Below are 226408 nucleotides of genomic sequence, written 5' to 3' on the forward strand. Positions count from 1 at the left end.
GCCTTCGCCAGGTGGAAGACGAGGTGCAGCTCGGACCCGCAGGACAGCACCACGAACTTGCCGCGGCGCTCCGCCCCGGTGATCGCCGCGCCTTCCAGCGCCGAGATCGGCGGGTCGTAGGTCTTCAGCGCGGCGATCGCGGCCACGGAGGCACGGGTGATCGTGCGTCCGGTGGTGCGCTCGCCGAGGAACGCGACGAGTCCTTCGACCTCCGGCATCTCAGGCATGCAGCCATCCTGTCACCGGGGTCCGACGCTGTCACGCGTAGACGTGCGGTCAGAGCACCGACCACTCGACCGGCGTCCGGTCGTCCTCGCGCAGCAGTCCGGCGAGCCAGCCGTCGTCCCGTCCCCGCTGGCTGGTGAGTCCCTGGCGCATGGTGCCCTCGAAGCGGAAGCCGAGGGCGCGGGCGGCGCGAGCGGAGGGGACGTTGCCGACCACGGCCTGCCAGCGGATGCGGGCGAGGCCGAGCTCCGCGAAGCCCCAATCGAGCACGGCCCGCGCGGCCTCGACGAGGTAGCCGCGGCCGCGGGCGTCCGCGACGACCCAGTAGCCGAGCTCGGCATGGCCCCCAGCCGGATGCTCCCCGATGTGGTGGAGTCCGACCATGCCCACGAGGACGTCGTCGGCATAGACACCCCAGACGGTCTGCGAGCCGTCCTCCCACCACTGCTCGACGAGGGCGACGAAGTCCTCCGCGTCCTGCCGGAAGTAAGGGGAGGGCACCGTCGTCCACCGCGCGATCTCCGGGTCCTGGCACGCCTCGGTGATCGCGTCGACATCCGCCTCCGTCGGGGCGTGGAGGACGAGTCGTGCGGTGGTGAGGGTGACCGGAAGCATCCGTCCAGCCTAAAACGCTCGACCCGGCCCCTTCGGTTCGCCCCGGCCCCTTCCGCGCGTCCGTAACGGGGTGAGAGGCACGGAAAGGGGTGGGATGCAGGGAACCCGACCGCAGTGTCCGTGGGCGCGATTAGGCTTGTCCGGTGACTGTTCCGGGGATTCTGCGCGCCTTGGAAGAGGCGTCTCTGTATCGTGACGCTCTCGCCTGGGCGCACACCGACGCCGACCTCGGCCTGGTCGACGGGCTTGACGCGCCCGTGCTCGCCGGTCTGCTCGCCAAGCGCGCGGCGGCCGGCCACCCGGCGGCACTGCTGGCCGTGGTGCCCACGGGGCGCCGCGCGGAATCGGTCGCGCAGGCCCTGGAGACGTACGTCCCGGACGCCGAGGTGCTCACCTTCCCCGCCTGGGAGACGCTGCCGCACGAGCGCCTCAGCCCCAGCCCGGACACGGTCGGCCTGCGACTGCAGACCCTGCGGCGCGTCGCCGAGTGGTCCGGGGAGCGCCCCCTCGTGGTCGTGGCCTCGGTGCGCGCCGCGCTCCAGCCCATCGCCGGGAACCTCGGCGACATCGTGCCGCTCGAGCTGACCGTGGGCAGCCGCGGCAACGAGCTCGACCACGTCGCCGAGCAGCTCGTCGAACGGGCCTACTCCCGCGTCGACATGGTGTCGCGACGGGGCGAGTTCGCCGTCCGCGGCGGCATCCTCGACGTCTTCCCTCCCACGTCGGAGCACCCGTACCGCGTGGAGTTCTTCGGCGACGAGATCGATCAGATCCGCGCGTTCTCCGTGGCGGACCAGCGCTCGCTGCCCGGCGACGTGCCCGGTGTCGACCTCCCGCCCAGCCGCGAGCTCCTGCTCACCGCCGAGGTGCGGGAGCGCGCCAGGGCGCTCATCGACGGCTTCCCGGCCATCAGCGGCATGCTCGAGAAGATGGCCGAGGGCATCCCGGTCGAGGGCATGGAGTCGCTGCTGCCCGCGGTCGCCGGCCCCCTCAAGTCGCTCGTCGAGTACCTGCCCGAGGGCACGGCGACCGCCGTGATCGACCCGGAGCGCTCGACCGCCCGCGCCCTCACCCTCGGCGAGACGAACCGCGAGTTCCTCGACGCCGCCTGGAGCGCGGCGACTTCCGGTGCCTCCGCCCCCATCGATCTCGGCGCCGGCGACTTCCTCACCATCGCCGACCTGCGCGAGGTCGTCCGCGACCGCGGCGGCGTGTGGTGGCGGCTGAGCCCATTCGGGATCGGCGATGCGACCGCGGAGAGCGTCGAGGCGGCCACCGTCATCCCCTCCTTCCACGGCAACGTCGACGGCGCCATCGCCTTCGTCGACGCGAAGGTCGCCGACGGCTGGCGCGTGGTCGTGCTCGCGACCGGACACGGCCTCGTCGACCGCGCCCGCGACGTGCTGTCCGACCGCGGCATCGCGGCGCGGGTCGTCGAGACCATCGCGGACGCGCCGGACCCGGGGGTCGCGACCCTCACCGTCGGCGGCGTCGAAGCCGGCTTCCAGGTGCCGGAGGCGAAGCTCGCCGTCCTCACCGACAACGAGTTCTACGGCCGCACCATCGGCGGCGACCAGCGCGTCGTCAAGAAGCTCGCCTCCCGTCGGAAGAACGTCGTCGATCCGCTGCAGCTCAAGCAGGGCGACTTCGTCGTGCATGCCACGCACGGCATCGGCCGCTTCGTCGAGATGACCCAGCGCGAGGTCTCCACCGGGGGCCGCAACGCCGCGAAGTCCGTCCGCGACTACCTCGTGCTGGAGTATGCGCCGTCGAAGCGCGGCTACCCCGGCGACAAGCTGTTCGTCCCCACCGACCAGCTCGACCTCCTGTCGAAGTACGTCGGCGGCGAGGCCCCGACGCTGTCGAAGATGGGCGGCAGCGATTGGGCGCAGGCCAAGGGCAAGGCGCGCAAGGCGGTCCGCGACATCGCCGTCGAGCTCGTCAAGCTCTACTCCGCCCGGATGAGCGCCAAGGGGTACGCCTTCGGCCCGGACACCCCCTGGCAGCGCGAGCTGGAGGAGGCGTTCCCGTTCGCGGAGACCCAGGACCAGCTGCAGACCATCGACGAGATCAAGGCCGACATGGAGCGGCCCATCCCGATGGACCGGCTGCTCTCGGGCGATGTCGGCTTCGGCAAGACCGAGGTCGCCGTCCGTGCGGCGTTCAAGGCCATCCAGGACGGCAAGCAGGTGGCGATGCTCGTCCCGACGACCCTGCTCGTCAAGCAGCACCTCGAGACGTTCACGGAGCGCTTCGCCGGGTTCCCGGTCAAGGTGCGGCCGCTGTCGCGGTTCCAGACCGACAAGGAGGCGCGGCTCACGCTGCAGGGCCTCCTCGACGGCTCGGTGGACATGGTGATCGGCACGCACCGCATCCTCACCGAGCAGGTGCTGTTCAAGGATCTCGGCCTCATGATCATCGACGAGGAGCAGCGCTTCGGCGTCGAGCACAAGGACGCGCTGAAGAAGATGAAGACCAACGTCGACATCCTCGCGATGAGCGCCACCCCGATCCCGCGCACGCTGGAGATGGCGGTCACCGGCATCCGCGAGATGTCGACGCTCGCCACACCCCCGGAGGACCGGCACCCGATCCTCTCGTTCGTCGGACCCCGCAGCGACAAGCAGATCGCCGCCGCCATCCGCCGCGAGATCCTCCGCGAGGGGCAGGTCTTCTTCGTGCACAACCGCGTGCAGTCGATCCAGCGGGTCGCGGCCGAGCTCGCCGAGCTGGTCCCGGAGGCGCGGATCGCCGTGGCACACGGGCAGATGGGGGAGCACGCGCTGGAGCAGGTCGTCGACGACTTCTGGGAGCGCAAGTTCGACGTCCTCGTCTCGACCACGATCATCGAGACCGGCCTCGACATCTCCAACGCGAACACGATCATCATCGACCGCGCCGACAAGTACGGGCTGAGCCAGCTCCACCAGCTCCGCGGACGCGTGGGTCGCGGACGGGAGCGCGCCTACGCGTACTTCCTTTACGACGACATGAAGCCGCTGAGCGAGACCGCGGCCGACCGGCTGCAGACCATCGCGGTCAACAACGACCTCGGCTCCGGAATGCAGGTCGCCCTGAAGGACCTCGAGCTGCGCGGTGCCGGAAACCTCCTCGGCGCGGAGCAGGCCGGACACATCGCGGGGGTCGGCTTCGACCTGTATCTGCGCATGATCGGCGAGGCCGTCGCGACCTTCCGCGGCGAGGAGGTCGAGACCGGGCAGGAGCTCCGCCTCGAGCTGCCGCTCGACGCCCGCATCCCCGAGGACTACATCGACAGCGAACGCCTCCGGCTCGAGGCGTACCAGAAGCTCTCCGCCGCCTCGGCCGCGACCGCGAAGGACGACGCCATCGACCTCGTGGTGGAGGAGCTCGTCGACCGGTACGGCACGCCGCCGGAGGAGGTCACCGGACTCGTGTCGATCGCACGGCTGCGGCGCCGGGCGGCCAGGGCCGGGCTCACCGACGTCGTGGCCATGGGCTCGAACCTGCGCCTCGCGCCCGCCCGCCTCGAGGACTCCATCAAGGTCCGGCTGCAGCGGCTGTATCCGAAGGCGAAGCTCGTCTCCGGCGGGGAGGCCCTGGTCGTGCCGATGCCCACGGTGCCCGCGGCGGTCGGCGTGGGCGTGGAGCCGCTGCCCGACGCCGAGCTGCTCGCCTGGGTCGACCAGCTGTTCACCGCCATCTTCCCCGAGCCCGCCAAGCCCGAGTGATCCGGTGGTGATGATCTCCGAAGTCGTGCACGCCGCAGACGCCGCGGACTAGTCTGGCCGCATGTTGTACGAGCACCTCGGGGCTCGCCCCCGCATCCACGACACCGCCGTCGTCGCTCCGACCGCCGTCATCTCCGGTGACGTGGAGCTCGGACCGGGCTGCCAGGTGCTGCACGGCGCCGTCATCACCGCGGAGGGCGGCCCGATCACCCTCGGCGCGCACGTCATCGTGATGGAGAACGCGCTGATCCGGGCGACCGCGGCGAACGCCGTCCACATCGGGGCGCACACCCTCGTCGGGACACTGGCCAGCATCGCCGGGGCGACCGTGGGCGAGGAGGTGTTCTTCGCGTCCGGAGCCCGGGTCTTCAACGGCGCGCTCGTCGGGGATCGGTGCGAGGTGCGGGTCAACGCCATCGTGCATCGCCGGGCCGTGCTGCCATCGGGGACGGTGGTGCCGATCGGGTGGGTCGCGGTCGGCGATCCGGTGCAGCTGCTCTCACCCGACCGGGACGCGGAGATCGCGGCGGCCCAGCCCGAGCTCGACTTCCCCGGACACGTCTTCGGCGTCGACCGGGACACTCCCGACCTCATGGTGCAGCTCACGGAGCGCTACGGCAGCTCCCTCGCGCGGCACGCCGACGACCGTCAGGTCTGACCCCACACCCTTCGAATCGCCCGAATGGTCGCATCTCGGCCGGATTTGGGACCATTCAGGCGATTCGAACGGGTCAGATGACGCCCTGGGCGAGCATCGCCGCGGCGACGCGCTCGAAGCCGGCGATGTTGGCACCCGCCACGTAGTCGCCGGGGACGCCGTGGCGCTCCGCGGCCTCGAAGGCGGCGCGGTGGATGTCGCCCATGATCTCGCGGAGCTTGTTCTCGCTGTCGCCGAAGCTCCAGCGCTGTCGCGAGGCGTTCTGGCTCATCTCCAGGGCCGAGGTCGCGACACCGCCGGCGTTCGCGGCCTTGCCAGGGGCGAACAGCACGCCGGCCTTCTGGAAGGCCTCGACGGCCTCGGGCACACACGGCATGTTGGCGCCCTCGGATACGGCGCGCACCCCGTTCGCGATCAGGGCCTCCGCATCGGCGAGGCTGACCTCGTTCTGGGTGGCGGAGGGCACCGCGATGTCGACGGGCACCTCCCACACGCTGCCGCTCTCCACGAACCGGGCGCTCGGGCGGCGGTTCGCGTACTCGACGATGCGGGCGCGCTCGACCTCCTTGAGCTGACGCAGCAGGTCGAGGTCGATGCCCGCGTCGTCGACGACGTAGCCGGAGGAGTCGGACGCCGTCACCGCGGTCGCGCCGAGCTGGGCGGCCTTCTGGATCGCGTAGATCGCCACGTTGCCGGAGCCCGAGATGCCGACGCGCTTGCCCTCGAGGGAGTCGCCGTGCACGCCGAGCATCTCCTGCGCGAAGAACACCGCGCCGTAGCCCGTGGCCTCGGTCCGCACCTCGGCGCCGCCCCAGCCGGTGCCCTTGCCCGTGAACATGCCGGACTCGTGGCGGTTGGTGACCTTGCGGTACTGGCCGAAGAGGTAGCCGATCTCGCGGCCGCCGACGCCGATGTCTCCCGCGGGGACGTCGGTGTGCTCGCCGAGGTGCCGGTAGAGCTCGTTCATGAACGACTGGCAGAACCGCATGACCTCGGCGTCGGACTTGCCGTGCGGGTCGAAGTCGGAGCCGCCCTTGCCGCCGCCGATGCCCTGACCGGTGAGCGCGTTCTTGAAGATCTGCTCGAAGCCGAGGAACTTGATGATCGAGAGGTTGACCGACGGGTGGAACCGCAGGCCGCCCTTGTACGGACCGAGCACGGAGGAGAACTGGATGCGGTAGCCGCGGTTGACCTGCAGCTTCCCGGCATCGTCGACCCACGGCACCCGGAACATGATCTGCCGCTCCGGCTCGACCAGGCGCTCCAGGATCCCGCCGTCGACGTACTCCGGACGCTGCTCCAGCACCGGGGCGATGGAGTGCAGCACCTCGTGGACGGCCTGGTGGAACTCCGGCTCGTGCGGGCTGCGCGCCAGCACCGTGTCGAAGACGGGCTGCACGGAGGGGGCGAGCGGGTGGAAGTCGGTGGGGGTGGTGACGGTCACGCGGGAGGGCTTTCTGATGGGGGATGGGGTGCGGGCGATCGTGTCGCACGCGAAAGCAGAGCCGGGTGAGGCGGAGGTTTCACTCTAGCGTCGGCGACGAGGGCCTCCGCGCACGCGGCAGGAGGGCTCCGGTCACCCGGTGTTCTGCAGGCCGGCGGCGACCCCGCTGACGGACAGGAGGAGCAGGCGCTGCTGTTCGGCGCCGGAGCCCTCCGGCTGCTCCGGCGCCGAACGGAGCGCGCGGAGCGCCCGCAGCTGCAGGAGGGAGAGGGCGTCGACGTACGGGCTGCGCAGCTGCACGGCCCGCTGCAGCACGGGCTTGTTCTCCAGCAGGCCCTCGCCTCCGGTGAGACGGATGACCCAGCGACGGGTGAGCGCGAGCTCGTCGAGCACCAGGGCGGCGAGGTCGTCGCGGTCGCCGAGGGCGAGGTACTGCCGGGCGATGCGCTCGTCGGTCTTGGCGAGGCTCATCGCGACGTTGTCGACCATCGTGCGCAGCAGCGGCCACTCGCGATAGGCCTCCGTGAGCAGTTCCTCGTCGCCGACGGCCTCGAGCGCGGTGCCGAGTCCGAACCAGCCGGCGAGGTTGATCCGGGCCTGCGTCCACGCGAACACCCAGGGGATGGCCCGGAGGTCTTCCAGCGACTCCACCGAGAGGCCACGACGGGCGGGCCGCGAGCCGAGCGCGAGCAGGCCGATCTCCTCCATCGGGGTCACGGTCGCGAACCACGGGGCGAAGCCCTCGGCCTTGACGAGCGCGAAGAACCGCTCGCGGGAGGCGGCGTCCATCGTCGCGGCGACCTCGGCGTAGCGGGCGGCCGCGCGGCTCGTGCGCTCCTCGACCGTGGGGGAGGAAGCGAGCAGCGTCGCGGCGGCGACCTGGTCGATGTGCCGCATCGCGATCGCGGGCTCGCCGTAGCGGGCGAAGATGACCTCGCCCTGCTCGGTGAGCTTGAACCGACCGTCGACGGAGTGCGGGGGCTGCGCGAGGATCGCGGAGTTGGCGGGGCCGCCGCCACGGCCGAGCGCACCGCCGCGGCCGTGGAAGAGGGTGAGCTCGATGCCCGATTCCTGTGCCCAGCGGGCGATCTTCTCCTGCGCCGTGTACAGCGCGAGGTTCGCGGCCACGGGCCCGACGTCCTTGGAGGAGTCGGAGTAGCCGAGCATGACCTCCAGCCGGTTGCCGGTCGCGGCCATCCGCTCGCGGAACTCCGGGAAGGTGACGGCCTCGGCGAGGATCCCCGGGGCGGCCTGGAGGTCGGCGAAGGTCTCGAACAGCGGCACGACGTCGAGCACCGGGGCGTCGTCGCCGAGCGCATGACGGGCCAGCTCGTACACGTTCGCGAGGTCGGAGGCCGCCTGCGTGAAGGAGACGACGTAGCGACCCGCGGCGCGCAGCCCGCGGTCGCGCTGGATGTCCGCGATCGCGCGGAACACCTCCAGCACCTCCTCGGTCTGCGTGCTGATCGGACCGCCGGCCTCGAGTTCGGCCAGGGCCTTGGCGTGCACCTGGGAGTGCTGGCGCACCTCCAGCTCCGTGAGGTGGAAGCCGTAGGTCTCGACCTGCCAGATCAGGTGCTGCACGCCGCCGAACGCGTGACGGCGGGCTCCGGCGGCGACGAGGGAGGACTGCACGGTGCGCAGCTCCGCGAGCAGCTCCTCCGGACCCGTGTAGCCCTCCTCGTCTCCGCGGCGCGTGGCCGCCACGCGGCGGGCCATGACGAGGACGACCCGGCGGTGCGGCTCGTCAGGGGAACGGGCCGCGAGCTCGTCGGCGACCGTCGGCTCCGCGGCCGCGAAACGCTCCCAGAGTGCCGTGACCTCGGCGCTGGGCGGGGTGTCGTCCGCGGCGAGCGTGAGGGTGCGGCCGATCCGGTCGAGCGCCCGCTCCAGGCCGCGGAGCACGTGGTCGGAGGCGATCTGCGACGCCTCGCGGGTGACCGCGGCGGTGACGAACGGGTTGCCGTCGCGGTCGCCGCCGACCCAGGAACCGATCCGCACGAACGCCGGGACGACCGGGGCGGTGGCGCCGGACTCCTCGCCGCGGAGGGCGTCGTCGATCCGGCGGTAGACGTGGGGGACCGTGGTGAACAGCGTCTCGTCGAAGACGCCCATGACGGTGCGGACCTCGTCGGTCGGGGAGGGCTTCTGCGCGCGCAGCGGCGCCGTGCGCCACAGGGTGTCGATCTCCTCGAGCATCCGGCGGCGCGCGCGGTGCTCCTCGGAGCCGCCTGCGCTTGCCACGTCGTGCTGGGTGAGCAGCTCCGAGAGGCGGCGGATGCTCGACGAGACCGCGCGGCGCCGGGCCTCGGTCGGGTGGGCCGTGAAGACGGGGTGGAAGCGCAGGCCGTCCAGACGACGGCGGGCCTCGTCGTCGCCGACCTCCTCGCGCAGCCGGGCGTACGCCCCCGCGACCGTGTCCGTCGCCTGGGCCCCTGAGCCCGTCGAAGGGCCCGAGCCCACCTGGGTCCCTGAGCTTGTCGAAGGGGTCTGCCCCGCCCGCTCCCGGAGCACGCGCACGCGCTGGTGCTCCTCGGCCAGGTTCACGAGGTGGAAGTAGCAGGTGAACGCGCGGGCGACCTCGTCGGCACGGGCGATCGTGAAGGAGTCGGCGATCGCCGCGGCGCGGTCGAACGCGTCGGAGCTGTGGTCCTCGTAGGCCTGGATCGTCGCGAGGCGCAGGCGCTCGACGTCCTCGAACAGGTCGTCGCCGCCGGCCTCGCGGAGCACCTGGCCGAGGAGCTGGCCCAGCATCCGCACGTCGGAGCGCATGGCATCGGGGATGCCGCGACCGGCTTCGAAACGACCGATCACGCGGATGGCCTCGGTGGGCGTCGGCTCGGAGAAAGCGGGGGAATCGGGGGTCACCCTCCGAGAGTAGCCGGGCGGATCGGGGTGTCCTGCACGCATGACGACCGTGTGACGCCGCGGCCTACGATGGACGGGATGCGCATCACAGCGAACCCCCTCCGCGGGCAGCAGTTCCCCGCCGTCCTCCTGCTCGTGGCCGCCGGCCTCGGACTCCTCTTCGCGAACCTGCCCACGCACGACGCGATCGCCGGGCTGTTGGAGACGCACCTCGCCGTCCCGGGGACGGCGCTGGACCTCTCGATCGCGCACTGGGTGTCGGACGGACTGCTCGCGATCTTCTTCCTCGTCGTGGCGATCGAGCTGCGGCACGAGCTCACCCACGGCGAGCTCGACTCCCCGCGGAAGGCCGTGCAGCCGGCCATCGCGGCGACCGGCGGCGTCCTCGTGCCGATCCTCGTGTACCTGCTGATCGCGGGAGGGCCGGAGACGGCGTCCGGCTGGCCGATCCCGACCGCCACCGACATCGCCTTCGCGCTCGGCGTGCTGGCGATGTTCGGTCGCGGACTCCCGTCCCGGGTGCGGGTGTTCCTGCTGGCCCTCGCGATCCTCGACGACATCATCGGCATCATCTTCATCGCGGTGCTCTTCGCGCACGACGTGCAATGGCTCCTGTTCGGGCTCGCGGTCGTCGGGGTGGCGGCGTTCTGGCTGCTGAGCCGCCTGCTGCACGCCACCGGACACACGCTCGTCGCGGTCGCGATGGCCGTCGTCGGCGTCGTCACGTGGGGCCTCGTCGCCTCGTCCGGCATCCACGCGACCATCGCCGGCGTGATGCTCGGCCTCGTCATGGCGCCGGTACCCGCCGGACGCACCCGGCATGCGCTGGAGCCGACCGTGAACGGCGCGATCCTGCCGCTCTTCGCCTTCGTGGCGGCCTTCGTCGTCATCCCCGCCGTCTCGCCGACGGCCCTCTCCCCGGCCTTCTGGGCGATCGTGGTGGCCCTTCCGGTGGGGAAGATCATCGGCATCTCCCTGTTCGGCTGGCTCGCCATGCGCATCCGTCCGAAGGGGGCCGACCCGGCTCTGCCCTTCGCGGACATCCTCGCCGCCGGGGCCCTGGGCGGCATCGGATTCACCGTCTCGCTCCTGCTCGCGAACCTCGCGTTCGAGGGCGACGCGGTCATCCGCGACCAGGCGATCCTCGGCGTCCTCGTGGGGTCGCTCCTCGCGCTGATCCTCTCCGGCATCGTCGTCACCCTGCGCGCCCGGTGGTACCGTCGCGCTGCGCCCATCCCCGCCTGAGCCGGAGTCCGGAGGAAGCATGACCAGCGAGCAGCGAGGCCCCGAGGACATCGACGATCCGCTGCGCGCGGCCGCCGAGACCATGCGTGCGGTGCGGGAGCGGTGTGTGTGGTCGCAGCGCATCACGCACCGCGACCTCGTGCCGTACCTCATCGAGGAGTCGCACGAGGTGATCGACGCGGTCGAGGACGGCTCGCGCGCCGACCTCCGCGAGGAGCTGGGCGATCTGTTGTGGCAGGTGCTGTTCCATGCCGCGATCGCGGCACAGGATCCGGACGACCCGTTCGGCATCGACGAGGTCGCCCGCACGCTCACCGAGAAGATGGTGCGGCGGCATCCGCACGTGTTCGGCGACGAGGTCGCGGAGACGCCGGAGGAGGTGCTCGTGCACTGGAACGCGGCGAAGGCGGCGGAGAAGCGCACCCGCCGCAGCGTGCTCGACGGGATCCCGCGCGCGATGCCCGCCCTCGCGCGTGCGCAGAAGATGTCGGGTCGTGCCGCCGGTGCCGGCGTGGTGCCCGCGCCGCCGTCCGCCCTGCGCCCGTCGTCGGAGGAGGAGCTCGGCGATGCGCTCCTCGCCCTCGTGGACACCGCTCGGGCCGAGGGCTGGGACGCGGAGCGCGCCCTCCGGGAACGGTTGACGCGCCTGGAGGACGAGGTCCGCGCCGCCGAGGCCGGTTGACCCGACACGGACACCGCCGCCGACCTGGGAAGATGGACGGGTGGCTACCGTGAACGCGCCGCGCGGCATGCGCGACTTCCTCCCCGCCGACAAGGCCCGCCGTGAGCGGGTGCTCTCCGTCATCCGCGACCGCTATCGCGCGCACGGATTCGACGAGATCGAGACCCCCGTGGTCGAGGAGTACGACCGGCTGCACGCCGGCATCGGCGGCGACAACGAGAAGCTGTCGTTCAACATCCTGCGTCGCGGCCTGGATGCGGAGGCCATCCGCGCCGCCGCCGACGATCCCGCGGAGCTCTCCGACCTCGGCCTGCGCTACGACCTGACGGTGCCGCTCGCCCGCTTCTACGCGAGCAACCGGGGACAGCTTCCCGGCGTCTTCCGGTCCATCCAGATCGGTCCCGTCTGGCGGGCCGAGCGTCCGCAGAAGGGGCGCTACCGCCAGTTCGTCCAGTGCGACATCGACATCATCGGCGATGCGTCCGCGCGCGCCGAGGCCGAGCTGCTGGCCGCCTCGCTCGACGCCGTCGACGCCCTGGGGCTGGAGGGCGCGAGCGTGCGGATCAACGACCGCCGCGTGCTGGAGTGGATGCTGGAGCACTTCGGGTTCACCGAGGACGAGCGCCCGCAGGTGCTGATCACGATCGACAAGCTCGACAAGATCGGGCCCGAGGGTGTGGCCGCCGAGCTCCGCGAGCGTGGGGCCACGACGACCGCGGTCGACGCGTTCCAGGCCTTCCTCGGTCGCCCGCAGACGCTCGAGCACCACCCGTTCGGCGACCGCCAGATCCGCAAGGCGCTCCCGGACGGCGCGCCCGACGAGCTCGTCGCCCACCTCGTCGGCATCGGCGAGGCCGTGGCGGCGGGCCGCGGGCAGGACGACATCCCGCTCGTATTCGACCCGTTCCTCGTGCGCGGCATGGGGTACTACACGGGGACGATCTTCGAGCTCGCGCACCCGTCCGTCACGTACTCGCTCGGCGGTGGAGGACGGTACGACGGCATGATCGGCCGGTTCCTCCAGCAGGACGTGCCGGCGGTGGGCTTCTCCCTCGGGTTCGAGCGCCTGGTCGACCTCGTCTCGACGGACCCGGCCACCGCGGCGCAGGCGATCGTGCTCGTCCACGACGCGGCCGTCCCCGTGGCGGAGCTCGTGGCGCACAAGACGGCCCTCGTCGCGAAGGGCGCGCGGGTCCGCCTCGAACAGCGCACGAAGAACCTCAAGGCGCTGCTGGAGCGCTCCGCCGCGGACGGCTACACCCACTTCGCGAGCGTGCGCCCCGGCGACGACGAGCTCGAGGTCAAGACGCTGGCCTGAGTCGCCCCCGTCGGGACGAGGCGTTCACCGGACGTTCACGGCAGTCGGCTGGAATCGCGCCGTGCGCCGTCTGCCTCTGCTGACCCTGGTCGCGCTCGCCGCCGCGCTCGTCGTGGGCGCCCGCGCGGTCCTCGACCGGCAGGCCGCCCTCGCGCGCCGGCGCATCGGGAAGCCGCTGGGGGAGCAGTCGCTCGACGCCGACCGTGTCTGGCGCCCGGGGCTCGAGGGCGAGCCGCTCGACCTCCTGCTGCTGGGCGACTCCCTCGCTGCCGGCCTGGGAGCGGCACGGCGGAAGGAGACCCTCGGGGCGCGGCTCGCGAAGGCGACGGCACGCCGGCTCGGGCGTCCGGTACGGCTGCGCACCGCCGCGGTCGTGGGCGCGGAGTCGCGGGATCTCGCCGGGCAGCTCTCCCGTCTCCCCGCGGACTACCGCCCCGACGTCGCCGTGATCGTGGTCGGCGGCAACGATGTCACCCACCGCCTCCCGGCAGCGGAGTCGGCCGGCCACCTGCGCGCGGCCATCAGTCGCCTGCAGGCTCGCGGTGCCCGCGTCGTCGTCGGCACCTGCCCCGACCTCGGCGCCCTGCGCGCGGTGCCGCAGCCGCTGCGCCGCATCGCCTCCGGTCTGTCCCGACGGCTGGCGGAGGCGCAGGCGGAGGCTGCGCACCGGGAAGGAGCGGAGACGGTGGACCTGCGGCGGGCTGTCGGCCCGATGTTCTTCGACGAGCCGGAGGAGATGTTCAGCCTCGACCGCTTCCACCCGAGCGCCCTCGGCTACCGCCGCACCGCGGAGGCGCTGCTGCCGGCCGTCGAGCGGGCCTCCCTGGTCGCGCTCAGCTCCCAGCACTCTCCGGCGCGGCGCTGAACGAGGCCGCCCACTCCGCGACCCGTCGTGCGCTCTCCTCGTCGGAGAGGTCCTCCACGCGGGTCATGATCGACCAGCGGACGCCGAACGGGTCGCGGATGCTGGCGTAGCGGTCGCCGGAGACGAACAGGGACGGCGCCTCGCGGACGGTCGCCCCCGCCGCGACAGCGCGCGCGACCACGGCGTCCACATCCGGGACGTAGAGGCCCATCGAGTAGCAGTCGTCGTCGCCGGCGGGCGCGGGCACGAGGTGGTACTCGGGGCTGGGCTCACCGAGCTGGAGTCGTCCGAGCCCGAATTCGAGGTCGGCGTGCGCGACGACACCGCCGAACTCCGTCACGTCGACCACGCGGGCGCCGAAGACGTCCCGGTAGAACTCGACGGCGCGGGCGGCGTCGGGGATCGCGAGGAAGGGGGTGAGCGAGGTCGCGCTGTGCGGGCGGCCGTCGGTGGTGTGTGCGCCGGTCACACCGGCCGGAGGTGTCTGTTCGGTCATGCGGCCACGCTAGACGCGGGAGGGCGCCCGCCGCTTGAAGATCCGCGACACGTCGCCGACGCCGCGTCGGTGGCGCGTTCTACGCTGGGCCCATGGTGGACCGGACGCGCGGAGTGCTCTATCCCGCACGGCTGCCCTCGTTCCATCGGGTACCCCCGCCCGCTGAGGCCGCCGCGCTCGTCTCCTGGTTCTGGATCCCGGAGTGGAGCCTCCCGGACGGCGAGGTGTCGCGGCAGGAGATCGTCTCGTATCCGGCCGTCAACCTCGTCGTCGCCCCGGAGGGCGTGTCGATCTCGGGCGCCACGACCCGCGCGTCGACCAGGGAGCTGCGGGGGTCGGGGTGGGCTGTCGGCGCTCTACTCCGCCCCGCCGCGGTCCCTGCCCTCACCGACGACCCTCCGGCCCTGATCGACGCGGAGCACTCCTTCGACGCCCCCGAGCTGCACGCGGCGGTGACGACGGCGATGCGGACCGCGCCCGAACGCCGGGAGCGCGCCGTCGCGGTCTTCGCCGCGTGGCTGTCACAGCGCGTCGGCCCGGTCGGCGCGGCGGGGCGGCAGGCCAACGCGATGCTCGACGTGCTGCTGGGGGAGGGGGCGGCGCTGACGCCGGAGGAGGCGGCGACCCGACTCGCGCTCTCGGTGCGCACGCTGCAGCGCCTCACACATCGCACCGTGGGACTGTCGCCGGGCGCGATCATCCGCCGTCGCCGGTTGCAGGAGGCGGCGCAGCGTCTCCGCGAGGAGCCGGAGACGGATCTCACGGCGCTCGCCGCCGCGCTGGGATACGCCGACCACGCCCATCTCACGCGCGACTTCGCGGCCGTCCTCGGCCTGCCGCCGCGCGACTATCGCGCCAGGCTCTCCGGCTGAGGCGATCAGCCGCGTCGCTGCTGCTGCCGCCGTACCCGCAGCGCCCGTCCGGCGACCCCGAGCAGCACGACGCCCATGCCGACGAGCGAGGCGAGGGCGGGAAGCGTGCTCACGAGCACGAGGCAGCCGAGGGCGCCGCCCACCTGCAGTGCCCGGGGGTATCGTCGGGCCGCGCCGTGCTGGCGGAACGCGGCGGCGTTCGCGATGAGGTAGTACAGCAGCACGCCGAAGGAGGAGAACCCGATCACCTCGCGGAGATCCCCGACGAGCACGAGTGCGATCACGATGACCGCGAGGATGATCTCGGCGCGGCGCGGCACCTGATGGCGCTCGTCGATGCGGGCGAGGAACCGCGGGAGATCGCCTTCTCGCGCCATGGCGAGGGTCGTGCGCCCGATGCCGGTGAGCAGGGCCAGCAGAGCGCCGAGGGACGCGGCGGCCGCGGCGATCCGCACCACGGGGGCGAACGCCGACCAGCCGGCGGCAGTGAGGACGTCGGCCAGGGGCGCGTCGGCTCCCCGCGCGTCGCCACCGAGGACGAGGAGCACCACGACGCCGACGAGCGCGTAGACGACGACGGCGCCGCCGAGAGCGAGCACGATCGCGCGGGGGATCGTGCGCGCGGGGTCGACGACCTCCTCGCCCATGGTGGCGATCCGGGCGTAACCGGCGAAGGCGAAGAACAGCAGTCCGGCGCCCTGGAGCACGCCGTACACGCTCGTGTCGGGGAGCGGCGCGGGGGAGGCGGTCGGCGCGGCACCGAGGCCGACCGCCACCACGACCGAGAGCCCGAGCAGCGAGCAGGCCACGAGGATGCGGGTCGCGAGCGCCGTCCGCGTCACGCCCAGGCAGTTCACGACCGCGAGGGCGACGACGGCGATCACGGCGACCGGGGTCTGCCACCCCGCGGGAGCGGCGTAGGCGGCGAAGGTCATGGCCATGGCGGCGCAGCTCGCAATCTTGCCGATCACGAAGCTCCAGCCGGCGACGAAGCCCCACCACGGTCCGATCTCCGCTCGCGCATACGCGTACGTGCCACCGGCGACGGGGTGGACGGCCGCGAGCTGCGCGGACGCGGTGGCGTTGGCGTAGGCGACCGCGGCGGCGATTCCGAGCGCGACGAGCGTCGCGTTCCCGGCGACGTCGACGGCCGGGCCCCAGACCGCGAACACGCCGGCACCGATCATCGCTCCGAGGCCGATCGCGACGGCGTCCGGCAGCGTCAGGCGGCGGGCGAGGGGCATCCGGTCATCGTCGCACGCCGGGGTGAACGGCCGGTGACGCGTCAGCCGCGGGACGCGGTGACGCGCTTCTTCTCGCGGATGTAGACCTCGCGGCGCACGGTCGCCACGACGTCCCCGTCACGATCCGTGATGACGGTCTCGAACCACTCGAGCACCTTCGCGCCGCCGTGGGCGCGCTGCCGGAGCTCCTCCGCCTTCTCCTGCGTCACCTCGAACTCCGCGGTCAGCACGCCACGCCCCGGCTTGAGGAACTCGATCTCTCCACGGGTGTCCCACACGACGTAGTCCCGGCCGAGCTGGTGCATGACGAGCATGAAGAAGTACGGGTCGGTCATCGCCGACATCGACCCCCCGAACGCCGTCTTGACGTAGTTGCGGGTGAGGAGGTTCACGTGCAGCTCCACGGTCGCGTGGGTCCAGTCGTCGCTGAACCGGCGGACGCGGATGCCGCTGCACAGGTTGGGGATCCAGAGGCTCATGCCGAGGGCGAGGCGGCGGGGCGTGATGCGCATGAGGTCAGTGTGGAGGATGCGCCGAGTCCCCGCGAAGACGTCTGGAGGGTTGGCACAGTTGTTCTAGTTCACCTAGAATAACTAGGGAAGGGAGGTGCCATGCTCATCCGCGTCGATGTCGACAGCCCGCTCGCGCTCTACGACCAGGTGGCCGCCTCGGTGCGTGCCGACATCCTCTCCGGTGCTCTCGCGCCCGGCGATCGTCTGCCGGCCGCCCGCGACGTGGCCGCCGCCCTCGACATCAATCAGCACACCGTCCTGCACGCCTACCAGCGCCTCCGCGACGAGGGCCTGGTCGACCTCCGGCGGGGGAGGGGCGCCGTGATCGCCGCCTCCGCCGCGCCGCTCGCCGCACTCTCTCACGAGATCGATGGGCTGATCCGGCGGGCGGCGGCCCTGGGTGTCTCCGCCGAGACCCTCGCCGGCATCGTCCGCACGCACCGCGCAGAAGCCGAACCTCCCACCCCCGCCGCGACCCCCCAGGAGGCCTCCCATGACGACGCCTGACCCCACCCGCACCCCTCCGGCCACCCTGCGCCGCGCACGACGGGCCTTCGTCCTCGTGGCGCTCGTCCTCCCGGTGCTCATCGTCGCGATCTCCGCTCTCGTGCTCACGGCCTGGCTGCCGTCGTTCCCCACCGACGTCGCGATCCACTGGGGCGTCGACGGGGCGGACGGTTTCGGCCCGGCCGCCACCTACCTCTGGGTGCTCCTCGGCGTCGGTCTCGGCCTCCCGGTGCTCCTGACCGTCACGACACTGGTCGCCGTCGGGGCGCACTGGGGCGCGACCGCCCGTCTGCTCGGAGCGACCGCGGCCGGCATGTCGGCGTTCGCGGGCGTGATCTGCCTGGGCTCCCTCGCGATCCAGCGCGACCTCCCGCCCTCCGGTGAGGTCCCGGGCATCGCGGGAGTGATGGCACTGGCCTGGGCGGCTCTCCTCGGCGTGGGCGCGATGGCGTGGTTCGTGCAGCCGCGCGTGCAGTCGGTGCCCGGCGCCGCTCTCGAGCCCCGCCACGACGTGCGGGTCGGCGACGGCGAGCGGGTCGGCGACGGCGAGCGGGTCGTCTGGGTGGGCACCACGACCATGCCCACCGGTGCCCTCGTCTTCCTCCTGCTCGTGCTGCTCGGGCTCGTGGCGCTCGCCGTGGCGATGCTCATCACGGGCACCCCGCTGGCCTGGGTCTCGGGTCTGGTCGCCCTCGTCGTCGGGTTCGCGCTGGCGGCGACCGCCTCGTTCCGGGTGCGCGTCACGCCGGACGGCATCGACGCCCGTGCCGTGATCGGGTGGCCTCGGAAGACCATCCCGGTGGCGGAGATCGCGTCGGCCAGGGCCGTGCGCATCTCGCCCTTCGGCGAGTTCGGCGGCTGGGGGTGGCGTCTCGCTCCCGACGGCCGCAGCGGGATCGTGATGCGCCAGGGGCCGGCGATCGAGGTGCATCGCCGCGACCACGGACCGTTCGTCATCACGATCGACGGGGCGGAGGAGGCGGCGGCGCTCCTGCAGGCGTACGTGGACCGATCCGCGGGGCCTGCGCCCTCCGGAGGAACGGAGAGGACGGCATGATGAGCGCTCTGACGCCGACCCGCGTGCCCTGGCGCGCGGTCCTCATCTTCACCCTCACGGCCTGCGGGCTCGCGGCTCTCGTCTGCCTGCCCCTCTGGCTCGGCGACGGCCTCGCCGAACCCTTCGCGGGAGCGCTCCTCCCCGTGATGATGTTCACGCCCGCGGCCGCGGTGCTCGTCGTCATGCTCACCACGGGCGTACCGGAGAAGGGCAGTCGGGCGCGCTTCCTCGGGATGTGGCCGCTGCGGCCCGCGAAGCGCGTCGTCGGGCTGCTGGTCGCGGCCTGGCTCGTGCCGCCGCTGCTCGTCGCCCTCGGCGTCCTCCTCGCCGCCGCATTCGGGTGGGTGCGGCTCGACCTCACCTTCTCGACCTTCGCGGATCAGCTCGCCCAGGCTCTTCCCCCGGGGACACCGGTGCCGCCGGTCGGAGTGGTCGTGTTCGCGCAGCTCGCCGCGATCCCGGTCGGGGCGCTGGTGAACAGCGTGCTCGCCTTCGGCGAGGAGCTCGGCTGGCGCGGCTGGCTGCTCCCGGCGCTGCGTCCGCTCGGCACCTGGCCGGCGCTCCTGCTCAGCGGGGCGATCTGGGGGCTGTGGCACAGCCCCGTCATCCTCCTCGGCTACAACTTCGGCCGGACGGACGTCACCGGCGTGCTGTTCATGATCGGCGGCTGCGTGGCGTGGGGGGTCCTGTTCGGCTGGCTGCGGCTGCGCTCCGGCTCGCTGTGGCCGGCGGTCGTCGCGCACGGGGCCCTGAACGCCGCCGCGGGCCTGGTCCTGATCGTCGCCGCCGAGCAGCCCGACCTCGCCCTCGCCGGACCGCTCGGCGTCGCGGGCTGGATCGTCGCCGCCGTCGTGGCCATCGTCCTCATGCTCACGGGGCAGTTCCGCCGCCAGCCGGAGCTCGCCGCGCCGCGCACCCCGCCGACGCTTGACGGCCGGCCGGCGCCGGGGGTTGGCTGAGCACATGGAATCCACTCCCGCCGCCTGGGCCCGCGCCGACACCTTCCTCGCCGACATGCTCGTGGGTCCGGATCCGGCCCTGGCGTCGGCCTTGGAGGCGCAGCGGGCGGCGGGGCTGCCCGAGATCGAGGTCGCGCCGGTCGCGGGGAAGCTGCTGAATCTCCTCGTGCGGATGAGCGGTGCCCGCCGCGTGCTGGAGATCGGCACCCTCGGCGGCTACTCGACGATCTGGATGGCCCGCGCGGTCGGACCGGCGGGACAGGTCGTGACGATCGAGGCGGAGGCGGACAACGCCGCCGTCGCCCGGGCGAGCATCGACGCGGCCGGAGTGGGGGACCGCGTCGACATCCGGATCGGTCGGGGAGCCGACGTGCTGCCGACCCTCGCCGGCGCCTTCGACCTCGTCTTCATCGACGCCGACAAGGAGTCCAACACCGTGTACCTGGACTGGGCCGCGAAGCTCGGTCACCCGGGCACCGTTGTCGTGCTCGACAACATCGGCCGCGACGGCGAGATCGTCCGCGACGACTCGACGGACCCCAAGGTGAACGGCACGCGCGCGGGGCTGCGGATGCTCGGGGAGGACCCGCGCTTCGACGCCACGGCGCTGCAGACGGTCGGGATCAAGGGATGGGACGGCATCGCGCTCGCCCTCGTCGTCTGACGCGGGCGGATCCCCCCGGCTCGTCTCCGGGTGCGGTCCGACGCCGGGGATAGACTGGGCGCGGATCGACGACGCTCCACACACCCTTCCATCCTGAGCAAGGAGCACATCAGTGGCACTGATCGAGGCTGTAGGCGCACGCGAGATTCTCGACTCGCGCGGAAACCCGACCGTCGAGGTGGAGGTGCTCCTCGACGACGGCATCGTGCAGCGCGCCGCCGTCCCCTCCGGTGCCTCGACCGGCGCCTTCGAAGCGTACGAGCTGCGGGACGGCGACAAGAGCCGCTACGGCGGCAAGGGCGTGCTCAAGGCCGTCGAGGCGGTCATCGACGAGCTCGGCCCGGCCATCGAGGGCGTGGAGGCGAGCGAGCAGCGCATCGTCGACGAGATCCTCATCGAGGTCGACGGCACGGACAACAAGAAGCGCGTCGGCGCCAACGCCATCCTCGGCGTGAGCCTCGCGGTCGCGAAGGCCGCCGCGGACTCCGCCGACCTGCCGCTGTTCCGCTACCTCGGCGGTCCGAACGCGCACGTGCTGCCCGTGCCGCTGTTCAACGTCATCAACGGCGGAGAGCACGCTGACAACGGCATCGACATGCAGGAGTTCTTCCTCGCCCCGATCGGCGCGGAGACTTACTCCGAGGCGCTGCGCTGGGGCGTGGAGACCTACCACGTGCTGCGCGCGGAGCTGAAGGCCGCCGGCTACGCGACGGGTCTCGGCGACGAGGGCGGCTTCGCCCCCGACCTGCCCAGCAACCGCGAGGGCCTCGACTTCCTCGTCAAGGCGATCGAGAAGGCCGGCTTCACGCCCGGCACCGACATCGCCCTCGGCCTCGACGTCGCCGCGACCGAGTTCTTCAAGGACGGCGTCTACCGTCTCGACAACAAGGACTGGGACGCCGCCGCACTCACCGAGTACTACGTCGGGCTCGTCAACGACTTCCCGATCGTCACGATCGAGGACGCGCTCGCCGAGGACGACTGGGACAACTGGAAGCACCTCACCGAGGCCCTGGGCTCGAAGGTGCAGCTGGTCGGCGACGACCTGTTCGTCACCAACCCGCAGCGTCTCGCCGACGGCATCACGCGCGGCGTCGCCAACTCGCTGCTCGTGAAGGTCAACCAGATCGGCACGCTCACCGAGACGTTCGACGCCGTAAGCCTCGCGCAGCGCTCGGGCTACACGGCGATGCTCTCGCACCGTTCGGGTGAGACCGAGGACACGACGATCGCCGACCTCGTGGTCGCCACGAACGCCGGCCAGATCAAGGCGGGTGCCCCGGCGCGCAGCGAGCGCGTCGCGAAGTACAACCAGCTGCTGCGCATCGAGGAGGAGCTGGGCGACGCGGCGGTCTTCGCCGGCCGTTCCGCCTTCCCGCGCTACCAGGGCTGAGCGCCCGCGACAGCGACCACGCCGCATCCGCGGCACGACCGCGCCGCCCGGATGGCGGCTGACACGAAGGAGGAGCCGTGGCACGACGACCGGCTCCTCCTTCGCCGTCGATCGGGGCGGCGACGCCTCGCTCGACGTCCTCGTCGCGACAGCCGCGGAGCGGCGCCCCCGCCGCACCCCGCGTGGACGTGCGCGAGTGGGCCTCGGGCATGCGGCTCTCGGCCTTCTCCGTGATCATGCTCTCCCTCGTGGTGCTGGGAGCCTGGGTGCTCGTGCCCACGCTGGGCACCTTCATCGACCAGCGCCAGAAGATCGCGGCGCTGGAGCAGTCCGTGCAGGTGAGCGAGGACGAGATCGCCGCGCTGACCGCGGAGCGCGAGCGCTGGGACGACCCCGCGTACATCACGACCCAGGCCCGTGAGCGCCTGTACTACGTCAAGCCGGGCGAGGTCGTGTACCTCATCGACAACGACCTCGATCCCTCCACCCTCCCGCGCGAGCAGGAGCCGGTGAGCGACACCCTCGAGGAGAAGCCCGCCGACTGGATGCCGCAGCTGCTGCGCACCCTCGTCTCCGCGGGACTGAGCGACACCGCCGTCCCCGCAGGCTGAACCCGGGCTCCGAGCATCCTCCCGGACGGCTCCCCTACGCTGGTGAGGTGACCACCCCGCCGTTCCCCGCGCCCACCTCCGCCGAGCTCGCCGTCGTCTCGACCCAGCTCGGACGCCCCGCCCGCGGTGTCGTCGGCATCGCGGCCCGCTGTCGGTGTGGGAACCCCACGGTGGTGGCCACCACCCCGCGCCTGCCCGACGGCACGCCGTTCCCCACGTTCTACTACCTCACGCATCCGGCGGCGACCGCCGCGATGTCGACGCTCGAGGCGAACCAGGTCATGCCCGAGCTCGCGGCGCTGCTCGCGGAGGACGAGACGGTGGCCGCCGCGTATCGGTCCGCCCACGAGGCGTACCTCGCCGACCGTGCGCAGTTCGGCGAGGTGCCCGAGATCGACGGAATCTCCGCCGGAGGCATGCCCACCCGAGTGAAGTGCCTGCACGCCCTCGCCGGACACGCCCTGGCGGCGGGAGCCGGTGTGAACCCGATCGGCGATGCCGCGCTGGCCCGCAGCTCATGGTCTCCCGAGGTCTGCCGCTGCGAAGAGCCCGGCGCCGCCCTCCGCGACGATCCGGCACGTTCGGCATGACGCGGCGGCGGATGCTGCGCGGCGCCGTCGCCCTCGTGGCGGTGGCGGCATCCGTCCTGCTCCTCGGTTCCACGGCGACGCCGACGCCGACGCCACCTCCGGTCGCCGACGACCCTGCCGACCCGGTGCGGGCGGCGGAGTACTGGCTGGACGGTGCCCGCATCCGCGACGCCTGGCAGACGACCCGCGGGGAGGGCGTCACGATCGCCGTCATCGACACGGGCATCGGCAAGGTGCCGCAGGTCTTCGACGAGGCGGTCGTCGGGGGGACGGACGTGTCCGGAGCCGGGACGCCGGACGGACGCACGCCGCTCGGCGCCGTCGACGGCAATCACGGCTCGTGGGTGGCGTCGCTCGCGGCAGGCCGCGGCCAAGCCGACGGCACCGGCATGATCGGGGTCGCGCCAGAGGCGGAGCTCCTCTCGATCTCCGTGGGGTTCGGCGCCGCCGCGGCGGTGCCGTTCACCGAGCAGGTGGCCACCGGCATCCGCTGGGCCGTCGACCATGGCGCCGACATCATCAACCTCTCGTTCACGACGAACACGCTCGACTGGGATCAGAGCTGGGACGACGCCTTCCTCTACGCGTTCGAGCACGACGTCGTGGTCGTCGTCGCGGCCGGCAACCGGGGGAGCGGCACGAACATCATCGGCGCGCCCGCCACGATCCCCGGCGTGCTCACGGTCGGCGGCGTCGACCAGACCGGCACCGCGAGCATCGAGGCCTCGACGCAGGGCATCACCATCGGCATCTCGGCGCCGAGCGAGGGCCTGCTGGGGGTGTCGGCGGACGGCGAGGTCGTCTCGTGGAGCGGGACCAGCGGCGCGGCTCCGATCGTCGCCGGCGTCGCGGCGCTCATCCGCTCGGCGCACCCCGACATCTCCGCGAACGACGTCATCAACCGCATCATCAAGACGGCGATGCCGGTGGCGGATGCGAAGAAGCCGCGCGATCCGCTGTACGGCTTCGGCCTGGTGGACGCGGAGGCGGCGATCTCGGCGAACCTGCCGTCCGTGAGCGAGAACCCCATGGGCGATCTCGCGGAGTGGGTGCGGCTGTACCGCCGCGCCGACAGCGAGCCCACGCCCGAGCCGTCGCTCGCCCCCGTGGAGGTGCCGCCGCTGCCGGACGCGGATGCCCCTACCGACCCCGGTTCACCGCTGCTTCCCAGCGCCGACTCCCTGCGCTACGGTACCCTGCCGCTCATCGCCCTCACGGTCCCTGGTATCCTGGTAGCGCTTGGCGTCACCGCAGCTGCCCGGCGCATCCGATCGGCGCGCGTTCCCGTACGCCACAATCCCGACTCCGAGGAGTAGTTCTTCTGTGCCTCAGAACAGCACTGTGCCCAAGATCCTGATCGTCGGCGGAGGGTACGCAGGTTTCTACACCGCGTGGAAGCTCGAGAAGCATCTGCGCAAGGGCGAGGCCGACGTGACCATGGTCGACCCGCTGCCGTACATGACGTACCAGCCGTTCCTCCCGGAGGTCGCCGCCGGATCGATCGAGGCCCGGCACTCCGTCGTCGCGCACCGCCGTCACCTGAAGCGCACGCACGTGCTCACCGCCAAGGTGACGAACATCAACCACGCGCAGAAGGTCGCCACCATCACGCCGCCCGTCGGCGAGCCGTACGAGTTCGCGTACGACCAGATCGTCGTCACCGCGGGCGCCGTCTCGCGCACGTTCCCGATCCCCGGCATCGCCGACAACGCCATCGGGCTCAAGACGATCGAAGAGGCCGTCGCCATCCGTGACAAGGTCATGTCGAACTTCGACAAGGCCGCCTCCCTCCCGGCCGGCCCCGAGCGCGACCGCCTGCTGACCGTCGTCGTCGTCGGCGGTGGCTTCGCGGGCATCGAGGTCTTCGCCGAGCTCCGCTCGCTCGCCTCGTCGCTGGTGAGCAAGTACCCGCAGCTGACCTTCGACGACACGCACTTCCACCTCATCGAGGCCATGGGCCGCATCATGCCCGAGGTCTCGCTGAAGACGAGCGAGTGGGTCCTGAAGGACCTCGCCACGCGCGGCGCGAACGTCCACCTCGACACCCAGGTCACCGGTGCCATCGACGGCAACGTCGAGCTGTCGACCGGCGAGGTCATCCCGACGGACGTCATCGTCTGGACCGCGGGCGTCATGGCCAACCCGACCGTCGTGCGCGGCGGCGACCTGCCCGTCGAGGAGCGCGGTCGCATCCAGACCCGTGCCGACCTGCGCGTCGGTACCCCCGAGGCGTTCGTCGAGGGTGCCTGGGCCGCGGGCGACGTCTCGGCCGTTCCCGACCTCTCGGGCGGCGGCGTCGGCGGATTCTGCGTCCCGAACGCGCAGCACGCCGTCCGGCAGGCGAAGCTCCTGGCGAAGAACCTCGTCGCGGTGCTCCGCGGGGAGACCCCCAAGGAGTACTTCCACAAGAACCTCGGTGCCGTCGCCGGCCTCGGCCTGTACAACGGCGTCTTCCAGTCCGGCAAGATCGCGCTGAAGGGCTTCATCGCCTGGCTCGCGCACCGCGGCTACCACGGCTTGGCCATGCCGACGTGGGAGCGCAAGTGGCGCGTGCTCTGGGGCTGGTGGAACAACCTGTGGCTGGGCCGCGACCTCGTGAACCTGCAGACGGTGCAGAACCCTCGCTACGTCTTCGAGGAGTTCGCCGCCCGCCCGCGTCCCGCGGCACCCGCCGACGCCACCCCGGCCGCCAAGGCGCCGGCCGCTGAGAAGCCGGCCGCTGCGCCCGCGGCGGAGACGCCGTCTGAGATCAAGAAGCCGGCCGCCAAGCGGCCCGCAGCGAAGAAGGCTCCGGCCTCCGTTGCGAAGGACTCCGCGGAGACCGCTGCGGCGAAGTGACCGTCCGGTTCTGAGGAGAAGGCCCTGAGCGCGTGAGCGCCAGGGCCTTCTCCTATTGACCGGGGACGGGAGTTGGTCGCGTAACATCTCACATTGTACGCTCGCAGGGGTGCTCGGGAGGGGTGTGTGCGAGGCACCCCCGATGCGGGGAGGAGGTCCGGTGAGCGCGCACGGGGGAGAATCACCGACCGTCAGTGTGTCGATCCGGACGGGTCCGGGCGAGGACGCGCATGCGGCACAGCTCGCGGCACGGCTCGACGGCGCTCCCGTCCGCATCTGCCCGACGGGCGCCGCGGCATGGCGGCCCTGGACGCGACGAGCCACGCATCATCTCGTCCTCGACGCTGCGGTGCGCCCGCACCCTCACCTCCTCGCCCAGGTGCAGGAAGCCGTCGCCGCGCAGCCCCGGGCGGTCCTGAGGCTCTTCACCCGCAGTGACGGCTACGCCTCGCATGCGTCCCGGGTGGCGGCGTTCTCCGGGTGCTCGTGGTTCGTGCCGCCGGGCCCCGATCCGTCGTCCGTCGCCGTCGTGCTGCCGGTTCCCGAGGCGGCGGAGTTCGCGCGTTCCGTCCCGGGTGGCGATCTCGAGCCCGTCGGGCTGCTGCTGCAGCGGTTCGCGGCGGAACAGGGCCTCAGCCTGCTCGCGAGCACGGCCGATCTCGTGCAGCTCGAAGGGGCGGGGGCGCACGCTCCGGCCACCGCCTTCCTGTCTGCGGCGATGGCGCCGGCGGACTGGTGGCGGCGGCCGTCGCTCGTGTCGCCGTCGTCGATCCCGGTGGTCCATCTCCGGGACGGCGAGCCGCTGTCGTACGAGTCCGTGCCGGGCACGCCGGATGGTTGGCGTCTCCGCACACGCCGGGAGGTGCCGACGCCGCACGCCCGACGGCTCGCACGAGTGATGCAGGAACGCCTTCTCGGCACGGAGGTGGCCCGCAGCCATCTCCGCGCAGCGGCCGTGCTCCTCGGGGTGGCGGGAGTGCTGCGCGACCAGCTCCTCCTCGCCGCGGGGTGGGGCCGGCCGTCCGATGAGTTCGGCACGGCGGTGGCGCGGGAGGCCGCGGCGACCCTCGCCCTCGGGACACTGGCGGAGGCGGTCCCGGCTGCGAGTCGACCGGATGGTGCCGCAGAGCTCCGCGACGCCTTCCGGGTGCTGTACGACGAGATGACCGCGATCCTGGGCACGGCGCCTCCCCGGCCGCGCGTGGAGCCGATCCATAGGCCGCCTCGCTAGCGTGTCGACCGCAAGGGGAGTACTCCCGTCTGCAGCGACGTCGTCATGACGGGCATGTCATCGTGCCCCGGCCCGCTGGCCCGCGAGGGTGGAGGAGACCTTGGCACCCGAATCGCGGGCTGCCCGGAACCTTGCGTCGACAGAGGTCGCGGAGAACGGCGGTCCGTCCCACGAAGGGACCCCCATGTCGAAGCTCTCCCGCCTGATCCGCCTCGCCACCGACGCCATCGACGCGAAGGGGGGAAGCCCCGGGGTGCGCGGCGGCGAGGGCGCGCGTGCCTCCACCGACTGGAGCGGGATGATCCGCGGCGCGGTCGACGCCGTGCGGGGCACCGATCCTCAGGCGCAGCGCCCGACCGCGCCTCCTCCCGCGTCCCCGGCGCCCACCCCTCCCGCCGGACGAGCATCCGCCGCAGGGGCGTACGCCCCGCCGCCCGCTCCCGCGTCCGGTGGTGCGTCGGACGTCTCCGCGGCGGACCGCGCGGCCATCGCCCGGTACGACTACCTCCTGCAGACAGCGAATCCACATCGGATCGAGCAGATCCATCGCGAGGCCTTCGCGCGCCTCACGCCGTCGCAGCGCGCGCACGTCGACGCCCGCATGCGGGCGGAGCTCCCGGCGGAGGAGCGACCGCGCTCGTCGTCTGCGGACGACCTGGCCCGCGCGGCCGGACGGGCCGAGGCGATGCAGCCCGGCCGCCTGCGCGGACTCCTCTCCCGCGCCCGCGGCGGCGGGGCCGCGGGCGGCGCGGCGGTCGGTCTCCTCGGCGTGGTGGCCGGCGGAGCCGTCGTGAGCACCGTGGCCGCACCGCTCCTGGAACAGGCGGCGGGGCTCGGCGTGGACTTCGACGCGCTGGCGCAGGGCATCGACCTGGATGCGCTCGCCTCCGGCGTCGACATCGACGCGCTGGCCGGCGGCGCCGACGAGATGCTCGGCTCGGCCGGCGAGGCCGTCTCGGGTCTCGGCGAGACGGCGACCGGCTGGGGGGAGCGGCTCGGCGATCTCGGTATTCCCGGGATCGGCGACATCCTCGGCCGCTGACGGTGCCCCCGCTGGGACTCGAACCCAGACTGAGGCGATTTTAAGTCGCCTGCCTCTGCCATTGGGCTACGGGGGCTGCGCCGCCAGCCTATCGTCGGCGGGGTCGTGACCCGGCGGGGCTCAGGCCGTAGGGTGGGGGAGTGCTCGACCTCACCGACGAACTGAGCCCCGTCCCGGGTGGCCCCGCGGTCGCCCCCGAATGGGAGGACCCGGGCCGCTACTGGCCGCGCCTGTCGGCCGCGACCGGGCACCTTCCGGCGCCCGTGGCGGTCATCGATCGCGAAGCGCTGCGCTACAACGCCATGGACCTGCTCGTCCGTGCCGGCGGACTGCCGATCCGCGTGGCGTCGAAGTCGGTGCGGGTGCGCGCGGTCCTGGATGCGGTGCTGCGCCTCCCGGGTTTCCGCGGAATCCTCGCGTTCACGCTGGAGGAGGCGCTCTGGCTCGCGGAGACGCACGACGACATCGTCCTCGGCTACCCGACCGTGGACCGGGCGGGCATCGAACGGCTGTGCGCCGACGAGCAGGCGGCGCAGCGCATCACGCTCATGATCGACGACCCCGTGCACCTGGACCTCGTCGACAGCGTGGTGGCCCCTTCCACGCGCCCCGAGCTTCGCGTGGCCATCGACGTCGACGCGTCCTGGCGATCCGCGCTGCTCGGTCACATCGGCGTCCGCCGATCGGCCCTCTTCTCCGCCGGGGAGGTCGCCGCGTTCGCGCGGACGGTCGTCGCACGCCCCGGCTTCCGCCTCGTGGGGCTGCAGATGTACGACGCCCAGATCGCAGGACAGGGCGATGCCGGTCCCGATGGACCGCTGATCCGTCGCGTCCAGGCCCGCTCGCGCGAGGAGCTGCGGGAGCGAAGGGCGGCGATCGTCGCCGCGGTCGGCGCTGTGACGCCGCTCGAGTTCCTCAACGGCGGGGGCACCGGATCCCTGGAGTTCAGCGGCAGCGACGAGTCGCTCACCGAGGCCAGCGCGGGCAGCGGTCTGCTCGGCGGACACCTGTTCGACGGGTACCGGTCCTTCCACCCGGCGCCGGCCGCGGCCTTCGCCTTCGACGTCGTGCGCCGTCCCGCTGCCGACATCGCCACGGTGCTGGGCGGCGGCTGGATCGCCTCGGGTCCGGCGCTGGCCTCGCGACAGCCGCGCCCGGTGTGGCCGGCGAACCTCCGCACGCTTCCGCGAGAGGCTGCCGGCGAGGTGCAGACGCCGCTGCAGGGGCCGACAGCGGCGACGCTCGGCGTCGGCGATCGTGTCTGGTTCCGTCACGCCAAGAGCGGCGAGCCGGCCGAGCGCATCGCCGCGTACCAGCTCGTGTCCGGCGACGAGGTCGTGGACGAGCTGCCGACGTACCGCGGCGAGGGGAAGGCGTTCCTGTGACGAGAATCGGCGGCACCTGGCAGAACTGGGGCCGGTCGGCGTCCGTGCGCCCCGTGCGGGTCGAGCGCCCGCGCAGCCCCGAGGGCGTGCAGCGTGCCGTGCGGGCAGCGGTGCGACAGGGGCTCACGGTCAAAGCCGTCGGCGCCGGTCACAGCTTCACCGGGATCGCCATCGCCCCCGGTGTGCTCCTGGAACTGGACGACCTGCAGGGGCTCGTGTCCGCGGACGTCGCGAGCGGACGGGTCACGCTCCTCGCCGGTACCCGGCTGCACCGCATCCCCGGGCTGCTCGCCCGCTACGGCCTCGCGATGGAGAACCTCGGCGACATCGACCGCCAGTCCATCGCCGGTGCGATCTCCACGGGCACGCACGGCACCGGCGCCGGTTTCGGCGGACTCGCCACCCAGGTCGTCGGGGTGACCCTCATCACCGCCGACGGGGAGTTCCTCCGCATCGACGAGGCGCACAGTCCGGAGCTCCTGCCCGCGGTCGCTCTGGGGCTGGGCGCGCTCGGCATCATCGTCGAGGTCACCCTGCAGTGCGTGCCCACGTTCGTGATGCATGCGGTCGACGAGCCGCTGCCGCTGGACGAGGTGCTCGGCACGATCGACGAACGCGTCGCCGCCGCCGACCATTTCGAGTTCTACTGGTTCCCGCATACCGACGTCGCGCTCACCAAGCGGCAGTCGCGTCTGCCGGAATCGACGCGACGGAGGCCGCTCCCGGTCGTGGGCCGGTGGGTGGATGAGACCCTGCTCGCGAACGGCGTCTATCGCGTCGTCTGCGCGGCGGGACAGGCGGTGCCGGCGATCACGCCGCCGTTCAACCGGCTCGCGGTGCGGCTCACCGGTGACCGTGAGTACACCGACCTCTCGAATCGCGTGCTCACCCAGAGCCGGACCGTGCGCTTCCGCGAGATGGAGTACGCGCTGCCGGCGGCCGAGGTGGTGCCCGCGTTCCGCGCCCTCCAGGAGCTCATCGCCGAGCGCGGCTGGCGGATCGAGTTCCCCGTGGAGGTCCGCTTCGCTGCCGCCGACGATCGCTGGCTCTCCACCGCGTACGGCCGCCCCAGCGCCTACATCGCGGTGCACCGGTACTGGCGCGCGGACCCGACGGCGTACTTCGGTGCGGTCGAGGAGATCATGCGGGCCCATGGCGGCCGCCCGCACTGGGGCAAGCTGCACACCATGACCCGGGAGACGCTGCGGGAGAGCTACCCCCGCTTCGATGACTTCGTGGCGCTGCGCGACCGCCTCGATCCGGATCGCCGCTTCACGAACCGCTATCTGGAGCGGGTGCTGGGACGCTGATCGGCGGCGCTGGTCCGTCGCATCCCCAGTCCACGTGCAGGCACCGCGTCTAGGATGAGAGAAATACGGGAAAGGGTGGGGCACTGATGGAATGGCTCGTGCCGGTACTGATCGTCGTCGGGGTGATCCTGCTCGTCGGCGTCTATCTCTGGGCGACGTACAACTCGCTGGTGCAGCTGAACGTCCGCGTAGACGAAGCCTGGAGCGGCATCACCGTCCAGCTCAAGCGCCGAGCCGACCTCATCCCGAATCTCATCGAGACGGTCAAGGGCTACGCCTCGCACGAGAAGGCGGTGTTCGAGAACGTCACCCGCGCCCGCGCCGAGACCCTCTCCGCCGGCAGCCCCGGCGAGGCGGGGATCGCCGAGGGGCACCTGCAGCAGGCCCTGCGCAGCCTCTTCGCGGTGGCCGAGGCCTACCCGCAGCTGCAGGCCAGCCAGAACTTCCTCCAGCTGCAGCAGGCCCTCGTCGACACCGAGGACAAGATCCAGGCCGCGCGGCGCTTCTACAACGGCGGCGTCCGCGAGCTCAACACCAAGATCAAGGTGTTCCCCAACAACCTCTTCGCCAAGGGACTCGGCTTCACCGAGCGCGAGTTCTTCGAGGTCGCCGACAGCGGCGCCATCTCGGAGCCGCCGCGCGTGCAGTTCTGATCCTCGCCCTCACCACACGGTGAGGGCGAGTTCGTCTGCGGTGATATCCACGCCACCGCGCACGCTCCACGCGGTGCTGCGGTAGGTGACGGTGCGCGCGGCGCCGTCCTGGCCGGTGCCGGTAACGGTCGCCTCGAGGATGCCGTCGTCCGCGGTGAACCCGCCGGGGGAGAGCGTCACCGCGGGGAACCGCTCGACGCGGAACGCCACGTCGGAGACGTCCCGGAACTCCGTGCCCCACGGGATCCGGATGCCGCAGTTGTCGGGAATCGCGTGGCCGTCGGCGGTGCAGGTCTCCAGGTAGCCGTCGAGCTGCGTCTGCGCGGCCTCCGTCGCCTCCGGGCGGAGTTCGGCGGTCACGCGTGCGGTGGCGTCGTCGCCGGGGAGGACGACGGCCTCGGTCGTGCCGGCCAGCAGCGCCCGCGGCGCGGCCGCGACCGGGTACACGCCAGGGAGCAGAGCGGTGTCTTCGGTCACCGGGAGGACCGCATCGCCGACCTGGACCGCCGTCCCGATCGTCGTCGTGGCGCGGAGGGCACCGAGTCCGGAGGCGTCGACGGTCCAGCGGCCGCTCTCCGGCGTCAGCCGGACGCGCGCCTGGTGCTCGTCCCCGTCGAGTCGGAAGCGCACCGTCGCGGACGCGTCACCGTCTCCCTCACGCACATCGGTGACCTCGGCGTCCGCGATGGTCGACGAGGCTCCGGCGAACGCGGTGAGGGCGGCGTCGGACACCGCGGTCCCGGTCGCCGCGACCGCCTCGGGATCGCCCGACTCCAGCGCCCGGAGATAGGCCAGCGCTGCGTCCTCCGCGGTAGGCGAGCGGAGCGCGGACAGCCCCCACCACACCGCCCCCGCGACAGCGACGGCCACGACGACACCGCCCAGGAGCCACCAGCGACGACGGGTCACGCGACGCCCTCCCGGACGTGGACGTGACGACGCACCGTGTCCGGCGCGGTGGAGGCGAGCGCGGTGTGCACGGCAGCGGTCGCATCGCCCCATCCGGAGACCGACACCTGTTCGAGACCCTGCCACCGCGCGGCGCGGAGGAGCTCCGCCGCGATCGCCTCGGCGTCGCCGGGACGCGCCTGCGGCTCCCACCACGCCGACTGCACCTGCAGCGTGGACGTGCCGCGGTCGGCCTTGAGGTCGACCCGCGCCACGATCCGGTCGCCGACGAGCACGGGCAGCGAGTAGTAGCCGTAGCGGCGCTTCGCCGCCGGCACGTAGATCTCGATGCGGTAGTCGAGCTCGAAAGTGCGCAGCGCCCGTTCCCGGAACCACACCACCGGATCGAACGGGGTCAGCAGGGCGGCGGTCTCGACCCGGCGCGGAAGAACCGCGTCGCGATGCCGCCAGGCGGGGAGGGGCCGGCCGCCCCGCTCCCAGCCGCGGACGGTCACGGGCTGCACTTCGCCGGCGTCGACGAGATCGGCGATCGCCCCGGTCACCGCGGCACGGTCGCGGAGGCGGTAGTAGTCGGCCAGGTCGGCCGCCGTCCCGACGCCGCTGGACCGCGCGGCGCGTCGGACGAGCTCGCGGATGGCGTCCTCGCGCGGGATCTCGCGGGACCGGATGCGCTCGGGGATGACCTGCTCGGCGAGGGCGTAGGTGCGCTCGAACCCCCGGCGCCCGCTCACAGCGACGTCGCCCGTGCGCCACAGATGCTCGAGGGCGAGCTTGACCTCGTCCCAGTCCCACCAGGTGCCGCGCTCGCGCGGGGCGTCGGCACGGAGGTCGACCGGGCGGAGCGGTCCGCGCGCACGGAGCTCGTCCTGCACCCACTGCACCGTCCGGGCGTTCGTTCGGAGCCAGGAGTCCTCCGCGGACCAGCGCCGCCGGAAGTCGTCCATGCGGAACCGCCACAGGGGCCAGTCCTCGACGGGGATGAAGGTCGCCTCGTGGGCGAGGTACTCCACATAGTGCGTCGTGCGCGACAGGAAGAGGCGGTCGAGGAGTGCGGGATCGTAGGCGCCGAGCCGGGAGAACAGCGGGACGTAGTGCGACCGGGCGAACACGTTGACCGAGTCGATCTGCAGCACGCCGAGCCGGTCCATCACCCGGTGCAGATGGCGACCGGAGACGGTGGCCGGGCGTGCGCGGGTGAAGCCCTGAGCGGCGAGGGCGATCCGTCGTGCCTGGGCGGGACTGAGGGTGTCGGTCACGCCGCCAGCGTATCCCCGCTCTCCGACATCGTTGTGGCGTGCAGGATGCGTCGAACGGCATACGGCATGACCGTAGACTGAGGCGATGAGCGAGGACCAGCGACCCCGGCTGCGCGATCTGTTCCGTCCGCGCCCCGTGGTGACCGATCGGACCGTGACCACCGAAGCCGACGAGGCGGTGCCGCTGCCCCTGCGCATCACGGCGAGCTACGCCTGGCGCCTGCTGCTCATCGCAGCGGCGGCCGGCGTCTTCATCTGGCTGGTGATGCTGCTCAAGCTCCTCGTCATCCCGCTGATGGTGGGCATCCTCATCACCGCCCTGCTGTGGCCGGCGTTCTCCTGGATGCTGCGTCACGGATTCCCGCGCTGGCTCGCGATCGCTGTCTCCCTCATCGGCACGATCGCCATCGTCACCGGGCTGATGTGGCTCGTGGTCTGGCAGGTGCGCGCCCAGCTCCCGGACGTGCAGCAGCGCACGACCGAGGCCTTCGACCAGTTCCAGGTGTGGCTGCACGACGGTCCGCTGAACCTGTCGGACACGCAGATCGCGAACTACCTGCAGCAGGGCCTCGACTTCATCAGCGAGCAGGCTCAGGTCCTCTGGACGGGGGCCCTCGCGATCGGCACGACCGTCGGGCACGTCGCCACCGGCGCGCTGCTGTCGCTGTTCATCCTCATCTGCCTCCTCGCCGACGGCGCCGGCATCTGGCGCTGGACCCTGCGCATCTTCCCCCGGAAGGCCCGCCCCGCCGTCGACGGCGCCGCGCGCAACGGCTGGACGACGATCGTCAACTACGCCAGGACGCAGCTCTTCGTGGCGACGATCGACGCGATCGGCATCGGCCTCGGCGCCTTCCTGCTCCAGGTCCCGCTCGCGCTGCCCGTCGCCGTTCTCGTGTTCCTCGGCTCGTTCATCCCCATCGTCGGTGCGGTGGTGACCGGTGCCGTGGCCGTCTTCCTCGCGCTCGTCTACAACGGGCCGTGGATCGCCCTCTGGATGCTCGTCGTCGTCCTCGCCGTCCAGCAGATCGAGGGCCACATCCTGCAGCCGATCATGATGGGCTCCGCCGTCAAGGTGCACCCCCTTGCCGTCGTCCTCGTGGTCGCGGGCGGCGCGATGATCGCGGGCATCCCGGGTGCCCTGTTCGCCGTCCCGCTGGCCGCGTTCGTGAACGTGGCGGCGGTGACCATCAGCTCGGGATCCTGGCGCACCGGCGTCGGGCCGAGTGGAGATCTGATCTGGAGCACAGTTCCGCGTGAGCGGAGACGGAGGAATCGATGAGCGCAGTCCCCAGCCTGACCGAGTTCCAGGACGCGGCTCGAAGTCTGGCTGAGGTGATCTCGCACACCCCGACGCTGCCCTCTCGGGCGCTGTCCGACGCGCTCGGTGCCCCCGTGCTGCTGAAGATGGAGAACCTGCAGCGCACGGGGTCCTTCAAGATCCGCGGCGCGGCGTACCGGCTCTCCCGCCTCAGCGCGGAGGAGCGCTCCCGTGGCGTCGTGGCGGCCTCGGCCGGGAACCACGCGCAGGGCGTCGCTCTGGCCGCCCAGGCGCTCGGCATCCCCGCGACGATCTTCATGCCGCTCGGGGTCCCCGTGCCGAAGCTCCTCGCCACCCGCGGCTACGGGGCCGAGGTGGTGCTCGAGGGGGAGACCGTCGCCACGTCGCTGCGCCTGGCCGCCGAGTTCGCGGAACGCACCGGCGCCGTCCTCATCCACCCGTTCGACCACCGGGACATCGTGATCGGGCAGGGCACCCTCGGTCTGGAGCTGCTGGAGGATGCGCCCGAGATCGACACCGTCGTCCTCGGCATCGGCGGAGGAGGGCTGATCGCCGGCGTCGCCGCCGCGGTCAAGGCCAAGGCCGCCGAGCTCGGACGGACGATCCGCGTGATCGGCGTGCAGGCGGAGAACGCGGCCGCGGTGCCGCCGTCGCTCGCGGCCGGGGAGCCGGTCGACATCGTCACGCGCCCGACCATCGCCGACGGCATCCTCGTCGCGCGCCCGGGAGCTGTGCCGTTCGAGATCATCAAGGACCTCGTCGACGAGGTGGTGACCGTCTCGGACGACGACCTCGCGCGCGCCATGCTCGTGCTCCTGGAGCAGGCCAAGGTCGTCGTGGAGCCCGCCGGTGCGGCGGGCGTCGCCGCGATCCTCTCCGGACGTGTGTCGGCGACCGGCACGACGATGGCCGTGCTGTCGGGCGGCAACATCGACCCTCTCCTGCTGCAGCGCGTGGTGTCGCACGGCCTCGCCGCCTCGGGGCGGTACCTGACGATCCGCATCCCGCTGCCGGACCGTCCCGGCCAGCTGGCCCGCGTGTCCGAGCTCATCGCGGAGGCGGGAGCGAACGTCATCGAGGCGATGCACACGCGTCACGGCCACGGACTGCAGATCAGCGAGGTCATCCTCGAGCTCAGCGTCGAGACCCGCGGGGCGGACCACTCGGCCCACACGCTCGACACCCTCCGTCGCGCCGGCTTCGCCCCCATCGTCGTCCAGGACTGACCCCCGGACGCGCGACACCCCCTCGACCGTGGCGGTCGAGGGGGTGTCTCGTGAGGGCGCGTCAGCCCGTGTAGGTCTCCACCTTCACGATCTCGACGCTGATCGAGCGGCCGTTCGGTGCCTCGTACGACGAGGACTCGCCGACCTTGAGGCCGAGGATCGCCTGGCCCAGCGGGCTGGCCTCGCTGTAGACGTCGAGGTCGCTGCCGGCGGCGGCGATCTCGCGGCTGCCGAGGAGGAAGACCTCCTCGCCGCCCGCGACGATCGCGGTCACGACGGTGCCCGGCTCGACGATGCCCCGGCTGGCGGGGGCCTCGCCGACCTTGGCGGTCTTCAGCAGCGCCTCCAGGGTGCGGATGCGGGCCTCCTGCTTGCCCTGCTCGTCCTTCGCCGCGTGGTAGCCGCCGTTCTCCTTGAGGTCGCCCTCCTCGCGGGCCGCCTCGATGCGCTTGGCGATCTCGTCGCGACCGACGGTGGAGAGGTGTTCCAGCTCGGCGACGAGCCGGTCGTAGGCTTCCTGCGTGAGGAAGGGGACCTGAGCATCGGTGGACATGACGAAGCTCCTTCTATCGGGATCCCGCCGAGATGCCGCGGGGGATATGCCAAGACGCCCCGGCACGGTGCCGGGGCGTCGTCTGTCTGGCATCAGTCTAGGCGACCCAGCAGGTGTTCACCAAACCTGTCGTGGCCTCCGCGACGGTCGGGATGCGCTCCGCACGGGTGAGCGCATGGGCGTCTCCCGCCGGGATCTCCACGATCTTCCAGCCCACGACGCCGAACTCCTCGTCGAGGGCCTCGAGCACGCACACGACGTCCTTGCCCTGGACGCCGGTCACCTGGAAGCGCACGTCGACGGCGTGCTCGTCCACGAGCTCGAAGCCCAGATCATCGGCGTCGACCGAGCTCAGCGACTGGCCGACGATGGACCACGCGAGGGCCGCGAGGAGGAGGAGCGCGACGGCCCCGGCGAGGAACCACGGCCACCGGCGGCGGCGGGTGCGGCCATAGCGTTCGTCGAGCTGGAGGGCGGTCGTCACAGGTGGGGTCTTCCGGTCGTTAGGCTGGTGATACCAGGTTATGCGACCTGCGTACGAAAGGCCGATTCATGCGCTTCCTCTCCGAGACCCCGATGCCGACACCGTCGATGACGGTGGCCCCGGAGTCGGTCACGCCGGGCTTCGCGGGCTTCGCGGTGATCGTCATCGTGCTCGTCGCCGTGATCCTGCTGATCTGGGACATGAACCGCCGGATCCGCCGGGTGCGGTACCGCGAAGAGGTGCGCGAGGAGCTCGACGCGGAGGAGGCCGCCCGCGCCGCCGAAGACGCCCAGGACCAGGGTCGCACCGCACCGGACGCACCGGCCGCGCCCGACGAGGAGCCGCGCGAGCGCTGACCGCCGCTCAGGGCGCGCCGAGCGACGGCGAGAGCGGGTGCAGGGCGATCAGCAGGCATGCGGTCCAGTGGCAGAGGAAGGCCAGGACCGTGCACACGTGGAAGATCTCGTGGAAGCCGAAGTGGCCAGGCCACGGATTCGGCCTCTTCAGCGCGTAGACGATGGCGCCGCCCGTGTAGAGCAGACCGCCGACGATCACGAGCACCATCATGGCGACGTTGGCCTGGAGCAGGTCGACGATGTACATCACCGCGGCCCAGCCGAGCAGCAGATACAGCGCGACGTAGAGCCAGCGCGGCGCATGGATCCAGAACACGCGGAAGAGGATGCCGAGCAGGGCCCCGCCCCAGACCAGGGTCAGCAGCAGGACGCCCTTGGCCGGCGGCAGCGCCAGGGTCGCGAGCGGGGTGTACGTGCCGGCGATGAGCAGCAGGATGTTGGCGTGGTCGATCCGCTTGAGGATGCCCTTCACCCGGGGCCGCCAGTTGAAACGGTGGTACAGGGCGGAGTTCCCGAACAGCAGCAGCGAGGTGGCCATGAAGACCACCGCCGCCCACTTGGCCGCCGCTCCTTGGGACAGGGTGACGAGGACGATGCCTGCGGCGATCGCGACGGGGAACGTGCCGGCGTGGATCCACCCGCGCCAGGTCGGTTTGATCTCGGTCGCCGCGTCGGCGGCGGCCGCTTCGAGCAGCGGCAGCTTCGGGAGGTCGGCGCCGGTCTGGTCGGAAGTGCTCACGTGCTCACTCTAGGCGGGAGCGCATGCCCGTCCCCGTACATGTCCCCAGGTTCTGCACCGGCGCGGACGGGCGGGGCAGGGTAGCGTAGGTGGGTGATGTCACGCGAGAGCCCGGGACGGGGACCGCTGTACCGGCTGTACACCAGCCGGCTGCGTCGCCACCTCGATCCGGCCTCGGTTCCGCACCACGTCGCCATGATGATCGACGGCAACCGCCGGTGGGCGCGCCAGCTCGGATTCGATACCCCGGCCGAAGGGCACCGTGCAGGCGCCGCCAAGATGCAGGAGTTCCTCGGCTGGTGCGACGAACTCGGTGTGCGTGTGGTCTCGCTCTACCTCCTCTCCAGCGACAACCTCCGCAAACGGGACTCGGCCGAGCTCGCCGACCTCATCGAGATCATCGCGGAGCTCGCCGAGGCGCTGTCCCAGAAGGGCAACTGGCGGGTCAAGCACGTCGGCCGCTCCGACATCCTCCCCGCGGAGCTGGCGCGCGTGCTCGCCGATGCGGAGGAGCGCACGAAGGACCACACCGGCCTGCACGTGAACCTCGCGGTCGGGTACGGCGGCCGGAACGAGATCGTCGACGCGGTGCGCAGCATCATCACCACACACGAGGCGTCGGGCGGGACGCTGGAGGACCTCGCGGCGCAGCTCACTCCGGAGATGATCGGGGAGCACCTCTACACGGGCGGCCAGCCCGATCCGGACCTCGTGATCCGCACGAGCGGCGAGCAGCGGCTGAGCGACTTCCTGCTGTGGCAGAGCGCGCACAGCGAGTTCTACTTCGTCGAGGCGCTCGGGCCCGATCTGCGACAGGTCGACTTCCTCCGCGCGATCCGCGACTACGCCGACCGCGACCGCCGCTTCGGTCGCTGATCCGGGAGCCGCGGGGCGTGGCACAATGACGCAGTGAGCGCTTTCGACGACTACCTCAGCACGTTCGACGCGGAGCCCGGCTATCTGAACTGGGCAGCATTCGGCCCCGTGTCGCCCTCCGTCCGTGCCGAGGTCTTCGCCGACGCGGACCTCCTCGGGAACGGCCGGCCGTCGTCGCTGGCGCTCGTGGGGGAGCGGATCGGACAGGCGCAGGAGGTCGTCGCCGAGCTCCTCGGGGCCGAGGCCGCGGAGGTCACGCTGCAGCCGTCGTCGACGCACGGCCTCATGCACGCGCTCTACGGGGTCTCCGGCGCGGTCGTCGCGAGCACGGCGGAGTTCCCGAGCGTGAGCCTCACCCTGGAGCGCGCGGCGGCCGCGTCACAGCACGCGGTCACGCCCCGCTGGATCTCGCCCGACGACGGACGCGTCACCCCCGACGACATCGCCGCCGTCCTCGACGACGATGTCGTGGCCCTGGCCGTCAGCCACGTCGACTTCCGCACCGGGTACCGGGTCGACCTCGCCGCGCTGCGGGACGTCCTCGGCCCGGACCGCCTCCTCATCGTCGACGCCGTGCAGTCCTTCGGCGTGATCGACGCCGACTACAGCGTCGCGGACGTCGTCGTCGGGCACGGCTACAAGTGGCTGCGCGCGGGCCGGGGCACCGGGTTCGCCTGGTTCTCGCCGCGGGCGCGTGAACGGATCGTGCCCGTGCTCTCCGGCATCACGGGGACGGCGGCGACCGGGCTGGTCGTCGACGAGCGCCCGGCCCCGGCACCGGACGCGCGGGCCTACACGATCAGCATGCCGGACACGCTCGCCGCCGGCCGGCTCGCGATCGGCGCTCGGGACGTCAGGGACGCCGGGGTCGCGGCGATCGAGGAGCGGCTGTCCGCGCAGGTGGACGCGGTCATCGCCACGGCCGACCACCACGGGATCGCCGTCGTCTCCCCACGCGAGCGCACCGAACGCGCCGGGATCGTCGCACTCGCACCGGAGGAACCGGCGCGGCTCGCCGCGGCTCTCGCCAACGCCGGTCTCGTCGTCACCGCTCGGGGCGGATCCATCCGCATCGCGCCGCACGCCGGAACCGACGCCGAGACCCTCGGCCTGCTCGACGAAGCGCTCGGGGCCTTCGGCAGGGAATCGTTCATCGTCCCGTAACGAATCGCTGGCGTGTCGAGGCCGGGAAAGACCCTCGGGCGGCCGTACCTTCAAGGCATCGGGCAAGGCGCCCGGTCGGGTCGGCCTCAGGTTCGCGACTCGTGACCCCCTGGTCGACTCGTTCGAATAGCCGGGAATCCCCGGGTCGGGAGTGGGTCGTGACCACACGTACAGCGCAGCAGTCCACCAGCACCGCGCAGCAGTCCACCCGTCAGACGCCGAGTCAGGCCGCGGCCGCAGAACCCGCTCAGGATCTGCGCACCTACGTCCTCGACACCTCGGTCCTGCTGAGCGATCCGCAGGCGCTCTTCCGGTTCGCGGAGCATTCCGTGGTGCTCCCGGTCGTCGTCATCACCGAGCTCGAGGGCAAGCGGCACGACCCGGAGATCGGGTACTTCGCCCGCCAGGCGCTGCGGCACCTCGACGATCTCCGCGTCGAGCACGGCCGCCTCGACTTCCCGGTGGAGGTCGGCGAGGGGGGCACGCTCCGCGTCGAGCTGGGCAACGCCGACCTCTCGGTCCTCCCGGCCGGCATCCGCCTCAGCGACAACGACAGCCGCATCCTCTCCGTCGCGATGCACCTCGCGCAGGACGGCCAGGACGTGACCATCGTCTCGAAGGACCTGCCGATGCGGGTGAAGGCCGCGTCCCTCGGGCTGCGTGCCGAGGAGTACCTCGCGGAGCAGGCCGTGGACTCGGGCTGGACCGGCATCGCCGCCCTCGATCTCTCCGGCGACGACATCAGCGACCTCTACGAGAGCGAGGTCGGGCTCAGCGAGGACGTGCACGGGCTTCCCGTCAACACGGGCCTCATCATCCACTCCGAGCGCGGGTCCGCCCTGGGTCGGGTCACCGGTGACGGCGAGTTCCGGCTCGTCCGCGGTGACCGGGACATCTTCGGCATGCACGGGCGCTCCGCCGAGCAGCGCATCGCGATCGACCTGCTCCTCGACCCCGAGGTGGGCATCGTGTCCCTGGGCGGGCGCGCGGGTACCGGCAAGTCGGCGCTCGCACTGTGCGCGGGGCTGGAGGCCGTGCTGGAGCGCCAGCAGCAGAAGAAGCTCATCGTCTTCCGCCCGCTGTTCGCCGTGGGCGGCCAGGAGCTCGGGTACCTGCCGGGCGACCAGGGCGAGAAGATGAACCCCTGGGGTCAGGCGGTGTACGACACCCTCGGCTCCGTGGTCTCGGGGAACGTCATCGACGAGGTGGTCGAGCGCGGGCTCCTGGAGGTGATGCCCCTCACCCACATCCGGGGACGGTCCCTGCACGACGCGTTCGTGATCGTGGACGAGGCGCAGTCCCTGGAGCGGAACGTGCTGCTCACGGTGCTCAGCCGCATGGGCCAGAACTCGCGCGTGATCCTCACCCACGACGTCGGGCAGCGCGACAACCTCCGCGTCGGCCGGCACGACGGTATCGCGAGCGTCATCGAGACCCTCAAGGGACACGGTCTCTTCGGCCACGTCACCCTGACCCGCTCGGAGCGCTCCGCCATCGCCGCCCTCGTCACCGACCTCCTGGAGGGCGGCGAACTCAGCTGACCCGAGCCGTCGGGCGGGCTCTGCACGACCCGGGCACGCCCGCACGACCGCGCTCCGCCCGCACGACCGCGCCCCGGCTGTGGGCCCCACTGGCCTCTCCGATCGTGCATCCGTGTCGGGCTCGTGCATCCGGAGGTCCAGATGTCACGTCCCACGAGCGGGTGGATACACGGCCCCGTCGGATGCACGATCTCCCGGATGCACGATCCGACGACAGTGGTGGGTCGATCAGGGGTGTCCCGCCGTACAGGCGTATCCAGCTCGTGCATCCGTGCCGCGGCCCTCGGACGTCGGCAGCGACACCTGCACGATCCTGCACCGTCGGCCGGGCACTGCGGCCCGACGGGTCGTGCGGGTGGAACGGGGTCGTGCGGGTGGAGCCGTGGTCAGATGCGGTCGTTCGCCCGACGCAGGGCACCCTCGATCGCGGCCTGGACTGTCGGCCAGTCGTGCACGACCTGGGCGTAGTCGAAGCGCAGCGTCTCGTACCCGAGTCGCGAGGCGGCGGCGTCGCGGGCGAGGTCGCGGTGACGCATCGCCGGGGCACCGTGGTGCTCGCGGCCGTCGACCTCGATGATGAGTCGGCCGTCGACAACGAAGTCGACGCGGCCGACACCGGAGATCGTGACCTGCGTCGTGAGCTGCACGCCGAGGATGTGGAGACGGAGGCGCAGGAGGGATTCCAGGCCGCTGTCCGCGTCGGAACGGGCGAAGTCCACGAGCCAACGTGCGGACCGGGGCAGCGCGGCGCGGATCCGGGACCGTGCGGCCCGCCCGATCAGTCCCTGCCGCCAGGCTGACTCGAAGGACACGAAGAAGGCCTCGTCACCCTCGCACACGTGCAGATGCCGAAGCGCGTCCTCGACAGACACGATGCCGAACCGGGTGCGTCCCTCGAAATGATGTGGGATGCACCGGCACTCGATGTGCGGGTGCGCGCGGCCGTTGCGACCGAGCCAGACGTGCGGCGCATCGCTCTCCGACAGCACCCAGACTCCGTGGGCACGGAGCGCGGTGCCGCAGCTGATGGCCCCTCCGTGGGCAGCCGCCGTGAGCACCGTCGCGTCGAGGTCGTGACTGGCGAAGATCCCCGCGCGGACCCGATGGATCCGACCGGCGCGCACCGCGCGGGACAAGGCGGAGCGGGAGATTCCGAAAGCCCCGAGGTCGCGGCCGCGGGCGATGCCTCCGAGACGGTGAAGGGTCGAGACGGGATCGAGCATTCGCCGATTCTGCGTCCTCCGGTGTCTCGGCGGGGCCCGAAGGGCGTCATGGGGACGAGTCGGGGTGTCCGGGGATCCGTGGAGGAAGAGTCACCTGCACGATCCGGAGCCACGGGTAGTCCTGATCCGGGGATGCCGTCGTGCAGACGGAACGTGGTCGTGCATCCGGGCCAGGAACCGAGACCGACGGAGAACGGGATCGGAGATGGACGGAGACGGGACGGGGCCGGAGACGACGGATGCCGCGAGGACCGAGGTCCTCGCGGCATCCGTGTCGGGTGGGGATCAGCCCGGGTGGGTCATCGACAGGAGGTCGAGCTTCTCGTCCAGCTGCTCCAGCGTGAGCTCACCGCGCTCGACGTAGCCGAGGTCGATCACGGCGTCGCGCACCGTGATGCCCTTGGCGACGGCGTGCTTGGCGATCTTCGCGGCGGCCTCGTAGCCGATCAGCTTGTTCAGCGGCGTCACGATCGACGGGCTCATGCCCGCGAAGGCGGCGGCGCGGTCGAGGTTCGCCTGCAGGCCGTCGATGGTCTTGTCGGCGAGCACCCGGGAGGCGTTCGACAGCAGACGGATCGACTCGAGCAGCGCGGTGCCCATGACCGGGATGGCGACGTTCAGCTCGAACGAACCGGAGGCGCCGGCCCAGGCGACCGTGGCGTCGTTGCCGATGACGCGCGCGCACACCATGAGCACGGCCTCGGGAACGACGGGGTTCACCTTGCCCGGCATGATCGAGGATCCCGGCTGCAGGTCGGGGATGTGCAGCTCGCCGAGACCGGTGTTCGGGCCGGAACCCATCCAGCGCAGGTCGTTGTTGATCTTCGTGAGCGACACGGCGATGGTGCGGAGCGCGCCGGAGGCCTCGACGAGACCGTCGCGGTTCGCCTGCGCCTCGAAGTGGTCCTTCGCCTCGGTGATGGGCAGCTCGGTCTCGGCCGCGAGCAGCTCGATGACCTTCTGCGGGAAGCCGAGCGGCGTGTTGATGCCGGTGCCGACGGCCGTGCCGCCCAGAGGCACCTCGGCCACGCGGGGGAGCGCCGACTGCACGCGCTCGATGCCCAGGCGGATCTGGCGGGCGTAGCCGCCGAACTCCTGGCCGAGCGTGACGGGCGTCGCGTCCATGAGGTGCGTGCGGCCGGACTTGACCGCGTCCTTCCAGAGCTCCGCCTTGGCCTCGAGCGCGACGGCGAGGTGGTCGAGCGCCGGGATCAGGGTGTCGATGAGCGCCTGCGTGACCGCGATGTGCACCGAGGTGGGGAACACGTCGTTCGACGACTGCGAGGCGTTCACGTGGTCGTTGGGGTGCACGGTCGAGCCGAGGATGCGGCTCGCGAGCGTCGCCAGGACCTCGTTCATGTTCATGTTCGACGAGGTGCCGGAGCCGGTCTGGTAGGTGTCGACCGGGAACTCGCCGTCGTGGCTGCCCGCGGCGACCTGGTCGGCGGCCTGGGCGATCGCGTCGGCGATGGCGCCGTCGAGCGTGCCGAGCTCCTTGTTCGCCAGCGCGGCGGCCTTCTTGATGCGCGCGAGTGCGGCGATCTGCGTCGACTCCAGGCCCTTGCCGGAGATCGGGAAGTTCTCCACGGCGCGCTGCGTCTGCGCCCCGTAGAGCGCGTTCACGGGCACTCGCACCTCACCCATGGTGTCGTGTTCGATGCGGTACTCGGTGTCGGTCATTCCGAACCCTCCTTGGTTGCGGGGTCGATCCCCTCGGCTTCGATGCCGACCGTGATGACGGGCGCTGCCTCACCCTCGGCCAGACGATAGTTGGCGCCGACGATGCCGAGACGGCCTTCGGCGACGGCGTTGCTGATGATCTCGGACGACTGCAGCAGGTCGTTGACGGTGTTGCGCAGGTGCTCGCGTCCGACGAGCTCCGCATCGATGTCGGCCACCGTGCCGCCGCCGCTCTCCGCGAGGACCTTGCGCGCGGCAGGGACGATCGGCGCGATGAGCTTCCAGATGTGCGGGGGGAGCGGGTCGGCATCGATGGCGGTCCCGTCGATGGCGGCGCGCACCGCACCGCAGGAGTCGTGTGCGAGGACCACGATGAGCGGCACCTCGAGGACGGCGACCGCGTACTCCAGGCTCGCCACGATCGACTCGCCGATCACCTGCCCGGCGTTGCGCACGACGAAGAGGTCGCCGAGGCCGAGGTCGAAGATGATCTCGGCGGCCAGGCGGGAGTCCGAGCAGCCGAACAGCGTCGCGACGGGGTGCTGGGCCGCGGTGAGGTCCTTGCGGCGGTCGACGTTCTGGTTCGGGTGCTGGGGCTCGTCGCGGACGAAGCGACGGTTGCCGTCCTGCATCTGCTTCCAGGCGGCGGCGGGGGTCAGCGGGTGGGTCATCGGGCCTCCGAGACGGTGCGGATCTGGGGGATGAGCGACTCCGCGAGCTCGGCGGTGGAGTCGGCCGAGCGGGAGCCGTAGAGAAGCACGTAGTCGTCGCCGGCCTGGGTGCCGAGGGCATAGGTGACGTTCGCCTCCGCGCCGGCGGACCCGGGCCGATAGACGTCCCACTCCCGGCCGCCGATGCGGATGGTGTCGGTCGGGGCGACGCCGTTCAGGCGCTGCGGGGCCCACGAGGCGTCGGCGTCGAAGGCCTGGGCGAGCTTGATGAACCCGCGCTCGTCCTGGGCCGCGGGGGCGAGGGTGACCTCCCAGACGACGGGGGCTCCGCTCTGGAGCTCAGCGGCGTTCACCCGCCAGAAGTCGTCCGTCTCGGGGACGATCGCCGGGCTGCCCATGGACGACTCGACGTCCGCGGCGATGGCGGCGACGTCGATCGGCTTCGCCGCGACCGGCTCGCCCCGGGGGACGAGCGCGATGATGACGACGACGACCGCGAGGGTCACCACGAGCGCGGCGACGAGGTTGCGGACGGTCTGGCTCGACCGGTAGGCCTTGCTCGACGCGGCCTTGCGTGCGGCGGTCTCGTCGGGCGTCTCCGGTCGACCGAGGTCGGCGTTGATCGCGGGGCCCTTGCTCATGACGCGTCGCTCTCGTCGGTGGTGGCGGTGCGCGCGGCTTCGAGGCGACGCTTCGCGCCGAGCAGCCACTCCTCGCAGCGGGCGGCCAGGGCCTCGCCGCGCTCCCAGAGCGCGAGTGAGTGCTCGAGGGTGGGCGCCCCCTGTTCGAGCTCGGCGACGACCCGGACGAGCTCGTCACGGGCCGCCTCGAACGACAGCGTGTCCACAGGGGTGTCGTTCACGGCGCTCACTCCTCCATCCTACGTCGTGCCCCGGACGCCGCCCGCTCAGGCGCCTTCCGCGATCTCGCCCTCCGAGCGCACCGCGAGCGACCCTCGGTCCACCGTGAGGGTGAGCGCGCTGCCCGCAGGCGCATCGGCCGCATCGCGGAGGATGACGCCGCCCTCCAGATGCGCGATCGCGTAACCGCGGGCCAGAGTGGCGGCGGGGGAGAGGGCGCGCAGCGAGGCGCGCAGTTCACCGGTCCGCCGGCCGGCGTCGTCGAGCTGCCGGGTGACCGCGTCGCGACCGCGAGCGAGAAGCAGGAAGGTCTCCTGCGCACGGCTGTCGATGATCGGATCGGGCGAGCGCAGCACCGGCCGGGACCGCAGCTGCTCGAGCTGGGCGATGTCGTGCGTGAGGCGCTGCGTGAGGCGGGTGGTGGCCCGGGACCGCAGCTGCGCGATGAGTGCGCGTTGCTCCCCGACGTCGGGGACGACGCGCTTGGCGGCATCGGTCGGCGTCGAGGCGCGGAGATCGGCGACGTCGTCGAGGAGGGGGTGGTCGTTCTCATGGCCGATGGCGCTGACCACCGGTGTGGAGGCGGCGGCCACGGCTCGGACGAGGCGTTCGTCGCTGAAGCCGAGGAGGGTCTGCGGGTCGCCGCCGCCGCGAGCGATGATGATGACGTCGACCTCGGGGTCGGCGTCCAGACGGGCGAGAGCCGCCAGCGTGTCCGGCACGCAGCGATCGCCCTGCACCGCGGCGTACGCGGTCTTGAACCGCACCTGCGGCCAGCGCAGCTCGGCGTTGCGGTGCACGTCCTTCTCGGCGTCGGAGCGCTCGCCGGTGATGAGTCCGATGACATGGGGGAGGAACGGCAGGCGCTTCTTGCGTGCGGGATCGAAGAGGCCCTCCTGGCGGAGCTGCACCCGCAGCCGCTCCAGGCGCTCGAGCTGGTCGCCGAGCCCGACGTGCTTCATGGCCGAGACCGCGAAGCTGAAGTCCCCGGAGCGGACGAAGTAGTCGGCCTTCACGGCGGCGACCACGTGATCGCCCACGCCCAGGTCGGCGGGGATGCGGCCGCGCACGCTCGACCAGACGCGGATGGAGATCTGCGCGTCGGACCGGGTGTCCTTGAGGCGGGCGAAGACGTTTCCGGCGCGCACGTTCCAGGACGTGATCTCGCCCTCGACCCACACCGTGTTCCATCGCGCCACGAAGTCGCGGATGGTGGCGTTCAGTCGGGCGACCGACGTCGGTGCCTGGGCCGTGGAGTCGCGCGGGGCGACGGCATCCGCCGGCGGGGTCTCGCCCGGTCCCGTCGTCGCTTCGAAGACTGTCATCTGCTCCCGTTCCTGCCTGCGCGCTCACCGGCCCCGCCCAGCCGCACGACGGTAGAATCGAGGGGTGACTTCGACTGCCGTTCATCTTCCCGCTCCTCGCATCCCACGAGTGCGCGCCGCGGCCGGGCGGCTTCAGGATAACCCGGTGCCCGGACACAAGCGCGTCCTGCTCGCCGCCCCCCGCGGCTACTGTGCAGGCGTGGACCGCGCCGTGGTCGCTGTGGAGAAGGCGCTCGAGCGCTACGGCGCCCCCGTCTACGTCCGCAAGCAGATCGTGCACAACATCCACGTCGTGACGGAGCTCGAGGCCAAGGGGGCCATCTTCGTCGAGGAGGTCGACGAGGTGCCCGAGGGCGCGCACGTCGTCTTCAGCGCGCACGGCGTCTCCCCGGCTGTCGTCAACGCCGCATCCGACCGTGGCCTGCACGCGATCGACGCCACCTGCCCGCTCGTCACCAAGGTCCACCGCGAGGCCGTGCGCTTCGCGCGGGACGACCTCGAGATCCTGCTCATCGGCCACGACGGGCACGAGGAGGTCGAGGGCACGGCCGGAGAGGCACCGGATCACGTCACCGTCGTGAACTCCCCGGAGGAGGCCGACACCGTGCAGGTGAAGGACCCCTCGAAGGTGGTGTGGCTGTCGCAGACGACGCTCTCCGTGGACGAGACCATGGAGACGGTGAACCGGCTCCGCACCCGGTTCCCCGAGCTGCACAACCCGCCGTCCGACGACATCTGCTACGCCACCCAGAACCGGCAGGTCGCCATCAAGAAGGTCGCCCAGGGGGCTGATCTGGTGATCGTCGTGGGGTCCGCCAACTCCTCCAACAGCGTGCGACTCGTCGAGGTCGCGCTGGAGTACGGGGCCAAGGCCGCCTACCGCGTGGACTACGCCGAGGAGATCCGCCAGGAGTGGCTCGACGGCGTGGAGACGGTGGGAGTCACCAGTGGTGCGTCGGTCCCCGAGGTGCTCGTGCGCGAGGTGCTCGACGCGATCGGCGATGCCGGGTATCGCGACGTGGAAGAGGTCAAGACGGCGGAGGAGGACCTCATGTTCTCGCTGCCGAAGGAGCTCCGTCAGGACGCCACGGGCCAGCGCGACGCGCGCGCCCTCGGCGGCCGCGCCTCCGCAGGAGGGGGTGCGTAGCGGTGAACGCCGCGGAGGCGGAGCCGACCCTCATCGGGTCCGTGCAACGCGCACTCCGCCTGGTCGACATCGTCGCGAACTCGCCGCGCCCGCTGCCGGCGAAGATGCTCTCGTCGATCACGGGCTTGACGCCGGGTACCACCTACAACCTCGTGCGCACGCTCGTGCACGAGGGGTACCTGAGTGCGGAGCCCGACGGCCTCGTGCTGGGGGACCGGTTCCCGTCCTTCCAGCAGCAGATCGGCTCCCGAGGCGTGTTCCTCGCCCGCGTGCGCGCCGCCTTGCGCGCAGTGACCGAGGACGTCGGCGCCACGGCCTACCTGTCGCGGTACGCGGATGGGGAGATCCACCTCGTCGACATCGTGGACGCCGTGCGGAACCCTCGGATCGAGCTGTGGGTCGGGCTGCACGCCAGCGCGCACGCGACCGCCCTCGGGAAGCAGATCCTCGCCGCCCTCTCGGAAGAGGACCGGCTGGACTACCTCGCCCGTCATCGGCTCGAGGAGCTCACGCCGCGGACGATCAGCGACCGGACAGCGCTCCTCACCCAGCTCGAGCAGACCCCGGGGTGGGCGATCGATCGCGAGGAGTACGCGATCGGCGCGACCTGCGTCGCGGTCCCGGTCATCGCCCCGGGCGTGACGGCATCGCTGGCCGTCTCCCTCCCGGCCGACCAGGCGGTGGTCAACCGGCGGCTCGTCTCGAACCTGCAACGCGCCGCCCGTCGGCTGTCGGTGCAGCTCGGGGCCGATGCGCTCGACACCGACGGGCCGGACGCCGAGTTCACCATCTGAATTCGTGACCCTGGTGCCCGCCACGTCGCTTATCTATGATCGAAGGCGTAGTGGCTGACAACGCCCTACTGATCGCCCATGGCGTCCCCAGCGCCGGCGACCGAACGGGATGAGGAGCGTCCCCAGCGCTCTCCGTCCGCGGCCCCGAGAAGTCCCCACTTCTCCGGGGCCGCTATCGGTTGGGCCCCCTTTTCCTGATCGGGCGGCTGAGCGCCGGCCGATACCATGGCGGCATGACCGACCAGCGCCCCCGCTACGGGGAACTCGCCACGCCCGAGGAGCAGCGGAGGGCCGCGGGGCTGCCGCCCGTGGCTGAGGTCGTCGCCCCGTCGGCTCCCGTCGCGGACCCCGCGCCCGCGGCTCCTGCTCCGGCGCGCCCCTCCTCGGTGGACCGCTTCGCGACGATCGCTCTGCTCGCCTACGGCCTCGTGAACGTCGTCGTCACCGGCCTGTCCTACCTCGACATCGTCCCGGTGATGAATCAGACCATGGGGATGTTGGGCATCGAGGGGGAGTTCACCAACTACGCCGCAGGCCGCACGTGGGGCACGATCGCGGCCGTCGTGCTGGCGGTCGGCTGGTGCGTCACGGCGGCCCTGTCGATCCGTCGCCTGCGTCGTGGCCGCCTCACCTGGTGGCTCCCGCTCGTCGGAGCCGTCATCACGCTGGGCATCGCCTCGTTCTGCCTCGTCGTGCCGATGATGGGCGACCCGGCCTTCATCGCCTACCTCGACCAGGCGACCGGGGTGCGTTGACCCCGAGCACGCAGACGAAAGGGGCCCGGCATGATGCCGGGCCCCTTTCGTCTGCCTGGTGGTGTCAGCTCTTCGACTGGCCGTACGATCCCAGCTGGCGGGTGGACTCGACCACGCGGGCGGCCATGGCCGACTCGGCGATCTTGCCCCAGGCGCGCGGGTCGTACTGCTTCTTGTTGCCGACCTCGCCGTCGACCTTCAGCACGCCGTCGTAGTTCTTGAACATGTAGTCGGCGATCGCGCGGGTGTACGCGTACTGCGTGTCCGTGTCGATGTTCATCTTGATGACGCCGTTGGCGACCGCGAGGGCGATCTCCTCATCGGTCGAGCCGGAGCCGCCGTGGAAGACGAGGTCGAGCGGCTTCTCGCCGGTGTTGTACTTCGCGGCGACCTCGGCCTGGATCTCGCCGAGCAGCTCCGGGCGCAGCTTCACGCCACCCGGCTTGTACACGCCGTGGACGTTGCCGAAGGTGAGCGCGGCGATGTAGCGGCCCTGCTCGCCGAGGCCCAGCGCCTGCACGGCCTGGTCCACGTCGGCGAACGTCGTGTAGAGCGCCTCGTTCGAACCCTCGTGCTGCACGCCGTCCTCCTCGCCGCCGACGACGCCGATCTCGACCTCGAGGATGGCGTTGATGGCCTTCATGCGGGGGAGCAGCTCCTTGGCGATCTCGATGTTCTCCGCGAGCGGCACGGCCGAGCCGTCCCACATGTGGGACTGGAAGATCGGGTTGCGGCCGGCCTTGACCTCTTCCTCCGAGGCGGCGATGAGCGGCTCGACGAAGCCCGCGAGAGCGTCCTTCGGGCAGTGGTCCGTGTGCAGGGCGACGGTGACCGGGTAGTTCTTGGCGACCTCGGTGGCGTAGCGGGCGAAGGCGAGGGCGCCGGTCGCGCGGGCCTTGACCGTGTGGCCGGCGAAGTAGTCGGCGCCACCGGTGGTGACCTGGATGATGCCGTCGGAGCCGGCCTCGGTCAGGCCCTGGAGGACGGCATTGATCGTCTGCGAGCTGGAGACGTTGAACGCGGGGTACGCGAAGCCGCCTGCCTTCGCGCGGTCGAGCATGTCGGCGTACTGATCCGGGGTGGCGACGGGCATGAGAACTCCTGCGGTAGGTGAAGCCGGGACAGCTGCCACTCTATCGGGGCGGGTGTCCGGCTCCGGCAGGAGGAGTCGCGCGTCGGTGGGCGCCGTCCTTCGGTGGTGTTAAGAACCGCGATTTCTTCCTCGCGTCCGGGCGGAAAACGAGCCGATCGATCCCCTGCTCGCGGATAGGCTGGGATCATGGTGAGTCTGACTGCCGACCTGAGCCCGCTGCGTCCCGACCGTAACCTCGCGATGGAGTTGGTGCGCGCGACCGAGGCGGCGGCGATCCGTGCCGTCCCCTTCATCGGTCGCGGTGCGAAGGAGGCTGCCGACGGCGCCGCCGTCGACGCCATGCGGGCGTTCCTCGGGACGGTCGACTTCCAGGGCCGCGTGGTGATCGGCGAGGGCGAGAAGGACAACGCCCCGATGCTGTTCAACGGCGAGGTCGTCGGCACAGGGCGCGGCCCGCTGTGCGACATCGCGGTCGACCCGATCGACGGCACGTCGCTGACCGCGGCCGGCCGGCAGAACGCGCTCTCCGTGATCGCCGTATCCGACCGCGACACGATGCTCGACGCCTCCAGCGTCTTCTACATGGACAAGCTCGTGACCGGGCCCGCCGGTGTCGGCGTCGTCGACATCCGCCTGCCCATCGGCGAGAACATCCGCAAGCTCGCCGGCGCGCTGGACAAGCCGGTCGACGAGATCGTCGTCTCGGTGCTCAACCGCCCGCGGCACGAGCAGCTCATCCAGGAGATCCGCGACGCCGGTGCCGGTACGCGTCTCATGAGCGACGGCGACGTCGCCGGTGGCATCAACGCCGCCCGCCACGATGCCCGCACCGATATGTGCGTCGGCATCGGCGGCAGCCCCGAGGGCATCGTCACCGCGTGTGCGATCAAGGCCCTCGGCGGCCACATCCAGGGACGGCTCTGGCCGCGCGATGACGACGAGCGCCAGCGCGGTATCGACGCGGGGCTCGACATGGACAAGGTCTACGAGGCGGACGACCTCGTGCAGGGGAACAACACGATCTTCGTCGCGACCGGCGTCACAGACGGCCAGCTCGTGGCCGGGGTCCGGCGGGAGCGCGGTTACGTGTACACCGAGAGCGTGGTGCTGCGCGGAGCCTCCGGAACGCTGCGCCGCATCGCGTCGGAGCACCTCGTCTCGAAGTGGCTGTGACGGCTCTCCCGCCGGCATGATCGCGGGGGGGACTCTCGCCATCGTTACCGACCCGGTATCGCCTCCTGCACGGGTCGGGCCCGGTTCGGCGAGCCGCCGTGTCACAATTGTCACTGGGTTTGTCGCCGTCGACGGAGCCGCCAGGCACCGCAGGCACAGGAGGGCGAACGCATGACAACGCAGCACACGACCGGCTCGAAGAGCGCCGCGCCGACGAAGATCATCACCACGAATACCGGACGCATCCTCCGGGTGAGTGCCGATGCCGAAGCGGCCGCCGTGGCCCCGCCAGCACCCGTCGCTCAGCCGGCCGTCGATCCGGCTCGCCGCGCCGACGTGCTGTTCCGCGTCCGTCGCGCCGAGGGGCACGAGGTCAGCGCCTGGTGGATGATCGGTGCCTTCCTCGCGACGAGCGGCCTCGTCATCCTGCTGCTCAGCGGCGTGCCCGGCGTCGCCTGACGCTCCCGCGGTCGGAGGATCCGGTCGCTCCCGTCGTCACTGCTCCCGGTCGTGGAGCGCGGCGGCGTGGTCGAGACGAGCGCGCACCTCGCCGACGTCGGCCTGCATCGCATCGGCGGCCTCTTCGGCCTCGGTCGGGGCCAGGAGCTCCGGAGCGGTGAAGCGCCGCCCGTCCGCGGTGATCGGCGACGCCGGTGCCAGGGCCTCCGCATCGACGCCGGGGAACTGCCGGGCGGTCACGAGCACCCGGGACTCCAGGGATCCTGCGAAGCGGTTGTAGCTGTCGACCGTGCGCTCGATCGCCCGGCGCAGGTCGTCGGCGTGACCCGCGAGCGTGCCGAGGCGCTCGTAGAGCTGCGTGCCGAGCGCCAGCAGCGTCCGGGCCTCGGTGGACACCTCCTGCTGGGTCCACGTGTAGGCGACGGTCTTGAGGACCGCCCAGAGGTTGACCGGAGAGGCGAGGGCCACGCGACGGCTGAATGCGTAGTCGAGCAGCGTCGGGTCCTCGTCGATGGCGGCCGCCAGCAGCGACTCGCTCGGAAGGAAGCAGATGACGAACTCGGGGCTCGCGTCGAGGCCCGACCAGTAGGCCTTCTTGGCGAGGGCGTCGACGTGGGCGCGGACGGCGCGGACGTGCTTTTGCATGTGGGCGCGTCGCTGGGGTTCGTGGGCGTCGCCGAGGGGGAGCGCCGAGGCCTCGAGGTAGGCGTCGAGGGGAACCTTCGCGTCGACCGCGATCGACGTGCCCCCCGGGAGACGGACGACCATGTCGGGGCGCCCCTGGCCGCGGTCGGAGGTGATCGTCGCCTGGAGGTCGAAGTCGACGTGTCTGGTCAGCCCCGCCGCCTCGACGACGCGCCGCAGCTGGGTCTCGCCCCAGACGCCGCGCGTGGACGTGGAGCGCAGCGCACCCGCCAGTGACTCGGTCGTCGCGCGGAGTGCCTCATCCGACTCCTGGGCACGCCGGAGCTGCTCGGCGAGCGTGCCGAACTGTGCCTGCCGCTCGCTCTCGATCGCGGCGACCTTGGACTGCATCTGCTGGAGACTCTCGCGGACCGGCGCCAGAGCCTGTAGCACGGCGTTCTGCTGCTGGACGCGCTGAGCCTCCGCCCGCTGCTCGGAGCGGGCGTGCTCGACCGCGTCCCGATAGAGGTCGTACTGGCGATCGCGGTCGTCTCGTGCGGCCGCGAGCTCCGCCTGCGTGCGTGCGATGTCGGCGGCGCTGCGACCGGCTCGCAGGAACCACCCGAGAGCGACGCCCGCGGCGAGGGCCACGAGCAGGAGAACGATCGACAGGGCATCCATGGCTCCATGATGCCGGGGGCGTCCGACATTGCCGGGAGGACGCGAGGTGGTCAGGCGACGGCGCGCTCCAGTGCCGGCACGGCGGGCTCGGTCACGCGGAGGCCGAGGACATCGGCGAGCGCGAAGACATCCGCGGCTCCGGCCCGCGCGGCCGCGTCCACGATGATCTGGGCGCAGGCGAGGGCATCCGCCAGCGCGTCGTGATGCGAGAACTCCGCGTATCCGGCCGCCGCGGCGGCGAGAGGCAGACGGTAGGAGTCGAGCTGGTAGGTCTTCCGCGCCACCTGGAGGCTGCACAGCGACCGGTACGGCGGACAGATCTGACCGGTGACCTCGGTCGCCCGTCGCAGGACGTTCAGGTCGAAGCCGGCGTTGTGGGCCACGAGCACGTCGGCACCCGCGAAGCCGCACAGACGGTCGAACTGATCGACCCACGTCGCCGCCGACAGCACGTGCTCGGGGCGGATGCCGTGGATGCGGACGTTCCACTCCTGGAACTCGTCATGGCCGGGCGGGGGCTGGATCAGCCAGTTCGCGGTGGCGACGACCTCCCCGTCCCGCACCCGCACGAGTCCCACGGAACACGCGGAGGCCGGGCTGGAGTTCGCGGTCTCGAAGTCGATCGCAGTGAAGTCCAGTGGCACGTCCTCACTCTCTCCCGGGCCTCCGACGTCGCTGTGCAGGCTCGCCGTATGCTGGCCACATGGCGGACGAACTCGCGAGATCCTTCGGCGCGGCGGCCGGAAGCTACGAGGCCGGACGGCCCGAGTACCCCTTCGAGGCCGTCGCCTGGATGCTGGAGCCGATGGCGGACGGTGCTCGGCGGGTCGCCGATGTCGGCGCCGGTACCGGCAAGCTCACGCGGGCGCTCGTCGCGGCTGCCGACGCCGAGGTGGTGGCGATCGATCCGGACCCCGCGATGCTCGCGGCCCTTCGCGACGCCGTCCCCGGGGTGCCCACGTTCGTCGGGACCGCCGAGGGGCTGCCGCTTCCGGACGCGAGCGTGGACGCCGTCGTCCTGGGTCAGGCGTGGCACTGGGTCGAGCCGGTCGCCGCCTCGGCGGAGATCGGTCGTGCGATGCGCCCGGGCGGTGTGCTCGGGCTCGTCTGGAACCTCCGCGACGAGCGCGTGGACTGGGTGCGCCGGCTCACCGACATCATGCACGGCAGCAACGCCGAGATCATGCTCGCTGCGGGCGACCCCGTGGTGGCGGAGCCCTTCGGCGCCCTGGCGCAGGAGCGCTGGGAGTGGTCGCGCCCCATGACGCGGGAGCTCCTGCACCGCATGGCCGCCTCCCGCAGCGCCGTGATCACCGCCGACGATGCCGAGAAGGCACGGATCCGCCGCGAGATGGACGCCCTGTTCGACGAGCTCGGTCTGCACGGGGACGGTGTGATCGAGGTGCCCTACGTGACGAGGGCCTTCCGCGCGGTCCGCGACTGAACAGGCGTCCGCGCCGCATCAGGCACTTTTCCCACCCTGCCGCCTGACTCCGCGTGGGCGCCTGCCCTCGCGAGGGTGAGGTGGGGGAGAGCGGCGCAGGTAGACTCATACCCCGTGGCTCTCACTATCGGAATCGTCGGCCTGCCCAACGTCGGCAAGTCCACCCTCTTCAACGCTCTCACCAAGAACGACGTGCTCGCGGCGAACTATCCGTTCGCGACGATCGAGCCGAACGTCGGCGTGGTGAACCTTCCCGACCCGCGGCTCCAGAAGCTCGCGGAGATCTTCGGGAGCGAGCGCATCCTGCCCGCCGCCGTGTCGTTCGTCGACATCGCCGGCATCGTGCGCGGGGCGAGCGAGGGGGAGGGGCTGGGCAACCAGTTCCTCGCGAACATCCGCGAGGCCGACGCGATCGCCCAGGTGGTGCGCGGGTTCTCCGACGACGACGTGGTGCACGTGGACGGTGCCGTGAACCCGGCGTCAGACATGGAGACCATCAACGCCGAGCTCATGCTCGCCGACCTGCAGACCGTCGAGAAGGCGATCACGCGGTACGAGAAGGAGGTGCGGGGCAAGAAGATCGACCCGTCGGTCCTCGAAGCCGCGAAGGCCGCCAAGGACGCCCTGGAGCGCGGGATCCTGCTCTCCACGAGCGGCCTCGACCTCGAACCGATCCGCGAACTCGGGCTCCTGACCGTCAAGCCCGTCATCTTCGTCTTCAACGTCGACGAGTCCGTGCTGACCGACGACGCCCGCAAGGCGGAGCTCGCCGCCCTCGTCGCGCCGGCGCAGGCGATCTTCCTCGACGCGAAGATCGAGTCCGAGCTCAAGGACCTCGACCCCGAGGACGCCGCCGAGCTCCTCGCCTCGACGGGACAGGACGAGTCGGGCCTCGACCAGCTCGCCCGCATCGGCTTCGACACGCTCGGTCTGCAGACCTACCTCACCGCCGGCCCCAAGGAGGCTCGCGCCTGGACCATCCCCAAGGGATCGAAGGCCCCGCAGGCCGCCGGCGTCATCCACACCGACTTCGAGAAGGGCTTCATCAAGGCCGAGATCGTGTCGTTCGACGACCTCGTGGAGACCGGTTCCGTGCAGGAAGCCCGTGCGAAGGGCAAGGCGCGCCTGGAGGGCAAGGACTACGTCATGCAGGACGGCGACGTCGTGGAGTTCCGCTTCAACAACTAGGTATTCGGAGAGCGATGATCGATCACGACAGAGCAACGCTGGCGATTTACAGCGAGTCGCGCACTGTCGCGGAGATCACCGCCTCGCTCCAGCTCGAACCCACCGAAGCTGCGAACATCGGCGAACAGACCCGGTCCGGCCGAGCAGGACGAGCGTACAAGCCCGAGTATCTGACCTATCAGCGGACGACGTGGCTTCTTGACGTGACCGCACGTTCAACGGGCGACGACGAAGGTGTCAATGCTCTGCGACGGCTTGTTGGTCTCACACTGCCTGCCGCTGCCGCACTCGAATCGCTGAGGGTCGACTGCGAGACCGTGATCTGGTGGTCAGGTGATTCGACCAACACCCAAGGCACGTTCGTCTTGCCTTCGAGCCTGATCACGGACCTCGCCGCCATCGGATGTGAAGTTCGTGGGACCGTCTTCCTCGATGATCATGATGCAGGACGTGACGGAGTGGAGTTCCGCTTCGACGACTGATCGCGTCTCGGTTCACCGGCCGTAGGGCCAGTAGCGGAACGTCGACTGCTCGCCCCTCTTCTTCGGGGGCAGCCGGTGACCGTACTCGCCGACCACTTCATCGAACAGTGGGCCTTCGGTGACGATCTCGAACCGGAAACCGCTCCGGCGCTCTGGGCCCGCGCCGATGTGCTTCCATGAACCCGGTTCGATTCTCAAGAGGGCGCGGGTCACGCCGCGATGCGCGGCGACTGCGAACTCGATTCCGCGCCCTTCCACCTCGCGCTCGGTGAACTTGAACCACTTCGACGCGGAGTGGCCGATCTCTGAAAGGTGTTTGAGGCGTTCGGCTCGTGTCAGCCATGCGTTCTTGTATCCGTAACCCGTCAGTTCGGATCCATCGACGGCGACTTCCGCGCTGTCGACCCAGCCGCCGAGGGAGACGATCAGGAGTGGTTCGTCCGTGGTGAGTAGTGGCGCGGCCTTCTCCTCGTAGAGATCCTCCAAGCGGATGGTGCCGTGCCCGCTCGAGGCCTCGCGCCGGGCGTTCGAGAGCTGTTGCGCGTGCCCTTCGGGAAGCCTCGACGCGCCGGAGTGCTTCGGCAGAACAGGCATCGAGCGCAGGAGGTCGATGCATGCCGCTTCGACCGCTGTGTACTCCTTCTGGGAGCTCATCCCATGACGGACGATCCAGATCTCGGGTTCGTGGCCGGCCTCACGTATCGCTCGGATTCTCCTGATCTTCTCGCTTGTCGCGTCAGGATCCAGGTCCGCGGCGAGCATCGCGTCCGTCCCATGAGCGCTGTAGCGCTCTCCACGCCCTTTCCCGACGTAGAACGGAACGCCGGACTCCGGATCGACGAGCATGTAGACGTAGAGGCCCAGTTCGTCCGCGACTTGGCGGCGTATCTGTGCGTTCATCTGAGTGCTTTCGGGCGTGGGTGCTCCTTCAGGCCTGGGGTGCCGGGCGCCATGCTATCGCCCAGCGCACAGGGCTCGTGAAGCTCGCCGAACCCGCGGCCGGAGCGAGGTCTGGATCTCACTCGGTCCGCCTGGGAGAGTGGTGGGGTGCAGCAGGCAGAGACGAGTCGACCGCGCCTCCTGGGGAGAGCCCTGCCGGCGGTCGTCGTCGTGCTCGTGACGTGGCTGCTCCTCTGGCTGGCTCAGGGAGTGCCGACGGTGTGCGCCCTCGCGTTCCCCTGCCCCACGCCGGACGTCCGTGTCGCCCCGGCCCTCCTCTTCGGCGGGCTGCTGCTCGTGCCGACGGCCGTCCTGCTTCTCACGTCCGGATCGCGCCACGGGCGGAGCGGGGTCCGCGCCGTGGCGTGGGTGCTCCTGGTCGGCCTGGCCGTCGTGGGCCTCGGCGCGGTGCTCTTCTCGGGCGGCTTCAGCATCGGTCTCGGTCGCTGACATGCGACGGCTCAGCGCCGCACACCCGCGTCCGGCCCATGCCGATCCTCGAACGCGCGGAGCGCGCGCCTCGCGCGGCGGGTCTCGACGATACCGACGATGATCCCGGCGGCGAACACGACGATGCTGAGAACGCGCCACAACCCGGCGGGCGCATCCAGTAGGAACGCGACCGTCCAGCCGACCGTCATCACCGAGGAGAACACGATCGCGTAGACGCCCCAGTTCCGCCGCCGTTCCAGCGCCATGCGCTGCTGGATGAGCGACGGCTCCGGTCCGCCCGCGGGCCCGCTCATACCCGGAGGGAGGAACCCTCGTCGCTCGCGGCCGGAATCGGGACCGCAGCGCCGGAGCGGGTGCGGAACCACAGGGTGAGCTCGAACAGGGCGCGCTCCATCGTGGAGGCGTCCGCGCCGTCGACGAGGTCGTCGAAGGAGTCGCGGAAGCCCGTGGGGGCGGCGGTGCTCCCCGTGCGGAACGACCGATAGCCCATCGACCAATCGGAGAAGAGCCGGGCGGTGATCGGCGTCTCCAGCAGGATGCGCATCGCGCGGTGACGCGGATCGTCGGCGATAGCGTCGACGAGTCGGCGCACGGCCTCGACCGGTCCTTCGAGGACCTGGAGGAAGCGTCCCTGGCGGAAGAGGAGGAGGCCCGTGATGTCGCGGGCCGCGTTCGACCGGCGGCACTGCTCGAGCAGCTGCTCCAGAGCGGTCTCCCGGAACGGCTGCGCCGCCGTGCTGGTGTAGACGAGGCGGAGCAGCCCGTCGGTCCTGGCCGCCGTCACCCCTGCACCAGCTCCGGAGCGCCGAGGGCGGCGTCGCCCTCCGAGGGGCCGGCGTGGGCGACGACCTCCGTGGTCGCGTCGCTCAACGTGGCGTGCAGACCGAGCGGCTGCGCGGACGCGGAGAACGCGGCGAAGCGGCCGTCGGGCTGACGGTCGACGTAGCCGAGGAAGTCTCCGCCGCGGCTTCCGACATGGAAGCCGTCCTCGACGCACGCCCAGAGGACATCCGATGCGGGGTGGGGGGAATCAGGCACGGCTCCACACTACGGCGGGCGGCCGACATCGCCGCGGGCCTTGCGCTGACCCGCCTCGATATGGCACACGCACCGCATGCCGCCTCAGTCGCCGGCGCGCGGCCGTCCCGGTTCCCGCCAGCGCGGCGGCACCGGGGCCGGAGTGAGCGGCTCGACGCGGTCCGGCGTCGGCAGTTTCGACGGAACGCCGGCGTGCAGGACGAGCTCCTCGCCCGCGTGCCGGATCGTCACCGGTTCGCCAGCGCTCAGCCGGTAGGTCGTCTCCGCCGGCGTGATGTCGACGTGCAGGATGCAGCCGTGCAGCCGCACCCCGAACGCGAGACGGGTCACCCCGTCGGGGAGCTGCGGCCGGAAGGACAGGCCGTCGTCTCCCTCCCGCATGCCGCCGTAGCCGGCCGTGACTCCCGTCCAGATGCCGGCGAGGGCCGCGATGTGCAGTCCCTCGTCCGTGTTGCCGTGGAGATCGTCCAGGTCGAGGGCCGCGAGCTCCGCGAGGTACGCCGATGCGAGCTCGAGATGACCCACCTCGGCGGCGATCACGGCCTGCGCGGCCGCGGAGAGCGAGGAGTCACGCACGGTGAGGGCGTCGTAGTAGGCGAACGCCCTGGCCTTCTCCTCCCACGTGAACTCCTCGTGCGCGGTGTAGAGCGCCAGCACGAGGTCGGCCTGCTTCAGCACCTGCTTGCGATAGAGGTCGAAGTAGGGGAAGTGACTGTGCAGCGGATAGTCGTCGGGGCCGGTGGCGTCGAAATCCCACCGGGCGTGCGCGGTGAACCCCGCCGACTGCGGGTGCACCTTCCGCTCCTCGTCGTAGAGCACGGTCATGCCGTCGGCGGCGGCCTCCCACGCGGAGATCTCGTCGTCGTCCACGCCGAGGCGGGCGGCGACGTCCGGATGACGTCGGACGGCTGCCGCGGCTCCGCGGAGGTTCCGGCGGGCGGAGAGGTTGGTGTAGACGTTGTCGTCGACCACGGCGGTGTACTCGTCGGGCCCGGTGACCCCGTCGATGTGGAAGCCGCCGTCGTCGTCCCGGCGCCCGAGGGACAACCAGAGGCGCGCGGTCTCGACGAGGATCTCCGTGCCCGCCTCCCGCTCGAAGTCCTGGTCGCCCGTCGTACGGACGTAGTGCATCACGGCGCCCGCGACGGCGGCGTTGATGTGGAAGGCCGCCGTGCTCGCGGGCCAGTACCCGGAGCTCTCGCGTCCGTCGATCGTGCGCCAGGCGAAGGACGCCCCGCGCAGGCCGAGCGTGCGCGCCCGCTCCCTGGCGTGATCCAGCGTCGCATGACGCCAGCGCAGTGCCTGGAGCGCGGCATCGGGAGCGGTCGAGGTGAGCACGGGGAGCACGAACGCTTCGAAGTCCCAGAACGTGTGGCCCTCGTAGCCCGAGCCGGTGAGACCCTTGCCCGGCACGGATCGAGCCTCGGCTCTCGCCGATGCCTGGAACACCTGGAACAGCGCGAAGCGCACGGCCTGCTGCAGCCGGGCATCGCCGTCGATACGGACGTCGCCGCACTCCCAGTACCGATCGAGGACGGCACGCTGTCCCGCCACGAGCGCGTCCCACCCCAGGCGAGCCGCTTCCTCCACGGCCTCCTCCGCGCGGTCACGCAGCGTCTGCGGTGCGAGGGACGCCGACCACTCGTGTCCGACGAGCTTGACGACCTCGAGCTCCTCGCCGGGGGCGAGGTCGACGCGGATGCGCGTGCGCGCCAGATCGTCGTCCACCTCGGTCGTCACGTCCGGCGTCCCCTCTCCGGAGATCTGCACGAGATGGTCCGCGCTCACCGCCACACGCAGACCGCTGCGGCGGGTGCGGTGCAACAGCGTGCTCCGCGCGCCGCGCTCCGATGCCGCGACGGCCTCCAGCGGACGGGCGAGGAGCTCCTGCACCCGCGGATCGTCATGGGTCACGGGAAGGGGCTCGTTCGCGAGCACCTCGGACAGCACGGTGACCGTGAGCGGAGCGTCGAGCGCCTGCACGCGGTAGCGCACGGCCGCCAGCGACCGGTGTCCCAGGGAGACCAGACGGGTCGAATTGATGTGCACCCGACGTCCCTCCGCTGACTCCCAGTCGACCTCCCGGTGGAGGGTGCCTTCGCGCAGGTCGAGGCGGCGGGTGTGCGCATGGACGGTCCCGTGCTCGACGTCGAACGGCTCGTCGCCGACCAGCAGGCGGATGAGCTGCCCGTTCGGCACGTTGATCACCGTCTGCCCCGTCTCGGGGTAGCCGTATCCGTCCTCCGCATACGGCATCGGATGCTCTTCGAACACGCCGTTGAGGTAACTGCCCGCCACACCCCGCGGATCGCCCTCGTCGAGATTGCCCCGCCAGCCGATGTGGCCGTTGGACAGACCGAAGACGGACTCCTCCTGCGCGAGATGGGCCGTGTCGACGCTCTCGATGCCGACGGCCCACGGCTCGACCGTGAAGCGCGCCGTCATCGGCGCGCTCCGGCCCCGAGACGCCTGTCCGCGGAGGAGCTGAGGATGCCGAGGAGCATGGAGTTCCCTTCTGCCGGAGACCGTGTGCCTCGACGGTATCCGCGCCGATGCACCGGCACGAGGGAGTTGCGCCGCGTCGACCCGGTCAGGTAGGCGGTCGGCGACGCGAGCGGCGCCAGGGCGAGAGCACCGCGCCGAGGAGGGCGACGACCGCTGCGGTCCGCCACCCCGGGTGCACCCGTGCCCAGGTGCTGACGCTGCCGCGTCCGCGGTGCGGCAGCCCGCCGCGCTGGTCGGTGTCGCGGAGCGGAGCGACGAGGTTCCCGAACTGCGCCGGAGCGGCGTCGGCCGTGCGCATCATCCGCGGACCGAACCGGCCGAGGGCGGCATCGAGCACGCCCGGCGTGACGCGCTGGACCCCGGTGAGCAGGAGAGCGCCGCCACCGACGTGGATGGTGCGTGCGGGGTGCACGGCGGCATGGAGGATCGCTCGTGCCACGGACCGCGGACGGTAATGCGGATGCGGCCCGCTCGGCCGAAACGCCATCCGGCTGCGGGCATGACGGTAGATCGGTGTGTCGATGACGGCGGGTCGGACCACCGTGATCGCGACCGGCGCGCGCTCGGCACGCAGTTCACGGCGCAGCGCGTCGATCGCTCCTTCCAGCGCGTGCTTGGAGGCGGCATACGCGCCGTGCCACGGCATCGCCACCACGGCCTCGGCCGAGCTCACGACGATGATCGTCCCTCCCGAGCGCCGGAGCGCCGGCAGCGCCGCCTGGACGCCGTTGAGCTGTCCCACGACGTTGATGTCGAGGACGCGACGGAACTCCTCGGGCGAGGTGTCGGCGACCGGGGCATAGAGGAGCACACCCGCGTTGCCGACCCAGGTGTCGATCCGGCCGAACGCGTGCGTGATCTGGTCGACCGCGTCCTGCACCGCCCGGCGGTCGGAGACGTCGCACACGATCCCGCGGACGTCCCCGCCTCCCGCGGCGATCTCCTCGACCGTCTCGGTCAGCGCCTGCTCACCGCGGGCGAGCAGGACGACGGATGCCCCCGCTCGCGCGAAGCCGAGGGCCGCCTCCCGGCCGATGCCGCGGGAGCCGCCGGTGACGACGACCACCTGGGCATCGAGGGGCGGCCGCCGTGCGCGTGTGCGCGGCGACCGCCCCTTCCGCGAGACCGATGGCGGCATCTCACTCCTTGTTGAGCGCGTCCTGCGCGGCGCCGGCCACCTTCTCCACGACGTTCGGCAGTTCGGTCGTGCCGTAGAAGCGCGCGTCGGGGTGGGTGGGCGGAGGCATCTCGGCGGTGGTCGTGGGGCCCTCGTGGTAGCTGAACTCGCCATGTCCGTCCGGCGTCGGTCCGGATGCCCATGTGCCTTCCGCGGCGGCAGGACCGTCGCTGAAGTTGAGGTACTGGTACGACACGTCGCGGTGCTCCTTGGACAGCGGGAAGTTGCTGGGCACGGGCAGCTTCTCGGCGCCCTCGGCCTTCAGCTCCTCCGCGGCGGCGAGCCACTGGTTCTGGTGCATGGTGTCGCGCGCCAGCAGGAAGCTCAGCAGATCGCGCACGCCGTGGTCGTCGGTCATGTGATAGAGCCGGGCGACCTGCACTCTGCCCTGCATCTCGGCGTTCGCATTGGCCATGAAGTCGGCGAGGAGGTTGCCGCTCGCGGTGATGTACGAGCCCTGCCACGGGTTGCCGTTGCTGTCCACCGGGCGGGCGCCGGCACCGGCGACGATGCCCTGCTGCACGTCCGTGCCGCCGACGATCGCGGCGACCGTCGGGTCGTCCTGCACGGCGTCCTCCGTGATGCCGAGCGGAGACTTCTCGAGGAGTTGCGCGATCATGACCGCGAGCATCTCGACGTGGCCCATCTCCTCGGCCCCGATGCCGAAGACGAGGTCGCGGTACTTGCCGGGGATGTGCATGTTCCACGCCTGGAACTGGTACTGCAGGGCGACGGTGATCTCGCCGTACTGCCCGCCGAGGACCTCCTGCAGCTTGCGGGCGTACACGGCGTCCGGGGCCTCGGGCGTCGCGGAGAATTGGAGCTCCTGTCGATGGAAGAACATATCGAGCCTTTCTCTTCTGGGGATGGGCTGGCCATGCAACGCCCGGTCGGCCCATCCACTCAGGGCCTTTCCAAACCCGGAGTCGCCTGGGACAATCACACTCGGCACGTGAGGTGTCGCCTCGCGTGGTAGCCGGTCGGCATCGGCGCCGTCAACCCCCCGCTCTCCTCGGCGTCCCCCCGGGCATGCTGTGGGCATGGGGGATCGGACGGCAGCCGCGGACGACGCGATCGGCGCGTTCCTCGAAGCCCATCGGGACGAGATGGTCGACCGACTCTCCGCCTGGGTCGAGATCCCCTCCGTGTCGGCGGACCCCGAGCGCCGCATCGACGGCGTGCGGTCGGCCCATTGGATCGCCGCCGAGTTGCGGGACGCGGGCTTTACGACGACGCTGCTCCCCGCGGGCGATGCGGTGACCGTGTTCGCCGAGCGGGACGGCGCGCCGGGGGCGCCCACCGTGCTCGTCTACACCCACCACGATGTCCGGCACGCGAAGCCGGAGGAGTGGAGCGAGACGGCGCCGTTCGTGCCGGTGCTCCGAGAGGGGCGCCTCTACGGGCGCGGGGCATCGGACGCGAAGGGTCAGGCGCTCGCGCACGTCTGGGCCCAGCGCGCGCTCGCCGCCGTGGACGGCCCCGATGCGGGGGTGCACCTCAAGCTGCTCGTCGACGGTGAGGAGGAGATCGGCTCCCCGCACCTCAAGAACCTCCTGGAGGCTGACCCCGATCGGTTCGCGTGCGACCTCGTCGTGTTCTCGGACACCCTGCAGTGGGGGGCCGACTCCCCGGCTCCGGTGACCTCGATGCGCGGGACGCTGACCGCGACGCTCACGGTGCAGGGGCCCGACCGGGACGTGCACAGCGGCGCCGCCTCCGGCGTGACCGTGAATCCGGCCCTCGTCCTGTCCCGGGTGCTCGCGCAGCTGCACGACGAGGACGGAGGCATCGCGATCCCCGGCTTCCATGACGGCGTGGCCCCGCTCACCGACGAGCGGGCCGCGGAGCTCGATGCGCTGCCGTTCGATCCCGACGACTGGACGCGGCGCACCGAGACGAGGGTCATCGTGGGGGAGAAGAGGTTCACCCCGAAGGAGCGCCTGTGGGTGCGCCCGGCCATCGAGGTGATCTCGCTGCTCGCCGGAGACCCCGAGGGCATCGAGCGTTCCGTCATCCCCCGGGAGGCCATGGCGTCGCTGAGCATCCGGACCGTGACCGGCCAGCGCAATCACGACGTCGCCGACCTGCTCCGCGCCTTCGTCGCCGATGTCATGCCTTCGGAGGCGACGTATCGCTTGGAGGTCGACGAGGACATCGCGCAGGAACCGTACGCCTCCCCGCCCGGGCCGATGCGCGACGCCCTGGAGCGCGCCCTCGCCCGCGGCTACGGCCACGCGGTGCAGGGGCGGATGGGGGAGGTCCGGCGGAGCTGCTGTCCCGGGAACTCGCCGCCCCGGTGATCTTCCTCGGAACGGCTCTGCCCGAAGACCACTGGCATGCGAGCGACGAGAGCATCGATCTGCGCATGCTCGTCCGCGGCGCCGCGACGCTCGCGCATCTGTGGCGCGAGCTCGCCGCCGCCTCATGACTCCGCCGGGGGATGCGAGGAGGAGGCTCGTCCCCCGGCGGGCTACGCTGGACGCAGGCGCCACCGCCCGGTGCCCGGTCGCAGGAGCCCGGCGCGGACGACGCCTGCGAACCTGACACCGACGGCTTGAGGAGAACGACGCCGATGACCGACACCCAGATCTTCGAGCCCGAGGGCCGCGCCATCCCCTTCGTCGACGAGGGTGACGGGCCGGTCAAGCTCGTGCTCATCCAGGAGCGCGGCCTGGCCGCCGACGTGCTCGGAGTGGTCGGTCACTACCTCGCCGAGGAGGCCGGATTCCACGTGGTGCGGATCGGCCATCGCGCGGATGACGCGGACATATCGATCGACGACCGCGTCGCGGACGCGCTCGCCGTCATCGACCACCTCGGCCTCGGCGACACGTGGATCGGCGGACACGGCTTCGGCGGCACGATCGCGCGGTCGTTCGCGCTGGCTCATCCGGAGCGCGTGAACGGTCTCGCACTCCTCGGCGTGGAAGACGTGGAGACGCCCCTCGCCCCGGTGATCCCGGTGCTGCTGATCCAGGGGACGGCCGACGAGGTCACCCCGCCCGCGAACGCCGAGAGCCTGCGCGCCACGGCTCCGGAGCGCGCCAGCATCAAGGTCGTCGAGGGCGGGGATCACCTCTTCCCGATGACGCACCCTATCGAGACGGCCGTCGTGCTCGAGGAGTACCTGGACTGGGACTGAGGGTGACGCCGCGGGTCAGAGGTCGCTGAAGTCGTTCGCGGGGACCATGATCTGCGTGACGGTGTCGCCGTCGAGCACGAACATCGTGTAGATGATCCCGGTGGAGCCCGGGCGGGTCAGGGACTCGGTGTCCGGCACCTCGCGGCCGCCGAGCCCGAGTTCGCTCGCCGTCTCCGGGTCCTCCGCATCCGTCAGCGCCCAGGCATCGGCGGCGCGGAGCTCGGCGCGGGTGCTGCCGACGCGGAATCCGTCCTCGGTGACGACGGGGAGGCCCGCCACCTCGGCCGCGGTGACGGAGACGCTCGCCGGGGCCTCGCCGGTGCTGTCGGCCAGGACGCGCAGGCCCTCCCAGTCGTACGCCTCCAGCGTGGAGGCCTCGCCGGGGAAGATCTCCACGCTCTCCGGCTCGGGAAGCTGGCCGGTGACCTCCTGGAGGAGCTCGAGAAGGGCGGCGGCGTCCGTGTAATCCGCGCTCCGGTCTTCCGCGCCGGTGACCGTCAGACCGTCCAGCGTCACCACGATCTGCGCGGACGTGGTCTCCGTCGGCGTCGGCGATGCGCTGGTGGTCTCCGAGGGACGAGGAGACGCGGACGGCTCGGCCGAGTTCGCGGGAGCACAGGCCGTCACCGCGAGCGCGGTGGCGGCAAGGGCGAGAAGAAGAGAAGCAGGTCGTCGCATGCTCCGATGCTAGAGCGTTTGCGGCCGGGGGCCCCGAAGGCGCGGACCTCGTTATCAGACCGTGCTCGGAGACGGACGGACGCCGCGGCCGGGGCGGCCGCGGCGTCCGAAGTCTGAGGTCTCAGGCGACCTGAGGGAGCACGGCGAAGGACACGGAGCCCTCGTCGTCCACGCCCGCGTCGAGGACCTTGTCGTCGAGCGCGGAGGCGGCGGCCTCGTCGAGGAACAGGCGCGTGCCCGACAGCTCGACGACCTGATCGGCGGGCTCCGGGTCGGCGGTCACGGCGACGGCGAGCCGGGCCGCGCCCGAATCGTCCTGCGCCTCGGCGGTGTGGATGCGCAGCCCGGCGGCCGGCGCGTCGTTCTGTCGACTCACAAGGGTCGACACGATGGCGGTGGCGTTGTCGGTGAGGGTGAGCACGAGCTCTCCTTTCCGGTTGGGGCATGACGCGGTCGCGACATGTCCCGGCTACGATTCCCCATCGCCCCGGATCCCCTCGACCCCCTTGCGCCGACGGGGGCGCTGCCCTTAACCTCGCAGCCGCTTGCGGAGGAAGACCTGGGCGGTGCCGTCGCCCTGCGGCACCCGTTCGCGCTCCTCGTATCCGCAGGACTCGTACAGCCGGATGTTCGCCTCGCTGAGGCTTCCGGTGAAGAGCTCGGACTCGCGGGCGTCGGAGGCCTGCTCGGCCGCCTCGAGGAGCTTCCGGCCGATGCCCTCGCCCTGCATGTCGGGGGCGATCGCGATCCGTCCGATCAGGAGCAGGTCGTCGTCCTCGACGAATCGGATGGCTCCGACCAGGCGGCCGTCGATCCGGGCACCCAGGCCGCGCTCCGAGGTGAGCTCGGCCTCCATCTCGGCGAGCGTCTGGGTCAACGGCGGCATGTCGACGCTCCCGTAGATCGCCGCCTCCGACACGAAGGCCGCCCGCTGGATCGTGAGCACCTCGCCGGCATCCGCCGCGGTCAGAGGGGCGATGACCACCTCGGGTCGATCCTCCTGTGCTGCTGTTCCCACTGTTCCGCCTCTCGTGATGGCCGTGTCGCCTCCCTCACGTTCGGGGGTGTGCCCGGTGGGTGTCAACCCCCTCGAATCGGCCGCGTGGCGGGGTTACCGTGAGGGCAGGAGGTCACACCATGGCAGACACGAAGTCCACGAAGACCAGCAGCTCCCGCAGCAAGGACGGGGCGGCGAAGGCCGGCGTCAAGACCACGCGCCAGCAGAACGCGGAGAAGGGGTTCACGGCATCCCCGACCCTCGCGGCGAACCTGCAGGCCGTGCTCGTCGATCTGCTCGAGCTCTCGCTGCAGGGCAAGCAGGCGCATTGGAACGTCGTCGGACGGAACTTCCGCGACACCCACCGTCAGCTCGACGAGATCATCGAGGACGCCCGGACGTTCAGCGACACCATCGCGGAGCGCATGCGCGCGCTGCACGCCGTCCCCGACGGCCGCAGCGCCACCATCGCGAAGACGACCACGCTGCCGGAGTTCCCGACCGGCGAGGTGTCCACGACGGAGACCATCGACCTCGTGACCGCGCGCCTCGAGGCCGCGGTCGGGACGATGCGCGACGTGCACGACGCCGTCGACGAGGAGGACCCGACGTCCGCCGATCTGCTGCACGCCGTCATCGAGCGGCTGGAGCAGTTCGCCTGGATGGTGAGCGCGGAGAACCGCAGTCCCGCCGGTCGCTGATCGAGCCGCTGTCCGACCGCCGCCCTCGTCGCGCTCACGCCGACGGGGGCGGCGGTCCGTCGTGTGATCGCGCCCGCGCTCGGGCGCGCCGCAGGAGGCCGGGCAGCGCCATCCACAGTCCGACCACGAGCACGAGGGACGCGACGAGCGCGATGATCCCGGCGGTCCGGCTGACCGTGAAGTCGATGATGAGAGTCGTGACGCCGATCGTGAGGGCGCCGATCACGAACAGGTCGATCTTCACCAGCCGCGCCGCCGTCCGGACGAGCTCGGGCTTCAGCCGGCTGCCGAACAGGGCCCGGTGGATGCCGACGGGGGCGAGGGCGAGGATCGTCGCGAGAGCGGCGAGGGCCACGAGGACGACGTACAAATCGCGCTGGAACTCGTCCATGTCGGTGAAGCGCGGCTGGAAGGCCACCGCCAGAAGGAATCCGGTGAGGATCTGGGTGCCGGTCTGCATGACCCGCAGCTCCTGCAGCAGCTCCTCCCAGTTGCGGTCCGCGCGCTCGTTCGGGGTCTCGTCGCGGCCGTCGTCGCGGTCGTCGCGCTCGTCCGCGGCGCCACGGGGTTCTGCTCTCATGGCGATAGTCTCGTGGGCACGATCCGCCGCTGTCCAGGACCTTGCGCGGTCCGGCGGAGACGCCTCAGGAAAGGACCCGAGATGACCCTGCCCCCGATCGACGAATGGTGGCCCGAGCTGTCCGACGACGCGCGCCGCGCGGTCATCGGCAGCGGCTCGCGGCACCTCGATGAGGATGTCCGCGAGGAGATCAGGGAGATCACCGGAGCGGTGGTCGGGATGATCGAGTCGCTGTCCGACGACGACCTCGCCTACGCCCGAGACCACGCGCCCGCGGAGGAGTGAGGCGTCAGCCCTCCGGCCGCTCGGCCGTCTCCTCGCGCAGCCGCGGCTCCGTGCGGCGCTCCGGACGCACGCCGTGCTTGTCGGCGTAGAACGCGCGGATCCGGTCCATGTCGGCGGCCACGTCTCCCGTGAGGTCGATCGTCGGCCCGAGGCCGGTCGTCATCGTGTGGCGGTCGACGAAGCCGAGGGTGACCGGCATGCCGGTGGCACGCGCGATCCGGTAGAAGCCGCTCTTCCAGTACTCGTTGCCGCCGCGGGTGCCGTCGGGGGTGACGACGAGGCCGAACACGGTCCCGGCGTGCACTTGGTCCACGACCTCGCCGACGATGCGTGCCGGATCCGCCCGGTCGACGGCGATGCCGCCGAGGCCGCGCATGATCGGGCCGCGCCAGCCGCGGAACAGGCTCTTCTTGCCCAGCCAGTGCACCTCGATGCCCAGCTGCCAGGCGATCGCGAGCATGAGCACGAAGTCCCAGTTCGAGGTGTGCGGGGCGCCGATCAGGACGGTCGGCCGCGTGGGGGCGGCGTCGGCGACGAGGGTCCACCGGCTGACGGCCCAGTACACGCGGGCGAGGAATCGTCGGAGCATCCGTCCAGATTAAGGGGAGCGGCCTATCGATCACCTGGCGGCTCGGCCGCGGAGGCGTGCGTGAGCGCCGCGGCGAGAGCGGGGTCCAGCCCGGAGACCTCCTCGACGGGGACGGCCAGCGCGAGCAATGCCCTGCTGAAGTAGTTGCGCGCCGCCGCCGCCAGGGTGATGTCCACGATCTGCCGGTCGCTGAACCCCGCCTCGCGCAGCTCCTGCGTGTCCGCATCGGTCATCGCCGACGGAGCCGTCGACAGGCGTGCGGCGAAGCGGATCACGACCTGCTCCTGCTCCGTGAAACCGCGGTCGTCTCCGGCGGCGAAGGCGGCGAGTCCCGCCTCGTCGACGACTCCCGCGCGGAGGGAGCGGCGGCCGTGGGCGAGCAGACAGTGCGCGGAACCGAGGGCCCGCGCCGCACCGAGGGTCGCGGCTTCGTAGACTCCCACGCCGATCGACGGGACGACCGCGCGGACGAGCGCCTCGAAGGCGGCGTGGGCTTCGGGGTTCACGGCCATGGCCCGGGTGTGTGCGAACACGATCCCGTCATCGGCGAGGTCGCTCTCGTACATCGCCGCGACATGTCCGGTCGCGGTGGCCCGTTCGGGCGGGTGGATGATCATGGCGCCTCCTCGGCTCCGGGCGCGCGGCGAGGACGTGCACCCCCTCGCCGGGAACGATACGCCGCTGTCGGCTCCCAGAGAAGAGCGTGCGGCGCCCGGTGCTCCTGGCAGGCGTACGATCGAGGGATGACCGAATCGAAGCAGGAGAGCACCGGGCAGGACGCGCCGCTCGGGCTGCAGCCGCTGCCGGGTGCGATCGAGCTGCTCGACGGCGGTGCCGCCGGCTACTGCAGCAACGGCGTCTGCCACATCCCCGCCCCGAAGGAGCGGTGAGCAGCAGACGCCGTCGGTGTCTCTGCGCGGTCAGTGACCGCCGTGCGCCGCGTCGCCGATGTCGTCGGCGGGCTTGCGCACCAGGGGGCTGAGCGCGACCGCCGCGAGCGAGATGATCGCCGCGATGAGGAACGCGGTCCGCGCACCGGGGGCACCCGCCACCGCCCGCGATAGGCCCTCGTCCTCGCCGGCGTGCAGGATGGCCGAGTACGTGACCGTGAGCAGCGCGACGCCGGCGGCGCCGCCGACCTGCTGCAGCGTGTTCAGCACGGCCGAGCCGTGCGAGTACAGCGAACGGTGCAGCGACCCCAGCGACGAGGAGAAGAGGGGCGTGAACGACATCGCGAGGCCGACCGACATGGCCGCCTGCACGATGATCAGCAGCCACCACACGGTGTGCTCGCCGACCGTCGAGTAGAAGAAGAGCGAGGCCGAGACGAGGATCGTGCCGGGGATGAGCAGCGGTCGGGTGCCCTTCGCGTCGTACACGCGACCCATGATCGGTCCGAGGAGACCCATCAGCACCGAACCGGGGAGCAGGATGAGGCCCGACTCCAGAGCGCTGAGTCCGGCGACGTTCTGCAGGTACTGCGGCAGCAGCGTGAGCGTGCCGAACATCGACAGCGCCAGGATCGTCATGATGATGACGGCCAGCGAGAAGTTCGCCGAACGGAACACGCGCAGGTCGAGCAGCGCGTCGTCCACCCGCTGCAGCACGAGCTGGCGCCAGACGAAGAGGGCGAGCGAGACGGCGCCGACGACCAGGGCGATGACGCCGGTCGTGCCGCCCGCACCGCCTTCGCCGCCGAACTGGCTGAGGCCGAAGACGATGCCGCCGAAACCGAGCGCCGCGAGCGGGATGGACAGCACGTCGAGCGGAGCCTTGCGGGTCTCGCCGAGGTTCGTCATCCACTTCGCCCCCATGCCGAGCGAGATCAGGGCGATGGGAAGCACGATCGCGAACAGCGCGCGCCAGTTGAACGCGTCGAGCACGGCGCCCGCGAGCGTGGGGCCGATGGCGGGCGCGAGCGAGATGACGAGGCCGACGCGACCCATCATGCGGCCGCGCGACTGCGCGGGCACGACGTTCATGATCGTCGTCATCAGCAGCGGCATCATGATGCCGGTGCCGGCGGCCTGGATCACGCGACCCACGAGCAGCACGGAGAACCCGGGCGCGACGAGCGCCACGAGCGTGCCGAGCGAGAAGGCCGTCATCGCGGCGATGAAGACCTGTCGCGTTGTGAAGCGCTGCAGGATGAAGCCGGTGGTCGGGATGACCACCGCCATGGTGAGCATGAACGCGCTCGTCAGCCACTGCCCGAGCTCGGGCGGGATGCCGAGATCGGTGTTCAGGTGCGGGATCGCGATGCCCATCGTCGTCTCGTTGAGGATGGCGACGAAGGCGGCGACGAGCAGCAGCCAGATGACCCGCATGTCCTTGCGGGGGATGCCCCCGCTCGATGCGGGGGGCGTCGTGATGGAGCCGGTATCGACGGCAGACATGGGCGGCCTCCAGGGCATCGGAGAGAAGAGGAAGGTGCGAGAGTTCGCGAGAGTCATTCAGCGTAACGGGTCGGACGGACATTTCATTCCGAAATCTGGGATATCGCTGAACGCCGAGACAGCGGAGCCGGTGTCCTGGGGGGTGAGTACGCTGGCGCCATGAGCATGGGCGGGATGGGCGGTGGTCCGCGGGGCGGTTTCCGCGGCGTGGACGAGGACGCCCAGCGTCGGCTCAACGCGGAGGCTCCGAAGATCGACGGACTCGGCACCCGGGTCGTCGCCCTGTTCAGCGCCTACCGGTGGCGCATCCTCTTCACCGGTGTCCTCGTGGTGCTCGGCGCGGGCATCGCGGTCATCCCGCCGCTCCTCGTGCAGCGCATCTTCGACGACGCGCTGTTCCCCGTCGACGGCGGCGGCCCCCACCTCTCGCTGCTCGGCGCGCTCGTCGGCGCGATGGTCGGCCTCTTCCTCTTCTCGGCGGTCCTCGGCGTCGCACAGACCTGGCTCACGGCCACGGTCGGCAACAGCGTCACGGGCGATCTCCGGGTGCGGCTGTTCGAGCACCTGCAGGCCATGGAGCTCGGCTTCTTCACCCGCACGAAGACCGGCGTGATCCAGTCCCGGCTGCAGAACGACGTCGGCGGCGTCTCGGGCGTGCTGACGAACACGGTCACCAGCATCCTCGGCAACGCGGTCACGGTGATCGCCTCCCTCGTCGCGATGATCCTCATCGACTGGCGCCTCACCCTCATCGCCGTCGTGCTCATGCCGTTCCTCGTGCTCGTGCAGCGACGCGTGGGACAGGTGCGCGCCCGCATCGCGGGGGAGACCCAGGAGTCGCTGTCCGAGCTGACCTCCATCACCCAGGAGACCCTGAGCGTCTCGGGCATGCTGCTGTCCAAGGCGTTCAACCGCCAGCGCACCGAGTCCGAGCGCTATCAGCAGGAGAACCGCAACCAGGTGCGCCTCCAGGTGCGGCGGGCGATGAGCGGTCAGGGCTTCTTCGCGGTCGTCCAGGTCATCATGGCCAGCGTCCCCGCCGTCATCTACCTCGTCTCCGGATACCTCATCGCGGGCGGCACGGGAGCGATCACCGCGGGGACGATCGTGGCCTTCACGACGGTCCAGGCGCGGCTGCTCATGCCGCTCATGGGGCTCATGCGGGTCTCGCTCGACCTGCAGACCTCGTCGGCGCTGTTCGCCCGCATCTTCGAGTACCTGGACCTCGTGCCCGAGATCACCGACGCCCCCGATGCGATCGCCGTGGCTCAGGCCCCCGGGCCGCGTGGACGCATCGAGTTCCAGGACGTCGTGTTCCGGTATCCGGATGCCGCGGCCGACTCTCGTCCCACCCTGCACGGCGTCTCCTTCGTGGCGGAGCCCGGGCAGCACGTCGCCTTCGTCGGCCCCTCCGGCGCGGGCAAGACGACGATCCTGTACCTCGCACCGCGCCTGTACGAGGCCAAGGGCGGCGCGGTGCTGTTCGCGGGGGCCGACGTGCGCACCCTCACGCAGGAGTCGATCATCGACGACGTGGGCATCGTCTCCCAGGAGACCTACCTGTTCCACGCGACGATCCGGGAGAACCTCCGCTACGCGAAGCCCGACGCGACGGACGAGGAGCTGGTCGCCGCCTGCACCGCGGCCAACATCCACCACATCATCGCGGGCTTCGAGAAGGGCTACGACACGGTCGTGGGGGAGCGCGGGTACCGGCTCTCCGGTGGCGAGAAGCAGCGCATCGCGATCGCCCGTGTGCTGCTGAAGGACCCGCCGGTGCTCCTGCTCGACGAGGCGACCTCCGCCCTGGACACCGTGTCCGAGCGCGTGGTGCAGGAGGCCCTCGACGAGGCGGCCAAGGGGCGCACGACCCTGTCGATCGCGCACCGCCTGTCGACGGTCATGGGGGCGGACGTCATCCATGTGCTGGAGGCCGGGCGCATCGTGGAATCCGGCACCCACGCCGAGCTGCTCGCGCAGGGCGGCCTCTACGCCGAGCTGGCGGCGCAGCAGGTGGCCGCCTCGCGCGTGCTCGACGCGGAGATCGAAGCGGAGGCCGAGGAGGAGGCGGCGATCCGGGGCGGTGTCGAGGAGGGCGTCGAGGCCGGCCTCGCCGCGCGCCGTGCGGATCGCGAGCCGGAGGATTCCGCCGCCGCCGATGCCGTCGTGGCGCTGACGACGGGCGTCCCGCTGCCGACGGCATCGAGCACCGACGCCCGGCCGCGCCCGACCGACGGGTGACGACCGCGAGGGTCAGTGCACGGAGAGCCCGCCGTCGATGAACAGCGACTGGCCGGTGACGTAGGCCGAACCCGGACCGGCGAGGAAGACCGCTGCCGCGGCGAAGTCCTCGGGAAGACCGTTGCGTCCGATCATCGTCCGGGCCGCGAGGGCCGCGATCGTCGCGGGATCCTCCTGCAGGCGGGCGTTCAGGGGTGTGAGGACGAATCCGGGGACGAGGGAGTTGCTCGTCACACCGGTGCCGCCCCAGGCCTCGGCCTCCGAGCGCATGAGCGACTCGACCGCGCCCTTGGAGGCGCCGTACACCCCGCTGCCCACGAACGCGCGGTGCGCCTGCTGGGAGCTGATGTGGATGAGTCGCCCGAACCCGCGCGCCGCCATGCCCTGCGCCCAGCGCTGACCGAGGAGGAACGGGGCGAGCGCATTGACGGTCATCGTCGCGTCCCAATCCGCCTCGGTGATCTCGGCGTAGGGCGGACGGATGTTGATGCCGGCGGAGTTGACGAGGATGTCCGGCTCGCCGAAGGGGACGGCCGCGGCCTCCGCGACCGCATGGATGCCGTCGCGCGTGCTCAGATCGCCGACCACGCCCGCGGCCCGGCACCCCTGCGCGTTCAGCTCCTCGACGGTCTCGGCGATGCGCTCCGCGCCGCGGGCGACGATCACCGTGGCCGCGCCGGCCCGGGCGAGCGCCGTCGCGATGCCGCGGCCGATGCCCGAGCTGCCGCCGGTCACGACCGCGGTGCGGCCGTCGAGCGCGAAGAGCGAGGAGAGGTAGTCGGTCATGCGGGGGTCCTTCCGGCGGGCTCACCACGCGAGGGCGGCGGCGAGGGTGGGGTCGGGGCGGGCGTCGGCGAACTCGGGAAGGGCACGCAGCTCGGCCAGGAACGCGGAGACCTCCGCCGCGTAGGCGGGATCGGGATGGGTGTCCGCGATCTCCCGGAGCGGAGCGACGTCCATCGCGAGGATGAGGTCGAGCCGGGCGGTCACGGCGGCGTGCGCGCCTGCCTCCTGCAGCACGCGGATGCCGCCGCGGAGCGCGGCGAGGTAGTCGCGGAGCACGGGGAGCTGCGCCTTGCTCTGCGTGATCGAGGTGCCGTCCGCTCGGACGCGCCAGCGCACCACGACGTCCGGCAGCACGTCGAAGGCGCGTGCCCGGGTGTACATCGTCTGCGCGACGACCTGGTCCTCGTAGGCCACCCCTTCGGGGAACCGCAGGTCGGACCACATCTCCGTGCGGCTCACCTTGGACCACGCGACGATGTTCGACACGGCCTGCGGGTGCTCCGCCAGAGTGGTGCCGAGGCGGGCCGGAGAGGTAGCCGCGGCCACCCACGGCTGCACGCGGCCGGGCACGTATCCTCGCCCCTGGGGACGCAGCCGCACATAGGCGCCGGCGGCGAAGTCGCTCCCCGTGCGCTCGAGCGTGCCCACGAGCGTCGCCAGCGCGTCCGGCATCAGCTCGTCATCCGCGTCGAGGAAGCCCGTGAAGGGCGTGTCGACCCGTGCGAGGCCGACGTTGCGCGCGGCGCCGAGCCCGACGGAGGCCTCATGCCGGATCACCGTGAACCGGGCGTCCCTCGCGGCGGCGTCGGCGAAGATCGCTCCCGTGTCGTCGGTGGAGCCGTCGTCGATGAGGATGGCACGCCACCGCTCGTCCGTCTGCGCGCGGAGGGAGTCGAGAGCGGCGGGGGCGAACGCGGCGATGTCGCGTCCTGGCACGATCAGCGTCACGATCGGGGTGGGGGCGGTCACCCCGCCGAGTCTAGGTCCGTCAGCCACGGACGGCGTCGACCGCCTCCGCGACCAGTGCGGCGAGGCGCTCGGGAGCGTCCGCTGGGAGCGCCGTGCGCCCGAAGGTGAACCGCACGGCCGTCTGGGCGACCTCCGGGCTGATGCCGCAGGCGAGCAGCACGGGGGAGGGCTCGTCGCTGCCGGCCGCGCAGGCGGAGCCGCTGGACGAGATCACCCCGCGGCGCTCCAGCTCCAACAGCACCGCCTCGCCGCTCACACCCGCGATCGTGAAGCTCGCCGTCGCGGGGAGCCGATGCGCGGGATGCCCGGTCAGCGTCGCGTCGGGCACCCGCCGGGTCACCTCGGCGATGAATCGCGCCGTGGCCTCTGCCGCTCGGGCCGCAGCGGCCGCGCGCTCGTGCTCCGCGAGCTCGAGCGCCGTCGCCAGGCCGACCGCTCCGGCGACGTCCACCGTGCCGGACCGCCGTCCGCGCTCCTGGCCGCCACCGTGCAGGAGCGGCTCCAGAGGGAGGCGTCCGCGGACGACGAGCGCCCCGGTGCCCTTGGGAGCGCCGAGCTTGTGCCCGGCGATCGACACGGCGTCGGCATCCAGATCGTGCAGGGGCAGCCAGCCGGCCGACTGCACGGCGTCGACGTGGAGGGGCACGCGGCGGGCGCGGACGACCTCGCGGAGCGCGGGGATGTCCTGGACGGTGCCGATCTCGTTGTTCGCGTGTCCGACGGACACGACGGCCGTGTCGTCGGTGAGCACCGTGTCGAGGGCGTCCGGCCCGATCCGCCCGGTCCCGTCCACCGCGGGCATCGCGACCGTCACCCCGTGGAACCGGGCGAGGTACGCTGCCGACTCCCGGATCGACTCGTGCTCGATGGGCGACACCACCACGCGCCGCCGCCCGGAGGCGAGCGCTGCCAGCGTGATCCCCTTCACGGCGAGGTTGTTCGCCTCCGTGCCGCCGCCGGTGAAGACGACGTCGCCCACCCGCGCCCCGAAGACGCGGGCGACCCTGGTGCGGGCGTCCTCCAGCGCCCGCGCCGCCGTCTCGCCCGCGGTGTGGTGGCTGGCGGGGTTGCCGAACACCGCGGTGAGGTAGGGCTCCATGGCCGCTCGCACCTCGGGGCGTACCGGCGAGGTCGCGGCGTGATCGAGGTACAGCACGGACTCAGTCGATCCGGAGGTCGAGTCCGAGATCCAGCGCCCGCGCGGAGTGCGTGAGGGCTCCGACCGAGATCACATCCACCCCGGTCTCGGCGATGGCGCGGACGGTGGTCAGGTCGACGCCGCCCGAGGCCTCCACGGTGGCGCGCTCGCCGATGAGGGCCACCCCGGCGCGCAGGTCGTCGAGGGAGAAGTTGTCCAGCAGCACCGTGTGGGCACCGCCGTCGAGCACCGCCGGGATCTGGTCGAGACGGTCGACCTCGACGACGACGTGGGCGGTGTGCGGCAGCCGAGAGAGCGCCTCGCGAAGAGCCGTCGCGAGGTCGAGCCCGGACCGCTGGAGCACCGCGAGGTGGTTGTCCTTCGCCATGACCGCGTCGGAGAGGGAGTACCGGTGGTTCCGGCCGCCGCCGGACACCACGGCGTGCCGCTCGAACGCCCGCAGTCCTGGCGTGGTCTTGCGGGTGTCGGCGATGCGCGCCCGCGTTCCCTCGACTTCGCGGACGTAGGCGGCGGTGAGGGTCGCGATGCCCGACATCCGCTGCACGAGGTTCAGGGCGACGCGCTCGGCGGTGAGGACCGCGCGCGCCGGTCCGGTCACGGTGGCCAGCACGTCGGAGGCGGTGAAGGCGTCGCCGTCGCCCACGTGCAGGTCGACCGTGACGTCGGGATCGGTGAGGAGGAACGCGGTGGCGAAGGCCTCGCCGCCGCTGAAGACCCCGTCCTCGCGGGCGACGAGGTCGGCCGTGGCCGTCGTCTCCGCGGGGAGCAGGGTGGTGCTGGTGAGGTCGCCCCAGGGGGCGTCCTCCTCCAGCGCGGCTCCGACGACGCGGTGCAGGGTGGCGCGGGTGAGCATCAGGCGGTCTCCAGGATCGGTGCGTGTGCCGCGGTCGGCGCGGCGGGGGCGTGGTCGTCGCGGTGGTGGGCGCCGACCGAGACGGGGCGGGCCAGGGCGGCGCGGATGGCGGCCTCGGCGACCCGCAGCAGGTTCCTGTCCTCGTGCGAGCGGACGTCGGACGCGGGTGGCATCCCGACGGCCCACGCGCACACGGTCCGGAGGGTGCGCTGCAGTCCGGAGCCCGTCCGGTGCAGACCGACCTCGTCCCACAGCAGCCGCTGCAGCGCCGCGCGGTCGAACGGGGGAAGGGGCTCCGGTGGCGCAAGGGCGTCTTCCCTGGTCGTCGCCGGCGGGGAGGGGAGGCGGTCGACCACGGGAGGCCACGGTCCGTCCAGCGCGGCGGCGGCCCTGGCCCCGAACACGGCGCCTTCGAGGAGCGAGTTGGAGGCGAGCCGGTTCGCCCCGTGCACCCCGGTGCGGGCGGTCTCACCGACGGCGTACAGCCCCGGGATCGTGCTCCGTCCGTGCCGATCGGTGACGATGCCGCCCATGAGGTAATGCGCGGCGGGGGTCACCGGCACGGGCTCCGTGGACCAGTCGAAACCGCGAGCGCGCGTCACCCTGTCGATGGTCGGGAAGCGGCGGGCGAGCGCGTCCGCCCCCAGCGCCGTCGCATCGAGGTGCACGGGCACCCCCTGCCGGGCGGCCTGCCGGGCGATGGCCCGCGCGACGACATCCCTCGGCGCGAGCTCCCCGTCGGGATGGCTGTCGAACACGAACCGTCGCCCGTCCTGGTCGCGGAGCACGGCGCCCTCGCCGCGGACGGCTTCGGAGAGGAGGAAGACGGGGCTGCCGGGAAGCGCGGTCGGGTGGAACTGCACGAACTCCAGGTCGGCGACGGCGGCGCCGGCGCGCAGGGCCGCGGCGATGCCGTCGCCCGTCGCCTCCGGCGGATTGGTCGTGTGCGCGTAGAGCTGCCCCGCCCCGCCCGTCGCGAGGATCACGGCGTCGGCGCGGAGCTCGGTCGTGTCGCCCTCGCGGAGGACCGTGATCCCGCGGACCCGTCCCTCCTCGACGACGAGGTCGAGGAGCATCGTCCCCTCGCAGACGGCGATGGGCCCGCGACGCACCGCTGCGCACAGCGCCGCGGAGATCGCGGCTCCGGTGGCGTCGCCTCCGGCGTGCAGGATGCGGGCATGGGTGTGCGCCGCCTCGCGCCCGCGGGCGAGTGCTCCGCCCGGAGTCCGGTCGAAGGTGACGCCGCGGGCGAGGAGCTCGGCGATCCGGGCCGCGCCGTCCGCCACGAGCGCGTCGACCGCGGCCGGATCGCACAAACCCCCTCCGGCGCGGATCGTGTCGGCGGCATGGGCGTCCGCACTGTCGCCGGGCCCGTAGCTGCCGGCTACGCCGCCTTGCGCGAGAGGCGTGCATCCGCCCCCGAGGCCGCCCTTCGTCACGACGGTCACCGTGTGCCCGGCCTCGTGAGCGTGCAGCGCGGCGGTGAGCCCGGCGATACCGGAGCCGACGACGACGACGTTCATCGTGCCCCGGCGGCCACCGGCGGCTTGGCGGCCAGCATCCGCTCGAGCGCGAGGCGAGCCGGGTCGGCGACATCGGGGGAGACCGTGATGCGGTTCGGTGTGCGGCCGACGACCAGCTCCTCCAGGACCCACGCGAGGTAGCCCGGATGGATGCGGTACATGGTGGAGCACGGGCACACGACCGGGTCGAGGCAGAAGATCCGGTGCTGCGGGTACTGTGCGGCCAGGCGGCGCACGAGGTTGATCTCGGTCCCCACCGCGAACGTCGTCGGCTCCGTGGCCTCGGCGATGGCGCGGCGGATGTACTCCGTGGACCCGGCCTCGTCCGCCGCGTCGACGACCTCCATCGGGCACTCCGGGTGCACGATCACGCGGACCCCCGGGTGCTCCGTGCGGGCCTGGTCGATCTGCGCCACGGTGAAGCGCCGGTGCACGGAGCAGAAGCCGTGCCAGAGGATCACCTGCGCGTCGACGAGCTCCTCCGCGGTGGAGCCGCCGAGCGCTCGCCGCGGGTTCCACATCGGCATCCGGTCGAGGGGCACCCCCATGGCCTTCGCGGTGTTCCGGCCGAGGTGCTGGTCGGGGAAGAAGAGCACGCGGCGGCCGCGGGCGAACGCCCACTCCAGCACCGTGGCGGCGTTGGACGAGGTGCACACGATGCCGCCGTGTCGCCCGACGAAGCCCTTGATCGCCGCCGAGGAGTTCATGTAGGTGACGGGGATCACCGGCACGCGGCCGTCTTCGTCCGGGGTGTCGAGGTCGCCCAGCACGTCGGCGAGCTGCTCCCAGCACTCCTCCACCTGGTCGATGTCGGCCATATCCGCCATCGAGCACCCTGCGGCGAGGTTCGGCAGGATCACCGCCTGGTCGGGACGCGAGAGGAGGTCGGCGGTCTCGGCCATGAAGTGCACGCCGCAGAAGACGATCGCCTCCGCGTCCGGCCGCATCGTGGCGGCGGTGGCGAGCTGGAACGAATCGCCCACCTCGTCGGCGTGCGTCACGACCTCCTCGCGCTGATAGAAGTGCCCGAGGATCACCACGCGATCTCCGAGCGTGGCTTTCGCCGCCTCGATGCGTCGGTGGAGCTCCGCCTCGCCGGCCTCGCGGTAGGCCGCGGGGAGCTCTCCCTGCCGGGGAGCCCCGGTGGGGATGACATCGCCCATGGAGGAGCCGGGGCCGTAGCCGGGGCGTGTGTCGAAGTCCCAGGGGCCGACGGCGAGGTCGGTCGTGCAGGTGGCGTCGGTGGAGACCCCGCCGACGATGGCCTGGATGGCGTGGTCGACGGACGGATCCGACGACGGGACGGCGGGCATCGGGACGAAGGTGGTGCTCATCGGGTTCTCGTTTCCTCCGGGCGGAGCGGACCGCGGTCGGCCAGCTCGAGATCGGTGTCGTCGCGGTACAGGCGGGCCGGGCGGTGACTGCCGGTCCGGAAGCGGTCGGTGCGGGTCAGGTTGCCGGCGGACTCGACCTGCCGCCGGAAGTTCGCGGGGTCGAGTGCGCGCCCCAGGATCGACTCGTAGGCCTCCCGGAGCTCGGCGAGCGTGAACTCGGCGGGCAGGAAGCCCTGGGCCACGCGGCTGTATCCGACCTTGTTCCGCAGGCGCCAGAGCGCGTACTCGATGATCTCGTGATGATCGAAGGCGAGCGCCGGCAGATCGTCGACATCGAACCACTCCACGTTCTCCGGCGCGCGGCCCGATGCCCGGTGCGCGGTGATCTGGGCTTCGACGTCGTCCTGACGCAGCAGCGCCCAGTACACGATCGAGACGACCCGCGTGGGGGAGCGGTCGACGGCGCCGAAGGCGTAGAGCTGTTCGAGGTAGGTGGGCGCGAGGCCGGTCGTCTCGGCGAGCGTGCGGGCGGCGGCGTCGACCGGCGACTCCTCGGGGGTGAGCCACCCGCCGGGGAGCGCCCACCGCTCGGCGAACGGCTCGCGGGTGCGGCGGACGAGGGGGAGCGCCAGTACGGGCGGACCGTCGTCACCGCGGCGCAGCGTGAGGATCACCGTCGAGACGGCGACGCGGATGTCCGCACTTCGAGTCATAGGCACCTTAACCTCCGGATTCGATCTTAGTGTCATCGGGACCTTTAGTGCGCGCCCATGACGAGGGAAGACGTCGAGTCCGAAACGTTATCTCCCGCCCGCGGGAAGGCTTGTCCCCCCGGGGTGGGTTTGTTAGGTTACTGTCCTAACAAACCCCTTCGAGGGCGGCCGCAGGCCACCTCCCGGGGTTCCCGTGAACCCCGCCCGGGGTTCGGCTCCAACCGGAGAATCCCTCCTGCAGTGCAGCACCGAGAGGAAATGAAGAATGATCCGTAACGGAAAGCGCAAGATCGCGCTCACGGCGGTCGCGGGGGCCTCGGTCCTCGCCCTGGGCCTGACGGCCTGCGGCAGCGGTGGAGGCGGCGACGACGGCGGCAACGCCGACGGCGACCGCGCACTCCGCGTCTGGGCAGGAAGCCAGACGCCGATCACCGCGAACTACAACCCGTTCGCGCCCACCGTGCTCCACGGTGCGCTCGGTCCCATCTACGAGCCGCTGTTCTTCTACAACAAGACGCAGGACGCCGAGCCCGTCGGCCTGATCGGCGACTCGTTCGAGTACAACGAGGACGGCACCCAGATCACGGTGAAGATCAAGCCCGACCTGAAGTGGAGCGACGGCGAGCCGCTCACCGCCGACGACGTCGTCTTCTCCTTCACGTACGAGGCCAACAACCCCGAGGGCAACGGACTCGTCTCGGCCGAGGCGACCGACGACACGACCGTCGTCCTCACCTACGCCACCGCCCAGTACACGACCGAGTTCCAGCGGATGGGGTCGAGCTACATCCTCCCGGAGCACATCTGGAAGGACGTCACCGACTTCGCGAACTTCGCGAACGAAGATCCCGTCGGCTCCGGTCCGTACGTCGTGGACAAGACCACGAGCGAGTCCTACACGCTGGTCGCGAACGAGAACTACCGCGGTGCCGACGAGCTCGCGGTCAAGAAGGTCCAGTACATCGCGGTCGACAACAACCAGACCGCGCAGGACCTGCTCGCCGCCGGCAAGCTCGACTGGACGGGCATGTTCATCCCGAACCCGGACGACGTCACGGGCAACGGCAAGATCGAGTGGATCAACACCCCGCAGGACCCGACCGTCCTCTACACCTGCTCGAACGCCGAGCTCGGCTGCACGGGCCCGCAGACCGACGTCGCGGTGCGCCAGGCGCTGAACGTCGCCATCGACCGCGCCACCATCAAGGACAAGGCGTTCGTCGGCCTGACCGGCGACATCTCGCCGGCGTACACGCTGCTGCCGCGCGACGAGAAGTGGCTCGCCGACCCGGCCAACGAGGTCAGCCCGCAGGAGGCGGACGCCGCAGAGGCCGGGGAGATCCTCGAGGCCGCCGGCTACACCAAGGGCTCCTCCGGGATCTACGAGAAGGACGGCGCTCCGGTCGAGCTCAGCCTGATCTCGGTCGACGGCTGGACCGACTACAACGACGCCGCGAAGCTCATCGCCGAGCAGGCCGAGGCCGCGGGCATCAAGGTGACCGCGTCGACCGTGCAGTGGCAGGAGTTCTCCGACGCCCGACAGGGCGGCGACTTCCAGCTCATCGTCGGCGGAGTCGTCGGCACGTCGGTCGCCGACCCGTTCCAGATCTACCGTGACTGGTTCGGCGGCACCGAGGTCGAGTCCACCAGCCCCGTCGGCACGGAGATCCCGGCCGGTCGCTGGAACTTCAGCCGCTACAGCAACCCGACGGTGGATGCCGCCATCCAGTCCGCGATCAGCACGAACGACGAAGCGGAGAAGAAGGAGCTGTACGGCACGATCCAGTCCGAGATCGTGCGCGACCTGCCGTACATCCCGCTCGTGATCAACGCGACGCAGACCTTCTACAACACGAAGGACTACACGGGCTGGCCGACGGAGGAGGACCTCTACGCCTTCCCGCCGTCCTGGGGTGCGATCGCGGCCGGCTACGTGCTGACGCAGATCAAGCCCGCCGGCTGAGTCGATGAGTCGGGGAAGTAGGAAGTCAGGACAGGTGACATGAAGTTCTATGCACGAAGGATCGGGTTCTACGCGTTCACGCTGTGGGCCGCGATCTCCATCAACTTCCTGCTTCCCCGGCTCATGCCGGGGGACCCCGCCGACATCATGATCGCCAAGATGCAGCGGGCCGGCGGAGAGGTCTCCGAGACCACCATCCGCAACATCAAGCTCCTGCTCGGCGGAGACGACTCGTCTCTCTGGGAGCAGTACCTCGCCTACTGGGGGCGCATGTTCCAGGGCGATCTGGGCGTGTCGGTGACGAAGTTCCCCACTCCGGTCACGGAGCTCATCGCGGGTGCTCTCCCGTGGACGCTGGTGCTCGTCGGAACCGCGACGGTGATCTCGTTTGTGCTCGGCGTCGTGCTCGGTGCGTGGGCCGGCTGGAAGCGCGGCACCTGGGTCGACCATCTCATCCCCGCGACCACCGTGCTGCAGTCCATCCCGTACTTCTGGCTGGCGCTCATCCTCGTGGCGGTCTTCGCCGTGGGCCTGGGCTGGTTCCCCATCTTCGGCGGCTACGACGTCTTCGACTTCCCGGACGGCCCGGAGCCGACCTGGGCGTTCTTCTCGGATGCCGTCGCGCACTCGATCCTCCCGGCGATCACGATCGTGATCAGCTCGGTGGGCGGCTGGATGTTCGGCATGCGCAACATGATGGTCTCCACGCTCGCCGAGGACTACGTCCTCACCGCCGAGGCGAAGGGACTGCGGCCGCGACGCATCATGACGACGTACGCCGCGCGCAACGCGGCCATCCCGTCGATCGCGGGCTTCTCGATCACGCTCGGGTTCGTCGTCGCCGGCTCCATCGTCATGGAGCAGGTGTTCACCTATCCGGGCGTCGGCAAGCTCATGTTCCAGGCCGTCACCAACAACGACTACGCGCTGATGCAGGGGCTGTTCCTCGTGATCACCCTCACGGTGCTCGTCGCCAACTTCTTCATGGACCTCGTCTATGGCTTCATCGACCCGAGGGCTCGCCAGAATGTCTGACACGAAGAACCCGCTCCTCGTGGAGGAGCCTCCCACCGTCGCCCCCGAGGGCACCGTCGCCCTGGCTACGCAGCGTCAGGAGCGCCGGCGCCGCCGGATCCTGCGCAGCACGTCGCCGAAGTTCATCGTCGGCTCCGTGCTCGTGCTCGCCATCGTGCTCTTCGCGATCATCGCGCCGTTCTTCACGCAGAACCCGCGCAGCACGGACAACCCCGCTCTCGCCGCGCCGTCGGCGGAGCACTGGCTCGGCACGACCAAGCTCGGCAACGACGTGTTCGCGCAGCTCGCCGTCGGCGCGCAGGGGTCGCTGCTCATCGGCGTGACGGCCGGCGGCATCGCCATCGTGCTGTCCCTCCTCTTCGGCGTCCTGGCCGGGTACCTCGGCGGCTGGCGGGAGGACGTCCTCGCTCTCCTGACCAACGTCATGATCGTCATCCCCGGACTGCCGCTGGTCATGGTGATCGCCTCCTTCGTGCCGCAGCGCAGCTGGCAGCTCGTGGCCTTCGTCCTCGGCATTACCTCGTGGGCCGGCGCGGCGTATGTGCTGCGGCTGCAGACCCGCTCGCTCCGCACCCGCGACTACGTGTACGCCTCGAAGGTGGCGGGGGAGAAGTCCCTCCGGGTGATCCTCGTCGAGATCATGCCGAACCTGCTCCCTCTGCTGACCGCGCAGTTCCTGTTCGCGATCATCTTCGCCATCCTCGGCGAGGCGGGGCTGTCGTACCTCGGCCTCGGTCCGAACTCCTCGATCACCTGGGGCTCGATCCTCAACGACGCCCAGTCCGGTCAGGCCCTCGGCCGCGGTGCCTGGTGGTGGTTCGTGCCGCCGGGCATCATGATCGCGATCCTCGGCGCGGGACTCGCGCTGATCAACTTCGCCATCGACGAGGTCATCAACCCGAAGCTGCGCAACGCGCCCGATGCGGCCCGTCGTCTGCGCAAGGCCGCGAAGGAGAAGGGGGTCACCGCATGAGCGACGCCGTGCTCACCGCCAGGAACGTCTCGATCGAGTACGAGGTCGATCCGCCCGTCAAGGCGGTCCGGGATGTCTCGCTGACCCTCCACCGCGGCGAGATCCTCGGTCTCGCGGGGGAGTCGGGCTGCGGGAAGACCACCCTCGCGTACGGGATGAACCGGCTGCTCAAGGCGCCGGCCCTGATGACCGACGGCGAGATCGTGTTCCACGACCGCGACGGCCATGACATCGACGTCGTCGGACTCGACGGAGACGGGCTACGCGCATTCCGCTGGGACAAGATCTCGATGGTCTTCCAGGGGGCGATGAACTCCCTCAACCCCGTCATCTCGGTCCGCGCGCAGATCTTCGACATCTTCGACACCCACCGCCCCGGAATGTCGAAGAAGGCCAAGCAGGAGCGCGCCGAGGAGCTGCTCACGCTCGTCGGCGTGGACCCCGGGCGGCTGACGAGCTTCCCGCACGAGCTCTCCGGCGGTATGCGCCAGCGCATGATGATCGCGATGGCGCTGGCGCTCGACCCGCAGGTCATGATCATGGACGAGCCCACCACGGCGCTCGACGTGGTCGTGCAGCGCGGCATCATCCGGGAGATCATGCGCCTGCGCGAGAAGCTCGGCTTCGCGGTCATCTTCATCACCCACGACCTGCCCATGCTCATCGAGATCAGCGACCGCATCGCTGTCATGCTGCAGGGCCGGATCGTCGAGCAGGGCACCGCGGCCGAGATCTACCGCAACCCGCAGCACGAGTACACCCAGCGCCTGCTGTCGAGCTTCCCGTCCCTCACGGGCGAGCGGGGCGACTTCGTCCGCAGCGGCGGCGTCAACCAGGAGGTCATCCGATGAGCGTGGACGGGACGAGGCGCGGCGGCACCCTCGAGGCGAGGAACCTCGTGAAGGACTTCCACCTGCGATCGGGGTTCCGCACGAGCGTGCTGCACGCGGTGAAAGACGTGTCGTTCACCTTGGAGGCCGGGCGGACCACGGCTCTCGTCGGCGAGTCCGGGTCGGGCAAGTCGACCATCGCCCGGATGCTGATGAAGCTGGAGACGCCGACCTCGGGCAGCATCCTCCTCGACGGCGAGGAGTCCGGCATGCGGGGGTCGGCCCTCGAGCGCTACCGGTCGGACGTGCAGATGGTCTTCCAGGACCCGTTCGCATCGCTGAACCCGTTCCACACGATCGTGCACCACCTGGAGCGTCCGATCCGGCTGCACCACCCCAAGCTCGACAGTCGCGAGGTGCGGGCGCGGGCGATCGAGCTGCTGGAGCGCGTGCGGCTCACTCCGGGCGAGAGCTTCGCCGAACGGCGCCCGCACGAGCTCTCCGGCGGACAGCGGCAGCGTGTGGCGATCGCGCGGGCCCTGGCCCCCGGCGCCCGGTTCATCGTGGCGGACGAGCCGGTGTCGATGCTCGACGTGTCGATCCGGCTCGGCGTGCTCAACCTGCTCGCCGAGCTGCAGCGGGAGGAGAACCTCGGCGTCCTCTACATCACGCACGACCTGGCGACCGCGCGGCACTTCTCCGACGACATCATGGTCCTCTTCCGGGGCGACGTCGTGGAGCGGGGATCGGCCGACGAGGTGATCCTGAACCCGCAGCACGAGTACACCAGGACGCTTCTGGCGGCGGCCCCCGAACCGGAGAACCTCGGCAGGCTCCGCGACGAGGTCAGGGCGGAGCTCGCGCTGGGCTCCTGAGCGGGCGGGGGAGACCGCTAGACTGAACCCACAATCGAAGACAGGCCGAACGACCGACGCGGGAGAGCCCCGGCGCATGCAGCCGGGCACCGAAGGAGCAAGCCTCCCCGCCAATCTCTCAGGTACGCGTACCGCGGAGGTCCGGCCGCTCTGAAAAGCGATCCCGAGCACCGGGGGATCCGCCGACGGTGAAAGCCCTGCGCTCGCGCGGGCGAAGCTCTCAGGCCCATGACAGAGGGGGAGTTCCCAGGGACGACGTCGTCGTCCCGCCCGACCCAGCCCGGGAGAACTCCATGTCCGACCCCCGCTACACCCCGTTGCGCGAGCGCCATGAGGCGCTCGGCGCCTCCTTCACCGATTTCGGCGGCTGGCAGATGCCGGTGCGCTACACGTCCGACCTCGCCGAGCACCACGCGGTGCGGCAGGCAGCGGGCGTCTTCGACATCTCGCACATGGCCGAGTTCACGGTCCGCGGCACGGGCGCGGCGGCCTTCCTCGATTACGCCCTCGCCGGGCGGCTGTCGGCGCTCGCGGTCGGCAAGGCGAAGTACTCCCTGCTGCTGACGGCGGAGGGCGGCATCGTCGACGACGTGATCGTGTACCGGCTGGCCGACGACGACTTCCTCATCATCTCGAACGCCGGCAACCGCGACGCCGTGCGTCGGGCTCTCACCGAGCGGATCGCGGACGCGGACGCGGGCGCCGTGGAGGTCGACGACGTCTCGGACGACTACGCGCTGATCGCCGTGCAGGGCCCGCGGGCCGAGGAGATCCTCGCGGCGACGGCGGGCATCGCCGACGTCAGCATCCCCTGGGCGGAGCAGAAGTACTACGCGTGGGCGACCGCGTCGTTCGCCGGCGAGCCGCTGCTCCTCGCCCGTACCGGCTACACCGGGGAGGACGGCTTCGAGCTCCTCGTCCCGGCCGCCCACGCGACCGCGCTGTGGGACGCCGTCCTCGACGCCGGCGCGCCGCACGGGCTCGTCCCCGCCGGCCTCGCCGCGCGCGACACGCTCCGCCTGGAGGCGGGCATGCCGCTGTACGGCCACGAGCTCAGCCTCGACACCGCACCCGCTCAGGCCGGCCTCGGCCGCGTCGTGGTCGTCGCGAAGGACCGTTTCGTCGGCAAGGATGCTCCGGCGCCCGCCGACGATGCCCGCATCCTCGTCGGCCTGACGGCCGAAGGACGACGCGCCGGCCGCGCCGGCTACGCGGTCGTCGACGCCGACGGCACCCCGATCGGAGAGATCACCAGCGGTGCCCTGAGCCCGACGCTCGGCCATCCCATCGCGATGGCGTACGTCGACCCTTCTTCCGCGGAAGAGGGAACCGCAGTATTCCTTGATGTGCGGGGGACCCGTATCCCCGCGACCGTGACCGCCCTGCCTTTCTACCGGAGGACAAAATGACCGACCTCAGCGCACTCCGCTACACCGAAGAGCACGAATGGATCGCCGGTGACGGCGACACCGTGACGATCGGCATCACCGACTACGCCGCCGAGAAGCTGGGGGATGTCGTCTTCGTCGAGCTCCCCGCCGTCGGCACCGAGCTGACCGCCGGCTCCGTGGTCGGCGAGATCGAGTCCACGAAGTCGGTCGGGGAGCTCTACGCTCCGGTCGCCGGCACGGTCGTCGAGGTCAACGACGCCGTCGTCGACGACCCTTCGCTCGTCAACGCCGAGCCGTTCGAGGGCGGCTGGCTGCTCAAGGTGTCCGTCGCCGCCGGGGCGCTGGACGGACTGCTGGACCGCGACGCGTACGTCGCACTCACGGAGGGCTGATCCGGACGTGGTTGCATTCGCCGATCGTCACATCGGACCGACCGAGGCCGCCCAGCGCACGATGCTCGACGCGCTGGGTCTCGGCTCCGTCGACAACGGGACGCTGAGCCCGGTCGAGGAGCTCATGCGTCAGGCCGTCCCCGCCTCGATCTACACGGGACCGGAGGACGCGGTTGCCGACTCCCGCATCCCGGTCGCCGCGTCGGAGACCGAGGCACTGGCCGAACTGCGTGCCCTCGCCGCGCGGAACACGGTGAACCGCTCGATGATCGGCCTGGGCTACTACGGCACCGTCACGCCGCAGGTCATCCAGCGCAACGTGCTCGAGAACCCGTCCTGGTACACGGCCTACACGCCGTACCAGCCCGAGATCTCGCAGGGGCGCCTGGAAGCGCTCATCAACTTCCAGACCATGGTGGCCGAGCTCACCGGCCTCACCACCGCGAACGCGTCGATGCTCGACGAGTCGACCGCGGTCGTGGAGGCGATGCTGCTCGCGCGCCGGGCCTCGAAGACCTCCTCCAACGTCTTCGCAGTGGACGCGGATGCGCTGCCGCAGACGAAGGCCATGCTCGCGTCCCGGGCCGAGGCGCTCGACATCGAGCTCGTCACGGTCGACTTCGCGGCGGGGGAGGAGCTCCCCGCCGAGCTCTTCGGCGTCTTCGTGCAGTATCCGGGGGCTTCGGGCCGCGTGTGGGATCCGTCCGCGGTGTTCGACGCCGCGCACGTCGCCGGTGCGCTCGCCGTCGCGGCCGCCGACCTCCTCGCGCTGACGCTCCTCACCGCGCCCGGCACCCTCGGGGCCGACGTGGCCGTGGGCACGACGCAGCGCTTCGGTGTGCCGATGGGCTTCGGCGGCCCGCACGCCGGCTACATGGCCGTGCGGGCAGGCCTGGAGCGGCAGCTGCCCGGACGCCTCGTCGGCGTGTCCGTCGACGCCGAGGGCAAGCGGGCCTACCGCCTCTCGCTGCAGACCCGCGAGCAGCACATCCGCCGCGAGAAGGCGACCTCGAACATCTGCACCGCCCAGGTGCTCCTCGCCGTGATGGCCTCGATGTACGCGGTCTACCACGGCCCGGATGGACTCCGCGAGATCGCCCGCGACGTCGCCGCCAAGGCGACGCTGCTGCGCGAGTGGCTCGTCGAGGCCGGCGCCGAGGTCGTCCACGAGCACTTCTTCGACACGCTGACCGTGCGCGTCCCGGGCCGGGCGGCGGAGTACGCCGACCAGGCGCGGGGCGGCTTCGGCATCCTCCTGCGGGTCGCCGACGCCGACACGATCGGCATCGCGGTGGACGAGACGACCACGGTGGCCGAGCTGCACCAGGTCGCGCAGGTCTTCGGCGGGAAGCAGGAGCGCGCCTTCGGCTTCGGCCTCGGCGACGCGGACGCGCTGCAGGACGCCCTCCGCCGCCAGGACGAGTACCTCACGCACCCGGTGTTCCACAGCCACCGCAGCGAGACCGCCATGATGCGGTACCTGAAGAGCCTGTCCGACCGGGACTACGCCCTCGACCGCGGCATGATCCCGCTCGGCTCGTGCACGATGAAGCTCAACGCCGCCACGGAGATGGCCGCCATCACGTGGCCGGAGTTCGCGGGCATCCACCCGTTCGCCCCGGAGGCCGACGTGCGCGGCTACCTGGAGCTCATCGACCAGCTCGAGGGCTGGCTCGCCGAGATCACCGGGTACGACGCGGTGTCGCTGCAGCCGAACGCCGGCTCGCAGGGTGAGCTGGCGGGCCTCCTCGCGATCCGCGGCTACCACCGCGCGAACGGCGACGACCACCGCATCGTGTGCCTCATCCCGTCCTCCGCCCACGGCACGAACGCGGCCTCCGCCGTGCTCGCCGGCATGAAGGTCGTCGTGGTGGCGAGCGACGCGCTCGGCAACGTCGACCTGGACGACCTCCGCGCGAAGATCGCCCAGCACGCCGACGACCTGGCGGCGCTGATGATCACGTACCCGTCCACGCACGGCGTCTACGAGGAGCAGGTCGTCGAGATCACCGGGGCGGTGCACGCGGCCGGCGGTCAGGTGTACGTCGACGGAGCGAACCTCAACGCGCTCCTCGGGTACGCGCGATTCGGCGACCTCGGCGGCGACGTCTCGCACCTCAACCTGCACAAGACCTTCGCCATCCCGCACGGCGGCGGCGGCCCGGGCATCGGTCCGGTCGCGGCGAAGGCCCACCTCGCGCCGTACCTGCCGTCGCACCCGCTCGCGCAGCGCGCCGAGCACTTCGGTGGCCACACGTTCGAGGGCGCGGTGATCTCCGCGGCCCCGTACGGCTCTGCGGGCATCCTCCCGATCTCGTGGGCGTACGTGCGCATGATGGGCGCCGAGGGGCTCCGGCGCGCGACCGCCGCGGCGGTCCTCTCGGCGAACTACATCGCCGAGCGCCTCGGCGGGCACTTCCCGGTGCTCTACACGGGGGAGAACGGACGGGTCGCGCATGAGTGCATCCTCGACCTGCGTCCGCTCAAGGAGGCCACCGGCATCTCCGTCGACGACGTCGCCAAGCGCCTGATCGACTACGGCTTCCACGCGCCGACCATGTCGTTCCCGGTCGCCGGCACCCTCATGGTGGAGCCCACCGAGTCGGAGGACCTCGACGAGATCGAGCGCTTCATCGAGGCCATGATCATGATCAAGGCCGAGGCGGACGCCGTCGCCGCGGGGCGCTGGCCTGCGGACGACAACCCGCTCGTGCACGCCCCGCACACCGCGGTCTCGCTCATCGCGGGGGAGTGGGCGCACGCCTACACCCGCGAGGAGGCCGCTTATCCGGTGCGCTCGCTGGTGGCGGCGAAGTACTGGCCGCCTGTCCGCCGGATCGACCAGGCGTACGGCGACCGCAACCTCGTCTGCGCCTGCCCGCCGATCGAGGCCTTCGCCTGACACGGACCCGCACGACGAACGGCGTCGCGCCCGCCTCCCGGCGGCGCGGCGCCGTTCGCGTTGCGCCATGTTTCGGTCATGTGACAGATGGTCACCACTCAGTAACAGTTCGTTAGCTGAACGTCCTGGACGCGCGACCACCGGGTTACGCTCAGGTATCCCTGCGCGCTCGATGATGAGCCGCGCAGAATTCCCACGTCCACAGGAGGACAAAAGTGAAGCGCAACAAGATCGCCCTCGCGGGCAGCGCACTGTTCGTGATCGGCGCCCTGACCCTGGCAGGCTGCGCCAGCGGCGGCGGCAACGACTCCACGGAGGAGACGCCCTCGGGTGACCCGACCGCGACGATCTCGGTCAACAACACCGAGCCGCAGAACCCGCTCATCCCGACCAACACGAACGAGGTCGGCGGCGGCCTGGTGCTGCAGAGCATCTTCGCGGGTCTGGTCTACTACGACGCCGAGGGCGCCGTGCACAACGACCTCGCCGAGTCGATCGAGACCGAGGACTCCCAGACCTACACGATCAAGATCAAGCCCGACCAGACCTTCGCCAACGGAGACCCTGTCGACGCCGAGTCCTTCGTCAAGGCCTGGAACTACGGTGCCGCGCTCGACAACAAGCAGCTCTCGAGCTACTTCTTCGAGTCCATCGAGGGCTTCTCCTACGAGGAGAACGTGCCGGAGCTGTCGGGCCTCGAGGTCGTGGATGACCTCACCTTCACCGTCAAGCTCAAGCAGCCGGAGTCCGACTTCCCGCTCCGCCTGGGTTACACCGCCTTCTTCCCGCTGCCGGCATCGGCGTGGGACGACCTCGAGGCCTTCGGTGAGAACCCCATCGGCAACGGCCCGTACGTCTTCGCCGAAGAGGGCGCCTGGCGTCACAACGAGAGCATCGAGCTCGTCAAGAACGAGGACTACACGGGTCCGCGTGAGGCGCAGAACGGTGGCATCGACATGCGACTGTACGCCAGCACGGAGGCGGCATACGCCGACCTGCAGGGTGGCGAGCTCGACATCATCCAGGAGATCCCGGACACCGCTCTGCAGACGTTCGAGACCGACTTCCCGGACCGCACGGTGAACCAGCCAGCCGCGGCGAACGCGACCATCACCATCCCGGAGCGCCTCGAGCACTGGAGCGGTGAAGAGGGCCAGCTGCGTCGCGCCGCCATCTCCCACGCGATCGACCGCGAGGAGATCACCGACGTGGTCTTCAGCGGCACGCGCACGCCGATGAAGGACTTCACGTCGCCGGTGATCGACGGCTACTCCGAGGACATCCCCGGATCCGAGGTGCTCGAGTTCGACCCCGAGAAGGCCAAGGAGCTGTGGGCGCAGGCCGACGAGATCGCGCCGTGGACCGGGTCCTTCCAGATCCAGTACAACGCCGACGGCCCCAACCAGGGTTGGGTCGACGCAGTCGCGAACCAGATCAAGAACAACCTCGGCATCGAGGCTTCGGGCAACCCGATTCCGACCTTCGCCGAGCACCGGACGCTGATCACGGAGGAGAAGACGCAGACCGCGTTCCGCACCGGGTGGCAGTTCGACTACCCGTCGATGTTCAACGGCCTCGGCCCGCTCTTCGGCACGGGTGCCGGCTCGAACGACGGCGACTACTCGAACCCGGAGTTCGACAAGCTCCTCGACGAGGGCTCTGCGGCTTCCGACGTCGAGGCGGGCATCGCCAAGTTCCAGGAGGCGCAGGAGATCCTCTTCCAGGACCTCCCGGCCATCCCGCTGTGGTACACCAACGCCATGGGCGCTTGGGGCGACTCGGTGGAGAACGTCGAGTTCGGCTGGGACACCTGGCCGATCCTCTACCAGGTCACGAAGGACGGCGAGTAAGTCTGACAGCACGAACCTGTGAGGCGGTGACGGTCTTCCGTCGCCGCCTCACAGGCTGTGTTCGTCACACTCACTCCGCCTCCTGACTACGGGACAGACGCATGCTCGGCTACATCCTGAGACGTCTCCTGCAGGTGATCCCGGTCTTCTTCGGGGCCACCCTGCTCATCTACTTCCTCGTGTTCGCCATGCCCGGCGACCCGATCCTGGCACTCTTCGGCGACCGGACCCCGAACCCTGCCGTGGTGGAACAGCTGCGCGAGCAGTACCACCTGAACGACCCGTTCCTGGTGCAGTACTGGTACTACATCACCGGCGTCTTCCAGGGCGATCTGGGCACCACCTTCTCCGGCCGGCCGGTGTCGACCGTACTCGCCGAGACGCTTCCGGTCACCGGTCGCCTCGCGGTGATGGCCATCGCCATCGAGTTCACGCTGGCGATCATCATCGGCACGGTTTCGGCGCTGCGCAAGGGCAAGCTCTTCGACCACACGATGCTCATCGTCGCGCTCGTGGCGATCGCGATCCCGATCTTCGTCGTCGCCTTCCTGGCGCAGTACTTCCTGGCGATCAAGCTGGGCTGGTTCAAGCCGACCGTCGGGTCGGACAACGACTGGGGTGGCCTGTGGCTGCCGGCCATCGTTCTGGGCTTCAGCCTGTACGCCGTGAGCATGCGGCTGATGCGCAGCTCGGTCATCGACACGCTCAACCAGGACTGGGTCCGCACGGCGTACAGCAAAGGGCTCTCGCGCGGTCGCGTGATCCCCGTGCATGTCCTCCGCAACTCCCTGATCCCGGTGATCACGAACTCCGCGACGAACTTCGGCGTGCTGCTCGTCGGCGCGACCGTGACCGAGGGAATCTTCAACGTCCCTGGTGTCGGCAACACCCTGTACCAGGCCGCGATCCGCAATGAGGGGCCGACGGTGGTCTCCTTCGTCACGGTGTTCGTGATCCTGTACGTCCTGGTCAACCTCATCATCGACCTGCTGTACGGTCTGCTCGACCCAAGGATCCGCTATGCCTGACCCCACCACGCAGAACCACTATGTCGCTCCGGTCGAGACCGAGACCATCTCTGTCGACGCCGTGCGGATCGCCGAGAAGCCGCGAAACCTCTGGCGAGATGCCTGGTCGGACCTCCGACGGCGTCCGCTGTTCTGGTTCTCCGTCGTCCTCGCGGTGTTCTTCATCGTGATGGCGCTCTGGCCTACCCTCTTCACGTCGGCGCCACCGAACTCCGACTGCCAGCTCGGGAACAGCAACGCCGGCCCCACCGAAGGACATCCGCTGGGCTTCACGTTCCAGGGGTGCGACATCTACTCCCGCATCGTCTGGGGCGCGCAGACGTCACTCTCCGTGGGCCTCCTCGCCACCGCGATCTCCTCGATCCTCGGACTCATCATGGGCGCGTTCGCCGGTTTCTACGGCGGCTGGCTCGATTCGGTGCTCTCGCGGATCGGCGACATCTTCTTCGCCATCCCGTACATCCTCGCCGCCGTCGTCGTCATGACGGTCTTCTCCCAGTACCGCTCGGTGCCCGTGCTCGCGCTCGCCATCGGTGGCTTCGCGTGGGCGGCAACCGCTCGCGTCGTGCGGGCAGAGGTGCTGCGCGTCCGGCAGTCCGACTTCGTCGTGGCCTCCCGTGCACTCGGGCGGTCGAAGTTCCGCACGCTGGTGGGACACGTGATCCCGAACGCGCTCGCACCGCTGCTCGTGGTGTCGACGCTCGGGCTCGCCGCCTCGATCGTCGCGGAGGCCACGCTGTCGTTCCTCGGCGTCGGGCTGGGAAGCAACGTGATGTCGTGGGGCAACGACATCGGTGCCGCGCAGGCATCGCTGCGGGTGGCGCCCATGGCGCTCATCTATCCGTCGATCGCGCTCACGCTGGCCGTGCTCGCCTTCGTCACGCTCGGCGAACTCATCCGAGACGCCATCGACCCGAAGGCGAGGGCACGGCGATGACCGCACGAGCAACCGCGCAGATCCCGCTGCTCAGCGTCCGCGACCTCAGGGTCGCGTTCCGCACTCAGGAAGGGGAGAAGGAGGTCCTCCACGGAGCCAGCTTCGACGTCTTCCCCGGCGAGACCGTCGCCATCGTGGGCGAGTCCGGTTCGGGCAAGTCGACCACGGCGAGCGCCATCGTGAACCTCCTGCCCGGAACCGGTGTCGTCACCGGAGGATCGATCACTCTCGACGGCCGGGAGCTGACGAAGCTCGGTCGCCGGGAGATGGAGGCCGTCCGCGGTCGCGAGATCGGCTTCGTCCCCCAGGACCCGATGTCCAACCTCAATCCGGTGTGGAGCATCGGCTTTCAGGTGAAGGAGGCGATCCGTGCGAACGGGATCGCCCGTGGCCGCGAGGCCGTGAAGGCGCGGACGATCGAGGTGCTGAAGCAGGCGGGGCTGGCCGATGCCGAGAGGCGTCTGCACCAGTACCCTCACCAGTTCTCCGGCGGTATGCGTCAGCGGGCGTTGATCGGGATCGGCCTCGCGGCCGACCCCAAGCTGCTCATCGCCGACGAGCCCACCTCGGCGCTGGATGTCACGGTGCAGCGCGTCATCCTCGATCACATGGCGACGCTCACGCGCGACAAGGGCACCTCGGTGCTCCTCATCACGCATGACCTCGGCCTCGCGGCCGAGCGTGCGGAGAAGATCATCGTGATGAGCAACGGCAACATCGTGGAGGCCGGGCCGAGCCGGCAGATCCTGGAGAACCCGCAGCATCCGTACACCCAGCGACTGGTCGGGGCCGCACCCAGCGTCGCATCGCAACGCATCCAGGCGGTCGTGGAGGACCGGGGTATCGAGACGCTCGACGACCTCGCCGCCATCCCGCCGACGGTGCGCGTCACCGGGCTCACCAAGGACTACAAGATCCGTCAGGGGAACTTCCGCAGCGAAGCCTTCCGGGCGGTCGACGATGTCTCCTTCGAGATCCTGCGGGGGAAGACCCTCGCGCTCGTGGGCGAGTCGGGGTCCGGTAAGTCGACCGTGGCGAAGATGGTGCTGAAGCTCGAGGAGCCCACGAGCGGCACCATCGAGATCGACGGGCAGGATGTGTCGCGCCTCTCGAACGCGCAGGCGTTCGGGTTGCGACGTCGCATGCAGCCGGTGTTCCAGGACCCCTACGGCTCGCTCGATCCGCTGCGCAACATCGGGAACACGATCTCGGAGCCGCTGCAGATCCACGGCGTGGGCGACCGCACCGCGCAGCGCGAGCGCGTCGAGGAGCTCCTCGACCAGGTGGCACTGCCCCGTGCGCTGGCCACCCGGTATCCGAACGAGCTGTCAGGCGGTCAGCGGCAGCGCGTCGCGATCGCGCGCGCTCTCGCCCTCAAGCCCGACATCGTCGTGCTGGACGAGGCGGTGTCGGCGCTCGACGTGCTCGTGCAGGATCAGATCCTGAAGCTGCTCGCCGAGCTCCAATCGGAGCTGAACCTCACCTACCTCTTCATCACGCACGACCTCGCGGTCGTCCGGGTCTCCAGCGACCTGGTCTGCGTCATGGAGAAGGGCAAGGTCGTCGAGCAGGGGACGGTCGACGAGATCTTCGCGAACCCGCAGGAGGAGTACACGGACCGCCTTCTCAAGGCGATCCCCGGCGCGTCGATCCCGCTCGGCGGCCGCTGAGGTGGCATCTCCCGGACACCCCGAGGACGCACGGACCTTCCGTGCGTCCTCGGGCACCGTCGTCTTCGTCCTCAGCGTCCTGCTGGTGCTGTTCCTGCTCGGGGACACCGTCGTCAACGGCAGCATCGTGCAGGCGCTTCTCGTGGCGCCCTGGCTGCTGCTCGGGCTGTGGATCGTGTACGAGACGGCCTTCGTCTCCTTCGTCCGCGTGGATCAGGAGGGGGCCGTGGTGCAGAACCTGCTGCGTCGCACGACCTTCGGCTGGGCGCGTGTGCAGGACATCGACATGCGCTGGCAGCTCGAGTTCACGCTGGACGACGGCCGCACCGTGAGCTGTTGGGGCGGACCGGCCAAGGCACGTCCGCCTCGTCGCTCCCGTGATGAGGATGCTGAGGTGAAGGTGCCGTCGGCGCTCCGGGTGCTCACCGGCATCCGCGACCTGTGGAGCGCTGCGCCCGCGACGGCGGACGCCCCGGTCCGACGCAGCTGGGACGGCCCGGCCCTCATCGCCCTCGCCGTCATCGTGCTGTGGGCCGTCGCGGCGCTCGTCGTCGTCAACCTCGGCTGAGCGCGCCTCAGCCGGGAAGACCGAACAGGGCGGGCCAGGTCGCCGCGGCCCAGGGATAGCCGACGAACGCCGCCGCGTCGATGAGGAAGTGCGCCACCAGGAACGGCAGCAGCCGACCGGTGCGGTGGTAGAGCCACCCGAACAGCAGTCCCATCGCGAGGTTGCCGATGAAGGCACCGGGCCCCTGATAGAGGTGGTACGTCGCACGGAGCACGGAGGTCGAGACGATGATCGTCCACGGCGACCATCCGAGCTGCCGCAGGCGGGCGAACAGGTACCCGAGCACGACGAACTCCTCCTGGAGCGATGCGCGGGCGGCGGCGAGCAGGAGGATCGGCACGGTCCACCAGTGCGCGTCCAGACCCGCGGGGTTCACGGCCACGAACAGTCCGAGCGCCCGCCCGCCGAGGTAGAGCGCCAGCCCCGGCACGCCGATCGCGAGGACGAGGAGCACGCCGCGGCCGACGTCGCCGGCCACCCGGGTGCCGTCCAGGCCGAGGCGCTCCAGGTGCGGGCGACGGCGCTGCCAGAGCAGGAAGCACACGAGGAGCACCGGCACCAAGGCGAATCCGATTGACAGCACCTGATAGATGAGGTCGAACACCTCCCGGTCGCTGCGGGAGGGGTTGAGGGTGGCGGTCTGATCCGCGAGGGGGGTGTCGTCGGTGAGTCGATAGGCGAGCTGCACGATCGCGTAGACCGCGGACTGGCCCAGACCCAGGGCGAGCACGATGGCGATCTCCCACCACAGGCGTGCCCGACCCTCACGCGGTTCGTCCCGCCGAGTGGGCGCGGTCGACGGCGTCTGCGGCGCCGGGGGAGTCGGGTCGGGGAGGGTCACGGGACGATGGTACGACGTGCGTTCAGGAACCCGATCCGCGCGTACGTTATCCTGGAACGTCGGCTTCCCGGCGCAACCCCACACTCTTTGAGGACCCTTGTATGGCGCACGCCCTCCGCTCTGACCTCCGCAACGTCGCAATCGTCGCCCACGTCGACCACGGCAAGACCACGCTCGTCGACGCGATGCTCCGCCAGACGGGCTCCTTCGGCGAACACTCGCACGTGGAGGAGCGCGCGATGGACTCCAACGATCTGGAGCGCGAGAAGGGCATCACGATCCTCGCCAAGAACACGGCGATCACCTACAAGGGCAAGCACGCCGGCGGCAAGGAGATCACGATCAACGTGATCGACACCCCCGGCCACGCCGACTTCGGCGGCGAGGTCGAGCGCGGCCTGTCGATGGTCGACGGCGTCGTGCTGCTCGTGGACGCGAGCGAGGGCCCGCTGCCGCAGACCCGCTTCGTGCTGCGCAAGGCACTCGAGGCCAAGCTCCCCGTCATCCTCCTCGTCAACAAGACCGACCGTCCGGACGCCCGGATCGCCGAGGTCGAGGAGGAGGCGCACGACCTCCTGCTGGGCCTGGCCTCCGATCTCGTCGACGACGTGCCCGACCTCGACGTCGACGCGCTGCTCGACGTGCCCGTGGTCTACGCCTCCGGTCGCGCCGGTGCCGCGTCGCAGAACCGTCCCGCCGACGGCTCGCTGCCCGACAACGACGACCTCGAGCCGCTGTTCGAGGCCATCCTCGAGCACGTCCCGGCCCCGGCCTACGACGACGAGGCCCCGCTGCAGGCCTGGGTCACGAACCTGGACTCCAGCCCCTTCCTCGGTCGCCTCGCCCTGCTGCGCGTCTTCAACGGCACACTCAAGAAGGGCCAGACGGTCGCGTGGGTCCGCTCCGACGGCTCGACCAGCAACGCCCGCATCACCGAGCTGCTGAAGACCCGCGCCCTGGAGCGCTACCCGGCCGAATCCGCCGGCCCCGGCGACATCGTCGCCATCGCCGGCTTCGAGGACATCACGATCGGCGAGACCATCGCCGACCCCGAGGACATCCGCCCGCTGCGGGCCATCACGGTCGACGACCCCGCGATCTCCATGACGATCGGCACGAACACCTCGCCGCTCATGGGCAAGGTCAAGGGGCACAAGCTCACCGCCCGCATGGTGAAGGACCGCCTGGACCGCGAGCTCATCGGCAACGTGTCGCTCAAGGTCGTCGACATCGGCCGTCCCGACGCCTGGGAGGTGCAGGGCCGCGGTGAGCTGGCCCTCGCGATCCTCGTCGAGAACATGCGCCGTGAGGGCTTCGAGCTCACGGTCGGCAAGCCGCAGGTGGTCACCAAGAAGATCGACGGCAAGGTCTACGAGCCGTTCGAGCACCTGACCATCGACACGCCGGAGGAGCACCTCGGCGCGATCACCCAGCTCCTCGCGAACCGCAAGGGTCGCATGGAGAACATGACCAACCACGGCACCGGCTGGGTGCGCATGGAGTTCGTCGTGCCCTCGCGTGGTCTCATCGGCTTCCGCAGCGAGTTCCTCACGACCACCCGCGGCACGGGTATCGCCAACGCGATCTCGCACGGCTACGAGCCGTGGGCGGGGCAGATCACCACCCGCCAGAACGGCTCGATCGTGGCCGACCGCTCGGGTGTCGTCACCCCCTTCGCGATGATCGCGCTCCAGGAGCGCATGTCGTTCTTCGTGCAGCCGACCGAAGAGGTCTACGAGGGCATGGTCATCGGCGAGAACTCGCGCGCCGACGACATGGACGTCAACATCACCAAGGAGAAGAAGCTCACCAACATGCGCTCCTCCACGGCCGACAACTTCGAGTCGATGACGCCGCCGCGCATCCTCACGCTGGAGGAGAGCCTGGAGTTCGCGCGCGACGACGAATGCGTCGAGGTGACTCCGGAGAAGGTCCGCATCCGCAAGGTGATCCTCGACCAGACCGTCCGCGGTCGCGAGGCCTCGCGTCTCAAGCGTCAGGACGCGAACGCCTGATCGCACCGCACTCCTTTCGAGAGGGCCCTACGCCGCCGCCTGGCCGCGTGGGGCCCTCTCCCATGAAAATCCCAGGTGAGGGCTAGTTTTCGTTCAGGTTGATGACGCAGACTCGTTGACTTGCGCCCGGGGCGAGCTCCCGATGAGTCCCCGATATGGGCGTACGACGACCCGAAAGTCAAAGCCTTGCTTCAGAAGACCCGTGCGCTTCGGCGCGCCTCCGACGCGGCAGCCGCTCGCGCCACCGTCACCCGTACACCCCTCATCGCCCTCGGCGCCGCCACGGCCGCGCTCGTCGGCATCACCCTCAGCGTGGGCCTCGCCTCCGCCCCGGCCGGAGCGGAGCGCTCCGACGCCACCTCCGCCGTCACGAGCCACGACCTCGGCACCGAGCCCCTCACCCGTATCGCCGATCAGGCCGTCATGACGGTCTCGAACGCGACCGATGCGGTCGCCGCGGCGAAGAGCCTGTCCACGGAGGTTGCCGAGTCGGGCCTCGACGTGGGCGCGGCGGCGTCCGTGGACACCACCGCTCTCGAGGACGACCTGGAGACCCTCGCCGATCGATCCACCCTCCCGCTGGTCCTCATCACCGTGACGGCCGAGCAGGCCGAAGCCGAGACCGAGCAGGTCGTGACGGCCACCGCAGACCTCCAGAAGGCCTTCACGGCCGCGCAGGAGAAGAAGGCGGCAGAGGACGCCGCCCGCGCCGCCGAGGAGAAGGCGGCGGCCGCAGCGGCCGCGCTCGCCTCCGCGAACACGCCGGACGGGGCTCGGGCCACCGCACAGCAGATGATGGCCGACCGCTACGGCTGGGGCGGCGATCAGTTCTCCTGCCTGAACTCGCTGTGGAACAAGGAGTCCGGCTGGAACTACCAGGCGTACAACAACGACGGCGGAGCGACCGGCATCCCGCAGGCGCTGCCCGGCAGCAAGATGGCCTCGGCGGGTGCCGACTGGCAGACGAACGCCGCCACCCAGATCGCCTGGGGCCTGCAGTACATCGCCGATGCCTACGGCACCCCGTGCAGCGCCTGGGGACACTCCCAGGCCATGAACTGGTACTGAGCCGCAGAGCGGGCCCCCTCGCGGACGATTGCCCCTAGCCGTCACCCGACACGGACGCTACCGTGACAGGGAGACGGCTGGGGGCGTCGCGATTTCCGAGGAGGAATGGTGCTCGACCCCACCGTCTGGCTCGACGTCCCGCAGGAGGTCTCCACGGGCACGCTTCCCGGATGGGAGCGGGTGGACGAGCTCGTGCGGGAGGCGCACGCCCGGTACGCGGACGAGGTGTCCGGGGAGGTGGCGGACTACATCCCCGTCCTCGCCGCGGTCGATCCGGAGCTGTTCGGGCTCGCGGTGATCGAGGTGGGCGGCGGCATCCACGACGCCGGAGACGCGCTGCACGCGTTCTCCATCCAGTCGATCTCGAAGATGTTCGTCTACGCGCTGGCGATCCAGGAGCACGGCCACGAGCGGGTCCGCGAGATCGTGGGCGTCAACAACACCGGCCTCGCCTTCAACTCGGTGGTGGCGCTGGAGCTCAACGACGGGCATCCGCGCAACCCGATGGTCAACGCCGGGGCGATCGCGACCACCGCGCTGATGCCCGGCGCCACGGCGGTGGAGCAGTGGGAGCGCGTCCGCGAGGGGCTGTCCGCGTTCGCCGGACGACCGCTGAGCCTGGACGGCGAGGTCTACGCCTCCGAGGCCGGGTCGAACGAGCGCAACCGCGCACTCGGATGGCTGCTGCGCAGCTACGGACGACTGGCCGGCGATCCGGACGAGATCGTCGACGTCTACACCCGTCAGTGCGCGCTCAGCGTGACCGCGCACGATCTCGCCGTCATGGGGGCCACGCTCGCCGACGGCGGGGTCAACCCCGTGACGGGAGAGCGGGTGGTCTCCGCGGACGTCTGCCGTGACACGCTCGCCGTCGTCGCGGCGAGTGGGCTGTACGAGCGGTCAGGGGACTGGCTGTTCGAGATCGGCCTTCCGGCCAAGTCGGGCGTCTCGGGCGGCCTCGTCGCCGTCTCTCCCGGCAAGGGCGCCGTCGCCGGCTTCTCGCCCCGGCTGGACGAGGCGGGCAACTCGATCCGGTCGCAGATGGCGATCGGCCACCTGTCGCGGTCGCTGGGGCTGAACCTCTTCGCCTCCGCGCCCGCGCCCGCGCATGCCGGCGAGGCGCGTGTCTCGTCAGCCTCGGAAGGAGAGCGCTCATGACCCGCACGGCCCCCGCCCCCGCGAAGACGTCCTGGCTGCCGATGGTCAGCCTGTTCCTCGCACAGGTGCTCATGTCCTTCAACGTCGCAGCGCTGCCGATCTCCCTCGGCGGCATGGTGAGCGACTTCGGCGTCCCGCCGACCGTCGCGAGCACGACGATCGTGATGTACGGCCTCGCCGTCGCGGCGCTCGTGATGACCGGGGCCAAGCTCGGGCAGCGCGTCGGCTGGGTGCTGATCTTCCGCGTCGTCGTCGCGCTCTTCGCGGGGTCGGCCGTGATGATGCTCCTCGCCCCGACCGTCTGGTGGGCCATCGCCGGGCAGGCCGTGGCGGGAGCGGCCGCGGCGATCATCGTCCCCTCGATCGTGGCTCTGATCGCCGAGAACTACCGGGGCCCGCAGCAGGCCACGGCCATCGGCGCGATCGGCTCGGCACGCGCGATCTCCGGCGTCAGCGCCTTCCTCATCGGAGGGACGCTCGGGACGCTCGTCGGGTGGCGTCCGCTCTTCGTCATCGTGCTGGCGATCGCCGTCGCGGTCTTCGCGCTGAGCTTCACGCTGCGCGGCGATCGCGGCGATGCGGCGATCCGCATCGATCTCGTCGCGGCCCTCCTCATCGGCGCGGCGATCGTGCTGCTGACCCTCGGATTCAACAACCTGAACAGCTGGGGAGCGCTCGCGGCGGCGCCGTCCGCCCCGTTCTCGGTCTTCGGGCTCTCACCGGCACCGATCTTCATCGTGCTGGGGATCATCCTGGGCCAGGGGTTCTTCCTGTGGACGCGGCGGCGGATGGCGGAGGGCAAGGTGCCGCTGATCGATCTGAGCGTGCTCGGCTCGTCCCGGGAGCGCGCCGCGGTGTACGCCATGTTCATCGTCGTGGCGCTGGAAGCCTGCGTGAACTTCACGGTGCCGCTGTACATCCAGATCGTCCAGGGGCGGACGCCCTTCGACACCGCCCTCGCGATGATGCCGTTCAACCTCACGGTGTTCGTCACGGCGACGCTCGTCGTGCGGTTCTACACGCGCTATCCGCCGCGCACGATCGGCGTCTTCGGGTTCATCCTCACCACGGCGGCGCTCGTCTGGCTGTCCGTCGTCGTGACGAACAACTGGGAGACGGTGCCGACCATCGCCGGCCTCATCGTGTTCGGCATCGGCCAGGGCGCGCTCGTCACCCTGGTCTTCAACGTGCTCGTGACCGCGGCGCCGCCCGAGCTCGCCGGCGACGTGGGATCGTTGCGCGGCACCACGCAGAACCTCGCCTCCGCGGTCGGGACGGCGCTCGCCGGGGCGCTGCTGGTCTCGCTGCTCGCGCTCAACGTCGGACGCGCGGTCGTGGAGCATCCGGACCTGCCGCCGTCGCTGGTGTCGCAGGTCGACCTCAACGAGGTGAACTTCGTCAGCAACGACGAACTGCGTGCGGTCCTGGAGACCACGGATGCGACGCCGGAACAGGTCGACGCCGCGGTCGCCGTGAACGAGGAGTCGCGCCTGCGCACGCTCAAGCTCGGCCTGCTGATCCTCGCCGCGGTGAGCGCGCTCGCGATCCTGCCGGCGTCGCGCCTGCCGAACTACCGTCCGCACGAGATCCCGGATCCCTCGCCGGCCGGGGCGGGGGAGTGATCCTCAGCGGAGCTCGGAGATGAGCACGGCGCTCGTCCCGGGCGCGATGGCCTCGAACACGTGCGCCGCGTCGCCGGCGTACGTCAGGTAGTCGCCCGGGTTCAGTACCACGGCATCCTCGGGCGGGCCGACCCGCGCCTGCCCGGCGATGAGGATCACGTGCTCGATCGTGCCCGCATGGTGGGGGTCCGAGCGCCGGGGGTCGCCGGGCTCCGCCTGGATGAGGTACACGTCGCGCCGGGCGCCCGGAGGGCTCGCCGAGAGGAGTGTGGCGCTGTAGGCGGCGGCAGAGGAGGGCACCCCCGCGAGGTCGTCGGCGCGGATGAGGGTGGGGGCGTTGGCCTGCTGGTCGACGAGCACCGCGAAGGGCACGCCGAGCGCGACGCCCAGCGCCCACAGCGTCTCGACGCTCGGGTTGCCGGCACCGCTCTCGAGCTGGGAGACCGTCGCCTTGGAGATGCCGGCCCGCCGGGCGAGCTCGGAGACGGACAGGTTCGCCGCCTCGCGCTCGCGGCGGAGCGTGCGGGCGATGCGGGTGCGGAGATCGTCCATGCGTTCATCATGGCAAACGATCGTTCGCTTGACTATGCATCCGGGCATGTTCAGAATGATGATCGTGTGTTCAGTGAAGCGAACGTCGTGGCGGAGCGGACTCCGGTGACCGCCGAGCGTGAGGTGTGGCGCGAGGCCCTCGGCGTCGTGCTCGCGACGAGCGCCTACGGGATCTCCTTCGGCGCGCTCGCCGTGGCCGCGGGCCTCGACGTGTGGCAGACATGCGTGCTCAGTCTCCTGATGTTCACCGGGGGATCGCAGTTCGCCTTCGTGGGCGTCTTCACCGCCGGCGGACTGGCCGCCCTGCCCTCGGCGATCGCGTCCGCCGCCCTGCTCGGGGTGCGCAACGTCGCCTACGGGATGCGCATGTCGCCGGTCGTCGGCGGGGGACCGGTACGACGAGCGCTCGCCGCGCACTTCACGATCGACGAGTCCACCGCCGTGGCGATCGCGCAGGACGATCCGCGCCTGCGCCGGGTGGGCTTCTGGGTCACGGGTGTCGGCATCTTCCTCGGCTGGAACCTCACCACGCTCGTCGGTGCGCTGGTCGGCGACGTGCTCGGCGACCCGAAGGCCTGGGGGCTGGATGCGGCGGCGGCCGCGGCGTTCCTCGCCCTGCTGTGGCCGCGTCTGCGTCAACGGCAGGCGGTCGCCGTCGGGATCGCGGCCGCCGTGATCGCGGCCGCCCTCACCCCGTTCCTCCTGCCCGGACTCCCGGTGCTCGTCGCCGCCGTCGTCGCAATCGTCGTCGGATGGTTCAACTGGCTCGGAACGCCGCGCCCCGCAGGCGCCGGCGAAGGGGAGGGGTCCGCATGACCCTCTGGAGCGCCATCCTTCTCGCGGCCCTGATCTGCCTCGCCCTGAAGGCCGTGGGCTATCTCGTGCCGCCGAAGGTGCTCGAAGCGCCGCGTCCGGCCCGTATCTCCGATCTCCTCACCGTCGCGCTGCTCGCCGCCCTCGTCGCGGTGCAGTCGCTCGGCGACGGGCAGGCCATCACCGTCGACGCGCGTGTCCCCGCCCTGCTCGTCGCGGCAGGTCTCCTCTGGCTGCGGCAGTCGTTCCTCGTGGTGGTGGCCGCCGCTGCCCTCGTCGCCGCGCTGCTGCGGCTGTTCGGTCTGGCCGCCTGACACGTCGTTCCGCCGGACAGCGCCCGGGTAGGATCGGGGGGTGCGCGGGAAGTGGTTGTCGAGGGTGCTGTCCTGGGTGGCTGCTGCCCTGGTGGGTGGGGTCTACGGCGTGGCCGGGACCATCGCACACAGCGTCATGTGGGGGCCGATCCCAATCGGCCTCATCGTCGCCGCCATCGCCTGCGCTGCGATCCTCATCGCCGTCCGTGCGCTCACCCACGACCGGGGAGCGGCCGTGGCCGCCGGTCTGGGGATGCTGGGCATGATCGTGCTCATCTCGGGCGTCGGCCCCGGCGGCTCCGTCGTCGTGCAGGACACCCTCGCCGGGCGCATCTGGACGTATCTCGCCGCCGGCATCGTGCTGCTGGTCATCGCGTGGCCGTCGTTCTCCCGGCAGCCGGTCCGCCCCGCCACGCCGTCCTCGGAGGAACCCGAGGTCCACGGGTCGTAGACTGAGGGGGTGACGTATGTGATCGCCCTCCCGTGCGTCGATGTCAAGGATCGCGCCTGCATCGACGAGTGCCCCGTTGACTGCATCTACGAGGGCGAACGGTCGCTCTACATCCACCCCGACGAGTGCGTGGACTGCGGAGCGTGCGAGCCGGTGTGCCCGGTCGAGGCGATCTACTACGAGGACGACCTGCCCGACGAGTGGCAGGACTACTACAAGGCCAACGTCGAGTTCTTCGACGAGATCGGCTCGCCCGGCGGCGCCGCCAAGGTCGGCGTCTACCCGTTCGACCACCCGATCATCGCCGCGCTCCCGCCGCAGGGCGAGTAGGCGCGCTCCGTGAGCGTCCGCGACCTCGCCGACTACCCGTGGGACGCCGTGGTCCCGTATCGTGAGCGCGCCGCCCGGCACCCGGGCGGTCTCGTCGACCTCTCCGTCGGCTCGCCGGTCGACCCCACCCCGGAGATCATCCGTCGGGCCCTCGCCGCGGCGACCGACGCCCACGCCTACCCGCAGACCGTCGGCACCCCCGCGCTCCGGGAGGCCATCGTCGACTGGTACGCCCGCCGCCGCGGCGTCCCGGACCTCCGGGTCGACAACGTGCTGCCGACGATCGGCTCCAAGGAGCTCGTCGCGCTCCTGCCCACGCTGCTGGGGCTCGGCACCGGCGATATCGTGGTGCATCCTCGCGTCGCCTACCCGACGTATGAGGTCGGCGCGCGGGTGGCAGGGGCGACGCCCCTCGCGGTCGACGACCCGGCGGAGTGGCCGGAGGGCGCCAAGCTCATCTGGATCAACACCCCCGGCAACCCCGACGGCCGCACCTGGACGGTCGACGAGCTCGCCGCGGCGGTGCAGCGGGCGCGGGAACTGGGCGCCGTGCTGGCCAGCGACGAGTGCTACGCCGAGCTCGGCTGGGACGGCCCCTGGGCGGACGACGCGATCCCGTCGGTGCTCGACCCCCGGGTGACCGGCGGCACGCGGGCGAATCTCCTCAGCGTGTACTCGCTGAGCAAGCAGTCCAACCTCGCGGGTTATCGGGCGGCCTTCGTCGCCGGCTGCGCCCGCGTGGTCGGCGAGCTCCTCGCCGCGCGCAAGCACCTCGGCCTCATGCCGCCCGCGCCGGTGCAGCAGGCGATGATCGTCGCCCTCGGTGACGACGCACACGTCGCGGCGCAGAAGGAGCTCTACCGTGAGCGGCGGGCGCTGCTGCTGCCCGCCGTCGAGGCTGCCGGCTTCCGCATCGACGGCTCGCAGGCCGGGCTGTACCTCTGGGCGACCGAGGGGCGCGACGCCTGGGAGTCGATGGCGCGCCTCGCGGACCTCGGGATCCTCGCGGGCCCCGGGCACTTCTACGGCGCCTCGTCGCCTGCGCACGTGCGGCTGTCGCTGACGGCGCCGACCGACCGCGTCGCGGAAGCGGCGCGACGCCTGCGCGGCGCGGATCTGTAGGATCCCTCCCTGTTGCAGCCATCCCTTTGGCGGTTGTCACAGTAGGCCTGCGTGACGACTAGGCTGTAAAGGCGATTCGGTCGGCACCCGGCCCGGCGCTCGGCGCCAGAGATATCGCCAGTTCCGGCTTGATCAAGAACTTGCTGACGCCCGCGATGCCGGGGCGATCAGACAGAATGAGGAGGTCCGCGTGAGCGCTGCGGCAGACCAGACGGCGAAGCTGACGATCGGCGACACCACCGCCGAATTCCCCCTGGTGCGCGGTACCGCGGGTCACGACAGCATCGACTTCTCGACGCTGACCCGTCAGACCGGCTACACCGGGCTCGACTACGGCTTCGTCAACACCGCCTCCACGAAGTCGGACATCACCTTCATCGACGGCGACAAGGGCATCCTGCGCTACCGCGGCTACCCGATCGAGCAGCTCGCCGGCAGCACCAGCTACCTCGAGGTCGCGTGGCTGCTCATCTACGGAGAGCTCCCGTCCGCCGGAGAGCTGGCCGAGTTCGACGAGAAGATCCGTCGGCACACGCTGCTGCACGAAGACCTCAAGCGCTTCTTCTCCGCGCTGCCGCACACCGCGCACCCCATGTCGGTGCTCTCCTCCGCCGTCGCCGCCCTGTCGACGTACTACGAGGGGCAGACCGACCCGCACAACCCCGAGCACGTCGAGCTGAACACCATCCGCATGCTCGCCAAGCTGCCGGTCATCGCCGCCTACGCGCACAAGAAGAGCGTCGGCCAGGCGTTCCTCTACCCGGACAACTCGCTCGGTTTCGTGGAGAACTTCCTCAAGCTGAACTTCGGCGTGAACTCCGAGCCGTACGAGATCAACCCGACCATGGTGAAGGCCCTCGAACTGCTGCTCATCCTGCACGAGGACCACGAGCAGAACGCCTCGACCTCCACGGTCCGCCTCGTCGGCTCCACGGGAGCCAACCAGTTCGCCTCCGTCTCGGCCGGCATCCAGGCTCTCTCCGGGCCCCTGCACGGCGGCGCGAACGAGGCCGTCCTCACGATGCTCGGCCAGATCCGCGACTCGGGCCAGAGCGTCTCCCGGTTCGTCGAGCGGGTGAAGAATAAGGAAGAGGGCGTGAAGCTCATGGGCTTCGGGCACCGGGTCTACAAGAACTACGACCCGCGCGCCAAGCTCGTCAAGGAGGCCGCGGACGAGGTGCTGAGCTCGCTCGGCGTCACCGACCCGCTCCTGGACCTCGCGAAGGAGCTCGAGGAGATCGCCCTCGCGGACGACTACTTCCGTGAGCGTCGCCTGTATCCGAACGTCGACTTCTACACGGGCGTGATCTACAAGGCGATGGGCTTCCCCACGCGGATGTTCACGGTCCTCTTCGCGATCGGCCGCCTGCCCGGCTGGCTCGCCCAGTGGCGCGAGCTCCAGCTCGACCCGCAGACGAAGATCGGCCGTCCGCAGCAGCTCTACACCGGGTCGCCGGAGCGCGCCTTCCCGACGCGCTGAGCGCGGCGCCGCAGACGACGAAGGCCCCCTCGCACCGGAGTGCGAGGGGGCCTTCGTCATCGTCAGGCGCGAGCCGGGATCAGCGTCCCTGGCCGCCGCGCGCGCCCTGGCGGCCCTGGCCGCCCTGGCGCTGCGCACCCGGCGCGCCCTGGCCGGCAGAGCGCGGACGGCGACGACGGCGGGAGGGCGGGGTGGTCGCGGTGCTCTTCTCGCCGCCCGCGGGCCGCTGCTTCGCAGAGCGCTGCTGCTGCGGCTGCGGGGGAGCGGGGCGCACGTGCGGAGCCCGCTCGGGGACGAGCTCGGTGACGGCGTCGGCGGTGAGGTTCTCCAGGGGTGCGGTGATGGCGGCCTTGCGCAGGAGATCCTTCACATCACGGCGCTGCTCGGGCAGGACCACGGTGACGACCGTGCCGGCGGCGCCGGCGCGAGCCGTGCGGCCCGAGCGGTGCAGGTAGGCCTTGTGCTCGACGGGCGGATCGACGTGGACGACGAGGTCGACGTTGTCCACGTGCACACCGCGGGCCGCGACATCGGTCGCGACGAGGACGCGGACGCCCCCGTCGGCCGGGTCGGTGGAGAAGGCGCCGAGGTTGCGCTCGCGTGCGTTCTGGGACAGGTTGCCGTGCAGGTCGACGGCGGGGATCCCGGCGGCGGTGAGCTGCTTGGCGAGCTTCTTCGCCTGGTGCTTGGTGCGCGTGAAGAGGATGCGACGGCCGGTGCCCGAGGCGAGATCGCGCACCAGCACGGTCTTGTTCTCGGGGGAGTCGACGACGAGCACCCGGTGGGTCATCTCGCCGACGGGCACGCTTGCCTCGTCGACCTCGTGGCTGACGGCGTTCGTGAGGAACCGGCGGGCGAGGGTGTCGATGCCGCGGTCCAGCGTGGCGCTGAAGAGCAGGCGCTGACCGTCGGCGGGCGTCGCCGAGAGGATGCGGGTGACGCCGGGGAGGAAGCCCAGATCGGCCATGTGGTCCGCCTCGTCGAGCACGGTGACCTCGATCGCGCTGAGACGCACGACCTGCTGCTTCATGAGGTCTTCCAGACGGCCGGGGCAGGCGACGACGATGTCGACGCCCCCCTGCAGCGCCTGCTCCTGCGGACGCTGGCTGACGCCGCCGAACACGGTGGTGACCCGAAGGCCGACGGCCTCCGCGAGCGGGGCGACGGTCGCGGCGATCTGGGTGGCGAGCTCGCGGGTGGGGGCGAGCACGAGGCCGCGGGGAAGGCCGGAACGGCGCTTGTGGCCGGAGGCCGCCAGGCGGGCGACGAGGGGGAGCGCGAAGGCGATGGTCTTGCCGCTGCCCGTGCGTCCGCGACCGAGGAGGTCACGGCCGGCGAGCGAGTCGGGCAGGGTGTCGCGCTGGATCGCGAACGCCTCGGTCTTTCCGGAGGCGGCGAGAACGGTGGCGAGCTCGGCGGGAACGCCGAGATCGAGGAAGGAAGGCATGCAGAGAACTCCGTCAGCGCACGAGAACGGCGCGGGATAGTGGGGTGAGGTGGGCGAAGACGCAGCGAGTGCGCGTCCGTTCGCCGTGCGAATGGCCAGTTCGGGCTGGAGAGGGGAGCGCGGGCGCTCGCTTCGGTCCTCGGAGACCCCTAGACGACGACGATGCTGACCGGCCGGCGGCGCGGGCAACGGAGCCAGTCTACCAGCGGAGACCGGTCGAAGGCTGCAGGCGGGCTGTCAGGCGTGGAGCGCCTCGTTGAGCGTGACGCCGACGCCGGCCCGGCGGACCGCCTCGACGGCACCCGTGAGGGAGTTGCGACGGAAGAGGAGGCCGTCCTGGCCGGAGAGGTCGGCGCCCTTGACGGTCTTCCGTCCGCCGTCGGCCGTCGCGGGACCGTCGGCGAGCACGATCTTCGTCCCGGCGGTGACGTAGAGCCCGGCCTCCACGACGCAGTCGTCGCCGAGGGAGATGCCGATGCCGGCGTTCGCGCCGAGAAGCGTGCGGGCGCCGATCGACACGCGGTGCGACCCGCCGCCGGAGAGGGTGCCCATGATCGAGGCGCCGCCGCCGATGTCGCTGCCGTCGCCGACCACCACGCCCTGCGAGATGCGCCCCTCGACCATCGAGGCGCCGAGGGTGCCGGCGTTGAAGTTGACGAAGCCCTCGTGCATGACCGTGGTGCCGGGGGCGAGGTGGGCGCCGAGCCGCACGCGCGAGGCGTCGGCGATGCGCACCCCGGCGGGCTGCACGTAGTCGGTGAGACGAGGGAACTTGTCCAGGCCCTGGATCTGGATCCCGGCGCGCTGGAGCTGCGGACGCAGGCGCGCGGCATCGGCGGGGAGCAGCGGGCCGGCATTGGTCCAGGCGACGTTCGGCAGGTGACCGAAGATGCCGTCGAGGTTGAGGGCGTTCGGCCGCACGAGCAGGTGCGACAGCGCGTGCAGACGCAGATAGGCGTCCGCGGTGGAGACCGGGGCGGCGTCCAGATCGATCGTGAGCTCGACCACCGCGAGGGTGACGTCGCGGCGCTCGTCCTGACCGGTCTGTGCGTCGAGCGCGGTGCGCGCGGCGGCGACCTCGGTCTCGGACGGCGCGGACGAGCGGACCTCCGGGTACCACGCGTCGAGGACCGTGCCGTCGCTCGCGGTGGTCGTCAGGCCGAGTCCCCAGACAGATCGTGCGTCGCTCATGCCTCCACGGTATCGCGCCGGCGACGGTGTCCCGTCCCGCATGACGGGCATCAGTAGGCTGGGGGCATGGTGCTCGATCTGACCGCGTCCTCCGCCGACATCACCCGCGCGATCTGCGACGTCCCGAGTGTCTCCGGCGACGAGAAGACACTGGCCGACCTGATCGAGGAGGCCGTGTCCGGTCTGCCGCACCTGGAGGTCATCCGGCACGGCAACACGGTCGTCGCCCGCACGGATCTCGGTCGGGCGCAGCGCGTCGCGATCGCCGGGCACATCGATACCGTGCCCCTCAACGACAATCTGCCCACGCGCGACATCGAGATCGACGGCGTGCCGTATCTGTGGGGTCGCGGCACCGTCGACATGAAAGCCGGGGTCGCGGTGCAGCTCAAGCTCGCCGCCGAGCTCACCGACCCCGCGATCGACGTGACCTGGATGTGGTACGACAACGAGGAGGTCGCGGCCTCCCTGAACGGCCTCGGGCTTCTCGCCGCAGCGCGTCCTGACCTGTTCCAGGCCGATTTCGCCATCCTCGGGGAGCCGTCGAACGGCCAGGTCGAAGGCGGGTGCAACGGCACGCTGCGGGCGATCGTGCGGACCACGGGCGTCCGCGCGCACAGCGCCAGGGCCTGGATCGGCGAGAACGCGATCCATCGCGCGGCGCCCATCCTCACCCGGCTGTCCGAGTACCGGGCCCGGGAGGTGCTGGTGGAGGGCCTGCTCTATCGGGAGGGGCTCAGCGCGGTCCGCATCGCGGGTGGGGTCGCCGGGAACGTCATCCCGGACGCCTGCGAGGTCGAGGTCAACTACCGCTTCGCGCCGAACAAGTCCGCGGCCGACGCCGAGGCCCACGTCCGGGCGGTCCTCGCCGGCTTCGACGTCGAGATCACGGATGCCGCCGAGGGCGCCCGCCCCGGGCTGGACGCCGACATCGCGCGCCGGTTCGTCGCGGCGGTCGGCGCGGAGCCGCAGCCGAAGTACGGATGGACCGACGTGGCGCGCTTCTCGGCCCTCGGCATCCCGGCCGTGAACTACGGGCCCGGTGACCCGCATCTCGCCCATCACGACGAGGAGCGTGTGCCGCTCGCCCAGATCGACGCCGTCGAGCGGGGTCTGCGCGCATGGCTCACGTCGCACTGACGCTCGCACGGCGCTGGGCGCGGATGCCGCTGGCTCTGCGCATCGGCATCATCTACGTCCTCGCACGGGTCGTGACGACCGGATTCCTCATCGCCGCAGCCTCCCTGTCCACGGTGTTCTCGCGCTTCGGCGGCGACGCCGGGCTCGTGGACTTCATCCTCGGATGGGATGCCCAGTGGTACTGGCAAGTGGCGGTGCACGGCTATCCCGCCGACCTCCCGCTGACCGACGACGGGGAGGTGGCCGAGAACGCGTGGGCCTTCATGCCCGTGTTCGCGTACGCCGCGAAGGCGTTGGGCTTCCTGTTCGGCTCCTGGGGCGCCGGAGCGCTCGTGCTCGCGCTCGTCGCCGGCTACCTGGCCTGTCTCGCCCTGCATCGTCTGCTCCGCGACCGCATCGGGAACGCGGCGGCGCTGTGGGCCGTCGTCTTCTTCGCCGCCGGCCCCCTGGGCGCCCTGTTCCAGGTGGGATATGCGGAGACGCTCTTCCTGCTGCTGCTCTTCCTCGCGTTGGACGCGACGATCCGCCGGAACTACGCCTGGCTGTACGCGCTGATCCCGGTGCTGGGATTCACCCGCCCCGGAGTGCTCGCCTTCGCCCTGTACCTCGGCCTGCACGGGATCCTCCGCTGGACGCACCGTCGCACGGATCCGCTCGGGGGCAGGGAGGTCGTGCACATCGTCGCCCTCGGCGCACTGGCGACGGCGACCGGGTTCGCGTGGCAGGTGATCGCCGGTGTCGTGACCGGGGACCCCGGCGCCTACCTCGCCACCGAGCTCGCCTGGCGCCGGCACTGGATCACCGGGGGCGTCGAGGGGTTCGTGCCCTTCGAGGGCTGGGTGCAGGCATCGCAGTTCTGGTTCGAGCTGTGGGGCCTGCCGGCCGGCTGGGGGCCGGTCGCGCTCATCGTGCTCGTGGTCGCGGCGGCCGCCGCGCTGCTGCTGTCCCCGCAGGTGCGCGCGCTCGGCCCCGACCTCCGTCTCTGGAGCGCGAGCTACCTGCTCTACCTGCTCGCGGTGTTCTTCCCGCAGTCGAGCACGTTCCGCCTGCTGCTGCCGCTCAGCCCGGCGTGGGGAGCGGTGGCGGTACCGCGCTCACGAGCGTGGCGGCTGGGCGTGCTGGCGCTGTGCCTGGTCGGCCAGTGGGTGTGGATCTATCACGTGTATGCCCTCGGCAGCACGTTCTGGCAGGTGCCCTGACGACGCCGGGGAGCGGATTGTGTCCCGTGACGTCCACGGCGCGGTCGCACCCGATAAACTCGTCCCATACCACCGGAGGAAAGGGAGCCACGATGGCAGCGATGAAGCCGAGGACCGGAGACGGACCCATGGAGGCCGTGAAAGAGGGACGACTCATCATCGTGCGTGTTCCGCTCGAAGGAGGAGGCCGCCTGGTCGTCTCCGTGAACGACGCCGAGGCCAAGGAGCTTCACGACGTGCTCGGTGCCGTCGTGGCCCCGGCCTGATCGTACCTGGTCCGCTGCAGCGCGACGCGAAGAGGGCGAGGGATCCGCGGATCCCTCGCCCTCTTCGCGTCGGCGGACCCGGTCAGACCCGGTCGTCGAGGCGGATCAGCTGCAGCAGGCCCTCGCCCGCGGGCGAGACCGTGGCCAGCACGGCCGATGATTCCTGCGTCTCCTGGACGAGCGATCGGTAGGCGGAGGTGACGTCGTCGCGCTGGACAGGGTCGGCGACCCGGCCCCCGGCGAGGATGCGCGGCACGAGCACCAGGCCGCCGGTGCGGGCGAGGCGGAGACCGTGCGAGACGTACTCGATGACGTTCTCGGGGTCGGCGTCGACGAGGACGATGTCGTACGACGCCTCGTTCATGCGGGGGAGCACGTCGATCGCGCGGCCGGCGATGAACCGCGCGCGGGTGGCGGGCACCTTCGCGTCCGCGAACGCCTGACGGGCGGCGGCGAGGTGCTCGGGCTCGTTGTCGATCGAGGTCAGCACCGCGTGCGGGGCCCCGCGCAGCAGCCAGAGTCCGGAGACGCCGGCGCCGGTGCCGATCTCGACGATGGAGCGCGCCGTTCCGGCGGCGGCGAGCACGGCGATCTGCGAGCCGACGACCGCGCTGATCGGGGCCGCTCCCAGCTCCACGGCGTGGGCGCGAGCGCGGGCGATGGTCTCCGGCTCGACGATGGACTCGCGAAGGAAGCGCGCGTTGGCGTCGTGCTCGCTCATGACCTGCCTCTCCCTGCGTGCATGGCTGACGTGTCCAGGGTATTCGCTCACCGCGCGCAGAGCCCGCAGGCGCGGCGGTAGCCTGGTCACATGACGTTCGGCCTCACCTTCGAGAAGCTGCTGCTCATCGGCCTGATCGCGGTGCTGATCATCGGCCCCGAGCGTCTGCCGCGTGCCGCGGAGGCCTTCGCGAGCATCGTGCGCAGGGCCGGCGAGTACATCCGCGACACGAAGTCCCGTGTGCGCGAGGAGATGGGACCGGAACTCGACGACGTGGACTGGCGCAAGCTCGACCCGCGGCAGTACGACCCCCGGCGCATCATCCGCGACGCGCTCCTCGAGGAGCCGGAGCCCGCGACCCCCGCGAAGGCGACGGCGACGATCGCCGAGCCGGTGGCCCCGCGCACCGCGCCGCCGACCTTCAGCGCGGAGGACCGCCCGCCGTTCGACAGCGAGGCGACCTGAGCCGTCAGGAGATCCGCGTCCGCAGGGTCGCCAGCTCCTCGTCGCTGAAGAGCGAGCGCGGGATGGCGGTGGCGACGGAGGCGTCGCGCACCTTGAAGATCACGGCGTCCCGTCCGACGCGGAGACTCTGGAACGTGGCGTAGGGGATCTCGGAACGACGACGATCGCTTCCCAACTGCAGCCGATCCTCTTCGAGTGCGACCCACACGACGCTCTCCACCGGCATCGCGGCCCGCACGGCGCGCCGGGCGCTCGAGGTGGTCAGGAGCACCGCGTAGGCGCCCAGTCCCACCGTGACCACGGGCATCCAGGCGATGATCGCGCTGACCTCGGCTCCCGTGGAGAGGAGGTCGTTGAGGGTGAAGACGGAGAGGACGAGTCCCGCCGCCAGTGCGACCCACATCACGATCGCGACGGGACGGGTGAGCGCGTAGACGGCCGCGTCGCGCGCCATCCTCCGCAGCAGTCCCTCATCCACGGTCACGGAGCGGTGCGGCATCCGTCCATCCTCCCACGCGTGCTCATCCGATCGACATGGGCAGCGAGCGGCCGGACAGGCCCCGGCCCCGTCGGGCGAGGGCGGCGGCCATCGTGCGGATCGCCTGCGCGGCGGCGTCGTCCGGCGCCGAGGTGACGACCGGGACGCCCTCGTCCCCGCCCTGGCGGAGCGCCGGGCTGAGCGGGATGGAGGCGAGCAGGGGGACCGGCGCGTCGGGCGCGGACAGGGCCTCCGCGACCGCCGCTCCGCCGCCCGCACCGAACAGGTCGATGACGGTGCCGTCGGGGAGGGTGTACGCGGACATGTTCTCGATCACGCCGATCACCCGCTGACCGGTCTGACGGGCGACGAGTCCGCTGCGGATGGCCACGTCGGAGGCCGCCGCCTGCGGCGTGGTGACCACGAGCACCTCGGCGTGGGGGAGGAGCTGCCCGATCGAGATGGCGATGTCCCCGGTGCCGGGCGGCATGTCGATGAGCAGGACGTCGAGATCGCCGAAGAAGACGTCGGTGAGGAACTGCGAGACCGTGCGGTGCAGCATCGGTCCGCGCCAGGCCACGACGGACTCCCCGTCGCGCAGGAACATCCCGATCGAGATGGTCTTCACCCCGTGGGCCACCGGCGGCAGCATGAGGTCGTCGATGCGCGTCGGCTGCGTGCCGGCCGGGATGCCGAGCAGACCGGGGATCGAGAAGCCGTGCACGTCCGCATCCACCAGGCCGACGGCGAGGCCCTGATCGGCGAGGGCGACGGCGAGGTTCGCGGTGACCGTCGACTTCCCGACGCCGCCCTTGCCGCTGGAGACGAGGATCACGCGGGTGAGGGAATCGGGCCCGAACGGCATGTGCCGGGCGGGGCGACCCGCGCGGAGCCGTTCGGTGAGGGCCTTGCGCTCGGCCGGGGTCATTACGCCCACCTCGACCTCGACGCCCGTGACCCCGGGGACCGTGGCGGCGGCACCGCGCACGTCGCGCTCGATGCGGTCGGCGGCGGGGCACCCCACGATCGTCAGCACGATGCCCACATGCGCCACGCCGTCTTCGACCGTGATGTCGCGCACCATGTCGAGGTCGCCGATCGGCCGCCGCAGCTCGGGGTCGGTCACCGCCGCCACCGCGGCTCTGACGCTCTCGGCCGCGGTCATGAGGCGGTGCCGCCTGCGGGCTTCTCCTCGGCGTCGCCCAGCTCGGCCAGCAGGGCACGGAGCTCCTGCCGCAGCACGTCGCGGGTGACCACCTGCGCGTTGCGCTCCTCCAGCGACATCCGCAGCGCGACGATCTCGCGGGCGAGGTACTCGGTGTCGGCGAGGTTGCGCTCGGCGCGCTGCCGGTCCTGCTCGATCTGCACGCGGTCGCGGTCGTCCTGGCGGTTCTGCGCGAGGAGGATCAGCGGTGCGGCGTACGAGGCCTGCAGCGACAGCATGAGGGTGAGCGCGGTGAAGCCCAGCGCGGCGTCGTCGAAGCGCACCTCGCGGGGCATGAGCGTGTTCCAGCCGATCCAGAGGATGCAGAAGAGGCTGAGGATGACGAGGAACGCCGGCGTGCCCATGGCACGGGCGACCCATTCCGTGAAGCGTCCGAAGCGGTCGCGCGAGGTCGACCGGGGGCGGGTGCTCGTCCGTCCTGGCGCGTCGAGGCGGGCGGCCCGCTCCTTGCGTGCCATCAGCGCGCCTCCGTCACGGGCGGGGCGACGTCGTCGCTGTCGTGCGTGCGCCAGTCGTCCGGCAACAGGTAGTCGAGGACGTCGTCGATGCTGATCGCGCCGACGAGGCGGTGGGCCGCGTCGATCACGGGCAGGGAGACGAGGTCGTAGCTGGCGAGCATGCGGGCGACCTCGGCGGCGGAGGCGGTGACGGGCACCGGCTCGAGGCTGTCGTCGAGGATGGCGCCGAGCCGCTCGTGCGGCGGATAGCGCAGCATCCGCTGGAAGTGCACGAGGCCGAGCAGCCGCCCGGTCGGCGTCTCGAACGGTGGGAGCGTCACGAACACCGCTGCCGCCAGGGCCGGGTGCAGCTCGTGGCGGCGGATGAGCGCCAGGGCCTCGGCGACCGTGGCGTCGGCGGACAGGATGATCGGCTCCGGGGTCATCAGACCGCCGGCCGTGTCGGGACCGTAGCGCAGCAGCATCCGCACGTCTTCCGCCTTCTCCGGCTCCATCCGCTGGAGCAACTCCTCCAGCTGGGTGGGCGGAAGCTGGGCGAGGAGGTCGGCGGCGTCGTCCGGCTCCATCTGATCGAGGATGTCGGCCGCGCGCTCCTCGCCGAGGCGGTCGAGGATGTGCACCTGCTCGTCCTCCGGCATCTCCTCGAGGGCGTCGGCGAGGCGATCGTCGGAGAGCTCCTCCGCGACCTCGATCATCCGCTGCTGCGGGAGGTCGAGGAGCGTGTTGGCGAGATCCGCGGCGTGCAGCTCGGAGTACGAGGCGACGAGCTGCTCGGCGGACTGCGACTCGCCCGGTGCGTGCTCCTCGGTGACCTCGCCCCAGGCCGCGAACGTCGTCGGGCCCTTGGCGAACGGCGACGCGCCGGTCTTCGGGCGGCGCAGGAAGAGCTGACTGATCGCCCACTCGCCGAGACGGTTCGGCTCGATCGCCACGTCCTCGATCACCGCGGTGCCGCTGCCGTCGGTCAGACTCACCCGCCGGCCCAGCATTTCGGCGAGGACGCGCACCTCGCCGGCGCGGGGAGAGAAGCGCCGCACGTTGATGAGGCCGGTGGTGATGACCTGCCCGGACCGGATCGACGTGACCCGGCCGATCGAGAGGAACACATGGCGCCGGCCGGGGATCTCCACGACCAGTCCGATCACGCGCGGGGCCGCGGTACTTCGATACACGACGACGACGTCCCGGACCTTGCCGAGCCGGTCGCCGACGGGATCGAAGACGGCGCACCCTGCCAGGCGCGCGGCGAAAACCCGTTGTGTGCTCACTCGACCAGCGTAGCCCGCGGCGTGCCGGGGCGGCTGTCGGGGCGGTCGCTCGGCCGGCCGCGAGGCACGACGTGGAAGAATAGCCGGATGAGCATGCTGAATCGCCCCGCGAGCGGCACGGACACCGGTGAGATCGTCGCCTCCATGCGCGACTACGAGAGCGCGCAGAAGGCGGTGTCGAAGCTGATCGCCGGAGAGGTCCCTGCGCGCGACATCGCGATCGTCGGGCAGAGCGTGCGGACGGTCGAGCGGGTGACCGGACGGCTCGGCTACGCCGCGGCCGCGCGGTCGGGAGCGATCAACGGGGTGCTCATCGGCCTCTTCCTGTCGGCGATCCTCGTGCTGGGCAACCCGGAGGTGCCGATCCAGCTGTTCGTCGGCTTCGTCCTCATCGGCGTCGCGGTGGGCATGCTGCTGAGTCTCGTCACCTACGCCATCGTGCGTCGCCGCCGTGACTTCGCGAGTGTGACGCAGTTCGCCGCGGACCACTACGAGGTGACCGTGCAGCCCGGGTCGCTGGCGAAGGCGCGGCAGGTCCTCGGCGCGCAGCGGGTCGCCCCCGTGCGTCCTCCGGTGAACCTGGACGAGCCGCCGAAGTACGGCGAGCGGATCCCGCAGGGCGCTCCTGCTCCGGCCCCTGAGCCTGCTCCGGCCCCTGAGCCTGCTCCGGCCCCTGAGCCTGCTCCGGCCCCTGAGCCCGGCCCGGCTCCTCAGCCTGCTCCCGCTCCTGAGCCCGGTCTTCCGCCGCGGCCCGCCGACCCGGAGACCGGCACCCCCGGATCCGTGCGGTGACCCCGGAGCCCTCCGCCGTCCGGATCGAGGTCGTCCTGCCCGCTGGCACGACCCCGGTGTCCGCCGACTGGACGCCGGGCACCCGCGATGACGTCGTGCTGATCGCCCACGGGGCCGGAGCGGGGAAGGACCACCCGTTCCTCGTCGGCTTCGACCGGGCCCTCGCCGCACTCGGCTACTCGACGCTGCGTTTCTCCTTCCCGTACGCCGAGCAGGGGCGCCGCATGCCCGGTCCCGCCGCCCACGCGGTCGCGACGTGGGAGGCCGCGGTCGCCGAAGCCCGTGCACGGGCGCCGCATGCGGCCGTGTGGGCGACCGGGAAGTCCTACGGCGGGCGCATGGCGTCCCTGGCCGTCGCAGAGGGGCTCGTCGTGGACGGCCTCGTCTACCTCGGCTACCCGCTCCACCCGCCGGGGCGTCCGGACAAGCCGCGGATCGCCCATCTCCCCTCGATCACCGTCCCGCAGCTCTTCGTGGAGGGCACCGCGGACCCGTTCATCCAGCCGATCGCCCAGCTCGAGGAGGCCGTCGCGTCCTGTCACGACGCGCGGGTGCACTGGGTCGAGGGTGGCGGCCACTCCTTCGAGGTGAAGGGCCGGCGGCGGCCGCCGGCGGACGTCGCCGCGGACCTGGCGCCCGTGGTCGACGCCTTCGTCAGCACGCTGCGGGGGTGAGGAGCGGGGCCGCGGCCCCACTCCCTCCCGTCGTCAGCCCTGCAGTCGCGCCATCCAGGCTTCGACCTCGTCGGCCGTGCGCGGGATGTCCGCGGAGAGGTTGACCGGGCCGTCCTCGGTCATCAGGATGTCGTCCTCGATCCGGACGCCGATGCCGCGCAGCTCGGCGGGTACCGTGAGGTCGTCGATCTGGAAGTACAGCCCCGGCTCGATCGTGAAGACCATGCCCGGCGTGAGGATGCCGTCGTAGTACATCTCGCGGCGCGCCTGCGCGCAGTCGTGCACGTCGATGCCGAGGTGGTGCGACGTGCCGTGCACCATGTAGCGCCGGTGCTGGCCGCCCTTGTCCGCGTCCAGGGCCTCCTCGGCGGTGACCGGGAGCAGGCCCCACTCCGCGGTGCGCTCGGCGATCACGGCCATCGCCGCGGCGTGCACGTCACGGAAGCGGACACCGACCTTCGCCGCTGCGAAAGCCGCGTCGGCGGCCTCGCGCACGGTCTCGTAGACGCGGCGCTGCACGTCCGTGAACGTCCCGGACACCGGCAGCGTGCGGGTGATGTCAGCGGTGTAGAGGCTGTCCGCCTCCACGCCCGCGTCGACGAGGATGAGGTCTCCCGGCACGACCGTGCCGTCGTTGCGCGTCCAGTGCAGGTAGCACGCGTGCGGCCCGGACGCGGCGATCGTGTCGTAGCCCTCGCCGTTGCCGTCCTCGCGGGCGCGGCGGTGGAAGACGCCCTCGACGACGCGCTCGCCCCGGGCGTGCGCGACCGCGGCCGGGAGCTCACGGATGATGTCGTCGAAGCCCTGCGCCGTGATCGCCACGGCCCGGCGCATCTCGGCGATCTCGAAGTCGTCCTTGATGAGGCGCAGCTCGGAGACGAAACGCGTGAGGGCTTCGTCCTCGTCGAGGACGAGCTCGCCGTCGACCGGGGCGAACTCGTGCAGGTGCGCCGTGGCCACCTGCAGGTCGGCGGCGACGCCGGCCAGCGACGGGCGCGGGCCGATCCAGAACTCGCCGACGGTAGCGTCGGCGTAGAACTCGGTCGTGGTGCGGTCGGCGCGCTCGCGGAAGTACAGGGTGATGTCGTGTCCGTCGGACGTCGGCTCGAAGACGAGCACCGAGTCCGGCTCCGCGTCGGAGGCCCAGCCGGTGAGGTGCGCGAAGGCGGAGTGCGCGCGGAAGACGTAGTCGGTGTCGTTGCTGCGCTGCTTGAGCGAGCCGGCGGGGATCACGAGGCGCTTGCCGGGGAACGCGGCCGAGACGGCGGCGCGGCGGCGCTCGGCGTACGGAGCCTGGGCGCGCGGCGCGGGCAGCGTCTCCGGACGCTCGGCCCAGCCGGTGGAGATGGTGTCGAGGAAGCCCTGCGGGAAGGGCTGCTTGCGGTTGGTCGAGCTGTTCTCGACGGGGGCTTCGACGGTCTCGTCAGCGATCGTGTCGTTTTCTCCGGTGCTCATCCGTCCAGTCTCTCACCTGGAGGCCCCCGGCGTGATCAGCCGGCCGGCTCGAGCTGCACGATGAGGGCGCGATGATCGCTGCCCCCGGCGTCGTCGAGCACGGCGGAGCCCGTGGGGCGCCAGTTGGCCGACGCCATCACGTGGTCGATGGGGGCGCCGGCGAGAGCGGGGAACGAGCTCGGCCAGGTGCCGGACATCCCGTTGCCGGTCCGGGAGGCGACGTCGCGGCAGTACCCGATGTCGCCGCCGTCGATGCCGAGGGAGGCCATGTGATCCACGGTCGCATTGAAGTCGCCGGCGAGGATGAAGTCACCTGCGGGGCACTGGTCGGCGATCCACTGCAGGTCGCTCTGCCACTGCTGCATCTCCTCCATGCGCGGCGCGACGGCATGCACGGCGACGATCGTGGGGCCATCGCCGTCGATGGGCATGAGCACGGCGCTGGGCACGGATCCGGTGTTGTTGCTCCCGTCCTTCGACGACTCGATGACGGAGTACTCGCCGAGCTCCGGAGCCACGAGCACGGTGGTCTGCCACGACTGCGGACCGTCCTCCACGTCCGGGCGGAACTGCACGTGGTGCACCCACATGGGATGCCCCTGCTCGCGCAGCATGAGCGCGATCCGCTCGCCGACCTCCTCGGTGGTCTCGGGCAGCGCCACCACGTCGGCCTCCTGCTCCAGGATCTCCCGGGCGATCTGCTCGGCGGAGACGGCCTCACCCGCCGTGTTCCAGGTGAGCACCCGCAGGCTCGTGTCGGTCCGCTCGGGGAGGGCGGCCACGCCGAACCCCCGCGTCGCCCCGATCACGCCGGTCGCGGCGGCACCGAGCAGCGCGACGATCAGGATGGACGCCGCGAAGCCCCGCAACGGCCGGGCGAGCAGGAGCAGCAGCGCCAGCACCGCGATGACCAGGAAGCCGCCGAGCACGAGGCCGCGGGCGGCGACGAGCTGAGCGAACGGGTAAGTCTGCTCGAGGCGGAAGAACTGCGGCCACACGACGACCGCCGTCGCGATCGCGAACAGGACGGTCAGCAGGATCCCCAGGAGTCGAAACATCCCGTCCAGCCTAGAAGCGCCGCCTGTGAAGTCCCTGCCTCAGGACCGGCTCGTCGCCGCGATCGGTGTCCGGGATTCCGCGCCACGCGCGTCGGCGCTCGGTACGCTCGGAGGATGCCCGTTCCGCCCGCCGGTCCCGCCGACCTGCACCTGCATTCCAACCACTCCGACGGCACTGAGGCGCCCGCCGAGGTCATGAGACAGGCGCATCGGCACGGGGTGCGGACCGCGGCGCTCACGGATCACGACCGCACCACCGGCTGGGCGGAGGCCGGCGACGCCGCCGTCGCCCTGGGTATGACCTTCCTTCCGGGCATGGAGCTCTCCGCCAAGCACGAATGGCGCAGCGTGCACGTGCTCGGCTACCTCTTCGATCCGGAGGATGCGGCGCTGCGGGCCGAGACCGACCGGATCCGGAACGACCGGATCGGGCGCGCGGAGCGCATCGTCCGCAACATCGGCCGCGACTACGACCTGCACTGGGACGACGTCCTCGCCCAGACCACGCTCGACGCGACGGTCGGCCGTCCCCACATCGCCGATGCCCTGGTGGCCCGCGGCATCGTGCGCGATCGGGGGGAGGCCTTCGACGGCATCCTGCACCCGAGGGAGGGCTACTACGAGCCCCACTACGCGCCGGACCCGCTGACCGCCGTGAGACTGCTCACCGAGGCGGGAGGCGTGGCGATCATCGCGCATCCCGTGACGGCGGGCCGTGATCGGATGATGCCAATGCCGTACATCGAGCGGCTGCTCGAGGCGGGGCTGGCCGGGTTCGAGGTGGACCATCGAGAGAACACGGCCGCCGGCAAGCGGCTCCTTCGCGAGCTGGCGGAACGACACGACCTCATCGTCACCGGGTCCAGCGACTACCACGGCACGGGCAAGCCCAACGTGCCGGGGGAGAACACCACCACGGAGGCCATGGTGGCCCGCATCATCGACCGCGCCACGGGCACCCCGCCGCGGCGTCCCTGAGCCCGGCGGACTGTCGGCGGTCTCCCGGCGTTCTGTCGACCCCGACCGCTACGGTCCGAGGCATGCAACGTGCCACCTCCCTGGAGCGCCGCGTCGATGCGGCCGCCCGTCGTGTCCTCCGCGCGGTGCCGACGACGGGCTTCCGCGCCGGACTCGCCGAGTTCGTCGTGTTCGTGCTCAAGCAGGCGTGGGCGTGCGTGTTCGGCGCGGCGCTCCTGGTGGTGATCATCGCGGCCCGCCTCTGGTATCCCGACGACGCGGCGCTCGCCCGCAACGACGCCCTGACGATCGCGGCCGTCCTGATCCAGGTGGCGATGCTCGTGTTCCGGCTGGAGAGCGGACGGGAGCTCTGGGTGATCGTGCTCTTCCACATCACGGGGACCGCGATGGAGCTGTTCAAGACCGACGTCGGCTCCTGGGCGTACGCCGCGGACGGCATCCTGCGCATCGGCGGCGTCCCGCTGTTCAGCGGCTTCATGTATGCCGCGGTCGGCTCGTACATGGTGCGGGTGTACCGGCTGTTCGACCTCGGGTTCACCCGCTATCCGCGGCGGTGGATGACGGCCGTGCTGGCCGCGGCGATCTACATCAACTTCTTCACCCACCACTGGTGGTGGGACGCGCGGTGGGTGCTCCTCGCCGCCGTGGTCGTACTCTGGCTGCCCACGATCCTGCACGCGCGCGTGTGGCGCCGCACCATTCGCCTGCCGCTCCTGGTCGTGTTCGCCGGCGTCGCGGTGTTCATCTACCTCGCCGAGAACATCGGCACGTGGGCGGGCGCCTGGGCCTACCCGGACCAGGCGGAGGGATGGCAGCCGGTGTCGCTGAGCAAGCTCAGTTCCTGGTTCCTGCTGATGATCATCTCGGTCGTGCTCGTCGCCTGGGTCTACCCGCCGCAGGTCCCGGCCGCGCTCCTGCAGAACGAGGGGCGCCGCACGGAAGACCGTGCGGCGCCCCTCGGACGACGGTGATGCGGATCAGGCGCCCGCGACGGGTGCCGCTCCGGTGCCGGAGCCGCCGCGACGACGGCGGCGGCGACGCGCGGGAGCGGGCTTGCCGTCGTGGTGCTCCTTGCCGGCGCCGTCGTGCGTGCCGGCGCCCTCGGCGCCCCGGTCGGCGGCCTGCGGGGTCGAGCCCTCGGCGGACCCGCCCTCGGTCGCCCCTTCGGCGAAGGTCGAGCCGACGGGCGTGGAACCCGTGCGGCGGCGGCGACGGCGGCGCGTGCCGCCCTCCCCGGTCCCTTCGGCGGCGGCGTCGGCAGCGCGCTCCGGGCGACGGGAGCGCTCGGTCTTGACCGCCTCCTTCTTCGGCGCGCTCACGAGCCGGCCCTTCGTCCCCTCGGGGATGTCGAGGTCGGTGTAGAGGTGCGGGCTCGAGGAGTAGGTCTCGATGGGCTCGGGCTGGCCGAACTCGAGGGCGCGGTTGATGAGGGCCCACTTGTGCAGGTCCTCCCAGTCGACGAACGTGACGGCGATGCCGGTCTTCCCCGCGCGGCCGGTGCGTCCCGCGCGGTGCAGGTAGGTCTTCTCCTCGTCGGGGATCGTGTGGTTGATGACGTGCGTGACGTCATCAACGTCGATACCGCGCGCGGCCACATCCGTCGCCACGAGCACGTCCTTCTTGCCGGCTTTGAACGCGGCCATGGAGCGCTCGCGCTGGTCCTGGCCCATGTCGCCGTGCACGCCGCCCACGTTGAAGCCGCGGTCGGTGAGCTCGTCGACGAGGCGCTGGGCCGCGCGCTTGGTCCGCGTGAAGATCACGGTCTTGCCGCGCCCCTCGGCCTGCAGGATGCGCGCGATGACCTCGTCCTTGTCGAGCGAGTGCGCGCGGTAGACGAGGTGCTTGATGTTCGCCTGCGTCAGACCCTCGTCCGGATCGTTCGCGCGGATGTGGATGGGGTTGGTCATGAACCGCCGCGCGAGCGCGACGATCGGGCCGGGCATGGTCGCGGAGAACAGCTGGGTGTGCCGCACCGCCGGCACCTTCTGGAAGATCTTCTCGATGTCGGCGAGGAAGCCGAGGTCGAGCATCTTGTCGGCCTCGTCGAGCACGACCTCGGTCGCGTTCGAGAGATCGAGCAGGCGCTGGCCGGCGAGGTCGATGAGACGACCCGGCGTGCCGACGACGATCTGCGCGCCGGCCTTGAGCTGGTCGATCTGCCCCTCGTAGGCCTTGCCGCCGTAGATGGCGACGACGCTCGTGGAGCGGTTGCTCGTGAGGAGGTCGATGTCCTCGTAGACCTGCACCGCGAGCTCGCGGGTGGGGACGACGATGAGGGCCTTGACGCCCGGCTCCGGGTCCTTCCCGAGTCGCTGCACGACCGGGATGCCGAAGCCGAAGGTCTTGCCGGTACCGGTCTTGGCCTGCCCGATGATGTCCTGGCCGGGGAGGCCGAGGGGGATGGTCTGCTCCTGGATGGGGAAGGCATCGACGATGCCCTTCGCTGCCAGTGCGTCGACGATGTCCTGGTCGATGCCGAGTTCGGCGAAACTTGTCACTGTGTTCAGATGCCTGTCCGGCGACCTCGCGATCGCCTCGTAAACGGAGCCACGCCGTCTCGTGTGCCACAGGCGCGGGGCCCCGCTCCGACGGCGGGGACACGCCCAGCCTACCGGAGGGGCGGCTCCGGACAGGGAGGACGCCGTCGCCCGAGTATTGTGAACGACGTGGCCGACTCGGGAGGAACACCTCGTGGTTAAGTGGTTCTGGCAGCGCGATGCCGCGCCGCGACGCACCCTGGCGCTGCGCAGCCGCGGCGAGCAGAGCGATGCGACGCGTGTCGACTTCGCGGAGCTGGCGCCCGAGCTCGACCGGTTCCTCGGCCAGGCGGCCTACCTCCAGCTCGGCTACTTCGAGACGCTGACGCGGCTCATCCGCGCGACTCCCGAGCTGTCCGAGAAGGAGTCGCTGTCCCGGGCCGCCGGTGCCGCGCTCACCAAGCACCGGGGCATCGTCGACATCATCGCGGCACGCGGCCAGGACCCGACGCAGCTCATGCTCCCGTTCCGCGAGCACCTGGACGCGTTCCGGCGCAAGACCATCGGGGCGCGCCCGCGCGAGACCCTGCTCGCGGTCTACATCACGGCGGGCATGCTCGACGACTTCTACCTCGCGCTCGCCTCGAGCTACGGCGAGACGGGGCGGCGGGTCGCCGAGATCCTGCGCGAGGATGATGCGCGCCACGAGATCGTCGCGATCATCCAGGAGACGATCGAGAGCGACGAGGAGTGGCGCTCGCTGCTGTCCATGTGGGCACGGCGCCTCGTGGGGGACACGATCCTCGTCTGCCGTGCGGCCCTGCGGCCGGAGCTCCTCGCCGTGGAGGAGGCCCGGATCGAGCCGGTGTACACCGAGCTTATGGGAGCGCACGCCCGCCGCATGGATGCGATGGGACTCGCGTCGTAGCTCAGATCCCGAGCGCGGCCTTCGTCTGCGCGTCACCGCGTCGACGCCCTGCGGTGAGAGCCGCGGTCGCCAGCGCCGCGACGACCACCGCGCCGAGGATGCTCGCGAGCCACAGCCAGACGCTGTCCTCGCCCACGCCGGCCCATTGCAGGCTTGTGTAGACGATCGCCGAGACGGCCGTCGCGATCGCCGGGGCGAGGGCGACGCCCCGCAGCTCGCGACCGCCGATCAGGAAGTGCGCGGCGATCCCGAGCACGCAGGCGCCGACGAGGGCGAGGAGGATGTACATGCGCGGGTCAGGCGACGAAGCCCACGCGACGCGACTCCTCGGTGCCCAGCTCGATGTAGGCGAGGTTCGCGGTCGGCACGATGTAGGAGTTGCCCTTCACGTCGGCGAAGCTCAGGTGCGAGGCGCTCTGCTCGAGTGCCGCGGAGACCTGGGTGCGGACCTCGTCCGCCGTGGCAGCGGTGTCGAAGCTCAGCTCGCGGCCGGTGTTGATGATGCCGATGCGGATTTCCACGGGTGCTCCTTGCAGGTCGTCGGACTCGCCCAACTCTATCGCGCAGCCGGCGGCGGAGACCGGTGACGGGGGCCGTTTCGCCCTGAGCGCACAACCCGCGAGCAGCCCCGCCCTCGACGCCGATGTCCGCGCCTCCCGATAGCGTGGAGGGATGATGTCGGATGCCGCGCAGCGAGCTGTGATCACGGCGCCGCCGACCGCATCCGGCGTCGTGATCGGCGCCCCCGGCACGGGTAAGACGCGCACGCTCGTCGACCGGGTCGTGCAGCTCCTCGAGGTCGAGGGGCTGCGTCCGGAGGAGGTGCTGGCGCTCACCCCGAGCCGGCAGGCGGCCACCGCGCTGCGCGACCGGATCGGCGTGCGCATCGGCCAGGCGACGCCAGGGCCACTGGCACGCTCGCTCGGGTCGTTCGCGTTCCAGCTGGTCCGCGGGGCGATGGTCCGCGAAGGCGTCGAGCCGCCGGCGCTGCTCACCGGCGCCGACCAGGATCGCATCATCGCCGAACTGCTGGCCGGAGATGCCGAGGACGCCCGCATCTCCTGGCCTCCGGCGCTCAGCGAGCCGGTCCGCGCCTCGAAGGCCTTCCGCTCCGAGCTGCGCGCCTTCCTCGCGGAATGCACGGAGCTGGGGGCGAGCCCGGCGGAGCTGCGCGCCACGGGCGACGCGGTGTGGACGGCGGCCGCCGACTTCGTGGAGGAGTACCGCGCGGTGCTCGACGCCCTGCGGGCCGCGCACCGTGACACCGCCGACCTCCTCAGCGAGGCGGCGGGGATCCTCCGCACCGCCGACGGCGCCACCCTCGGACCGCTCGCACCGCTGCGGGTGGTGCTCATCGACGACGCCCAGGAGCTCACGCGCGGCGGGGTCGGCGTGGTGCGCGCGCTCCGGGAGCGGGGCGTCGCGGTGCAGGCGTTCGGCGATCCCGACATCTCCTCCGGTGCCTTCCGCGGTGCCAGTCCCGAGCTGTTCGCGCAGCTCACCGGCGCGCTCGGCACCGTGCACGTGCTCGACGGCGCGCACCGGCAGCGCCCCCTGCTGACCGCGCTGACGCGCACGGTGACGCAGGCGATCGGGGCGTCAGGACGGGTCGAGCACCGGCGGGCGCCGGCGCCCGCGGCCGAGGACGACGAGGCCGAGGTGTCGACCTTCCTCGCCCCGTCGCCCTACGAGGAGTTCGACCGCATCGCCGGGGTCATGCGGGACTGGCATCTCCGCGCCGGGATCCCGTGGGAGCGGATGGCGGTCATCGCCCATGACACCCGTCAGGTCACAGCCCTCGAGACCGAGCTCGCCGCGCGCGAGATCCCGACGAGGGCCGCCGGTGTGCAGCGCCCGCTCGGCAGCGAGGGGATCGTGCGCGACATCGTCGGCATCGTCCGGCTCGCGCTGACCCCGGACGACGAGCGCACGGTGCAGGCCTGGGAGGAGGCGCTGCGCACACCGTTCGGCGGCATGGATGCGATCGCGCTGCGGCGGCTGCGCGCGCGGCTCCGCCACCTCGAACTCGGGCAGGGCGGGTCGACCCCGGCGCGCGAGCTGCTGCGCGCGGCGATGTCGGCGCCGGCCACCCTGACGCTCATCGATGCGCCCGAGTCGCGGACCGCCGAGCGCTTCGCCGAGACGGTCGCCGGCGTCGCCCGTGCGGCGGCGGAGGGCGAGACGATCCACGACCTCCTGTGGCGCATCTGGGAGCAGGCCAGGGCCGTCGACGGGCGGCGGCTGCACGTCGCGTGGCGGGAGATCTCGCTGCTGCCCACCGGCGCCGAGACGGCGCGGTCGCTCGACGCCCTCGTGGCCCTCTTCGACGCGGCCAAGCGCTTCGTCGAGCGCACCCCGAACGAGCGTCCCGAGGTGTTCGTGCGCGACATCCTCGACAGCGAGGTGCCGGAGGACACGCTGTCGTCGCCCGAGCGGCCGGGCACGGTGACGCTGCTCACGCCGGCCACAGCGCTCGGCACGGAGTTCGACGCCGTGGTCGTCGCCGGGGTGCAGGACGGCGTGTGGCCCAACGTGCGGCTGCGGGGCGGGCTGCTCCAGACCTGGCGGCTCGCCGACGCGCTGATCGCGGCGCGCTCTGGCCTGCCGGCGGAGGTGCCCGGCGTGCTCGACCGGCGTCGCGCCGCTCTGCACGACGAGCTGCGCCTGTTCGTGCGGGCGCTCTCCCGGGCGCGCCATCGACTGCTCATCACCGCCGTGGACGACGACGACCTGTCGCCCAGCGCGTTCTTCGGATTCCTGCCGCCGCCGGAGCCGCCGGAGCGCCATGCCTCGGCGGAACACCCCCTCACGCTGCGCGGGCTCGTCGCGCGGCACCGTCGCGTGCTCACCACGGCCCCCGCCGAGCAGGCGCGGCGCGAGGCCGCCGCCCAGCTCGCCGTCCTGGCCAGGGAGGGGGTGCCCGGTGCGCATCCGCACGACTGGTACGGAGTAACGGCGCCGTCGACCGCGGCACCGCTCCGCGATCTCGCCGCGAACGGCGCACGGGTGTCGCCCTCGGCCGTGGAGTCGTATGAGGAGTGCGGTCTCAACTGGGTCGTCTCGGCCCTCGGGGGCGATACGGTCATGCCGCCGACGGCCGGTATCGGCACGATCGTCCACGAGGCGATGGAGCGCGTACCGGACGGCGATCTCGCGCGCATGCGGGAGATCGTCGAGGAGCACTGGCCGGAACTCGACTTCGAGACGGCGTGGATCGGACGCAAGGAGCGCCGCCGCGCCGACCTGTTCGTCGACCGGCTGCACAGCTACCTCGGCGAGGTGAGGAGAGACGGCGGGCGCGTCCTCGGCAGCGAGGTGGAGTTCCGGTTCGCCGTCGACGTGTCCGGTGCGACCGCCGAGCCCACGGTGCACCCGGTGGGAGTGGACCGCGGGCACCGTGCCATCGTGCACGGCTACATCGACCGGGTCGAGGCGTACCCGCCCGGTGCCGGCGAACACGGCCCGGCGCGCGGCCGCGGCTGGCAGACGATGGCCGGCGGGCCGGAGGGGACCACGGTGGTCGTCGACCTAAAGACCGGGAAGACCGATCCGGAGTCGGACGGCGGCGTCGTCCAGCACGCCCAGCTCGCGGCGTATCAGATCGCGGTGCAGGAGGGTCTCGTGCCCGGCGCCGCGCCGGGCTCGCTCGGGGGCGCGCGGCTCGTCATCGTCTCGAAGACGCTGGCCAAGAGCGACTACCGCGTCGCGCATCAGCATGCTCTGGACGCCGAGGCCCGATCGCAGTTCCTGCGCCGGGTCGCGGAGGTCGCCCGCGGCATGTCGGCGGCGAGCTTCTCGGCTCAGGTCGAGGCGCACTGCGCCGACACCCAGCGCCGGGTGCATCCGTGCCGCATCCACACCGTCCCGGCGGTGAGCGCATGACCGCAGGACCCGCGGACGCCGTGCTCTCGGCGACCGATATCGCCGCCGCGCTCGGACTCCCGACCCCGACGCCCGCCCAGCAGCAGGTGATCGAGGCCCCGCTCGAGCCCGCCCTCGTCGTCGCCGGAGCCGGCAGCGGCAAGACGGAGACCATGTCGGCCCGGGTCGTCTGGCTCGTCGCGAACGGGCTCGTCCGCCGGGACGAGGTCCTCGGACTCACGTTCACGCGCAAGGCGGCGGGGGAGCTGGCGGAGCGCATCGGCGCCCGCCTCGCCGTCGTCGACGAGTACGGGCGGCGGGGTCTGCTCCCGCACCTCCCGGAGATCGTCGCCGGAGGAGCGCTGCGCCGGGTGGCGGACGCCGCGCCGGGGCGCCAGCGGGAGCTCGTCCGCGCGCAGGTCCTCGACGACCTCGCCCGGCAGCACGGCACGGGCGGAGAGCCGGCGGTCCGCACCGCCGACGACCTCCTCATCCGCCCGCGCGTGTCGACCTACAACGCCTTCGCGGACGGCATCGTCCGCGAGCACGCCGCCCGCATCGGCCGGGATCCGGATGTGGCGATGCTGAGCCAAGCGGCCTCCTGGATGCTGGCGCGGGAGGTCGTGCTCCGCAGCGACCTGCCGGAACTGGAGGAGGTCGACTACGCCCTGGGGACGGTCATCGACGCCGTGCAGCGGCTCGCCGGCGAGGCCCTCGACCACCGCGTCGACCTCGCGGAGGCGGAACGCCTCGCCGCGGCGCAGGCCGCGGCGTTCGAGCCCTACCGCTCCCACGCCGACGTCGAGAAGGCGGCGGTCAACCTGCGTACCCTCCCGACCCTGACCCGCCTCGTGCGGGACTACATCGCCGAGAAGGATCGCCGCGGCGTGCTCGACTTCGCCGACCAGGTCTCCGGCGCGTACGACATCGTCGAGTCCGCGCCGGACGTCCGCGCCGAGCTGCGCGAGCAGCACCGCGTGGTGCTGCTCGACGAGTATCAGGACACCTCCGTGATCCAGACGCGCTTTCTCGCGGAGCTGTTCCGCGACACGGCCGTCATGGCCGTCGGCGATCCGCACCAGTCGATCTACGGCTGGCGCGGGGCCAGTGCCGACAACCTGTATGCGTTCCCCCGGTCGTTCTCGAGTGCAGGCGGCGTGCGCACCTACAGCCTCATGACGAGCTGGCGCAACGACCGGAGGATCCTCGACGTCGCCAATCGGGTGCTCGAGCCGCTGCAGCGCCCCGGACTCGATGTGCCGCCGCTGGAGCCGCGGCCGGGCGCGGGGGAGGGCACGGTCGCCGTGCGCTACCCCTTCACCGTCGACGACGAGGCCGCCGAGGTCGCGGCCTGGTTCGCCGAACGCCGCGCCGCCCACGAGGCGACCTCGGCCTCCCCGCACACCGGCGCCATCCTGTTCCGGTCCAAGCGCCACATGCAGACCTTCGCCGGCGCGCTCGCCGCGCGGGGCATCCCGCACCGCATCCTCGGCCTGGGCGGCCTGCTCGCCACGCCCGAGGTCGTCGATGTGGTCTCGACGCTGCGGGTGGTGCACGATCCGACGGCGGGCTCGGCGCTGATCCGGCTCCTCACCGGCCCGCGCTTCGGCGTCGGGGTGGCGGACATGGCGGCGCTCTACGAGCTGGGGCGCGCACTCGCGGAGCGCGACACCGCCCTCATGCCCCTGCCCGACGAGGTCAGGGTGCGGCTCCGCTCCTCCCGCGGTGCCGACGAGGCCGTCTCCATCGTGGACGCGGTCGACATCGTGCGCGCGGTCCGGGACGACTACCGCCTGCTCGAGGGGATCACGCCGGAGGGACGCGCCCGGATCCGCGCGGCAGGGGAGATGCTGGAGCGTCTGCGTCGCGCGTCGTCCCAGCCCATCCCGGAGCTCATCCGGCTCATCGAGCTGGAGCTGCGGCTGGACATCGAGCTCGCCGCCAACGAGACCCGAGGTCCCGCGCGCGTCGCAGCGACCCAGCTGCGGGCGTTCGCCGACGAGGTGCGCGCGTTCCTCGCCGCCGACGAGCGCGGCACGATCGGCAGTCTGCTGGCCTGGCTCGACAAGGCCGAGAGCACCGACGAGCTGATGCCGCGCCCGGAGCCGCCGGAGCCCGGCGTCGTGCAGCTCCTCACGATCCACGGGTCGAAAGGCTTGGAGTGGGACGCGGTCGCCGTCGTGCGCCTCGTGGTCGACGAGCTGCCGGGACGCGTGTCCGACACCTCCGGCTGGTTCGGCTTCGGCGTCGTTCCCTTCGCGCTGCGCGGAGACCGGGATGCGCTCCCGCGCTTCGTCTGGGATCCGGAGGAGGCGATGGCGGGGGAGACCGACCCCGGCACGCGGCAGAAGCGCGCCCAGGCGTCGCTGTCGGGCGGTGTGACGAAGGCGAATCCGCACGGTGGCGCGCTCAAGCGCTTCAAGGACGCCTACCGGGAGTATCAGCGCCAGGAGGAGCGTCGCCTCGCCTATGTGGCGATCACCCGCGCCAAGAGCGATCTTCTGCTCAGCGGAGCCCACTGGGCGGGCCAGAAGGCGCCGCGCACACCGAGCCCGTACCTCCTCGAGGCCATCGACGTCCTCAGCCTCGACGAGATCTCGCCGGTCGATCCCGACGAGAACCCGTACGACGGTCCCGGCGCCACGCTCCACTGGCCGCTCGATCCCCTCGGCGGGAGGCGCGCCGTGGTGACCGCCGCGGCCGCGCTCGTCGAGGAGGCCCTGCACGACGACGCCGCCGTTCCGACGGAGGAGCTGCGCCGGCTCCTCGATGAGCGGGCGGCCCGCCAGCACGGAACGGACGCGGAGGCTCCCACCCGCGTGCCCGCCTCCCGGTTCAAGGACTACGTCACGGATTACACCGGCACCCTGTCCTCGCTCGTGCGTCCGATGCCGGAGCGTCCGTACCGCCAGACCCGTCTGGGGACCCTGTTCCACGCGTGGGTGGAGCAGCGCTCCGAGCTCGTCGGCGTCGGGACCCGGGTCGATGAGGCGCTCTGGGAGATCGACGAGGACGAGCCCGAGGGCGACAGCGTACCGGGCGCTCCGGGGTCAGGGGCAGCGGCGGATGCCGCCGACCTCGCGGCGCTGCAGGAGACCTTCGAGCGGAGCGAGTGGGGGCCGCTGCAGCCCCTCGCCGTGGAGATCGAGATCGACTTCGCGCTGGGCGCCGGCCTTCCGGGGACGGGTGCCGGCGCCGCGGACGCGCACATCGTGATCTGCAAGCTCGATGCGGTGTATCGACGCGCCGACCGCGGCGGACGGATCGAGATCGTGGACTGGAAGACCGGGCGGGCGCCGCGGACGCCGCAGGAGCGCGAGGAACGGATGCTGCAGCTCGCCCTCTATCGGCTCGCGTACCACCGACGGTTCGGTGTCCCGCTGGAGGAGATCGACGTGGCGCTGTACTACGTGGCCGACGACCTCGTCATCCGCGGGGATCGCGTCTACTCGGAGGAGGAGCTCTTCCAGCGCTGGAGCGCTGCCCGCGCCGCGCGCTGAGCCTCCTCGGAGTCGTCGTCGGCTGCGGGGGAGGACGAGGGGGCGGAGTGCTCAGCTCGTCCGCTCCCGCGCGTCTCGGCGAACGCCTGGGCGACGCCGGAGAGGTCTTCGGTCTCGATGCTCGCCACCGCGGCGCGGCGTTCCGCGTCCGGCTGCGACGGTGCATCCGCGGGCTTCTCCGCGTCCGTCGACGCCGCCGCCGGGGCGTCGCGGTCGGCGTCGTCCGCCTCCGCCGCCCAGAGTTCTTCGGGGTTGTAGGCGTCGGTCTGCATCGAGGTGTCCACCTCGGGGGCGGCCGCCACCGGCACGCGGTCGAGCGCGTCCATGGCGGAGTCCACGTCCGAACGTCGGTCGCCGGGCACGCCGAGGTCGTCATGGCGGAGGCCGTCGGCGAGAGCCTCGAGCAGCGCCGCAGCGTCCTCCACGATGTCCTCGCGCCGCAGCGCGTCGCCGTGGACGAGCCAGCGCGCGAACTCCAGCTCGGCGAGCAGACGCGCGCGGACCTCGAGCCCGGCATCGGGAGTGCGGTCCATGGCACGGGCGTAGGCGCCGTGCACGTCGGCCGCCGCGTCGGGAGCCGCGGACAGCCAGGAGAGATCGAGTGCCGGATCGCCGACCGCGAGACCGTGCCAGCCGATCACGCCGGTGACCTCGGGGCCGCGCTCGGGGTGGTCGTCGAAGAGGAAGGACGTCGCCTGCACGCCGCCGAGCACGACGGTCGACTCGAAGCGCCAGAGGTCGTCGTCGGCGACGGCGTCCCGCCACCGCACGGTGAGGCGGGCAGGGACGTGTCCGGTGGCGGCCGCGGTGTCGACGAGGCGCTCCAGCTCGGCGCGGCTCTCCTCGGCGCTGCGCATCACGAGCCCGGCGCCGCGGACGACCGACGTCGGCAGCCCGTGCACGGCGGCGATCGCGGCTCCCATGGATTCCGCCGCGCCGCGTCCGGCGGGCACCATCGACGCCTCGATCTGGAAGCCGGGGAGCAGCTCGGTCACGAGCGCACGCCCTTCGCCCACCCTGGTCTCGCCGATGTAGCCGGGGGCGCGGAACGGCAGCATGGCACGCGCACCGTCGGTGAGGGCGCGCAGCGCCAGGGCCTCCGCCGCCAGCTCCCGCGCCGCGTCATCGTCGTCAGCCACGCGGATCGCGAGTTCCCGGCCGTCGGCGAGCGAGGCGACGGCGGAGTCGAAGCGCCCGTCGCCGTCCGCGGTGAGCGCCCGGGTGCCCGTGACCTCCGCGCCGGGAAGTGCGGCCGTCACCGCCGCGGCTAGAGTGAATGGAGAGCGTCCCATGCCCCCAGGGTAGGTCGGCTCAGGGGCGGTCCCGCCTCCGCCACGCCCGTGAAAGGGGGAGTCGATGAGCATTCCGCGCCCGTTCTTCGACCGCGCCGCCGAACTCCGCGAGGAGGAGGGCGTGCTCGAGCGTCTGCGCGACGACGCGGGCTCGCGCGTCGTCGTCGTCCGGGAGGGACGTGTGCGCGTGGCGGCCTCCGCGCTGCTGCGCGTCTCGCCGGACGAGGTCGCGGACGGGACATGGGCGCTGCTCGGCCGGGATGCCGACGGCGCGGCGCTCCTGCTCGCCGCGCTGCCGCCGGAGACCGATGCCCTCGACACCGCGCCCGACGAGATCTGGCTCGGGCTCCGCGACCTCGGCGGGCGCCTGGACGCGGGGGAGTCCGAGGTCCTGGTCGCCGCCGTCGCCCTGGCCGGCTGGCTCCGCGACGCCCCGTTCTGCCCCACCTGCGGTGGAGGGACGGAGCTGCGCAACGCGGGCTGGTCTCGACGGTGCCTGGTGTGCGGGCGCGAGCACTTCCCGCGGACCGATCCCGCCGTGATCGTCGCCGTCGAGAGCGGGGACGGCGAGCGGCTGCTGCTCGGCGCCAACGCCAACTGGGGCGGACGCATGTACTCCTGCTTCGCGGGTTTCACCGAGGCGGGCGAGTCCCTCGAAGCCACCGTGCACCGGGAGATCGAGGAGGAGTCCGGCGTGCGGCTGTCGGCCCTCCGCTACGTCTCCTCGCAGCCGTGGCCGTTCCCGCGGTCGCTCATGGTCGGCTTCCGGGCGGTCGTCGAGGACGACGCGGCGGCGCGCCCGGACGGCGAGGAGATCATCGACGTCCGGTGGTTCACGCGGACGGAGATCGGCTCCGCGCTCGCGGGGAACGGTCCGGTCGGACTCCCGGGGCCGGCCTCGATCGCGCGGGCCCTCATCGTCGACTGGTTCGAGGAGCGCCCGTGAGCGCACTCGATGCCCTCGACGAGCGGCAGCGAGCGGCGGCCTCGGTCCTGCGGGGCCCGGTGGCGGTGCTCGCGGGGGCCGGGACGGGCAAGACCAGGGTCATCACGCATCGCATCGCGCACGGGGTGGACACGGGTGCCTACTCGCCGTCGCGCGTGATGGCGGTCACGTTCACCGCGAAGGCCGCCGGCGAGCTCCGCGGCCGCCTCCGTGCGCTCGGGGTCGAGGGCGTGGCCGCCCGCACCTTTCACGCGGCGGCCCTCGCACAGCTCAACTTCTTCTGGCCCACCCTGGCCGGTGCGCCCGCGCCGTCGATCATCGACAACAAGGTGCGCCTGCTGGGCCAGGCCGCCGATGCCATCCGCCTGCGTCCGAGTACGGCGACCCTGCGCGACATCGCCGCGGAGATCGAGTGGCGGAAGGTCTCGATGATCTCGATCGACCGGTACGCGGAGCTCGGTCGCCCGATCAGCGGGATCGACCCCACGCAGCTCGTGGAGCTGATGCGCGGCTACGAGGCGCTCAAGGACGAGCGTCATCAACTCGACTTCGAGGACGTGCTGCTCGCCTGCGCGGGGATGCTGGAGACCGAGCCCCGGGTCGCGGCCGCCGTCCACGAGCAGTACCGGCACTTCACCGTCGACGAGTTCCAGGATGTGTCGCCGCTCCAGAACCGGCTCCTGGAGCTCTGGCTGGGCGATCGGCACGACATCTGCGTGGTCGGCGACGCCAGCCAGACGATCTACTCGTTCGCCGGGGCGGAGCAGCGCTTCCTCCTCGAGTTCGAGCGGCGGCACCCCGACGCGACGGTCATCCGGCTGGAGACGAACTACCGGTCCCAGGCCCCCATCCTGACGGCGGCGAACGCCTTGATGCACGGCAGGCCCGGCGCGCTGGAGCTGGTCCCGGCCCGGGAGCAGTTCACGGCGGAGCCGCCGACGGTCACCGCGTACGACACGGAGGCCGAGGAGGCCGCGGGCATCGCCGCCGGCGTCGCGGCCCGGATCGCCGGGGGCGCGTCCCCGGCGGAGATCGCCGTGCTGTATCGCGCCCATGCGCAGTCCGCGGTGCTCCAGCAGGCGCTCGCCGCCGAGGGCATCGCCACCTCGGTGCTCGGGGGCACGCGGTTCTTCGCCATGCCGGAGGTGCGCCAGGCGATCCTCGCGCTCCGTGCGGCGGCGGTGGCGCCGACCGAGCACGGCTTCCTGCCCGGGGTGCGACGGGTGCTGCGCGAGCTGGGACTCACCGAGGAGCCTCCGGCAGCCGGGGGAGCCCAGCGCGACGGGTGGGAGGCGCGGCGTGCCATCCTCCGTCTCGCGGAGGAGGCGGGGCCGGAGACGACTCTGCGGTCCTTCAGCGACGACCTCATGGCCCGCGCGAAGGATCAGCACGAGCCGACGATGCGGACGGTGACGCTGTCGACGCTGCATGCCGCGAAGGGCCTGGAGTGGCCGCACGTGTACCTGGCCGGATGGGCGGAGGGGTCTCTGCCGATCTCCTACGCCACGACGTTCGAGGCCGTCGACGAGGAACGGCGTCTGGCCTACGTCGGGGTCACGCGGGCTGCGCGCACGCTGGAGCTGTCGTGGGCACGGACGGCGGGGCGCGGCGAGCGGGCGCCGTCGCGATTCCTGGCGGAGATGGGCACGACGGCGCGCGGCACAGGCATTCTGCGCGAAACCGCACCGAACGCCACGCGATCCCGCCGTCCGCGCTGACCCTGGCGATGCGCGCCGGATCGGCCGCGCGCAGGAGATGCGCGGCGACGGCCCCGGCGGCAGCCACCCTGGCGAGCGTGAGGCGTCCGGGGTCGCGGCCGACGAGCTGACCGTGCAGGAGCGGCCAGGCCGGATCGCGAGCGGTGTCCTCGGCGTCCCGGCAGCTCAGACACGGCGTGACCCCGGGGATCACGAGCGGCCCCACGGTGATGCGCGCGGGCTCGACCGCGACGGGCAGGTGCGGGTGGTCGGCGCGCAGCATCGGGGCGAACTGCACGGCGGCCGCCGCGCCGGGGACGAGGACGACGGCGACCGCCGTCGACCCCCGCTCCTCGGCCGTCGCGAGCGGCACGCCCTCGTCCTCGAGCGTCTCGCACAGCCGCCCCTCCGCGCGCGTGTCGGTGAGGCCGAGCGCGGAGACGCGGGCGGCGCGCGGCGGAGCGGGCTCATCCTGCAGCGCGGGTTCGACGACGGCCAGCAGCCGTCGCGCCTCGGACCACGGTGCACCCGCGCGGTGCGCGATGACGTCGAACGCGCTGCGCCGGAATCCTCGGCGCATGCGGCTGAGGACCCGTTCGACCCACGGTGCGGAGGCCGGGACCCGGATGCCGGGGTCGTCGCCGATCTGGAGGGTCGTCCCATCGCGCCAGAGCAGCGGGAACGCGGGATCGAGACGGGTCAGGGTCGTCGGGGTGAGCGGCACCCCTCGATTCTGCGGAGCCGCGCGAGGCCGCAGACCGGTTCGAGGGATCGGTGGAGAAATCGGCGGGCTCTGCCCGGTCGGGGAGGGAGAGTGCTCAGTCGTCCTCGATGACCCGGGCTCAGACCGGGCGCTCGCCCTCCGGAGCGTCGTCGTCGCCGTCCTCGCCGCTGCCCTCGGCCGGCGTCTCCCCGGAGAAGTCGTCGCCGTCCAGCAGGCGCGCGAGCGCCTCGTCGAACTCGTCCGCCTCGGGCTGCTCCCCGCGCTCGGCGGCCTGCAGACGTGCGATCAGCGCCGTCGGGTCGTCGATGTCCTCGGCGGTGGGCATGAGGTCGGGGTAGTCCCACAGGGAATCCCGGGCGGCGACGCCGACGGCATCCGTGACCGCGCGCCACATGGCCGATGCCTCGCGGATGCGCCGCGGGCGGAGCTTGAGCCCGACGAGCGCGCCGAGGGCGTCCTCCGCCGGGCCGCCGACCGCGCGACGGCGGCGGGCCGCCTCGGCGACCCTGCCGCCGTCGGGCAGCCGGGTGGTGGCCTCCGCCGTGACCACGTCGACCCAGCCGTCGATGGTCGCGATGAGGTTCTCCAGGCGGGCGAGGGCCTCGCGCTGCGCCTCGGTCTGCGTGGGCAGGAGGGCGCCGCCCTCGATCGCCGCGCGCAGCTCCTCGGGGTTCGAGGGATCGAGGCGGCTCGCCACGTCCTCCAGGGCGTCGACGTCCACCGTCACGCCGCGGGCGAAATCGGTGATCTGCGCCATCACGTGCAGATGCAGCCACTTGGCGTGACGGTACAGGCGGGCGTAGGCGAGCTCGCGGGTGGCGATGTAGAGCGCGATCTGGTCCTCGGGGATCTCGAGTCCCTCACCGAAAGCCGTGAGGTTCTGCGGGATCACGGCGGCCGTGCCCGCCGGCAGCACGGGGATGCCCACGTCGCCGCCGGAGACGACCTCGAGCGAGAGGTTGCCGAGCACCTGCCCGAACTGGGCGGCGAAGACGGAGCCGCCCAGGCCCCGCATCAGGCGTCCCGCACCCTGCACGACACCGCGCATCTCCTCGGGGACCTGGGTGTCGAGCGCGGCCGTCAGGGCGTCGGCGATGCTCGTCGAGACGGGGCCGGCGATCTCCTTCCACACCGGCAGCGTCTTCTCGACCCACTCGCCGCGGGTCATCGCCACCGGGGGAGCGGCGAGTTCGGAGATGGTGGTCACCTCGCCCAGCCACAGGTTCGCCAGAGCGAAGGAGTCGGCGAGGGAGGATCGTGAGCCGTCGGCGATGCCCTGGCCCTCGCGGTTGGCGATGTGCAGGGCCTGCCGGAGCGAGTTCTCCCACGGATCGCCGCCGAAGGCACCCTGGAGCTGCGCCATGATCGTCTGCATCATCGCCGGGTCGAACGTGAAGCCGTCCATCCCCTGGAAGGCGCCGCGGAGCGCCTCGGGGTCGATGTCGCCGCCGCCCTGGTTCGAGAGCATCCGTCGCAGGAACTCCTGGAAGTCCTCCGGGTTCGGTTCGTTGTCTGCCATGTCGCTCGCCCTCTCAGCACGTCTGAAGCCGTGGCATCTACGCTAGTCACAGGTTTCAGTGCGCGACCCCGAAGCGGGCAGATCGCTGTACGCCGCTCGCGAACGACGGAGGATTGCTGTGGAACGACCGCGCGCAGGGAAGCTCGGACTCGGGGTCTGGGCGCTGGTGGTCGCGCTCGCGGCGCTCGCCGTCCTCACGTTCCTGCCCTCGCCGTACGTCATCCAGCGCCCTGGTCCCGTGTACGACACCCTCGGCACCGCGAAGAACGCGGACGGCGAGCAGGTCCCGCTCATCAGCGTGGAGGGGACGGAGACCTACGAGACGGGCGGAACGCTCGACCTCACCACCGTCCAGGTCGTCGGCAACCGGGAGCGCACGCCGAGCTGGTTCGAGCTCGCACTCGCCTGGATGGACGCGTCGCGGGCCGTCGTGCCGCTGGACGCGGTCTTCCCCGAGGGCGTCACCACCGAGCAGCGGGACGAGCGCAACGCGATGCTCATGGTCGACTCGCAGCACGAGGCGACGGCCGCCGCGCTGAACGAGCTCGGCTACGACACGGGAGCCGAGGTCGTCGTGGTCGATGCGGTCGAAGGGTCGCCGGCCGACGGTCTGCTCCAGGCGGACGACGTGATCACCGCGATCGACGGCACGCCCGTGACCTCGGCCACCGCGCTGCGCGAGGCCATCCAGGAGGCGGGCGGCGATCCGGTCGCGCTCACGGTGCGCCGCGACGGCGACGAGCAGACCGTGGAGATCACGCCAGAGGAGCAGACCCAGGACGGCACGACGACGTGGCTGATCGGCATCACGCTGCGCACGGACTACGACTTCGAGGTCGACGTCACGATCCAGCTCGACAACGTCGGCGGCCCCAGCGCGGGGATGATGTTCGCTCTCGGGATCATCGACACCCTGACGCCGGGCGAGCTGAACGGCGGCAAGGAGGTCGCGGGTACGGGGACGATCGACGCCGAGGGGACCGTCGGGCCGATCGGAGGCATCCGCCAGAAGCTCTACGGCGCCCGCGACGCCGGTGCGGACTACTTCCTCGCCCCGGAGGCGAACTGCGACGAGGTCGTGGGGCACGTTCCGGACGGCCTGCAGGTCATCCGCACCGCGACCCTCGACGAATCGCTCGCGGCGCTGGAGGTCATCGCCGAGGACGGCGACGTCGACGCGCTGCCGACCTGCGACGTCCCGGCCACCTGAACCGGCGCGGGTCGTGACCCCGCCGTGACCGGTGTGACAGCCCGCCCACAGCGAGCGGTGCCTAGGATGGAGGGGTGACCTCGACCCCAGCCCAGCCCCCGGCCACGCCTCGAACCTCCCGACGCATCCTCGGAATCTCCCTGGTGATCATCGCCGCGCTCATCGCGGCGTTCTTCGTCTTCGCGTCGCTCTACACCGAATTCCTCTGGTTCGACCAGGTCGGGTTCACCGGCGTGCTCACCACGCAGTGGATCGCGACGGCGGTGATGTTCGTCGTCGGCTTCCTCGGCATGGCCGTGCCGCTGTTCGTCGTCATCCAGCTCGCGTACCGGCTCCGCCCGGTCTACGTCCGGCTGAGCTCGCAGCTCGACCGCTACCAGGAGGTCATCGAGCCGCTGCGGCGCCTGGCGATGTGGGGCATGCCCATCTTCTTCGGCCTCTTCGCGGGGTTCGCGGCAGCGGGCAACTGGAAGACCGTGTGGCTGTGGGCCAACGGCGTCGCCACCGGTGAGGTCGACCCGCAGTTCAAGGTCGACACCGGCTTCTACATGTTCGCGATGCCGTTCTACTCGATCCTCCTCGCGTTCGTCTCGGCGGTCCTGCTGCTCAGCCTCCTCGTCACCGCACTCGTGTCCTACCTCTACGGCTCGGTGCGCGTCGGCCAGGGCGAGCTGCGCATCTCCAAGCCGGCCCGCATCCAGCTCGCGGTCATCGCGGGTCTCTACCTGCTCGTGCAGGCGGCGAGCCTGTGGCTGGACCGCTACAAGACCCTCGTCGAGCCGGACGACCGCATCACGGGTGCCGCCTACACCGGCGCCAACGCGACCATCCCCGGCCTCGGCATCCTCGCGATCATCGCCGCCGTCGTCGCCATCCTCTTCTTCGTCACGGCCGTCATCGGCCGCTGGCGCTTCCCGCTCGCGGCGACCGCGCTGCTGATCGTGGCCTCGCTCGTCATCGGCATCGGCTACCCGTGGGTGGTCACCACCTTCCAGGTCAAGCCGAACCAGAACGCCTACCAGGCCGAGTACTACCAGCGGAACATCGACGGCACGAAGGAGGCCTACGGCGTCGCCGACCTGGAGACCACGGCCTTCGAGGCCGAGACCGACGCCGAGGCGGGGCAGCTCCGCGCCGACGCCGAGACCACCGCGTCGATCCGCATCATGGACCCGAAGGTCATCCCGCCGACGGTCCGTCAGCTTGAGCAGTACCGCGGCTACTACCAGTTCCAGACGACCATGGACGTCGACCGCTACGAGATCGACGGCGTGAAGCAGGACACCGTCGTCTCCGTCCGTGACCTCGACATGTCGGGCCTCGGCGACGGCGACAACTGGAACAACCGCGTCGCGGTCTACACGCACGGCTACGGCCTCGTCGCCGCGGCGGGCAACCAGCGCACGACCGACGGCGAGCCCGTCTTCCTCGAGCGCGGCATCCCGACCTCGGGCTTCCTGTCCGAGCAGGGCGACTTCGAGCCGCGGGTCTACTTCGGCGAGAACTCCCCGGAGTACTCCATCGTGGGCGCCCCCGAGGGGGCCGACCCGGTCGAGATCGACTACCCGCGGGGCAAGGACGGCTCGAGCGAGACGAAGACGACGTTCTCCGGGAACGGCGGGCCGAAGATCGGCGACAGCTTCACCAAGCTGCTCTACGCGCTCAAGTTCCAGTCGGAGCAGATCCTGTTCTCGAACCTCGTCAACGAGGACTCCCAGATCCTCTACGACCGCGACCCGAAGACCCGCGTGCAGAAGGTCGCGCCGTACCTCGAGCTCGACAGCGACCCGTACCCGAGCGTCGTGGACGGCCGCATCGTCTGGATCGTGGACGGCTACACGACGAGCTCGACCTACCCGTACTCGACGAGCGTGAGCCTGTCCGACGCGATCGCCGACTCGAACGTGCCGACGCCGTCGCTCGCGATCGACGACATCAACTACATCCGCAACTCGGTCAAGGCCACGGTCGACGCCTACGACGGCTCGGTCACGCTGTACGCCTGGGACGAGGAGGACCCGGTCCTGAAGACCTGGCAGAAGGTCTACCCGTCCACCCTCAAGCCGATCAGCGAGATGTCCGGCGAGCTCATGAGCCACGTCCGGTACCCGACCGATCTGTTCAAGGTGCAGCGCGACATCCTCGGCATCTACCACGTCGACAAGGCCGGCTCGTTCGCCCAGCAGGACAACCGCTGGCAGACGCCGAACGACCCGCGCAGCGACGCGATGCTGCAGCCGCCGTACTACCTGACCATGCAGATGCCGGGTCAGGACGAACCGCGGTTCTCGATGTTCTCCACGTTCATCCCGGCCTCCCAGGGCGCGGGTGGCAGCCGTGACGTGCTGATGGGCTACCTCGCCGTCGACTCGGATGCCGGCGCCGAGAAGGGCGTGAAGGCCGAGGGGTACGGGCAGCTGCGCATGCTCGAGATCGACACCGACACCACGGTGCCCGGTCCCGGTCAGGTGCAGAACACCTACAACTCCGACACCGCGGTGGTCCCGCAGCTCAACCTGCTCCAGCAGGGGGAGTCCGAGGTCATCTACGGCAACCTGCTGACCCTGCCCGTCGGTGGCGGTCTGCTCTACGTCCAGCCGGTCTACGTGCAGTCGTCCGAGGGGACGCAGCTGCCGCGTCTGCAGAAGGTGCTCGTCGCCTTCGGTGACCGGGTGGCCTTCGAGAACACGCTGACCGAGGCGCTGGACACGCTGTTCGGCGGCGACTCCGGCGCGACCGGTGGTGACGACGAGGTCGAACCCACCGATCCGGGAACGACCGATCCCGACACCGGCGAAACGCCGACCACGCCGACGCCGACGGACGAGCAGGCCGATGCCCTGGCGAAGGCGCAGCAGGCGCTGCTCGACCGCCAGGCGGCTCTCGCCGAGGGCGACCTGGAGAAGTTCGGCGAGGCGGACAAGCGCCTCACCGCGGCCGTCGAGAAGCTCCTGGAGCTGGAGGCCGCCGCGGGAGAGTGATCCTCCCACGCACACGAAAGGGCACCCCCACGGGGTGCCCTTTCGCGTTCCCGGAACCGGTGGTGCGCCGGAAGCCGGGCCGCCGCATCAGGCGCTCGCGCGAGATCAGGCGCCACCCTGCACGCGAGCCTGATTCCGCGCGGGTGCCTGGTTGCGCGCGTGGCGCGGCGGGACAGGCGTTCTCGCGGCATCAGGCGGGCGCGCGAGGTCAGGCGCCCTCTGGGCAGGAAGCCTGAACGGGCGGGAGTGCCTGAGCTGGCGGAGGGTTTTGTCCGGGACGGACCGTCGCGCGGGGAGGGGGTGGCATGGGAGGGTGGAGGGGAACAGGGAGGGTGCCGTGGCTGAGCGCATCGTTGTGGGAGTGGTGGACACGTCGGCGGGACGACGAGCACTGGAGTGGGCCGCGCACCGCGCCCGGTCGCGGAAGGCCACGCTGCTCCTCGCGAGCGTCGTCGGGGGAGCGGTCGGCGCCGTCGGGGAGGGCCCTGTGGTCGACGCTGCGATCGCGGCGGCGCGGAGTCTGCTGGAGGAGCACGCGGAGACGCTGAAGGATCAGGGCCTGGACGTCGACATCGTCGTGCTCCGCGGCGACCCTGTCCGTCAGCTCGTCTCGACCACCGCGGGCGCGAACCTCCTCGTGATCGGCAGCGACTTCCGTCCCGATGACGCGGACAGCCCGCGGCGCGGGGCCCACGGGGTGCGCATCGTCGCCGACTCCTCCTGCCCCGTCGTGGTGATCCCCGACATCGAGACGAGCGACCGTCGCGGTGTGGTCGTCGGGGTGGACGGGTCTCCGATCTCGGAAGCCGCCGTCGCCTTCGCCGCTGCCGAAGCCGACCGTCTCGGCGAGCCCCTCGTCGCGGTGACGGTATGGACTCCCGTCCCCCTCCCGCGCGGAGCGAGGGCGTATCCCGAGCAGTACCTCTCCTCCATGCAGGAGCTGTCCGAGGAGACCCTCGCCGTCGCTCTCGGCGGATTGCGCTCGACCTATCCGGATCTCGAGATCCAGCCCCGAGTCGAACGCGGATATCCGTCCGAGGTCATCAACCGCGCCGCCGCCACCGCGAGCCTCGCCGTGGTCGGCTCGCACGGGCGGGGCGCGGTCGCCCGCTTCCTGCTCGGCTCCATCAGCCACGAGGTGCTCGCCGCGCTCGTGGCGCCCACCGCCGTCGTGCGCTGACCGGGGGCCGCAGGCCTAGAGCGGGCTGGTCAGCACCTTGTGGAGCACGCGTCGGCTGTCGTCGCCGCCCGGCCCTGACCCGTCGGAGAGAGTCACCAGGGCCTTCCAGAGTGCCCAGCCGCGAGCCCGTCGCCAGGTCGCGGCATCGAGGTCGACGGCGTCGCGGAACGTATCGCGCGCGTCCCCGTCGAAGTACGTCCATGCCATGACGAGGTCGCAGGCCGGATCGCCGACGCCGCAGGTGCCGAAGTCGATCATGGCCGACAGGCGGCCGTCGCTGACGAGCAGGTTGCCGACGGCGACGTCGCCGTGGAACCAGACCGGCGAGGACTCCCACGCGCTGCTCGTCGCGTCGAGCCAGACGCTCCGGCAGAGTTCCGCGTCCAGGATGCCGTCAAGCCGCTGGAGCGCGGCGTGGACCTCATCGCTGTAGACGCTCGGATGCGAACCGCGGAAGAACGAGTGCCGACCGGCCGCCCAGCCCGCGTCCACGGGCAGGGATCTCACGGTGCGGAGAACAGCCCCGAGATCGACGGCGAGGCGAACGCGATCGAGACCCGCGGCGCGCTCGACGGTGTCGCCGTCGAGCCACCGGCGGATCGACCACGGAAACGGGTAGCCCGGGCCTGGCGCCCCCAGCGCCACGACGGAGGGAACGGCGACGGGAAGCCTTCCGTCGAGGAACTCGAGCGCTCCGCTCTCCTTCGGCACGGCCGCGGCGTAGGCCTCGGCACGAGGAAGTCGCACCGACAACTCGTCGCCGAGACGGAACGTCCTGTTGTCCCACCCCTGACGCGCCACAGCGCGGACGGGCAGGTGCGCCCAGCGGGGGAACTGCTCCGCGATGAGGTCGGCGACGAGCCGCTCATCGATGTCGACCGGTCGGTTCACCCCTCGATACTCGCAGAGGTCGGCTCCCGCCACATGCGAAAGGCCCTCCGGCCTGGGATTTCTCCCGGCCAGAGGGCCTTTCATTTGTTGCGGGGACAGGATTTGAACCTGCGACCTCCGGGTTATGAGCCCGGCGAGCTACCGAACTGCTCCACCCCGCGGCACAAGAGATAACTTATCACGGATCCGGGGAGCCGTCGAATCGAGCGCGGCGGCAGCGGGTGCGAGAGGATGGCGTCATGTCTGAGAACACCGCCGTGCCCGTCGCCGTGTGCCAGTTCGCCCCCACGGATTCCCGCGAGGCCAACCGGGAACGGATCGCGGAGCTGGCGACGGAGGCCGCGCGCCTCGGGGCGAAGCTGATCGTGTTCCCCGAGTACTCGAGCTACTTCGTCGACCCGATGGACGAACGCCTCGCGGCGAATGCGGAGGGTCTCGACGGCGAGTTCGTGACCGGGCTGATCGGTCTGGCCGCGGAGCTCGCCGTCGTCATCGTCGCGGGCGTCACGGAGAGGGCCTCGGACGAGGGGCGCGTGCGCAACAGCGTCGTCGCCGTGCGCGGCGACGGCATCCTCGCGGTCTACCGGAAGCAGCACCTCTACGACGCGTTCGGGCAGACCGAGTCGGACTGGGTGGAGCCGGGGGAGATCGGCGAGCCCGCGGTGTTCGAGGTCGGCGGACTGCGCTTCGGGCTGATGACCTGCTACGACCTGCGGTTCCCCGAGCTGTCGCGGCTTCTCGCGGTCGCCGGTGCCGATGCGCTCGTGGTGCCCGCGGAGTGGGTGCGCGGACCGCTCAAGGAGCAGCACTGGACCACCCTGCTCGCCGCGCGGGCCATCGAGAACACGGTGTTCGTGATCGCCGCCGACCACCCGGCGCCGATCGGCGTGGGCCACTCGCGCATCGTCGACCCGCAGGGCGTCGTCCGCGCCGGCATCGGCTCCGAGCCCGGAGTGGCCCTCGGCGTGGTCGACGGCGCGGCGATCGCGCGCGTCCGTGCGACCAATCCCTCGCTGCGGGCCCGCCGCTACGCTGTGGTGCCGCGCTGACCGGACCCGCTCACGGGTTCAGGCCGGCGAGGCGCGCCGCCGCCTCCTCGAGGACATCGATGCGCTTGCACGCCGCGAAACGCACGAGCCCCGCGTACGCCGAGCGCTGCGCGGGGGACACGAAGGCAGTGAGCGGGATCGCGACGACGCCGGCCCGGTCAGGAAGCGTGCGGCAGAAGGCCGCCGCATCGGCGCCGCCGAGCGCCGTCGCATCGGCCACAGTGAAGTAGCCGCCCTGCGGTGCGTGGACCGTGAAGCCGGCGGCGCGGAGACCGTCGCCGAGGATCGCGTGCTTGCGGGCGAGCACGGCGGCCGCGTCCGTGAAGAACGCGTCGTCGAGGCGGAGCCCGACGGCGACGGCGGGCTGGAAGGGGGCGCCGTTGACGTAGGTGAGGTACTGCTTGACGGTCAGGACGGCCGTGATGAGTGCGGCGGGGCCGTGCATCCAGCCGATCTTCCACCCCGTGGTCGAGAAGGTCTTCCCCGCCGATGAGATGGTGAGCGTCCGCTCCGCGGCACCGGGCAGGGTGGCGATCGGGACGTGCGGGGCGTCGAAGGTGAGGTGCTCGTACACCTCGTCGGTGACGATCACGGCGTCGTGCCGCACGGCCAGGCGCACCACCTCGCGGCGCACCTCCTCGTCGAAGACGGCTCCGGTGGGGTTGTGCGGGTCGTTGACGAGGATGATCCTGGTCCGGTCCGTGACGGCCTCCGCCAGCTGATCCAGGTCGGGCTGGAACCCGGGCGCCCGCAGGGGCACCGTCCGGAGCCGGGCACCCGCGAGCGCCACCGCGGCGGCGTACGAGTCGTAGTAGGGCTCGAAGACGACGACCTCGTCCTCCGACCCGTCGATCAGGGCGAGCAGGGTCGCGGTGAGGGCCTCGGTGGCGCCGGCCGTCACGATGACCTCGGTGCCCGGGTCCACCTCGAGTCCGTAGAACCGCCGCTGGTGCTCTGCGATGGCCGTCAGGAGGTCGGGGAACCCGCGTCCCGGCGGGTACTGGTTGACCCCGTCGGCGATCGCGGCGCGTGCGGCGTCGAGCACCGCCTCCGGGCCGTCCTCGTCCGGGAACCCCTGCCCCAGGTTGATGGCTCCGGTCCTGACCGCCGCGGCGGACATCTCTGCGAAGATGGTGGGCGCGACGGTTCCGTCCGCGTCGAGCAGACCGGCACCGGCCGCCGTGCGACGCCATGCGCCGGGGATGACACTCATGAAGAACAGGCTAAGGCCATAGCGGAAACTCACGCTGGGCATAAGGAACGCACAGGGATGCGGGGCATCCTGGAGGGGCGTTGAAGGAGCACACCATGAACCAGGACAACCCGCAGGACCGCCCGGCACCGGCGTCGGACGACGCCGTGTCGGCCGGACACACCCCCCAGACCCCTCAGACCCCCGAGGCCGCGCCGAGCGCGCCGTCTCCGGCCGCCGACGGCACCCCTGTGACGGGCGCTCCGGCCGCTTCCGCCCCGGTCGCCCCGCAGGGCCACCACATGCCGCCGACGTTCGCGTCGCACGCCGCCGGCACCCCGACCGTGGCACCCGTGCCGCACGGGCTGGCCGCGCCCGGTCCCGCCGCGGCGGGCGTCCCCGGCGCCGCATTCGGCGTCCCGGCGCAGGACACCCGGTCGCTCGACGGCACCGTGCCGCCGGCCGAGCAGGCCCCCGCGGCCACGAAGGAGAAGTCGCGCGGCGGCACCCGCGTGGCGGCGTTCATCGTCGCGGCCGCCCTCGTCGGCGGCGTCGCCGGATTCGGCGGCGGCGCCCTGCTCACCGGGCTGCAGGACTCCCCGTCCTCCGGCACCGCTCAGGGCCCGCAGACCGTCACCGTCAACAACCCCGGCTCGGTCAACGAGACCACTGCCGTCGCGACCGAGGCCCTGCCCTCCGTCGTCACCATCGAGGTGGCCGGATCGCAGGAGGCCGGCAGCGGCTCGGGCGTCATCATCAGCAAGGACGGCTACGTCCTCACCAACACCCACGTGGTCACCCTCGGTGGGGCGGCGGCCGATCCGACGATCCGCGTCACGACCTCCGACGGCCGTATCTACGACGCCACCGTGGTCGGCACGGACCCGATCTACGACCTCGCGGTGATCAAGCTCACCGACGCCGAGGGCCTCACGCCGATCGAGTTCGCGGACTCGTCGAAGCTCAACGTCGGCGACACCGCCGTCGCGCTCGGCGCCCCGCTGGGCCTGGCGAACTCCGTCACCACGGGCATCGTGAGCGCGCTGAACCGCAGCATCCAGATCGCCTCGTCCGCGCTTCCCGACTCCTCCTCCGAGGACGCCCCGCAGCAGCAGGCGCCGGAGGACGGGCAGAGCGAAGGGCCGTTCCAGTTCGATCTGCCCGGGAACAGCGGGCAGCAGGCCACCGAGTCGATCTCGATCGCCGTGATCCAGACGGATGCCGCGATCAACCACGGGAACTCGGGCGGCGCCCTCGTCAACAGCAAGGGCGAGCTGATCGGCATCAACGTCGCCATCGCGAGCTCGGGCAGCTCCGAGGAGTCGGGCTCGATCGGCATCGGCTTCGCCATCCCGTCCAACATCGCCAAGCGCGTCGCGGACGAGATCATCGCCGACGGCGCGGCCACCCACGGTCTGCTCGGCGCATCGGTCCGCGATGCCTCCGGCGTCGAGGGCGCGACCGAGGCCGGTGCGTACATCGCCGAGGTCACCGACGGGGGCGCGGCCGCGGCCGCCGGTCTCCAGGCCGGCGACGTCGTGACGAACTTCAACGGGGTGCCGATCACGAGCGCGACCGACCTGACCGCTCAGGTCCGCGCGGCGGCAGCCGACAGCACGGCCGACGTGACCTACGTCCGCAACGGCAAGCAGAGTCAGATCGAGGTGACGCTCGGCACGCTCGCCGGCTGATCGCCCCGTCAGAGAAGGACGCCACCCGCGCGATAGGCTCGCCGGGTGGCGTCCTTCTCTTTCGGCACCGGCAACGCGGCCAAGCTGCTCCGGATCCCGCTGTACGCCCTCGGTCGCCTGGGCACCCTCGTCGTGCCGCGCGGCCGGCGCTGGGTCTTCGGCTGCGGCGCCGGCGTCGGCGACGGCGCTCTCGCCCTGCACCGGCATGCGGCAGCGGAGGGACATGACACCCTCTGGCTGACCGGGTCGGCGCGCGAAGCGGCCGACGCCGAGGCCCTCGGCCTGCGGACCGTCCCGCGGGGCGGCCTCCGCGGCTGGTGGGCCACCGCCCGTGCCGGCGTGCTGGTCGTGACGCACGGCCTCGGCGACGTGAACCGCTACGGCAACGGCGGTGCCTTCGTCGTGCAGCTCTGGCACGGCATCCCGCTCAAGCGCATCGGACTCGACTCCCCGGCCACGACGCAGGTGCCTGCCGTCCCCGGCGCCCCGATTCTGCGGCGCCTCGTCGGGCTGCTGTACCGCGGCGCCGCGCAACGGATCCGCGTGCTCCCCGCGGCGTCGCACCGGGCCAGGGCACGCCTCGAGTCCGCGTTCGGACTGAGCGACGACCGGGTCGTGGTCACGGGGGAGCCGCGCGTCGACGTGCTGTCGATCGGCGCACCCCAGGAACGCCGCGCCCACGCACGGGCTCTGCTCGCCGAGGCCGTGGGTGCGATCGGCGACGCCGACCGCGTCGTGCTCTATGCCCCGACGTGGCGGGACGGCGCCCCCGACCCGTCCGTGCCGACGGCCGAGGAATGGATGCGGATCATCCGGGTGCTGGAGGAGCACGACGCCGTCCTGCTCGTGCGCTCTCATCCGCTCGGCGACGGCAGCTACGCGCCGCCCCTGCCGACGACACGGGTGCGGGCGCTGCCCAGCACGGTCGTCAGCGATGTCACGCCGCTCCTTCCTGCCGTCGACATCCTCATCACCGACTACTCCTCGCTCGCCTACGACGTGGGCCTCCTCGCCATGCCGGTCGTCTTCCTCGCGCCGGATGTGGCGGAGTACGCCCGGACCCGCGGTTTCTACGGCCGCTTCGAGGAGGTCGCCGCGTCGGGCGTCGCGACCGGGTGGGAGCCCGCACTCGCGCGGCTGGCATCGCTGCTGGGCGACGCGGCCGCGTTCGACGAGGCCGCCGGGCGTTCCGCTACGCTCAGCGCGGAGATGCACGCGTTCCGCGACGGCCAGAACACCCGTCGGGTGTACCGCGCGATCCGTGCGCGGGGGGTCCCCGCGCCGAAGGGAGCAGAATGACGACGGCCCGCATCGATGACACGGCACAGGCGCTGGTCATCGCAGGGACCGGGGAGCGTCCGACGAGCGCCGAGCTCATCGGGCCGCGAGCGCGGGTGGAAGCCCGCCTCACCGGCGGGGGAAAGACCTGGAAGGCGACGTTCGCGCTCCGTGCGTCGCGATGGGGCGGTCCGGAGCTGCCTCTGCCATCCGGGGAGTACGAACTGCGCATCGAGGGCGTCGATCTGACGGCCCTCCGTCTCGCGCCGGTCGTGCTCCCGGGCGTGCGGATCGCCGTCGACGGCGCCGTCGCCCGCATCGGCGCTCCCCTCGACCCGGTGTACGACACGGCGGAGGGACGCTCCACGCTCGAGGAGCGGTACGTGGCGCAGGCCGGCGGCACGGAGAACGCCGTATTCTTCGAGAGCTTCTACGGCCGGAGCGTGGGCTGCAACCCGCGCGCCATCGACCGGGAACTCGCCCGGCGCGCCCCGCAGGTCCGCCGGTACTGGAGCGTCGTGGACCTGTCGGTCGAGGTGCCGGACGGCGCGATCGCGGTGATCGAGGGCAGCCCGGAATGGTGGCGTGCTCGCGGCGCCGCGCGGCTCCTGATCGTGAACGACTGGATGCGGCGCCGCTTCGTACGCAAGCCGGGGCAGAAGGTGCTGCAGACCTGGCACGGCACACCTCTCAAGCGTCTGGCCCTGCACCGTCCCGGCTTCGACCCCCGCCGGATGGCGGCGGTGGTCAAGGAGTCGCGGCGGTGGGATGTGCTTCTGGCGCAGAACGCGTACGCCGCACGGATCCTCCGTAAGGCCTACGCGTTCTTCGGGCGGCCGATCTGGATCGACGGCTATCCGCGCAACGATGCGCTGCGCACGGGTGACCCGGTCGCGGTGCGCGCGGCGCTCGGCATCGGGGCGGACGAACGCGTCCTGCTCTACGCGCCGACCTGGCGGGACGACCGGGCGGAGATGGTCGACTTCGTCGATCCCGAGCTCCTGGCGCGGCAGACGAACGCGGTCGTGCTGGTGCGCGGTCACTCGCGCACGCTGGGGGAGGGCAGGGACCGTGCCGGCGCGCGGGTGATCGACGTGACCGGCTACCCCGAGACGTCGCAGCTCCTGCTCGCCGCCGACGCCCTCGTCACGGACTACTCCTCCGTCATGTTCGACTTCTCCGTCACCGGCAAGCCGATGTACTTCCTCGTGCCCGACCTCGACCACTACCGCGGCCAGCTCCGGGGCTTCTACTTCGACCTGGCGGAGCGGGCCCCCGGCCCTCTGGTCCGCACCCAGGACGAGCTCGTGGCGGCGATGGCGGACGAGGGCCACCGGGAGCGCTACGCCGAGCGCTACGCCGCCTGGCAGCGGCAGTTCAACGCGCTCGACGACGGCCGGGCCGCGCAGCGGGTGGTCGATCGGATCCTCGACCTCGGATTCGTCACGCCGTAGTCGTCGGAGGTCAGGGCAGCGGGGTGTTGCGCGTGCCGAGCCGGGACGCGTCCACGGTGTCGCCGGCTCCGCGCAGCACGCCCCCGAGGAATCCCAGGCCCCACGAGAGGTGCATGGTGGGCAGCACGAGCAGCGTCCACAGGCGCTGCCGCACGCCGCCCCCGCCCGGGGCGAGGGCCACGCCGATCACGAGCAGCACGTAGAGCGCGAGCGGGAGGTAGACCAGGCCCGAGGCGATGAGGGAGACCGTGCCGGACACGACCCCGGTGAGCTGCAGGATACCGAGCACGACGGCGAGCACGACGAACAGCAGGAGCACCGGCGGGGCGAAGTAGCGCAGACCGTTGCGGCGCCCGAAGCGGCGCACCAGCTCTCCTCGCCAGGCCCCCGTCGCGCGGAACTGCCTGGCCAGTCGCAGCCAGCTCTCCCGGGGCCAGTAGGTCACCGCCAGCTCGGGGTCGAACCATACGCGGTGACCGGCCTGACGGATGCGCAGGTTCAGCTCCCAGTCCTCGCCGCGGCGGATCGACTCGTCGAAGAGACCGACCTCGTCGAGGACCTCTCGTCTCATCACACCGAGGTAGGCCGACTCGGCCTCGCCCTCGACCCGGCCGCCGTGGTACGCGCCGCCGCCGAGGCCGACGGGGGAGTTGTACAGCCGGGCGACGGCCTTCTGGAACGGGGTGCGGCCCTCCGCGTGCATGACGCCGCCGACGTTGGCCGCTCCCGTGCGCTGCAGGGTCTGCAGGGCACGGGCGGCGTATCCGGGGGCGAGCTCGGAGTGCGCATCGACCCGGATGACGGTGCGGTAGCGGCTGGCCCGGATGGCGGCGTTGAGCCCGACGGGGATGTGCGCGGCGGGATTGTCCACCAGCCGGATCCGGTCGTCGGCGGCCGCGAGGCGGCGGGCGAGGTCGGTGGTGCCGTCCGACGACGGTCCCAGCGCGAGGACGAGCTCGGTCGGAACCCCCACCTCCTGGGCCAGCACCGAGGCGACGGCGTGCTCCAGGTAGGCGCGTTCGTTCAGCACCGGCATCACGAAGGACACCCCGGTGACGGGGGCGGGGGATCCGTTGGCTGGCACACGTCGATCATGTCACGCGCGCCTCCCCGCGCTCTCCCAGGCGGAGCATCGGGACCCCGGGGCGCCCAGGGGGACGACAGCGGGACGAACTATCCTGGAGGGATGGGTGCACTGTCTGACGCGAACAAGGCCTATCGGCTCCTGCGACGGGCGCTCGCGTCCCGGTCCGCGGTGCAGCGCGTCCGTCGCCGCCTCGCGGCCCAGGAGCCCTATCCCGCCGATCACTTCCGGGTCGCGGTGTACTTCGCCGACGGCGCGGTGAACATGTACCAGATGCGCCAGTGGTACCGCCCGCTCGCCGCGCTCGCGGAGCGCTGGCCCGTCGTGGTGCTGGCCCGCCAGGCGACCGGAGCGGAGAAGCTCCTCGAGGAGGACGCGCCGCCCGTCGCCTTCGTGCCGACCGTGCGGGATCTCGAGCGTTTCCTCGCCACGCAGGACATCCGCGTCGTGCTGTACGTCAACCAGAACACCCGCAACTTCCAGATGTTCCGCTACGGCCGCCGCTGGCACGTGTTCATCAACCACGGCGAGTCCGACAAGATGTACATGACCACGAACCAGTACAAGGCGTACGACTACGCCTTCGTGGCCGGGCAGGCCGCCAGGGACCGCCTCTCGCGCACGCTGTGGGACTACGACGTGGAGCGCCGCACGATCGAGATCGGCCGTCCGCAGGCGGATCACTACTCGGGCTCCCTGCCGTACACCCCGGACGACCGCCTCGTCGTGCTCTATGCGCCGACCTGGGAGGGGGACCGCCCGAGCGCCCACTACGGCTCGATCGCGTCGCACGGCGAGCGGCTCGTCGCCCGACTGCTGGAGACCGGTCGTCACCGGGTGATCTACCGCCCGCATCCGCGGAGCGGCGTCGTCGACGACGCCTACGGGGCCGCCCACCGCCGGATCATCGCCGCCATCGCCGCAGCGAACGCGGCTGATCCCGCCGCTCAGCACGTGTACGACGACGGTGCGGAGCTGGGATGGCAGCTCGCGGCCGCCGACGTCGCCGTGGTCGACATCTCCGCGATGGTCTACGACCGGCTCGCGGCCGGGAAGCCGCTCATGATCACGCGCCCGGTCGACGACCGTGCGGCCGTCGACACCACCGGCTACCTGTCGGACTGCGAATGGCTGACCGCGGAGTCTGCGGACGACATCGTCGCCGAGCTCGAGCGCGTCCGGGCCGACGAGGCGGCGGTCGCCCGCCTGCAGATGTGGGTCCGCCACTACTTCGGGGACACGACGCCGGGGGTCGCCACGGAGAAGTTCCACGCCGCCGTCGACGGGCTCATGGCGGAGTGGGAGCGCTGGCGCGACCGCGAGATCGGCGCCGTCCGCGGCGACGAGGACGACGATGACGACGAGGCGGACGACGAGGACGTATGAGCACCGGGTTCCCGCGCGCCGCCGCGCTCGCACCGCGTCTCGAGGTCCTCGACGCGACCGGATCGACGAATGCCGACCTCCGCGCGAAGGCGCACGACGCTCGCGCCTGGCCGCACCTCTCCGTCCTCCTCACCCGTGACCAGACGGCGGGACGGGGGCGCCTCGACCGCCGCTGGACCGCTCCGGCGGGCACCGCGCTCGCGGTGTCGGTGCTCCTGCGCGACCTCCCGACGGATCCCCGCGCCCGGGGATGGATCCCGCTCGCAGCCGGTGAGGCGATGACGGCCGCTGTCGCCGCGCAGCTCCCGGATGCCGAGGTGGCGCTCAAGTGGCCGAACGACGTGCTCGTCGACGGGCGCAAGATCTGCGGGATCCTCGCCGAGGCGGGCCCGGACGCGGTCATCGTGGGGGCGGGGGTCAACACGGCCATGGCGGCCGCCGAGCTCCCGGTGCCGACGGCCACGTCGTTCGCGGTGCACGACGTCGTCGCCGACGAGGACGCGCTGCTGCACGACTATCTCGGTGCGCTCGACGGGCACCTGCGCGCGCTCGCCGCCGCGGGAAGCGCGGTCACGAGCGGGCTGCGCGAGGCGGTGACGGCACGCTGCGCCACGATCGGACAGGCCGTGCGGGTGTCCCTCCCCGGCGGACGGATCCTCGAGGGCACGGCCGTCGGCATCGATGCGGAGGGGCGCCTGCTCGTCGCCGCGGAGGGGACCGCGCAGGCCGTCTCCGCGGGCGACGTCGTGCACGTGCGGCCCGCGTGACGCGGGGACACGCCGCCCCGCGGACGGCGTTGTCCGCGATCCCGGGCACAATGGGGGTGTGACCCAGCCCGTGACGCTCGGCGGAAGACCGCTGATGCCGCCGCCCGGCACCCCCGCCGAGGAGCTGCTCATCGCGCGCTTCCGCAGCCACGCGCGTCGCCTCTTCTGGTCTGCGCTGGTGCTCATCGCGGTCTTCGGGGTCACCGCGTACTTCTACGGCAACCTGCCGGCCGGGTTCGAGGACTGGATGCTGCTCGCCGCCGCCGGCCTCGTCGTCCTCGTGGCCGTCGTGATCCCGTTCATCGTCTGGTACTCGCGGACGACGACGATCACCACCCGTCGTGTGATCGCGGCGCAGGGGCTGGGTTCGCGGCATCGCCGGGAGATGTCCCACGCGCGCGGCTACACGATCGGCGTGCGCCGCGGTCCGCTCCAGCGGATGTGGGGCTGCGGCACGATCACGCTCTCCAACGGCGTCGACGCCCCGCTGCGCCTCGTCAACGTGCCCAACGTCACCCTCGTGCACGAGACGCTGGCCGACCAGATCGAGGTCGGCCAGATCCTGGCCCACCGCGACGCCCAGGCGAGCGGCGACGACCTGTCCTGACCCGCCGGGGGCGTCCCCGGTGCCCGAGCGTTTCCGGTGCCCTCGCGCGTGCGGAAGAATGGGCATGACGAATGGAGGCGGCACATGGCGCTGCGCGTGGGCGTGATCGGCGGAGGACAGCTGGCACGGATGATGATCGCTCCGGCGGTCGAGCTCGGACTCGATCTGCGGGTCCTCGCCGAGGAGGAGGGGATGGCCGCGGGGCTGGCCGCCACGGCGGTCGGCGACTACCGCGATCTCGAGACCGTTCGTGCCTTCGCCGCCGACGTCGACGTCATCACCTTCGACCACGAGCACGTGCCGCAGGAGGTCCTGCGGGCCCTCGTGGCCGAGGGCGTCGCCGTGCATCCGGGGCCGGACGCCCTCCAGTTCGCGCAGGACAAGCTCGTCATGCGCGCGCGCCTGGCGGAGCTCGGCGTGCCCCAGCCGGAGTGGGCACCGGTCCGTTCGGCAGAGGAGCTGCAGCGCTTCCTCGACGACCACGACGGTGCGGCCGTGGTGAAGACGCCGCGCGGCGGCTACGACGGCAAGGGCGTGCGCGTCGTGCGTTCCGCCGCCGAGGCGCAGGACTGGCTGGACGCGCTGGACGACACCGACGCGCTTCTCGCCGAGGAGCTCGTGCCGTTCGTCCGCGAGCTCGCCCAGCAGGTCGCACGGCGCCCCGGGGGAGAGATGATCTCCTATCCGGTTGTGGAGACCGTCCAGCGCGACGGCGTCTGCGCCGAGGTCATCGCCCCGGCCCCCGCCGCCACCGACCGGCTCGCCGACGTCGCCGAGGACATCGGGCGTCGCATCGCCGAGGGTCTCGGCGTGACCGGCATGCTCGCGGTGGAGCTCTTCGAGACCGAGGATGAGCGCATCCTCGTGAACGAGCTCGCGATGCGTCCGCACAACAGCGGCCACTGGAGCCAGGACGGCGCGATCACGGGGCAGTTCGAGCAGCATCTCCGGGCCGTGGCCGATCTGCCGCTGGGGAACACCCAGCCGCGCGCCGCCTGGTCGGTGATGGTGAACATCCTCGGCGGTCCTGCGGAGGGCACCCTGGGGGATCGCTTCGAGGCGGCGATGACCGCGCACCCGGACGCGAAGATCCACACCTACGGCAAGGCCCCTCGGCCCGGCCGCAAGGTCGGGCATGTCAACGTCGCCGGGAACGACCTCGACGATGCGGTGTACGAGGCCAGGGCCGCGGCGGCCGCGTTCGACTGAGTCGGCGGCAGGACACGGGAAAAGACGTGTGCCGCTCGGGGATTCTCCCAGCGCGAGACCGTAGCCTGATCTGGTGACCGAGCCACTGCACTCCTCCGCCGCCCCGTTGGTCGGCGTCGTCATGGGATCCGACTCCGACTGGCGCGTCATGAGCGACGCCTCCCAGGCGCTCACCGACTTCGGGATCCCGCACGAGGTCGAGGTGGTCTCCGCCCACCGCACGCCGGACAAGCTCATGTCGTACGCACGGGAGGCCCGGTCCCGCGGGCTGCGCGTCATCATCGCCGGCGCCGGCGGTGCCGCCCATCTGCCCGGCATGCTCGCGTCCATGACAGCGCTGCCCGTCGTCGGGGTGCCTGTGCCGCTGGCGTACCTGGACGGCATGGACTCGCTCCTCTCGATCGTGCAGATGCCCGCAGGGATCCCGGTCGCGACGGTCTCCATCGGCGGCGCCCGCAACGCCGGTCTGCTCGCGGCCCGGATCCTCGGTGCCGCGGACGACGAGCTCGCCGACCGCGTCGAGGCCTACGCCGCCGACCTCGAGGCGCAGGTCGAGGAGAAGAACGATCGGCTGAAGGGCTCGCTGTGACCCTTGCGCCCCCGCGCGCGACGCGGCGCCCGCTCATCGAGACGCGGCCGCTGCGGCACCCCGACTCCGGCGATGCCCGGCTCATGTCGAAACGCGCCTGGTGGCTCGTCGGGCTCAACGTCCTGCTCCCGGGCTCGGCCCAGGTCCTGGCCGGGAACCGCCGTCTGGGGCGGTTCGGTCTCGGGGTCACCCTGACCACGTGGGTCCTCGCGATCGTCGCCCTCGGCCTCGCGCTGTTCGCGCGCCCCGTCTTCCTCTGGCTCGCGATCGGCGGCGGCCTCGTGTCCGCCGCGCTCCTGACACTCGTGCAGGTGCTGCTCGTCGGCGTCGTCGTCCTCTGGGTCGTCCTCACCTTCGACACGCTCCGACTCGTCCGGCTCGTGAAGGTCCCCGCCCCGTCGCGCTTCCTGCTCCCCGTCGTCGCCCTCGTCCTGCTGGGACTGGTCGGCGGCGTCACGGGGTACGCGGCGACGGCGGTGGGCTCCGTGCGCGGCAGCGTCGGTGCCATCTTCGGGCAAAGCGGCCCGAGCCTGCCGCCGAGCGACGGGTACTACAACATCCTGCTGCTCGGTGCGGACAGCGGTGACGGGCGCGACTCGATGCGATTCGACAGCATCTCCGTGGTCTCCGTGAACGCCGAGACGGGCGCGGTCACCATCACCGGCATCCCGCGCGAGCTCCCGCACGCCCCGTTCAGCGACGGCAGCCCGATGCAGGAGCTCTATCCGGACGGGTTCCAGGGCTTCGCGTCGTCGTCCTGCGGCTGGAACGGCTGGATGAACCACGTCCGGAATGCCGCCGAGGTGTGCCGCGAGGACAAGGGGACCGGGCTCTACCCCGGGGCGGACGCCGCCGGCTCTGCGCCCGGCATCGAGGCGACCAAGGACGCCGCGGAAGGGGTGCTCGGCATCGAGATCCCGTACTACGTGTTCGTCGACATGCACGGCTTCGCCGACCTCGTCGACGCTCTGGGCGGTGTCGACATCACGGTCACGGAGCGCCTGCCCAAGGGTGGGCCGCCCGACGGGTGGTCCGGGACCGACGTCAACGAGTGGGCCATCGGCTGGATCGAGCCGGGGGCGCAGCACATGGACGGCGACACGGCGCAGTGGTACGCCCGCTCGCGCTACACGACCAGCGACTGGGACCGCATGAAGCGGCAGCGGGAGCTGCAGGAGGCGATCCTCGCCCAGTTCACTCCGCAGACCGTCCTCACGCGGTTCAACGAGGTGGCGGCCGCGGGGACGGCGCTCATCAGCACCGATCTCCCGCAGGGCAAGCTGCCGGAGTTCTTCGATCTGATGCTCAAGGCGAAGGAGCAGCCGGTCCAGACCGTCGAGCTCACCCCCGAGAACGGTGTCGACGAGTTCGACCCGAACTACGACTTCATCCACGAGCTCATGCAGGAGAAGCTGCACCCGCCGACGGAGACGCCGACGCCCACTCCGTGAGACTGCCGCGGGCATGACGCAGCCCACGGATGATGTTCCCGGGAACATCACCCGTGGGCGCCCGGTTCATGACCGGATTCGCCAGACGACGGTGATCGGAGGGGGAGGGATCACCGTCGTCCAGCCGACCACCGCACGAGGCGGCAGCCAGGCTCAGGCGCGCGTGCGGCGCGCGGCTCAGGCGCGCTTGCGGCGCGCGGCTCCGACGGCGACGAGGGCACCACCGGCGACCAGAGCGACCGCTCCACCGCCGAGGACCCACGGCGACACCGATCCGCCGGTGAGGGCGAGTTCCATGCCCCCGCCGGTGAGCGGAAGCTCGGTGCCGGCCGGCGCGGCCACCCCCGGATCGTGGTCGCAGCTCGATGCGGCCGTGTTCCCGTGCGAGACCGTGACCATGGCGGTGTACGGTCGCGAACCGGCGAAGTCCAGGGCGTAGGCCCCCTGTCCGTCGGACGGCGGGCGGAACGTCACCGTCAGGCTGCCGTCGGAAGCGGCGGTGTTGCCCGAGATGGCGGCGGCGCCGGCGTTCTGGCCGGACACGGACACGCCAACGGTCTCCGACGGCTCGAAGAACCCGGCGCCGAACGCGACGGTCGAGACCTCGCAGGTGTCGATGATCGCGTCACCCACCTTCGCGCTCGGCGGAGACGGGTACGAGTCGCTCGGCGCGGCAGAGGCGACGGTCGGCGCGGCCAGGATGAGCGCGCCAGCGGTAAGGCTGATGGCAGCCAGTTTCTTCAGCATGATTTCTCCCCAGAATTTCACGCGGAATCGCCTCCGGATACACCCCTGCATCCGACTGCGCGAGGCCCTCTGCCCCCACGGCAGGTTCACGGACCCCGGTAATTCCCCAGTGAGACGACAGTACCTCATCCGTCGGCGAATGTCACGAATCGCACCGCAGGGTGTCGCGCGTCAGCTCCGGATCGACGATCAGCGGCGTGTGCCGCACCTCCGTCAGCCGTTCTCCCGCGCCTTCGCCCTGGAACTCCACCGTGATGGTCGTGGACTCTCCCGGGGCGAGCAGCACCTCGTGCTGCACGACGGCCCGGTCCCGGATGGTCGTCGTCTGGACGCCCTCCTCGGCGCCGTCGCGATCGATGTGCGAAGGCAGGGCGCCCTGGGGACCGTAGACGGCGATCAGGGTGCGCACGCTCCCCGCGGGCACCCCGTAGACGCCGTCGCCCGTGACGTACGGCGGCAGGGAGGTGGCGGCATCGGCGGGTGCGGTGTTCGTCCAGGTCACGCGCACCTGCGTCGTCGGCGCCCCGGCGCACGTCCCCACCGCCGTCGCGATGGACGCGCGGGTGTAGTAGTCCATCTTCCCGCCGGTGCCGTCGTTGAAGAGCACGCCCACGGCCGCAGCGTCGGCGTCGTCCTGGGGGAGTGTGCCGCCCAGGGCGCTCGCCGCAAGGAGCTCCTCCTCCGGCTCGTGCGCGCTCCAGATCCGGATGCGTCCTTCCCCCGCGGCGTCCGCGAGAGCGCGGACGAGGTCCTGAGGCTTCGCGTTCGACAGCGCGGCCGCGAAGAGCCCACCGGCGGCCTGCGCGAAGATGTCGTCCTGGACGGCGGGATCGGGGACCGCGGCGTAGATCTCCGAGAGCAGGATGTCGGTCACGGTGTCCGCCGTCGCGGTGAAGGGGCCGAATGTCAGGTCGCCGGTGGCGCGCATGAGATGCGCCGCCACCAGTGCGTCCACGGCGATCACGCCGTCGACCTTCCCACCGAACCGGCCCTCCCACCGGGCGGCGATGGTCTCGCCGGCCTCGCGGAAGTCCGGGATGCTCGTGATGTTCTGCAGATAGCGTCCCGGGCGGTCCTCGAAGAGCGCGACGGTGCTGTCGCTGAGGGGCAGTGCGGTGTCCAGCGGGGGGAAGTCGCGCGTGGAGGCCTGCTGCTGCAGCGTGATCCTGCCGTTCTCGGCGCGCAGCAGCGCGATGGAGCCGACGATCCCGCCCGACGACCGCAGCTCGGCATTGTTCTGCATCGCGAGCACGTAGGTGCGCGGTCCGTCGCCGCCCAGCATCGTGGGCAGGAGCACGGAGGCGCCGTGCAGGGCGCCCACGGCCGTCGCGGCCTGGGTGACCGCGCCCCGCATCTCCCGGACGGCGTCGGCCAGGGGCGGGAGTGTGGCGTCGGCGTCGATCCGCCGCGCCCGGTCCTCCGCCGAGGTCAGAGCCGCGCTCGCCGTGCCGAGCGGTTCCTCGATCTCCGCGAAGGGGGCGAGGTCGATCGCGCCGCCCGAGAAGCCGAGACTGGAGAGGTCGACCGCGTCGGCGACGTCGAGCAGCGGGTCCAGCGCGTCGGTGGAGACGTCGTCCGCGATCACGGCGACCTCGCTCACCGCGCGGAAGTTCGGTCCGATCCAGGGGAGGACGCCGAACGCCTGCCAGATCGGGTCCCCGGTGAGAGACCGGGCCGACTCCGCGTGGTGGGAGATGCGTCCGGCGATGGGCCCGGCGGCGTCGAGATCGCCGGCGGCGATCGCCTGCTTGAGCTGCGTCGTCCCCTTCGAGATCTGCTGCAGGTTGTCCACCGCCCCGATGCCGCGCACGGCCACCCAGCCGAGAGCCAGGACGAGCAGCGTGATGAGGAGGCCGATGGTCCACCCGATCCACCGGCGCCGGACGGGAAGTCGACCATCGCTCACCCTGGCATTCAAGCACGCCGGCGGCATCCGGCGAGAGCCTCATTCTGTGGGAACGCTGAGTACCGCCCCGGGAAGGTGATGCGCTCCCCGCCGGGCCGGGGTCGCGCGGTTAGCCTGATCCCATGGGTGCTCGGCTGCGTGTTGTTCTGGATCAGCTCGTGCATGTCGTCGATCCCGACCAGGCGTCGGCGTCGCGCGATCTCGCCGTCGGCCTCGTCCAGACGGCGCCGCCGAACTGCACGGTCGACGCGATCGTGCCCGCGGGCGCGGAGGTCGGGATCCGCGGGATCGGCGAGGTGCGCACGCTCGCGGTCGGGCGGCGGGAGCTCGCGGCGTCCTGGCAGCTCGGCATCGCTCCCGGCGTCGGCGGCGGTCTCATCCACGCGCCGACGCTGCTGGCCCCGCTGGTCCGCCATGACCGCGTGCACGACAACGACCAGACGACGGTCACACTGTGGGACCTGCGCGCGTGGGAGGCGCCGTCCCAGCTGTCCCGCGGCGCGGTCGCCTGGCACCGGGGGATGCTGCGGCGCGCGGTGAAGCACGCGGACGCCGTTGTCGTGCCCTCCCACTCGATGGCCGAGAAGCTCTCGGGGCTCGCGAAGCTCGGCGACCGCGTCCGCGTGATCGCCGGCGCGCCCGCGCAGGATCTGGTGGTCCCCGCCGCCGCGCCCGCGCACCGAGACGACCTCGGCCTCCCCGCGGACTACCTCGTGCTGTCCGGCCCGGAAGACTGTCTGGCCGCCGGCTTCCGCGGGGCCGTCGCCGCGGGGCTCGATGCCGTGGTGATCGGCGCGGCGGAGGGGAGCGAGCCGCGCATCGCCGAGATCGCCGCCGCCGCCGGACTGCCGGAGCGGCATGCGCATGTCCGCGGCGCGCTCGATGTCGCCGATCGGGCCGCGGTGCTGTCCGCCGCGCGGGTGTACGTCGCCACCGACGCCGTCTCCGGGTGGCCGTGGCGGGCGGTGGAGGCGATGACCCTCGGTGTTCCCGTCGTGGCGACCGAGTCCGGGTGCCACCGCGACGTGATCGCGGACGGCGGTGTGGTGGTCGAGGAGCACGCGCTCCCTGATGCGGTCGCGGACGCCGCAGGAGACGGAGCCGCGCGCCTCCGGGTGCTCGCCGCCGATCGCTCGCGGGCGTTCTCCTGGGCGAGCGCGGCGGAGCGCGTCTGGAGCCTGCACGCCGAGCTGTGAGCGGCTGGGAGCCAGCTTCGTAAACGCGCGACACGCCGACGAGAGGTCGCCCTTTTCGTGCAACGGTGGCATCATCCTGCAACTTCCGTCACACTGGTCACATGTCTCGACGTGCCCCACGCTCTCGAAACACCGCGAAGGTCACCCGCCTTCTCACCTGTTTCCTCGCCGTCTCCGCCCTGGTCCTCGGCACGGTGGTCCCCGCCACCGCGGCCTCCGCCGCCACGACCGCCGTGCCCGCTTCCGCGAGCACCGGCCGCATCTCGGGCGACCCCGTGACCGCGGGCATAGCGAAGAGCACGCTCGCCGGGTTCAACGCCGGCAACATCATCAGCGACGCCGTGTTCACCAACAAGAGCACGATGACCGAGGCGCAGATCCAGAGCTTCTTCAACAGCAAGGTCTCCCGGTGCCTCGGCGGCCGGGACGAGAACAACGAGCCGATCGTCTGTCTCAAGGACTTCCGCATGAACACGGTGTCCCGCCCGGGCGACCAGTACTGCAGCGGATACTCGGGCGCGGCGAACGAGTCCGCGGCGCGGATCATCTACCGCGTCGCGCAGGCCTGCAACATCAACCCGCAGGTGCTCATCGTGATGCTCCAGAAGGAGCAGGGCCTGATCACCCACACGTGGCCGAGCGCCTGGCGCTACCGGATCGCGCTGGGTCAGGGCTGCCCGGACACCGCGCCCTGCGACCCGAACTTCATCGGCTTCTTCCACCAGATCTACGGTGCCGCCCGGCAGATGCAGATCTACATGGAGGGCAAGTGGTTCCAGTGGTATGCGCCGGGCCGCACCTGGAACATCCTCTACAACCCCAACCGCTCGTGCGGTTCGTCGCCCGTCTACGTGGCCAACAAGGCGACGTCGGCCCTGTACTACTACACGCCGTACCAGCCCAACGCCGCAGCGCTCCGGGCCGGGTACGGAACCGGTGACGGGTGCTCGGCCTACGGCAACCGCAACTTCTACAACTACTTCACCGACTGGTTCGGATCCACGCAGAACCCCACGTCCATGCAGGGCCTCGTCAAGGTCGGCACCGCCGTGTGGCTGCTCTCCGGGACCAACCGGTACCACCTGACCGCCGAGGCGTACCCCGAGTACAAGGCCGTCTTCGGTGCGCCGGTCGTGACGACGGCGGCCACGCTCTCCGGATACCGCGAGGGCGCGCGAGGATCGTTCTACGTCAAGAACGCCAGCACCGGGGTCGTGGCGATGCTGCAGGGATCCCAGACCCACCGTTTCGCCAGCTGCGGTCTCGTCGCCACCTGGGGCGGCTCCTGTGGGGATCCCCTGGTGACGATGTCGAACGCGCACTTCACCAAGTTCAAGGCCGGCTCCGAGATGACCTCCTTCGGCCGCCTCGCCGCCGGGGGACGGCTGCACCAGCTCAGCGGCAGCGCCCTCGTTCCGATGTACGACGCGGCCGCCGCCGCTGCCCGTAACGGCGGCACCGCCCCCTACGCCGCCGTCATCCCCGCCGCCGTGGTGAAGGCGCGCACCGTCGAGACGCGCCTGCGCTTCGCGCCGGCGACGTATGTCAAGGTCTCCGGCAAGCCGGAGGTCTGGCTGGCGGACGACGCGGGGTCGCTGCACCATCTGCCGTCCTGGGCGCTGTCCGCGGAGATCGGGCTGCCGGCGAAGGTCGGCACGAACATCGCGGCGGCGGACCTCAACGGTTACCAGGTGGGAGCGCCGCTCGCGCCCTTCGTGCAGTGCGGAGGCAAGTCGTACGCCGCCGCCGGTGGCAAGCTCAGTGCGCTGTCCGGTGCGGTCCCGGCCGGGTTCGGGTCGGTGCCGCTCGACGCCACCACGTGCGGTCGGCTCAACCTCACGGGGACGAAGGTGAACGGCACGGCGGTCTTCGTGCGGTTCGCCGGTTCGACGGACGTGTTCCACCTCGTGAGCGGCCAGTACCGCGCCGTGGCCGATGCCGCGCAGCGGACGGCGATCAACGGTGAGGTGGCCCCGACGATCCTGGGAGCCGGTGCCGCCTACCGGTCCGCCGTCACGATCGGGTCGCCCTATCCGACGGCTGCCACCTTCATCCGGGTGTCCGGCACCTCCGAGGTCTGGCTCGTCGACGGGAAGTCGCTCGTCCACCTGCCCAGCTGGGCGATGGCGGCCGAGTACGGTCTCCCCGGAAGCTCCACCCTCGTGGGGCCGGACGCCGTGGTGGGGATGGACAAGCGCGCGCCTCTGACCTCGTTCGCCACCTGCGGCTCCACGACGTACGTCGCGGCGTCGGGAAAGCTGCACGCGGTATCGGCTTCCCAGGTCGGCGGGAACACGGTGACCGCCCTCACGTCGCAGGTCTGCGCCGGGCGGACGACGGGCACGGCCACGGAGACGCCGGTCTTCCTGAACGACGGCGCGGTCACCGTCGTCGCGGTGGGCGGCGGCTTCCTGCGGCTTCCCGATGACGCGAGCGTGACGCGGGCCGCAGCGGGAACGACGCCGAACATCAAGCGCGTCTCCGCCGCGTACCTCGCGAGTCTGCCGGCGGCCGTCGTGCCGACCGAGGGCGCTCTGGTCCGCGCGTCGAACGAATCGCCGGTGACTCTGCTCAACGGTGCGGTGCGCCAGCGGATCCCGAACTGGGGCGTGGCCGCCGACCTCGGCGTGCAGGCGCGGTACCAGATCGTCGCCCCGGCCGCCGTGGCCACGCGTGCCATCGCAGGGACCCCGGATGTCGGCGTCTTCGTGACCTGCGGGACCACGACGTATGTGGGGGCGGGAGGAACGCTCCGCCCGGTCGCGCCCGGTGCGCTGGGCGGATTCACCCCGCTCGCGCTCTCGCCGGCGACCTGCGCCACGTTGACCCTGAGCACCGCGGCACCGCTCACGACGCTGCTCCTCACCTCGCCGGGTGGTGCGATCTACACGCCGTCCGGGGGAAAGCTCGTCCTCGCCGCCGACCAGAAGGCGACGGGAGCCGTCGTCCTCGACGCCCGCACCATCGCCGGCATGCCGAAGGGCTGACCCGCTCCTGCGGCGTGGGTGGAGGCGGCGCGCCCCGCCCACGCTCAGGGTCGGATCGGGTCGGTCCGATATACTCGGGAGGATGTGTCGCGGGCCCGAGTCCCGCGTTCCCGACGGAAGGGCGAATGAGTTGACGATTGGCATGCCCCTCGACCTGAGCGACTACGACGTTCCCGGCCGGGGCAGGGGCATCCTCGATGTCTTCCGACGCCGCTACCTCCTCCGCCTCCTGGTGCGCAAGGGAACCGCGACTCGCTACCGCAACTCCGTGCTCGGCTGGGTGTGGTCGTACGTCAAGCCCGCGGCGCAGTTCCTCATCTACTACTTCGTGATGGGCGTGATCCTCAAGCTCAATCACAACATCGAGAACTTCCCCGTCTACCTGTTCTCCGGCGTCGTCGCCGTGAACCTGTTCAACGAGGCCTTCGGCAACTCGACCACCTCGATCGTCGACAACCGCGCTCTGGTGAAGAAGATCTACCTTCCACGGGAGCTCTTCCCTGTCGCGTCCGCGATCATCGCCTTCATCCACTTCCTCCCGCAGATGGCGATCCTCCTGGTCGTCTGCCTCCTGATCGGGTGGACGCCCACGCTGCTCGGCCTCGCCGGCATCCTGCTCGCGGTGGTCATCGTGCTTCTGTTCGCGCTGGGGCTCGGCCTGTTCTTCAGCGCTCTCAACGTGCGCTTCCGCGACGCGCAGAACTTCGTCGACCTCATCAAGATGTTCTCCACCTGGACCTCTCCGGTGCTGTACAGCTGGATCCTCGTCCAGGAGGCCCTGGCGAATCACCCGTGGATGTTCACCGTCTACACCTGGAACCCGCTCACCGTGGCGGTCGAGCTCTTCCACCAGGGCTTCTGGGCCGGGACCACGGAGCCCCCGGCCGCGGGAGCCGCCGATCCCAGCATCCTGCCGGGCTTTGGCACCGCGCTGCTCGTCGCGCTCCTCATCTGCCTGGCGATGCTCGTCATCGGGCAGATCACCTTCCGTCGTTTCGAACGCTCCTTTGCACAGGACCTGTGATGTCTCAGATCGTCTCCCAGACCCACGCTGTTCCCAGCATCGTCGTCGACCACGTCTCCAAGCGGTTCCTCAAGCGGAACACGCACTCCTTCAAGGAGGCGTTCGTCGGCTGGATCCGCGGCAAGAAGGTGCGCGCGGACAAGTTCACCGCGCTCGACGACATCAGCTTCCAGGTCGGCGAGGGGGAGTCCGTCGCCATCATGGGGCTGAACGGCTCCGGAAAGTCGACCACCCTGAAGCTCATCTCCGGCGTGCTCGAGCCCGACACCGGCCGCGTGCTCACGCGGGGGCGGGTCGCCGGGCTGATCGAGGTGGGCGCCGGATTCCATCCCGAGCTCTCGGGCCGCGAGAACGTCTACCTCAACGCCGCCATCCTCGGGATGACGGAGAGCGAGATCGACGAGCGGTTCGACGAGATCGTGGCGTTCTCCGAGATCGGCGAGTTCATCGATCAGGAGGTCAAGCACTACTCCTCCGGAATGTTCATGCGCCTGGCCTTCTCGGTCGCGATCCATGTGGAGCTCGACATCCTGCTGGTCGACGAGGTCCTGTCGGTGGGCGACGCCCCGTTCCGGGCGAAGTGCTCCGCGAAGATCAAGGAGCTCACCTCCCGGGGCGTGACCATGCTCGTCGTGAGCCATAACACCAACATGGTGAAGGACCTCTGCCAGCGCGGCGTGGTTATCAAGAAGGGCAAGAAGATCTTCGACGGGCCGATCGACGAGGCCGTGGAGGCGCTCGGCGTATGATCGACGTCGACCTCCAGCGCATCGTCCTCGACCCGTTCACGCTCGAGGATGCCAAGGTCGTCGACGTCCGCTTCGACGGACATCGCGTCTGGTCGGCGAGCGTGCCGTACGCGGTGGACGGCGTCATCAGCCTGCCATGGCCCAAGGCTCTCGCCCTCCGGCTGTCGGGCGTCACCACCGTCACGATCCTGGACACGGTCACCGGGCGCCGCATCGACGAGGCCGTCGACGTGCGCTTCGGCCGCAGCAGTGAGCGGCTGTCGCTCACCGACGCCCGCGGACGCTGGTTGGCCATGACCAAATGGGACCGCCTGGGGCCGGTGCTCGAAGGGCGCGACGGGATGGTGGGGCGCGACCTCCTCGCCAACGGGCGCCGGATCGTGGATGATCTGGAGGCCGACGGACACGAGGTGTACATCGTCGGCGGGACGCTGCTGGGGATCGTCAGGGACGGCGGACTGCTGCCGCACGACGACGACCTCGACCTCGCGTTCTACTGCCACGCCGACAACCCCGCCGACATCGGACTCGAGTCCTACCGGATGGAGCGCGCGCTCCAGGCTCGCGGCTACACGATCGTGCGCCACAGCCTCACCCACCTCGAGCTGCAGTTCTTCGACAGCGAAGGCCAGCCCGATCACTACATCGACATCTTCACGGGGTTCTTCCGCGACGGGCTCTACTGCCAGCCGTTCGCGCTGCGTGGTCCCGAGGTCACTCCGGAAGACCTCGTCCCCACCCGGCCCCGCGAAGTCGAGGGCGTGGAGCTGCCGGAGCCGGCACAGCCGACGGCCTGGCTGTCCTACGCCTACGGTCCGGGGTGGCGCATCCCCGATCCCACGTTCAAGTTCGTCACGCCCAAATCCACGCGTTGGCGCTTCGAGACGTGGTTCGGTGTCTACAACCGCGGCCGGGTCTACTGGGACAAGCACTATCTCGAGTACACCGAGCCGGTGGGCTTCACCCCCGCACGACGCTCGATCCGCCGGTTCCTCCGCGACGTCCCGCCGAACGCGCGCATCCTGGATCTCGGCTGCGGCGACGGACGCTGGACCCGGGAGCTGGCGGCGCAGGGTCACCGAGTGGTCGGCGTGGACTACAGCCATGAGGCCCTGCGCGTGGCCCGCTCGGGCCCGCAGGATCCTGCGGTCGACTTCCGCTATCTCAACCTCAACGACCGCGCGGCGGTCTTCGAGTTCGCCGCGTGGATGCTGGGGACAGGGGAGGAGTGGTTCGTCTTCGCGCACCACAGCGTGCAGGCGCTGACGAAGACGAACCGGCAGAACGTGTTCCTCTTCCTCGACCTCGTCCTCCGCGGGCGGGGCTTCGCGGACGTCATCTCGGACGAGACCCTGAGTCGGCGCTACGAGCACGGCAAGCCCTCGACCTGGCACCTGCCGCAGGAGTGGCTCGAGCGGGAGCTGGTCGGACACCCGCTCGCCCTGACGCCGAAGGGCCGCTGGTGGCGGCGTGACGGCCGGCAGCTGCGCCCCGTGCGCGCCGCGCGTCTGACCCGGGTGCCGGGCCCCGTCCTCGCCGGCGACAACGGCTCATCCCGCGCCGTGCGGCGCGAGACCACGATCAAGGAGTGATCCCATGAGGAAGATCCTGCGAAAGCTGGCGATGCTCATCGCCCCGACGGCGTACGGCAAGCTCCAGCGCTTCGACCCGGACAAGCCCACGCCCGCATCCGTCGACATCACCGAGGATCTGCTGGCCCGCATCGCCGACCTCGAGGTGCAGATCCGCGAGATCCGCCAGGACAACCGACGCGTCGTTGAGCTCTATGACGCCGTGTTCGAGCGTCTGCGCCAGGACAACCCGCTCATCCAGAAGTGACGCCCCGCTCCGCCCGCGTTCAGCGCGGGCGGAGCGGCGTGATCGACGCGGCGGTCACCCGGTAGACGGAGCCGCCTCCGGGGAAACGTGCCCCCAGATGGACGTCGACGGGAACGGAGCCGTCGATCTCGAGCCAGGCGCGGCCATCGCGGACGACGAGTTGGGCGGGCCGCTCGCTCCACGCCACCGTCGCCCGGGGGCGACGCAGACGTGCCAGGCCCCGGCCCCGGGTCGGAGCGCCGAGCCCGGCGACGCGGACGGTCGTCGGGATGCCCGGCATCTCGGACGGGAGTTCGTCGACCGACACCTCGACGGCGGTGCGGCCGTCGTGGACGGCGATGCGGCCGGTGGGGCGGACGAGAGCGCCGAGGTCCTGCGGGTCGAGATCGAGCACGATACGGTCTCCGCCGACGGCGTAGGCCGCTCGCACCCCCGCGGGGGTGAGGGAGACTGCCGGCTCGACGGCTCCACGCAGCATCGGCTGACGTCTCATGGTGCCGAGGACGCTGCGGACGCTGAGATCCCAGATACGGCCTTCCAGCGGGGCGCCCAACGCGGCCGTCGAGGGATCGACCGTCGCTGACCCCTCGACACCGAACGTGGTCGTCGCGGGGTCGTCCCGCCGCCAGACGGTGCTCTCGCTCGGCACCAGCCACCCGATCCTGGTGTCCTCCGAGCGGACGCCGACGGCTGCGAATGCGCCCTCGACCTCGCCCGTGACGTCGAGCTCGTCGTCGGTGAACAGGGGCGCGAACGGCGCCGGGAGCACCTTGCGGACCCGTCCGTCGACGGTGCGCAGTGCGTGACGCCGTCCCTCCCCGTCCTTCCACTCGACCCGGAACCCGATGTGCAGGCGGCCGCCCTCCCAACGCAGCCCCTCGGCGCGGGGGACCGGCCCGAGGACCGGGTCCTCGCGGATGAGCCGGTCCAGCGCATGCGGGTGGCCCGCGCGGAGCAGCTTCGCCCGCAGTCGCCAGGTCGTGTCCAGGCAGTCGTCGGCGGACTCCGGGAAGTGCTCCTCCTGGAGGCGGTGCGCGTGCTCGAAGATCAGCTTCCGCGTCTCGGGCGCGCGCTCCACGTAGTACGCGTTGAACGCGTCCATGAGGCGGGAGCGGTACTGGTGCTCGAGGAGGAGGCGCCGTTCGTCCTCCAGCCCGGGAGCGTCCAGCCCGCTCTCGATCGCCTCGATGACCTCGCCCAGCCAGAACCACCACTCGGCGCGGGCGCGACGGAACGTGGTCGATCCGCTGCCGGCGGTCGTGAACCAGTGGTAGTACGGCGTCGATGCCATCGTCGAGACGACCTCGGCCTTGGCGAGCACGGCGACGTTGAAGAAGATGTCCTCCCACAGCACGCGGCCGCCCTCGCGGAAGCGGATGTCGTGGTCGACGAGGAGCTGGCGACGGTAGAGCTTGTGCGGGTTCGTGGGGGTGAGGGCGCCGTAGGGGAGCCCCTGCCCCAGCACCTGCGGCATGTCGGCCGGGAACTGGTCGATCGCCCAGCCCGCGTCGTCGGTGCGCGCCTCCTTGCCGTTGAGGACGTCGGCGCCGTGCGCGCGGGCGTACGCATGGCCGTCGCGGAGGGCACGCGGATAGAGCTCGTCGTCATGGTCCATGAAGGCGACGTATTCACCGCGGGCGAGGTCGATGCCGGTGTTCCGGGGTCGACAGGGCCATCCGGAGTTCTCGATCCGCGTCACCCGGAAGTGCGGGCGCGAGCGCGCGATCTCGGTGAGCCGCTCGAACGTGTCGTCGGGGGACCCGTCGTCGACGAAGATCGCCTCCCACTCGTCCGTCGGCAGGGACTGCGCGTCGAGGGAGGCGATCAGGCGATCGAGTCCCTCGCCCGAACGATAGGTCGCGACGATCACCGAGACCTTGAGGGCGGGAGCGGCCATCTCAGGAGTCCTCTTCGGCGGCGATCAGGCGGTCGACGATCAACCGCGCCGTGCCGAGGTCCTGCGGGGTGGTGATCTTGATGTTGTTCACATCGCCGAGGAGGATGCGGGACGGGGTGCCCATGAACTCGTGCACGAGATCGGCGTCGTCGCTCACCCGCTGGTAGTTCGACTTCACCGCGCGCTTGTAGGACTTCTTCAGCAGCTTGCGGCGGAAGGCCTGGGGCGTCTGGCCGAGCCAGGAGTGCGAGCGGTCCAGCGATCCCTCGATGAAGCCGTCGTCGCCGACGAGCTTCACCTGGACGGTGCTGGGCGTTCCGAGCATCGCGGCGCCGTCCTCGATCGCCGCATCCAGCACGTCGCGGATGAGCTTCTCGGTGACGAACGGGCGCACGCCGTCGTGGACGAGGATGATGTCGCCGGTGGTGGCCTTGAGCCCCTTCTTCGCGCTCAGATGCCGCTCCTCGCCGCCGACGACGAGGGTCACCGGGAGGTCCGCCTCGTCGATGAGGATGCGACGGTACGTGTGCTCGTTCTCCGCGCTGATCGTGACGATGATCTCATCGATGAACGGCAGGGCGACGGCGCGGACGGTGCGCTCCAGCACCGTCATGCCGCCGAGTTCCACGAGCAGCTTGTTGCTGCCGAAACGGGTGCCCTTGCCGGCGCAGGTGACGATCGCCGAGATGGTATGGCCCTTGTACACGCTCAGTGCCTCTCTTGCTGCAGTTCGTTCGCGAACCGGCGCAGCCCCGCGAGCTCCGCCTCTTCGGTGAGGAGGTAGCCGTCGGTTCCGCCGAGCAGGTCCGCGTGACGGGTGGTCATGTTCCGGGTGTACATCCGCGCGAACGGCGACTCCGGCTCCGGAGGCACCTGGTCGGAGATGTCGCGTCCGAAGACCTCCGCCGCCAGGCGCCCGTTGGGGAGGGGCGGCGTAGCGATGTTGACGGCCTCCAGCCCGTGGGCGAGGGCGGTCTCGATGTGCCCCCACAGCTCGCGGACGTCGTAGTGCTGGAAGCGGTTCGCCGGACGGATGTGCTCGACGCGGTAGTCGTTCGCGAGGTCGTAGACGACGCCCTTCTTCAGCCGCGCCCCGTAGAGCTGGGGGAGACGGACGATCGTGGTGTCCACGGCGTCCGCGAACCGCCGCTCCTGGTGCAGACGGTTGGCTCCGTACGGGGTGAGACCCTCCGGCGAGAGCGGGGTGTCCTCGTCCGGTGCGCCGCCTTCCGGGTACACGCAGACCGTCGAGATGAGCACGAGCTTGCCGATGCGGGCGCGCAGCACGGTGTCGACGAGCTCATCGATCTCGGCGAGGTCCGCGGGTCCGTCGTTGTTGATGCGGAAGGAGTCGGCACGGTTGCCGGCGCTCACCACCAGGTCGTACTCCCGGCCGGCGATGTCGCCGATGTTCTTCGAGTTGTACAGGTCGTCGAACCCGTGCGCGTCGAGCAGGTTGGAGCCGACGAAACCCGTGTGACCGATGAGAGCAGACCGCATGAAGACCCTTCTTTGCTGCCGGGATCCGGCCCTGCCAGTCTACGGGGCGCGCCCGAGCGCAGCCTGGCGACGAGCCGGACTAGGCCGGGTCGGCGAGGTAGGCCTCCAGCGACTGCCCGGCATCGGCGGGTCGGAAGCCGGTGGCCTCGATCTTCGACAGGTCGAGGACGCTGTTGTGCGGGCGCGGGGCGACCGGCGTGGTGGCCGAGGCGAAGTACTCAGCGGTCGTCACGTCGCGGACGTCGGCGGGGTCGGAGCCGCGCAGACGGAAGACGTCCCGCGCGATGTCCGCCCAGGAGCGGGGCTCGCCGGATCCGGTCACGTTGTAGACGCCGTACGGCGCCGCGGCCTCCTGCAGGTGGACGATCGCGCGGGCGATGTCCTCCGTGAAGGTGAGCCGTCCGATCTGATCGGCGACGACGCTGGGGGCGATGCCGCGCTCGGCCAGCGAGGCCATCGTGCGCACGAAGTTCCCGCCGTCCCCGATCACCCAGGAGGTGCGGATGATGTAGTGGCGCGGAACGGTCGCGGCCACCGCGTCCGCCGCGGCCTTGGTCTGCCCGTACACGCCGAGCGGGCAGACCGCGTCGGTCTCGGTGTAGGCGCCGTCCTTGCTGCCGTCGAAGACGTAGTCGCTCGAGACGTGGACCAGCGTCAGGTCGTTCTCGGCGGCGATCGTCGCGAGCGCGACCAGACCGGTCACGTTCGACGCCCACGCCTCCGCCCGGCCCTCGGGGGTCTCGGCCTTGTCGACCGCCGTGTAGGCCGCCGCGTTGATGATCGTGCCGTAGTCCCGCCAGCGGCGCGCCGTGGACAGGTCCGCGGAGCGCAGGTCGAGGTCGTCCCTCGTCGCGTACTCGATGTGCGGTGCCTCCCCGAGCGTGGCCCGCAGGGCTCGGCCGAGCTGTCCGGCCGCACCGACGACGAGCGTCTTCTTCGGCGGGATCGGCGTGACGTCCGCGAGGCGCGGGTGGGCCTTGTCCTTCTCCGAGATCTCCACCTCGGAGAGCGGGATCGGCCACGCGATGGCGGCCGTCTCGTCGGCCAGGTTCAGGAACGAGTACGAGGCGTCGGGGGACCAGTGGTCGTTCACGAGGTACGTGTACGCGGTGTCCGGCTCGAGCGTCTGGTACGAGTTGCCGACCCCGCGCGGCACGAAGATGGCCCGCGACGGGTCGAGCTCGGTCGTGAAGACCGTGCCGAACGAAGGGCCCTCACGGAGGTCGACCCAGGCGCCGAAGATGCGTCCGGTCGCGACCGACACCCACTTGTCCCAGGGCTCCGCGTGGATGCCGCGGGTGGTGCCGACGGCGTCGTTGAAGGAGATGTTGTTCTGCACGGGGCCGAAGTCCTCGAGACCGAGGGCGACCATCTTCTCGCGCTGCCAGTTCTCCTTGAACCAGCCGCGGGAGTCCCCATGGACGGGCAGCTCGAACACCACGAGACCCGGGATGGGGGTCTCGATGCGCTCCAGCTTCTTCCCGAACGCGGCGCTCACTGGCCCTTGCCCGCGTAGAACGCCTCGACGGCGTCCTTGCTCGGCGCCCACCACGACTCGTTGTCGCGGTACCAGTCGATCGTCGCCGACAGGCCCGCCTCGAAGTCGGAGAACTGCGGACGCCAGCCGAGCTCGGTGCGCAGCTTCGTGGAGTCGATCGCGTAGCGGAGGTCGTGGCCTGCGCGGTCGGTGACGTGGTCGTAGGCGTCGGCGGGCTGCCCCATCATCGTGAGGATGAGCTCCACGACGTCCTTGTTGTTGCGCTCGCCGTCCGCGCCGATCAGGTAGGTCTCGCCGATGGCGCCCTTGTCCAGGATCGTGAGGACCGCGGAGGAGTGGTCGTCCGCGTGGATCCAGTCGCGCACGTTCTCGCCGGCGCCGTAGAGCTTCGGACGGATGCCCCGGAGCACGTTCGTGATCTGCCGGGGGATGAACTTCTCCACGTGCTGGTACGGGCCGTAGTTGTTGGAGCAGTTCGAGATGGTCGCCTGAACGCCGAACGACCGGACCCAGGCGCGGACCAGGAGGTCGCTGCCGGCCTTGGTCGAGGAGTACGGCGACGACGGGTTGTACGGCGTCGACTCGGTGAAGCGCTCCGGGTCGTCCACCTCGAGGTCCCCGTACACCTCGTCCGTCGAGATGTGGTGGAAACGGCGATCGTGGCGACGCGCCGCCTCGAGCAGCGTGTAGGTGCCGACGATGTTCGTGTCGAGGAACGGACGCGGGTCGTTCAGCGAGTTGTCGTTGTGCGACTCCGCGGCATAGTGGACCACCGCGTCGGCCTCGGCGAAGAGCCGGTCGACGAGGGCGGCGTCGGTGATGTCGCCCTCGACGAAGGTGACCCGGTCCTCGGGCAGACCCTCCAGCGAGCGCCGGTTGCCGGCGTAGGTGAGCGCGTCGAGCACGGTCACGTGGTGGTCCGTGTGCGCCACCACGTGGTGGACGAAGTTGGAGCCGATGAAGCCGGCGCCTCCGGTCACGAGCAGACGGCTCATGCGTGTCCTCTCTTCAGGATGTCGAGCAGGTAGACCCCGTAGCCCGACTTGACCAGCTTCTCGGCGCGCTCGCGCAGTTCGTCGTCGCTCAGGAAGCCCTGGCGCCACGCCACCTCCTCGGGGACGCCGATCTTCAGCGCGGTGCGTCGTTCCATCGTGCGCACGTACTCCGCGGCGTCCGTCATCTGGTCGAACGTGCCGGTGTCGAGCCACGCGGTGCCCCGCGGGAGGACCTCGACCTGCAGCTTGCCGCGCTCCAGATAGGCGCGGTTGATGTCGGTGATCTCGTACTCGCCGCGAGCGCTCGGCTCCAGGTTGCGGGCGATCTCGACGACGTCGTTGTCGTAGAAGTACAGACCGGGGACGGCGTAGTTGCTCTTGGGCTGTGCGGGCTTCTCCTCGAGCGACACCGCGCGGCCCTCGTCGTCGAACTCGACCACGCCGTAGGCCTGGGGCTCCGCCACCCAGTAGGCGAAGACCGCGCCGCCGTCGATGTCCTCGAACCGCTGCAGGCGGCTCCCGAGGCCGGGGCCGTAGAGCAGGTTGTCGCCGAGGACCAGGGCGACCGAGTCGTCGCCGATGAAGTCCGCGCCGATGGTGAAGGCCTGGGCGAGGCCGTCCGGCGACGGCTGCTGCGCGAACTGCAGGTTGATCCCGAACTGCGATCCGTCGCCCAGCAGCCGCTCGAAGTGCGCGGCGTCGTGCGGGGTGGTGATCACCAGGATGTCGCGGATGCCGGCGAGCATCAGCGTCGACAGCGGGTAGTAGACCATCGGCTTGTCGTACACCGGGATCAGCTGCTTCGAGACCCCCAGTGTGATCGGGTGCAGACGCGTGCCGGAGCCCCCGGCGAGAATGATGCCTTTCACGCCTCTATGTTGACACACTGTTCCCGGAAGTCCCGGGCGCGCCTCGTCCCGCCTCGCCCGGTCCTGGCCCACGCAGGGGATCACCATGGCCGCGGGATATCCTGATCCGGTCGTCCGCGAGAGATCTGGAACTAATGGGAATGCTCGAACTGCTGTGGCCTGCCGTCGTCCTCCTCGCGGTGTACGCGGTTCTCGGAGGGTCGCTCGCCTGGGTGATCGGGCTCCGGGGGCTCTGGGCCGTCGCCGCGGCCCCCGCCTTCGCGACGACGGTGATCGGCGGCGCGAGCGTCGTCGCCGGATGGCTCGGTCTCGGGTGGTCGATCCTTCCGAGCCTCGTCCTGGCGGTCGTGATCGGCGCCGGTGTGCTGCTCGTGCGACGCAGGACGACGACGCGCCCGGTGGCGCCGCGCTCCTTCTCACCGTGGTGGACGGTGCTCGCCCTGGTCCTCGCCGCGATCGTGATCGGCGGGCAGACACTCTCTGTGATCGGAGCGCCGACGGCGATCTCCCAGACGTTCGACAACGTCTTCCACCTCAACGCGATCCGCTACATCCTCGACACCGGCGCCGCCTCGCCCCTCGAACTCGGCCAGATGACGAGCCCCAACGGCGGCGTGCCGTTCTACCCGTCGGTCTGGCACGCCACCGCCGCCATCGTCGTCCAGCTGAGCGGCGCGAGCATCCCCACCGTGGTCAATGCGCAGACGCTCGTGATCGCCGCGGTGCTGTGGCCGCTCGGCGCCGTGCTGCTCTCGCGGGTGCTCGCCGGGGCCACCGCGGCCGTCACGGTCAGCGCGGCGCTCGTCAGCGCGTCGGTGCCGATGTTCCCGCTGCTCCCGATGGACTACGGCGTGCTCTACCCGTTCCAGCTCGCGCTCGCGCTCGCCCCGGTCGCGCTCGCCGCGACCGCCTCTCTGCTCGGGATCGGGGCGACCGCCGGGGAGCGGGCGCCGGGCTGGTGGGGGTTCGTCCTCCTGGGCGCGATCCCCGGGGTCGCCCTCGCACACCCCGGCGGGTTCGTCGCGTGGCTGGCGCTGTCCGTCCCGATGGTCGGCGTCTTCGCCGTCCGCTTCTGGCGCGGACACCCCGCGGGTCGGGCACGCACGGGGCTGGTGGTCGGAGTGCTCGCGTACCTCGGCCTGGGGCTGCTGCTGCTCAAGATCCTCCGCCCGCCGCTGCCCACGCGCCTGTGGCCGACCGCGCTCAGCCCGGCCGAGGCCGTGCAGGAGGTGGCGCAGGTGTCGATGTTCTACGGCACGGTGTCGATCGGCGTCGCCCTCGCGATCCTGCTGGGTCTGGTGTGGGCCGTCCGGGAGCGCACCGGGCCGGTCTTCGTGACGGTGGCGTCGTGGATCATCGGCGCCGCCCTGTTCGTGATCGTGATCGCCTCGCCGTTCGGCACGCTCCGCGACGCGCTCACCGGGAGCTGGTACAACAACTGGCCGCGGCTCGCCGCCGTCTTCGGCGTGGCGCTCGTCCCGCTCGCGGCGTTCGGTGTCGCGCGCACCGTCGAGGCGGTGGCACGACGCTGGGCGGCGGCGCGCCCCGAGGCCGTGAGGGCCCGCACGCTCACGGGCGCGGCCCTGGCGGTCGTGGGCGCGGTCCTGCTGCCGTTGCCCGCTCTGCCGCACGCCGTGGAGCAGGCGCACGGACGGTTCGCGCTGGACGACGACTCCGCACTGGTGAGTGCCGATGAGATGGCGCTGCTCGAACGACTCCCCGCCCACGTCCCGGCGGGGGAGAAGATCGCGGGGAACCCCTACACGGGCACCGCGCTGGCCTATGCGATCGGCGGCCGCGAGGTGCTCATGCCGCACATCCTCGTGGACGTCTCCGAGGACGCCCAGACGGTGAACGACCATCTCGCCGACGCCGAGACGCAGCCCGACGTGTGCGATGCCCTCCGCGAGACCGGCGTCGGCTTCGTGCTGGACTTCGGCGACCGGGAGGTGCACAACGGCTCGCATCCGCTCCCGGGTCTGGATGAGCTGGAGGATTCCCGGGTGGTGCGTCTGGTCGACAGCGAAGGCGATGCCAGACTGTACGAAGTGACCGCGTGCGGTCTGGGCTGAACTCGGAGATCCTGACATGACCGACAAGACACGTGCGAACCGTGTCCTCGTCCTCGTGCCCGCGTGGAACGAGGAGCACAACGTCGGGACGACCGTCCGCGAGATCCGCGCCGCGTCGTCGCGCTACGACGTCGTCGTGATCGACGACGGGTCCACCGACGCCACCGCCGCGGCGGCACGGGAGGCCGGCGCCGCCGTCCTGTCGCTGCCGTTCAATCTGGGCGTGGGCGGGGCCATGCGCACCGGGTTCACCTACGCGGCGCGCGAAGGGTACGCCGCGGCGATCCAGGTGGACGCGGACGGGCAGCACGACCCGGGCGACATCGAGCGGGTGCTCGGCGGCCTCGAGAAGGCGGACATCTCGATCGGTGCGCGCTTCTCCGACGTCGGCGACTACTCCGTCCGCGGGCCGCGCCGGTGGGCGATGGTCTTCCTCGCCTCGGTGGTCTCACGGATCGCGAAGACCCGGCTCACGGACGTGACGAGCGGATTCCGCGCCGCCAACGCGCGGGCCATCGACCAGTACGTCCGGTACTACCCCGCGGAGTACCTCGGCGACACGCTCGACTCCCTGGTCGCGGCGCTGCACTCCGGCCTCACGGTGACTCAGGTCGGTGTCGCGATGCGCCCCCGCGCCCACGGCACCCCCAGCCAGGGTCCGCTCGGCTCCACCGTCTACCTGCTGAGGTCGGTGTTCGCCCTGCTGCTGGCCGCGATGCGACGCACCGGCTCGCGGAAGGGAGAACCGCGCGCATGATCGTCCTCGTCGGCATCGCCCTCGCCGTCCTCATCCTCGTCATCGTCCTCTGGATGCTGCTCACGCGACGGCTCCGCGAGAAGTACGCGGTGCTGTGGCTCATCATCGCCGTCTCGGTGCTCATCGTCGGGCTCTTCCCGGGGCTCCTGGCCGGTCTCACGGCGTTCCTCGGCGTGCAGGTGCCGTCGAACCTGCTCTTCGCGACGGCGATCCTGCTGCTGCTCGGGGTCGCGCTGCACCTGTCCTGGGAGCTCAGCCAGGTCGAGGAGGAGACCCGCCGTCTCGCGGAGGAATCGGCGATCCTGCGCACTCAGCTGGAGCGGCTGGAGCAGCGCACCGCCGGCCTCGAGGAGCGCAGCGCGCCGGGAGAGCGCGACTGAGCTCCGCCGTCAGACGCCGGTCGCGTCGACGGCACGACGGACGGCGCGGCGCCCGCCGCTGAGCGCTCCGCACAGCCAGCTCGCGCGATATTCGAGCGCGAAGCGCGCCGGCACGATGCCACGCCGCCGCGCCACCCGGAGCAGGGCGGATGCCGCGCGGAACCGACGGTCGTCGCCGAAGATCCGGTCGCGACGGGCGTCGACGCGGGACGCCGGGATCCGTCGATCGAGAGTGTCGACCAGCAGCTGTCGCCAGCCCACATAGGTCCAGAAGGTCATCCGGGCGATCGCCCGCGGGGAGCGGGAGCCCTCGTAGCGCTCCGCCTGGTCGCGGATGTTGCGCACCGACTGGCGGATGCTGCCGCCGCCGAGCCGGCTCGGGTCGCCGAAGACGTTGGCGTCGTGCTGCACGTAGTCCTGCACGACGTCGTCGACGATGCGCGTGCCCCGGTGGGCGGCCGCGACGACCGCGAGCCAGTGGTCGTGGGTCGCGACCCTCGTCGAGGCGCGGGGGAACGGGAGGGCGGTCGCCAGCAGCTCCGGGGCGAAGAGGCACAGCGAGCCGGTGAACTCGTTGGAGAGGAGGGTGAAGAGCGGGCCGTGATCGCGGCGGGTCGTGCGCCCCGTCTCCTTCTCGGAGGGATACGAGACGATCCGCGCCTGGGCGGAGACGAGCGAGACCTCGTCGAGGTGGGGGAGCAGACGCTCGACCTTGTCGGCGTCCCAGCGATCGTCCTGGTCGCAGAGCGCGATCCACGTGCTGCGCTCGGAGACGGCGAGGAGGCCGCGCTCGAAGTTCAGGTAGAAACCCAGCCGCGATCCGTCGCCGACGATCCGGAAGCGACCGTCCCCTTCGGTGATCTCCTCGACCAGGGCGGCGACAGGCGCGGGATCGCCGTCCACCGAGATCACGCATTCCCAGTTCTCCACGGTCTGTGCCCGCAGGGAGGCGAGCTGACGACGGAAGAGCTCCGGATCGGGGGAGTAGGCGGCCAGCACGATGGTGCCGAACGGGGAGGTCGACACGAGAGGGCCTTCCGGGTCTGCGGGGTCGATCAGCGAATGAGGCTAGTCTAAAGGCGCCATGCTGGAGTCTCTGCTTTCCGTCCCCCGTCCGGTGCGCCTCGGATGAGCGCCTCGCGTGTCTGGGCCGTCTTCTCGACCTTCCGGCCCGGTGAATCCGCGAGAGAGGCGGTCGCCTCGGTCGCCCCGCAGGTCGACGGCGTGATCGTCGTCGACGACGGCTCCGGCCCGACCGCCGACTCCGTGCTGTCGGCGCTCGCCGCGGACGGCGCCACGGTGGTGCGACGCCCCGCCAACGACGGCATCGCCGCAGCGCTGAACGACGGCATCGCCAGGGCGCAGGAGGCGGGAGCCGGGTTCGTGCTGACGTTCGATCAGGACTCGCACATCGCGCCGGGCTTCGTGGCCGCGCTGCTCGCGGCCCACGACGCCGCGACGGCGGCGGGCGCCCGCGTCGGCGTCGTCGTCCCGGAGTTCTTCGCCGGGGTGCGGCAGCAGCGCGGGCCTGACGCGCCCTACGGCGACGCCGCCAACGTGATCCAGTCCGGGATGCTCCTCCCCGTGCCGGTGGTCGAGGCCGTCGGAGCGCTGCGCGAGGACTTCTTCATCGATCTCGTCGACACGGAGTTCGAGCTCCGGCTGCGCCGCCGCGGATGGCGGGTCCTCGCCGCGGGCGGCGTGCGGATGGAGCACGCGCTCGGGACGAAGTACCGCCGTGAGCTGTGGGGACGCGCGGTGCGGCTGCCCGGCATCCCGCCCGAGATCACCCTGAGCACCCCCTTCCGCTACTTCTACCGTGTCCGGAACCGGATCGTGCTCAACCGCGAGTACCTCCTCGTGGCTCCCCGCCAGATCATCCGGGACTCCCTCCTCGACGGCATCCACTTCGTCAACGCCGTCTGGGTCGCGCAGCCACGACGGGCGCTCCTGCGCGTGTACCGCGCCGCGGCCGTCGCCGCCTTCCGGGGACGGATGGGCCGGATGCCCGCGGCGCTCGCCCCCGTCGCCGCCGAGATCCGGTGGACGGCACCCGTCATCGCGCCGGAGCGGGCGTGAGCGGGGCCGTGCGCTCCGCGGCCGGCCGCCTGAGCGGGTTCACCGTCTCGGTCGGCGTCGTCACGCTCATCGGCATCATCTCGATCCCCCTCCTCACGGCCTCTCTCGGCAAGACCACCTGGGGCACCCTCGCGCTCATCCAGACGGTGTCGCAGTTCGGCGGGATCCTCGTGGCCTTCGGCTGGGGCGCGACCGGCGCCGCGACCGTCGCGGGCATCCCGATCGAAGGCCGGCAGGCCTTCTATCGCACGTCCCTCCGCGCGCGAGCCCTGCTCTATCTGCTCGTGTTCCCGGTGATCGCGGTCATCCTCGCCCTGCTCATCCGCGGCGACGTCCTCGTCCCCGTGCTCGGCGCCGCGGTGTACCTGCTGCCGAACCTCGGGGCGGCGTGGTACTTCACGGGGGAGGGCAAACCCCTGCGGCTGCTCCTCTGCGACACGCTGCCGACCGTCCTCGGCGCCGTCGTCGGAATCGTCGGCGCCGTCCTGACCGGCGAGCTGTGGGTGTATCTGGTCGCCCAGGGACTCGGCTTCGTCGGCGCCGTCGTGATCGACGCGGTGACCGTCCTCCGTGGCTCGTCGGCATCCCCGCATCCGCGGGTGCCGCTGCGGGAGGTGCTCGGCGGACAGCGCCATGCCGTCTCCGCCACGCTCGTCAGCGGTCTCTACGTGACCCTGCCGATGGTCGCCGTGCAGGCGTTCCTCCCCGCGCTGCAGCCGATGTACGCCGTCGCCGACCGTCTGTTCAAGTACGCCTCGATCGCCCTGCTGCCCATCCAGCAGTTCTTCCAGGGATGGGTGCCTGACCCGGAGGCCGACTACCGGCACCGGGCGCGGATCGCCGCCGGCGCCGCCGTCGTCATCGGGATCATCGGCGGCGCGTGCATCGCGGTGCTGAGCCCGTGGGCGTCGACGATCCTCTCCGTCGGCGCGATCACCGTCCCCTGGGAGGTGTCGCTGCCGCTCGGCGTCGCCTTCATCGGCATCGCCACGGCGGCCATCGTCGGCTACGCCTGCCTGGTCGTCGTCGGCCGGGTGCGCGCGCTGGCCGTCTCGACGCTCATCGGCGCGCTCGTCGGGGCTCCGCTCATCCTCCTCTTCGCCGCGGCCGGATCCGTGCCGGCGGTGGCGTGGGCCGTGGCGGCGTCGGAGCTGTGCGTCGCGGGGTATCAGGTGCTCGTGCTCCGTGCCGAGCTGCGCAGACGAGCGAAGGAGGCCGCGTCGTGAGTGCGATCCGGGTGAGCGTGTGCATGGCCACGTACAACGGCGAGCGGTACCTCGCACCGCAGCTCGAGTCGATCCTCGCGGAGCTGGAGCCCCAGGACGAGGTCGTCGTCGTAGACGACGCCTCGACCGACGGCACGGTCGCCGTGCTGGCGGGCTTCGACGATCCGCGCATCCGGGTGCACGCGCGGGGAGACAATCGCGGGTACGTCCGCACCTTCGAGGAGGCGCTGGGCCGGGCCACGGGCGACGTCGTGATGCTGTCCGATCAGGACGACGTCTGGATCCCCGGTCGGCGCGCCCTGTTCCTCGCCGCGCTCGAGGACTCCGCGGTCGCGGCGTCCAATCTGGTGCTGCTCGGCTCCGACGATCCGCTCCCGAACCCGATCACCCGCCGGCCCTGGCGGCTGCGGGCGACATGGTCGCGGCAGGGCGTGCGCAACGCGCTGCGGATCCTCGCCGGGATGGCGCCGTACTACGGCTGCGCCATGGCCGTCCGCCGCGACGCCCTCGACCGGGTCCTGCCGTTCCCGCCGTACCTCGACGAGAGCCACGATCTCTGGATCGCGCTCGTCGGCAACGCGCACCGCACGATGACGCACATCGAGGCCCCGACGATCCGGCGGCGGATCCACGATGCGAACGCCTCCCCGTCCCAGCCCCGCGGGATCGGGGCGGTGCTCCGCGCCCGCGTGATGCTGCTGCGGGCGTGGGGGTCGGCCGTCCGGCGCTGATCAGCGCAGGATGTGCGCCCAGAGGGCGCGGCGGCCCTCGGCGTCCCCGCGTCGCATGACGGTCGGCACCGTCGTCAGGGCATGCAGGCGCGCGAACACGCGGGCCCGGGCCGCGCGGGCGGTCGTCGTCCAGCCGCGCTCGTCGGCCCGTCGCGCCGTCTCCAGGAAGAACCGGCGGTCGTCCCGGAAGCGGGAACCGTCGAGGATGGCCTTCTGCGACGCGCTCTCGGTGTGCCGTCGGTAGGCGAAGACCTCGTCGTCGATCACGACGAGCGATCCGCCCGCGAAGACGATGTCGAGGAGGATCGCCAGATCCAGGACGATGGGCAGGTCGTCGCGGAAGTCGTGCGCACGGATGGCGTCGGTCCGGAAAACGAGCGACGGCCAGTAGAGCCAGTTGCCCCGCACCAGGCTCGTCGCGAGCCGTTCCCCGCTCAGCTCGACGTCACCGGCACCGGTGTCCGGCCGCAGCATCCGCTGCTTCACCCGGTCGACGAGCGGCAGCGACGGCGCGCCGTTCTCGTCGATCACCTGAACGCCCGGCTGGACCACGGCGGCGTCCGGATGGCGGGAGATGGCGGCGCGGACCGCGGCGACGTACCCCGGCAGCAGGAGGTCGTCGCTGCCCAGCACGACCAGATGGTCGGCGTCGGCCAGACGCACGCTCTCCCGGAAGTTCTCGATGATGCCGACGTTCTCGTCATGCCGCCGGTACCGGATCCGCGGATCGTCGAGGCGGGCGAAGGCCTCCGCCACCGCGGGGTCCGGGTAGGCGTCGTCGATCACCGTGAGGCGCCAGTCGCCGTCGGTCTGCGCGCGGACGGACTCCACGGTCCGGCGCAGCAGCGTGGGGTCCCCCCAGAAGGGCAGCATGATATCTATCGTCATCGTCCCTTCAGCATACGAAGCCCGGCGCCGGCGGGGCGCCGCTGACCGGCGCCGCCCGTCGTCGCAGGTAGCATGGGAGGGCCAACGGCCGCCCCGCGACGGGCGGCCGCGACGGGTCCCCGGACGGGGCGCCAGACAGGAAAGAATCACGCATGGACCTCCTCATCGTCGGCTCCGGTTTCTTCGGCCTCACCATCGCCGAGCGCGCCGCGAACGCCGGCCGCAAGGTCACCGTCATCGACCGCCGCGCGCACATCGGCGGCAACGCCTACAGTGAGGCCGAGCCCGAGACCGGGATCGAGGTGCACCGCTACGGCGCCCACCTCTTCCACACGTCGAACGCCACGGTGTGGGAGTACGTCAACCGCTTCACGTCGTTCACGAACTACGTCCACCGCGTCTACACGACCCACAAGGGCGTCGTGTTCCCGATGCCGGTGAACCTCGGGACGATCAACCAGTTCTTCCAGGCGGCGTACACCCCCGACCAGGCCCGCGCGCTGGTCAGGGAACAGGCCGGCGAGTTCGACGTGAAGTCCGCGTCGAACTTCGAGGAGAAGGGCATCGCCCTCGTCGGCCGCCCGCTGTTCGAGGCATTCTTCCGTGACTACACCGCCAAGCAGTGGCAGACCGACCCGCAGAAGCTCTCCGGCGACATCATCAGCCGCCTGCCCGTGCGCTACACCTACGACAACCGCTACTTCAACGACACCTGGGAGGGCCTGCCCACCGACGGCTACACGGCGTGGCTGGAGCGCATGGCCGATCACCCGAACATCGAGGTGAAGCTGGGCGTGGACTACTTCGACGAGTCCCAGCCGCTGAGCAAGAGGGCCACCGTCGGCCAGGTCCCCGTGGTGTACACGGGTCCCGTCGACCGCTACTTCGACTACGCCGAGGGAGCCCTGAGCTGGCGCACGCTCGACTTCGAGCAGGAGGTGCTCGACGTCCGCGACTTCCAGGGCACCAGCGTCATGAACTACCCCGACATGGACGTGCCATACACGCGGATCCACGAGTTCAAGCACTTCCACCCGGAGCGCAAGGACGTCTACGAGTCCGACAAGACCGTCATCATGCGGGAGTTCTCGCGTTTCGCCGAGCGCGGCGACGAGCCGTACTACCCCGTGAACACCCCGACGGACCGCGAGGGCCTGCTGGCCTACCGTGAGCTCGCGAAGGGGGAGAAGGACGTGCACTTCGGCGGCCGCCTGGGCACGTACCAGTACCTCGACATGCACATGGCCATCGGGTCGGCGCTGTCGCTCTGGAACAACACCCTCTCCTAGACTCGGATCGTGGGTCACGCTGCTGTCGGGGCGCCCGGGACGCCCCGGCGCTATCTGCATTCGCTGTGGCTGCTGTCCGCCCGCGACCTCAAGGTCCGGTACGCGACGAGCTTCCTCGGCTACCTGTGGTCGGTGCTCGACCCGCTCGTGATGAGTGCCATCTACTGGTTCGTCTTCACGCAGGTGTTCCGGCGCGATGTCGGCGAGGAGCCGTACATCATCTTCCTCATCAGCGCCCTGCTGCCCTGGGTGTGGTTCAACAGCTCCGTGTCCGACTTCACGCGCGCGTTCAAGAAGGATGCCCGCCTCGTCCGCTCGACGGCGATCCCGCGATCCATCTGGGTCAACCGGATCGTGCTCAGCAAGGGGATGGAGTACCTCTTCTCCCTTCCGGTGCTGGCGCTGTTCATCGTCGCGAACCTGATCTTCGAACGCGACCCCGGACAGGTCGTGCAGATCGGCTGGGGCATGCTGTGGCTGCCGGTCGCGATCCTCCTGCAGACGGTGCTGCTGGTGGGGCTCGGACTGCTCGTGGCGCCGCTGTGCGTCCTCTACACCGATCTCGAGCGCACCACCGCCCTCATCCTGCGGGCCATGTTCTACGCGACCCCGATCATCTACAACGTCACGGACCTCCCCGGGATCTTCCAGACCCTCGGCGCGTTCAATCCCCTCGCGGGGATCTTCATGCTGTACCGCATGCCGTTCTTCCCCGACCAGTGGAACCCGTTCACCCTCGCCGTCAGCGTCGCGATGTGCCTGCTGATCCTCGCGTTGGGCGTCTGGGCGTTCCGGCGTCTCGAGCGCCCCGTGCTGAAGGAGCTGTGATGGACGCCGCGATCGATGTCCAGGGTCTCGGCGTCCGCTTCCGGCGCAACCGGCGCGGGCGGCGGAGCTTCAAGGATCTCTTCGGCGGCGCCTCCCGCCGGTCGCGCCCCGGCGAGTTCTGGGCGCTCCGCGACGTCTCCTTCACCGTGCAGCCGGGGGAGTCGATCGGCGTCGTCGGACGGAACGGACAGGGCAAGTCGACGCTGCTGCGCCTCGTCGCCGGCGTCCTGCTTCCGGACGAGGGGCGCGTGCGGGTCAACGGCGGCGTCGCACCGCTCATCGAGATCACCGGAGGCTTCGTCGGCGACCTGACGGTGCGGGAGAACGTCCGACTCACGGCAGGGCTGCACGGCATGGCCAAGGACGAGATCGCGCGGCGCTACGACGACATCATCGGCTTCGCGGAGCTCGCCGGGTTCGAGGAGACGCCCTACAAGCACCTCTCCAACGGGATGAAGGTACGGCTGGCGTTCTCCGTCGTCTCCCAGCTCGACGAGCCGATCCTGCTCGTCGACGAGGTGTTGGCGGTGGGCGACAAGGCGTTCAGGGAGAAGTGCTACAAGCGCATCGACGAGCTGCTCTCCGACGGCCGGACCCTGTTCTTCGTGAGCCACAACGAGCGCGACCTCCGGCGCTTCTGCACTCGCGGTCTCTACCTCGACCGCGGCACGCTCGCGCTGGACGCGCCGATCGCCGAGGTGCTGGACCGCTACAACGCCGACTACGCCGTCTGACCGACCCCGCGGCGCGGGCGGACGGGGGCGACGTCAGAACCCGGCGACGCTGCGCAGCTCGGCGACCGCGGACCGGGCGCTGTCGAGGGCACCGGAGATGCCGGAACCGCTCTCGAGCGCCGTCCGAAGGGCGGTGAGGCGCTCCGCGTAGGTCTCGACCCCGGAGCGCCAGGCGTCCTGGATGGATGACGGGGGGACCGCATCGCCCAACCGCTGGGCGTCCTCCTGGAGGGAGTCCACGACGGGGAGGGCGTCCTGGTTCCGGTTCTCGTCCACGATGTCGAGGCCGCGCTCGGCGGCGGTCAGCCACCCGCCGACCTTGTCCCGGAAGACCTCGAGAGAGGGGTCGCCGACGGGCGGAGGCGTGGTGATGGGCGTGGGTTCCGGCGTAGCGGCTCCCGACGGCGCGGTCGGGGACGACGGCGCCGTCGTCGGGGTCGACGAGGCGGTGGCGGACGGCGAGGGGCTCGCGCTCGCGCCGGGCGCCGGGGCGCCGTCACGGGGGAGGAGGAAGAAGAGCAGCAGCCCGACGATCGCGAGGGCCGCGACCGCGAGGCCGACGATCAGCCAGATGCGTCCGCGGTTCCGGGGGCGAGGCGGAAGCGGCGCCCACCGCACCTCGGGTTGCGGCTCCACCATCTCAGGCCTCCAGGGGGCTCATCGGCTGCCACGAGCGGTCGCGGCCGATGCGGCCGCCGTCGCGGAGTCCGCGGAACAGATTGCTCGTGCCGCGCACCGTGCGCTCGACGAAGACGAGACGGATCAGTTCCTTGAAGAACGTGGCGGTCGTCCCGAGCCCGAAGAGCACCGGGTTGTACACGCCGTGCACCCGGTAGTACTGCTTGATGAAGCCGCGGTTGCGCATGATGTAGTAGCGGTACGCGTTGCTGGACGCGTTCATGTGGCGGATGCCCATGTCCCACTGCCGGATCTCGCGGGTGCGGCGCAGCACGAACTCGTCCACGATGACCGCGGTGGTCAGGCGCGAGGCGAGCCAGCCGTACATCTGGTCGTCCCAGTAGATGAAGAAGCGCGGGTCCGGGAGCCCGATCCGCTGCACGATCGAGCGGTGGATGAACATCCCCTCGAAGCAGCCGCTGTTCATCTCCTTGTAGCCGGAGGAGTCGAATCCCGCCGGGGCGAAGGGGATCGGGATGCCCATGCGCTCCGCGATGCGGTACTGCCAGTAGAACTCGCTGCCGTCGTAGTCGTAGCGCCGCCCCTGGATGCTCTTGAACCGGGGAGCCCAGGCGCCCATCCGGGCGAGACCGTCGGGGAGCACCTCCACGTCGTCGTCCATCATCCAGATCCACTCGGCGCCGAGGTCGTACGCCGTGCGCATGCCTTCGCTGAAGCCGCCGGAGCCGCCGGTGTTGGTGTCGAGCCGGCGATAGACCAGCTCCGTGCCGATGTCGTCCCGGAACGACTCCACGACATCCGTGGTGTCGTCGGATGAGGCGTTGTCGACCACGATGACGCGGCCCGGCTTCGGATCCATCGCGGTGATGCTCGTCAGGAGTCCCGAGAGCAGGTGCGAGCGGTTGAAGGTGACGATGACGATCGCCGCGCTCGCGGGGTCGAACACGGGGGACTCGACGGTCATGCCTTCTCCTCGAAGATCTGCTGCCAGGACGCGGGCGAGACGAGCTCGGGCAGTGCCTCCCGATACTGCCGCTGGAGCTCCGGCCACCGCCGGCGCAGCTCGGCGTGCAGGCGCATGGTCTCCCGCAGCATCCTGCGGTACTTGGCGCGGTCGCGCGTGTAGATGTTCTTCCCCGAGCCGTCGGCGGCGCTGACCAGCGCGCTGTCGAAGTGCGGCACACGCCACCAGTGGGCGTCCTCCTTGCCGAACTCCACCTGGGGCTGGGCGACGTTGGCGGGGTCGGGGCGGTGCATCCAGTGCGAGACGAGCGTCTTCAGCGTGAAGATGCGCAGCCGCATCCCGGTCGGGTTGTCGTACTGGTTGCGCCCCAGCCGCTGGAAGACCTGGCGCCCGTGGCGGGAGTGCAGGACCCGGGCGGGATCGCGGTGGACCACGGTCTCCGGGTACTCGGCGGCCAGAGCCCGTGCGGCCGGCATCGCGGTGGCCAGGTTCCGGCGCATGTGGTCGGGGCCGGACAGCACGTCCCGCAGTGCTCTCGCGCGCAGGGCCACGGGGTAGTACTGCATCATCATGAGGTGCTTGAGGTCCACCCGGCGGCTGTGCACGAGCAGGCGGCCGCCGCGGGGAGCGTTCGAGTGGAGCAGGCCGGCGACGAGGCGGTTGCGGGCGTGGAAGTAGGCCTGCCAGTCGATGGAGTCGTCCTTGTTCACCCACGACACGTGCCAGAGGGCGACTCCGGGCATCGACACCGTCGCGAAGCCCGCTTCGCCTGCGCGCAGGCAGAACTCCGCGTCGTCCCACTTGATGAATGCGGGGAGCGACAGCCCGACCTTGCGGACGGCGTCGAGCGGGATCAGACACATCCACCAGCCGTTGTAGTCGGCGTCCATGCGCATGTGCAGGAGAGGGGACTGCCGCAGATTGGCCGCCCCGAAGTCGTGCGGCATCTTCTCCTGGTAGAGGTTGCGCCACATGAACGGCTCTTCGTCGACGACCTCGGCCCAGCCGTGCAGCTTGGGGCGGTCGAGGAGGTCGAACATGTGCCCGCCGACGAGGACCGGCGTGGTCGCGAACTGCCCGAAGACGATGGAACGGCGCAGGGACTCCGGCTCGATGCGCACGTCGTCGTCGAGCAGCTGGACGAAGTCGCTCTCCGGCCGCTGGAGGGACTCGTGCATGGCGCGGGCGAAGCCGCCGGACCCGCCGAGGTTGCCCTGCCGGATGACCTGGAGGGTCTCGCCCAGCCGCTCGGCGACCTCGGCGTACCCGTCTTGATCCGCGACGAGCTGCGTGCCCTGGTCGACGAGGAAGATGCGGTCGACGAACTCGAGCGCGTCCGGCGACGCCGCGAGCGCCCGCAGCGTCTCGACGCAGTAGTCGGGCTTGTTGTAGGTCGTGATCCCGAGCGACGCCTTGCCGGTGCGGGCGGGCTCCTGCTCGGTGGTCCACTCGGCGCCCTCGAGGACGGCCGGCTTCTCGTCCGCGACGATGTCGAACCAGATCCAGCCGCCGTCGCTGTACTGGGTGAGGTCGAGGTCGAAGGAGGTCGTCGCCTCGCCGGTGACCTCGCGCGTGGCCACGCGCTGACGCACGCCCGAGCCGTTCGAGCGGTACACGAGGACCGTCGCCGGGCCGGTCGTGCGCACGGTGAGGCGGACCTCCCGGACGCTGGTCCAGTGCTGCCAGTAGGAGGCGGGGAAGGCGTTGAAGTAGGTGCCGAGCGAGACCCGGCGCCCGGCGACGATGCGGGCGCGGTGGCGGCCGAGGATGTTGCCGAGATGTGCGCGGCTGGAGACGCGGACCGGCTCGTCCTCGATCACGGACCACGTCTCGGGGTCGGCGTACAGCGGGAGCAGGTCGGGGTCGCGATCGAGCGGGAAGACGACGTTCTGAAGGACGTGGGCCACAGGGAGGTTCTCCGTTGTTGGTGCCGCAGCCGCTGCCGGAGGGCAGCGCGCGACTCGACGAGCAGTGAGTAGCCTACCGTTGGTCTCCTTCGGATCTGCGGAGAGCCCCGCCTGCGCGCACGACGCGCCTGGCTAGACTGACCGCGATGAAGGTACTGATCACCGGCGGGGCCGGCTACATCGGATCGACCGTGGCGACCGCGTGCCTGGAGGCCGGGATCGAGGTCGTGCTGCTGGACGACCTGTCCACGGGCCTCGCCGCTTTCGGCGCGGGGCGCGACCTGTACGTGGGCGACATCGCCGACGCCGCGGTGCTCGATCGGCTGCTGGGCGACCATCCGGACATCGACGCGGTCGTGCACTGCGCCGCGCGTGTCGTCGTGCCGGAGTCCGTGGCGGACCCGCTCGGCTACTACGACACCAACGTCGGCCGGTCGATCATCCTGTTCCGTCGTCTCCGCGACGCCGGCATCCACCGCATCGTCTTCAGCTCGTCGGCCTCGATCTACGCGGGGGAGACGGGAGACGGGGTCGACGAGAGCGGCCGCATCGCTCCCTCCAGCCCGTACGCCACCACCAAGGCCATGGTCGAGCAGATCCTCGCCGATGCCGCGGCCGCGGGCGACTTCCGCGCCATCGCTCTCCGCTACTTCAATCCGATCGGCGCCGACCCCCAGCTGCGCACCGGCCTGCAGAACCCCCGGCCGACCCATGCGCTCGGGAAGATCATGCAGGCGCGGGCGGCCGGCGAGCCCTTCACGATCACGGGGACGGACTGGCCGACCAGGGACGGCTCGGGCCTGCGCGACTACGTGCACGTCTGGGACCTCGCGCTGGCGCATGTCGCCGCGGTGACGCGGTTCGACGAGGTCGCCACGCCCACCGAGCCCTACCGGGTGATCAACCTGGGCACCGGCGACGGGGTCACCGTCCGTGAGCTCGTGCAGGCGTTCGAGCGGGTGACCGGCGCCCCGCTGCCGGTCGTCGAGACCGAGCGGCGGCCGGGGGACCAGGCCGGCGCCTTCGCGGTCGTGGATCGCGCGCGCGACGTGCTGGGCTGGCGCGCGGAGCGCTCCGTCGACGACGGCGTGCGCGACGCACTGGCCTGGGCCGAGAAGCTCCCGACGGTCCGCTGAGCCCGACGCCTCACTCCTGCGGGCGCAGCGTCGGGATGGCGCCTGTGTGGGCGGCGTCGATGTTCTCCCGCCATGACCGGGACTGTCCGGCCCGCAGGGCGCACAGCACGAGCATGAACCAGCCGGCGTCCACGAGCGTGAAGCTCTCGAACATCGAGTCGACCGCCAGGGTCACCAGCGTGATCGGCGTCCACGCGTAGACGACCGAGCGGCGCACGCTCGCGACCAGCCACGAGCGGATCAGCGCGATGCCGCCGAGCAGGAGGAAGAGCACCAGACCCGCGGCGCCGAGCTGCAGCAGCACGTCGAAGAACGCGTTCAGCGCGCTCTGGTGGCGGTCGTCGAGCTGGAAGTTGATGAACGTGAACGGGTACTCCCCGCGTGCCCAGTCGCCGAACCACCCCCACCCGGTGATCGGCTTGACCGCGACGAAGTCCAGGATCATGTTCCACAGCTCTGCGCGCATGGAGAAGTCCGAGCCGGCGTCGAGGAGGGCGATGATCTGGTGGCGCAACGCGAACGCCACCGTGAGGGCGAGCGCGACGAGCACCCCCAGGGCCCACTGCACGACGTTGCGACGCGCCGGCGGGGTGTGGCGGACGATGGTGAGGGCGACCGTGACCACCCCGACCGCGCCGGCGAGCACCAGCACGGTGGGCGACGCGGACAGGAACGCGAGGCCGCCGGCGAGGGCGACAGAGCCGACGGCGAGGGGCGGGTCGACCGACTGCGTGCGCCATTCGATCACGAACGTGATGAGGGCGAGCACGGCGATGAAGCCGAGCATGTTGCGACTGCCGAACAGGCCCTGGATGGGTCCGCCGGCCGCGAGGTTGCCCTGGATGCCGAGGAACGCGAAGGGGAGGTCGAGGAGGATCCCGGACAGGATCTCGACCCCGAGCGAGATGCCGAGGAGCACGCGGAGGGTGTCGCCCAGCGCCCGCACGGTCTGCAGGGTGTCGCGGACGTGCCCGATGGTGATGGCGAGGAAGGCGTAGCCGAAGAGCGACAGCCAGCCCAGGATCGTGTCGGAGCGGTCGGTCGTCCACAGCAGGCTCACGAGCGCCCACGCCAGGAACGCCAGCAGCGAGGACGGCGCGATCCGCAGCGCGGACAGCTCCTCCCGCCGCACCCACAGGATCGCCGCGCCGAGCAGGCAGAGCGCGGTGATGACGGTGGCGAGCGTGACCGCCGACGTCATCCGCTCGATCGCGAACGAGCCGAACACCGCCAGCAGCGCCGCGAGCGTGAACGCCCTGGCCATCTCCGCCGAGCCGAGGAGGCGGGCGAGGCGATGCCCCGTCGTCACGGCACCCGCCGTGGCGTCGCGCCGCGCTCGAAGACGAGGTCCCGTTCGCCGACGCCGACCAGCGGCACCGACTTGAGCTTGAAGGACAGGAGCACCAGGAGCAGCCAGCCCCACAGCATGATCGGGGTGGACTCCGTGAGCCCCTGCACCAGCAGCACGACGGTGAACAGGCTGGGCAGCAGCGTCAGCGGAGAGTAGGGGCGATGCGCGTCGAGATCCCATCGCGGCCGGTCGACGGCGAAGAACCAGGAGCGCCAGAGCAGGCTGCCGTACGCGACGGCCATCAGCACGAGGCCGACGATGCCGAGCTGCAGCAGCACGTCCAACCACATGTTGTGGGCGTGAAAGACGGTGATGCCGTGGTCGACGATCCAGCCGTCGAATGCCGGGTCGGTGGGCACCCAGGGGCTCGAGAACCCGTTGCCGATCACGGGGTGCTCCGCGACGCGCTCCAGGACCTTCTCCCAGATCTTGCTCGACCGGCCGGTCAGATCCGCGCTGCGGCCGAGCAGGCCGAGCAGCGGTTCGCGCAGCAGCCAGAGCACGAGGGCGCCCACGGCGGTCGACCCGATCGCGATGACGTAGATCCGGGTGCGCGCGCCCGGTGAGGCGGCGCGCCGCATGAGCAGGGCGACGAGGAGCACGACGGCGGCGGCCCCGGCGCACGCGAGGGCGGTGGCCGACGCCGTGCGGAACAGGAAGTACGCGGCCAGCAGCATCCACAGCGCGAGCGTCGTGCGCCAGCGGGACCTCGCCGCGAACAGCACGCCGAAGGTGATGAGGGCGAAGAGCGACACGATGCCGAGCAGGTTCGCGTTGCCGAGGATGCCCTGGATGCGCCCTCCGTCGAAGAGGTTGTCGCGGACCCAGTACCACTGCGGGTCGATCTTCCCCGGCGGGAGGTCGACGAAGTTCGGCAGCAGCGGGCCGTGCAGGACGAGCGAGACCCAGAGCTCGAGGGCGAGGGACAGCCCCAGGATCCACTTGAACGCGGAGGACAGGGCGCGGACGATCTCGTGCCACGTGAGCACGTGCGCGATGAAGAGGCCGTTCACGGTGACCGCGGCGAACAGGACGCCCGTCGCCACGGTCGGCACACGCCACTGCGACCAGACGACGGAGAGGAGGGCGAGGGCCGCGTAGCCGAGGGCCGCCCACGGCAGCCGGCGCCAGCGGAACGGCTGCGGACGGTTCCGGGCGAGCATCGGGATCCCGATCGCCAGCGTGGCCGCGGTGAAGAGTGCGAGCGTGATCGCCGCGCCGACCTCTCCCAGCAGGTTGTAGACCGCGGAGTGGGCGAACGCCACGAAGAGGACGGCGATCACGTACCCGCGCAGCAGGAGGTGCCCCGTGGATTCGCGCTCGGGCGCGGTGGGCGGGGCGGCCACCGGGTGCTTGGTGTACTGGGCCATCGCGACTCAGGCTACCTCGACGGGCCCGGATCCGACCCGTCCGTCGCCCCGGGCTCTACGCTGGGGGCATGCTGCGCAGCCTCACGAACGTGCCCCGCGACTACGCCTGGGGGTCGCCGTCGCTCCTCGCCGAACTCGAAGGGCGCGTGCCGTCCGGGGCGCCCGAGGCCGAGGTGTGGTTCGGCGACCACCCGGGCGACCCCGCCGACCTCGACGGCGGAGGGACGCTGGACGAGGTGACGGGTGGCACGCTGCCCTACCTGCTGAAGCTGCTCGCGGCCGCGCGGCCGCTGTCGATCCAGGTGCACCCGACGAAGGAGCAGGCGAGGGCCGGCTGGGCGCGGGAGAGCGCCCTGCCGCTCGACGACCCGCGACGCAACTACCGCGACGACAACCACAAGCCGGAGCTCCTCGTCGCCCTCAGCGAGCGCTTCGAATCGCTCAGCGGTCTGCGTCCGGTCGCCGACACCCTGCGTCTCCTCGACGCCCTCGACGACGTCCCCGGGGTGCGGTCCCTGCGCGAGCGGCTCACGGGCGCGGCGGACCCGCTCGGAGACGCGATCGGGTGGCTGCTCGGGGGAGAGGCGCAGACCGCGGTGGACGAGGTCATCGCCGCCGTCCGCCGTGCCGCGGACGGACCCGCGGGTCAGGAGCACCCGTCGCTGCGCGCCGTCGCCGCCATCGCCGAGACCTCGCCCGGAGATCCGGGGGTCGTGGTCGCTCTGCTCATGAACCATCTCGTGCTGCGTCGCGGCGAGGGCGTCTTCCTGCGGGCGGGCCTGCTGCACGCGTACCTCTCCGGTCTCGGCGTGGAGATCATGGCGGCCAGCGACAACGTGCTCCGCGGCGGCCTGACGCCCAAGCGCATCGACGTGCCGGAGCTGCTCGCGATCCTGGACACCACGCCCGGCGAGGTGCCGGTGCTGCGGCCGGAGGGCGACGAGGCCGTGACGACGTACTCCGTGCCGGTGCCGGACTTCGCCCTCCGCCGGGTGCGCCTCGACGGTGAGCCGATCGCCGTGGAGGTGGACGGCCCGACGATGGTGCTGGCCACCGGCGGTGCGGTCCGCGTGGCCACGGAGTCGGGAGCGGACATCGCGCTCCGGGTCGGTGCGGTCGCCTTCGCCGATGCCGAGGAGCGCCGCCTGACGCTCTCGGGCACGGGGGAGGCCTTCGTGGCCACCCCCGGGCACTGATCCGCGCGGGCGCGACACGCCGAGAGACGTCCATGAACCTTCAAGAATCGCTTGAGGGTTTACGATCCGCGACTTGACCGGAGCGAATGACACGGGTGTAATTAGGTGAGCACGGCCCGCCAGGGGGGCGGTTTTTGAAGGGTTGGAGGTCGAGATGACGGGATACCGTTCCGATGTGCCGGAGAACTGGTTCGTCGATCCGGTCAACCTCGGTGTCCCCGGGGTCCGCCGGTCCGACCCGGACGACGACAACGCCCTCGCGTGGCAGAGCGACGCCCTGTGCTCGCAGACCGACCCCGAGGCCTTCTTCCCGGAGAAGGGCGGCTCCACGCGCGACGCCAAGCGCATCTGCACCTCGTGCGACGTGCGCGGCGAGTGCCTCGAGTACGCGCTGGCCAACGACGAGCGCTTCGGCATCTGGGGCGGCCTCTCCGAGCGCGAGCGTCGCAAGCTCAAGCGCCGCGCCAGCTGACGCCTCTCCGCCGCGCGGCTTCGTGGGCGCGCCGGGAGCGGTGCGCTACCCGGCGTGACAGCGCGCATAGGCTGACCACGTCATGCCAGCCCGAGTTCATGCCCTCATCGTCGCGCGCCCCGGCCCCTCCGCACGCGCCCAGCTCCTCCGCACGCTCGACGCCGTGCGCGCCCAGACCGTCCCGCCCGCGGCCGTCACGCTGATCATGTGCGGCGACGCCGCCACCGCTCGGGAGAGCGAAGCGGTCGCCGCCACGGTCGAGGGCATCATCGAGGCGCGGCCCTCGACGTCCTTCGCCGAGGCCATCGACCTGGCGCGCCCCCGCATCCTCGACGGCTCCGCGATCTGGATCCTCGCGCAGGACACTGCGCCGCACCCGCGCGCCCTGGAGCGCCTCACCGGCATGCTGGAGCGCTCGCCGTCCGCCGCGATCGTCGCCCCGAAGCTCGTCGCCACCGACAACGACCGCGAGATCGTGTCCCTGGGTGTGAGCATGACCACTTTCGGCCGCGCGGTGGAGCTCGCGGCGGGGGAGCTGGACCAGGGCCAGCACGATCGGATGGACGACGCTCTCGGCGCCGACATCCGCGGCCTGCTCATCCGCGGCGAGGTGCGCGAGGCCCTGCGCCCCGACCCCGCCCTGGCCGGCGCGGACGAGGGTCTCGATCTCGGCGTGCGCGCTCGGCTCGGAGGTGGTCGGGTCGTGCTCGCCCCGGCGGCGCGGGTCTCCGCCGCTCCGGACGGTCCGGCGGCACTGCCGACAGGGCGATCCCGCCGTGCCTTCGTCACCCGCCTCGCGCAACTGCACCGGCGTCTCGCTTACGCCCCGGCGGCCGCGGTCCCCCTGCACTGGCTGACCTTCCTGCCCCTCGCGCTCTGGCGCTCCCTCACCCATCTCGTCGGCAAGCGGCCGGAGGCGGTGTTCCCGGAGTGGGGAGCCGCCCTCACCGCCATGCTCCGGTTCGGGGCCGTCGCCCGATCGCGGGCTCGGATCCGGTCCTTCCGCTCCTCCACATGGGCGAGCATCGCCCCGCTGCGGGTCACGCCGTCGCAGTTGCGACGCCGGCTCGACGACGGGCACGGCAGCGAGCACGGAGCCGTCAGCGAGCTCCGCTTCTTCTCCGGCGGCGGGGCGTGGGCGGTCCTGGCCGCGCTCGTGGTGAGCATCGCCTCCTTCACCAGCCTCCTCGCCTGGCCGGCGCTGGGCGGGGGCGGCCTGCTTCCGCTGCGGGAGACCGTCGGCGCGCTGTGGCGGGACGCGGCCTGGGGGATGCGCGGGGTCGGTCTCGACGTCGTCGGCCCCGCCGATCCGTTCGCCGCCGTCGTCGCCCTGCTCGGCTCGCTGTGGCCCGGTGCGCCCTCCTTCGCGGTGGTCCTGCTGTGGATCCTCGCGCTTCCCCTCGCCGTCCTCGGCGGGTGGTTCGCCGCCACCCGGGTCACCGATCGTGCCGGTCTGCGCATCTTCGCCGGTATCGCGTGGGCCCTCGCGCCGACCTTCCTCACCGCGCTCGTCGACGGCCGACCGGCCGCGGTCCTCGTGCATCTGCTGCTGCCGTGGCTGTTCCACTCCGCGGTCGTCGCACACCGCTCCTGGGGCGCCGCCGGCAGCGCGTCCCTGCTCCTCGCCGCCGTCGTGGCGTGCGCACCGGTCCTCGCGCCGGCGCTCGCCGTGCTGTGGGTCGTGGCGCTCGGGATCGTGCTCGGCACCGCGCAGTTCCGCGGCGCCGGCCGCCTTCTCTGGCTGCCCCTGCCCACGGCTGCCCTGTTCGCGCCGCTGGTCTTCTGGCAGCTCGCCCACGGCACCCCCCTGGGCCTGTTCGCGGACCCCGGCCTGACCTGGCTCGGGCCGCAGGCCGCGGCCGATGCCGCCGGGCGTCTCGCCCTCGCCACCGGGTTCCCGACCGAGGATCTCGCCGGCTGGGCGACGGTCGTCCCCGGCACCTGGGCGGCACTGCTGTGCGCTCCGCTCGCGCTGCTCGCCCTCGGGTCCGCCGTGTCCCCGCGGTGGCGCGCCGGCATCACTCTCCTGGTCGTCGCCCTGACCGGCCTGGCGACCGCGTTCCTCGCCGTGGGCGTCAGCGTCGCCTTCACGCAGGGCACCGCCGTCCCGATCTGGCCGGGCACCGGATTGAGCCTCGCGTGGATCGGCGTGGTCGGCGCCGCGACGGTCACCCTGGACACGGCCTTCCCGCTGCCTCGGCTCCGCGTCGCCGCGACGGGTGTGGCGGCTCTCGCACTCGTCGCCTGCGCCGTACCTGCCCTCACCGCGCTCCACACCGATCGATCCGCGCTGACCAACGGTCCCGAATCGACGCTTCCGGCGTACGTGCGCGCACAGGCGGCCGGAGACCAGCCCGTCGCGACCCTCATCCTCACGCCGCAGAACGACGGCGGGCTCGCCGTCGAGGTCGTCCACGGCGCCAGTGAGACCCTGGGCGCACAGACGACGATGCTCTCGACCGCGGTCGAGCCCCAGGGCGACGACGTCTCCACCCTCGCGGTGGACCTCATCTCGGCCCGCGACTTCGACGCGCCCTCGGAACTGCTCGACCGGGGGATCAGCTACGTGCTCCTCGCGGCGGTGGACGATGAGGGGGATCGGGCCCGGTCGCTGCGGACCGCGTCCGTGGCGGCCATCGACCAGCGCGCCGGTCTCATGCAGGCCGGGTCCACCGACCGCGGCGTCCTGTGGCGTCTCGAGGGGGAGCCCGCCGCGCCCGCCGAGCTGAGCGGGAGCGCGGAGGGCACGGCGCGCCTCGTCGTGACCGTCCAGCTGCTGGTCGTCCTCGCCGCCCTGCTGCTGTCCATCCCGACCCGTGCGTCGCGGCGCGCCGCGCGGGCGCGGTCCCGCATCGTCGGCCGAGCGCCCGAGGAGCCGCTGGTGCTCCCGCGGCACGCCGAGGATCGCGAGCCGGAGACCGTGGACGAGCCCCCGGTGGGTGCCGTGGAGGACCCGCAGGACGAACCGGCTCTCCGCGACGAGGCCCTTGCCCCGATCGCGGACGCCGAACCAGGGGACGACGGCGCGGATCCGCCGCAGGCGGCGGATGAGGACGACACCACGGGTGCTCCCGACGCGCACGGCGGCCCGGTCGCCGCACGCCAGGACGACGCCCGCACGGCGGAGGAGGACCGATGACCGGCACGCGCGCAGTCCGAGTCGTCGCCACGAGCGCGCGCCTCGCCACCGGCGTCGTGGTCGCGGCGGCGTGCGTCGTCGGGGTGGTCGCGGCGGTGCACGCCCCGTGGCCCACCGTGACCCATGAGCCCGCACAGGAGCAGGTGACGCCGCTTCCCGGGGACAGCGTCCTGCTGTGCTCCGGCGACTTCCGCGCCCTCGGTCGGAACACGGCGGCGCCGCTGGAGATGCGCGCCGCGGGCACGCCACGGGTGACCGCGGGAGGCACGTCGGGTGCACCGACGTCGTCCGGGCTCGCCGCCCCTGACCTCGTGGACGGCGACGACGTCCCCGTGCTCACCGGCGCGATGGAGGGCCGGTCGGCGCCCCTGATCGCCGGAGCGGAGTCGGTGAGGCTCGCCGCCGACGACCTCGCGGGCCTCGCGGCCTCGCCCTGCGGCGTGCCGCGCCTGGAGTCGTGGTTGATCGGCGGGTCCGTCGGCACCGGTGCGGAGGACGTCGTCCTGCTCGCGAACGCCTCCGATGTCGCGGCGACCGTGACGCTCGCCGTCTACGGGACCGCTCGGGGCGGCCGCACGGTGATCGTGCCGCCGCGCACGCAGACCGCCCTTCCGCTGACCTCCGTCGCGGCGGGCAACGACGTGCCCGTCGTCAAGGTCAGCGCCGTCGGAGCCCCCGTGCGTGCTGTGCTGCAGTCCGCCCTGATGCGGGTGCTCGACCCCGTGGGCGCGGACCAGCAGGAGGCGGTCGCCGGCCCGCAGCAGCACCTCGTCCTCCCGGGGGTGCAGGCCTTCGAGACCGAGGGCGACCAGGGCGACATGACCGTCCTCCGCCTGCTCGCCCCCGGAGCGGACGCCACGGCGCGCGTGCGGGTCACGGGGCAGAGCGGTGCCGCCGGACTCGACGAGTTCGTCGTGCCGCTCACCGCGGACGAGCCGACGCAGGTGTCGCTGAGCGGACTGGAGCCCGGGACCTACACCGTGGAGATCGATGCGGACGCACCGGTCGTCGCCGGAGTCCGGCAGCAGGACGGCTTCGGGGCGGACTCCGACTTCGCCTGGGTGACGCCCGCACCGCAGATCGACACCGAGGTGGCCTTCGCGGTCCCCGCGGGGCCGAGCCCGAAGCTGCAGCTGGCCAACCCCGCGGACGAGGAGGTCACGGTCACCCTCCGCACGATCGAGGGAGACGCTCCGCAGGAGATCACCGTTCCGGCCGGCGGCACCCGCGCGGTCGAGGTCCGCGCCGATCGGTCCTACCTGCTCCAGCCCGCGGGGCCGGTGCACGCGGCGGTGACGCTGACGGGAGCCGGGGCGCTGGCGGTCCTGCCGGTCCCCGCGCCCGCCGGGGTGGAGAACTCGATCACCGTCTATCCCTGAGCAGGGCGGGCGGCGCGTTCAGTGATCGTGCCCCAGGTCCCACGGCTCGCGGCCGACGTATTCGGCCGCGGCACGGAAGACGGCGCTCTCGATCGCCAGCCGGCGATGGGTGGCGTCGTCGTGGCCGGGGGGAAGGAGGCGCTCGATCGGGATGCGGAAGAGCACGATCCTCCGCCGGTCCCGGTCCAGGTGCCAGCGGGGCACCTCGCCGTCGGCCTCGGCGCTCGGCAGCGCACCGATCTCGAAGCGGACGTCCTGGAGCTCCGGCCACGTGCCGCGGAGGAACTCGACGGCGGTCCCGACGGTGAGGTCGAAGCGGTCGATGCGCCCGTCCAGCGGGGCGAGCGGGGGCTTCACGACCTCGCTGCGGCCGAGCCGTCCGTGCCGGCCGTGTCGCGCGCCGCGACGGACACCGGAGACGGAGGCGGATCGACGACGGGGCATGCCGAAAGTCTAGGCGCTGCGTACCCGCCCGGCGCGGCACCGCCGCCCGCGCGGCCGGGAGCCGTACGCTGACGGTGATGGACGGACGACTGTGCTCGAAGGTCGGCTGCGCGCGAGAGGCCGTGGCCACCCTCACCTATGACTACGGCGACCAGATGGCCGCGCTCGGCCCGCTCGGCGCGGCCAACGACCCGCAGGCGCACGATCTGTGCGCGCCGCATGCCGATCGGCTGTCGGTTCCCGCGGGCTGGCTGGTCGTGCGTCACGAGGCCCTCCGCGCCTGACCGAAGACCGCCGCTCGAGGAGAACCACGGGTGCGGGCCGCCCTCAGACGCCCAGGCGCCGCCCGGTGAGCTTCTCCGCCCGACGGTCGGCGTTCTCCAGCGCCCGCCGCTCCCGCTCCCGCCGCAGCACGGTGACGCCGACCAGGACGAGCTCCGCGGGCGCGGCCGGCACGGGGGAGACGTACGGTGTCGCCTCGGCCAGCAGATCGGCCGCCACGCGCTCGCGCGCCGCCGGGAGCATGCGCGGGGCGCTCACGAGGAACTGCGAGATGCGGCGGGCGAGGCGGTCGGGGAGACGGGCCACGTCGGCGACCTGCGCCCACCCCGCCAGCGCGGGAGGCAGGACGGGAGCCGGGGTGAAGAGCTTCGGCGTGCGCACCCGCTGGCTGTAGGTCCCGGCGACGAGGTCGCCCAGCCGCTGGGATCGCGCCGTGAAGGCGCCGACCAGGACCGCGAGGCCGCCGAAGGTGAGGTAGATCTCCAGCACACCGAGCAGGGCGCGGATGAACGCATGCCGGAACCCCGCCGCGCCGCCGTCCATCCGCACGATCCGCCCGCCGACCGCGAGCTTGCCGAGGCTGCGGCCCTTGAGGGCCACCTCCATCGTGATCGGCAGGACGACGAAGCTGACGACGAGGGAGGCCACGAGGGCGATGCGATCCGTGGCCGGGTCGAGCACGCCGATGTCGAGGAGCCAGAGGCGCAGGAAGATCGATCCGACGAAGACGGCGTAGCCCAGCAGCATGTCGATCACGGCCCCCGCCGCCCGGAGGAGGAACCCCACGGGCTGCACGTCGATCGCGACCGCCTCTCCGGAGAGCACCTCGTCGGAGACGTCGATCTGCGCGGACATGAGTACAGTAAATCAGGTGGATGCCGATGCCCTCGCCGATGCGCGCCGGTCCGAATGGGAGCGGTTGGACGCCCTGAGCCGGGCTCGTCTCGACGGCGCCGGCGTCGACGAGCTCATCGTGCGCTATCGCGCCGCCTCGGCCGACCTCGCGGAGCTGAAGACCTCCGTCGGCGAGTCGCCGCAGGGCGCCTACCTCTCCACGATCCTCGTGCGCGCGCGACTCCGTCTCACCGGCGCCGCGGACAGCATCCTCACCCAGACGGCGCGCTTCTTCCGGCTGCAGCTGCCGGCGGCGCTGTACCGGCTGCGATGGACGACCCTCGTCATCGCTCTCGCCTTCGTGGCCGTCGCCGTCGGGACCGCCGCCTGGATCGCGAGCGATCCCGCCCTCGTCGCCACCCTCGGTCCGCCCGACGCCCTCCAGCAGTATGCCGACGAGAGCTTCACCGGGTACTACACGGAGAACCCCGCCGCGGTGTTCATGGGCATGGTCTGGACGAACAACGCCTGGATCGCGATGCAATGCGTGCTGTTCGGCGTGACCGGGATCTGGCCCGTCTACATGCTCGTGCAGAACGCCCTGGGCCTCGGCACGTCCGGAGCCGTGATGGCGATCCACGACAAGGCCGACCTCATGGTCCTCTACATCCTGCCGCACGGCATGCTGGAGATGACCTGCATCTTCGTCGCCGCGGCCGCCGGCCTGCACATGTTCTGGGCGTGGGTGGTGCCCGGCCCCCGCACGCGCGGTGAAGCGCTCGCCACGGAGGGCAGGGCGCTGGCCACGGTCGCCCTCGGACTCGTGTTCGCGCTCTTCCTCTCCGGACTCGTGGAGGGCTTCGTCACCGGCTGGGCGCTGCCCTGGCCGGTCAAGATCGGCATCGGGGCGGCGGCGCTCGCGGTGTTCCTCATCTACATGCTCGTCGTGGGCCGCCGGGCGCACCTGCGGGGCGAGACCGGCGATCTCGTGGAGTACGAGTCGGGCACGCCACGGATCGTCGCGGGCTGACGCCTCCGCGGACCGCGGTCAGAGCCGTCCCGCCGCCTTGAGCTCGAGGTAGCGGTCGGCGATCCGGGGCGGCAGATCCTCCGGGTCGGCGGCGATGGCCTCCCCGCCCGCCCGGCGGATCGCGTCCGCGACGTTCTCGGCGTCGCGAAGCGTGCGCTCGGCGGCGGCGGCGAGGTAGACCTCCTCGCGGGACCCCCGGGCACGGGCGAGCGCGGCGATGCCGTCATCGGTCACCGACCCGACGAGCACCGTGGTGGCCCGGGAGGCATCGGGGAAGGCCCCGAGGAAGCCCCGGGCGGACTCGGCCGCGTCCTGAGCGGTGAGCACGACGATGAGGGAGGGGCGGGTCGTCAGGGTGCGCACCGCCGCGAAGGCCGCGTGCCAGTCCGTGTCGACGAGACGGGCGTGCACCGGGGCCATGGCGTCGGTCAGCGCGGGCAGGAGCCCGGTGCCGTCCACGCCGGTGACCCGCGCCCGGGTGACACGGTCGTGCATGAGCAGGTGCACGTGATCACCGGCGCGGGAGGCGAGCGCGGAGAGCAGCAGGGCCGCCTCCAGCGCGGCGTCGAGTCTCGTGCCGTCGCCCACGCGTGCGGCCGCCGTCCGTCCGGTGTCGACGATGAGGACGACGTGCCGATCACGCTCCGGGCGCCAGGTGCGGAGCATCGTGGTGCCCGCGCGTGCCGTCGCCCGCCAGTCGATCGAGCGCACATCGTCGCCGCGCACGTACTCGCGCAGAGAGTCGAACTCCGTGCCCTGGCCGCGTACCTGGATGCTCGTGTTCCCGTCGAGCTCGCGCAGGCGCGCGAGCCGCGACGGCAGGTGCTTGCGCGAGGAGAACGCCGGCAGCACGCGGATCGCGCCGCGGACGGGGTGCCGCGCCTGGCGGCCGGCGAGGCCCAGCGGGCCGCGGGAGCGGAGCACGACGAAGGCGCTGACCAGCTCGCCGCGGCGTCGCGGACGGAGCGGGATGTCCACGCGCCGGCGCTCGCCAGGCGGGATGCGCAGGTGCTGTCGCGACTCCGGCGCGCCGGCGGTGGGCTGCCAGGCGTCGCGGAGGAGGACGTCGAGCAGTCGGGCCCCGCGGTTCTCCACCGCCACGCTGACCGGGATCTGCTCGCCGAGACGCGCACGCGCCGGGACGCGCCGGGTGACGGTCGCCGCGCGGGGGTCACCCGCGAAGACGAGATCGACCACGACGAGGAGCACGCAGAGCCCGATCCATCCGCCCAGCACGGCGTACGGCGGGTACCCCGCCAGTCCCGCGAGGACCAGCGGCACGATGCCGACGGCGAGGGCGACGGCGAGGCGGCCCGTGACGAACACCTAGATCGGCACCCGGGTCTGCTGGACCACCGACGTCAGCACGGCGTCGGCGGACACGCCCTCCATCTGGGCGTCGGGGCGGAGCTGCAGGCGATGCCGCCACACCGGGACGAGCATCGTCTGGACGTGGTCCGGGGTCACGGCAGTGGAGGCGTTGAGCCACGCCCATGCCTTCGCCGCGGCGAGCAGGCCGGTCGAGGCCCGGGGACTGGCGCCGAGCTCGACGGAGGGGGACTGCCGGGTCGCGCGGGCGAGGTCGACCACGTAGCCCAGGACATCGTCCGTCACGTCGACCCGCGCAGCCGCCTGCTGCGCGGCACGGATCTCGTCGGCGCCGATCACCGCCTCGACGCCGGTGAGCTCCCGCGGGGAGAAGCCCTGGGCGTGGCGTCGCAGCACGGACACCTCCGCGTCCCGCTCCGGCATGCCCACGACGAGCTTCATCAGGAAGCGGTCGAGCTGCGCCTCCGGCAGCGAGTACGTCCCCTCGTGCTCGATGGGGTTCTGCGTCGCCGCGACGAGGAAGGGATCGGGCAGCGCGCGGCTGACGCCGTCCGCGGAGACCTGGCGTTCCTCCATCGCCTCCAGGAGCGCCGCCTGGGTCTTGGGAGGCGTGCGGTTGATCTCGTCCGCGAGCAGGATGTGCGTGAACACCGGTCCGGCGCGGAAGTCGAACTCCCCGGTCCTGGCGTCGTACACGAGGGATCCCGTGACGTCGCCCGGCATCAGGTCGGGGGTGAACTGGACCCTCTTGGTGTCGAGCCCCAGAGCCCGCGCGAACGAGCGCACCACGAGGGTCTTCGCCACTCCGGGCACCCCCTCGAGCAGGACGTGGCCGCGGGCCAGGAGCGAGACGAGCAGGCCGGTGACCGTACCGGCCTGGCCGACCACCGCCTTGTCGACCTCGGTGCGGACGCGGTGCATGGCCTGGCGCAGCGCGGCGTCGTCGGCGGGACTGTTCTCGTCGGTCACGGGGTCTCCTCGGCTTCGGTCGGGAAAGGGATGCGGGGTGGGCAGGTGCTCATGCGTCGCTCCGCGGGGTCTGCGCGCTCGTCTCCACGGCGGTCTCGAGCTCGTCGAGGCGTCGGGCGAGGGCGACCAGTGCCGCGTCGTCGGTGGGCGGCGGTCCCGCCAGCAGGCTCTGCAGCGTGCCGCGCGGGATCCGCAGCCGGTCGGCGGCGGCGTCCGCCACCTCGTCCGCACTCGCGTGCACGGCCAGTCCCAGCCGCCGCGCCAACCGCCGACGGGTGCCCTCTCGGAGCGCCTCGGCCGCGTGCGGGGCGTCGGCCGCCCTCGCCGTCAGACGGGCGCGTCCGTGCATCGTCTCCGAGGCGCGCACGGTGACCGGCAGGGTCTCGGCGACGAGCGGACCGAATCGTCGGCCCCGGGCCACGGCCACGGCCAGGCCCGCGGTGAGCAGCAGCAGGATCGCCGGGGTGACCCAGTCCGGGGTGAGCGTGCCGAGCGTATCGGGGGTCGCGCCCTGGATGTCGGTGTCCTCGTAGGACGGCACGTACCAGACCACGCGCGCGGTCTGTCCGAGCAGGGCGAGACCGAGCGCGGCGTTGCCATCCTCGGCGAGGGTCGCATTGCTGAAGAGCTTGACGCCCTCGACGACGGCTCGGTGTCCGTTACGGTCGTCCACGAGCACGGCGGCCGCATCGCCGTCGGCGAAGCAGCCGGTAACACCGTCGGCGGGGGAGAAGAGTCGATCGGGACGGATGTCGCCGACCTCGGCGAACGCGGGCACGGCGCACGCGGCCGGCCGGGGGGCCGCCGAGCCGGAGGCGTTCTCGCCGATCGCCAGCTCGGAGAGGAGGTGCGTGCCGGTGGAGAGGAAGACCACACGGTCGGCCGGGGCGAGCAGATCCGCCAGAGCCTCGTCGGAGAGCGTGTAGGGGTTGGTCAGGGCGAGCGTGCTGTCCTCGTCGAGGGCGGCCGCGGCTGCCGCCCGGGAGCGGACGACCTCGACCTCGACGCCCTGATCCCGGAGGAGCTCGGCGAGCGCCAGGGCGCCGGTGTCGGACCGGCTCTCCGGGTCGAGCGCGCCCCGCGCACCGGGACCGGTCGCGGCGAGCTGCGAAGCCGCGAGGGCCACGGCGATCACGAGCACCGCGACGAGGACCCATCCCCACAGGGACGCGGTGCGACGCTTCGGCCGCTCCGCTGTGGTGTCGACGGCCTCGTCGGGAGGGGCGGTCGTCGTCATGCCGGCACCGCCTCTGGGCGGTGGGCGCGGAGCCGCTCGTCGGTCGCGGCGAGGTGGCGGTAGTCGTCTGCGGCGGCGGGATGACGCAGGTACCGCACATCGTCGAAGGACGCGGCGGCGCGGCGCAGGGACTCGGCCTCCTCCGCGAACACCGCGCTCGCGGACCGGGCGATCGACTGCGCGGTCGCGCCGGGTGCCGGATCGATGAGATCGCGCTCGAGCAGGCTACGGGCGATCGCCCGATAGCGCAGCACGACAGCCGTGTCCCAGTCGTTCTGCCGTGCGCTGCGCTCGGCATCGGCGCGGAGCTGCGCGGCGCTGCGATCGTCGGCGGAGCCGAGCAGGTCGCCCTGGGGGCGGCGGATCGCTCGCGGCCGTCGGGGGCGTCCCCAGACGAGCAGAGCGGTGACCAGGGCCGCGGCGATGAGCACCGTGACGACGATGAGCGCGGTGGGGCCGACGTTCGCGCCGTTGTCCCCGCTGAAGAGGTCGCCGAGGAAGCGCATCACGTCGCGCGCGAACAGATCGAACCAGGTGGGCTTCGCGTCCGCGTACCGCGGGTTGGACAGCTCCTCCTCGGCCCAGCGTCGTGCCTCCTCCCCGTCCGGGACGAAGACGTCGTCGAAGCGCCGCATCATGGCTGCGGGGGGCTGCCCGGAGCCGTCCATCCGCCTCCCGCATCGGCATCGGCGGGGGGCGAGGCCGGGGGCGCCGGCGCGGGTGGGGGCGGCGGGGCGAAGGAGGGAGGCGCCGTCTGCGCACCCGGCGCCGGATACCCGGGAGCCCCGTAGCCGGGGGCGCCGTATCCGGGGGCGCCGTATCCGGGGGCGCCGTATCCGGGAGCCCCGTATCCGGGGGCGCCGTATCCGGGGGCGCCGTATCCGGGCGCGCCGTACCCGGGGGCGCCGTACGCCTGCGTCATCATGACGTGCTCCGGCACCTGACGCGGCGGGGGAGCGCTGGTGACGGCCCGCGAGGGATCGACCGCGAACGGATCGCCGAGCTGTTCCTCGGGGACGCCGAGGTCGCGGCGCTCGACATGGGAGAGGAGGGCCTGGTCGAGACCCTCGTAGCGCATCCGGCAGTCGAGGTAGACGAGCACGCCGCCGGTGCTCTGCACGACGATGGCGATCGCCTGCAGGATCAGCAGGAGAACCTGCGGGGCGAGGAGGGCGAAGACGTACCCGACCACCGCGCTCGGCTCACTGGCGCCGGTGGGCGCGATGACGGTGCCGAGGAACGAGGAGAGCATGGCGGTCGGGAAGCTGACCACCTGCATCGCCAGGCCCATGATCAGGCTGATGAGGAAGGTCACGCCGAATGCGACCCAGAAGCGGCCGCGGGTCAGGCGCCAGGACCGCACGAACGCCTCGCGGAACCGGGCGCGCTCCAGCACGAGGATCGACGGGACGAGCAGCAGCTTGGTCGACAGCCACACCGTGAGCGGGATCGCGGCCAGGCCCAGGAGGACCACGACGAGCACGACGATGCCGATCATCTCCGGGGTGCCGCCGAGGCCGCCGGCGATGAGCGCGCCGATGACGCCCGCGACGATGGCGAGGCCGCCGAAGAGGGCGAGCACCGAGAGGGAGGCGAATCCCGCGAGCCGCCAGAACGCCGGGGCCATCCGGCGCCACAGCATGCGCAGCGTGGCCTTGACGCCGACCGTGGCGTAGCCGACCTCGGCGGCCACGACGCCCTGCATGATCGCGGTGAACGCGATGGACGCGAGCCCGACGAGGAGTCCGGCGAGGAGGTTGATGGCGATCGTGCCGGCGAACACGGCCTCGAAGTCGGGGGAGGAGGGGGAGACCGTCTCCAACCGGGAGAACGTCGTGAACAGGACGACGCCCATCACCCCGGCCGTGGCGATGACCACGATGAGCTGGATGACGACGGCGAACCCGAACAGGACCTTGGGGTTGTGCCGCAGCGCCGCGAAGGCCTTGCCCAGCAGCATGCCGAAGGTCAGCGGGTGAAGGGGGATGATGCCCTTCCGGGGAGCTGGGGTCCACGTCTGGCCGCTCACGGGCCTCCCTCCGTCGTGCGCTCCCATCGTGTCATATCCTCGCGCTGAGGCGCAGACCTGCGGAGGGCGGGACTCGGTGCCATAAGGTAACAGTTATGACCTCACGCATCCTTGTGGTCGACGACGACACCGCGCTCGCCGAGATGATCGGCATCGTGCTGCGCACGGAGGGATTCGAGCCGGTGTTCTGCGCGGACGGCGCGCGCGCCGTCGATGAGTGGCGCGCGCAGCGTCCCGACCTGGTGCTCCTCGACCTGATGCTCCCCGGTATGGACGGCATCGAGATCTGCACGCGGATCCGCGCCGAGTCGGGGGTGCCGATCATCATGCTGACGGCACGCAGCGACACGGCCGACGTGGTGCGCGGTCTCGAGGTCGGCGCCGACGACTACATGGTCAAGCCGTTCAATCCCAAGGAGCTCGTGGCCCGCATCCGCACCCGGCTGCGGCCGACACCGCAGGCCTCCAGTGAGCAGCTGCGGATCGGCGACCTCACCGTCGACGTGGACGCGCACGAGGTGCGCCGCGGGACGACGCCGATCGCCCTCACGCCGCTGGAGTTCCAGCTCCTCGTGGCCCTCGCCTCCAAGCCGCAGCAGGTGTTCTCCCGAGAGATGCTCCTCGAACAGGTCTGGGGCTACCACTACAAGGCCGACACCCGGCTCGTGAACGTGCACGTGCAGCGCCTGCGGGCGAAGGTCGAGCTCGACCCGGACAACCCCAAGATCGTCATGACGGTCCGCGGCGTGGGCTACCGCGCCGGCAGCGTCACCTAGAGACCCCATGGCCGCGACGACAGCGACCACGGCCGTCGCCGTCCTCCGCGACTGGCGCGGCTGGCCGGACGTGCTGGCGGCGCTGTGGCGACGGTCGCTGCGATTCCGCACGCTCGCGATCACCCTGGTCGCCACGTCGTTGGCGATCTTCATCACCTGCGTCACGATGGCTCTCGTCATCCAGAACGACCTCTTCGTGTCGCGGAAGAACGTCGCGCTGGAGGATGCCCGCCGGGCGGTGGACCAGGCGCAGTCGCTCCTGGACGTGGCGGAGGTGGGCGACGACCCCGCGGCACTGACCGATCTGTGGAACGGCATCCCGGATACCCTCTCGCGCACGTCGAGTGCCGACCAGCTCGCCGGCTTCAAGATCCAGGACGGTTCAGGGACGGTCCGGCTTAACGGCTTCACCGCCGGGCTCACGCCGGATCTGCTGAGCCCCGAGCTGCAGGCCCGGGTCCGCGAGTTCGACGACCGGCAGGCCTGGCAGTCCGTCGCCCTGCCCACCGAGGATGGCGGCGTCGTGCCGGGCATCGTCGTGGGGCAGCAGCTCCAGGTGCCGCAGGCCGGATCCTTCGAGATCTACTTCGCCTACGACCTCGCCGACGCCGACCAGACCCTCGTCTTCGTGCAGAGGACCCTGTGGATCGCCGGCATCGGGCTGGTCGCCATCGTCGCGGCCATCTCCTGGATCGTGCTGCGGACCGTGTCCACCCCGATCGTCCAGGCGGCGGAGACGAGCGCGCGGCTCGCGGCAGGCGATCTCGGCGTGCGGCTGGAGGTGCACGGCGAGGACGAGCTCGCGACCCTCGGCCGCTCCTTCAACGCGATGGCCGACAGCATCGAGGCGCAGATCAAGGAGCTCGGCGAGCTGTCCATGGTGCAGCAGCGCTTCGTGTCCGACGTCTCGCACGAGCTCAGGACCCCGCTGACGACGATCCGCCTCGCCGCCGACATGCTCAACGACCAGCGTGACGAGTTCGACCCCACGACCGCACGCACCGCCGAGCTCCTGCACGCACAGGTGCAGCGGTTCGACACGCTGCTGGCCGACCTGCTGGAGATCAGTCGCTACGACGCGGGGTCCGTGCAGCTCGAGCTGGAGGCCACGAGTCTCGCGCAGCTCGCGGAGGACGTGATCGAGCAGATGCGGCCGCTCGCGGAAGGGCACGGCACGGAGATCCGTCTCGTGGCACCCGGCGGCTACTCGCCGGTCGACATGGACCCGCGCCGCGTGCGGCGGGTGCTGCGCAACCTCATCGGCAACGCGATCGAGCACGGCGAGGGACGCCCGGTCGTCGTCACGGTGGACAGCAACCAGCACGCGGTGGCGGCCGGCGTCCGCGACTTCGGGCTGGGCATGGACCCCGGAGACGCGGAGCGGGTGTTCGACAGATTCTGGCGCGCGGACCCGTCGCGACAGCGCACCATCGGCGGCACCGGGCTCGGGCTGTCGATCGCCCTCGGCGACGCCACCCTCCACGGCGGGACCCTGGCGGTCTGGTCCGAGCTCGGCGTCGGCTCCCACTTCGTCCTCACCGTCCCCCGCCACGACCGGGTGCTCGACGGACCCAGTCCGATCCCGGTGGAGCCGCAGGAGCCCCTCGCCGAGCTCGGTGATGCCACGCAGCCGATCTCCATCGCCGAGACGTACTCTGATCTCCTCGACGGGAAGGACCAGTCATGAGCACGCGCGCGTCACGTCGCCTCCTCCGCGCCGCTGCCGTGGCGGTCGTGGCCCTGCTGCTGCCGGCCTGTGCGGGGCTGCCGACGAGCGGAGACGTGGCGGTCGGCCTCGAGCTCGGGGAGTCGCCCGACGACGTCGACGTCCTCCCCGTCGCCTCCGGACCGATCGCGGGCGCGGGGCCGGAGGAGATCGTGGAGGGCTTCCTCGAGGCGGGCATCACGACCTCGGACAACTGGGCCACGGCGCGCGAGTTCCTGGCGCCGTCGCTGCAGCGGAGCTGGCGCCCGTCGGCGGGCGTCTCCATCGACGCCGGAGCGGAGGCGCGGACCCTGACCTCGAACGTCGCCGACGACCAAGTCGAGGACGCCGACGAGGCCGAGGTGCAGGTACTGCTCGAGCTGGTCGCGAGCGTGGACGACTCCGGGGCGTACAGCGGTGCCCCCGGCGATTCGAGCATCCCGTTCGCCCTGGCCCGGGGCGAGGACGGCGAGTGGCGCATCACCCAGGCGCCGGACGGCGTCGTGATCGACGAGGCGCGGTTCCCCAACGTCTTCGAGGGGTACTCGCTGCAGTGGTTCGATGCAGGCTGGTCGCGGCTGGTCCCGGACATACGGTGGTTTCCCCGCCGTCAGAGCCCGGCGACCACGGTGACCCAGGCGCTCGTCGCCGGAACCCCGGCGGAGTGGCTCGATCCGGCGGTCCAGACGGCCTTCCCCGCCGACGTGCAGCTGGCGCAGGACGCGGTGCTGATCACGGCGCAGGTCGCCGAGGTGTCGCTGACGCGTCCCGCGGCTGGTCTCGACCGGACGACCCTGGCGCGCATGCGCACCCAGCTGCAGGCCACGTTGAGGGCCGCCGGCGTGAACGTCACCCAGGTGCGCTTCAGCGTCGACGGGAGGGCTCTCGACGCGGGGGTCGTCGAGCTCGCCGACTCCACGCCGGAACCGGGGACGCTGGTGCTGAAGGACGGCGTGTTCGGGCGCATCGTCGGCGACGAGATCGCGTCGATCCCCGCGATCAGCCCGCAGATCCAGTCCGTGTCGCAGCCGATCGAGGCGATCGACGTCGCCGCGGACGATGCGAGTGCCGCGCTCCAGCTCGACGACGGCCATGTGTACCTCGTGGGCAAGAGCTCGCGCGACGAGCTGGATGCTCGTCCGGGCCTGGTGCAGCCGTCCCTCGACCCCTACGGCTACGTGTGGTCGGTCCCCGCCGGCGCGCCGCAGGCCGTGCAGGCCGTCGGTCCGGACGTGGTCGCCCACAAGGTCGCCGGTGGCTGGCCGAGCGCCTCCTCCATCTCCGACCTGCGGGTGGCGGCGGACGGCGCCCGCGTGGCGGCGGTGATCGTGGTCGGCGGCCAGCGCTGGCTGGCGGTCGCGTCGGTGGTGCGGGACGGGTCCGGTGTGCCGACGGACCTCGGCGAGATGCGCCCGCTGCTCCAGCTCACCGAGGCGTCGACGGGACTCGCCTGGCTGGGTCCGGATCGCCTGGCCGTCCTGACCGATTCGTCCACCCCGCGGCTCCTGGTGCAGCCGGTCGGCGGTCCGGGGTCGGCGGAGACCGCACCCAGCGACGCCGCGTCGGTCGCCGGCGCCCGCACTCCCGCGGGCGTGCGCATCCTCGATGCCGATGGTCAGCTGTTCGCTCACGCCGGCTCGGCGTGGCGCGAGGTCGCGGAGGGCGTCGCGATCCTCGCCACCCGCGCCGGGGAGTGACCGCTCCTGCACAGCGGCGGATGACGTCCGTCCGCCCCCACCTCGTCCCCTTCGTGGCCCGCGCGGCGGCTCCGGGCGACAGGATGCCCGCATGGGGATCACGACACGGACGCACGGGCTCCTCGCCGAGATCGGCGCCCTGCTGCTCGCCGCGCGGTGCGCCGGGTGCGAGCGTCCGGGGACGCTGCTCTGCGACGACTGCCGGAACGCGCTCGATCCGTCGCCGCGCGAGGTGCGCACGCCGGCGGGCCTGCGGGTCCGAGCCGCGCTCGCTCTGGAGGGTCCCGCAGCGTCCTGCATCCGGCGGATGAAGGGGGAGGGCGAGACGCTCCTGGCCCGGCCGCTCGGCGCCGCGCTCGCCGCTGTCCTGACGCCCGTCCTCGTCCCCGGGGTCTGGGTGATCCCGGTGCCGACCTCGCGCGCCGCGTTCCGTCGTCGGGGCACCCGCGTTCCGGAGCTCCTCGTCCGGCGCGCCGGAGCCGATCCGCAGCGCGTCCTGACCCTCACGCGCCGGGTGCGCGACCAGCGCGAGCTGGCTGCCCCGGACCGCGCCGCGAACGTCCGCGGGGCGATGATCTCGCGGCGCCGGGGATCCGGGGCCCCGGCGGTGGTCGTGGACGACGTGGTCACGACGGGAGCCACGCTCGACGAGGCGGTCCGGGCGCTCGTCGCCGCCGGGTTCGTGGTCGTCGGGGCCGTCGCGCTCGCCGCCACGCCGAAGTCGCCGGAATCCGGATGAGGTTCATCGAAGACTCACCGGAGACACAGGGTCGAGGGCCGTGACATCCGCCGCGCGTCGGACTACGGTGGGGTGTCACAAGGCGACCACGGTCCGCCCTTGGCCGGGTGGACCGGGACAAGGAGGCAGCAATGGAAACGAGCATCGTGGGCGTCGGAGTGGGCATCACCGATCGCTTCCGCACCGTCGTCGAAGAGAAGATCGCCAAGATCCAGACACTCGCCGCCAAGGCGCAACGTCTGGACGTGAAGGTCACGCACCGGGTCTACCGCAACGGGCGCATCCCGGACGAGACGGTCGAGCTGACGCTGGTCGGCAAGGGCCCCGTGGTCCGTGCCGAGGCCGTCGACGGCGACAAGTTCGTGGCTCTCGACCTCGCGATCGACAAGATGACGGAGCAGCTGCGCCGCGCGAAGGAGAAGCGCGTCGACGGACGACAGCATCCGCGCGGCCCGCACTTCGAGAAGGGCAGCGGATCGCTCGAGGGCATCGACGTGCAGCCGGCCTCCGCCGAGGTGCTGCACGCCGTCGCGACCGGCAGCATCCCGGTGCAGAGCGAGGAGGAGGAGGACTACTCGCCCGTCGTCATCCGCACGAAGAGCTTCGAGGCGGAGTGGATGACGGTGGAGGAGGCCGTCGACCGGATGGAGCTCGTCGGGCACGACTTCTTCCTCTTCGTCGATGCGCGCACCGACCACCCGAGCGTGGTCTACCGCCGCAAGGGCTGGGACTACGGTGTCATCGCCCTGAGCACGCAGGCTCCGCCCGCCGAGGCGCTCGCCTCCTGATCCGACCGAGAACGGCCCGATCCCCGCGGGGGTCGGGCCGTTCTCGTGCGAAGACCGGACGGCGTCAGTCGAAGATGCCGTCGAGGATGCTGCCGATGACGAGCCCGCCGAGGATGCCGGAGGCGAGGTCGCCGCCGCCCATCCCGCCGCCGCGACGAGGACCGCCGCCCCAGCCGCCGCCCCAGTCCTGATCCTGCGGGCGGGACGAGTCGATGTCGCGCTGCGCGAGCTGGAGGGCTTCCGCGGCGAGGTGCGCGACCCGGCGGGCCTGGGCGAGCGCCGCCTCGCGGGTCTCTTCGGCAGGAAGCAGGGCCGGGAGATCGACGCGGAGTCGTTCCGCCTCGGCGAGACGGGTGCGCGCATCGGCGCCGATCCATCCGCGATGCCCGGCGATGAGCCCGCGGGCCACGCCCAGCTGGCGGTCGGCGTCGTCGATCGCGTGCTGGACCTGCGCGATGCTCGGCAGCGGATTCTCGGCGCGATGCCGGGCCGTGGCGATCGCGTCGTCGAGGCCGGCGTTGGCTTCGCGCAGACGCGAGAGCTCGGCGAACGGGTCGTTGGGCTGGCCCGAGGGGGTGAGGGCGGCCAGGGCCGCCTGCAGCCGGGCGACGGCCTCCGCCACGGCGGGCGTGGAGGGAGCGGTCCGGGCGGCGATGAGGTCGTTACGGGAGTCGGCGATGACCTCGGCCAGGGTCGACTCGGCGCGCAGGGCCTCGATCTCGAAGTCCTCCACCGCGTCGAGCAGGGCAGCGGCGCGACGCGTCGCCTCGGTGGCCGTCTCCAGCGCGAGGTTCGCCTCCTCGTTCTGCTTCGCGGCGCGGCGACGCTCCGAGATGTCGGCGCTGTGGGTCGCGAAACGGATCAGCTGCTCCGCCTCGGCCGCGCTGGCCGTGATCTGATGCATGGCGGAGTCGGAGTAGCGGGCGGACAGCCGGGACACCGTCTCGTCCGTCTGCGGGATGCGGGCGCTCAGCGCCTCGGCGTCCGCGCGGACCTGGGCGATGATCTCGGGCGCGCGCCGCACCTTCGCGACGGACTCCGCGAGCACGGTGGTCTTCTCGTCGAGGAGGTCCTGGGCCCAGTCGCAGAGCTGCAGGATGCGCGCGTTCCGCGTGCGCAGCTCCTCGTCGGTGTCCGGGATCTCGTCATGGTTGAGCTGGTGGAGCTGGAAGGCCTCGCGCAGGTGCGTGCGCACCGACAGCAGCGCGGCCTTGAGGTCGGCGGTCAGGGACTCGCCGAGCTCGGCCTCCGCGAAGACGAGCTCATCGGAGGTGGTGCGGATGCGCTCGTCGGCGGCGACGAGTGCCTGTTCCGCACGCCGGGCGAGGTCCGCGTCCTGTGCGGCGAGTTCTTCCTGTTCGCGTTTGCGTCTGCCCCAAAATCCAGCCATGTGCCGATCCTAGTTTCCCGGGCGCGTGCGCGGGCTGAGCATCCGCTCCAGGCGAACGGCGGGCATCGCGGCCTGGTGCGTCAGACGGGGAGGGTGACGGGATCGCTGCCGGCGACGGGGGAGGGCGCCGCCTTCGCGGGGCGTCCTCGCTTGGGGCGTTCGGTGGTCAGCTCCAGGGCCATCTCGGGATGGGGGTGTTGCGCGAGTCGGGCCTCCGCCTGGTCGAGCCACCGGAGTTCGGCCTCCGCGGCGCAGACGAGCGAGTCGAGGACGAGGGACCACGCGAGATCCTCGGGGCTGCCGGCGGCGAGGCCGGGGGAGGGCGTGCGCCGCAGGTCCTCGAGCCGCTGCCGCGAGGCGTCCCGCTGGCTGCGGAGGATGGCGGCGGCATCGACTCCGGGCAGCGTGGCCGCGACGGCGAGCTTCACGGCGAGCTCCTCGCGCGTCGCGGGAGCGCGGAGCACGGGGGTGGTGAGCCAGCGTGCCGCCTCGGCCGAGCCCGCGGGCGTGATGCGCCAGTACACGTGACCGTGGTCGTCGGCCTCCCCGCGCTGGACCAGCCCATCCCGCTCGAGCCGCTCCAGGGTGTTGTAGATCTGGCCGACGTTGAGCGGCCAGGTCGATCCGGTCCGGCGGTCGAACTCGTGGCGGAGCTGGTAGCCGTAGCAGGGGCCCTGGTCGAGGATGGCGAGCAGGCTCTGGCGTACGGACATGACCGGTCTCCCGAGGATGGCGGATGGAAAGCAGTGCCGAGTATATGCATACCCGGCAATTTCCCGGACGCGGCGCGGCGGACCCATGCAGGCGACGTGGAGGTCACAGGCCGGTAACATGGCAAAGTATGCCTGGCGCTCGCCTCACGGCGGCCGGCGAATGACCCAATGACAGGGAGATGACATCCGTGGCGAATCCTCTTGAGAAGCTGCTGCGCGCAGGTGAGGGGCGGATCATCCGCCGTCTGAACCAGGTGGTGAAGGCGGTGAACGCCCTCGAGGAGGACATCTCCCAGCTCACGGACGACGAGCTGCGCAACGAGACCGCCGAGCTGCGCGCCCGCTACGAGAAGGGTGAGACGCTCGACCAGCTCATGCCCGAGGCCTTCGCCGCGGTGCGCGAGGCCGCAAAGCGGACGCTCGGCATGCGCGCCTACGACGTGCAGATCATGGGTGGTGCCGCCCTCCACCTCGGGAACATCGCCGAGATGAAGACCGGTGAGGGCAAGACCCTCGTCGCCACCTTCCCCGCCTATCTGAACGCCATCGCGGGCAAGGGCGTGCACGTCATCACCGTGAACGACTTCCTCGCGAGCTACCAGGCGGAGCTCATGGGCCGCGTCTACCGCGCCCTCGGCATGACGACGGGCATCATCGTCTCCGGCCAGACACCCGCCGTGCGCCGCGAGCAGTACGCGGCCGACATCACCTACGGCACGAACAACGAGTTCGGCTTCGACTACCTCCGCGACAACATGGCCTGGCGCAAGGAGGACCTCGTCCAGCGCGAGCACTTCTTCGCGATCGTCGACGAGGTGGACTCCATCCTCATCGACGAGGCCCGCACGCCGCTCATCATCTCCGGACCGTCGTCCGGCGAGGCGAACCGCTGGTTCGCGGAGTTCGCCAAGATCGCGCGCACGCTCGTCGCCGGCGAGGACTACGAGGTCGACGAGAAGAAGCGCACCGTCGGCGTCCTGGAGCCGGGCATCGAGAAGGTCGAGGACTACCTCGGCATCGACAACCTCTACGAGTCCGCCAACACGCCGCTCATCTCGTTCCTGAACAACTCGATCAAGGCGCTCGCGCTGTTCAAGAAGGACACCGACTACGTCGTCATGAACGACGAGGTCATGATCGTCGACGAGCACACCGGACGCATCCTCGTCGGACGCCGCTACAACGAGGGCATCCACCAGGCGATCGAGGCGAAGGAGGGGGTGCCGGTCAAGGCCGAGAACCAGACCCTCGCCACCGTCACTCTGCAGAATTACTTCCGCCTCTACGACAAGCTCGCCGGCATGACCGGTACGGCCGAGACCGAGGCCGCCGAGTTCATGTCGACGTACAAGCTCGGCGTCATCCCGATTCCCACCAACAAGCCGATGATCCGCAAGGACCAGCCGGACCTGGTGTACAAGAACGAGGCGGCGAAGTTCGCGCAGGTCGTGGAGGACATCGCCGAGCGCCACGCGAGCGGGCAGCCGGTGCTGGTCGGCACCACCAGCGTCGAGAAGAGCGAGTACCTGTCGCGCCTGCTCGCCAAGAAGGGCGTTAAGCACGAGGTCCTGAACGCGAAGAACCACGCCCGTGAGGCGGAGATCGTCGCCCGCGCCGGCCGCCTCGGCGCCGTCACGGTCGCGACGAACATGGCCGGCCGAGGCACCGACATCATGCTCGGCGGAAACGCCGAGTTCCTCGCGGTGCAGGAGCTGAAGGCGAAGGGACTCGACCCGGTGGAGACGCCGGAGGAGTACGAGGTCGCCTGGGACGAGACCTACGAGACCATGAAGAAGGTCGTCGAGGAAGAGGCCGAGAAGGTCATCGAGGCCGGTGGCCTCTACGTGCTCGGCACCGAGCGCCACGAGTCGCGCCGCATCGACAACCAGCTGCGCGGTCGGTCCGGTCGTCAGGGCGACCCCGGCGAGAGCCGCTTCTACCTGAGCCTCACCGATGACCTCATGCGGTTGTTCCAGTCCGGCGCCGCCGAGGCGATCCTCGCCCGCACGAACTTCCCCGACGACGTGCCGATCGAGTCGGGTCTCGTGTCCCGGGCGATCCGCAGCGCCCAGTCGCAGGTCGAGGCCCGCAACGCCGAGATGCGCAAGAACGTCCTCAAGTACGACGACGTCCTCAACCGTCAGCGCGAGGCGATCTACGCCGACCGCCGCCACATCCTCCAGGGCGACGACATCGCCGATCGGGTGCAGCACTTCATCGAGGACGCGATCAGCGGCGTCGTGAAGGACCACACCGGCGAGGGCCACAACGAGAGCTGGGACTTCGACGCCCTGTGGACCGAGCTGAAGACGCTGTACCCGGTGAGCGTCACGATCGACGAGGTCGTGTCGGAGGCCGCAGGACGCAAGGGCGGCATCACCGCCGAGGGCCTGACGCGTGAGCTGCTGTCGGACGCGAAGATCGCCTACGAGAAGCGCGAGGAGTCGCTGGGCGAGGCCGCGACCCGGGAGCTCGAGCGTCGCGTCGTCCTGCAGGTGCTCGACCGCCGCTGGCGCGACCACCTGTACGAGATGGACTACCTCAAGGACGGCATCGGCCTCCGGGCGATGGCGCAGCGCGATCCGCTCATCGAGTACCAGCGCGAGGGCTACGCGATGTTCCAGTCGATGATGGGCCAGATCAAGGAGGAGTCGGTCGGCTACCTCTACAACCTCGAGGTCGAGGTCCGTCGCGCCGGCGACGCCGAGACGGCGGAGGTCGAGGCCAAGGGGCTCGCCACCGACGGCGGAGAGCAGCGCCTGGAGTACTCGGCGGCGAACGACGCCGGCGAGGTCGAGGTCCGCAATGACCGCGGGCAGGTCCAGCAGGCCGCGACCGACCGGATGCGCCAGGCCGCGGCCCGGGCGCAGGCTCCGCAGCAGGCCGAGCCGGAGGAGGCCCCGCGCGGCGCCTTCGGCCAGCGCACGGAGCCGGCCGCCCCGGCGGCGGGCAACCGCGAGCAGCGGCGCGCGCAGAGCAAGAAGAAGAAGTAGCCTTCGGGTGACGAGGAGGGCCAGTCCGTGCGGATTGGCCCTCCTGTCGTCCCTGTAGGCTTGATCGATGACACCATCGCGCACCTTCGACCAGTCGTCGAAGCTCAAGAACGTCCTGTACGAGATCCGCGGAAACGCCCTCGTCGAGGCGGCGCGATTGGAAGCAGAGGGCCACCGGATCCTCAAGCTCAACACCGGCAACCCCGCGATCTTCGGCTTCGACGCCCCGCACCAGATCGTGCACGACATGCTCGCGGCGCTCCCCACGGCCCACGGCTACAGCGACAGCAAGGGCATCATCTCCGCCCGGCGTGCCGTCGTGAGCCGGTACGAGGAGATCGACGGGTTCCCCCGATTCGATCCCGACGACGTGTACCTCGGCAACGGCGTCTCCGAGCTGATCACCATGACCATGCAGGCGCTGCTGGACGAGGGGGACGAGGTCCTCATCCCCGCTCCCGACTACCCGCTCTGGACGGCCATGACGAGCCTCGCGGGCGGCACGCCCGTGCACTACCTCTGCGACGAGGAGCAGGGCTGGCAGCCCGACCTCGAGGACATCCGGTCCAAGATCACGCCGCGGACCAAGGCGCTCGTGATCATCAACCCGAACAACCCCACCGGCGTGGTCTACTCTCGGCAGGTGCTGGAGGGCCTCGTGCAGATCGCGCGCGAGCACCAGCTGCTCATCCTCTCCGACGAGATCTACGACCGCATCCTGTTCGACGACGCCGTGCACATCCCGACGGCGACCCTGGCCCCCGACCTGCTCTGCCTCACGTTCAACGGGCTCTCCAAGACGTACCGCGTGGCCGGCTACCGGTCCGGCTGGATGGTCGTCACGGGACCGCAGGACCACGCCAAGGGCTTCATCGAGGGCATCACGCTGTTGGCCTCGACCCGGCTCTGCCCGAACGTCCCGGCGCAGCACGCGGTGCAGGCGGCGCTGTCCGGCGTGCAGTCGATCGACGCCCTGATCGCCCCGACAGGGCGGCTCCACGAGCAGCGCGACATCGCCTGGGAGGGGCTGGAGGCCATTCCCGGCGTGTCCTGCGTGAAGCCCCAGGGTGCGCTCTACGCCTTCCCGCGACTGGACCCGAACGTGCACGAGATCCGCGACGACGCCAAGCTCGTCTACGACCTGCTGGTATCCGAGCACATCCTGCTCGTGCAGGGGACGGGCTTCAACTGGCCGACGCCGGATCACCTGCGCCTCGTGACCCTGCCAGAGCCGCGAGTGCTGAGCGAAGCCGTCGAGCGCCTCGGGAACTTCCTGTCGAGCTACCGGCAGTAGCCTCCGCGGGCACGGACGCATCGAGGTCGGCCGCCAGCCGGCGCACGGCGGCGACCATCGTCGAGCGCGGGGCGACGTCGGAGATCGGCCGGGCGTGGAGCAGCGCCGCATCGACGGCACGACGGTCGTAGGGCAGGAAGGCGATGTCGGTGAGGCCGGCGAACCTCTCCAGCGTGCGACGGATCTGACTCCGGGCGTCGAGGCCGAGGGGTCCCGGTCGAACCTGATTGACGACCACCGTCATCGGCGTCCGCCCCACGAGGCGGCGGACCTCGGCGTGGTCGCGGAGGAAACGGCTGATCCCCACCGGGTCGGCGGGAGCCACCGCCACGACCCGGTCCGCTGCGCCCAGTGCCGCGGTGGTCGCGGCGTGCCGACGGGGGCCGACGACATCGTGGGTGGCTTCGTCGTCGGCGTCGATCGCCGCGGAGACGTCGACGATCGTCTCGTCCCGCCAGGTGCGGCAGGCCTCGAGGGCCGCCCGCAGCCGCGCATCCGACAGCTCCGGCCAGCGGCTCGGACGGTTGAGCCCGGCGAGCACGTCGACCTCGGTGCCGCCGGCGAGCAGCCGGTCCGAGAGCCAGGAGAGCTCCGCGGGATCCAGCGCCCGGGTCCCCGCGCGGCGGCAGGCTCCGGCGAGCCCCGGGGCGTCGTCGTCCATGCCCAGGAGCAGGGCGAGCGAGGGAGCCACGGTGTCCGCATCGGCCAGGACCGTCCGCCGACCGCGACGGGCGAGCTCGACGGCGAGCTGGATCGCGACCGTCGACCGTCCGGGCGCCCCGTGCGGGCCCCAGACCGTCGTGATGCGCGACGGGGAGACCGGCAGCCGCGGGGCGTCGAGCGCATCCGCGGACAGCGCCGCGGCGATCTCCCAGCCCGCCGCATCGAGGCGCAGTGGTGGGGCGAGCCCGAGCCGGGCCACCGCTCGGCTCTCCGGGTCGCCGAGCGTGAGGATGCGGACGCCCGCGCGGTCGCAGGCCGCCCGCAGCTCGGCCGTCAGCGTCTCCCTGGTCGCGGATACCACCACCGCCTCCACGTCCGGCTGCAGGCGCGCGATGAGGGCCGCGGGCGCGGCGGACGGCAGGGCTATCCCCGTGATGCCCTCCCACTCCAGCTCCGCCACGAGCGCATCCACGCGGGGCGCGGCCACAGCCAGGAGGACGACGCTCATGATCCGGACCCGACGGGGATCACGGAGAGCGCCGCCCCGCCGGTGACCGCGCCCAGCACGGCGGCGACGTCGCTGCGGTCGATCACGATCTCGACCTCCGCCGCCCCGTCGGCGAGGAGCCCGTCCGGTTCGAGGACGGTGCGGACGGCGACGTCCCCGACGAGGATGCGCGGCTCGTCGTAGGAGCGGCCGTCGTCGCGCAGCGGCGCCTGCCAGACCTCGACCTCCGTGCCGGTCGCCACATCCTCCGGGAGGGCGACGCTGCTCTCGACGACGACTGTGGTCGTGCGGCTGCTCTCCGCTCCGGCCGTCGCCGTCCGCGGCAGGAGCTCGCCCTTCGTCAGGGTGCGGGCCGCGATCCGCCCCGCGGCGAGCTGCTCCGGCCGGAGGTAGTCGTCGGAGACCGCCCCGAGCGCCACGTCGACGGTCTGGAAGTCGGAGGCACGGAGGACCTCGCCGCGGACGATCGTGCGCCGGGCCTGGAGCACGGGACTCGCCTGGTCCGCAGCGGTGACGATGGACCAGACGCCGGCGACCGAGGCGAGCACGAGGACGATGCCGACCGCGAAGCGGAGGTCGCCCCGGAGGCGGCGACGAGGGGAGCGGAAGAGCGGGGCCATGGCGACATCGTCACAGAAACGCCGTCCGGGGCGACCGAGTTATCCACAAGGTCCCGCCGATCTCCGACACCGTGCCGGACGGCCGCCCAGAATGAGGGCATGACACCCCCGCACCCGCAGACCCCCCGTTTCCTCGCGCCCGCCCAGGTCGCCGAGCTGCTGAGCATCGACGTCGACGAGGTGATCGCCCTCGTGCACGCCGGGCATCTGCGCGGCGCCCCGCTCGGGGCACCCGCCCGGTGGCGCATCGAGGAGCCGAGCATCGAGGAGTATCTCGCCGCGCAGACGGAGGAGGCGCGGCGCATGGCGCTGTGGCGGCAGTCGCAGGCGGCCAGCTTCCCGGAGCTCTGGGGTCGTTCGGTCACGCCCTTCGCGTGAGCGTTCAGATCGACGCGGTGCCGAGGACGCGCACCGCGGAGAGCGCGGCGTACGGCACCATCCGGAAGCCGTGCACCGCATCCGCGCGGCGGGCAGCGCCGCTGTCGTGCTCGGCGAGATCCAGGTGATCGACGGCGGCACGGTCGATGGTGCCGTGCAGGTCGTCCCCGACCAGCAGCCGGAGCTGCACGGGGAGGCGACGCCGGGCGAGGTCGCGGAGCACGAAGCCCAACGTCATCCGCTCGCGCAGC

At 71.4% G+C, this 226408-nt stretch carries 210 protein-coding genes, 2 tRNA genes and 1 riboswitch (2 of these 213 running past the window's edge); of the genes, 122 read left to right on the forward strand and 90 right to left on the reverse strand.

From position 1 onward, the window contains the following. Positions 1–227, reverse strand: the 5' end (the start) of a protein-coding gene (locus ACFU8V_RS07290; RefSeq protein WP_071328127.1) for an Fpg/Nei family DNA glycosylase. The gene continues 637 nt to the left of window position 1, outside the view; the window shows 227 of its 864 coding nt (coding positions 1–227); the start codon lies at positions 225–227; its stop codon lies beyond the left edge, outside the window. A gap of 49 nt (positions 228–276) precedes the next feature. Continuing rightward, a complete protein-coding gene (locus ACFU8V_RS07295; protein ID WP_085606685.1) occupies positions 277–840 on the reverse strand; it encodes a GNAT family N-acetyltransferase in 564 nt (187 codons plus the stop codon). A gap of 143 nt (positions 841–983) precedes the next feature. Between ACFU8V_RS07295 and mfd the strand changes: the two genes are divergently transcribed. Both mfd and ACFU8V_RS07305 read left to right on the forward strand, forming a co-directional pair. Next, positions 984–4550: a transcription-repair coupling factor gene (gene mfd / locus ACFU8V_RS07300; RefSeq protein WP_164498189.1), complete on the forward strand. Its 3567-nt coding sequence runs from the start codon at positions 984–986 to the stop codon at positions 4548–4550. Between the two features lie 61 nt (positions 4551–4611). Then, the gene (locus tag ACFU8V_RS07305; protein WP_025103909.1) at positions 4612–5208 is read left to right on the forward strand and encodes a gamma carbonic anhydrase family protein; all 597 of its coding nucleotides are present in this window, start codon (positions 4612–4614) and stop codon (positions 5206–5208) included. Between the two features lie 73 nt (positions 5209–5281). Here ACFU8V_RS07305 and gdhA read toward each other — a convergent pair whose 3' ends face one another. Both gdhA and ACFU8V_RS07315 read right to left on the reverse strand, forming a co-directional pair. Continuing rightward, on the reverse strand, positions 5282–6652 hold the full coding sequence (gene gdhA / locus ACFU8V_RS07310; protein ID WP_378870108.1) for an NADP-specific glutamate dehydrogenase: 1371 nt from the start codon (positions 6650–6652) through the stop codon (positions 5282–5284). Positions 6653–6784: 132 nt separating this feature from the next. After that, positions 6785–9424, reverse strand: a complete 2640-nt coding sequence (locus ACFU8V_RS07315; RefSeq protein ID WP_378871820.1) for a phosphoenolpyruvate carboxylase — start codon at positions 9422–9424, stop codon at positions 6785–6787. Between the two features lie 174 nt (positions 9425–9598). On the opposite strand from ACFU8V_RS07315, the gene nhaA reads away from it, so the two are divergent. The 4 genes from nhaA to ACFU8V_RS07335 all read left to right on the forward strand — a co-directional run bounded on the left by nhaA (position 9599) and on the right by ACFU8V_RS07335 (position 13630). Then, positions 9599–10765, forward strand: a complete 1167-nt coding sequence (gene nhaA / locus ACFU8V_RS07320) for a Na+/H+ antiporter NhaA (protein WP_378870111.1) — start codon at positions 9599–9601, stop codon at positions 10763–10765. A gap of 19 nt (positions 10766–10784) precedes the next feature. Next, a complete protein-coding gene (locus ACFU8V_RS07325) occupies positions 10785–11447 on the forward strand; it encodes a MazG family protein (protein WP_378870113.1) in 663 nt (220 codons plus the stop codon). 67 nt (positions 11448–11514) lie between these two features. Further along, positions 11515–12765: a histidine--tRNA ligase gene (hisS, locus tag ACFU8V_RS07330; RefSeq protein WP_378871823.1), complete on the forward strand. Its 1251-nt coding sequence runs from the start codon at positions 11515–11517 to the stop codon at positions 12763–12765. 70 nt (positions 12766–12835) lie between these two features. Then, on the forward strand, positions 12836–13630 hold the full coding sequence (locus tag ACFU8V_RS07335) for an SGNH/GDSL hydrolase family protein (RefSeq protein ID WP_378871825.1): 795 nt from the start codon (positions 12836–12838) through the stop codon (positions 13628–13630). On the opposite strand, the gene ACFU8V_RS07340 is transcribed toward ACFU8V_RS07335, so the two are convergent. Then, positions 13599–14126 carry a VOC family protein gene (locus tag ACFU8V_RS07340; protein ID WP_378870116.1) on the reverse strand — a complete coding sequence of 176 codons (528 nt, stop codon included), beginning with the start codon at positions 14124–14126 and terminating at the stop codon, positions 13599–13601. The genes ACFU8V_RS07335 and ACFU8V_RS07340 overlap by 32 nt on opposite strands. A gap of 92 nt (positions 14127–14218) precedes the next feature. On the opposite strand from ACFU8V_RS07340, the gene ACFU8V_RS07345 reads away from it, so the two are divergent. After that, positions 14219–14998 carry a helix-turn-helix domain-containing protein gene (locus ACFU8V_RS07345; protein ID WP_378870119.1) on the forward strand — a complete coding sequence of 260 codons (780 nt, stop codon included), beginning with the start codon at positions 14219–14221 and terminating at the stop codon, positions 14996–14998. Between the two features lie 5 nt (positions 14999–15003). Here ACFU8V_RS07345 and ACFU8V_RS07350 read toward each other — a convergent pair whose 3' ends face one another. Both ACFU8V_RS07350 and ACFU8V_RS07355 read right to left on the reverse strand, forming a co-directional pair. Beyond that, entirely contained in the window at positions 15004–16242 is a 1239-nt protein-coding gene (locus ACFU8V_RS07350) for an APC family permease (protein ID WP_378870122.1), read from the reverse strand. Between the two features lie 41 nt (positions 16243–16283). Continuing rightward, complete coding sequence (locus ACFU8V_RS07355; protein WP_338565668.1) at positions 16284–16754, reverse strand: DUF4442 domain-containing protein; 471 nt, start codon at positions 16752–16754, stop codon at positions 16284–16286. 99 nt (positions 16755–16853) lie between these two features. Here ACFU8V_RS07355 and ACFU8V_RS07360 point away from each other — a divergent pair, with 99 nt between their 5' ends. The 11 genes from ACFU8V_RS07360 to ACFU8V_RS07410 all read left to right on the forward strand — a co-directional run bounded on the left by ACFU8V_RS07360 (position 16854) and on the right by ACFU8V_RS07410 (position 27646). Further along, positions 16854–17261, forward strand: a complete 408-nt coding sequence (locus ACFU8V_RS07360; RefSeq protein WP_025103920.1) for a GntR family transcriptional regulator — start codon at positions 16854–16856, stop codon at positions 17259–17261. Continuing rightward, entirely contained in the window at positions 17248–18318 is a 1071-nt protein-coding gene (locus ACFU8V_RS07365) for a DUF1648 domain-containing protein (RefSeq protein WP_378870127.1), read from the forward strand. The genes ACFU8V_RS07360 and ACFU8V_RS07365 overlap by 14 nt, the downstream gene beginning before the upstream one ends. Beyond that, on the forward strand, positions 18318–19277 hold the full coding sequence (locus tag ACFU8V_RS07370) for a CPBP family intramembrane glutamic endopeptidase (protein ID WP_231729419.1): 960 nt from the start codon (positions 18318–18320) through the stop codon (positions 19275–19277). The genes ACFU8V_RS07365 and ACFU8V_RS07370 overlap by 1 nt, the downstream gene beginning before the upstream one ends. A gap of 4 nt (positions 19278–19281) precedes the next feature. Beyond that, positions 19282–19941: an O-methyltransferase gene (locus ACFU8V_RS07375; protein ID WP_025103923.1), complete on the forward strand. Its 660-nt coding sequence runs from the start codon at positions 19282–19284 to the stop codon at positions 19939–19941. 112 nt (positions 19942–20053) lie between these two features. Next, complete coding sequence (gene eno / locus ACFU8V_RS07380; RefSeq protein WP_025103924.1) at positions 20054–21334, forward strand: phosphopyruvate hydratase; 1281 nt, start codon at positions 20054–20056, stop codon at positions 21332–21334. A 77-nt stretch (positions 21335–21411) separates the two neighbouring features. After that, entirely contained in the window at positions 21412–21945 is a 534-nt protein-coding gene (locus ACFU8V_RS07385) for a septum formation initiator family protein (RefSeq protein ID WP_172400116.1), read from the forward strand. 47 nt (positions 21946–21992) lie between these two features. Next, the gene (locus tag ACFU8V_RS07390; protein ID WP_062633538.1) at positions 21993–22535 is read left to right on the forward strand and encodes a DUF501 domain-containing protein; all 543 of its coding nucleotides are present in this window, start codon (positions 21993–21995) and stop codon (positions 22533–22535) included. After that, positions 22532–23851 carry a S8 family serine peptidase gene (locus ACFU8V_RS07395; RefSeq protein WP_249521459.1) on the forward strand — a complete coding sequence of 440 codons (1320 nt, stop codon included), beginning with the start codon at positions 22532–22534 and terminating at the stop codon, positions 23849–23851. Before ACFU8V_RS07390 ends, ACFU8V_RS07395 begins: the two co-directional genes overlap by 4 nt. A gap of 25 nt (positions 23852–23876) precedes the next feature. Further along, a complete protein-coding gene (locus tag ACFU8V_RS07400) occupies positions 23877–25373 on the forward strand; it encodes an NAD(P)/FAD-dependent oxidoreductase (protein WP_025103928.1) in 1497 nt (498 codons plus the stop codon). A gap of 196 nt (positions 25374–25569) precedes the next feature. Further along, complete coding sequence (locus ACFU8V_RS07405) at positions 25570–26604, forward strand: hypothetical protein (protein WP_315104987.1); 1035 nt, start codon at positions 25570–25572, stop codon at positions 26602–26604. Positions 26605–26788: 184 nt separating this feature from the next. Then, a complete protein-coding gene (locus tag ACFU8V_RS07410) occupies positions 26789–27646 on the forward strand; it encodes a cation-transporting ATPase (protein WP_378870136.1) in 858 nt (285 codons plus the stop codon). A gap of 3 nt (positions 27647–27649) precedes the next feature. Here ACFU8V_RS07410 and ACFU8V_RS07415 read toward each other — a convergent pair. Next, a tRNA-Leu gene (locus tag ACFU8V_RS07415) sits at positions 27650–27722 on the reverse strand. 64 nt (positions 27723–27786) lie between these two features. Between ACFU8V_RS07415 and ACFU8V_RS07420 the strand changes: the two genes are divergently transcribed. From ACFU8V_RS07420 to ACFU8V_RS07430, 3 genes are all read left to right on the forward strand, one after another. Next, positions 27787–29031 (forward strand): amino acid deaminase/aldolase, encoded by a 1245-nt coding sequence (locus tag ACFU8V_RS07420; protein ID WP_378870139.1) that lies wholly within the window; start codon positions 27787–27789, stop codon positions 29029–29031. Continuing rightward, complete coding sequence (locus tag ACFU8V_RS07425; protein WP_315104985.1) at positions 29028–30341, forward strand: D-arabinono-1,4-lactone oxidase; 1314 nt, start codon at positions 29028–29030, stop codon at positions 30339–30341. Before ACFU8V_RS07420 ends, ACFU8V_RS07425 begins: the two co-directional genes overlap by 4 nt. Positions 30342–30427: 86 nt before the next feature. Continuing rightward, on the forward strand, positions 30428–30994 hold the full coding sequence (locus ACFU8V_RS07430; RefSeq protein ID WP_025103933.1) for a LemA family protein: 567 nt from the start codon (positions 30428–30430) through the stop codon (positions 30992–30994). A gap of 9 nt (positions 30995–31003) precedes the next feature. Here the strand turns inward: ACFU8V_RS07430 and ACFU8V_RS07435 are convergent, their stop codons facing one another. Together ACFU8V_RS07435 and ACFU8V_RS07440 are read right to left on the reverse strand one after the other, a co-directional pair. Next, the gene (locus ACFU8V_RS07435; protein ID WP_378870144.1) at positions 31004–31903 is read right to left on the reverse strand and encodes a hypothetical protein; all 900 of its coding nucleotides are present in this window, start codon (positions 31901–31903) and stop codon (positions 31004–31006) included. Then, a complete protein-coding gene (locus ACFU8V_RS07440) occupies positions 31900–33159 on the reverse strand; it encodes a winged helix-turn-helix domain-containing protein (protein WP_378870146.1) in 1260 nt (419 codons plus the stop codon). The genes ACFU8V_RS07435 and ACFU8V_RS07440 overlap by 4 nt, the downstream gene beginning before the upstream one ends. 85 nt (positions 33160–33244) lie before the next feature. Here ACFU8V_RS07440 and ACFU8V_RS07445 point away from each other — a divergent pair, with 85 nt between their 5' ends. Together ACFU8V_RS07445 and ilvA are read left to right on the forward strand one after the other, a co-directional pair. Continuing rightward, on the forward strand, positions 33245–34441 hold the full coding sequence (locus tag ACFU8V_RS07445; protein ID WP_025103936.1) for an AI-2E family transporter: 1197 nt from the start codon (positions 33245–33247) through the stop codon (positions 34439–34441). Continuing rightward, positions 34438–35667 (forward strand): threonine ammonia-lyase, encoded by a 1230-nt coding sequence (gene ilvA / locus ACFU8V_RS07450; protein WP_025103937.1) that lies wholly within the window; start codon positions 34438–34440, stop codon positions 35665–35667. Before ACFU8V_RS07445 ends, ilvA begins: the two co-directional genes overlap by 4 nt. Positions 35668–35728: 61 nt before the next feature. Here ilvA and greA read toward each other — a convergent pair whose 3' ends face one another. Next, positions 35729–36220, reverse strand: a complete 492-nt coding sequence (greA, locus tag ACFU8V_RS07455) for a transcription elongation factor GreA (protein WP_025103938.1) — start codon at positions 36218–36220, stop codon at positions 35729–35731. A gap of 97 nt (positions 36221–36317) precedes the next feature. After that, complete coding sequence (locus tag ACFU8V_RS07460) at positions 36318–36704, reverse strand: DUF4307 domain-containing protein (protein ID WP_025103939.1); 387 nt, start codon at positions 36702–36704, stop codon at positions 36318–36320. Positions 36705–36772: 68 nt separating this feature from the next. On the opposite strand from ACFU8V_RS07460, the gene ACFU8V_RS07465 reads away from it, so the two are divergent. Next, on the forward strand, positions 36773–37060 hold the full coding sequence (locus ACFU8V_RS07465; protein WP_025103940.1) for a hypothetical protein: 288 nt from the start codon (positions 36773–36775) through the stop codon (positions 37058–37060). 7 nt (positions 37061–37067) lie between these two features. Here the strand turns inward: ACFU8V_RS07465 and ACFU8V_RS07470 are convergent, their stop codons facing one another. Continuing rightward, entirely contained in the window at positions 37068–37799 is a 732-nt protein-coding gene (locus ACFU8V_RS07470) for a hemolysin III family protein (RefSeq protein WP_249521466.1), read from the reverse strand. A 96-nt stretch (positions 37800–37895) separates the two neighbouring features. Between ACFU8V_RS07470 and ACFU8V_RS07475 the strand changes: the two genes are divergently transcribed. The 3 genes from ACFU8V_RS07475 (at position 37896) to ACFU8V_RS07485 (ending at position 41380) form a co-directional block, all read left to right on the forward strand. Continuing rightward, positions 37896–38675, forward strand: a complete 780-nt coding sequence (locus ACFU8V_RS07475; RefSeq protein ID WP_025103942.1) for an isoprenyl transferase — start codon at positions 37896–37898, stop codon at positions 38673–38675. A 33-nt stretch (positions 38676–38708) separates the two neighbouring features. Continuing rightward, complete coding sequence (locus ACFU8V_RS07480; protein ID WP_025103943.1) at positions 38709–39839, forward strand: aminotransferase class V-fold PLP-dependent enzyme; 1131 nt, start codon at positions 38709–38711, stop codon at positions 39837–39839. 158 nt (positions 39840–39997) lie between these two features. Next, on the forward strand, positions 39998–41380 hold the full coding sequence (locus ACFU8V_RS07485) for a PhoH family protein (protein WP_378870154.1): 1383 nt from the start codon (positions 39998–40000) through the stop codon (positions 41378–41380). A 386-nt stretch (positions 41381–41766) separates the two neighbouring features. Here the strand turns inward: ACFU8V_RS07485 and ACFU8V_RS07490 are convergent, their stop codons facing one another. The 6 genes from ACFU8V_RS07490 to xseA form a co-directional block, all read right to left on the reverse strand. Continuing rightward, the gene (locus ACFU8V_RS07490) at positions 41767–42603 is read right to left on the reverse strand and encodes a DUF559 domain-containing protein (protein ID WP_378870157.1); all 837 of its coding nucleotides are present in this window, start codon (positions 42601–42603) and stop codon (positions 41767–41769) included. Between the two features lie 285 nt (positions 42604–42888). Next, on the reverse strand, positions 42889–44283 hold the full coding sequence (locus ACFU8V_RS07495; RefSeq protein WP_378870160.1) for a class II fumarate hydratase: 1395 nt from the start codon (positions 44281–44283) through the stop codon (positions 42889–42891). Further along, positions 44280–44954 carry a carbonic anhydrase gene (locus ACFU8V_RS07500; protein WP_025103947.1) on the reverse strand — a complete coding sequence of 225 codons (675 nt, stop codon included), beginning with the start codon at positions 44952–44954 and terminating at the stop codon, positions 44280–44282. Before ACFU8V_RS07500 ends, ACFU8V_RS07495 begins: the two co-directional genes overlap by 4 nt. Further along, positions 44951–45595: a DUF4245 family protein gene (locus ACFU8V_RS07505; RefSeq protein ID WP_025103948.1), complete on the reverse strand. Its 645-nt coding sequence runs from the start codon at positions 45593–45595 to the stop codon at positions 44951–44953. Before ACFU8V_RS07505 ends, ACFU8V_RS07500 begins: the two co-directional genes overlap by 4 nt. Beyond that, the gene (locus ACFU8V_RS07510; protein ID WP_060922691.1) at positions 45592–45825 is read right to left on the reverse strand and encodes an exodeoxyribonuclease VII small subunit; all 234 of its coding nucleotides are present in this window, start codon (positions 45823–45825) and stop codon (positions 45592–45594) included. Before ACFU8V_RS07510 ends, ACFU8V_RS07505 begins: the two co-directional genes overlap by 4 nt. A gap of 36 nt (positions 45826–45861) precedes the next feature. Continuing rightward, positions 45862–47139 (reverse strand): exodeoxyribonuclease VII large subunit, encoded by a 1278-nt coding sequence (gene xseA, locus ACFU8V_RS07515; protein WP_062766407.1) that lies wholly within the window; start codon positions 47137–47139, stop codon positions 45862–45864. Between the two features lie 100 nt (positions 47140–47239). On the opposite strand from xseA, the gene ACFU8V_RS07520 reads away from it, so the two are divergent. From ACFU8V_RS07520 to ACFU8V_RS07530, 3 genes are all read left to right on the forward strand, one after another. Next, a complete protein-coding gene (locus ACFU8V_RS07520; RefSeq protein ID WP_378871829.1) occupies positions 47240–48286 on the forward strand; it encodes a 4-hydroxy-3-methylbut-2-enyl diphosphate reductase in 1047 nt (348 codons plus the stop codon). Positions 48287–48288: 2 nt separating this feature from the next. Further along, positions 48289–49080, forward strand: coding sequence for an IclR family transcriptional regulator (locus ACFU8V_RS07525; protein WP_374460860.1), 792 nt, complete (start codon positions 48289–48291; stop codon positions 49078–49080). Between the two features lie 233 nt (positions 49081–49313). Continuing rightward, entirely contained in the window at positions 49314–49835 is a 522-nt protein-coding gene (locus ACFU8V_RS07530) for a DUF6264 family protein (RefSeq protein ID WP_315104974.1), read from the forward strand. Between the two features lie 64 nt (positions 49836–49899). On the opposite strand, the gene fbaA is transcribed toward ACFU8V_RS07530, so the two are convergent. Further along, the gene (gene fbaA, locus ACFU8V_RS07535; protein ID WP_025103954.1) at positions 49900–50928 is read right to left on the reverse strand and encodes a class II fructose-bisphosphate aldolase; all 1029 of its coding nucleotides are present in this window, start codon (positions 50926–50928) and stop codon (positions 49900–49902) included. Between the two features lie 186 nt (positions 50929–51114). Here fbaA and glpX point away from each other — a divergent pair, with 186 nt between their 5' ends. Together glpX and ACFU8V_RS07545 are read left to right on the forward strand one after the other, a co-directional pair. Next, on the forward strand, positions 51115–52101 hold the full coding sequence (gene glpX / locus ACFU8V_RS07540; protein WP_025103955.1) for a class II fructose-bisphosphatase: 987 nt from the start codon (positions 51115–51117) through the stop codon (positions 52099–52101). 171 nt (positions 52102–52272) lie between these two features. Next, positions 52273–52560, forward strand: coding sequence for a hypothetical protein (locus ACFU8V_RS07545; protein WP_025103956.1), 288 nt, complete (start codon positions 52273–52275; stop codon positions 52558–52560). A 36-nt stretch (positions 52561–52596) separates the two neighbouring features. Here ACFU8V_RS07545 and rmuC read toward each other — a convergent pair whose 3' ends face one another. Next, entirely contained in the window at positions 52597–53865 is a 1269-nt protein-coding gene (gene rmuC / locus ACFU8V_RS07550; protein WP_378870170.1) for a DNA recombination protein RmuC, read from the reverse strand. A gap of 50 nt (positions 53866–53915) precedes the next feature. Beyond that, entirely contained in the window at positions 53916–54509 is a 594-nt protein-coding gene (locus ACFU8V_RS07555) for an exonuclease domain-containing protein (RefSeq protein WP_025103958.1), read from the reverse strand. A 59-nt stretch (positions 54510–54568) separates the two neighbouring features. Here ACFU8V_RS07555 and ACFU8V_RS07560 point away from each other — a divergent pair, with 59 nt between their 5' ends. The 3 genes from ACFU8V_RS07560 (at position 54569) to ACFU8V_RS07570 (ending at position 56979) form a co-directional block, all read left to right on the forward strand. Beyond that, positions 54569–55309, forward strand: coding sequence for a class I SAM-dependent methyltransferase (locus tag ACFU8V_RS07560; protein ID WP_378870174.1), 741 nt, complete (start codon positions 54569–54571; stop codon positions 55307–55309). Positions 55310–55423: 114 nt separating this feature from the next. After that, complete coding sequence (ychF, locus tag ACFU8V_RS07565) at positions 55424–56497, forward strand: redox-regulated ATPase YchF (RefSeq protein WP_062766410.1); 1074 nt, start codon at positions 55424–55426, stop codon at positions 56495–56497. A 14-nt stretch (positions 56498–56511) separates the two neighbouring features. Continuing rightward, positions 56512–56979, forward strand: a complete 468-nt coding sequence (locus ACFU8V_RS07570) for a DUF4279 domain-containing protein (protein ID WP_378870178.1) — start codon at positions 56512–56514, stop codon at positions 56977–56979. Between the two features lie 12 nt (positions 56980–56991). Here the strand turns inward: ACFU8V_RS07570 and ACFU8V_RS07575 are convergent, their stop codons facing one another. Beyond that, a complete protein-coding gene (locus ACFU8V_RS07575) occupies positions 56992–57879 on the reverse strand; it encodes a hypothetical protein (protein ID WP_378870181.1) in 888 nt (295 codons plus the stop codon). Positions 57880–58026: 147 nt separating this feature from the next. On the opposite strand from ACFU8V_RS07575, the gene ACFU8V_RS07580 reads away from it, so the two are divergent. Beyond that, positions 58027–58368 carry a hypothetical protein gene (locus ACFU8V_RS07580; protein WP_378870184.1) on the forward strand — a complete coding sequence of 114 codons (342 nt, stop codon included), beginning with the start codon at positions 58027–58029 and terminating at the stop codon, positions 58366–58368. Positions 58369–58379: 11 nt separating this feature from the next. On the opposite strand, the gene ACFU8V_RS07585 is transcribed toward ACFU8V_RS07580, so the two are convergent. From ACFU8V_RS07585 to ACFU8V_RS07610, 6 genes are all read right to left on the reverse strand, one after another. Next, positions 58380–58664: a hypothetical protein gene (locus ACFU8V_RS07585; protein WP_378870187.1), complete on the reverse strand. Its 285-nt coding sequence runs from the start codon at positions 58662–58664 to the stop codon at positions 58380–58382. Next, positions 58661–59155, reverse strand: a complete 495-nt coding sequence (locus ACFU8V_RS07590) for a BLUF domain-containing protein (protein ID WP_378870190.1) — start codon at positions 59153–59155, stop codon at positions 58661–58663. The genes ACFU8V_RS07585 and ACFU8V_RS07590 overlap by 4 nt, the downstream gene beginning before the upstream one ends. Further along, a complete protein-coding gene (locus tag ACFU8V_RS07595; RefSeq protein WP_025102908.1) occupies positions 59152–59409 on the reverse strand; it encodes a hypothetical protein in 258 nt (85 codons plus the stop codon). The genes ACFU8V_RS07590 and ACFU8V_RS07595 overlap by 4 nt, the downstream gene beginning before the upstream one ends. 84 nt (positions 59410–59493) lie before the next feature. After that, complete coding sequence (locus ACFU8V_RS07600; RefSeq protein ID WP_378870193.1) at positions 59494–61854, reverse strand: glycoside hydrolase family 65 protein; 2361 nt, start codon at positions 61852–61854, stop codon at positions 59494–59496. A 145-nt stretch (positions 61855–61999) separates the two neighbouring features. Continuing rightward, complete coding sequence (locus ACFU8V_RS07605; RefSeq protein WP_378870196.1) at positions 62000–63052, reverse strand: SDR family oxidoreductase; 1053 nt, start codon at positions 63050–63052, stop codon at positions 62000–62002. 1 nt (position 63053) lies between these two features. Continuing rightward, the gene (locus tag ACFU8V_RS07610; protein ID WP_378870199.1) at positions 63054–63935 is read right to left on the reverse strand and encodes a manganese catalase family protein; all 882 of its coding nucleotides are present in this window, start codon (positions 63933–63935) and stop codon (positions 63054–63056) included. Between the two features lie 196 nt (positions 63936–64131). Here ACFU8V_RS07610 and ACFU8V_RS07615 point away from each other — a divergent pair, with 196 nt between their 5' ends. The 3 genes from ACFU8V_RS07615 to ACFU8V_RS07625 all read left to right on the forward strand — a co-directional run bounded on the left by ACFU8V_RS07615 (position 64132) and on the right by ACFU8V_RS07625 (position 66233). Continuing rightward, a complete protein-coding gene (locus ACFU8V_RS07615; RefSeq protein WP_378870202.1) occupies positions 64132–65391 on the forward strand; it encodes a M20/M25/M40 family metallo-hydrolase in 1260 nt (419 codons plus the stop codon). Continuing rightward, a complete protein-coding gene (locus tag ACFU8V_RS07620) occupies positions 65388–65519 on the forward strand; it encodes a hypothetical protein (protein ID WP_378870205.1) in 132 nt (43 codons plus the stop codon). Before ACFU8V_RS07615 ends, ACFU8V_RS07620 begins: the two co-directional genes overlap by 4 nt. Before the next feature lie 144 nt (positions 65520–65663). Continuing rightward, positions 65664–66233 (forward strand): alpha/beta fold hydrolase, encoded by a 570-nt coding sequence (locus ACFU8V_RS07625; protein WP_303708295.1) that lies wholly within the window; start codon positions 65664–65666, stop codon positions 66231–66233. A gap of 15 nt (positions 66234–66248) precedes the next feature. On the opposite strand, the gene ACFU8V_RS07630 is transcribed toward ACFU8V_RS07625, so the two are convergent. From ACFU8V_RS07630 to ACFU8V_RS07640, 3 genes are all read right to left on the reverse strand, one after another. Then, positions 66249–66911, reverse strand: coding sequence for a hypothetical protein (locus ACFU8V_RS07630; protein WP_025102914.1), 663 nt, complete (start codon positions 66909–66911; stop codon positions 66249–66251). A 121-nt stretch (positions 66912–67032) separates the two neighbouring features. Continuing rightward, on the reverse strand, positions 67033–67332 hold the full coding sequence (locus ACFU8V_RS07635; RefSeq protein ID WP_085606619.1) for a Fe-S cluster assembly protein HesB: 300 nt from the start codon (positions 67330–67332) through the stop codon (positions 67033–67035). Positions 67333–67440: 108 nt separating this feature from the next. Continuing rightward, complete coding sequence (locus ACFU8V_RS07640) at positions 67441–67896, reverse strand: GNAT family N-acetyltransferase (protein ID WP_025102916.1); 456 nt, start codon at positions 67894–67896, stop codon at positions 67441–67443. A 152-nt stretch (positions 67897–68048) separates the two neighbouring features. Here ACFU8V_RS07640 and ACFU8V_RS07645 point away from each other — a divergent pair, with 152 nt between their 5' ends. Continuing rightward, positions 68049–68609 (forward strand): Dps family protein, encoded by a 561-nt coding sequence (locus ACFU8V_RS07645; RefSeq protein WP_025102917.1) that lies wholly within the window; start codon positions 68049–68051, stop codon positions 68607–68609. A 34-nt stretch (positions 68610–68643) separates the two neighbouring features. On the opposite strand, the gene ACFU8V_RS07650 is transcribed toward ACFU8V_RS07645, so the two are convergent. Then, on the reverse strand, positions 68644–69189 hold the full coding sequence (locus tag ACFU8V_RS07650; protein ID WP_085606615.1) for a DUF6328 family protein: 546 nt from the start codon (positions 69187–69189) through the stop codon (positions 68644–68646). Between the two features lie 81 nt (positions 69190–69270). Here ACFU8V_RS07650 and ACFU8V_RS07655 point away from each other — a divergent pair, with 81 nt between their 5' ends. Continuing rightward, the gene (locus ACFU8V_RS07655) at positions 69271–69474 is read left to right on the forward strand and encodes a hypothetical protein (protein ID WP_062633608.1); all 204 of its coding nucleotides are present in this window, start codon (positions 69271–69273) and stop codon (positions 69472–69474) included. A 4-nt stretch (positions 69475–69478) separates the two neighbouring features. Here the strand turns inward: ACFU8V_RS07655 and ACFU8V_RS07660 are convergent, their stop codons facing one another. Both ACFU8V_RS07660 and ACFU8V_RS07665 read right to left on the reverse strand, forming a co-directional pair. Beyond that, entirely contained in the window at positions 69479–70063 is a 585-nt protein-coding gene (locus ACFU8V_RS07660) for a 1-acyl-sn-glycerol-3-phosphate acyltransferase (protein WP_378870213.1), read from the reverse strand. A 23-nt stretch (positions 70064–70086) separates the two neighbouring features. Next, the gene (locus ACFU8V_RS07665) at positions 70087–70680 is read right to left on the reverse strand and encodes a carboxymuconolactone decarboxylase family protein (protein ID WP_378870216.1); all 594 of its coding nucleotides are present in this window, start codon (positions 70678–70680) and stop codon (positions 70087–70089) included. A 126-nt stretch (positions 70681–70806) separates the two neighbouring features. Here ACFU8V_RS07665 and ACFU8V_RS07670 point away from each other — a divergent pair, with 126 nt between their 5' ends. Continuing rightward, positions 70807–70953: a hypothetical protein gene (locus tag ACFU8V_RS07670; protein ID WP_164498172.1), complete on the forward strand. Its 147-nt coding sequence runs from the start codon at positions 70807–70809 to the stop codon at positions 70951–70953. A 30-nt stretch (positions 70954–70983) separates the two neighbouring features. On the opposite strand, the gene ACFU8V_RS07675 is transcribed toward ACFU8V_RS07670, so the two are convergent. Further along, on the reverse strand, positions 70984–72459 hold the full coding sequence (locus tag ACFU8V_RS07675; RefSeq protein ID WP_025102922.1) for an MDR family MFS transporter: 1476 nt from the start codon (positions 72457–72459) through the stop codon (positions 70984–70986). Between the two features lie 165 nt (positions 72460–72624). Between ACFU8V_RS07675 and ACFU8V_RS07680 the strand changes: the two genes are divergently transcribed. Then, positions 72625–74700: an ABC transporter ATP-binding protein gene (locus tag ACFU8V_RS07680; protein WP_378871832.1), complete on the forward strand. Its 2076-nt coding sequence runs from the start codon at positions 72625–72627 to the stop codon at positions 74698–74700. Between the two features lie 12 nt (positions 74701–74712). Here ACFU8V_RS07680 and ACFU8V_RS07685 read toward each other — a convergent pair whose 3' ends face one another. From ACFU8V_RS07685 to ACFU8V_RS07715, 7 genes are read right to left on the reverse strand one after another with little or no spacing between them, the layout of a single operon-like run. Beyond that, entirely contained in the window at positions 74713–75486 is a 774-nt protein-coding gene (locus ACFU8V_RS07685) for an SDR family NAD(P)-dependent oxidoreductase (RefSeq protein ID WP_374461037.1), read from the reverse strand. A gap of 21 nt (positions 75487–75507) precedes the next feature. After that, complete coding sequence (locus ACFU8V_RS07690) at positions 75508–76455, reverse strand: glycosyltransferase family 2 protein (protein ID WP_338565704.1); 948 nt, start codon at positions 76453–76455, stop codon at positions 75508–75510. Between the two features lie 19 nt (positions 76456–76474). Next, the gene (locus tag ACFU8V_RS07695) at positions 76475–77611 is read right to left on the reverse strand and encodes a cysteine desulfurase family protein (RefSeq protein WP_338565705.1); all 1137 of its coding nucleotides are present in this window, start codon (positions 77609–77611) and stop codon (positions 76475–76477) included. Between the two features lie 4 nt (positions 77612–77615). Then, positions 77616–78467, reverse strand: coding sequence for a carboxylating nicotinate-nucleotide diphosphorylase (nadC, locus tag ACFU8V_RS07700; RefSeq protein WP_085606604.1), 852 nt, complete (start codon positions 78465–78467; stop codon positions 77616–77618). Next, positions 78467–79990 (reverse strand): L-aspartate oxidase, encoded by a 1524-nt coding sequence (nadB, locus tag ACFU8V_RS07705; RefSeq protein ID WP_366215997.1) that lies wholly within the window; start codon positions 79988–79990, stop codon positions 78467–78469. Before nadB ends, nadC begins: the two co-directional genes overlap by 1 nt. Further along, positions 79987–81324: a quinolinate synthase NadA gene (nadA, locus tag ACFU8V_RS07710; protein ID WP_303708285.1), complete on the reverse strand. Its 1338-nt coding sequence runs from the start codon at positions 81322–81324 to the stop codon at positions 79987–79989. The genes nadB and nadA overlap by 4 nt, the downstream gene beginning before the upstream one ends. After that, complete coding sequence (locus tag ACFU8V_RS07715; protein ID WP_025102930.1) at positions 81321–82037, reverse strand: NUDIX domain-containing protein; 717 nt, start codon at positions 82035–82037, stop codon at positions 81321–81323. The genes nadA and ACFU8V_RS07715 overlap by 4 nt, the downstream gene beginning before the upstream one ends. A gap of 265 nt (positions 82038–82302) precedes the next feature. Here ACFU8V_RS07715 and ACFU8V_RS07720 point away from each other — a divergent pair, with 265 nt between their 5' ends. The 13 genes from ACFU8V_RS07720 (at position 82303) to ACFU8V_RS07780 (ending at position 98451) form a co-directional block, all read left to right on the forward strand. After that, positions 82303–84000 (forward strand): ABC transporter substrate-binding protein, encoded by a 1698-nt coding sequence (locus ACFU8V_RS07720; RefSeq protein WP_025102931.1) that lies wholly within the window; start codon positions 82303–82305, stop codon positions 83998–84000. A 39-nt stretch (positions 84001–84039) separates the two neighbouring features. Then, complete coding sequence (locus ACFU8V_RS07725) at positions 84040–85035, forward strand: ABC transporter permease (protein ID WP_025102932.1); 996 nt, start codon at positions 84040–84042, stop codon at positions 85033–85035. After that, positions 85028–86008: an ABC transporter permease gene (locus tag ACFU8V_RS07730; protein ID WP_378870227.1), complete on the forward strand. Its 981-nt coding sequence runs from the start codon at positions 85028–85030 to the stop codon at positions 86006–86008. The genes ACFU8V_RS07725 and ACFU8V_RS07730 overlap by 8 nt, the downstream gene beginning before the upstream one ends. Then, positions 86005–86859 carry an ABC transporter ATP-binding protein gene (locus ACFU8V_RS07735; RefSeq protein ID WP_025102934.1) on the forward strand — a complete coding sequence of 285 codons (855 nt, stop codon included), beginning with the start codon at positions 86005–86007 and terminating at the stop codon, positions 86857–86859. Before ACFU8V_RS07730 ends, ACFU8V_RS07735 begins: the two co-directional genes overlap by 4 nt. Then, complete coding sequence (locus ACFU8V_RS07740; protein WP_025102935.1) at positions 86856–87713, forward strand: ABC transporter ATP-binding protein; 858 nt, start codon at positions 86856–86858, stop codon at positions 87711–87713. The genes ACFU8V_RS07735 and ACFU8V_RS07740 overlap by 4 nt, the downstream gene beginning before the upstream one ends. A gap of 49 nt (positions 87714–87762) precedes the next feature. Then, a riboswitch (glycine riboswitch) is annotated at positions 87763–87857 on the forward strand. Between the two features lie 149 nt (positions 87858–88006). Then, positions 88007–89122 carry a glycine cleavage system aminomethyltransferase GcvT gene (gene gcvT, locus ACFU8V_RS07745; RefSeq protein ID WP_085606589.1) on the forward strand — a complete coding sequence of 372 codons (1116 nt, stop codon included), beginning with the start codon at positions 88007–88009 and terminating at the stop codon, positions 89120–89122. After that, positions 89119–89496 (forward strand): glycine cleavage system protein GcvH, encoded by a 378-nt coding sequence (gene gcvH / locus ACFU8V_RS07750; protein WP_378870233.1) that lies wholly within the window; start codon positions 89119–89121, stop codon positions 89494–89496. The genes gcvT and gcvH overlap by 4 nt, the downstream gene beginning before the upstream one ends. A 61-nt stretch (positions 89497–89557) precedes the next feature. Continuing rightward, positions 89558–92398 (forward strand): aminomethyl-transferring glycine dehydrogenase, encoded by a 2841-nt coding sequence (gene gcvP / locus ACFU8V_RS07755; protein WP_378871835.1) that lies wholly within the window; start codon positions 89558–89560, stop codon positions 92396–92398. A 215-nt stretch (positions 92399–92613) separates the two neighbouring features. Next, on the forward strand, positions 92614–94248 hold the full coding sequence (locus tag ACFU8V_RS07760; RefSeq protein ID WP_085606585.1) for an ABC transporter substrate-binding protein: 1635 nt from the start codon (positions 92614–92616) through the stop codon (positions 94246–94248). 101 nt (positions 94249–94349) lie between these two features. Next, the gene (locus ACFU8V_RS07765) at positions 94350–95276 is read left to right on the forward strand and encodes an ABC transporter permease (protein WP_085606583.1); all 927 of its coding nucleotides are present in this window, start codon (positions 94350–94352) and stop codon (positions 95274–95276) included. Further along, complete coding sequence (locus ACFU8V_RS07770) at positions 95269–96213, forward strand: ABC transporter permease (protein ID WP_085606581.1); 945 nt, start codon at positions 95269–95271, stop codon at positions 96211–96213. Before ACFU8V_RS07765 ends, ACFU8V_RS07770 begins: the two co-directional genes overlap by 8 nt. Then, positions 96210–97883, forward strand: coding sequence for a dipeptide ABC transporter ATP-binding protein (locus ACFU8V_RS07775; protein ID WP_378870237.1), 1674 nt, complete (start codon positions 96210–96212; stop codon positions 97881–97883). The genes ACFU8V_RS07770 and ACFU8V_RS07775 overlap by 4 nt, the downstream gene beginning before the upstream one ends. Before the next feature lies 1 nt (position 97884). Next, the gene (locus ACFU8V_RS07780) at positions 97885–98451 is read left to right on the forward strand and encodes a PH domain-containing protein (protein WP_378870240.1); all 567 of its coding nucleotides are present in this window, start codon (positions 97885–97887) and stop codon (positions 98449–98451) included. 7 nt (positions 98452–98458) lie between these two features. Here the strand turns inward: ACFU8V_RS07780 and ACFU8V_RS07785 are convergent, their stop codons facing one another. Then, positions 98459–99202: a CPBP family intramembrane glutamic endopeptidase gene (locus tag ACFU8V_RS07785; RefSeq protein WP_036292450.1), complete on the reverse strand. Its 744-nt coding sequence runs from the start codon at positions 99200–99202 to the stop codon at positions 98459–98461. A gap of 191 nt (positions 99203–99393) precedes the next feature. Here ACFU8V_RS07785 and typA point away from each other — a divergent pair, with 191 nt between their 5' ends. The 4 genes from typA to ACFU8V_RS07805 all read left to right on the forward strand — a co-directional run bounded on the left by typA (position 99394) and on the right by ACFU8V_RS07805 (position 105155). Beyond that, positions 99394–101307 carry a translational GTPase TypA gene (typA, locus tag ACFU8V_RS07790; RefSeq protein WP_378870243.1) on the forward strand — a complete coding sequence of 638 codons (1914 nt, stop codon included), beginning with the start codon at positions 99394–99396 and terminating at the stop codon, positions 101305–101307. A gap of 186 nt (positions 101308–101493) precedes the next feature. Next, complete coding sequence (locus ACFU8V_RS07795; RefSeq protein ID WP_378870246.1) at positions 101494–102375, forward strand: phospholipase; 882 nt, start codon at positions 101494–101496, stop codon at positions 102373–102375. A 105-nt stretch (positions 102376–102480) separates the two neighbouring features. Beyond that, entirely contained in the window at positions 102481–103533 is a 1053-nt protein-coding gene (gene glsA / locus ACFU8V_RS07800; RefSeq protein WP_126894002.1) for a glutaminase A, read from the forward strand. After that, a complete protein-coding gene (locus tag ACFU8V_RS07805) occupies positions 103530–105155 on the forward strand; it encodes an MFS transporter (RefSeq protein WP_315108335.1) in 1626 nt (541 codons plus the stop codon). Before glsA ends, ACFU8V_RS07805 begins: the two co-directional genes overlap by 4 nt. A 3-nt stretch (positions 105156–105158) precedes the next feature. On the opposite strand, the gene ACFU8V_RS07810 is transcribed toward ACFU8V_RS07805, so the two are convergent. Then, positions 105159–105707: a helix-turn-helix domain-containing protein gene (locus ACFU8V_RS07810; RefSeq protein ID WP_025102949.1), complete on the reverse strand. Its 549-nt coding sequence runs from the start codon at positions 105705–105707 to the stop codon at positions 105159–105161. Between the two features lie 105 nt (positions 105708–105812). Between ACFU8V_RS07810 and ACFU8V_RS07815 the strand changes: the two genes are divergently transcribed. From ACFU8V_RS07815 to ACFU8V_RS07840, 6 genes are all read left to right on the forward strand, one after another. Continuing rightward, a complete protein-coding gene (locus ACFU8V_RS07815; RefSeq protein WP_378871840.1) occupies positions 105813–106523 on the forward strand; it encodes an AzlC family ABC transporter permease in 711 nt (236 codons plus the stop codon). Beyond that, a complete protein-coding gene (locus tag ACFU8V_RS07820; RefSeq protein WP_025102951.1) occupies positions 106520–106834 on the forward strand; it encodes an AzlD domain-containing protein in 315 nt (104 codons plus the stop codon). The genes ACFU8V_RS07815 and ACFU8V_RS07820 overlap by 4 nt, the downstream gene beginning before the upstream one ends. Positions 106835–106874: 40 nt before the next feature. After that, positions 106875–107285 (forward strand): hypothetical protein, encoded by a 411-nt coding sequence (locus tag ACFU8V_RS07825; RefSeq protein ID WP_060922743.1) that lies wholly within the window; start codon positions 106875–106877, stop codon positions 107283–107285. A 9-nt stretch (positions 107286–107294) separates the two neighbouring features. After that, complete coding sequence (gene fdxA, locus ACFU8V_RS07830) at positions 107295–107615, forward strand: ferredoxin (protein ID WP_017203330.1); 321 nt, start codon at positions 107295–107297, stop codon at positions 107613–107615. Positions 107616–107624: 9 nt separating this feature from the next. Next, positions 107625–108737 carry a succinyldiaminopimelate transaminase gene (gene dapC / locus ACFU8V_RS07835; RefSeq protein ID WP_085606572.1) on the forward strand — a complete coding sequence of 371 codons (1113 nt, stop codon included), beginning with the start codon at positions 107625–107627 and terminating at the stop codon, positions 108735–108737. Between the two features lie 190 nt (positions 108738–108927). After that, the gene (locus ACFU8V_RS07840; RefSeq protein WP_025102954.1) at positions 108928–110217 is read left to right on the forward strand and encodes a citrate synthase; all 1290 of its coding nucleotides are present in this window, start codon (positions 108928–108930) and stop codon (positions 110215–110217) included. 79 nt (positions 110218–110296) lie between these two features. Here the strand turns inward: ACFU8V_RS07840 and ACFU8V_RS07845 are convergent, their stop codons facing one another. Together ACFU8V_RS07845 and dapD are read right to left on the reverse strand one after the other, a co-directional pair. Further along, complete coding sequence (locus tag ACFU8V_RS07845; protein WP_062766414.1) at positions 110297–111664, reverse strand: DEAD/DEAH box helicase; 1368 nt, start codon at positions 111662–111664, stop codon at positions 110297–110299. Between the two features lie 237 nt (positions 111665–111901). Continuing rightward, a complete protein-coding gene (dapD, locus tag ACFU8V_RS07850) occupies positions 111902–112855 on the reverse strand; it encodes a 2,3,4,5-tetrahydropyridine-2,6-dicarboxylate N-succinyltransferase (protein WP_025102956.1) in 954 nt (317 codons plus the stop codon). A 66-nt stretch (positions 112856–112921) separates the two neighbouring features. On the opposite strand from dapD, the gene dapE reads away from it, so the two are divergent. From dapE to ACFU8V_RS07865, 3 genes are all read left to right on the forward strand, one after another. Then, on the forward strand, positions 112922–113995 hold the full coding sequence (gene dapE / locus ACFU8V_RS07855) for a succinyl-diaminopimelate desuccinylase (protein ID WP_025102957.1): 1074 nt from the start codon (positions 112922–112924) through the stop codon (positions 113993–113995). After that, entirely contained in the window at positions 113977–115194 is a 1218-nt protein-coding gene (locus ACFU8V_RS07860; RefSeq protein WP_378870257.1) for a hypothetical protein, read from the forward strand. Before dapE ends, ACFU8V_RS07860 begins: the two co-directional genes overlap by 19 nt. Before the next feature lie 92 nt (positions 115195–115286). Then, positions 115287–115460, forward strand: a complete 174-nt coding sequence (locus ACFU8V_RS07865) for a DUF3117 domain-containing protein (RefSeq protein ID WP_071328210.1) — start codon at positions 115287–115289, stop codon at positions 115458–115460. A gap of 82 nt (positions 115461–115542) precedes the next feature. Here ACFU8V_RS07865 and ACFU8V_RS07870 read toward each other — a convergent pair whose 3' ends face one another. Next, positions 115543–116181: an O-methyltransferase gene (locus ACFU8V_RS07870; RefSeq protein WP_378870260.1), complete on the reverse strand. Its 639-nt coding sequence runs from the start codon at positions 116179–116181 to the stop codon at positions 115543–115545. A gap of 90 nt (positions 116182–116271) precedes the next feature. Between ACFU8V_RS07870 and ACFU8V_RS07875 the strand changes: the two genes are divergently transcribed. Then, positions 116272–116646, forward strand: coding sequence for a Sec-independent protein translocase TatB (locus tag ACFU8V_RS07875; protein WP_338565724.1), 375 nt, complete (start codon positions 116272–116274; stop codon positions 116644–116646). Positions 116647–116650: 4 nt separating this feature from the next. Here the strand turns inward: ACFU8V_RS07875 and ACFU8V_RS07880 are convergent, their stop codons facing one another. From ACFU8V_RS07880 to ACFU8V_RS07895, 4 genes are read right to left on the reverse strand one after another with little or no spacing between them, the layout of a single operon-like run. Further along, the gene (locus ACFU8V_RS07880) at positions 116651–117145 is read right to left on the reverse strand and encodes a YcxB family protein (protein ID WP_338565725.1); all 495 of its coding nucleotides are present in this window, start codon (positions 117143–117145) and stop codon (positions 116651–116653) included. A 22-nt stretch (positions 117146–117167) separates the two neighbouring features. Next, on the reverse strand, positions 117168–118289 hold the full coding sequence (locus ACFU8V_RS07885) for an Mrp/NBP35 family ATP-binding protein (protein ID WP_062766417.1): 1122 nt from the start codon (positions 118287–118289) through the stop codon (positions 117168–117170). Continuing rightward, positions 118286–118807 (reverse strand): DUF1003 domain-containing protein, encoded by a 522-nt coding sequence (locus ACFU8V_RS07890; protein WP_025102963.1) that lies wholly within the window; start codon positions 118805–118807, stop codon positions 118286–118288. Before ACFU8V_RS07890 ends, ACFU8V_RS07885 begins: the two co-directional genes overlap by 4 nt. After that, a complete protein-coding gene (locus tag ACFU8V_RS07895; RefSeq protein WP_126894431.1) occupies positions 118807–120075 on the reverse strand; it encodes a magnesium transporter MgtE N-terminal domain-containing protein in 1269 nt (422 codons plus the stop codon). The genes ACFU8V_RS07890 and ACFU8V_RS07895 overlap by 1 nt, the downstream gene beginning before the upstream one ends. Positions 120076–120162: 87 nt before the next feature. Here ACFU8V_RS07895 and ACFU8V_RS07900 point away from each other — a divergent pair, with 87 nt between their 5' ends. Together ACFU8V_RS07900 and ACFU8V_RS07905 are read left to right on the forward strand one after the other, a co-directional pair. Further along, positions 120163–120867, forward strand: a complete 705-nt coding sequence (locus ACFU8V_RS07900) for a general stress protein (RefSeq protein WP_238695679.1) — start codon at positions 120163–120165, stop codon at positions 120865–120867. Beyond that, entirely contained in the window at positions 120864–121541 is a 678-nt protein-coding gene (locus tag ACFU8V_RS07905) for an alpha/beta family hydrolase (RefSeq protein WP_126894432.1), read from the forward strand. Before ACFU8V_RS07900 ends, ACFU8V_RS07905 begins: the two co-directional genes overlap by 4 nt. A gap of 33 nt (positions 121542–121574) precedes the next feature. Here ACFU8V_RS07905 and ACFU8V_RS07910 read toward each other — a convergent pair whose 3' ends face one another. Both ACFU8V_RS07910 and ACFU8V_RS07915 read right to left on the reverse strand, forming a co-directional pair. After that, a complete protein-coding gene (locus tag ACFU8V_RS07910; protein WP_062633672.1) occupies positions 121575–122996 on the reverse strand; it encodes an aminopeptidase P family protein in 1422 nt (473 codons plus the stop codon). A gap of 35 nt (positions 122997–123031) precedes the next feature. Beyond that, positions 123032–124054 (reverse strand): endonuclease/exonuclease/phosphatase family protein, encoded by a 1023-nt coding sequence (locus tag ACFU8V_RS07915; protein ID WP_025102968.1) that lies wholly within the window; start codon positions 124052–124054, stop codon positions 123032–123034. Positions 124055–124168: 114 nt separating this feature from the next. Here ACFU8V_RS07915 and ACFU8V_RS07920 point away from each other — a divergent pair, with 114 nt between their 5' ends. Then, complete coding sequence (locus tag ACFU8V_RS07920; protein ID WP_378870269.1) at positions 124169–125032, forward strand: PHP domain-containing protein; 864 nt, start codon at positions 124169–124171, stop codon at positions 125030–125032. A 62-nt stretch (positions 125033–125094) separates the two neighbouring features. Next, positions 125095–126003, forward strand: a complete 909-nt coding sequence (locus tag ACFU8V_RS07925; RefSeq protein ID WP_378870272.1) for a DUF817 domain-containing protein — start codon at positions 125095–125097, stop codon at positions 126001–126003. A gap of 6 nt (positions 126004–126009) precedes the next feature. On the opposite strand, the gene ACFU8V_RS07930 is transcribed toward ACFU8V_RS07925, so the two are convergent. Then, complete coding sequence (locus ACFU8V_RS07930; RefSeq protein WP_378870274.1) at positions 126010–127530, reverse strand: DEAD/DEAH box helicase; 1521 nt, start codon at positions 127528–127530, stop codon at positions 126010–126012. A 193-nt stretch (positions 127531–127723) separates the two neighbouring features. On the opposite strand from ACFU8V_RS07930, the gene ACFU8V_RS07935 reads away from it, so the two are divergent. Further along, positions 127724–128437, forward strand: a complete 714-nt coding sequence (locus ACFU8V_RS07935; RefSeq protein ID WP_249521505.1) for a ferritin-like fold-containing protein — start codon at positions 127724–127726, stop codon at positions 128435–128437. Position 128438: 1 nt separating this feature from the next. Here the strand turns inward: ACFU8V_RS07935 and ACFU8V_RS07940 are convergent, their stop codons facing one another. Together ACFU8V_RS07940 and ACFU8V_RS07945 are read right to left on the reverse strand one after the other, a co-directional pair. After that, positions 128439–128726: a hypothetical protein gene (locus ACFU8V_RS07940; RefSeq protein ID WP_378870279.1), complete on the reverse strand. Its 288-nt coding sequence runs from the start codon at positions 128724–128726 to the stop codon at positions 128439–128441. Between the two features lie 7 nt (positions 128727–128733). Beyond that, positions 128734–128958 (reverse strand): DUF3107 domain-containing protein, encoded by a 225-nt coding sequence (locus ACFU8V_RS07945; protein WP_025102974.1) that lies wholly within the window; start codon positions 128956–128958, stop codon positions 128734–128736. A 151-nt stretch (positions 128959–129109) separates the two neighbouring features. Between ACFU8V_RS07945 and ACFU8V_RS07950 the strand changes: the two genes are divergently transcribed. Next, complete coding sequence (locus ACFU8V_RS07950; RefSeq protein ID WP_378870282.1) at positions 129110–132319, forward strand: ATP-dependent helicase; 3210 nt, start codon at positions 129110–129112, stop codon at positions 132317–132319. Continuing rightward, the gene (locus ACFU8V_RS07955) at positions 132316–135798 is read left to right on the forward strand and encodes a UvrD-helicase domain-containing protein (RefSeq protein WP_378870285.1); all 3483 of its coding nucleotides are present in this window, start codon (positions 132316–132318) and stop codon (positions 135796–135798) included. Before ACFU8V_RS07950 ends, ACFU8V_RS07955 begins: the two co-directional genes overlap by 4 nt. On the opposite strand, the gene ACFU8V_RS07960 is transcribed toward ACFU8V_RS07955, so the two are convergent. Next, the gene (locus ACFU8V_RS07960) at positions 135744–137090 is read right to left on the reverse strand and encodes a hypothetical protein (protein ID WP_025102977.1); all 1347 of its coding nucleotides are present in this window, start codon (positions 137088–137090) and stop codon (positions 135744–135746) included. The two genes, ACFU8V_RS07955 and ACFU8V_RS07960, sit on opposite strands and share 55 nt — an antisense overlap. Positions 137091–137154: 64 nt before the next feature. Here ACFU8V_RS07960 and nudC point away from each other — a divergent pair, with 64 nt between their 5' ends. Next, complete coding sequence (gene nudC / locus ACFU8V_RS07965; RefSeq protein ID WP_025102978.1) at positions 137155–138036, forward strand: NAD(+) diphosphatase; 882 nt, start codon at positions 137155–137157, stop codon at positions 138034–138036. Next, a complete protein-coding gene (locus tag ACFU8V_RS07970) occupies positions 138033–139754 on the forward strand; it encodes an ATP-dependent helicase (RefSeq protein ID WP_025102979.1) in 1722 nt (573 codons plus the stop codon). The genes nudC and ACFU8V_RS07970 overlap by 4 nt, the downstream gene beginning before the upstream one ends. A gap of 821 nt (positions 139755–140575) precedes the next feature. Here the strand turns inward: ACFU8V_RS07970 and ACFU8V_RS07975 are convergent. Beyond that, positions 140576–141976, reverse strand: a complete 1401-nt coding sequence (locus tag ACFU8V_RS07975; RefSeq protein ID WP_378870290.1) for a zinc-dependent metalloprotease — start codon at positions 141974–141976, stop codon at positions 140576–140578. Positions 141977–142094: 118 nt separating this feature from the next. On the opposite strand from ACFU8V_RS07975, the gene ACFU8V_RS07980 reads away from it, so the two are divergent. From ACFU8V_RS07980 to ACFU8V_RS07990, 3 genes are all read left to right on the forward strand, one after another. Further along, positions 142095–143186, forward strand: a complete 1092-nt coding sequence (locus ACFU8V_RS07980; protein ID WP_085607056.1) for a PDZ domain-containing protein — start codon at positions 142095–142097, stop codon at positions 143184–143186. Positions 143187–143260: 74 nt separating this feature from the next. Beyond that, positions 143261–146167, forward strand: coding sequence for a UPF0182 family protein (locus ACFU8V_RS07985; protein WP_025102983.1), 2907 nt, complete (start codon positions 143261–143263; stop codon positions 146165–146167). Positions 146168–146504: 337 nt separating this feature from the next. Continuing rightward, the gene (locus tag ACFU8V_RS07990) at positions 146505–147347 is read left to right on the forward strand and encodes a universal stress protein (protein ID WP_378870295.1); all 843 of its coding nucleotides are present in this window, start codon (positions 146505–146507) and stop codon (positions 147345–147347) included. A gap of 15 nt (positions 147348–147362) precedes the next feature. Here the strand turns inward: ACFU8V_RS07990 and ACFU8V_RS07995 are convergent, their stop codons facing one another. Further along, a complete protein-coding gene (locus tag ACFU8V_RS07995; RefSeq protein WP_378870298.1) occupies positions 147363–148238 on the reverse strand; it encodes an aminoglycoside phosphotransferase family protein in 876 nt (291 codons plus the stop codon). Between the two features lie 87 nt (positions 148239–148325). Further along, positions 148326–148399 (reverse strand) — tRNA-Met (locus ACFU8V_RS08000). 78 nt (positions 148400–148477) lie between these two features. Here ACFU8V_RS08000 and ACFU8V_RS08005 point away from each other — a divergent pair. Next, positions 148478–149287: a carbon-nitrogen hydrolase family protein gene (locus tag ACFU8V_RS08005; protein WP_029989311.1), complete on the forward strand. Its 810-nt coding sequence runs from the start codon at positions 148478–148480 to the stop codon at positions 149285–149287. 10 nt (positions 149288–149297) lie between these two features. Here the strand turns inward: ACFU8V_RS08005 and ACFU8V_RS08010 are convergent, their stop codons facing one another. After that, positions 149298–150500 (reverse strand): aminotransferase class I/II-fold pyridoxal phosphate-dependent enzyme, encoded by a 1203-nt coding sequence (locus tag ACFU8V_RS08010; RefSeq protein WP_378870301.1) that lies wholly within the window; start codon positions 150498–150500, stop codon positions 149298–149300. Positions 150501–150595: 95 nt separating this feature from the next. Between ACFU8V_RS08010 and ACFU8V_RS08015 the strand changes: the two genes are divergently transcribed. Genes ACFU8V_RS08015 through ACFU8V_RS08025 form a run of 3 tightly spaced genes read left to right on the forward strand, consistent with a single transcriptional unit; the run spans position 150596 to position 154902 of the window. Next, entirely contained in the window at positions 150596–152170 is a 1575-nt protein-coding gene (locus ACFU8V_RS08015; protein WP_085607064.1) for a S1C family serine protease, read from the forward strand. A gap of 45 nt (positions 152171–152215) precedes the next feature. Further along, positions 152216–153469 carry a CDP-glycerol glycerophosphotransferase family protein gene (locus ACFU8V_RS08020; protein ID WP_025102990.1) on the forward strand — a complete coding sequence of 418 codons (1254 nt, stop codon included), beginning with the start codon at positions 152216–152218 and terminating at the stop codon, positions 153467–153469. Then, positions 153466–154902, forward strand: coding sequence for a CDP-glycerol glycerophosphotransferase family protein (locus ACFU8V_RS08025; RefSeq protein ID WP_249521515.1), 1437 nt, complete (start codon positions 153466–153468; stop codon positions 154900–154902). Before ACFU8V_RS08020 ends, ACFU8V_RS08025 begins: the two co-directional genes overlap by 4 nt. 10 nt (positions 154903–154912) lie before the next feature. Here the strand turns inward: ACFU8V_RS08025 and ACFU8V_RS08030 are convergent, their stop codons facing one another. Beyond that, positions 154913–155938: a glycosyltransferase family 2 protein gene (locus ACFU8V_RS08030; RefSeq protein WP_249521548.1), complete on the reverse strand. Its 1026-nt coding sequence runs from the start codon at positions 155936–155938 to the stop codon at positions 154913–154915. A 150-nt stretch (positions 155939–156088) separates the two neighbouring features. Between ACFU8V_RS08030 and ACFU8V_RS08035 the strand changes: the two genes are divergently transcribed. The 6 genes from ACFU8V_RS08035 (at position 156089) to ACFU8V_RS08060 (ending at position 161995) form a co-directional block, all read left to right on the forward strand. Further along, positions 156089–157372: a CDP-glycerol glycerophosphotransferase family protein gene (locus ACFU8V_RS08035; protein WP_315105810.1), complete on the forward strand. Its 1284-nt coding sequence runs from the start codon at positions 156089–156091 to the stop codon at positions 157370–157372. Further along, complete coding sequence (locus tag ACFU8V_RS08040; RefSeq protein WP_378870305.1) at positions 157369–158139, forward strand: biotin--[acetyl-CoA-carboxylase] ligase; 771 nt, start codon at positions 157369–157371, stop codon at positions 158137–158139. Before ACFU8V_RS08035 ends, ACFU8V_RS08040 begins: the two co-directional genes overlap by 4 nt. Before the next feature lie 58 nt (positions 158140–158197). After that, positions 158198–158746 (forward strand): PH domain-containing protein, encoded by a 549-nt coding sequence (locus tag ACFU8V_RS08045; protein ID WP_025102995.1) that lies wholly within the window; start codon positions 158198–158200, stop codon positions 158744–158746. 84 nt (positions 158747–158830) lie between these two features. Continuing rightward, positions 158831–159955, forward strand: coding sequence for a 5-(carboxyamino)imidazole ribonucleotide synthase (locus ACFU8V_RS08050; RefSeq protein ID WP_303708258.1), 1125 nt, complete (start codon positions 158831–158833; stop codon positions 159953–159955). 121 nt (positions 159956–160076) lie between these two features. Next, entirely contained in the window at positions 160077–160544 is a 468-nt protein-coding gene (gene purE, locus ACFU8V_RS08055; protein WP_025102997.1) for a 5-(carboxyamino)imidazole ribonucleotide mutase, read from the forward strand. Further along, a complete protein-coding gene (locus ACFU8V_RS08060; protein WP_378870310.1) occupies positions 160541–161995 on the forward strand; it encodes an LCP family protein in 1455 nt (484 codons plus the stop codon). Before purE ends, ACFU8V_RS08060 begins: the two co-directional genes overlap by 4 nt. A 177-nt stretch (positions 161996–162172) precedes the next feature. Here ACFU8V_RS08060 and ACFU8V_RS08065 read toward each other — a convergent pair whose 3' ends face one another. After that, positions 162173–162742, reverse strand: coding sequence for a hypothetical protein (locus ACFU8V_RS08065; protein WP_025102999.1), 570 nt, complete (start codon positions 162740–162742; stop codon positions 162173–162175). Between the two features lie 142 nt (positions 162743–162884). Next, positions 162885–164648, reverse strand: coding sequence for a DUF4012 domain-containing protein (locus ACFU8V_RS08070; RefSeq protein WP_378870314.1), 1764 nt, complete (start codon positions 164646–164648; stop codon positions 162885–162887). A gap of 122 nt (positions 164649–164770) precedes the next feature. Between ACFU8V_RS08070 and ACFU8V_RS08075 the strand changes: the two genes are divergently transcribed. The 6 genes from ACFU8V_RS08075 to ACFU8V_RS08100 all read left to right on the forward strand — a co-directional run bounded on the left by ACFU8V_RS08075 (position 164771) and on the right by ACFU8V_RS08100 (position 172443). Further along, positions 164771–165844: a glycosyltransferase gene (locus ACFU8V_RS08075; RefSeq protein WP_378870316.1), complete on the forward strand. Its 1074-nt coding sequence runs from the start codon at positions 164771–164773 to the stop codon at positions 165842–165844. Between the two features lie 101 nt (positions 165845–165945). Further along, positions 165946–168831 carry a hypothetical protein gene (locus ACFU8V_RS08080; RefSeq protein ID WP_378870319.1) on the forward strand — a complete coding sequence of 962 codons (2886 nt, stop codon included), beginning with the start codon at positions 165946–165948 and terminating at the stop codon, positions 168829–168831. A 142-nt stretch (positions 168832–168973) separates the two neighbouring features. After that, complete coding sequence (locus tag ACFU8V_RS08085) at positions 168974–169855, forward strand: ABC transporter permease (protein ID WP_303708253.1); 882 nt, start codon at positions 168974–168976, stop codon at positions 169853–169855. After that, positions 169855–170604 carry an ABC transporter ATP-binding protein gene (locus tag ACFU8V_RS08090; protein ID WP_303708252.1) on the forward strand — a complete coding sequence of 250 codons (750 nt, stop codon included), beginning with the start codon at positions 169855–169857 and terminating at the stop codon, positions 170602–170604. Before ACFU8V_RS08085 ends, ACFU8V_RS08090 begins: the two co-directional genes overlap by 1 nt. After that, a complete protein-coding gene (locus ACFU8V_RS08095; protein ID WP_303708251.1) occupies positions 170601–172196 on the forward strand; it encodes a methyltransferase domain-containing protein in 1596 nt (531 codons plus the stop codon). The genes ACFU8V_RS08090 and ACFU8V_RS08095 overlap by 4 nt, the downstream gene beginning before the upstream one ends. Positions 172197–172200: 4 nt before the next feature. Continuing rightward, entirely contained in the window at positions 172201–172443 is a 243-nt protein-coding gene (locus ACFU8V_RS08100; protein ID WP_303708250.1) for a hypothetical protein, read from the forward strand. Between the two features lie 19 nt (positions 172444–172462). On the opposite strand, the gene ACFU8V_RS08105 is transcribed toward ACFU8V_RS08100, so the two are convergent. From ACFU8V_RS08105 to rfbA, 6 genes are all read right to left on the reverse strand, one after another. After that, a complete protein-coding gene (locus ACFU8V_RS08105; protein ID WP_378870325.1) occupies positions 172463–174340 on the reverse strand; it encodes a glycosyltransferase in 1878 nt (625 codons plus the stop codon). A gap of 1 nt (position 174341) precedes the next feature. Then, positions 174342–175046, reverse strand: coding sequence for a 2-C-methyl-D-erythritol 4-phosphate cytidylyltransferase (locus ACFU8V_RS08110; protein WP_025103009.1), 705 nt, complete (start codon positions 175044–175046; stop codon positions 174342–174344). A gap of 2 nt (positions 175047–175048) precedes the next feature. Beyond that, positions 175049–175840, reverse strand: coding sequence for an NAD(P)-dependent oxidoreductase (locus tag ACFU8V_RS08115; RefSeq protein ID WP_025103010.1), 792 nt, complete (start codon positions 175838–175840; stop codon positions 175049–175051). Positions 175841–175919: 79 nt separating this feature from the next. Next, a complete protein-coding gene (locus tag ACFU8V_RS08120; protein ID WP_249521526.1) occupies positions 175920–177338 on the reverse strand; it encodes a bifunctional dTDP-4-dehydrorhamnose 3,5-epimerase family protein/NAD(P)-dependent oxidoreductase in 1419 nt (472 codons plus the stop codon). After that, positions 177335–178333, reverse strand: coding sequence for a dTDP-glucose 4,6-dehydratase (gene rfbB, locus ACFU8V_RS08125; protein ID WP_378870330.1), 999 nt, complete (start codon positions 178331–178333; stop codon positions 177335–177337). Before rfbB ends, ACFU8V_RS08120 begins: the two co-directional genes overlap by 4 nt. Continuing rightward, entirely contained in the window at positions 178330–179202 is an 873-nt protein-coding gene (gene rfbA, locus ACFU8V_RS08130; RefSeq protein WP_025103013.1) for a glucose-1-phosphate thymidylyltransferase RfbA, read from the reverse strand. Before rfbA ends, rfbB begins: the two co-directional genes overlap by 4 nt. 140 nt (positions 179203–179342) lie before the next feature. On the opposite strand from rfbA, the gene ACFU8V_RS08135 reads away from it, so the two are divergent. The 3 genes from ACFU8V_RS08135 to ACFU8V_RS08145 are packed head-to-tail and all read left to right on the forward strand — an operon-like array spanning position 179343 to position 182411. Further along, complete coding sequence (locus tag ACFU8V_RS08135) at positions 179343–181274, forward strand: DUF6541 family protein (protein ID WP_378870333.1); 1932 nt, start codon at positions 179343–179345, stop codon at positions 181272–181274. Between the two features lie 16 nt (positions 181275–181290). Further along, positions 181291–182031: a glycosyltransferase family 2 protein gene (locus ACFU8V_RS08140; protein ID WP_062766473.1), complete on the forward strand. Its 741-nt coding sequence runs from the start codon at positions 181291–181293 to the stop codon at positions 182029–182031. Beyond that, the gene (locus ACFU8V_RS08145; protein ID WP_025103016.1) at positions 182028–182411 is read left to right on the forward strand and encodes a DUF2304 domain-containing protein; all 384 of its coding nucleotides are present in this window, start codon (positions 182028–182030) and stop codon (positions 182409–182411) included. The genes ACFU8V_RS08140 and ACFU8V_RS08145 overlap by 4 nt, the downstream gene beginning before the upstream one ends. Positions 182412–182420: 9 nt before the next feature. Here the strand turns inward: ACFU8V_RS08145 and ACFU8V_RS08150 are convergent, their stop codons facing one another. Continuing rightward, entirely contained in the window at positions 182421–183437 is a 1017-nt protein-coding gene (locus ACFU8V_RS08150; protein ID WP_303708244.1) for a glycosyltransferase, read from the reverse strand. 102 nt (positions 183438–183539) lie between these two features. Here ACFU8V_RS08150 and ACFU8V_RS08155 point away from each other — a divergent pair, with 102 nt between their 5' ends. The 3 genes from ACFU8V_RS08155 to ACFU8V_RS08165 are packed head-to-tail and all read left to right on the forward strand — an operon-like array spanning position 183540 to position 186447. Continuing rightward, positions 183540–184490: a glycosyltransferase gene (locus ACFU8V_RS08155; RefSeq protein WP_378870338.1), complete on the forward strand. Its 951-nt coding sequence runs from the start codon at positions 183540–183542 to the stop codon at positions 184488–184490. Next, the gene (locus ACFU8V_RS08160; RefSeq protein WP_378870341.1) at positions 184487–185716 is read left to right on the forward strand and encodes a lipopolysaccharide biosynthesis protein; all 1230 of its coding nucleotides are present in this window, start codon (positions 184487–184489) and stop codon (positions 185714–185716) included. The genes ACFU8V_RS08155 and ACFU8V_RS08160 overlap by 4 nt, the downstream gene beginning before the upstream one ends. Further along, positions 185713–186447, forward strand: a complete 735-nt coding sequence (locus ACFU8V_RS08165; protein WP_378870344.1) for a glycosyltransferase family 2 protein — start codon at positions 185713–185715, stop codon at positions 186445–186447. The genes ACFU8V_RS08160 and ACFU8V_RS08165 overlap by 4 nt, the downstream gene beginning before the upstream one ends. On the opposite strand, the gene ACFU8V_RS08170 is transcribed toward ACFU8V_RS08165, so the two are convergent. Beyond that, a complete protein-coding gene (locus ACFU8V_RS08170; RefSeq protein WP_378870347.1) occupies positions 186448–187335 on the reverse strand; it encodes a glycosyltransferase in 888 nt (295 codons plus the stop codon). It abuts the gene before it with no gap. A 152-nt stretch (positions 187336–187487) separates the two neighbouring features. Here ACFU8V_RS08170 and glf point away from each other — a divergent pair, with 152 nt between their 5' ends. From glf to ACFU8V_RS08185, 3 genes are read left to right on the forward strand one after another with little or no spacing between them, the layout of a single operon-like run. Further along, positions 187488–188624, forward strand: coding sequence for a UDP-galactopyranose mutase (glf, locus tag ACFU8V_RS08175; protein ID WP_378870350.1), 1137 nt, complete (start codon positions 187488–187490; stop codon positions 188622–188624). A gap of 9 nt (positions 188625–188633) precedes the next feature. Further along, positions 188634–189452 carry an ABC transporter permease gene (locus tag ACFU8V_RS08180; protein WP_249521535.1) on the forward strand — a complete coding sequence of 273 codons (819 nt, stop codon included), beginning with the start codon at positions 188634–188636 and terminating at the stop codon, positions 189450–189452. Further along, a complete protein-coding gene (locus ACFU8V_RS08185) occupies positions 189452–190186 on the forward strand; it encodes an ABC transporter ATP-binding protein (RefSeq protein ID WP_025103024.1) in 735 nt (244 codons plus the stop codon). The genes ACFU8V_RS08180 and ACFU8V_RS08185 overlap by 1 nt, the downstream gene beginning before the upstream one ends. Before the next feature lie 33 nt (positions 190187–190219). On the opposite strand, the gene ACFU8V_RS08190 is transcribed toward ACFU8V_RS08185, so the two are convergent. Genes ACFU8V_RS08190 through ACFU8V_RS08200 form a run of 3 tightly spaced genes read right to left on the reverse strand, consistent with a single transcriptional unit; the run spans position 190220 to position 193696 of the window. Next, entirely contained in the window at positions 190220–190825 is a 606-nt protein-coding gene (locus tag ACFU8V_RS08190; RefSeq protein WP_303708240.1) for a hypothetical protein, read from the reverse strand. Between the two features lies 1 nt (position 190826). Beyond that, the gene (locus tag ACFU8V_RS08195) at positions 190827–191789 is read right to left on the reverse strand and encodes a glycosyltransferase (protein WP_025103026.1); all 963 of its coding nucleotides are present in this window, start codon (positions 191787–191789) and stop codon (positions 190827–190829) included. Continuing rightward, positions 191786–193696 (reverse strand): glycosyltransferase, encoded by a 1911-nt coding sequence (locus tag ACFU8V_RS08200; RefSeq protein WP_249521537.1) that lies wholly within the window; start codon positions 193694–193696, stop codon positions 191786–191788. Before ACFU8V_RS08200 ends, ACFU8V_RS08195 begins: the two co-directional genes overlap by 4 nt. A gap of 146 nt (positions 193697–193842) precedes the next feature. Here ACFU8V_RS08200 and galE point away from each other — a divergent pair, with 146 nt between their 5' ends. Beyond that, positions 193843–194832 carry a UDP-glucose 4-epimerase GalE gene (galE, locus tag ACFU8V_RS08205; RefSeq protein ID WP_378870355.1) on the forward strand — a complete coding sequence of 330 codons (990 nt, stop codon included), beginning with the start codon at positions 193843–193845 and terminating at the stop codon, positions 194830–194832. A gap of 10 nt (positions 194833–194842) precedes the next feature. Here the strand turns inward: galE and ACFU8V_RS08210 are convergent, their stop codons facing one another. After that, complete coding sequence (locus ACFU8V_RS08210) at positions 194843–196141, reverse strand: O-antigen ligase family protein (RefSeq protein WP_231729425.1); 1299 nt, start codon at positions 196139–196141, stop codon at positions 194843–194845. Then, entirely contained in the window at positions 196138–197553 is a 1416-nt protein-coding gene (locus tag ACFU8V_RS08215; protein WP_378870359.1) for an O-antigen ligase family protein, read from the reverse strand. Before ACFU8V_RS08215 ends, ACFU8V_RS08210 begins: the two co-directional genes overlap by 4 nt. Before the next feature lie 68 nt (positions 197554–197621). Here ACFU8V_RS08215 and manA point away from each other — a divergent pair, with 68 nt between their 5' ends. From manA to ACFU8V_RS08235, 4 genes are all read left to right on the forward strand, one after another. Continuing rightward, entirely contained in the window at positions 197622–198749 is a 1128-nt protein-coding gene (gene manA, locus ACFU8V_RS08220) for a mannose-6-phosphate isomerase, class I (protein ID WP_085607143.1), read from the forward strand. A gap of 154 nt (positions 198750–198903) precedes the next feature. Further along, entirely contained in the window at positions 198904–199221 is a 318-nt protein-coding gene (locus ACFU8V_RS08225) for a WhiB family transcriptional regulator (RefSeq protein ID WP_025103032.1), read from the forward strand. A gap of 82 nt (positions 199222–199303) precedes the next feature. Then, the gene (locus ACFU8V_RS08230; protein ID WP_378870363.1) at positions 199304–202360 is read left to right on the forward strand and encodes a glycosyltransferase; all 3057 of its coding nucleotides are present in this window, start codon (positions 199304–199306) and stop codon (positions 202358–202360) included. Further along, positions 202357–203739: a DUF5719 family protein gene (locus ACFU8V_RS08235; protein WP_378870366.1), complete on the forward strand. Its 1383-nt coding sequence runs from the start codon at positions 202357–202359 to the stop codon at positions 203737–203739. The genes ACFU8V_RS08230 and ACFU8V_RS08235 overlap by 4 nt, the downstream gene beginning before the upstream one ends. An 18-nt stretch (positions 203740–203757) precedes the next feature. On the opposite strand, the gene ACFU8V_RS08240 is transcribed toward ACFU8V_RS08235, so the two are convergent. Beyond that, complete coding sequence (locus ACFU8V_RS08240) at positions 203758–204183, reverse strand: hypothetical protein (RefSeq protein WP_249521541.1); 426 nt, start codon at positions 204181–204183, stop codon at positions 203758–203760. Positions 204184–204260: 77 nt separating this feature from the next. Between ACFU8V_RS08240 and ACFU8V_RS08245 the strand changes: the two genes are divergently transcribed. Further along, positions 204261–204467 carry a DUF3499 family protein gene (locus ACFU8V_RS08245; RefSeq protein WP_025103036.1) on the forward strand — a complete coding sequence of 69 codons (207 nt, stop codon included), beginning with the start codon at positions 204261–204263 and terminating at the stop codon, positions 204465–204467. Positions 204468–204510: 43 nt separating this feature from the next. Here the strand turns inward: ACFU8V_RS08245 and ACFU8V_RS08250 are convergent, their stop codons facing one another. After that, positions 204511–205320: an RDD family protein gene (locus ACFU8V_RS08250; protein ID WP_025103037.1), complete on the reverse strand. Its 810-nt coding sequence runs from the start codon at positions 205318–205320 to the stop codon at positions 204511–204513. Positions 205321–205336: 16 nt separating this feature from the next. Here ACFU8V_RS08250 and ACFU8V_RS08255 point away from each other — a divergent pair, with 16 nt between their 5' ends. Then, entirely contained in the window at positions 205337–206329 is a 993-nt protein-coding gene (locus ACFU8V_RS08255; protein ID WP_378870371.1) for a stage II sporulation protein M, read from the forward strand. Between the two features lie 18 nt (positions 206330–206347). Here the strand turns inward: ACFU8V_RS08255 and ACFU8V_RS08260 are convergent, their stop codons facing one another. From ACFU8V_RS08260 to ACFU8V_RS08280, 5 genes are all read right to left on the reverse strand, one after another. Continuing rightward, positions 206348–207655: a DUF58 domain-containing protein gene (locus ACFU8V_RS08260; RefSeq protein ID WP_025103039.1), complete on the reverse strand. Its 1308-nt coding sequence runs from the start codon at positions 207653–207655 to the stop codon at positions 206348–206350. Then, positions 207656–208579, reverse strand: a complete 924-nt coding sequence (locus ACFU8V_RS08265) for a MoxR family ATPase (protein WP_231729611.1) — start codon at positions 208577–208579, stop codon at positions 207656–207658. 97 nt (positions 208580–208676) lie between these two features. After that, positions 208677–209864, reverse strand: coding sequence for a DUF4350 domain-containing protein (locus ACFU8V_RS08270; protein WP_378870375.1), 1188 nt, complete (start codon positions 209862–209864; stop codon positions 208677–208679). Then, a complete protein-coding gene (locus ACFU8V_RS08275; protein ID WP_378870378.1) occupies positions 209861–210502 on the reverse strand; it encodes a DUF4129 domain-containing protein in 642 nt (213 codons plus the stop codon). The genes ACFU8V_RS08270 and ACFU8V_RS08275 overlap by 4 nt, the downstream gene beginning before the upstream one ends. Then, entirely contained in the window at positions 210499–211893 is a 1395-nt protein-coding gene (locus ACFU8V_RS08280) for a glycerophosphoryl diester phosphodiesterase membrane domain-containing protein (protein ID WP_378870381.1), read from the reverse strand. Before ACFU8V_RS08280 ends, ACFU8V_RS08275 begins: the two co-directional genes overlap by 4 nt. A gap of 95 nt (positions 211894–211988) precedes the next feature. Here ACFU8V_RS08280 and mtrA point away from each other — a divergent pair, with 95 nt between their 5' ends. From mtrA to hpf, 5 genes are all read left to right on the forward strand, one after another. Beyond that, positions 211989–212669 (forward strand): MtrAB system response regulator MtrA, encoded by a 681-nt coding sequence (gene mtrA / locus ACFU8V_RS08285; protein ID WP_025103044.1) that lies wholly within the window; start codon positions 211989–211991, stop codon positions 212667–212669. A gap of 7 nt (positions 212670–212676) precedes the next feature. Beyond that, complete coding sequence (gene mtrB, locus ACFU8V_RS08290) at positions 212677–214356, forward strand: MtrAB system histidine kinase MtrB (RefSeq protein WP_025103045.1); 1680 nt, start codon at positions 212677–212679, stop codon at positions 214354–214356. Continuing rightward, positions 214353–216071, forward strand: a complete 1719-nt coding sequence (locus ACFU8V_RS08295) for an LpqB family beta-propeller domain-containing protein (RefSeq protein WP_378870387.1) — start codon at positions 214353–214355, stop codon at positions 216069–216071. The genes mtrB and ACFU8V_RS08295 overlap by 4 nt, the downstream gene beginning before the upstream one ends. Positions 216072–216162: 91 nt before the next feature. Then, positions 216163–216810, forward strand: a complete 648-nt coding sequence (locus ACFU8V_RS08300) for a ComF family protein (protein ID WP_378870390.1) — start codon at positions 216163–216165, stop codon at positions 216808–216810. 131 nt (positions 216811–216941) lie between these two features. Further along, positions 216942–217598, forward strand: a complete 657-nt coding sequence (hpf, locus tag ACFU8V_RS08305) for a ribosome hibernation-promoting factor, HPF/YfiA family (protein ID WP_025103048.1) — start codon at positions 216942–216944, stop codon at positions 217596–217598. A gap of 64 nt (positions 217599–217662) precedes the next feature. On the opposite strand, the gene ACFU8V_RS08310 is transcribed toward hpf, so the two are convergent. Both ACFU8V_RS08310 and ACFU8V_RS08315 read right to left on the reverse strand, forming a co-directional pair. Continuing rightward, entirely contained in the window at positions 217663–218988 is a 1326-nt protein-coding gene (locus tag ACFU8V_RS08310; RefSeq protein ID WP_338565793.1) for a hypothetical protein, read from the reverse strand. Positions 218989–219068: 80 nt separating this feature from the next. Continuing rightward, positions 219069–219701: a PadR family transcriptional regulator gene (locus ACFU8V_RS08315; RefSeq protein ID WP_378870395.1), complete on the reverse strand. Its 633-nt coding sequence runs from the start codon at positions 219699–219701 to the stop codon at positions 219069–219071. A gap of 188 nt (positions 219702–219889) precedes the next feature. Between ACFU8V_RS08315 and secA the strand changes: the two genes are divergently transcribed. Together secA and ACFU8V_RS08325 are read left to right on the forward strand one after the other, a co-directional pair. After that, positions 219890–222694 carry a preprotein translocase subunit SecA gene (gene secA / locus ACFU8V_RS08320; RefSeq protein WP_025103051.1) on the forward strand — a complete coding sequence of 935 codons (2805 nt, stop codon included), beginning with the start codon at positions 219890–219892 and terminating at the stop codon, positions 222692–222694. A 67-nt stretch (positions 222695–222761) separates the two neighbouring features. Further along, positions 222762–223988, forward strand: coding sequence for a pyridoxal phosphate-dependent aminotransferase (locus tag ACFU8V_RS08325; RefSeq protein ID WP_062635128.1), 1227 nt, complete (start codon positions 222762–222764; stop codon positions 223986–223988). On the opposite strand, the gene ACFU8V_RS08330 is transcribed toward ACFU8V_RS08325, so the two are convergent. Beyond that, complete coding sequence (locus ACFU8V_RS08330) at positions 223879–225159, reverse strand: CpaE family protein (protein WP_378870400.1); 1281 nt, start codon at positions 225157–225159, stop codon at positions 223879–223881. The two genes, ACFU8V_RS08325 and ACFU8V_RS08330, sit on opposite strands and share 110 nt — an antisense overlap. Further along, complete coding sequence (locus tag ACFU8V_RS08335; RefSeq protein WP_338565799.1) at positions 225156–225779, reverse strand: SAF domain-containing protein; 624 nt, start codon at positions 225777–225779, stop codon at positions 225156–225158. The genes ACFU8V_RS08330 and ACFU8V_RS08335 overlap by 4 nt, the downstream gene beginning before the upstream one ends. A gap of 99 nt (positions 225780–225878) precedes the next feature. Here ACFU8V_RS08335 and ACFU8V_RS08340 point away from each other — a divergent pair, with 99 nt between their 5' ends. Next, the gene (locus tag ACFU8V_RS08340) at positions 225879–226157 is read left to right on the forward strand and encodes a helix-turn-helix domain-containing protein (protein ID WP_025103055.1); all 279 of its coding nucleotides are present in this window, start codon (positions 225879–225881) and stop codon (positions 226155–226157) included. Positions 226158–226161: 4 nt separating this feature from the next. Here ACFU8V_RS08340 and ACFU8V_RS08345 read toward each other — a convergent pair whose 3' ends face one another. Further along, positions 226162–226408 carry the 3' portion of a hypothetical protein gene (locus ACFU8V_RS08345; protein ID WP_378870404.1) on the reverse strand. The gene runs 365 nt beyond the window's last position, so 247 of the gene's 612 nt are visible here — the last part of the coding sequence; the start codon falls outside the window, past its right edge; its stop codon occupies positions 226162–226164.

The sequence above is a fragment of the Microbacterium sp. NPDC057658 genome, from assembly GCF_042799975.1.
Lineage (GTDB): Bacteria > Actinomycetota > Actinomycetes > Actinomycetales > Microbacteriaceae > Microbacterium.

What these genes read in the sequence shown, in the direction of transcription:
- ACFU8V_RS07295 (WP_085606685.1), bottom strand. Translation starts at nt 840, where the DNA reads ATGCTTCCGGTCACCCTCACCACCGCACGACTCGTCCTCCACGCCCCG.
- ACFU8V_RS07305 (WP_025103909.1), top strand. Translation starts at nt 4,612, where the DNA reads ATGTTGTACGAGCACCTCGGGGCTCGCCCCCGCATCCACGACACCGCC.
- ACFU8V_RS07315 (WP_378871820.1), bottom strand. Translation starts at nt 9,424, where the DNA reads ATGCGCTCCGACGTGCGGATGCTGGGCCAGCTCCTCGGCCAGGTGCTC.
- nhaA (WP_378870111.1), top strand. Translation starts at nt 9,599, where the DNA reads ATGCGCATCACAGCGAACCCCCTCCGCGGGCAGCAGTTCCCCGCCGTC.
- ACFU8V_RS07325 (WP_378870113.1), top strand. Translation starts at nt 10,785, where the DNA reads ATGACCAGCGAGCAGCGAGGCCCCGAGGACATCGACGATCCGCTGCGC.
- hisS (WP_378871823.1), top strand. Translation starts at nt 11,515, where the DNA reads ATGCGCGACTTCCTCCCCGCCGACAAGGCCCGCCGTGAGCGGGTGCTC.
- ACFU8V_RS07340 (WP_378870116.1), bottom strand. Translation starts at nt 14,126, where the DNA reads ATGACCGAACAGACACCTCCGGCCGGTGTGACCGGCGCACACACCACC.
- ACFU8V_RS07345 (WP_378870119.1), top strand. Translation starts at nt 14,219, where the DNA reads ATGGTGGACCGGACGCGCGGAGTGCTCTATCCCGCACGGCTGCCCTCG.
- ACFU8V_RS07350 (WP_378870122.1), bottom strand. Translation starts at nt 16,242, where the DNA reads ATGCCCCTCGCCCGCCGCCTGACGCTGCCGGACGCCGTCGCGATCGGC.
- ACFU8V_RS07355 (WP_338565668.1), bottom strand. Translation starts at nt 16,754, where the DNA reads ATGCGCATCACGCCCCGCCGCCTCGCCCTCGGCATGAGCCTCTGGATC.
- ACFU8V_RS07360 (WP_025103920.1), top strand. Translation starts at nt 16,854, where the DNA reads ATGCTCATCCGCGTCGATGTCGACAGCCCGCTCGCGCTCTACGACCAG.
- ACFU8V_RS07365 (WP_378870127.1), top strand. Translation starts at nt 17,248, where the DNA reads ATGACGACGCCTGACCCCACCCGCACCCCTCCGGCCACCCTGCGCCGC.
- ACFU8V_RS07370 (WP_231729419.1), top strand. Translation starts at nt 18,318, where the DNA reads ATGAGCGCTCTGACGCCGACCCGCGTGCCCTGGCGCGCGGTCCTCATC.
- ACFU8V_RS07375 (WP_025103923.1), top strand. Translation starts at nt 19,282, where the DNA reads ATGGAATCCACTCCCGCCGCCTGGGCCCGCGCCGACACCTTCCTCGCC.
- ACFU8V_RS07395 (WP_249521459.1), top strand. Translation starts at nt 22,532, where the DNA reads ATGACGCGGCGGCGGATGCTGCGCGGCGCCGTCGCCCTCGTGGCGGTG.
- ACFU8V_RS07410 (WP_378870136.1), top strand. Translation starts at nt 26,789, where the DNA reads ATGTCGAAGCTCTCCCGCCTGATCCGCCTCGCCACCGACGCCATCGAC.
- ACFU8V_RS07430 (WP_025103933.1), top strand. Translation starts at nt 30,428, where the DNA reads ATGGAATGGCTCGTGCCGGTACTGATCGTCGTCGGGGTGATCCTGCTC.
- ACFU8V_RS07445 (WP_025103936.1), top strand. Translation starts at nt 33,245, where the DNA reads ATGAGCGAGGACCAGCGACCCCGGCTGCGCGATCTGTTCCGTCCGCGC.
- ilvA (WP_025103937.1), top strand. Translation starts at nt 34,438, where the DNA reads ATGAGCGCAGTCCCCAGCCTGACCGAGTTCCAGGACGCGGCTCGAAGT.
- greA (WP_025103938.1), bottom strand. Translation starts at nt 36,220, where the DNA reads ATGTCCACCGATGCTCAGGTCCCCTTCCTCACGCAGGAAGCCTACGAC.
- ACFU8V_RS07465 (WP_025103940.1), top strand. Translation starts at nt 36,773, where the DNA reads ATGCGCTTCCTCTCCGAGACCCCGATGCCGACACCGTCGATGACGGTG.
- ACFU8V_RS07475 (WP_025103942.1), top strand. Translation starts at nt 37,896, where the DNA reads ATGTCACGCGAGAGCCCGGGACGGGGACCGCTGTACCGGCTGTACACC.
- ACFU8V_RS07490 (WP_378870157.1), bottom strand. Translation starts at nt 42,603, where the DNA reads ATGCTCGATCCCGTCTCGACCCTTCACCGTCTCGGAGGCATCGCCCGC.
- ACFU8V_RS07495 (WP_378870160.1), bottom strand. Translation starts at nt 44,283, where the DNA reads ATGACCGACACCGAGTACCGCATCGAACACGACACCATGGGTGAGGTG.
- ACFU8V_RS07500 (WP_025103947.1), bottom strand. Translation starts at nt 44,954, where the DNA reads ATGACCCACCCGCTGACCCCCGCCGCCGCCTGGAAGCAGATGCAGGAC.
- ACFU8V_RS07505 (WP_025103948.1), bottom strand. Translation starts at nt 45,595, where the DNA reads ATGAGCAAGGGCCCCGCGATCAACGCCGACCTCGGTCGACCGGAGACG.
- xseA (WP_062766407.1), bottom strand. Translation starts at nt 47,139, where the DNA reads ATGACAGTCTTCGAAGCGACGACGGGACCGGGCGAGACCCCGCCGGCG.
- ACFU8V_RS07530 (WP_315104974.1), top strand. Translation starts at nt 49,314, where the DNA reads ATGACCGACCAGCGCCCCCGCTACGGGGAACTCGCCACGCCCGAGGAG.
- fbaA (WP_025103954.1), bottom strand. Translation starts at nt 50,928, where the DNA reads ATGCCCGTCGCCACCCCGGATCAGTACGCCGACATGCTCGACCGCGCG.
- glpX (WP_025103955.1), top strand. Translation starts at nt 51,115, where the DNA reads ATGGTGAGTCTGACTGCCGACCTGAGCCCGCTGCGTCCCGACCGTAAC.
- ACFU8V_RS07545 (WP_025103956.1), top strand. Translation starts at nt 52,273, where the DNA reads ATGACAACGCAGCACACGACCGGCTCGAAGAGCGCCGCGCCGACGAAG.
- rmuC (WP_378870170.1), bottom strand. Translation starts at nt 53,865, where the DNA reads ATGGATGCCCTGTCGATCGTTCTCCTGCTCGTGGCCCTCGCCGCGGGC.
- ACFU8V_RS07560 (WP_378870174.1), top strand. Translation starts at nt 54,569, where the DNA reads ATGGCGGACGAACTCGCGAGATCCTTCGGCGCGGCGGCCGGAAGCTAC.
- ACFU8V_RS07570 (WP_378870178.1), top strand. Translation starts at nt 56,512, where the DNA reads ATGATCGATCACGACAGAGCAACGCTGGCGATTTACAGCGAGTCGCGC.
- ACFU8V_RS07575 (WP_378870181.1), bottom strand. Translation starts at nt 57,879, where the DNA reads ATGAACGCACAGATACGCCGCCAAGTCGCGGACGAACTGGGCCTCTAC.
- ACFU8V_RS07585 (WP_378870187.1), bottom strand. Translation starts at nt 58,664, where the DNA reads ATGAGCGGGCCCGCGGGCGGACCGGAGCCGTCGCTCATCCAGCAGCGC.
- ACFU8V_RS07600 (WP_378870193.1), bottom strand. Translation starts at nt 61,854, where the DNA reads ATGACGGCGCGCTTCACGGTCGAGCCGTGGGCCGTCGGCATCGAGAGC.
- ACFU8V_RS07605 (WP_378870196.1), bottom strand. Translation starts at nt 63,052, where the DNA reads ATGCCGCCATCGGTCTCGCGGAAGGGGCGGTCGCCGCGCACACGCGCA.
- ACFU8V_RS07610 (WP_378870199.1), bottom strand. Translation starts at nt 63,935, where the DNA reads ATGTTCTTCCATCGACAGGAGCTCCAATTCTCCGCGACGCCCGAGGCC.
- ACFU8V_RS07615 (WP_378870202.1), top strand. Translation starts at nt 64,132, where the DNA reads ATGGGGGATCGGACGGCAGCCGCGGACGACGCGATCGGCGCGTTCCTC.
- ACFU8V_RS07625 (WP_303708295.1), top strand. Translation starts at nt 65,664, where the DNA reads ATGACCGACACCCAGATCTTCGAGCCCGAGGGCCGCGCCATCCCCTTC.
- ACFU8V_RS07630 (WP_025102914.1), bottom strand. Translation starts at nt 66,911, where the DNA reads ATGCGACGACCTGCTTCTCTTCTTCTCGCCCTTGCCGCCACCGCGCTC.
- ACFU8V_RS07645 (WP_025102917.1), top strand. Translation starts at nt 68,049, where the DNA reads ATGGCAGACACGAAGTCCACGAAGACCAGCAGCTCCCGCAGCAAGGAC.
- ACFU8V_RS07650 (WP_085606615.1), bottom strand. Translation starts at nt 69,189, where the DNA reads ATGAGAGCAGAACCCCGTGGCGCCGCGGACGAGCGCGACGACCGCGAC.
- ACFU8V_RS07655 (WP_062633608.1), top strand. Translation starts at nt 69,271, where the DNA reads ATGACCCTGCCCCCGATCGACGAATGGTGGCCCGAGCTGTCCGACGAC.
- ACFU8V_RS07660 (WP_378870213.1), bottom strand. Translation starts at nt 70,063, where the DNA reads ATGCTCCGACGATTCCTCGCCCGCGTGTACTGGGCCGTCAGCCGGTGG.
- ACFU8V_RS07665 (WP_378870216.1), bottom strand. Translation starts at nt 70,680, where the DNA reads ATGATCATCCACCCGCCCGAACGGGCCACCGCGACCGGACATGTCGCG.
- ACFU8V_RS07670 (WP_164498172.1), top strand. Translation starts at nt 70,807, where the DNA reads ATGACCGAATCGAAGCAGGAGAGCACCGGGCAGGACGCGCCGCTCGGG.
- ACFU8V_RS07675 (WP_025102922.1), bottom strand. Translation starts at nt 72,459, where the DNA reads ATGTCTGCCGTCGATACCGGCTCCATCACGACGCCCCCCGCATCGAGC.
- ACFU8V_RS07680 (WP_378871832.1), top strand. Translation starts at nt 72,625, where the DNA reads ATGGGCGGGATGGGCGGTGGTCCGCGGGGCGGTTTCCGCGGCGTGGAC.
- ACFU8V_RS07685 (WP_374461037.1), bottom strand. Translation starts at nt 75,486, where the DNA reads ATGACCGACTACCTCTCCTCGCTCTTCGCGCTCGACGGCCGCACCGCG.
- nadC (WP_085606604.1), bottom strand. Translation starts at nt 78,467, where the DNA reads ATGCTCACCCGCGCCACCCTGCACCGCGTCGTCGGAGCCGCGCTGGAG.
- nadB (WP_366215997.1), bottom strand. Translation starts at nt 79,990, where the DNA reads ATGAACGTCGTCGTCGTCGGCTCCGGTATCGCCGGGCTCACCGCCGCG.
- nadA (WP_303708285.1), bottom strand. Translation starts at nt 81,324, where the DNA reads ATGAGCACCACCTTCGTCCCGATGCCCGCCGTCCCGTCGTCGGATCCG.
- ACFU8V_RS07715 (WP_025102930.1), bottom strand. Translation starts at nt 82,037, where the DNA reads ATGACTCGAAGTGCGGACATCCGCGTCGCCGTCTCGACGGTGATCCTC.
- ACFU8V_RS07720 (WP_025102931.1), top strand. Translation starts at nt 82,303, where the DNA reads ATGATCCGTAACGGAAAGCGCAAGATCGCGCTCACGGCGGTCGCGGGG.
- ACFU8V_RS07725 (WP_025102932.1), top strand. Translation starts at nt 84,040, where the DNA reads ATGAAGTTCTATGCACGAAGGATCGGGTTCTACGCGTTCACGCTGTGG.
- ACFU8V_RS07730 (WP_378870227.1), top strand. Translation starts at nt 85,028, where the DNA reads ATGTCTGACACGAAGAACCCGCTCCTCGTGGAGGAGCCTCCCACCGTC.
- ACFU8V_RS07735 (WP_025102934.1), top strand. Translation starts at nt 86,005, where the DNA reads ATGAGCGACGCCGTGCTCACCGCCAGGAACGTCTCGATCGAGTACGAG.
- ACFU8V_RS07740 (WP_025102935.1), top strand. Translation starts at nt 86,856, where the DNA reads ATGAGCGTGGACGGGACGAGGCGCGGCGGCACCCTCGAGGCGAGGAAC.
- gcvT (WP_085606589.1), top strand. Translation starts at nt 88,007, where the DNA reads ATGTCCGACCCCCGCTACACCCCGTTGCGCGAGCGCCATGAGGCGCTC.
- gcvH (WP_378870233.1), top strand. Translation starts at nt 89,119, where the DNA reads ATGACCGACCTCAGCGCACTCCGCTACACCGAAGAGCACGAATGGATC.
- gcvP (WP_378871835.1), top strand. Translation starts at nt 89,558, where the DNA reads ATGCTCGACGCGCTGGGTCTCGGCTCCGTCGACAACGGGACGCTGAGC.
- ACFU8V_RS07765 (WP_085606583.1), top strand. Translation starts at nt 94,350, where the DNA reads ATGCTCGGCTACATCCTGAGACGTCTCCTGCAGGTGATCCCGGTCTTC.
- ACFU8V_RS07770 (WP_085606581.1), top strand. Translation starts at nt 95,269, where the DNA reads ATGCCTGACCCCACCACGCAGAACCACTATGTCGCTCCGGTCGAGACC.
- ACFU8V_RS07775 (WP_378870237.1), top strand. Translation starts at nt 96,210, where the DNA reads ATGACCGCACGAGCAACCGCGCAGATCCCGCTGCTCAGCGTCCGCGAC.
- typA (WP_378870243.1), top strand. Translation starts at nt 99,394, where the DNA reads ATGGCGCACGCCCTCCGCTCTGACCTCCGCAACGTCGCAATCGTCGCC.
- glsA (WP_126894002.1), top strand. Translation starts at nt 102,481, where the DNA reads ATGGTGCTCGACCCCACCGTCTGGCTCGACGTCCCGCAGGAGGTCTCC.
- ACFU8V_RS07805 (WP_315108335.1), top strand. Translation starts at nt 103,530, where the DNA reads ATGACCCGCACGGCCCCCGCCCCCGCGAAGACGTCCTGGCTGCCGATG.
- ACFU8V_RS07810 (WP_025102949.1), bottom strand. Translation starts at nt 105,707, where the DNA reads ATGGACGATCTCCGCACCCGCATCGCCCGCACGCTCCGCCGCGAGCGC.
- ACFU8V_RS07820 (WP_025102951.1), top strand. Translation starts at nt 106,520, where the DNA reads ATGACCCTCTGGAGCGCCATCCTTCTCGCGGCCCTGATCTGCCTCGCC.
- ACFU8V_RS07845 (WP_062766414.1), bottom strand. Translation starts at nt 111,664, where the DNA reads ATGCCTTCCTTCCTCGATCTCGGCGTTCCCGCCGAGCTCGCCACCGTT.
- dapD (WP_025102956.1), bottom strand. Translation starts at nt 112,855, where the DNA reads ATGAGCGACGCACGATCTGTCTGGGGACTCGGCCTGACGACCACCGCG.
- dapE (WP_025102957.1), top strand. Translation starts at nt 112,922, where the DNA reads ATGGTGCTCGATCTGACCGCGTCCTCCGCCGACATCACCCGCGCGATC.
- ACFU8V_RS07860 (WP_378870257.1), top strand. Translation starts at nt 113,977, where the DNA reads ATGGCTCACGTCGCACTGACGCTCGCACGGCGCTGGGCGCGGATGCCG.
- ACFU8V_RS07865 (WP_071328210.1), top strand. Translation starts at nt 115,287, where the DNA reads ATGGCAGCGATGAAGCCGAGGACCGGAGACGGACCCATGGAGGCCGTG.
- ACFU8V_RS07870 (WP_378870260.1), bottom strand. Translation starts at nt 116,181, where the DNA reads ATGAGCGAGCACGACGCCAACGCGCGCTTCCTTCGCGAGTCCATCGTC.
- ACFU8V_RS07875 (WP_338565724.1), top strand. Translation starts at nt 116,272, where the DNA reads ATGACGTTCGGCCTCACCTTCGAGAAGCTGCTGCTCATCGGCCTGATC.
- ACFU8V_RS07880 (WP_338565725.1), bottom strand. Translation starts at nt 117,145, where the DNA reads ATGCCGCACCGCTCCGTGACCGTGGATGAGGGACTGCTGCGGAGGATG.
- ACFU8V_RS07885 (WP_062766417.1), bottom strand. Translation starts at nt 118,289, where the DNA reads ATGACCGCGGCCGAGAGCGTCAGAGCCGCGGTGGCGGCGGTGACCGAC.
- ACFU8V_RS07890 (WP_025102963.1), bottom strand. Translation starts at nt 118,807, where the DNA reads ATGGCACGCAAGGAGCGGGCCGCCCGCCTCGACGCGCCAGGACGGACG.
- ACFU8V_RS07900 (WP_238695679.1), top strand. Translation starts at nt 120,163, where the DNA reads ATGAGCATGCTGAATCGCCCCGCGAGCGGCACGGACACCGGTGAGATC.
- ACFU8V_RS07910 (WP_062633672.1), bottom strand. Translation starts at nt 122,996, where the DNA reads ATGAGCACCGGAGAAAACGACACGATCGCTGACGAGACCGTCGAAGCC.
- ACFU8V_RS07915 (WP_025102968.1), bottom strand. Translation starts at nt 124,054, where the DNA reads ATGTTTCGACTCCTGGGGATCCTGCTGACCGTCCTGTTCGCGATCGCG.
- ACFU8V_RS07920 (WP_378870269.1), top strand. Translation starts at nt 124,169, where the DNA reads ATGCCCGTTCCGCCCGCCGGTCCCGCCGACCTGCACCTGCATTCCAAC.
- ACFU8V_RS07925 (WP_378870272.1), top strand. Translation starts at nt 125,095, where the DNA reads ATGCAACGTGCCACCTCCCTGGAGCGCCGCGTCGATGCGGCCGCCCGT.
- ACFU8V_RS07940 (WP_378870279.1), bottom strand. Translation starts at nt 128,726, where the DNA reads ATGTACATCCTCCTCGCCCTCGTCGGCGCCTGCGTGCTCGGGATCGCC.
- ACFU8V_RS07950 (WP_378870282.1), top strand. Translation starts at nt 129,110, where the DNA reads ATGATGTCGGATGCCGCGCAGCGAGCTGTGATCACGGCGCCGCCGACC.
- ACFU8V_RS07955 (WP_378870285.1), top strand. Translation starts at nt 132,316, where the DNA reads ATGACCGCAGGACCCGCGGACGCCGTGCTCTCGGCGACCGATATCGCC.
- ACFU8V_RS07960 (WP_025102977.1), bottom strand. Translation starts at nt 137,090, where the DNA reads ATGGGACGCTCTCCATTCACTCTAGCCGCGGCGGTGACGGCCGCACTT.
- nudC (WP_025102978.1), top strand. Translation starts at nt 137,155, where the DNA reads ATGAGCATTCCGCGCCCGTTCTTCGACCGCGCCGCCGAACTCCGCGAG.
- ACFU8V_RS07975 (WP_378870290.1), bottom strand. Translation starts at nt 141,976, where the DNA reads ATGGCAGACAACGAACCGAACCCGGAGGACTTCCAGGAGTTCCTGCGA.
- ACFU8V_RS08005 (WP_029989311.1), top strand. Translation starts at nt 148,478, where the DNA reads ATGTCTGAGAACACCGCCGTGCCCGTCGCCGTGTGCCAGTTCGCCCCC.
- ACFU8V_RS08010 (WP_378870301.1), bottom strand. Translation starts at nt 150,500, where the DNA reads ATGAGTGTCATCCCCGGCGCATGGCGTCGCACGGCGGCCGGTGCCGGT.
- ACFU8V_RS08015 (WP_085607064.1), top strand. Translation starts at nt 150,596, where the DNA reads ATGAACCAGGACAACCCGCAGGACCGCCCGGCACCGGCGTCGGACGAC.
- ACFU8V_RS08025 (WP_249521515.1), top strand. Translation starts at nt 153,466, where the DNA reads ATGACGACGGCCCGCATCGATGACACGGCACAGGCGCTGGTCATCGCA.
- ACFU8V_RS08030 (WP_249521548.1), bottom strand. Translation starts at nt 155,938, where the DNA reads ATGCCGGTGCTGAACGAACGCGCCTACCTGGAGCACGCCGTCGCCTCG.
- ACFU8V_RS08035 (WP_315105810.1), top strand. Translation starts at nt 156,089, where the DNA reads ATGGGTGCACTGTCTGACGCGAACAAGGCCTATCGGCTCCTGCGACGG.
- ACFU8V_RS08040 (WP_378870305.1), top strand. Translation starts at nt 157,369, where the DNA reads ATGAGCACCGGGTTCCCGCGCGCCGCCGCGCTCGCACCGCGTCTCGAG.
- ACFU8V_RS08050 (WP_303708258.1), top strand. Translation starts at nt 158,831, where the DNA reads ATGGCGCTGCGCGTGGGCGTGATCGGCGGAGGACAGCTGGCACGGATG.
- purE (WP_025102997.1), top strand. Translation starts at nt 160,077, where the DNA reads ATGGGATCCGACTCCGACTGGCGCGTCATGAGCGACGCCTCCCAGGCG.
- ACFU8V_RS08065 (WP_025102999.1), bottom strand. Translation starts at nt 162,742, where the DNA reads ATGCTGAAGAAACTGGCTGCCATCAGCCTTACCGCTGGCGCGCTCATC.
- ACFU8V_RS08075 (WP_378870316.1), top strand. Translation starts at nt 164,771, where the DNA reads ATGGGTGCTCGGCTGCGTGTTGTTCTGGATCAGCTCGTGCATGTCGTC.
- ACFU8V_RS08080 (WP_378870319.1), top strand. Translation starts at nt 165,946, where the DNA reads ATGTCTCGACGTGCCCCACGCTCTCGAAACACCGCGAAGGTCACCCGC.
- ACFU8V_RS08085 (WP_303708253.1), top strand. Translation starts at nt 168,974, where the DNA reads ATGCCCCTCGACCTGAGCGACTACGACGTTCCCGGCCGGGGCAGGGGC.
- ACFU8V_RS08090 (WP_303708252.1), top strand. Translation starts at nt 169,855, where the DNA reads ATGTCTCAGATCGTCTCCCAGACCCACGCTGTTCCCAGCATCGTCGTC.
- ACFU8V_RS08095 (WP_303708251.1), top strand. Translation starts at nt 170,601, where the DNA reads ATGATCGACGTCGACCTCCAGCGCATCGTCCTCGACCCGTTCACGCTC.
- ACFU8V_RS08100 (WP_303708250.1), top strand. Translation starts at nt 172,201, where the DNA reads ATGAGGAAGATCCTGCGAAAGCTGGCGATGCTCATCGCCCCGACGGCG.
- ACFU8V_RS08105 (WP_378870325.1), bottom strand. Translation starts at nt 174,340, where the DNA reads ATGGCCGCTCCCGCCCTCAAGGTCTCGGTGATCGTCGCGACCTATCGT.
- ACFU8V_RS08115 (WP_025103010.1), bottom strand. Translation starts at nt 175,840, where the DNA reads ATGCGGTCTGCTCTCATCGGTCACACGGGTTTCGTCGGCTCCAACCTG.
- rfbB (WP_378870330.1), bottom strand. Translation starts at nt 178,333, where the DNA reads ATGAGCCGTCTGCTCGTGACCGGAGGCGCCGGCTTCATCGGCTCCAAC.
- ACFU8V_RS08135 (WP_378870333.1), top strand. Translation starts at nt 179,343, where the DNA reads ATGCTCGAACTGCTGTGGCCTGCCGTCGTCCTCCTCGCGGTGTACGCG.
- ACFU8V_RS08140 (WP_062766473.1), top strand. Translation starts at nt 181,291, where the DNA reads ATGACCGACAAGACACGTGCGAACCGTGTCCTCGTCCTCGTGCCCGCG.
- ACFU8V_RS08145 (WP_025103016.1), top strand. Translation starts at nt 182,028, where the DNA reads ATGATCGTCCTCGTCGGCATCGCCCTCGCCGTCCTCATCCTCGTCATC.
- ACFU8V_RS08155 (WP_378870338.1), top strand. Translation starts at nt 183,540, where the DNA reads ATGAGCGCCTCGCGTGTCTGGGCCGTCTTCTCGACCTTCCGGCCCGGT.
- ACFU8V_RS08170 (WP_378870347.1), bottom strand. Translation starts at nt 187,335, where the DNA reads ATGACGATAGATATCATGCTGCCCTTCTGGGGGGACCCCACGCTGCTG.
- glf (WP_378870350.1), top strand. Translation starts at nt 187,488, where the DNA reads ATGGACCTCCTCATCGTCGGCTCCGGTTTCTTCGGCCTCACCATCGCC.
- ACFU8V_RS08185 (WP_025103024.1), top strand. Translation starts at nt 189,452, where the DNA reads ATGGACGCCGCGATCGATGTCCAGGGTCTCGGCGTCCGCTTCCGGCGC.
- ACFU8V_RS08190 (WP_303708240.1), bottom strand. Translation starts at nt 190,825, where the DNA reads ATGGTGGAGCCGCAACCCGAGGTGCGGTGGGCGCCGCTTCCGCCTCGC.
- ACFU8V_RS08195 (WP_025103026.1), bottom strand. Translation starts at nt 191,789, where the DNA reads ATGACCGTCGAGTCCCCCGTGTTCGACCCCGCGAGCGCGGCGATCGTC.
- galE (WP_378870355.1), top strand. Translation starts at nt 193,843, where the DNA reads ATGAAGGTACTGATCACCGGCGGGGCCGGCTACATCGGATCGACCGTG.
- ACFU8V_RS08215 (WP_378870359.1), bottom strand. Translation starts at nt 197,553, where the DNA reads ATGGCCCAGTACACCAAGCACCCGGTGGCCGCCCCGCCCACCGCGCCC.
- manA (WP_085607143.1), top strand. Translation starts at nt 197,622, where the DNA reads ATGCTGCGCAGCCTCACGAACGTGCCCCGCGACTACGCCTGGGGGTCG.
- ACFU8V_RS08225 (WP_025103032.1), top strand. Translation starts at nt 198,904, where the DNA reads ATGACGGGATACCGTTCCGATGTGCCGGAGAACTGGTTCGTCGATCCG.
- ACFU8V_RS08230 (WP_378870363.1), top strand. Translation starts at nt 199,304, where the DNA reads ATGCCAGCCCGAGTTCATGCCCTCATCGTCGCGCGCCCCGGCCCCTCC.
- ACFU8V_RS08235 (WP_378870366.1), top strand. Translation starts at nt 202,357, where the DNA reads ATGACCGGCACGCGCGCAGTCCGAGTCGTCGCCACGAGCGCGCGCCTC.
- ACFU8V_RS08240 (WP_249521541.1), bottom strand. Translation starts at nt 204,183, where the DNA reads ATGCCCCGTCGTCGATCCGCCTCCGTCTCCGGTGTCCGTCGCGGCGCG.
- ACFU8V_RS08245 (WP_025103036.1), top strand. Translation starts at nt 204,261, where the DNA reads ATGGACGGACGACTGTGCTCGAAGGTCGGCTGCGCGCGAGAGGCCGTG.
- ACFU8V_RS08250 (WP_025103037.1), bottom strand. Translation starts at nt 205,320, where the DNA reads ATGTCCGCGCAGATCGACGTCTCCGACGAGGTGCTCTCCGGAGAGGCG.
- ACFU8V_RS08265 (WP_231729611.1), bottom strand. Translation starts at nt 208,579, where the DNA reads ATGCACCGCGTCCGCACCGAGGTCGACAAGGCGGTGGTCGGCCAGGCC.
- ACFU8V_RS08270 (WP_378870375.1), bottom strand. Translation starts at nt 209,864, where the DNA reads ATGACGACGACCGCCCCTCCCGACGAGGCCGTCGACACCACAGCGGAG.
- ACFU8V_RS08275 (WP_378870378.1), bottom strand. Translation starts at nt 210,502, where the DNA reads ATGATGCGGCGCTTCGACGACGTCTTCGTCCCGGACGGGGAGGAGGCA.
- mtrA (WP_025103044.1), top strand. Translation starts at nt 211,989, where the DNA reads ATGACCTCACGCATCCTTGTGGTCGACGACGACACCGCGCTCGCCGAG.
- mtrB (WP_025103045.1), top strand. Translation starts at nt 212,677, where the DNA reads ATGGCCGCGACGACAGCGACCACGGCCGTCGCCGTCCTCCGCGACTGG.
- ACFU8V_RS08295 (WP_378870387.1), top strand. Translation starts at nt 214,353, where the DNA reads ATGAGCACGCGCGCGTCACGTCGCCTCCTCCGCGCCGCTGCCGTGGCG.
- ACFU8V_RS08300 (WP_378870390.1), top strand. Translation starts at nt 216,163, where the DNA reads ATGGGGATCACGACACGGACGCACGGGCTCCTCGCCGAGATCGGCGCC.
- hpf (WP_025103048.1), top strand. Translation starts at nt 216,942, where the DNA reads ATGGAAACGAGCATCGTGGGCGTCGGAGTGGGCATCACCGATCGCTTC.
- ACFU8V_RS08310 (WP_338565793.1), bottom strand. Translation starts at nt 218,988, where the DNA reads ATGGCTGGATTTTGGGGCAGACGCAAACGCGAACAGGAAGAACTCGCC.
- ACFU8V_RS08315 (WP_378870395.1), bottom strand. Translation starts at nt 219,701, where the DNA reads ATGTCCGTACGCCAGAGCCTGCTCGCCATCCTCGACCAGGGCCCCTGC.
- ACFU8V_RS08325 (WP_062635128.1), top strand. Translation starts at nt 222,762, where the DNA reads ATGACACCATCGCGCACCTTCGACCAGTCGTCGAAGCTCAAGAACGTC.
- ACFU8V_RS08330 (WP_378870400.1), bottom strand. Translation starts at nt 225,159, where the DNA reads ATGAGCGTCGTCCTCCTGGCTGTGGCCGCGCCCCGCGTGGATGCGCTC.
- ACFU8V_RS08335 (WP_338565799.1), bottom strand. Translation starts at nt 225,779, where the DNA reads ATGGCCCCGCTCTTCCGCTCCCCTCGTCGCCGCCTCCGGGGCGACCTC.
- ACFU8V_RS08340 (WP_025103055.1), top strand. Translation starts at nt 225,879, where the DNA reads ATGACACCCCCGCACCCGCAGACCCCCCGTTTCCTCGCGCCCGCCCAG.